The sequence below is a fragment of the Chitinophaga sp. Hz27 genome (assembly GCF_042263525.1).
Lineage (GTDB): Bacteria > Bacteroidota > Bacteroidia > Chitinophagales > Chitinophagaceae > Chitinophaga.
On record NZ_JBHKFJ010000003.1, the window covers coordinates 441,035 to 671,720 of the forward strand.

At 43.1% G+C, this 230,686-nt stretch carries 191 protein-coding genes and 3 tRNA genes (2 of these 194 cut by a window edge); 88 read left to right on the top strand and 106 right to left on the bottom strand.

Features of this window, described 5'->3' with window-relative positions:
- The 10 genes from ACE38W_RS08625 to ACE38W_RS08670 all read right to left on the bottom strand — a co-directional run.
- A protein-coding gene (locus ACE38W_RS08625; protein ID WP_375830098.1) for a PorP/SprF family type IX secretion system membrane protein crosses the window boundary here: on the bottom strand, nucleotides 1-196 show its beginning. Its footprint begins 731 nt before the window's first position; the window shows 196 of its 927 coding nt (coding positions 1-196); the start codon lies at nucleotides 194-196; its stop codon lies off the left edge, out of view.
- A gap of 13 nt (nucleotides 197-209) precedes the next feature.
- Nucleotides 210-7,451 carry a cadherin domain-containing protein gene (locus tag ACE38W_RS08630; RefSeq protein WP_375830100.1) on the bottom strand — a complete coding sequence of 2,414 codons (7,242 nt, stop codon included), beginning with the start codon at nucleotides 7,449-7,451 and terminating at the stop codon, nucleotides 210-212.
- 275 nt (nucleotides 7,452-7,726) lie between these two features.
- Complete coding sequence (locus ACE38W_RS08635; protein WP_375830101.1) at nucleotides 7,727-9,169, bottom strand: ATP-binding protein; 1,443 nt, start codon at nucleotides 9,167-9,169, stop codon at nucleotides 7,727-7,729.
- 41 nt (nucleotides 9,170-9,210) lie between these two features.
- On the bottom strand, nucleotides 9,211-10,632 hold the full coding sequence (locus tag ACE38W_RS08640) for an MDR family MFS transporter (protein ID WP_375830103.1): 1,422 nt from the start codon (nucleotides 10,630-10,632) through the stop codon (nucleotides 9,211-9,213).
- Nucleotides 10,629-10,976, bottom strand: coding sequence for a hypothetical protein (locus ACE38W_RS08645; RefSeq protein WP_375830105.1), 348 nt, complete (start codon nucleotides 10,974-10,976; stop codon nucleotides 10,629-10,631). The genes ACE38W_RS08640 and ACE38W_RS08645 overlap by 4 nt, the downstream gene beginning before the upstream one ends.
- Nucleotides 10,969-11,916, bottom strand: a complete 948-nt coding sequence (locus ACE38W_RS08650) for a DnaJ C-terminal domain-containing protein (RefSeq protein WP_375830107.1) — start codon at nucleotides 11,914-11,916, stop codon at nucleotides 10,969-10,971. The genes ACE38W_RS08645 and ACE38W_RS08650 overlap by 8 nt, the downstream gene beginning before the upstream one ends.
- 94 nt (nucleotides 11,917-12,010) lie before the next feature.
- Nucleotides 12,011-13,033 (bottom strand): glutaminase A, encoded by a 1,023-nt coding sequence (gene glsA / locus ACE38W_RS08655; protein WP_375830108.1) that lies wholly within the window; start codon nucleotides 13,031-13,033, stop codon nucleotides 12,011-12,013.
- Nucleotides 13,034-13,043: 10 nt separating this feature from the next.
- Complete coding sequence (locus ACE38W_RS08660; protein ID WP_375830109.1) at nucleotides 13,044-14,321, bottom strand: DcaP family trimeric outer membrane transporter; 1,278 nt, start codon at nucleotides 14,319-14,321, stop codon at nucleotides 13,044-13,046.
- 17 nt (nucleotides 14,322-14,338) lie between these two features.
- Entirely contained in the window at nucleotides 14,339-15,775 is a 1,437-nt protein-coding gene (locus ACE38W_RS08665) for an APC family permease (protein ID WP_375830110.1), read from the bottom strand.
- Nucleotides 15,776-15,866: 91 nt separating this feature from the next.
- Nucleotides 15,867-17,273 carry a glutamate decarboxylase gene (locus tag ACE38W_RS08670; RefSeq protein WP_375830112.1) on the bottom strand — a complete coding sequence of 469 codons (1,407 nt, stop codon included), beginning with the start codon at nucleotides 17,271-17,273 and terminating at the stop codon, nucleotides 15,867-15,869.
- A 351-nt stretch (nucleotides 17,274-17,624) separates the two neighbouring features.
- Between ACE38W_RS08670 and ACE38W_RS08675 the strand changes: the two genes are divergently transcribed.
- Nucleotides 17,625-17,822 (top strand): hypothetical protein, encoded by a 198-nt coding sequence (locus tag ACE38W_RS08675; protein ID WP_375830113.1) that lies wholly within the window; start codon nucleotides 17,625-17,627, stop codon nucleotides 17,820-17,822.
- 6 nt (nucleotides 17,823-17,828) lie between these two features.
- Here the strand turns inward: ACE38W_RS08675 and ACE38W_RS08680 are convergent, their stop codons facing one another.
- From ACE38W_RS08680 to ACE38W_RS08695, 4 genes are all read right to left on the bottom strand, one after another.
- Complete coding sequence (locus tag ACE38W_RS08680; RefSeq protein WP_375830115.1) at nucleotides 17,829-18,689, bottom strand: DUF4249 domain-containing protein; 861 nt, start codon at nucleotides 18,687-18,689, stop codon at nucleotides 17,829-17,831.
- A 4-nt stretch (nucleotides 18,690-18,693) separates the two neighbouring features.
- Entirely contained in the window at nucleotides 18,694-21,330 is a 2,637-nt protein-coding gene (locus tag ACE38W_RS08685) for a carboxypeptidase-like regulatory domain-containing protein (RefSeq protein ID WP_375830116.1), read from the bottom strand.
- Between the two features lie 43 nt (nucleotides 21,331-21,373).
- Complete coding sequence (locus tag ACE38W_RS08690) at nucleotides 21,374-22,357, bottom strand: FecR family protein (RefSeq protein ID WP_375830118.1); 984 nt, start codon at nucleotides 22,355-22,357, stop codon at nucleotides 21,374-21,376.
- A gap of 163 nt (nucleotides 22,358-22,520) precedes the next feature.
- Entirely contained in the window at nucleotides 22,521-23,036 is a 516-nt protein-coding gene (locus tag ACE38W_RS08695) for an RNA polymerase sigma-70 factor (protein WP_375830119.1), read from the bottom strand.
- A 186-nt stretch (nucleotides 23,037-23,222) separates the two neighbouring features.
- Between ACE38W_RS08695 and ACE38W_RS08700 the strand changes: the two genes are divergently transcribed.
- Both ACE38W_RS08700 and ACE38W_RS08705 read left to right on the top strand, forming a co-directional pair.
- Nucleotides 23,223-24,248: a quinone-dependent dihydroorotate dehydrogenase gene (locus ACE38W_RS08700; RefSeq protein WP_375830415.1), complete on the top strand. Its 1,026-nt coding sequence runs from the start codon at nucleotides 23,223-23,225 to the stop codon at nucleotides 24,246-24,248.
- 26 nt (nucleotides 24,249-24,274) lie between these two features.
- On the top strand, nucleotides 24,275-25,054 hold the full coding sequence (locus tag ACE38W_RS08705) for a TerC family protein (protein WP_375830121.1): 780 nt from the start codon (nucleotides 24,275-24,277) through the stop codon (nucleotides 25,052-25,054).
- A gap of 669 nt (nucleotides 25,055-25,723) precedes the next feature.
- Here ACE38W_RS08705 and ACE38W_RS08710 read toward each other — a convergent pair.
- The 3 genes from ACE38W_RS08710 to dnaB form a co-directional block, all read right to left on the bottom strand.
- Complete coding sequence (locus ACE38W_RS08710; RefSeq protein ID WP_375830122.1) at nucleotides 25,724-26,431, bottom strand: RsmE family RNA methyltransferase; 708 nt, start codon at nucleotides 26,429-26,431, stop codon at nucleotides 25,724-25,726.
- A 25-nt stretch (nucleotides 26,432-26,456) separates the two neighbouring features.
- Entirely contained in the window at nucleotides 26,457-27,815 is a 1,359-nt protein-coding gene (locus ACE38W_RS08715) for an MATE family efflux transporter (protein ID WP_375830124.1), read from the bottom strand.
- 96 nt (nucleotides 27,816-27,911) lie between these two features.
- Complete coding sequence (gene dnaB, locus ACE38W_RS08720; protein ID WP_375830125.1) at nucleotides 27,912-29,480, bottom strand: replicative DNA helicase; 1,569 nt, start codon at nucleotides 29,478-29,480, stop codon at nucleotides 27,912-27,914.
- A gap of 560 nt (nucleotides 29,481-30,040) precedes the next feature.
- Between dnaB and pheT the strand changes: the two genes are divergently transcribed.
- From pheT to ACE38W_RS08755, 7 genes are all read left to right on the top strand, one after another.
- Complete coding sequence (pheT, locus tag ACE38W_RS08725; RefSeq protein WP_375830127.1) at nucleotides 30,041-32,467, top strand: phenylalanine--tRNA ligase subunit beta; 2,427 nt, start codon at nucleotides 30,041-30,043, stop codon at nucleotides 32,465-32,467.
- Between the two features lie 15 nt (nucleotides 32,468-32,482).
- A complete protein-coding gene (locus ACE38W_RS08730) occupies nucleotides 32,483-32,791 on the top strand; it encodes a hypothetical protein (RefSeq protein ID WP_375830129.1) in 309 nt (102 codons plus the stop codon).
- Between the two features lie 33 nt (nucleotides 32,792-32,824).
- Complete coding sequence (locus ACE38W_RS08735; protein ID WP_167015302.1) at nucleotides 32,825-33,118, top strand: cell division protein ZapA; 294 nt, start codon at nucleotides 32,825-32,827, stop codon at nucleotides 33,116-33,118.
- Nucleotides 33,119-33,288: 170 nt separating this feature from the next.
- Nucleotides 33,289-34,848, top strand: coding sequence for a ribonuclease Y (gene rny, locus ACE38W_RS08740; RefSeq protein ID WP_375830131.1), 1,560 nt, complete (start codon nucleotides 33,289-33,291; stop codon nucleotides 34,846-34,848).
- Between the two features lie 110 nt (nucleotides 34,849-34,958).
- On the top strand, nucleotides 34,959-35,573 hold the full coding sequence (locus ACE38W_RS08745; protein ID WP_375830132.1) for a DUF1080 domain-containing protein: 615 nt from the start codon (nucleotides 34,959-34,961) through the stop codon (nucleotides 35,571-35,573).
- Nucleotides 35,573-36,361 carry an SDR family oxidoreductase gene (locus ACE38W_RS08750; RefSeq protein WP_375830133.1) on the top strand — a complete coding sequence of 263 codons (789 nt, stop codon included), beginning with the start codon at nucleotides 35,573-35,575 and terminating at the stop codon, nucleotides 36,359-36,361. The genes ACE38W_RS08745 and ACE38W_RS08750 overlap by 1 nt, the downstream gene beginning before the upstream one ends.
- A 74-nt stretch (nucleotides 36,362-36,435) precedes the next feature.
- A complete protein-coding gene (locus ACE38W_RS08755; RefSeq protein WP_375830135.1) occupies nucleotides 36,436-37,035 on the top strand; it encodes a hypothetical protein in 600 nt (199 codons plus the stop codon).
- Nucleotides 37,036-37,076: 41 nt separating this feature from the next.
- On the opposite strand, the gene ACE38W_RS08760 is transcribed toward ACE38W_RS08755, so the two are convergent.
- The 4 genes from ACE38W_RS08760 to ACE38W_RS08775 all read right to left on the bottom strand — a co-directional run bounded on the left by ACE38W_RS08760 (nucleotide 37,077) and on the right by ACE38W_RS08775 (nucleotide 42,566).
- On the bottom strand, nucleotides 37,077-39,452 hold the full coding sequence (locus tag ACE38W_RS08760) for an ABC transporter permease (protein WP_375830137.1): 2,376 nt from the start codon (nucleotides 39,450-39,452) through the stop codon (nucleotides 37,077-37,079).
- A 176-nt stretch (nucleotides 39,453-39,628) separates the two neighbouring features.
- Entirely contained in the window at nucleotides 39,629-40,813 is a 1,185-nt protein-coding gene (gene scpB, locus ACE38W_RS08765) for an SMC-Scp complex subunit ScpB (protein ID WP_375830139.1), read from the bottom strand.
- Nucleotides 40,814-40,935: 122 nt separating this feature from the next.
- Nucleotides 40,936-41,817: an ATP synthase F1 subunit gamma gene (gene atpG, locus ACE38W_RS08770; protein WP_375830141.1), complete on the bottom strand. Its 882-nt coding sequence runs from the start codon at nucleotides 41,815-41,817 to the stop codon at nucleotides 40,936-40,938.
- Nucleotides 41,818-41,984: 167 nt separating this feature from the next.
- Nucleotides 41,985-42,566 carry a DJ-1/PfpI family protein gene (locus tag ACE38W_RS08775; protein WP_375830142.1) on the bottom strand — a complete coding sequence of 194 codons (582 nt, stop codon included), beginning with the start codon at nucleotides 42,564-42,566 and terminating at the stop codon, nucleotides 41,985-41,987.
- 170 nt (nucleotides 42,567-42,736) lie between these two features.
- On the opposite strand from ACE38W_RS08775, the gene ACE38W_RS08780 reads away from it, so the two are divergent.
- The 3 genes from ACE38W_RS08780 (at nucleotide 42,737) to ACE38W_RS08790 (ending at nucleotide 46,848) form a co-directional block, all read left to right on the top strand.
- On the top strand, nucleotides 42,737-44,113 hold the full coding sequence (locus ACE38W_RS08780) for a DUF1080 domain-containing protein (protein WP_375830144.1): 1,377 nt from the start codon (nucleotides 42,737-42,739) through the stop codon (nucleotides 44,111-44,113).
- A 111-nt stretch (nucleotides 44,114-44,224) separates the two neighbouring features.
- Nucleotides 44,225-45,997, top strand: a complete 1,773-nt coding sequence (locus tag ACE38W_RS08785) for a DUF885 family protein (protein ID WP_375830146.1) — start codon at nucleotides 44,225-44,227, stop codon at nucleotides 45,995-45,997.
- A gap of 269 nt (nucleotides 45,998-46,266) precedes the next feature.
- Nucleotides 46,267-46,848, top strand: coding sequence for a hypothetical protein (locus tag ACE38W_RS08790; RefSeq protein WP_375830148.1), 582 nt, complete (start codon nucleotides 46,267-46,269; stop codon nucleotides 46,846-46,848).
- 153 nt (nucleotides 46,849-47,001) lie between these two features.
- Here ACE38W_RS08790 and ACE38W_RS08795 read toward each other — a convergent pair whose 3' ends face one another.
- The gene (locus ACE38W_RS08795; RefSeq protein ID WP_375830149.1) at nucleotides 47,002-47,790 is read right to left on the bottom strand and encodes a DUF4382 domain-containing protein; all 789 of its coding nucleotides are present in this window, start codon (nucleotides 47,788-47,790) and stop codon (nucleotides 47,002-47,004) included.
- A 176-nt stretch (nucleotides 47,791-47,966) separates the two neighbouring features.
- On the opposite strand from ACE38W_RS08795, the gene ACE38W_RS08800 reads away from it, so the two are divergent.
- Both ACE38W_RS08800 and ACE38W_RS08805 read left to right on the top strand, forming a co-directional pair.
- Nucleotides 47,967-48,542: a hypothetical protein gene (locus ACE38W_RS08800; RefSeq protein WP_375830151.1), complete on the top strand. Its 576-nt coding sequence runs from the start codon at nucleotides 47,967-47,969 to the stop codon at nucleotides 48,540-48,542.
- Nucleotides 48,543-48,920: 378 nt separating this feature from the next.
- On the top strand, nucleotides 48,921-49,274 hold the full coding sequence (locus tag ACE38W_RS08805) for an MmcQ/YjbR family DNA-binding protein (RefSeq protein ID WP_375830152.1): 354 nt from the start codon (nucleotides 48,921-48,923) through the stop codon (nucleotides 49,272-49,274).
- A gap of 21 nt (nucleotides 49,275-49,295) precedes the next feature.
- Here ACE38W_RS08805 and ACE38W_RS08810 read toward each other — a convergent pair whose 3' ends face one another.
- From ACE38W_RS08810 to ACE38W_RS08830, 5 genes are all read right to left on the bottom strand, one after another.
- The gene (locus ACE38W_RS08810; protein ID WP_375830153.1) at nucleotides 49,296-50,111 is read right to left on the bottom strand and encodes a sulfite exporter TauE/SafE family protein; all 816 of its coding nucleotides are present in this window, start codon (nucleotides 50,109-50,111) and stop codon (nucleotides 49,296-49,298) included.
- Between the two features lie 307 nt (nucleotides 50,112-50,418).
- A complete protein-coding gene (locus tag ACE38W_RS08815; protein ID WP_375830154.1) occupies nucleotides 50,419-51,759 on the bottom strand; it encodes a Gfo/Idh/MocA family protein in 1,341 nt (446 codons plus the stop codon).
- 146 nt (nucleotides 51,760-51,905) lie between these two features.
- The gene (locus ACE38W_RS08820) at nucleotides 51,906-53,285 is read right to left on the bottom strand and encodes an alkaline phosphatase family protein (RefSeq protein WP_375830156.1); all 1,380 of its coding nucleotides are present in this window, start codon (nucleotides 53,283-53,285) and stop codon (nucleotides 51,906-51,908) included.
- 47 nt (nucleotides 53,286-53,332) lie between these two features.
- Nucleotides 53,333-54,547: a metabolite traffic protein EboE gene (eboE, locus tag ACE38W_RS08825; protein WP_375830157.1), complete on the bottom strand. Its 1,215-nt coding sequence runs from the start codon at nucleotides 54,545-54,547 to the stop codon at nucleotides 53,333-53,335.
- Nucleotides 54,548-54,567: 20 nt separating this feature from the next.
- Nucleotides 54,568-55,722, bottom strand: coding sequence for a 3-dehydroquinate synthase (locus ACE38W_RS08830; RefSeq protein WP_375830158.1), 1,155 nt, complete (start codon nucleotides 55,720-55,722; stop codon nucleotides 54,568-54,570).
- A 397-nt stretch (nucleotides 55,723-56,119) separates the two neighbouring features.
- Between ACE38W_RS08830 and ACE38W_RS08835 the strand changes: the two genes are divergently transcribed.
- Both ACE38W_RS08835 and ACE38W_RS08840 read left to right on the top strand, forming a co-directional pair.
- A complete protein-coding gene (locus ACE38W_RS08835) occupies nucleotides 56,120-58,045 on the top strand; it encodes a hypothetical protein (protein WP_375830159.1) in 1,926 nt (641 codons plus the stop codon).
- Nucleotides 58,046-58,202: 157 nt separating this feature from the next.
- A complete protein-coding gene (locus tag ACE38W_RS08840; RefSeq protein WP_375830161.1) occupies nucleotides 58,203-58,583 on the top strand; it encodes a LuxR C-terminal-related transcriptional regulator in 381 nt (126 codons plus the stop codon).
- A 50-nt stretch (nucleotides 58,584-58,633) separates the two neighbouring features.
- On the opposite strand, the gene eboC is transcribed toward ACE38W_RS08840, so the two are convergent.
- The 6 genes from eboC to ACE38W_RS08870 all read right to left on the bottom strand — a co-directional run bounded on the left by eboC (nucleotide 58,634) and on the right by ACE38W_RS08870 (nucleotide 68,628).
- Nucleotides 58,634-59,509 carry a UbiA-like protein EboC gene (gene eboC, locus ACE38W_RS08845; protein ID WP_375830162.1) on the bottom strand — a complete coding sequence of 292 codons (876 nt, stop codon included), beginning with the start codon at nucleotides 59,507-59,509 and terminating at the stop codon, nucleotides 58,634-58,636.
- Between the two features lie 95 nt (nucleotides 59,510-59,604).
- Nucleotides 59,605-60,504: a TatD family hydrolase gene (locus ACE38W_RS08850; protein ID WP_375830164.1), complete on the bottom strand. Its 900-nt coding sequence runs from the start codon at nucleotides 60,502-60,504 to the stop codon at nucleotides 59,605-59,607.
- Between the two features lie 124 nt (nucleotides 60,505-60,628).
- On the bottom strand, nucleotides 60,629-61,525 hold the full coding sequence (locus ACE38W_RS08855; RefSeq protein WP_375830165.1) for an EboA domain-containing protein: 897 nt from the start codon (nucleotides 61,523-61,525) through the stop codon (nucleotides 60,629-60,631).
- A 418-nt stretch (nucleotides 61,526-61,943) separates the two neighbouring features.
- Nucleotides 61,944-63,482: an FG-GAP repeat domain-containing protein gene (locus ACE38W_RS08860; protein WP_375830166.1), complete on the bottom strand. Its 1,539-nt coding sequence runs from the start codon at nucleotides 63,480-63,482 to the stop codon at nucleotides 61,944-61,946.
- Between the two features lie 117 nt (nucleotides 63,483-63,599).
- Nucleotides 63,600-65,378, bottom strand: coding sequence for a RagB/SusD family nutrient uptake outer membrane protein (locus ACE38W_RS08865; RefSeq protein WP_375830168.1), 1,779 nt, complete (start codon nucleotides 65,376-65,378; stop codon nucleotides 63,600-63,602).
- 31 nt (nucleotides 65,379-65,409) lie between these two features.
- Nucleotides 65,410-68,628: a SusC/RagA family TonB-linked outer membrane protein gene (locus ACE38W_RS08870; RefSeq protein WP_375830170.1), complete on the bottom strand. Its 3,219-nt coding sequence runs from the start codon at nucleotides 68,626-68,628 to the stop codon at nucleotides 65,410-65,412.
- A gap of 589 nt (nucleotides 68,629-69,217) precedes the next feature.
- Between ACE38W_RS08870 and ACE38W_RS08875 the strand changes: the two genes are divergently transcribed.
- From ACE38W_RS08875 to ACE38W_RS08900, 6 genes are all read left to right on the top strand, one after another.
- Nucleotides 69,218-69,601 (top strand): transmembrane 220 family protein, encoded by a 384-nt coding sequence (locus ACE38W_RS08875; protein WP_375830172.1) that lies wholly within the window; start codon nucleotides 69,218-69,220, stop codon nucleotides 69,599-69,601.
- Between the two features lie 202 nt (nucleotides 69,602-69,803).
- A complete protein-coding gene (locus tag ACE38W_RS08880) occupies nucleotides 69,804-70,553 on the top strand; it encodes a FecR domain-containing protein (RefSeq protein ID WP_375830174.1) in 750 nt (249 codons plus the stop codon).
- Between the two features lie 19 nt (nucleotides 70,554-70,572).
- Nucleotides 70,573-71,082, top strand: coding sequence for a DinB family protein (locus ACE38W_RS08885; RefSeq protein ID WP_375830176.1), 510 nt, complete (start codon nucleotides 70,573-70,575; stop codon nucleotides 71,080-71,082).
- A 234-nt stretch (nucleotides 71,083-71,316) separates the two neighbouring features.
- On the top strand, nucleotides 71,317-72,057 hold the full coding sequence (locus ACE38W_RS08890) for a 3-oxoacyl-ACP reductase family protein (protein WP_375830177.1): 741 nt from the start codon (nucleotides 71,317-71,319) through the stop codon (nucleotides 72,055-72,057).
- A gap of 224 nt (nucleotides 72,058-72,281) precedes the next feature.
- Entirely contained in the window at nucleotides 72,282-72,734 is a 453-nt protein-coding gene (locus tag ACE38W_RS08895) for a MarR family winged helix-turn-helix transcriptional regulator (protein WP_375830178.1), read from the top strand.
- 113 nt (nucleotides 72,735-72,847) lie between these two features.
- Nucleotides 72,848-73,435, top strand: coding sequence for a YceI family protein (locus ACE38W_RS08900; protein ID WP_375830180.1), 588 nt, complete (start codon nucleotides 72,848-72,850; stop codon nucleotides 73,433-73,435).
- A 127-nt stretch (nucleotides 73,436-73,562) separates the two neighbouring features.
- Here ACE38W_RS08900 and ACE38W_RS08905 read toward each other — a convergent pair whose 3' ends face one another.
- Together ACE38W_RS08905 and ACE38W_RS08910 are read right to left on the bottom strand one after the other, a co-directional pair.
- A complete protein-coding gene (locus ACE38W_RS08905) occupies nucleotides 73,563-74,813 on the bottom strand; it encodes a DEAD/DEAH box helicase (protein WP_375830181.1) in 1,251 nt (416 codons plus the stop codon).
- A gap of 30 nt (nucleotides 74,814-74,843) precedes the next feature.
- A complete protein-coding gene (locus ACE38W_RS08910) occupies nucleotides 74,844-75,368 on the bottom strand; it encodes a YceI family protein (protein WP_375830183.1) in 525 nt (174 codons plus the stop codon).
- Nucleotides 75,369-75,497: 129 nt separating this feature from the next.
- On the opposite strand from ACE38W_RS08910, the gene ACE38W_RS08915 reads away from it, so the two are divergent.
- Nucleotides 75,498-76,229: a DUF4184 family protein gene (locus ACE38W_RS08915; RefSeq protein ID WP_375830184.1), complete on the top strand. Its 732-nt coding sequence runs from the start codon at nucleotides 75,498-75,500 to the stop codon at nucleotides 76,227-76,229.
- Here ACE38W_RS08915 and ACE38W_RS08920 read toward each other — a convergent pair.
- Both ACE38W_RS08920 and ACE38W_RS08925 read right to left on the bottom strand, forming a co-directional pair.
- A complete protein-coding gene (locus ACE38W_RS08920) occupies nucleotides 76,209-76,889 on the bottom strand; it encodes an ATP-binding cassette domain-containing protein (protein ID WP_375830185.1) in 681 nt (226 codons plus the stop codon). The two genes, ACE38W_RS08915 and ACE38W_RS08920, sit on opposite strands and share 21 nt — an antisense overlap.
- A 1-nt stretch (nucleotide 76,890) precedes the next feature.
- Nucleotides 76,891-77,244 (bottom strand): hypothetical protein, encoded by a 354-nt coding sequence (locus tag ACE38W_RS08925; RefSeq protein ID WP_375830187.1) that lies wholly within the window; start codon nucleotides 77,242-77,244, stop codon nucleotides 76,891-76,893.
- Nucleotides 77,245-77,377: 133 nt separating this feature from the next.
- Here ACE38W_RS08925 and ACE38W_RS08930 point away from each other — a divergent pair, with 133 nt between their 5' ends.
- On the top strand, nucleotides 77,378-77,959 hold the full coding sequence (locus tag ACE38W_RS08930; protein WP_375830189.1) for an NADPH-dependent FMN reductase: 582 nt from the start codon (nucleotides 77,378-77,380) through the stop codon (nucleotides 77,957-77,959).
- 147 nt (nucleotides 77,960-78,106) lie between these two features.
- Here the strand turns inward: ACE38W_RS08930 and ACE38W_RS08935 are convergent, their stop codons facing one another.
- The gene (locus tag ACE38W_RS08935) at nucleotides 78,107-79,813 is read right to left on the bottom strand and encodes a chloride channel protein (RefSeq protein ID WP_375830190.1); all 1,707 of its coding nucleotides are present in this window, start codon (nucleotides 79,811-79,813) and stop codon (nucleotides 78,107-78,109) included.
- 106 nt (nucleotides 79,814-79,919) lie between these two features.
- Between ACE38W_RS08935 and ACE38W_RS08940 the strand changes: the two genes are divergently transcribed.
- Both ACE38W_RS08940 and ACE38W_RS08945 read left to right on the top strand, forming a co-directional pair.
- Nucleotides 79,920-80,588: a Crp/Fnr family transcriptional regulator gene (locus ACE38W_RS08940; protein WP_375830192.1), complete on the top strand. Its 669-nt coding sequence runs from the start codon at nucleotides 79,920-79,922 to the stop codon at nucleotides 80,586-80,588.
- 38 nt (nucleotides 80,589-80,626) lie between these two features.
- Entirely contained in the window at nucleotides 80,627-81,031 is a 405-nt protein-coding gene (locus tag ACE38W_RS08945) for an NUDIX domain-containing protein (protein ID WP_375830193.1), read from the top strand.
- A gap of 36 nt (nucleotides 81,032-81,067) precedes the next feature.
- Here ACE38W_RS08945 and ACE38W_RS08950 read toward each other — a convergent pair whose 3' ends face one another.
- The 3 genes from ACE38W_RS08950 to ACE38W_RS08960 form a co-directional block, all read right to left on the bottom strand.
- Nucleotides 81,068-81,664, bottom strand: coding sequence for a hypothetical protein (locus ACE38W_RS08950; protein ID WP_375830195.1), 597 nt, complete (start codon nucleotides 81,662-81,664; stop codon nucleotides 81,068-81,070).
- A gap of 345 nt (nucleotides 81,665-82,009) precedes the next feature.
- Nucleotides 82,010-83,554, bottom strand: coding sequence for a SusD/RagB family nutrient-binding outer membrane lipoprotein (locus tag ACE38W_RS08955; RefSeq protein ID WP_375830196.1), 1,545 nt, complete (start codon nucleotides 83,552-83,554; stop codon nucleotides 82,010-82,012).
- A gap of 157 nt (nucleotides 83,555-83,711) precedes the next feature.
- Entirely contained in the window at nucleotides 83,712-87,113 is a 3,402-nt protein-coding gene (locus tag ACE38W_RS08960) for a SusC/RagA family TonB-linked outer membrane protein (protein ID WP_375830198.1), read from the bottom strand.
- A 332-nt stretch (nucleotides 87,114-87,445) separates the two neighbouring features.
- On the opposite strand from ACE38W_RS08960, the gene ACE38W_RS08965 reads away from it, so the two are divergent.
- The 5 genes from ACE38W_RS08965 to bglX all read left to right on the top strand — a co-directional run bounded on the left by ACE38W_RS08965 (nucleotide 87,446) and on the right by bglX (nucleotide 93,076).
- Complete coding sequence (locus ACE38W_RS08965) at nucleotides 87,446-87,988, top strand: RNA polymerase sigma factor (RefSeq protein WP_375830200.1); 543 nt, start codon at nucleotides 87,446-87,448, stop codon at nucleotides 87,986-87,988.
- 82 nt (nucleotides 87,989-88,070) lie between these two features.
- Entirely contained in the window at nucleotides 88,071-89,141 is a 1,071-nt protein-coding gene (locus tag ACE38W_RS08970; protein WP_375830202.1) for a FecR family protein, read from the top strand.
- A gap of 86 nt (nucleotides 89,142-89,227) precedes the next feature.
- Nucleotides 89,228-89,884 (top strand): GDSL-type esterase/lipase family protein, encoded by a 657-nt coding sequence (locus ACE38W_RS08975; protein ID WP_375830203.1) that lies wholly within the window; start codon nucleotides 89,228-89,230, stop codon nucleotides 89,882-89,884.
- Nucleotides 89,885-89,919: 35 nt separating this feature from the next.
- Nucleotides 89,920-90,783: an endonuclease/exonuclease/phosphatase family protein gene (locus tag ACE38W_RS08980; RefSeq protein WP_375830205.1), complete on the top strand. Its 864-nt coding sequence runs from the start codon at nucleotides 89,920-89,922 to the stop codon at nucleotides 90,781-90,783.
- Nucleotides 90,784-90,799: 16 nt separating this feature from the next.
- On the top strand, nucleotides 90,800-93,076 hold the full coding sequence (gene bglX, locus ACE38W_RS08985; RefSeq protein WP_375830207.1) for a beta-glucosidase BglX: 2,277 nt from the start codon (nucleotides 90,800-90,802) through the stop codon (nucleotides 93,074-93,076).
- A 57-nt stretch (nucleotides 93,077-93,133) separates the two neighbouring features.
- Here the strand turns inward: bglX and ACE38W_RS08990 are convergent, their stop codons facing one another.
- Nucleotides 93,134-93,856 (bottom strand): LytR/AlgR family response regulator transcription factor, encoded by a 723-nt coding sequence (locus tag ACE38W_RS08990; RefSeq protein WP_375830209.1) that lies wholly within the window; start codon nucleotides 93,854-93,856, stop codon nucleotides 93,134-93,136.
- A complete protein-coding gene (locus tag ACE38W_RS08995) occupies nucleotides 93,853-94,878 on the bottom strand; it encodes a sensor histidine kinase (protein ID WP_375830210.1) in 1,026 nt (341 codons plus the stop codon). Before ACE38W_RS08995 ends, ACE38W_RS08990 begins: the two co-directional genes overlap by 4 nt.
- Before the next feature lie 277 nt (nucleotides 94,879-95,155).
- Between ACE38W_RS08995 and ACE38W_RS09000 the strand changes: the two genes are divergently transcribed.
- The 3 genes from ACE38W_RS09000 to ACE38W_RS09010 all read left to right on the top strand — a co-directional run bounded on the left by ACE38W_RS09000 (nucleotide 95,156) and on the right by ACE38W_RS09010 (nucleotide 98,080).
- On the top strand, nucleotides 95,156-96,253 hold the full coding sequence (locus ACE38W_RS09000; RefSeq protein WP_375830212.1) for an acyltransferase family protein: 1,098 nt from the start codon (nucleotides 95,156-95,158) through the stop codon (nucleotides 96,251-96,253).
- A gap of 79 nt (nucleotides 96,254-96,332) precedes the next feature.
- Nucleotides 96,333-97,301, top strand: a complete 969-nt coding sequence (locus ACE38W_RS09005) for a phosphatidylinositol-specific phospholipase C (protein WP_375830214.1) — start codon at nucleotides 96,333-96,335, stop codon at nucleotides 97,299-97,301.
- Between the two features lie 119 nt (nucleotides 97,302-97,420).
- Nucleotides 97,421-98,080 carry a DUF2306 domain-containing protein gene (locus ACE38W_RS09010; protein ID WP_375830216.1) on the top strand — a complete coding sequence of 220 codons (660 nt, stop codon included), beginning with the start codon at nucleotides 97,421-97,423 and terminating at the stop codon, nucleotides 98,078-98,080.
- A 595-nt stretch (nucleotides 98,081-98,675) separates the two neighbouring features.
- Here ACE38W_RS09010 and ACE38W_RS09015 read toward each other — a convergent pair.
- Together ACE38W_RS09015 and ACE38W_RS09020 are read right to left on the bottom strand one after the other, a co-directional pair.
- Entirely contained in the window at nucleotides 98,676-99,176 is a 501-nt protein-coding gene (locus ACE38W_RS09015) for a group II truncated hemoglobin (protein WP_375830218.1), read from the bottom strand.
- Entirely contained in the window at nucleotides 99,161-99,490 is a 330-nt protein-coding gene (locus tag ACE38W_RS09020) for an antibiotic biosynthesis monooxygenase family protein (RefSeq protein WP_375830219.1), read from the bottom strand. Before ACE38W_RS09020 ends, ACE38W_RS09015 begins: the two co-directional genes overlap by 16 nt.
- A gap of 158 nt (nucleotides 99,491-99,648) precedes the next feature.
- Here ACE38W_RS09020 and ACE38W_RS09025 point away from each other — a divergent pair, with 158 nt between their 5' ends.
- The 3 genes from ACE38W_RS09025 (at nucleotide 99,649) to ACE38W_RS09035 (ending at nucleotide 102,400) form a co-directional block, all read left to right on the top strand.
- Complete coding sequence (locus ACE38W_RS09025; protein ID WP_375830220.1) at nucleotides 99,649-100,011, top strand: winged helix-turn-helix transcriptional regulator; 363 nt, start codon at nucleotides 99,649-99,651, stop codon at nucleotides 100,009-100,011.
- Between the two features lie 223 nt (nucleotides 100,012-100,234).
- Nucleotides 100,235-101,329: a serine hydrolase domain-containing protein gene (locus ACE38W_RS09030; protein ID WP_375830221.1), complete on the top strand. Its 1,095-nt coding sequence runs from the start codon at nucleotides 100,235-100,237 to the stop codon at nucleotides 101,327-101,329.
- 330 nt (nucleotides 101,330-101,659) lie between these two features.
- On the top strand, nucleotides 101,660-102,400 hold the full coding sequence (locus ACE38W_RS09035) for a hypothetical protein (protein ID WP_375830222.1): 741 nt from the start codon (nucleotides 101,660-101,662) through the stop codon (nucleotides 102,398-102,400).
- A 116-nt stretch (nucleotides 102,401-102,516) separates the two neighbouring features.
- Here ACE38W_RS09035 and ACE38W_RS09040 read toward each other — a convergent pair whose 3' ends face one another.
- The 9 genes from ACE38W_RS09040 to ACE38W_RS09080 all read right to left on the bottom strand — a co-directional run bounded on the left by ACE38W_RS09040 (nucleotide 102,517) and on the right by ACE38W_RS09080 (nucleotide 113,921).
- Complete coding sequence (locus ACE38W_RS09040) at nucleotides 102,517-103,269, bottom strand: SDR family oxidoreductase (protein WP_375830223.1); 753 nt, start codon at nucleotides 103,267-103,269, stop codon at nucleotides 102,517-102,519.
- A 289-nt stretch (nucleotides 103,270-103,558) separates the two neighbouring features.
- A tRNA-Pro gene (locus ACE38W_RS09045) sits at nucleotides 103,559-103,635 on the bottom strand.
- Nucleotides 103,636-103,851: 216 nt separating this feature from the next.
- Nucleotides 103,852-105,825, bottom strand: a complete 1,974-nt coding sequence (locus tag ACE38W_RS09050) for a hypothetical protein (RefSeq protein WP_375830224.1) — start codon at nucleotides 105,823-105,825, stop codon at nucleotides 103,852-103,854.
- 9 nt (nucleotides 105,826-105,834) lie between these two features.
- The gene (locus ACE38W_RS09055) at nucleotides 105,835-106,368 is read right to left on the bottom strand and encodes an RNA polymerase sigma factor (RefSeq protein ID WP_375830225.1); all 534 of its coding nucleotides are present in this window, start codon (nucleotides 106,366-106,368) and stop codon (nucleotides 105,835-105,837) included.
- A gap of 163 nt (nucleotides 106,369-106,531) precedes the next feature.
- Nucleotides 106,532-106,912, bottom strand: coding sequence for a hypothetical protein (locus ACE38W_RS09060; RefSeq protein WP_375830226.1), 381 nt, complete (start codon nucleotides 106,910-106,912; stop codon nucleotides 106,532-106,534).
- Nucleotides 106,913-107,315: 403 nt separating this feature from the next.
- Nucleotides 107,316-108,485 (bottom strand): metallophosphoesterase family protein, encoded by a 1,170-nt coding sequence (locus ACE38W_RS09065; protein ID WP_375830227.1) that lies wholly within the window; start codon nucleotides 108,483-108,485, stop codon nucleotides 107,316-107,318.
- Nucleotides 108,486-108,517: 32 nt separating this feature from the next.
- Entirely contained in the window at nucleotides 108,518-109,498 is a 981-nt protein-coding gene (locus tag ACE38W_RS09070) for a hypothetical protein (RefSeq protein WP_375830228.1), read from the bottom strand.
- A gap of 76 nt (nucleotides 109,499-109,574) precedes the next feature.
- Nucleotides 109,575-111,104: a hypothetical protein gene (locus ACE38W_RS09075; protein WP_375830229.1), complete on the bottom strand. Its 1,530-nt coding sequence runs from the start codon at nucleotides 111,102-111,104 to the stop codon at nucleotides 109,575-109,577.
- Nucleotides 111,105-111,140: 36 nt separating this feature from the next.
- Entirely contained in the window at nucleotides 111,141-113,921 is a 2,781-nt protein-coding gene (locus ACE38W_RS09080) for a TonB-dependent receptor domain-containing protein (RefSeq protein ID WP_375830230.1), read from the bottom strand.
- Between the two features lie 217 nt (nucleotides 113,922-114,138).
- Between ACE38W_RS09080 and ACE38W_RS09085 the strand changes: the two genes are divergently transcribed.
- On the top strand, nucleotides 114,139-114,615 hold the full coding sequence (locus ACE38W_RS09085) for a hypothetical protein (RefSeq protein WP_375830231.1): 477 nt from the start codon (nucleotides 114,139-114,141) through the stop codon (nucleotides 114,613-114,615).
- Nucleotides 114,616-114,646: 31 nt separating this feature from the next.
- Here ACE38W_RS09085 and ACE38W_RS09090 read toward each other — a convergent pair whose 3' ends face one another.
- From ACE38W_RS09090 to dnaA, 5 genes are all read right to left on the bottom strand, one after another.
- Nucleotides 114,647-115,453, bottom strand: coding sequence for an ATP-grasp domain-containing protein (locus tag ACE38W_RS09090; protein WP_375830233.1), 807 nt, complete (start codon nucleotides 115,451-115,453; stop codon nucleotides 114,647-114,649).
- Between the two features lie 37 nt (nucleotides 115,454-115,490).
- A complete protein-coding gene (locus tag ACE38W_RS09095; RefSeq protein WP_375830234.1) occupies nucleotides 115,491-117,122 on the bottom strand; it encodes an AAA family ATPase in 1,632 nt (543 codons plus the stop codon).
- Between the two features lie 98 nt (nucleotides 117,123-117,220).
- A tRNA-Pro gene (locus tag ACE38W_RS09100) sits at nucleotides 117,221-117,294 on the bottom strand.
- A 22-nt stretch (nucleotides 117,295-117,316) separates the two neighbouring features.
- Nucleotides 117,317-117,405 (bottom strand) — tRNA-Ser (locus ACE38W_RS09105).
- A gap of 486 nt (nucleotides 117,406-117,891) precedes the next feature.
- Nucleotides 117,892-119,325 (bottom strand): chromosomal replication initiator protein DnaA, encoded by a 1,434-nt coding sequence (gene dnaA / locus ACE38W_RS09110; RefSeq protein WP_111595019.1) that lies wholly within the window; start codon nucleotides 119,323-119,325, stop codon nucleotides 117,892-117,894.
- Between the two features lie 549 nt (nucleotides 119,326-119,874).
- On the opposite strand from dnaA, the gene ACE38W_RS09115 reads away from it, so the two are divergent.
- The 4 genes from ACE38W_RS09115 to ACE38W_RS09130 all read left to right on the top strand — a co-directional run bounded on the left by ACE38W_RS09115 (nucleotide 119,875) and on the right by ACE38W_RS09130 (nucleotide 124,215).
- The gene (locus ACE38W_RS09115) at nucleotides 119,875-120,255 is read left to right on the top strand and encodes a DUF3127 domain-containing protein (protein WP_375830236.1); all 381 of its coding nucleotides are present in this window, start codon (nucleotides 119,875-119,877) and stop codon (nucleotides 120,253-120,255) included.
- A gap of 111 nt (nucleotides 120,256-120,366) precedes the next feature.
- A complete protein-coding gene (locus tag ACE38W_RS09120; RefSeq protein ID WP_375830237.1) occupies nucleotides 120,367-121,929 on the top strand; it encodes an NAD(P)/FAD-dependent oxidoreductase in 1,563 nt (520 codons plus the stop codon).
- A gap of 52 nt (nucleotides 121,930-121,981) precedes the next feature.
- Complete coding sequence (locus tag ACE38W_RS09125; protein ID WP_375830238.1) at nucleotides 121,982-122,917, top strand: ABC transporter ATP-binding protein; 936 nt, start codon at nucleotides 121,982-121,984, stop codon at nucleotides 122,915-122,917.
- Nucleotides 122,918-122,919: 2 nt separating this feature from the next.
- The gene (locus ACE38W_RS09130) at nucleotides 122,920-124,215 is read left to right on the top strand and encodes an ABC transporter permease (RefSeq protein ID WP_375830239.1); all 1,296 of its coding nucleotides are present in this window, start codon (nucleotides 122,920-122,922) and stop codon (nucleotides 124,213-124,215) included.
- 31 nt (nucleotides 124,216-124,246) lie between these two features.
- Here ACE38W_RS09130 and ACE38W_RS09135 read toward each other — a convergent pair whose 3' ends face one another.
- Both ACE38W_RS09135 and ACE38W_RS09140 read right to left on the bottom strand, forming a co-directional pair.
- Nucleotides 124,247-125,191, bottom strand: a complete 945-nt coding sequence (locus tag ACE38W_RS09135; protein ID WP_375830241.1) for an NAD(P)H-dependent flavin oxidoreductase — start codon at nucleotides 125,189-125,191, stop codon at nucleotides 124,247-124,249.
- A 24-nt stretch (nucleotides 125,192-125,215) separates the two neighbouring features.
- Nucleotides 125,216-126,208, bottom strand: a complete 993-nt coding sequence (locus ACE38W_RS09140; RefSeq protein WP_375830243.1) for a sugar phosphate nucleotidyltransferase — start codon at nucleotides 126,206-126,208, stop codon at nucleotides 125,216-125,218.
- A gap of 173 nt (nucleotides 126,209-126,381) precedes the next feature.
- On the opposite strand from ACE38W_RS09140, the gene glyA reads away from it, so the two are divergent.
- The 5 genes from glyA (at nucleotide 126,382) to ACE38W_RS09165 (ending at nucleotide 130,741) form a co-directional block, all read left to right on the top strand.
- Nucleotides 126,382-127,662, top strand: a complete 1,281-nt coding sequence (gene glyA / locus ACE38W_RS09145) for a serine hydroxymethyltransferase (RefSeq protein WP_375830245.1) — start codon at nucleotides 126,382-126,384, stop codon at nucleotides 127,660-127,662.
- Between the two features lie 283 nt (nucleotides 127,663-127,945).
- Nucleotides 127,946-128,779, top strand: a complete 834-nt coding sequence (locus ACE38W_RS09150) for an ATP-binding cassette domain-containing protein (RefSeq protein WP_375830247.1) — start codon at nucleotides 127,946-127,948, stop codon at nucleotides 128,777-128,779.
- Nucleotides 128,780-128,785: 6 nt separating this feature from the next.
- Nucleotides 128,786-129,622: a hypothetical protein gene (locus tag ACE38W_RS09155; RefSeq protein ID WP_375830249.1), complete on the top strand. Its 837-nt coding sequence runs from the start codon at nucleotides 128,786-128,788 to the stop codon at nucleotides 129,620-129,622.
- Nucleotides 129,623-129,633: 11 nt separating this feature from the next.
- A complete protein-coding gene (locus tag ACE38W_RS09160) occupies nucleotides 129,634-130,017 on the top strand; it encodes a GntR family transcriptional regulator (protein ID WP_375830250.1) in 384 nt (127 codons plus the stop codon).
- On the top strand, nucleotides 130,007-130,741 hold the full coding sequence (locus tag ACE38W_RS09165; protein ID WP_375830251.1) for a hypothetical protein: 735 nt from the start codon (nucleotides 130,007-130,009) through the stop codon (nucleotides 130,739-130,741). Before ACE38W_RS09160 ends, ACE38W_RS09165 begins: the two co-directional genes overlap by 11 nt.
- 249 nt (nucleotides 130,742-130,990) lie before the next feature.
- Here ACE38W_RS09165 and ACE38W_RS09170 read toward each other — a convergent pair whose 3' ends face one another.
- From ACE38W_RS09170 to ACE38W_RS09195, 6 genes are all read right to left on the bottom strand, one after another.
- A complete protein-coding gene (locus tag ACE38W_RS09170; protein WP_375830253.1) occupies nucleotides 130,991-132,172 on the bottom strand; it encodes a M20 family metallopeptidase in 1,182 nt (393 codons plus the stop codon).
- Nucleotides 132,156-132,596: an SPOR domain-containing protein gene (locus ACE38W_RS09175; protein ID WP_375830255.1), complete on the bottom strand. Its 441-nt coding sequence runs from the start codon at nucleotides 132,594-132,596 to the stop codon at nucleotides 132,156-132,158. Before ACE38W_RS09175 ends, ACE38W_RS09170 begins: the two co-directional genes overlap by 17 nt.
- Nucleotides 132,597-132,620: 24 nt before the next feature.
- Nucleotides 132,621-133,277: a deoxyribose-phosphate aldolase gene (gene deoC, locus ACE38W_RS09180; protein ID WP_375830257.1), complete on the bottom strand. Its 657-nt coding sequence runs from the start codon at nucleotides 133,275-133,277 to the stop codon at nucleotides 132,621-132,623.
- Between the two features lie 157 nt (nucleotides 133,278-133,434).
- Entirely contained in the window at nucleotides 133,435-136,752 is a 3,318-nt protein-coding gene (gene secA / locus ACE38W_RS09185; protein ID WP_375830259.1) for a preprotein translocase subunit SecA, read from the bottom strand.
- 412 nt (nucleotides 136,753-137,164) lie between these two features.
- The gene (locus ACE38W_RS09190; protein WP_375830261.1) at nucleotides 137,165-138,169 is read right to left on the bottom strand and encodes a FecR family protein; all 1,005 of its coding nucleotides are present in this window, start codon (nucleotides 138,167-138,169) and stop codon (nucleotides 137,165-137,167) included.
- Nucleotides 138,170-138,265: 96 nt separating this feature from the next.
- Nucleotides 138,266-138,859, bottom strand: a complete 594-nt coding sequence (locus ACE38W_RS09195; protein ID WP_375830263.1) for an RNA polymerase sigma-70 factor — start codon at nucleotides 138,857-138,859, stop codon at nucleotides 138,266-138,268.
- Nucleotides 138,860-139,032: 173 nt separating this feature from the next.
- Here ACE38W_RS09195 and ACE38W_RS09200 point away from each other — a divergent pair, with 173 nt between their 5' ends.
- The 8 genes from ACE38W_RS09200 to ACE38W_RS09235 all read left to right on the top strand — a co-directional run bounded on the left by ACE38W_RS09200 (nucleotide 139,033) and on the right by ACE38W_RS09235 (nucleotide 149,562).
- Nucleotides 139,033-140,322, top strand: a complete 1,290-nt coding sequence (locus ACE38W_RS09200; protein ID WP_375830265.1) for a sugar MFS transporter — start codon at nucleotides 139,033-139,035, stop codon at nucleotides 140,320-140,322.
- Between the two features lie 30 nt (nucleotides 140,323-140,352).
- Nucleotides 140,353-141,516 carry a Gfo/Idh/MocA family protein gene (locus ACE38W_RS09205; RefSeq protein WP_375830268.1) on the top strand — a complete coding sequence of 388 codons (1,164 nt, stop codon included), beginning with the start codon at nucleotides 140,353-140,355 and terminating at the stop codon, nucleotides 141,514-141,516.
- A 24-nt stretch (nucleotides 141,517-141,540) separates the two neighbouring features.
- A complete protein-coding gene (locus ACE38W_RS09210; protein ID WP_375830269.1) occupies nucleotides 141,541-142,596 on the top strand; it encodes a sugar phosphate isomerase/epimerase family protein in 1,056 nt (351 codons plus the stop codon).
- 35 nt (nucleotides 142,597-142,631) lie between these two features.
- A complete protein-coding gene (locus ACE38W_RS09215; RefSeq protein WP_375830270.1) occupies nucleotides 142,632-143,033 on the top strand; it encodes a c-type cytochrome in 402 nt (133 codons plus the stop codon).
- A 30-nt stretch (nucleotides 143,034-143,063) separates the two neighbouring features.
- Entirely contained in the window at nucleotides 143,064-143,780 is a 717-nt protein-coding gene (locus ACE38W_RS09220) for a DUF1080 domain-containing protein (protein ID WP_375830272.1), read from the top strand.
- A 124-nt stretch (nucleotides 143,781-143,904) separates the two neighbouring features.
- The gene (locus ACE38W_RS09225; protein ID WP_375830273.1) at nucleotides 143,905-144,633 is read left to right on the top strand and encodes a ThuA domain-containing protein; all 729 of its coding nucleotides are present in this window, start codon (nucleotides 143,905-143,907) and stop codon (nucleotides 144,631-144,633) included.
- Between the two features lie 27 nt (nucleotides 144,634-144,660).
- Nucleotides 144,661-148,065 (top strand): ThuA domain-containing protein, encoded by a 3,405-nt coding sequence (locus ACE38W_RS09230; RefSeq protein WP_375830274.1) that lies wholly within the window; start codon nucleotides 144,661-144,663, stop codon nucleotides 148,063-148,065.
- A 144-nt stretch (nucleotides 148,066-148,209) separates the two neighbouring features.
- Nucleotides 148,210-149,562 carry a Fic family protein gene (locus ACE38W_RS09235; RefSeq protein ID WP_375830275.1) on the top strand — a complete coding sequence of 451 codons (1,353 nt, stop codon included), beginning with the start codon at nucleotides 148,210-148,212 and terminating at the stop codon, nucleotides 149,560-149,562.
- Between the two features lie 53 nt (nucleotides 149,563-149,615).
- On the opposite strand, the gene ACE38W_RS09240 is transcribed toward ACE38W_RS09235, so the two are convergent.
- The 3 genes from ACE38W_RS09240 to ACE38W_RS09250 form a co-directional block, all read right to left on the bottom strand.
- Nucleotides 149,616-151,907, bottom strand: coding sequence for a GH92 family glycosyl hydrolase (locus ACE38W_RS09240; RefSeq protein ID WP_375830277.1), 2,292 nt, complete (start codon nucleotides 151,905-151,907; stop codon nucleotides 149,616-149,618).
- Between the two features lie 99 nt (nucleotides 151,908-152,006).
- Entirely contained in the window at nucleotides 152,007-154,298 is a 2,292-nt protein-coding gene (locus ACE38W_RS09245; protein ID WP_375830278.1) for a GH92 family glycosyl hydrolase, read from the bottom strand.
- 174 nt (nucleotides 154,299-154,472) lie between these two features.
- Nucleotides 154,473-155,489 carry a LacI family DNA-binding transcriptional regulator gene (locus ACE38W_RS09250; RefSeq protein ID WP_375830280.1) on the bottom strand — a complete coding sequence of 339 codons (1,017 nt, stop codon included), beginning with the start codon at nucleotides 155,487-155,489 and terminating at the stop codon, nucleotides 154,473-154,475.
- Between the two features lie 247 nt (nucleotides 155,490-155,736).
- Between ACE38W_RS09250 and ACE38W_RS09255 the strand changes: the two genes are divergently transcribed.
- The 5 genes from ACE38W_RS09255 (at nucleotide 155,737) to ACE38W_RS09275 (ending at nucleotide 162,807) form a co-directional block, all read left to right on the top strand.
- Entirely contained in the window at nucleotides 155,737-156,807 is a 1,071-nt protein-coding gene (locus ACE38W_RS09255) for a fatty acid desaturase family protein (protein WP_375830281.1), read from the top strand.
- A gap of 190 nt (nucleotides 156,808-156,997) precedes the next feature.
- Nucleotides 156,998-158,260, top strand: coding sequence for a beta-ketoacyl-ACP synthase II (fabF, locus tag ACE38W_RS09260; protein WP_375830283.1), 1,263 nt, complete (start codon nucleotides 156,998-157,000; stop codon nucleotides 158,258-158,260).
- A 403-nt stretch (nucleotides 158,261-158,663) separates the two neighbouring features.
- Nucleotides 158,664-161,546: an excinuclease ABC subunit UvrA gene (gene uvrA / locus ACE38W_RS09265; protein ID WP_375830285.1), complete on the top strand. Its 2,883-nt coding sequence runs from the start codon at nucleotides 158,664-158,666 to the stop codon at nucleotides 161,544-161,546.
- Nucleotides 161,547-161,570: 24 nt separating this feature from the next.
- Entirely contained in the window at nucleotides 161,571-162,047 is a 477-nt protein-coding gene (locus ACE38W_RS09270) for a DUF6452 family protein (RefSeq protein ID WP_375830287.1), read from the top strand.
- Nucleotides 162,010-162,807: a DUF6048 family protein gene (locus ACE38W_RS09275; protein ID WP_375830289.1), complete on the top strand. Its 798-nt coding sequence runs from the start codon at nucleotides 162,010-162,012 to the stop codon at nucleotides 162,805-162,807. The genes ACE38W_RS09270 and ACE38W_RS09275 overlap by 38 nt, the downstream gene beginning before the upstream one ends.
- A 36-nt stretch (nucleotides 162,808-162,843) precedes the next feature.
- On the opposite strand, the gene ACE38W_RS09280 is transcribed toward ACE38W_RS09275, so the two are convergent.
- Both ACE38W_RS09280 and ACE38W_RS09285 read right to left on the bottom strand, forming a co-directional pair.
- The gene (locus tag ACE38W_RS09280) at nucleotides 162,844-163,284 is read right to left on the bottom strand and encodes a GNAT family N-acetyltransferase (protein WP_375830291.1); all 441 of its coding nucleotides are present in this window, start codon (nucleotides 163,282-163,284) and stop codon (nucleotides 162,844-162,846) included.
- Nucleotides 163,285-163,311: 27 nt separating this feature from the next.
- Entirely contained in the window at nucleotides 163,312-164,661 is a 1,350-nt protein-coding gene (locus tag ACE38W_RS09285; RefSeq protein ID WP_375830293.1) for a M20/M25/M40 family metallo-hydrolase, read from the bottom strand.
- Nucleotides 164,662-164,750: 89 nt separating this feature from the next.
- On the opposite strand from ACE38W_RS09285, the gene ACE38W_RS09290 reads away from it, so the two are divergent.
- Both ACE38W_RS09290 and ACE38W_RS09295 read left to right on the top strand, forming a co-directional pair.
- Entirely contained in the window at nucleotides 164,751-166,241 is a 1,491-nt protein-coding gene (locus ACE38W_RS09290) for an ATP-binding cassette domain-containing protein (protein ID WP_375830294.1), read from the top strand.
- 44 nt (nucleotides 166,242-166,285) lie between these two features.
- Nucleotides 166,286-171,865, top strand: coding sequence for an alpha-2-macroglobulin (locus ACE38W_RS09295; RefSeq protein ID WP_375830296.1), 5,580 nt, complete (start codon nucleotides 166,286-166,288; stop codon nucleotides 171,863-171,865).
- A gap of 152 nt (nucleotides 171,866-172,017) precedes the next feature.
- Here ACE38W_RS09295 and ACE38W_RS09300 read toward each other — a convergent pair whose 3' ends face one another.
- Entirely contained in the window at nucleotides 172,018-172,926 is a 909-nt protein-coding gene (locus ACE38W_RS09300) for an Abi family protein (protein WP_375830298.1), read from the bottom strand.
- 470 nt (nucleotides 172,927-173,396) lie between these two features.
- On the opposite strand from ACE38W_RS09300, the gene pbpC reads away from it, so the two are divergent.
- The gene (gene pbpC, locus ACE38W_RS09305; RefSeq protein WP_375830300.1) at nucleotides 173,397-175,793 is read left to right on the top strand and encodes a penicillin-binding protein 1C; all 2,397 of its coding nucleotides are present in this window, start codon (nucleotides 173,397-173,399) and stop codon (nucleotides 175,791-175,793) included.
- 25 nt (nucleotides 175,794-175,818) lie between these two features.
- On the opposite strand, the gene ACE38W_RS09310 is transcribed toward pbpC, so the two are convergent.
- The 3 genes from ACE38W_RS09310 to ACE38W_RS09320 are packed head-to-tail and all read right to left on the bottom strand — an operon-like array spanning nucleotide 175,819 to nucleotide 178,051.
- A complete protein-coding gene (locus ACE38W_RS09310; RefSeq protein ID WP_375830301.1) occupies nucleotides 175,819-177,075 on the bottom strand; it encodes a replication-associated recombination protein A in 1,257 nt (418 codons plus the stop codon).
- Nucleotides 177,076-177,078: 3 nt separating this feature from the next.
- Nucleotides 177,079-177,513, bottom strand: a complete 435-nt coding sequence (locus tag ACE38W_RS09315; RefSeq protein WP_375830303.1) for a group III truncated hemoglobin — start codon at nucleotides 177,511-177,513, stop codon at nucleotides 177,079-177,081.
- 10 nt (nucleotides 177,514-177,523) lie between these two features.
- On the bottom strand, nucleotides 177,524-178,051 hold the full coding sequence (locus ACE38W_RS09320) for a hypothetical protein (protein WP_375830305.1): 528 nt from the start codon (nucleotides 178,049-178,051) through the stop codon (nucleotides 177,524-177,526).
- Between the two features lie 157 nt (nucleotides 178,052-178,208).
- On the opposite strand from ACE38W_RS09320, the gene ACE38W_RS09325 reads away from it, so the two are divergent.
- Nucleotides 178,209-180,263 (top strand): M13 family metallopeptidase, encoded by a 2,055-nt coding sequence (locus ACE38W_RS09325; RefSeq protein ID WP_375830306.1) that lies wholly within the window; start codon nucleotides 178,209-178,211, stop codon nucleotides 180,261-180,263.
- 121 nt (nucleotides 180,264-180,384) lie between these two features.
- Complete coding sequence (locus tag ACE38W_RS09330) at nucleotides 180,385-180,663, top strand: hypothetical protein (protein WP_375830308.1); 279 nt, start codon at nucleotides 180,385-180,387, stop codon at nucleotides 180,661-180,663.
- A gap of 63 nt (nucleotides 180,664-180,726) precedes the next feature.
- Here the strand turns inward: ACE38W_RS09330 and ACE38W_RS09335 are convergent, their stop codons facing one another.
- From ACE38W_RS09335 to ACE38W_RS09345, 3 genes are all read right to left on the bottom strand, one after another.
- Nucleotides 180,727-181,062 carry a DHCW motif cupin fold protein gene (locus tag ACE38W_RS09335; protein WP_375830310.1) on the bottom strand — a complete coding sequence of 112 codons (336 nt, stop codon included), beginning with the start codon at nucleotides 181,060-181,062 and terminating at the stop codon, nucleotides 180,727-180,729.
- Between the two features lie 70 nt (nucleotides 181,063-181,132).
- Nucleotides 181,133-181,534 (bottom strand): hypothetical protein, encoded by a 402-nt coding sequence (locus ACE38W_RS09340; protein WP_375830313.1) that lies wholly within the window; start codon nucleotides 181,532-181,534, stop codon nucleotides 181,133-181,135.
- Between the two features lie 176 nt (nucleotides 181,535-181,710).
- Nucleotides 181,711-182,535, bottom strand: a complete 825-nt coding sequence (locus ACE38W_RS09345; RefSeq protein ID WP_375830316.1) for a UDP-2,3-diacylglucosamine diphosphatase — start codon at nucleotides 182,533-182,535, stop codon at nucleotides 181,711-181,713.
- A 185-nt stretch (nucleotides 182,536-182,720) separates the two neighbouring features.
- On the opposite strand from ACE38W_RS09345, the gene ACE38W_RS09350 reads away from it, so the two are divergent.
- The 8 genes from ACE38W_RS09350 (at nucleotide 182,721) to ACE38W_RS09385 (ending at nucleotide 189,657) form a co-directional block, all read left to right on the top strand.
- Complete coding sequence (locus ACE38W_RS09350) at nucleotides 182,721-183,371, top strand: DUF47 domain-containing protein (RefSeq protein ID WP_375830319.1); 651 nt, start codon at nucleotides 182,721-182,723, stop codon at nucleotides 183,369-183,371.
- A gap of 46 nt (nucleotides 183,372-183,417) precedes the next feature.
- Nucleotides 183,418-184,419: an anion permease gene (locus ACE38W_RS09355; RefSeq protein ID WP_375830321.1), complete on the top strand. Its 1,002-nt coding sequence runs from the start codon at nucleotides 183,418-183,420 to the stop codon at nucleotides 184,417-184,419.
- A gap of 227 nt (nucleotides 184,420-184,646) precedes the next feature.
- Nucleotides 184,647-185,519, top strand: a complete 873-nt coding sequence (gene rfbA / locus ACE38W_RS09360) for a glucose-1-phosphate thymidylyltransferase RfbA (RefSeq protein WP_375830322.1) — start codon at nucleotides 184,647-184,649, stop codon at nucleotides 185,517-185,519.
- A gap of 30 nt (nucleotides 185,520-185,549) precedes the next feature.
- A complete protein-coding gene (gene galE, locus ACE38W_RS09365) occupies nucleotides 185,550-186,578 on the top strand; it encodes a UDP-glucose 4-epimerase GalE (protein ID WP_375830324.1) in 1,029 nt (342 codons plus the stop codon).
- A gap of 52 nt (nucleotides 186,579-186,630) precedes the next feature.
- Entirely contained in the window at nucleotides 186,631-187,593 is a 963-nt protein-coding gene (locus tag ACE38W_RS09370) for a transketolase family protein (RefSeq protein ID WP_375830326.1), read from the top strand.
- 164 nt (nucleotides 187,594-187,757) lie between these two features.
- Entirely contained in the window at nucleotides 187,758-188,309 is a 552-nt protein-coding gene (locus tag ACE38W_RS09375) for an RNA polymerase sigma factor (protein WP_375830327.1), read from the top strand.
- Between the two features lie 103 nt (nucleotides 188,310-188,412).
- A complete protein-coding gene (locus tag ACE38W_RS09380) occupies nucleotides 188,413-189,156 on the top strand; it encodes a hypothetical protein (protein WP_375830328.1) in 744 nt (247 codons plus the stop codon).
- Nucleotides 189,157-189,159: 3 nt separating this feature from the next.
- A complete protein-coding gene (locus tag ACE38W_RS09385; RefSeq protein WP_375830330.1) occupies nucleotides 189,160-189,657 on the top strand; it encodes a hypothetical protein in 498 nt (165 codons plus the stop codon).
- Between the two features lie 74 nt (nucleotides 189,658-189,731).
- Here the strand turns inward: ACE38W_RS09385 and ACE38W_RS09390 are convergent, their stop codons facing one another.
- From ACE38W_RS09390 to purD, 9 genes are all read right to left on the bottom strand, one after another.
- Nucleotides 189,732-190,088, bottom strand: coding sequence for a nuclear transport factor 2 family protein (locus tag ACE38W_RS09390; RefSeq protein WP_375830332.1), 357 nt, complete (start codon nucleotides 190,086-190,088; stop codon nucleotides 189,732-189,734).
- Between the two features lie 60 nt (nucleotides 190,089-190,148).
- Nucleotides 190,149-190,979, bottom strand: coding sequence for an AraC family transcriptional regulator (locus tag ACE38W_RS09395; protein WP_375830333.1), 831 nt, complete (start codon nucleotides 190,977-190,979; stop codon nucleotides 190,149-190,151).
- Between the two features lie 28 nt (nucleotides 190,980-191,007).
- Nucleotides 191,008-191,757 carry an MBL fold metallo-hydrolase gene (locus tag ACE38W_RS09400; RefSeq protein ID WP_375830336.1) on the bottom strand — a complete coding sequence of 250 codons (750 nt, stop codon included), beginning with the start codon at nucleotides 191,755-191,757 and terminating at the stop codon, nucleotides 191,008-191,010.
- A gap of 43 nt (nucleotides 191,758-191,800) precedes the next feature.
- Nucleotides 191,801-193,087: a rod shape-determining protein RodA gene (gene rodA / locus ACE38W_RS09405; protein WP_375830337.1), complete on the bottom strand. Its 1,287-nt coding sequence runs from the start codon at nucleotides 193,085-193,087 to the stop codon at nucleotides 191,801-191,803.
- Between the two features lie 35 nt (nucleotides 193,088-193,122).
- Nucleotides 193,123-195,051: a penicillin-binding protein 2 gene (gene mrdA, locus ACE38W_RS09410; RefSeq protein ID WP_375830339.1), complete on the bottom strand. Its 1,929-nt coding sequence runs from the start codon at nucleotides 195,049-195,051 to the stop codon at nucleotides 193,123-193,125.
- Nucleotides 195,052-195,169: 118 nt separating this feature from the next.
- The gene (gene mreD / locus ACE38W_RS09415) at nucleotides 195,170-195,679 is read right to left on the bottom strand and encodes a rod shape-determining protein MreD (RefSeq protein WP_375830340.1); all 510 of its coding nucleotides are present in this window, start codon (nucleotides 195,677-195,679) and stop codon (nucleotides 195,170-195,172) included.
- On the bottom strand, nucleotides 195,676-196,563 hold the full coding sequence (gene mreC / locus ACE38W_RS09420; RefSeq protein WP_375830342.1) for a rod shape-determining protein MreC: 888 nt from the start codon (nucleotides 196,561-196,563) through the stop codon (nucleotides 195,676-195,678). Before mreC ends, mreD begins: the two co-directional genes overlap by 4 nt.
- Nucleotides 196,564-196,638: 75 nt before the next feature.
- Entirely contained in the window at nucleotides 196,639-197,661 is a 1,023-nt protein-coding gene (locus ACE38W_RS09425) for a rod shape-determining protein (RefSeq protein WP_073078293.1), read from the bottom strand.
- A 376-nt stretch (nucleotides 197,662-198,037) separates the two neighbouring features.
- On the bottom strand, nucleotides 198,038-199,315 hold the full coding sequence (gene purD / locus ACE38W_RS09430; protein WP_375830345.1) for a phosphoribosylamine--glycine ligase: 1,278 nt from the start codon (nucleotides 199,313-199,315) through the stop codon (nucleotides 198,038-198,040).
- A gap of 162 nt (nucleotides 199,316-199,477) precedes the next feature.
- Between purD and ACE38W_RS09435 the strand changes: the two genes are divergently transcribed.
- The 3 genes from ACE38W_RS09435 to ACE38W_RS09445 all read left to right on the top strand — a co-directional run bounded on the left by ACE38W_RS09435 (nucleotide 199,478) and on the right by ACE38W_RS09445 (nucleotide 203,914).
- On the top strand, nucleotides 199,478-201,187 hold the full coding sequence (locus tag ACE38W_RS09435) for a peptide MFS transporter (RefSeq protein ID WP_375830346.1): 1,710 nt from the start codon (nucleotides 199,478-199,480) through the stop codon (nucleotides 201,185-201,187).
- Between the two features lie 114 nt (nucleotides 201,188-201,301).
- A complete protein-coding gene (locus ACE38W_RS09440) occupies nucleotides 201,302-203,341 on the top strand; it encodes an OPT family oligopeptide transporter (RefSeq protein ID WP_375830348.1) in 2,040 nt (679 codons plus the stop codon).
- Nucleotides 203,342-203,392: 51 nt separating this feature from the next.
- Nucleotides 203,393-203,914 carry a hypothetical protein gene (locus ACE38W_RS09445; RefSeq protein WP_375830349.1) on the top strand — a complete coding sequence of 174 codons (522 nt, stop codon included), beginning with the start codon at nucleotides 203,393-203,395 and terminating at the stop codon, nucleotides 203,912-203,914.
- Between the two features lie 77 nt (nucleotides 203,915-203,991).
- Here ACE38W_RS09445 and ACE38W_RS09450 read toward each other — a convergent pair whose 3' ends face one another.
- The 3 genes from ACE38W_RS09450 to ACE38W_RS09460 are packed head-to-tail and all read right to left on the bottom strand — an operon-like array spanning nucleotide 203,992 to nucleotide 207,923.
- Nucleotides 203,992-205,194 (bottom strand): DUF1501 domain-containing protein, encoded by a 1,203-nt coding sequence (locus ACE38W_RS09450; protein WP_375830351.1) that lies wholly within the window; start codon nucleotides 205,192-205,194, stop codon nucleotides 203,992-203,994.
- A gap of 29 nt (nucleotides 205,195-205,223) precedes the next feature.
- Nucleotides 205,224-206,669 (bottom strand): DUF1800 family protein, encoded by a 1,446-nt coding sequence (locus ACE38W_RS09455; RefSeq protein WP_375830353.1) that lies wholly within the window; start codon nucleotides 206,667-206,669, stop codon nucleotides 205,224-205,226.
- A gap of 45 nt (nucleotides 206,670-206,714) precedes the next feature.
- Complete coding sequence (locus tag ACE38W_RS09460; RefSeq protein ID WP_375830354.1) at nucleotides 206,715-207,923, bottom strand: molybdopterin molybdotransferase MoeA; 1,209 nt, start codon at nucleotides 207,921-207,923, stop codon at nucleotides 206,715-206,717.
- Between the two features lie 46 nt (nucleotides 207,924-207,969).
- On the opposite strand from ACE38W_RS09460, the gene moaC reads away from it, so the two are divergent.
- Nucleotides 207,970-208,455: a cyclic pyranopterin monophosphate synthase MoaC gene (gene moaC, locus ACE38W_RS09465; protein WP_375830356.1), complete on the top strand. Its 486-nt coding sequence runs from the start codon at nucleotides 207,970-207,972 to the stop codon at nucleotides 208,453-208,455.
- On the top strand, nucleotides 208,439-209,044 hold the full coding sequence (locus ACE38W_RS09470; protein ID WP_375830358.1) for an NTP transferase domain-containing protein: 606 nt from the start codon (nucleotides 208,439-208,441) through the stop codon (nucleotides 209,042-209,044). Before moaC ends, ACE38W_RS09470 begins: the two co-directional genes overlap by 17 nt.
- Here the strand turns inward: ACE38W_RS09470 and ACE38W_RS09475 are convergent.
- Both ACE38W_RS09475 and moaD read right to left on the bottom strand, forming a co-directional pair.
- Nucleotides 209,037-209,438: a molybdenum cofactor biosynthesis protein MoaE gene (locus ACE38W_RS09475; RefSeq protein WP_375830360.1), complete on the bottom strand. Its 402-nt coding sequence runs from the start codon at nucleotides 209,436-209,438 to the stop codon at nucleotides 209,037-209,039. The two genes, ACE38W_RS09470 and ACE38W_RS09475, sit on opposite strands and share 8 nt — an antisense overlap.
- Before the next feature lie 19 nt (nucleotides 209,439-209,457).
- Nucleotides 209,458-209,691, bottom strand: coding sequence for a molybdopterin converting factor subunit 1 (gene moaD / locus ACE38W_RS09480; RefSeq protein ID WP_375830362.1), 234 nt, complete (start codon nucleotides 209,689-209,691; stop codon nucleotides 209,458-209,460).
- Between the two features lie 79 nt (nucleotides 209,692-209,770).
- Here moaD and ACE38W_RS09485 point away from each other — a divergent pair, with 79 nt between their 5' ends.
- From ACE38W_RS09485 to ACE38W_RS09495, 3 genes are read left to right on the top strand one after another with little or no spacing between them, the layout of a single operon-like run.
- Nucleotides 209,771-210,142, top strand: a complete 372-nt coding sequence (locus tag ACE38W_RS09485) for a DUF7009 family protein (RefSeq protein ID WP_375830364.1) — start codon at nucleotides 209,771-209,773, stop codon at nucleotides 210,140-210,142.
- A 3-nt stretch (nucleotides 210,143-210,145) separates the two neighbouring features.
- The gene (moaA, locus tag ACE38W_RS09490) at nucleotides 210,146-211,126 is read left to right on the top strand and encodes a GTP 3',8-cyclase MoaA (protein WP_375830366.1); all 981 of its coding nucleotides are present in this window, start codon (nucleotides 210,146-210,148) and stop codon (nucleotides 211,124-211,126) included.
- Between the two features lie 38 nt (nucleotides 211,127-211,164).
- Nucleotides 211,165-211,848, top strand: coding sequence for a class I SAM-dependent methyltransferase (locus ACE38W_RS09495; RefSeq protein ID WP_375830367.1), 684 nt, complete (start codon nucleotides 211,165-211,167; stop codon nucleotides 211,846-211,848).
- Here ACE38W_RS09495 and ACE38W_RS09500 read toward each other — a convergent pair.
- From ACE38W_RS09500 to ACE38W_RS09530, 7 genes are all read right to left on the bottom strand, one after another.
- On the bottom strand, nucleotides 211,841-212,584 hold the full coding sequence (locus ACE38W_RS09500) for a sulfite exporter TauE/SafE family protein (protein ID WP_375830368.1): 744 nt from the start codon (nucleotides 212,582-212,584) through the stop codon (nucleotides 211,841-211,843). The two genes, ACE38W_RS09495 and ACE38W_RS09500, sit on opposite strands and share 8 nt — an antisense overlap.
- Nucleotides 212,585-212,594: 10 nt before the next feature.
- Entirely contained in the window at nucleotides 212,595-213,677 is a 1,083-nt protein-coding gene (locus ACE38W_RS09505) for a ThiF family adenylyltransferase (protein WP_375830370.1), read from the bottom strand.
- Nucleotides 213,678-213,728: 51 nt separating this feature from the next.
- Entirely contained in the window at nucleotides 213,729-214,265 is a 537-nt protein-coding gene (locus tag ACE38W_RS09510) for a GNAT family N-acetyltransferase (protein WP_375830372.1), read from the bottom strand.
- A gap of 86 nt (nucleotides 214,266-214,351) precedes the next feature.
- Nucleotides 214,352-214,651 (bottom strand): c-type cytochrome, encoded by a 300-nt coding sequence (locus tag ACE38W_RS09515; protein ID WP_375830373.1) that lies wholly within the window; start codon nucleotides 214,649-214,651, stop codon nucleotides 214,352-214,354.
- A gap of 69 nt (nucleotides 214,652-214,720) precedes the next feature.
- Nucleotides 214,721-215,992, bottom strand: coding sequence for a serine--tRNA ligase (gene serS, locus ACE38W_RS09520; protein WP_375830375.1), 1,272 nt, complete (start codon nucleotides 215,990-215,992; stop codon nucleotides 214,721-214,723).
- Nucleotides 215,993-216,066: 74 nt separating this feature from the next.
- A complete protein-coding gene (locus ACE38W_RS09525) occupies nucleotides 216,067-217,734 on the bottom strand; it encodes an NAD+ synthase (RefSeq protein ID WP_375830377.1) in 1,668 nt (555 codons plus the stop codon).
- 21 nt (nucleotides 217,735-217,755) lie between these two features.
- Nucleotides 217,756-218,439 (bottom strand): porin family protein, encoded by a 684-nt coding sequence (locus ACE38W_RS09530; RefSeq protein ID WP_375830378.1) that lies wholly within the window; start codon nucleotides 218,437-218,439, stop codon nucleotides 217,756-217,758.
- Between the two features lie 71 nt (nucleotides 218,440-218,510).
- On the opposite strand from ACE38W_RS09530, the gene ACE38W_RS09535 reads away from it, so the two are divergent.
- A complete protein-coding gene (locus ACE38W_RS09535; RefSeq protein ID WP_375830380.1) occupies nucleotides 218,511-219,548 on the top strand; it encodes a hypothetical protein in 1,038 nt (345 codons plus the stop codon).
- Nucleotides 219,549-219,622: 74 nt separating this feature from the next.
- Here ACE38W_RS09535 and apaG read toward each other — a convergent pair whose 3' ends face one another.
- From apaG to ACE38W_RS09550, 3 genes are all read right to left on the bottom strand, one after another.
- Nucleotides 219,623-220,009 (bottom strand): Co2+/Mg2+ efflux protein ApaG, encoded by a 387-nt coding sequence (gene apaG / locus ACE38W_RS09540; protein ID WP_167015005.1) that lies wholly within the window; start codon nucleotides 220,007-220,009, stop codon nucleotides 219,623-219,625.
- A 62-nt stretch (nucleotides 220,010-220,071) separates the two neighbouring features.
- Nucleotides 220,072-220,398 carry a DUF4157 domain-containing protein gene (locus ACE38W_RS09545; protein WP_375830381.1) on the bottom strand — a complete coding sequence of 109 codons (327 nt, stop codon included), beginning with the start codon at nucleotides 220,396-220,398 and terminating at the stop codon, nucleotides 220,072-220,074.
- 55 nt (nucleotides 220,399-220,453) lie between these two features.
- Nucleotides 220,454-221,002 carry a YceI family protein gene (locus ACE38W_RS09550; protein ID WP_375830382.1) on the bottom strand — a complete coding sequence of 183 codons (549 nt, stop codon included), beginning with the start codon at nucleotides 221,000-221,002 and terminating at the stop codon, nucleotides 220,454-220,456.
- A gap of 159 nt (nucleotides 221,003-221,161) precedes the next feature.
- Here ACE38W_RS09550 and murF point away from each other — a divergent pair, with 159 nt between their 5' ends.
- Nucleotides 221,162-222,442 (top strand): UDP-N-acetylmuramoyl-tripeptide--D-alanyl-D-alanine ligase, encoded by a 1,281-nt coding sequence (gene murF / locus ACE38W_RS09555; RefSeq protein WP_375830383.1) that lies wholly within the window; start codon nucleotides 221,162-221,164, stop codon nucleotides 222,440-222,442.
- Nucleotides 222,443-222,556: 114 nt separating this feature from the next.
- Nucleotides 222,557-225,877, top strand: a complete 3,321-nt coding sequence (locus ACE38W_RS09560) for a carboxypeptidase regulatory-like domain-containing protein (protein ID WP_375830384.1) — start codon at nucleotides 222,557-222,559, stop codon at nucleotides 225,875-225,877.
- Between the two features lie 93 nt (nucleotides 225,878-225,970).
- Here the strand turns inward: ACE38W_RS09560 and ACE38W_RS09565 are convergent, their stop codons facing one another.
- The 3 genes from ACE38W_RS09565 to mce all read right to left on the bottom strand — a co-directional run bounded on the left by ACE38W_RS09565 (nucleotide 225,971) and on the right by mce (nucleotide 227,782).
- Nucleotides 225,971-226,495, bottom strand: a complete 525-nt coding sequence (locus ACE38W_RS09565) for a hypothetical protein (RefSeq protein WP_375830385.1) — start codon at nucleotides 226,493-226,495, stop codon at nucleotides 225,971-225,973.
- A complete protein-coding gene (locus ACE38W_RS09570) occupies nucleotides 226,479-226,688 on the bottom strand; it encodes a hypothetical protein (RefSeq protein ID WP_375830387.1) in 210 nt (69 codons plus the stop codon). Before ACE38W_RS09570 ends, ACE38W_RS09565 begins: the two co-directional genes overlap by 17 nt.
- 692 nt (nucleotides 226,689-227,380) lie before the next feature.
- Nucleotides 227,381-227,782 carry a methylmalonyl-CoA epimerase gene (mce, locus tag ACE38W_RS09575; RefSeq protein ID WP_375830389.1) on the bottom strand — a complete coding sequence of 134 codons (402 nt, stop codon included), beginning with the start codon at nucleotides 227,780-227,782 and terminating at the stop codon, nucleotides 227,381-227,383.
- Nucleotides 227,783-227,817: 35 nt separating this feature from the next.
- Between mce and ACE38W_RS09580 the strand changes: the two genes are divergently transcribed.
- The 3 genes from ACE38W_RS09580 to gldG form a co-directional block, all read left to right on the top strand.
- Nucleotides 227,818-229,005, top strand: a complete 1,188-nt coding sequence (locus tag ACE38W_RS09580) for an IscS subfamily cysteine desulfurase (protein ID WP_375830390.1) — start codon at nucleotides 227,818-227,820, stop codon at nucleotides 229,003-229,005.
- A 108-nt stretch (nucleotides 229,006-229,113) separates the two neighbouring features.
- Complete coding sequence (gldF, locus tag ACE38W_RS09585) at nucleotides 229,114-229,854, top strand: gliding motility-associated ABC transporter permease subunit GldF (protein ID WP_375830391.1); 741 nt, start codon at nucleotides 229,114-229,116, stop codon at nucleotides 229,852-229,854.
- A gap of 7 nt (nucleotides 229,855-229,861) precedes the next feature.
- Nucleotides 229,862-230,686 carry the start of a gliding motility-associated ABC transporter substrate-binding protein GldG gene (gene gldG, locus ACE38W_RS09590; protein ID WP_375830392.1) on the top strand. Its footprint extends 885 nt past the window's final position, so the window shows 825 of its 1,710 coding nt (coding positions 1-825); it begins with the start codon at nucleotides 229,862-229,864; the stop codon falls past the right edge of the window.

Below are 230,686 nucleotides of genomic sequence, written 5' to 3' on the forward strand. Positions count from 1 at the left end.
CATTCAGATGTAGCCCGGTGTCAATACCTGCCATCGCCGGATTGGCAAGGTATTGATTCAGGAAGTATTGACTGGTAAGTGGTTGCAGTGGCGCACTGCTCTTAGACCAATCTTGTGCCTGCACCTGCCCTACCTGAAAGGTTGCAATCATCAAACAGGCAACCAGTATTCTTATAGATTTAATTTTAACGAACATCTTTTTCATTTTACTATTGGTGAACGATCGTAATGAATCCTTTGACAACTTTTCCATCGCCAAGGTCAAGCAGATAGTAGTAAGTACCTTCTGCGAGTACATTGCCGTTTAATCGTCCATCCCAATCATTGGTATAGCCTTTACGATTATAAATTAACCTGCCTGCACGGTCATAAATCCGTACTTCATTATTTGGATACTGCGAGATATTTTTTACTACCCACCTGTCGTTGATACCATCGCCGTTAGGTGTCAGGATATTAGTAGGTTCTACATCTACTTTACCACTTACTTCCAGACGGAAATCCGTTGTTACCGCACAGCCGTAAACGTTAGTAACGGTAACCAGGTAGGTGTTGGTAACTGTTGGCTGCACTGTGAGTGTTGCCGAATTTCGGCCGCTGATCACGCCTGGTGCATCTCCCCATTCATATTTATTACCACCTGTTGCGGTAATATTCACAATGGAACCAGCAGGTACTATCGTTCCTTTATCACTGGTAACTGTTACGTTTGGCAGTTCATTCACCGTGAGATCAAAAGTGATACTTACCTGATCTTGTCCACCGTTTGCAGTGCCTCCATTATCGCGTACCAATACGGTGATAGTAGTAACGCCAGCAACTCCTTTCTTCAGTTTGAAACGTACCGCTCCTGTACCATCGCCGTTATCCCTGGTGGTCAACTCATCAAATACGTCTTTAGAGCTGGTAGCAATGAGGCTGATAGTCTGGTTCTTTTCAGGACCAGCACTCAGTCCGGTCAATGCTATTTCCTGCGCCTGCTGTCCATCACAAACCACCTGTGCACCAGGATTAGTAATGGTTGGAGGCTCGTTTACATCCAGTACTTTGATAGTGAAGTCTTTTTCAAAAAACAATCCACCTCTATCGGTAGCGCGTATACGAATAGTATAACTGCTCTTCGTTTCGTAATCATACACCGCATTGCTTTGCAGTTTATTACCAATCAGCGTAAACTTACTATCGTCTGCACCGCCAGCAAATGACCAGGTGAAAGTATCTCCTGCATCAGCATCTGTAGCTGTAAAGTTGCCGATAGCCGTACCAACCGGACTATTCTCCAGGATAGTATTATTATCCAAAGTGATATCGGTAGGTGCTTCATTTACATCGGTAACATTGATGGTGAAATCTTTGGTAAATGAAAGGCCACTGCCACCAGTTACTTTGATCTTAATATGATAAACGTTTTTCGTTTCATAATCAAACACCGCATTTGTTTTCAACTGTGTTCCATTGATGGTAAACTGTGCATCATCCGCTCCACCTGCAAAGCTGTAAGTGAGCGTGTTTGCAGGTTCGGCACTGGTAGCGCTCAAGTTACCCACAACGGTAGCTACAGGACTATTCTCCGGCACGCTCATATTGCTCAAAGCAATGTCGGTTGGAGGATGTCCGGTATTATTTACAGTAATGGTAAATGTTTTATCGAAGTAGAGTCCCCCCTGATCCGTTACACGGATGGAAATGGTGTACTGAGATTTTACGCTATAATCAAATACAGCATTAGAAGAAAGCGTAGTGCCGTTAACGTTAAAGCTGTTATAATCACCTGTTGGTAATAAGCTAAACGTCAACTGATCACCCGTATTCGGATCTGTGCCTGTTAAAATACCAACGGTAGTACCGGCAGGCAATTGCTCATCTACATTTGTTTTACTTAATTGTATATCTGTAGGAGCAATATTCTTCTGTTTAACGGTAATTGTAAATGCTTTACTGAATGTTAATCCGCCGTGGTCAGCTACCTGTATGGTAATGCTATAGCTGCTTTGCTGGGTCATATCCACAGCTGCATTGGTTTGCAGATAATATTCACCACCGGAAACTACTACTTTAAACTTAGCCGCATCTGTTCCAGAGAGCGTATAGGTAAAGGTTTCGTTGGCATCAGGATCACTAGCTGTCAGTTTACCTACGGTGGTGCTGACAGGGCTCTGATCTTCCACTATGGTGTTGCTTAGCTGAATATCAGTTGGCGCCGCATTTACAGAGGTGATGTTGATAGTAAAGTCTTTCTCGAAATATAAACCACCACCATCGGTAACGCGTATACGAACTGTGTAGCTTTGCTGCGTCTGGTAGTTTAATACCGCTGCTGTTTGCAGCTGTGTTCCTGCAATCTGGAATTTAGCAGCATCTGCACCACCTACAATTGTGTACACAAATGTATCGCCTGCATCAGGATCTGTGGCAGAGAGGGTACCTACAGTGGCACCAGCAGCTTGTTTCTCTGGGATTGTATTATTAGAGAGCGTGATATCAGTTGGCGCTTCGTTTACATTCGTTATAGTAATTACAAAATCTTTGGTAAAGGAAAGACCACTGCCACCAGTCACTTTAATTTTGATGTTATAAACATTTTTGGTTTCAAAGTCAAAAACCGCATTTGTTTTTAACGTAGTACCGCTTATCGTAAACGCTGCATCATCTGCACCGCCACCCAAACTGTATACAAGACTATTTACCGGATCTGCACTGGTAGCGGTCAGATTACCTACTAATGTGCCAATTGCGATATTTTCAGGAATGCTTGTGTTACTCAGCTGAATATCGGTAGGCGCATGTGTTTTGTTATTTACAGTAATGGTAAATGTTTTATCGAATGTCAGACCGTATGGATCTGTGACACGTAATGTAATCGTATACTGTGCTTTTACACTCACATCAAAAACTGCATTTGTTGTAAGTGTAGTACCATTAACAGTAAAGCTGTTATAGTCTCCCGTTGGCACCAGGCTATACGTTAATACATCACCAGCATTAGGGTCCGTACCAGAAATAGTACCCACGGCTGTGCCGGCAGGCAATCCTTCATCTATATCAGTTTTACTCAACTGTATATCAGTAGGCGCCAGGTTTTCAGGTTTCAGCGTGATAGTGAAATCCTTTTCAGTATATAAGCCTCCATTATCAGTACTGCGTACACGTACTACATAGGTTTGCTGCGTTTGATAGAGTAATATAGCAGCGTTCTGTAATGCATTACCCACAATCTGGAACTTAGCCGCATCCGCGCCGCCTACAATAATATAAGTGAAGATGTTACCTGCGTCAGGATCTGTAGTAGAAAGGGAACCTATCGTTGATCCTACAGGTAATTTTTCGAAAACGATATTATTGCTAAGGCTGATATCTGTTGGTGCTTCGTTTACATCAGTTATGTTAATCGTCAGATCCTTAGTAAAAGAAAGTCCACCAGCAGTAGTTGCAGTAACCTTTATGTGATAGACGTTCTTCGTTTCAAAATCAAATGAAGCATTCGTATTCAGACTAGTGCCGGTAATCACAAACTGGGCATCATCAGCACCACCACCGAAGCTATAAGTAACAGGATCAATACTGGTTGTACTCAATCCGCCTACTAATGTACCAGCAGGACTGTTTTCAGGAACACTTGCGTTGTTGATGGTGATATTGGTTGGAGGATGTAATGTATTCAGGACAGTAATGGTGAACGGTTTATCCAAATATAATCCCCCAGGATCCTGTGCACGTAAGGTAATATGGTACTGAGATTGTACGCTATAATCAAAAATTACAGTATTTGTAAGTACAGCGCCCACAATCATAAATTTATCGTAATCGCCGGTAGGTACCAGGCTGAAATTCAAGATGTCTCCAGGGTTAGGGTCCGAACCTGATATCATTCCTATACCGGTTCCTGCTGGCATACCTTCAGCAATAAGCGTATTACTTATCTGGATATCGGTTGGCGCATAGTTTCCTTGCAGAACACTAATAGTAAACTGTTTCTGGAATTTCGCACCACCATGATCGGTTACTTCTACTAAAATAGTATAGCTGCTTTGCTGCATGTATTCTGCCTGTGCAGCTAATTGAAGGAAACTGGTACCTGTACCATCTGTATAAATTGTAAACTTAGCACCATCCAACGCTGGCAATACCGCATACTGGAAAGTTTCGTTGGCATCAACATCAGTAGTAGTGAGCTTGCCAACATTTGTTCCGATTGGACTATGATCCACTACTGTTGTATTGCTCAACTGAATATCAGTAGGGGCATGGTTTACAGCGGTAACATTAATAACGAAGGCTTTCTCGAAATAAGCGCCCAGTGCATCGGTAACGCGTACACGAATATTATAAACGTTCTTGGTATTGTAATTAAATATTGCAGCAGACTGCAAAGTACTACCGGTAATGGTAAACGATGCATTATCAGTACTGCCTGTACCTGCCACCAGTGAATATATCAACGGCAGATTGTTTTCAGGATCAGTAGAAATGAATGAACCTATGGCAGTTCCAGCAGGTTGATCTTCCGCAATACTATTAATACTGAGGAGTATATCTGCTGGGGCTTCATTTACATTATTGATTAAAATATTGAAGCTTTGATCAAAGGAAGCACCGTAGTTATCCGTTACTCTGATATTAACATTGTAATTATTTTTTGTTTCGTAGTCGAAAATTGAATTAGTCAACAGCTGATTGCCCGATATGCTAAAACCAGCATCCGACGTAGGTAAGAGCGTATAAGTAAAGGTATTCCCCGCATCCGGATCATTAGCAGAAAGCGTACCTACCAAGGTACCTACAGGCTTATTCTCATCGACATTATTATTAGACAGCTGAATAGCAGTAGGCGCACTATTTACGACACCATTTACGGTTAAGGTATTAGAAATATTATTAGGACGACCACCAGCATCCTGCAATGCGTTCGCATTTAACGTAATGCTTACACTGCCTGTAGCAACAGGCTTTACTGTAACTGTATAATGTGTACCATCTATTTTAGTAATGTTCGAGATGGTGCCATTCACTAATGTAAACATAGAGGCATCCAGTGATGCAGCTGATTTGGTCAATACAACCGATACATCAAAGCTGTTGATCGCCGGATCTGGTGCTGTTGTGGATAAGGTTGCATCAAATACACCAGGATCGTAAGTCCAGCTAACAACATTTGATGCTGCATTATATATTAGGGCCGGACTTTGCACCTGCGATGCTTTCATGGAAATACTTATAGGTCCGGGGCCTAGTGGTTGAATTGTCAGCACATAATTTCTACCACTGCCAGAAAACACTGTTATAGAACCATTAGTCAAATCAAACATGGAAGCATTTAAAAGCGGAGTATTAATATCTGTTGAGAATTGAACATCCACCTTAAATGGCGCATCAAAACCCGCTTCCTTCGTTAAGGTTGGCTGAGGAACCGTATTATCAAATGTGAGATTGAAGATAGTTTGTGCCAAAGGATTTCCAGCCAGATCTTTCCAGGAGTTGGCGCCCACAGTAAGTGTAACGGCTCCGGTTCCTGGACTACTCAGCTGCACGGTCCAATTCTGTGCGTCTACTTGTGTAACACCAAGTACCGTGGCATTAGTAGCAGTCAGGTTTTGAACACCGAGTACTACAGCTTCAGAAAAATGCAACTGTACAGAATATGGGTTTTGACCAAACAACGTAGTACCAACAAGCGTGGCCACCGGAGCAGTATGATCAACAGTGATACCGGTGTTTACAGTGGTAGCACTTGCCGTCAAAGGATTTCCTGCCACATCTTTTATAGTACCCGCTGTATTCACCTGAAGCGTTAAAACACCGTCACCGACTACGTTGGTAAGTGTAACCAGATAAGCAGTAGCCGGAGCGCTTCCGCCAACTGGTGTGATACTCGTCACCAGGCCACCAGCAGTCTGTGTAGCCATTATTGCAAAGTCACTCTGTGCAGGTTGTGTAACCTTTTCAGAAAAAGTTACCTGGAAAGTAACGGTGTTCGCATTTGTTGGAGATGCAGTGACAGGCGCAATGCTCACCGTTGTTGGCGCTAATACATCGAAATGATAGGTTACACTGTTAGGGAGGTTATCGTTGCCATAATCATCTTTGGAGGCGCCTGCGCTTACGCCGAAGTTAATATCTGTTTCCTGCGCAGCTGGTGTAAAAACCACTTTGTAGGTGGTACGATCGTTTGGGCTGATTTCTGTCACCGTAACAACGCCATTAGTACCGGTAAGTTTATTAACATCAGGAGTGGATACTGGTTTACTGAAAACCAGCACTGCATTGAAAGTACCTGTGCCAGCATCTTGCGATGGCGTAATCGTCACAGTAGGCTGGATCTTATCATAAGCCACTGTTACCGTGTTAGAAGCTTGTGTTCCTTGACTGTAGGCATCATGGCCTGCATTGGCAGGTAAGCTGATAGTAGCAGTTCCTGTGTTGCTGATGGGAGAAACTTTATAGGTATAGGGACCACCAGGGTTTGTTCCGGTAAAAATAAAAGTGCAACTGTTACAGGAAAGCTTTGATGGATCAAAATCTTGTAAGGGTTTATCAAAAGTAACAGTGATATTAAAATCGCCATTTACTTTCGTCTTATTATTTTCAACAGTTATAGTTGGTATCGGTGGAGTTGGATTAGATGGCTGAACATTATAGTAGTTTCCTGAACCGTTGGTCACCATTGGGTTTCCGATCATATCAGTAATTCCGCTCGCGGGGCCATCTAACTGTAAACCGAAGGTAAGTCTGTTTTGAGTATCTGCATTTACAACATTATGAAAAGTGACAGTACAGGTAGTTGTGCTGGTTACTACCACATCAAAACTGCTCGCATGCACGCTGTTGGCGCCGGATGCAGACCATCCGGCAGTAGTCACATTCTTTACTTGTTCTGAAAAAGTAACCAGGAATTTTAAATCGCTGCCGCTGGCCACTGTTTGCGCACCTACTATCTGAAAAAATCCAGATACTTTTGGCGAAGTAGCATCTATATAAACACCAGGAGCGTTGGCATCAGTTCCTGATGGAAAGTTGGCTTGTATAGCCATCGGATCAATTGGGGTATTGCTGGCATCCATAATATTGCCCGACATGATAGTGATAAAATTATCCCAGGTAACAGTACCTGAAAAGTCATCACCATCTGTAAGCGTATAGGAGAATACCTGCGTAGCTGCCACTGAGCCAGATACCCAGTTTGCCTGCCTCGCTTTGCCAGCACCAAGGTAAAGCTGTACATAGCTTACCCCTGTAACGTTTACGGGCACATTAAAATTGACAGTAAATTTCAGGACATCACCTTTTTTAAAAGAACCTGGAGTGGGGGCAGTTACCTGTGTAATAACGGGAACGGTTCTACGCGCTATTGGGGTAGCATGCGCGGGAACAACGGTTAATAAGAAATATTGCAAAAGCAATAACAGAGAAATACACGACGGCTTTCTCCTTAAACAAGCGTAAAAATGCTGCATAGCCGGATAATAAGCCTGATAATAAGCGGCATAGTGCATACTATCAGAGGTACTTTAATGATTTTGATGCAATCGCGAGACGTTATGCTGTATGCAATGCGCACGCAGCTTTTCAGTAGGGTGGCTAAAATCGGTTGTCAGTTGAAGTTTGACTTATTAAACTGCTGATTGTGAATGATTAGCAGAAGCTTTTCGGTAGGGTGGCTAAAACAAGTAGGTATAATTCGGCCTGAAAGATAGCGGTTATTTTCGCAACTTTTAACTTTTTTTTCTGATCAGGCAATTCTCGGAAAGGTGATAAAAAAGCTGGTTCCCTCTCCAGGCTTGCTTTTCACAGTTATGCGACCTTTGTGGTTCAAGATAATATTCTGGGTGGCAGTGAGGCCCAATCCTGTGCCTTTTGTTTTACTCGTAAAGAATGGCTCAAAAAGTTTACTCATATTTTCATCCGATATTCCACTACCGTTATCGGTTATACGAACATGGACATAATATTTATCTGTATCTGTTGAAATCCCCAGAACACCCGTTCCTGGCGACATTGCCTCTATACCGTTAATAATGATATTTAATAAAGCGATGTGTAATTTTTCTGCATCAGCCATTATCATCGCCGGCGCCGGCGTAAAACTTTTGTGTACCTGGATGTTATTAAGTTGCAGTCTGTCTGAAGCATGTACCAACGCATTTTCCAGCATATCATTGATACTCACTGGTTGCATACTCAGCTCCACCATTTTTGTGGATTGTAGCAACTCTGTGACTAACTGATTTATACGGTGACAGTTTCTTTCCATAATATCCAGGTATAGCTGACCTTCTTCGGATTCGGCCACAGGCTCCATTTTCAGCTGTGAAGTGGCCAGCAAAATATTAGTCAGCGGATTACGGACCTCATGGGCAACCATCCTTGCAATACGCCCGGTGATAGCAAACTTTTCCTGCTGCTCCTTCTCTCTCGCCTTCTGCTTTTGCAGCGTCACATCCTGTATAATACAGAGGTAATGTTGATTTTTCTCATCCAGCATAGAAATGTTCATCATCACCTCCAGCAACATGCCGGCCTGACTTTGAAACAGGTATTCCAGCTGTCCTACCGGATGTTTCGCCAGCTCCCTCGATGCAAAGGCCAGTTTATCTTCCTCTCTGGCAAAGAGGTCAGACAAGCACATATGATAAAGGTGATCATCTTCATAACCCAGCATCTTTACTGCAGCGGGATTTGCTGCTATTATACGCTGTTGATCATCTACCAATAAAATAATATCATTAGATTTCTCAAAAATGCTGAAATATCGTTTTTCACTTTTTTCTATAACAGAAAGATGGGCAAACTTATCAAGGGTATATCTGATGGCCCTTTCCAGTAAAGCGCCATTGATCTCGCTTTTAACGAGATAGTCGGAAGCTCCTGCTTCCATCGCTTCTTTATCGATGAGATAATCGCCTTTACCTGTGAAAAGAATAACTGGCGCATTATAATCGAGTTCACGGAAATACTTGAGTACGTCAATACCTGTATGACTACCTAAGCGATAATCTACCAGGTATAAATCATGCGATTGAGTGGCAATTGATGTCAACCCGTTTCTATAGGAAGATGCCCACTCCAGTACATATTGATCGGGAGAGATATCCTGCAATAGTGCATTCACTAAATAAAAATCATCTTCATCATCATCGATCATGAGGATTCGTTTCTTTCCGTTCGCAGGCATGTTTACAAAATTAGTTTTGCAAAGCTCGTCAAAAATTATTCCTAAGTGTCAATATGTTTGTCTGCTTCTTGCAATACCACGTTTCGGCGGGGCATAAACCAGGCAGGGATAAGGGTTACAAGCAAAATAACCATTGATATATGAAAGCCTTCTCTTAACGCCAGGTGATGTGCCCGCATATTAGAAACGCCTGCCAATATGTTATCGTTATAGGTTGCCTGGGTAATAATGGCCAACATGGCGATTCCCAGCGCACCTCCTACCTGTTGCATCAACGTACTGATACTGGATGCCATGGTTACTTCTTCTGGGCGTACGGAGCTAAGCGTAGCAGAATTGAGCGGCGCCAGCAACAAGCCCATACCTAGTCCACGTATAGTCATGGTGATAATTACGCTCTGCATACTACTATGCGTGTCCAGGCGGGCAAACAAAAACATGGATATTGCGAGTAATAATATCCCCATCAGCGATATCTCCCGGCTACCATGCTTGTCGGACCATTTGCCGGCAAAGGGCATCAGCGCCGCCATAAAGACGGAGTTAGGTAATATCAGCAAACCAGACATACCTTCCGAATAGCCCATCTGTTCCTGCAAAAGGAATGGCATTAGGAAGAGTCCACCGAATAAAGCGGCAGCCCTTGAAATCGTTACTAGTATACAACTTACAAAAGAATAATTTTCGAATAGATGTAGATCGATGATTGGTGTTTTTACCCGCTTGTCGATAACTATAAACGCGATAAATGCAGCAAATGCGATGCTAAGGGTAACGATGATCTGTGGTGATCCCAACCCTACTCTTTCTGCCTTGGCGATACCATATTGCAGACATACGAGGAAAATGGTCAGTGTTGTAAAACCTGCCAGATCAAAAGGCAGTTTGATTTTTGGCTGCTTACGCAGAATACCCAAATAACGAAAAGCCATATATACTGTGAGTATACCAATGGGCAAATTGATATAAAAGATAGATGGCCAGCCAAATTTTTCTGTGAGAATACCACCAAGTGTTGGGCCAATGGCAGGCCCCACCAGGTTACCGAGTCCCCACCATCCTAATACGGTGCCGCGTATACGTGATGGAAAAACATACGAAATGATAGCCATGGAAGTAGGCGCCATGGCACCGCCGCCCAGTGCCTGTATTACCCGCGCCGCCAACAGGGAAGGCAGGTTATCAGACAACGCACACATTAAGGAACCTATAGTAAAAATGCTGATAGCACTCAGGTAGAGATTAAAGAAACCTATTCTGTTTTTGAGCCAGTTGGTCAATGGCATGAGCACAGAAAAGCTCAGCATATAAACAGTGATGACCCATTCTATTTCATCGAGGGTACAATTGAATTGCCGGCTCATCACAGGAAGGGATATATTCACAATACTGGAATCTATCCCGGCCATGATAGTTCCCATTATTATGACAATGAGGATTCCCGTCCTGTTTACGTCTCTCATACGCGATCTTTCATCATAAATATAAGTTGTGCTTTGGCTACTACCGGATTCAACGGATTACAGTTGATCATAAAAAGATAGGTGGCCAGTTCAGACAGCTGATAGTCGGTGATCATTTCTCCGTCTTTGAAGCAATAGACTTTTTTGAAGTTTATGTTCACAGGTATTTGCAAAGCTGCGCAGGCATGCATGGCGCGGTCCAGCGGCTCCTGTGCCAGGGATGTTTCTGCATAGCCCAGTTCTTTCATGATTTCACTGGCGGTATATAGCAGCGGGGGATTGTGCAGCTGAGAGATCCTTTCCGTTGATATTACCTCTTCGAGATAATCGAATAATCTAAGCATGGCCGTGTGCATTTAGTTGTGAAAGTTGTTCAAACAGTTCTTTTTCCTTTTCTGTAAGATGAGTGGGAATATGTACTACCGTTTTGATATAAAGATCACCAGCATCGCCTTTGTTATCATATGCAGGCATACCTTTTCCTTTCAGTCTGAAAACCTTGCCACTGTCTGTGCCTGCGGGAATGTTCATGCTGAGTGCACTTCCAGGGGTAGGCACATTAATTTTACCTCCCAGGATGGCTGTGTATAGTGGTACCGCAACATCTGCATGCAAGTCCAGCCCTTTCAGTTCATAACCGGGATGAGGTGCCAATTGTATAGTGATAAGCAAATCACCATTTTCGCCGCCTTTACGGCCAGGATTTCCTTTTCCTTTAAGTCGGATCACCTGCCCTTCATAAAGGCCGGGTTTGAGCTTAATATTCAGTCTGCTGCCGCCTACTTCTACTTGCCTGGAGCCGCCGCTATAGGCATCTGCTAGTGTAACCTCCATCGTTGCCTGTACGTCGCGCCCTCTGGCAGTGGTTTGCTGGCGCCGGCCACCGCCTGAAAAGCGGCTACCAAAGAGTTGTTCGAAGAAGTCTGAGAAATTCCCTTCTCCTCCAAACATATCTTCCATATTACCTGAATATTGGTACTGTTGCCCACCACCTCTGCCACCGCCATACTGCGACCAGTCGAAATCTTCCGGCCGGCCACCATGTTGTTCGTAGTATTTATAGTTTTCACCAAACTGATCGTATTTCTGGCGCTTATCGGCATCACTCAGCACTTCATATGCCTCATTGATTTCTTTGAACTTCTCTTCCGCCGCTTTATCACCAGGATTTTTGTCCGGGTGATATTTCACTGCCAGTTTCCTGTAGGCTTTTTTGATCTGTTCCGCTGTTGCACTTTTTTCTACGCCCAGAATTTTGTAATAATCCTTAACATCCATAATCATAAAACTTGTTATGGTGAGAACTTGTTCTATGAAATTACGGAATAGTGGAGATTTTTTTGGGACTACTGACCCAAGGCCTGTAGTCCCTGAAAATTTATTTTCTTCCGTCGAGCAAGTTCAGCCCGAGCTTTTCTACCATATATTTCACTGCCAACTGACCTTTCACACTATTACCGGCTTTGTCCAGCGGTGGAGCAAATACAGCAATGGCGAGCTTTCCAGGCACTACTGCAATGATACCGCCGCCAACGCCACTTTTACCAGGAAGCCCGGTTGCGTATACCCAGTCGCCGGTAGAATCATATAAGCCTTCTGTGATCATGTTTGCCAGTATTTTCGGGCAGAAGTCGGGATTAATCACCTCTTCTTTAGTAATTGGGTTTCTGCCTGCATTAGCCAGGGTTCCTGCCATTACAGCCAGGTCTTTCGCACTGGAACCATAAGAGCAACCTTTGGTATACAGGTCTACTGATTCATCTACATTATCATAAAACCTGCCATAAGAATACAGCAACCAGGCGATTGCTTTGTTATGCTGATTGGTGGCACTTTCCGACTGATAAAGTTTATCTATGACTTGTAAACGACGACCTGCAAATTTGGCAAAAATATCATCAATTTTTTGCCATTTTGCCGCACTGTTAGGAGCTTTTACGAAGCTATTAGTAGCCATAGCACCGGCATTCACCAGTGGGTTCACCGCCCTGGCAGGTTCCAGCTCCACCGCCAGTACCGAGTTGAATGGCATACCGGTAGCGTTAACGCCTATACTATCTTCAATGGCTTTAGAACCATGGTCCTGCATAGCCAGGGCCAATACAAATACTTTTGAAATGGATTCGATACCAAATTCATACTTGGTATCACCTACCTCATATAACTTGCCGTCGGCAGTACAAACAGCAATACCATAGAGCTTTGGATCTACATCAGCCAGGAAAGGAATGTAGCTGGCATTAGCGCCGCCAGGTGCATTCTTGAATTTCTCATAAGCCTCATTCATAACAGCACGGATATTGGCTTCTGTCAGACTTTCCTTGGACTTCTGTGCCATCACACTGCTGGTAATCAGCAGTAAAACTGCCAATGCGAAGAAAATGGAGTTAATACGTTTCATAAGGTTTGCTTTAGAATTTGTACATCATAGATACCTGTAAACGACTGTTATCGCCACTCTGTTTATCGATTATAAGATGTTTACCATACAGGTATTCCAGACCAAATTTTACAAATGAAGAAGGATAGTACAGCAGGTTCAACACGCCATACTGCGTAGACCTGAAATCAGTGTTGGGCTGCCATTGCTGATCATCCAGGCGGAGATAACCATACCCCAGTGAGGTACTGAGTTTGTCACTCCACCAGTGATCATAGAAGCCCATCACACCAAACACAGGGATCGCTTTCAACGCGTTCTGCGTTTTGGCAACAGCATCATATCCGCCACCACCAAGATCATTGAAATAACGCGCAATACCTTGACCATACGTTACCTGGTATACGAAGTTATCCTTGATCCTGGGGTTAATCTCAATAGTACCGGTAAGGTTTATCCCCCAGCCTATTGTGGTATGGGAATCCTGTAACCTGTCATCAAAGGTAATGGGATGGAACAGACCCGCCAGCTGAATATGACTGCCCTCTGTAAAGGTGTGCCTGAACTGCGCCACCACATCGGGGAACAGCGTCCGGGCAGACATGCCCGAATCAACTGGAAATTTCACGTCGCTTCCTGGATTTTCTAAACTGAAAGCCAGTGTCGACCTACGCGATAATGGTTGTGTATATCTTACCTGAACCTGGCGTACAAACACCATGGCGTTAGGCCCTTCATAATCTAACGTATTCGGGAATACGTCGATATCCATAAACCCTGACCAGTATTGTCCTGCACCCCACCTGCCCAGCTCCCCCCAGGCATGACGCAAACGTGGCACTGAAGAACCATCCGGATTGAAAAGATCAAACTCCAGGATGGTTTTCAGTTTACCTAATTTGGTGTCTGATTCTGATCCTATCGTCAGGCGCGTCTGACGCGGTGTAAAAGCAATATTACCCTTAGACGCATTATTGATGGGAATAGACGCAGGTATGAAAGACTGCGTATTTCCCGGTTGTTTAAAATCATATATAAAATCTGCCTGCACAAATCCACCAATCGTCAGTTTTGTATTTAAGAAATCAGCTACCACAAACCCGCCATATCTACCAGATTCCAAAGCACTTCTCGTTTGTGTCCTGTTCTGTGGTTCAGGCCTGCCGATACGTCGTTGTATACGGTTCACCTTTGCTTCCAGGCTATCTATTCTTCTCAACAAACTATCTGTATCTACCTGTGCTTTCACCTCACTGATTGCTATAAGAAGGAACATCACTGTCAATGACAGTCTTAGCATTTTGATCATATAGGGGCCGGTTTAGATTACAGGTGAGTATGTGGTTTTTTTGCGATGATCAATGGTATAGCCACAAAGATGATCGTTCCACCGGCAACCATTGCCACATAAGAAGCCGGGCTTCCGACAGGCAACTGAGTTGGTGGGAAAAAGGCTACCACAAAGGAAAACAACGTAGCCACAAAACCAATACCTGCAAAAAACAACATGCCGCCACTTCCACCTGGCACCTTATACGTCCTCGGTAAATCTGGTTGAGTATATCTCAGTTTAATACCTACTGCATACATCATTAAATACATAATCAGATATAAACCAATAGTGAGTGCACTCAGTAAGAAGAATGCAACGCTTACATTATCCATGAAGAAGTAGAGAGATGATAATACAGAAACGATACAACCTTGTACCAGTAGGATGTTTACCTGGATACCGTTTTTATTTGTTTTAGACCAGAACTCAGGGAGAACACCTTCTTTGGCCGTCCATAGCAAACCGCGGCTAGGCCCCGAAATCCAGGAAGTTACGCCGGCCAATACACCAAAAGCCGCCAGTATTCCAATGATACTCGTGGCCCATGGTACACCATTCTTTTCGAAGATACTTCGGAAAGCCTCCATCAGCCCCGCCTGCAGATCGATCTGGTCATAAGGCAGCACCGTGGCCACCGCCAGCGAACCAAAAGTAAAAAGCGCAAAGATGATAATACCAGCAAGACCAATAGCTTTAGGGAAATCTTTCTGGGGATTAGGTAACTCTTCTGCATGCACCGCATGTACTTCTACACCAGCAAACAATAACAGGATACCCGCCAGGAAAGCAATATCACCAATGCTCCCAATAAATGGAAAGAGGCGAGGCTGCAACGTGCCACCCACGTCTTTTACAATGGAAGCCACGTTTTCTTTAGGATGCATGAATTGTATTTCCTCTCCCTTAAAAATATAAACGATAGCAATGATGATAATAACAACACCAGGTATGACCGTACCTACAATAAAACCGTAGCTGGTCACCTTACTAATAAGTTCCGTTCCTTTGAAAGCCAGTATGGTAGCCAGCCAATAAATTACAATAGAGAATATACCAACAAACGTTCCGTTGTTAGCCAGTTCTGGTTTACCAATCGTATATGCGATACATGCAGCGGCAAAAGCCAACACGGTAGGATACCATACCACATTCTGAATCCATTGCAGCCAGATAGCCAGGAAGCCCATCTTAGAGCCATATCCGGCCTTGATCCAGGTATAAACGCCGCCACCTTTATTACTGAAGGCACTGCCTAATTCAGCAGCTACCAGCGAAGCGGGAATAAGATATAGTAACGTGGCAAAACCTATATAAAAGAACATGGTCAGCTCTTCCTTCGCCATCATAGGCAAGCCTCGCAAACTGATTACTGCCGCAGCTGTCATCAGGGCAAGACTCGTAGTGGTGATCTTAGCGGGTGCAGATGCCATACGCGTCAGAGAATTTAATGGAATGAAAAAAACAACTGGCAGCGTCCTATTATCCTAACAGGATAATACACGCTGCCAGCAGAAATCGTACTTAGTTATGTGCATAACCTCCTGCTTCTTCTCTGGTGAGAGGAACAGAAATAGGATGTTTCTGGAAATAGTCTATTGCTCGCTTGATATCTTTGATGAGCAGGTCTGCCATATCCCTGCTGAATCCATGACGTACAAGAATACGCTGGATCACGACCTTATCCATTTTTGAAGGCAACGGATAAGCGGCTATCTGCCAGCCTCTCATACGCAAACGATCACTAAGATCATATAAGGAGAAGCCTGGATTGAGTCCTTCTTTAATGCGCCAGGAAGCGCCAGGAAGGCCGCCACGCCCATCATAGAACAACTCAAAATATCCCAGTTCTTTAATAGCATCTGCAATGTATTGCGCATGTGATAAATTCGTTTCCATTACGCGCTTGTATCCTTCTCGTCCTAATCTTAATAATAAGTAATACTGCGCGATGATTTGTCCGCCAGGTCTGGAGAAGTTCAAGGCAAACGTAGGCATGTTACCGCCTAAGTAATTCACCCAGAAGATCAGGTCATCAGGTAAATCTTCTTTATCTCTCCATACTACCCAACCCACTCCTAACGGAGCAAGACCATACTTATGACCGGAAGCATTGATAGATTTCACTCTTGGCAATCTGAAATCCCATACCAGGTCAGGTGTGACAAAAGGTGCGATAAATGCACCACTAGCCGCATCCACGTGAATAGGAATATCCAGGCCCTTATCTTTTTGCAGTTTATCCAAGGCTGCGGCTACCGCTTTCACATCTTCGTACATACAGGTGAAAGTAACGCCCAGCGTAGGTACGACACCGATAGTATTCTCATCGCAACGCGCTATTACATCATCAGGATGCATGGTGAGCCGACCTTCTTGCAAAGGAATTTCGCGGATTTCCACATCAAAATAACGAGCAAATTTGTGCCAGCATATCTGCACAGCACCTGTAATGATATTAGGTTTGGAAGTATCTTTTCCTGCAGCTTCGCGCTTTTTGCGCCAGCGCCATTTCAGCGCCAAACCTCCCAGCATCGCAGCTTCGCTGGAACCAGTAGTAGAACAACCCATCGTTGTTGATGCTGCCGGCGAATTCCACAGGTCAGCAAGGATCTTTACACAACGTGCTTCTATTTCTGCTGTTTGCGGATATTCATCCTTATCGATCATGTTTTTATCGATGCAGTCATTCATCAGTTCATGAATCTCATCGTCCATCCACGTCTGACAAAAGGTAGCCAGGTTTTGTTTGGCATTTCCATCCATGAGTAACTCATCTTTCAATAGTGCATAAACATTTGCAGGCAGATGCTCATGATCAGGGAGTTTATCTTTTACTATCCCTTCCCGCATATAGGGAGAGGTGTAAATATCCTCTGCCAATGAGGGTTTCCCATCCTTTTGGCCACGATTTAAAATTTGTAAGGGCATACAAAAATCGGTTTGATGAATGATCTGGTTTCCAGCGTATCAGAGGTAGTGATTGGGATAAGCGGACGAAAAATATTTCTCGAGAAATTGTAATTATTGATGATTATCAGGTAGATATCTACGATACATTAACGGGGAAAAAGAATTCACCGAGGTAAGAATAGAACACCTATTATTTGAAAAGGTTCATAGCCATTCAATAGCAAGAAAATGATCACAAAAAAATCACAGAAAAAATTAGTTCGTTGTTCAACTAATTCGATTTTGGGTTGTTATAGCGGAAAGTAATTCAATTTTCACATGGATTGGGATGAGATCTTGGATCCTCTGTCACCTTATTTTCAACAAGCTATGGACGAACAGCTAAGAATAGTTAACATGCAGGATGGCATTGTCACAGCAGCCACCAAACTGGCAGCAGAGCACTTTCCGCTGTTTAATAAGCTGTCGGACACTGGAAAAAAGAAACTGCAAAGGATCATTATCAATCAGTCGGTTCAGATGGCAAATGCCATCCATGAAGCGTTAGCCAATGAGCAAGGATCGTAAAAAGCCTTAGTCAACTTTAAAAACAAGTTTATTAGAATTTATGCCAGCAACGATACCATAACCATTAATCACATTTGTGAAAACCCGTACGGGTTCCGACACGATATCACCATAAGACTCCGATTGTTCGGTAGCGGTTTTCAGATATTGATAAGCATTATAAGTAAGTGCTGTCACTTCCACCATCAGCTTACCGGTAGTGGGAACGAGGTCCTGCGTCTGTAATACAAAGGTTACTTCTCTACCATCGAATCTGTTATCGTTCATAATCAGAATAGAACGTTGTGCAGTGGAGAGAATATCCATGAGATTATTGTTGAATGCGGGATCCAGCTTGAAATACAGGGCAGATATGGGCCTGTTGGCAGTATCTATATTGTAGACGCGAAGTTGATAATAATCGTGCGTACCAGGGTTATCTTTCAGGATAAATTTTATCCTGCTGCTCCCTTTTTGTGCTGTGGCGTCCCAGGCTTGTGGCTTTTGTGGCAGCGTGTCTGAAGCCTCCACACCCACAAGTCCGGTGGCTGATGCTGCCACCTTATACCTATGTCCTCTGACAGCTGCTGCTGAGGATACGTAATACCATTTCCCTAAAATCTGCTGGCGTTGTAATGGTAATACAGTTCCACTTTCATCTGTCAGCGAGATATTAACACTGGGCAATTCTTCAAAGGCGCTTTCATCATAAACGTTTACGGGCACACTACGTGTAACCCTCACGTATATAGGGCTATCCTGCTGCATCATCGTATTTACCACCAGCTTATTTCCCTCATAGGAAGGTGTGATATTAACTGGTTTTTCACAGGCAATACTTAAAATTGTCAGCAGTACTAATAGCAAAAATATATGCTGGTATCTCATCTGATCAAAATTTAACTGCATACGAAATACTTGGTAACATAGGCAGGATAACGAGTTTGGACAGATATCGCTGTCTGGCGACATCATCTCTTTTTACATAATAATAAAATGAGTTCATCTGGTTATACACATTAAACACACTGAAACTCCAGCTTCTGGACCAGTGTTTTTTCTGTTTAGACCAGGTAATACTTATATCGAGGCGATGCGAAACTTCTGTACGATAATTATAGCGGCCACTATATCTGTCTATAGGTACTGTCGGGCTGGTAACCGGGTCCCATGGCGAGCCGGTGCCCTGACCTTCATAACTCGATACCGGCAACGTCAAAGGTGCACCTGTTGTAAATCGCCAGGAGGCAGAAGCATCCCAGTTTTTGGAAATATGTTGATTGACTACTACTTCTATATCGTGGCGACGATCATATTTGTAGGGATATTGTTTTCCGTTATTGATATCAGGAAACTGTCTGTTACTCCATGCCAGCGTATATCCTATCCACCCTGTCGTACTTCCTTTTTTCTTAGCAGCCAGGAATTCGCCACCATAACTCCATCCTTTGCCAATGCTTGCTCTTTGGTCCCAATTCAATACATCTGTCGAAAAAATACCTGTAGGCTCCGTGTATTCGATCATGTTATGCATGCTCTTATAATAGCTTTCCACGGAGAATTCCCACTTTTGTTCATTTGACGTTTTGCAGATACCTGCAGCGATTTGACGGGAGCTCATTGGGCCAACACGCTCCGTAGCCGGAACCCAGATATCAGTAGGTAAAGAAGTAATATTATTACTGAGGAGATGAATATATTGATTCATATGCGTGTATGATAGCTTAACTGCCCAGTTATGCGGCAACATATAACGTAGTCCCAGCCTTGGTTGCAGACTACTATAAAATCTCCCTGATACTAAAAACCCGCTGGCATGCAACCCGATATTTGCAAACAGGGAAGGAGTAAGCTGCCATTCATCTTCTCCATATACCAGCATTTCAAGACCTGTACTTACAGGGCCACTGGCAACTGTATCCAGCGGAACAACGTTGCTACCTTTATCTACAAAGGAAGATACTCCTGGTTTAAAGAAATTCAGCGTCCAGGCAGTACCCAGTCTGATACTATGGCGAGGTTGAGGTCTGAAATCAAAATCAGCTTTTAAACCGGCTGTTTCCATTTTAGAATAGTATCGACCTGCCTGTTCTGCTTTTTCATTAGCCGCAGGCAGACTATACATATACCCCATTGCTGTGTTAAACACATACTGTGAATAGTTTAGGCTGATATTGGAGAATAGTCGCGGGCCATAGATATGATTCCAGCGTATAGCCCCTATGGTATTACCCCAGCCTACCTTAAACCGATCAAACTGACTGATAATATTGGCGGTATCAGCAACAATACCATTACCTTCCTGCTTAACATCCATATTATCTTCTCCCTTATAAAAGCTCAGGTATAGCCTGTCTTTGGGCGAAAAGATATGATTGACCTTCGCATTTATATCATAGAAATAGGCATTTAAATTCAGTCTTGAGCTTCCTTTATCTTCCAACTTCATAATACTGTTATAGAGGATATCCGGGTAAGATCTTCTGGCAGATAATACGAAGGAAGTTTTATCCTTGATGATAGGTCCTTCCAGGTCGAATTTGGCAGAAATCAGGCCTATTGCTGCATTTCCGTGAAAATTTTTCATATCTCCGTCCTTCAGGGTAATGTCTACTACTGAAGAAAGGCGGCCACCAAAACGGGCGGGGAAGGCACCTTTGTAGAGGTCAGTATTTTTAATTACGTCTGTATTCAACAAAGAAAATACACCGAAGAAATGGGAGAAGTTATAGATAGGAGAACCATCCAGGAGGATGAGGTTCTGATCGGGGCTGCCGCCACGTACATGTAGGCCAGCAACGCCGTCCATGCCGCCACTGACGCCAGGAACAGACTGCAGTGTTCTGAGCAGATCGGTTTCTCCCAGCAGTTTGGGTTGTGCATTGACAGTATTGGCGGAGATATTGACCTTGCTCATCTGCGTTTGGTCTTGCAGTGTAGCGCCTTCGTCTGCATTGATGATAACTTCCTTCAGTTTAGCCGTTGGCGTTAAAGCGATTGTGAGATAGTCATTGTTGGTATTTGCAGGAATAATTTTCTGGGTGGCATAGCCGATGTATGAAACGACGATTACTGCAGTATCTGTAGTTGTAAAGCTAAAGAAGCCGTATTCGTTGGTGATGGTACCTTGTTGATGGGTGGGAGAGAAGATAGTGGCGCCTGGTAGCTTTTCTCCGCTGGCAGCATCTTGTACATAGCCGCTGAAAGTGCGCGCTGGGTGGGGGGCAGGTGTGAGTACGATCACATCGCCAACACGAGCAAAAACAATTCCTTCAGGGGCGAGCAAATCCTGCAGCAATTTTTTCAATTTTTGCTGATGGACAGTTACAGTAATTTTTCTGGACAAATTGACAAGGTCCCGGCTATACGAAAAGTTGATACCATAGGATTTTCCGAGCAAATCACATACAGCCGACAGTGGCTGATCTTTTACCTCCAACGTTATCTTCGTTTGCCAATCCCATCCCAGAACCCGCAACGGCAGCGCTATAAATAGCATTACCGTTAGCAGTTTTCCGGCTAACGACATATTGGTTAAATTATAAAGTGTTTCAGATTATAGTGATCCAGTACTATTTTTTCATGTGAAATTGCCTATCTCCTGTTTGTTCCAGTTTAGCACCAACGGAGATAGTCATGGCATCCAGTATATTTTTTATAGATTCATTGATAAATGTCGCTTTAATAGGCATTTTCAACAACGAGGTATCATCTACAATAATTTGTATATCATACAGTTCCCCCACGGTTTTCAATGCTTCTTCCAGCGTTACGTTATCGAATTTCAGTGACTTCTGGTCAGGGTCTATTACGCTCGCTGTGATACGAAAATCATTTCCTGCCTTTTGTTTCAGCAGCATACCGGAAGTAAGGATGGCGCTATCTATTCTGTTATGATCGATAACCATTACTTTTCCGCTGCTAACGTGTACTTGCAGTATGGACTTTTCCGGTTCATAGTTAATAGTAAATTTTGTTCCCAGCACCAATACGTCTGTATTACCCAGCGTTACAACAAAAGGTTGTTTCGGGTTGGCGGCTACATCAAAGGTAGCTGCGCCGCGGAGGATAACCTTTCTGTTATTGCTGTTGAAGCCCCTGGCAACGTCGAGTTGGGAGGCATCTCCTTTCAGCTGAATGGTGCTACCATCAGCCAGGGTGGTCTGTACCGGGCCTGAAAAGCGCTCCGATGGGCGTTTCAGAAAAATCCAGGTACCTACTGCTACTAATACTAAAATAACTGCGGCGGCTTTCCAGAACATTGATCCAGAGATAGTGCGCAGTTGCGGCTTTTTAGGAGCCGGTGAAGCATAGGTTTCCGCAACGTCCAGCTGGGAAAATAACTGATTCCAGGAGCTGTCTGTATCTGCCTTGATAGCATATTGCTGCGAAGAAGCAGTATCCAATACTTTTTTCAAGGCATCCAGCAACTGCTGGTTGTCTTCGTGTTCTGTAAGCCATCCGTCTACCCATGCACGCTCTTCTGCGTCTGCTTCATTGAGCAGATACTTGCATAGCATTGTATACAGTGCTTCATCAGAAAACGAAGGTATCATTACAGTTGTATTGTTTTTGTCCTAATGATTGGGCATTACTGAGGTTCATTTATGCCGGGAACCGCAATATTTCGCGTTTTCCGGGGTCTAATTGATTTTCAGGGCCCTCTAAATATCAGACGCACCGGGGCTGGCTTTTCCCCTATCCTGATTAAATATTTTTTCAGAACAGGAAGATAGCAAGTAATGGCAGGTATTCCTTTAATTCCTGGTGCAAAATTTTCAGTGCCTTCCCCATTTGATTTTCAACCGTTTTAACAGAGATATTCATGGTTTCGGCAATTTCCGCATACTTCAAATGCTGATGTCTGCTGAGGATGAATACTTCCCGGCATCTTTCGGGCAGGCGTTCCAGTGCCAGCTGGTATAGCTTTTCGAGTTCTTTGACATTAGCCGCCTGGGTAGTTACATCTCTGCTGAGGCCATAGGCATTTTCTTTTTCACTACGTACAGTGGCTTTACGCCATTGACTAATAGCGCCATTTCTGATGGCAGAAAAAAGATATGCCTTTACGGGACCGGTGATAGTGATAGTATCCCTTTTTTCCCATATTTTCAAGAATACCTGCTGTACTATTTCCTCCGCTTCATGCTGATCACCGGTATAGTGGATCGCAAAAGCAAGGCAGTGGGCATGGTTTTCCTTGAACAGTTCCTCGAATGTTTGGAGCGCCAACATGATGAGGTGCAAATATAGGCGTTCTGTTCAGAAAGCGTAAACAGAAAGCATTACAGCAGCACCTTTAGCAAAACTTTAATATGTGGCAACATGTTTTTTAATTAGTTGAGCAGCAAAAATTATAGTAAATAACAGCGGCATCTCTCTTGCTCCTTTGCTGGAAAAAAATATAACTTTGTGCCCGCAATGTACAACCTGATCAAGAAAATACTTTTCCGCTATCCGCCGGAAAACATCCACCACAGCGTAATGCGTGGCATGAAGACAATCTACGCCCTTCCTTTGGGTAAACAACTGCTAGGCGCTTTCTGTGGCGTTAAAGACAAAAGTCTCGAAAGAGAGGTCTTTGGCCTAAAGTTCTCCAACCCCGTGGGATTGGCAGCAGGATTCGATAAAGATGCAAAGTATATTGACGAATTAGCCGCACTGGGCTTTGGCTTTGTGGAAATAGGTACCGTGACTCCAGTGGCGCAGCCAGGAAATGATTTACCAAGATTGTTCAGATTACCAGCAGATCAGGCACTGATCAACCGCATGGGCTTCAACAACGAAGGTGCTCCTGCAGCAGCAGCCAGGCTGAAAAACAAGAAATCCAATATTATTGTAGGTGGCAACATCGGCAAAAATAAAGTAACACCTAACGAAGAAGCCGTAAGTGACTACGAAAAATGCTTCCATGCACTTTTTGATGTGGTAGATTACTTTGTGGTAAATGTGAGCTCTCCTAACACGCCTAACCTGCGTGCCCTCCAGGAAAAAGAACCTTTAAAACAATTACTGCATCACTTACAGCAGCTGAACAACCAAAAATCTGCCCCTAAACCTATATTACTGAAAATAGCACCAGATCTTACTAACGAACAACTGGACGATATTATCGAGATTGTACAGGAAACGAAACTGGCTGGTATTGTGGCTACCAACACGACTATCAGTCGCGAAGGGTTGGCAACACCAACAGCAGAAGTAGAGACAATCGGTGCTGGTGGCCTAAGTGGATTACCTGTAAAAGAGAAAGCCACAGCGGTTATCAAATATATTCATGAAAAAAGTAATGGTAGTTTTCCCATTATTGCAGTAGGTGGCATATTTTCTGCTAAAGATGCGCAGGAAAAATTAGATGCAGGTGCATCACTGGTACAGGTATATACCGGATTTGTTTATGAGGGGCCGACTATTGTGAAGCATATCTGTAACGGACTACGCCGGTAGCTCGTTTATTTGAACACAAAACCTATATGGAACAATTTCTCACTGCTGAGTCTCTCATCAGTTTACTTACGCTCGTGCTCATGGAGATCGTCCTGGGCATCGACAATGTTATCTTTGTATCTATTGTACTGAACAGGCTTCCCGCCGAAAAACGCGCTGCCGCCAGAAGAATCTGGATGTTTGCAGGTATGGCCATCCGCATTGTGCTATTGCTATGCATTGGTTATATCGTAAGAGCGGTACATCCGCTCTTTACTATTGGCGGACATGGATTCAGTCTTCGTGATCTTATCATGTTATGTGGTGGTTTATTCCTGCTGGTTAAAACAACTCTGGAAATACACCATAAACTGGAAGGGGAAGAGGAACACACCGGAAACGGCAAATCTAAGCCAGCGGCTTCTTTTGCTAATATCGTCGGACAGATTATCGTTATTGATACGGTTTTCTCCTTCGATAGTATCATTACCGCTGTGGGATTAGCTCGACAAATTCCTATCATGATTATCGCCGTAGTAGTAGCCATGATCGTGATGTTCTTTTTTGCACCAAAAATCAGTGACTTTATTCACAAGCATCCTACATTGAAGATGCTGGCACTGAGCTTCCTGGTAATGGTGGGTGCCATTTTGATCGTGGAAGGCTGGAATGCAGCAGCAGCACACGATATGCACCTGAAAAACTATGTTTATTTCGCAATGGCTTTCTCTTTTGCAGTAGAGCTGCTGAATATGCGGGTACGTAAATCTGATACCAAACCGGTAGAACTCAGAGAGCCTGTAGAACCAGAAGACGAAAAAAAATAATTAAATACATCATTCAATCGGGAGCTGACCATAGAAATGGTCAGCTCCTTTTTTTTGATTGAATGTTCTGATTGGTAACAATAAACAGGAAGATGTAAACAGCGACACCCACATGGCCGCAGCTATAAACACCTCCACCGCTCCTGTTGGGGGTTAAAGCCAGCCGACTATGTTTCTCAGCTAACTATCTTCTGCACCTGTATTATTTTGTTAGTTACCCAGATACAAATACAGTAAGGCCCCTGCCCTATCAGCAGTTGTTACTCATTCTTGCTCTCATTCCACCGCCCTGAATTGTTGGTTTTTGATGAACCGTCATCAGTCTTAATTATGCCGTTGGCTTAAAGATCACTCATCATTTATTTCCATAAAAGCTCGACAAATGCAAAAAATAAAATATTAGTCGCCTGTAAAAAAACAGGCGACCGTACTTCCTACAGCATCACCCGAACATAAAACAATGCCTTCCCGTTATCCGCTAATTATCCCGTCATTATATCATTGTGAATTCAACAAGACAAAATTAAGTTCACAACACACGCGAATAATTGCTGAACAGGGTTTTTACTAAACGAACAAAATGAACAGATCAAACTGAAATCACCATCTACCAAAAACAAAAAGAGAGAAGCAAAATGCTCCTCTCTTTATATAAAAATTTAAAAAAAATCAGGCCTTCATATTCATCATCACAACAGCAACCATACCCGCTGTTTCTGTACGTAGCCGCGTTTTACCTAATGATACCGGCTTAAAACCAGCATCCATCGCCTGTTGCACTTCTTCCGGCGTAAAGTCGCCCTCAGGGCCTATCAATATAATAGTATTATGTCCAGCCTTCATCACATCTCCCAAATCCTGCTTCTGATCTGGTAAACAATGTGCGATAAATCTTTGCTCCCCAGTAAAAGACTGCAAGACTTTTGTAAATGATTGTGGTTCCTCCAGCACGGGCAGGTAAAATTGCTTGGACTGCAGCATGGCCGACACCAGGATATTCTGTAATCGTTCTGCTTTGATCTTTTCCTTTTCTGTACGGTGACTTACCAGTGGAATAATAGTTTGTATGCCTATCTCCGCCGCCTTTTCCAGGAACCACTCTATGCGCGAAGCATTCTTGGTAAATGCAATGGCTATACGAAGTGCAGGCGCAGGTGCAGGCAGATGCTCTTTTTCACTGATCTGCACCTGGCATTTTTTTCGGTTATCATCAATGATAACTGTTGTATACTTGCCACCACGGCCATCAGCCAGCAACACCTGGTCACCCTTTTCATGACGTAATACCTGGATACAATATTTAGAAGTATCCTCGTTCATCGTATATACCGTCATACTATCATTCAGTTCCGGCGCGTAAAATACAGGCAGTTCCATAATCCTTAATTTGTCTGCAAAAATCCTAAATTTCTGATTCTGATTCCAGTTTTTTAGTTCTTGTATGGAATCTTATAAAAAGCAATACAGAGGCCACCAGTAATCCCAGTAATAACGCCCACCATACACCTTCTACTCCAAATCCTAAAGTGATACCCAGGAAATAGCCCAAAGGAATACCCAGCACCCAATAGGCCAGCAGTGTAATTATTGTTGGAATACGTACATCGCCTAATCCGCGGAGCACGCCCAATCCAACAACCTGTGTGCCATCAAACAACTGGAAGAATGCAGCAATAATCAGCAACCTGGCAGCAATGCTTACCACCTGGTTATCTTGTATATACAGTTGTGGCAGCAAGTGATTACCAAACATAAATATCAATGCAGTTGTACCCATTAAAACGAGCACCATATGATAACTGGCGATGGCAGACATACGCAGGGATTTGAAATCGCGGCGACCAAAGTTATTACCGCTTTTAATTCCTGCAGCAGCAGATATACCACTGGCCATCATATAAGTCATGGCGGCAAGACTCAATGCAATCTGGTGAGCAGCAAGTTCCGCTGCGCCCATCCAGCCTACCATTACGGCGGCACCACTAAAGGCGCTCACTTCGAAAATATACTGCAACGCTACTGGCGTACCTATTCCCAGAATCTTCTTAATAGTAGCCGCTTTGACGTTAGCCATATTGAAGTTTTGCAGATAAGCCTTAAATCTTGGCGACTTAAGTGCATAGAAAGTCATGGTAATACCCATCAGCAGCCTGTCCGTAAAAGTGGCGATACCTACACCCACTACGCCCATGCGCGGAAGTCCGAACAAGCCATATACCAATGATATACCAATAATAATATTGATGACATTCCCGATAATACTGATGTTCATTGCTTGTCGTGTAAACCCGAGCCCTTCGCAGAATTGCTTAAAGGTCAGGTACAGCATCAGTGGAATAAAGGAAAACCCGAGATAGCGGAGGAAAGGTATAGCTTGTTCCACTACATCTGGTTCCTGTTTAAGCAGGTCCAGATGGGCACTTCCAAAAAATATCAGCATAGACAGGAGTATGCCAACGGTCATATTAATAACAAGACTGTTACTAAGGAGATGACCAATCAGGCTTCTGTTACCACGGCCATTTTCCTGTGCGATCAATGGAGTTAGTCCATAAGACATCCCAATACCTGTTACCATAAAAATGGAGAACAGGCCGTTGCCGAGGGATACGGCGGCCAGGGGTACTTTACCCGTATGACCGATAATCAGGCTATCGGAAAGTGCTACCAGCGTATGTCCTAGCTGGGAAATCACAACGGGGTAGGCTAGATTAAAATTGTCTTTGTAAAAGCTACTGTACTTAACATATAGTTGTTTCATAGATTCTTCTGTTATATCTATAGTGATCAAAGTTTACAAACAAAAAGGCCGTCTCTACTCGGTAGAGACGGCCTTTACGCAATAATATTATTAAAGCTAAAAAGGTGCATCTTCCATACCGTCATCAAAGTCCATATCATTCATTTTGGACCCTTTCTGGATGTAGAGTTTTGCTTCGTCGTTGCCGCCGCCGCCGCCATGTTGCTGGCGCATGCCAGCGAATGGGTTGCCACCGCCTGGGTTTTCGAGAGATCCATCATCTTCGAAACGCTGGAATTCCAGTACTGCTCTTAACTTGATGGTATCGAGCTGACCATTACGGTGTTTGGCTATACGAACGTGGGTTTCACCCTTGTTGGATTCACCCATTTCATTGGTATTGATTTCGTAGTATTCAGGACGGTAGAGGAACATTACCATGTCAGCATCCTGCTCAATCGCTCCGGATTCACGGAGGTCACTCAGCTGCGGCATTTTGTTTCCGTCTTTACGTTTTTCCACGTCTCGGGAGAGCTGTGACAGTGCGATAACCGGCACTTGCAACTCTTTTGCGAGTCCTTTCAGATCTCGGGAGATTTTGGAAATTTCCTGTTCACGGTTGCTTCCTCGTCCATCACCACTGCCGCTCATAAGCTGCAGGTAGTCGATGATGATTACACCGACGCCATGGTTATGCACGAGGCGTCTACACTTGGCGCGGAGTTCGAAGATATTGAGTGCGGGTGTGTCGTCAATGAAGATAGGTGCTTTTGCCAGGCGTTCGATACCATGGGTCATCAGCTTTTTCATTTCATATTCTTCCAGCTTACCGCGGGAGATTTTCTCCAGTTTGATTTCCGATTCTGCGGAGAGAATACGTTGTACGATCTGTCCGGAGGACATCTCCAAAGAGAATACTGCAGCTCCTTTCGGGAAGCGCGGGTGCAGGGCGGCATTACGGGCCAGGTTCAATGCAAACGCTGTTTTACCAACGGAAGGACGTGCCGCGATGATGATCAGGTCAGTAGATTGCCAGCCATAGGTAACCTTATCGAGTGATGGGAATCCGGAAGGAACACCGGTTATATCATCACCTTTATTACGAAGGTCTTCGATACGTTTCATCGTGTTCACGAGTACGCGGTCGATGGAATCGTAGTTTTTACGAAGGTGGTTGTTGGTAATCTCAAAGAGTTTTGATTCGGCACTGTCTAGCAGGTCGAATACGTCCGCAGTATCCTCATAAGATTCTGTGAGAATTTCACCGGAGATACGGATCAATTCCCGCTGAATAAATTTCTGCAGGATAATACGGGCATGGGCTTCGATATTTGCTGAGGAAACAACCGCGTTGGTGAGTTTCATCACGGTAAAGGGACCGCCAACGGCTTCAAGAGAGCCCATGGAGCGGAGTTCTTCCGTAACAGTCAGAATATCTACCGGCATTGATTTGGCCGCCAGCCGGGTCATAGCGGAAAATATGAGCTGGTGTGCTTCTACGTAAAAACATTCTCCCTTCAATATCTCTACAACAACGTCGAATGCACCTTTTTCCAGCATGATGGCTCCCAAAACAGCTTCTTCCAGTTCCTTAGCCTGTGGCGGTACTTTCCCGTACACTAAGGACGACACCTCAATGGACGATTTTCTTCGCACATTGCGGTCTTTCTTGAGATTGAGATCCATTTATGGTCAGCGTATTAAAAAAAGTTAATAAAAGGTTACTGTCAATGGGCTTTTCCTGGTGTTTTACAATTGACTGGTTGCATTATTCCCGCATTCCGAAGCTTTTGCTACTTTAAGAAATTGTAAATTTTTTCGAGCCGAGCAAACTAAGGTAATGGCATTTTTTCATTTATCATTAGTACTGCAAGGATTATATTTATTAAGCTCCCCTAACAGGTTATTGACATGCCATATGCCAGTTTTCCACAGACACAAACCAGTTTTCCACACAAAACTAGGAAATTCCCGAGCAAAGGTCTGATTATTCACACACATTTGTGAAAAAAGATTATCCACATCATTTAAATTTTTGCGGAATCCTGCGAGTATCAGGTATTTAGATATTTTTCGGGAGATGCCCACCGGATCCTCTCCCTGCTCAAACACTATCCCCCAGCGGAATACAGCGTTTTATCCCGCTCATTCACACTGCCTTCCGAGAAAATATCGCCATAGACGAGAAACTCAGCGAGAATCCTTTAACTTTACGGTTCATATATAATAAACCGAGCAGACATAAAATGACGATTTCATACAACTGGCTATGTGAATATTTACCGGTGAAGCCTACGCCGCAGGAGTTGTCCACCATTTTAACACGTATAGGCCTTGAGGTAGAAAGCCTCGAACAATTTGAAGCTGTAAAAGGGAGTCTCGCCGGACTGGTGATTGGAGAAGTACTTACAGCTGAAAAACACCCTAATGCTGATAAACTGCGCCTCACAACCGTAAATATCGGTGCTGAAGCCCCGCTGCATATCGTTTGTGGCGCCCCAAATGTAGCCGTAGGACAAAAAGTAGTAGTTGCCCCTATTGGCGCAACCATCTACCCAGTTGATGGCGAACCGATAACAATGAAAAAAGCAAAAATCCGCGGAGAAGAATCTGAAGGAATGATTTGCGCAGAGGATGAAATCGGACTAGGAAAAAGCCATGATGGTATTATGGTCCTCGACCCATCACTGGTACCAGGAACTCCTGCCAGTGAGCTCTTCAAACCTCAACAGGACTGGATCTATGAAATTGGATTGACACCAAACCGTATGGACGCGATGAGTCATATCGGTGTTGCCAAAGACGTATGTGCATTCCTCAATAACCTGGAACATACCCATAAATATAAAGTACAGCTGCCTGTATTTACTTTACCTGCAGCCAGTGGTAATCCGCTGCCAATCAGCGTAACCATCGAAAATACCGATGGATGCCCACGTTACTCCGGTGTCAGCATCACCAACGTGAAAGTAGGCCCTTCTCCTGAATGGCTGAAAAACCACCTGGAAGCCATCGGCGTAAGATCTATCAACAACATTGTAGATATCACCAACTTCGTACTGCATGAAACAGGTCAGCCGCTGCATGCATTTGATGCCAATGCGGTGAAAGGCAATGCTGTAGTGGTTAAAACCCTGGCACAGGATACGCCTTTCGTTACCCTCGATGGTAAAGAAAGAAAACTGGATGCTACTGACCTGATGATCTGCAATGGCGCCGGCGAAGGCATGTGCATTGCGGGCGTATTTGGTGGCGAGCATTCAGGTGTTACCGACAATACAACAAATATTTTCCTGGAGAGTGCTTTCTTCAATGCTGGCATGATCCGAACTACATCTTTCCGTCATGGCCTGCGCACCGACGCTGCCACCCGTTTCGAGAAAGGTGTGGATATCTCCAATATCATCTTCGCATTGGAACGCGCTGCAGCCCTCATCTGTGAGCTGGGTGGCGGCCAGATTGCTTCTGCAATAGTAGATGTTTACCCAACTGTAAAACGCAAAACAGAGGTAGAAACTACCTATGCTTATGTGCGTAGACTCAGTGGCAGCAACTACAGCGCCGATAAGATCAAAACTATTCTTGTCAGCCTGGGCTTCGATATCATCGCGGAAACATCTGAAAGTCTGCGCGTAGCAGTACCTTTCAGCAAACCAGATATCAGTCTGCCTGCCGACCTGGTAGAAGAAGTAATGCGTATCGATGGTCTTGATAACATTGAGATTCCATCCCATGTTACTATTTCTCCTGCCTTATCTTCCCAACCGGATGCAGAAAAAGTGAAAGAGAAAGTGGCTGATTATCTGGCAGGTAATGGTTTCAATGAAATCTTCACCAACTCTATTACTAACAGTAAATACTATACGCCGGAAGTACTGGAAACAGCGGTAAAAATGATGAACAGTCTGACCATAGAGCTGGACATCATGCGTCCATCTATGCTGGAATCTGGACTGGAAGCAATAGGATATAACCTAAACCGTAAGAATGAAAATCTGTTATTCTTCGAGTTTGGTAAAACATATCTGGCAAAAGAGGGTAAATACTTCGAGAATAATCATCTCTGCATGTATCTTACTGGCCAGCAAACCACAGAAACCTGGATGCATAAATCCCGTCCTGTGGACTTTTATTTCCTGAAAGGATACGTTATCAACATTTTAAACCAATTGGGTTATAAAAATTTGGTATGGCAGGAAAGTGAGAGCGGCCTGAACCCTTGTTGGGAGATAAAGGTTAAGAATCAAGTAGTTGTGACGCTTGGAGGGGTACCAGCACAGAAGCTGAAACAGTTTGATATTAAGCAATCGGTATGGTTTGCAGATTTTAACTGGGATAAAATGCTGGGACTCTTGCAAAAAAGTGATAACTTTTACAAAGAAATACCTCGTTTCCCGGCAGTTCGCCGCGACTTGGCATTAGTACTGGACAGGCAAGTGAAGTTTGCCGCTGTAGAATCAGCAGCAAAAGCAGTAAAATCATCACTGTTACAGGAAATAAATCTGTTCGACGTGTTCGAGAGCGAAAAGTTGGGGGCAAATAAGAAATCTTACGCCGTTAGCTTCACCTTCCTGGATGCCCAGAAAACCCTCACTGACAAAGAGATTGACAGTGTGATGGACAAACTGGTGAAAAACTTCCAGACACAGTTACAGGCTGAAATCAGAAAATAATTTAGAAGTAAATAAATGGTTCTCGAGCAATACATACAACGCATTGAAGAGAAACTGCATCTGCTGCTAAAAAAAATGCAGCAGGTGCAGGCCGAAAATGTGTCTTTGCGAGAGGAACTAAATACAAAACAGCAGCAAATTCAAGAGCAACAGGGGAGTATCCAGAGCCTGGAGGAGAAACTGCAAATGGTTAAAATTGCAGCCACCGCCCAGGGTTCTAATCCACTGGCAGAAAATGATGAGGCGTTCCGTAAGGAAATCAAAGGCAAGATCAATGATTATATCAAAGAAATTGACCGTTGTATAGCCTTGTTGAACGCATGATAATGTTACCAGACCAGATATAAATAAATATCCATGGAACAGCTCATTCCTATCAATATAATTGTGGCCGACCGTTCTTACCGTATCAAGATAAAGCCGGAAGAAGAAGAGGAAGTACGTCGCATTATGAAAGAAGTGAATGAGAAAATTGTTGATTTTAAAGCCGCTTACGCAGGAAAAGATCTCCAGGATTATATCGCTATGGCCCTCATCATGTATGCAACTCACCCCGTAACGAGCGGAGGCAAGGCACAGGCCAATACCGCCCCATTTTTACAGGAAAAGCTTGAAAAGCTCGAAGAACTAATCAACCAGGCGCTCGGATAACACGTTAGGCCTTGCTAAGCAACAGATTAGCTAAGCAGCTAATAATCACGTATTAAACACGCTTTTACTCCTATTTTTTTGTATTTTCGCGGGTCAGTTCTCGCCCCTGCAGCTTTTTATCAGTTGCCTGGGTAAGAGGATTCTACATAAATCAAGTTTAAAGAATTCATATGGATGTTACAACTATAATAATAGCAATAGCGGCTATAATAATAGGGATTGGGCTTGGAAAAGTGATTTTTGCTAAAAACACGCAACAAAAAATCGACGAGGCAGAACAGCAAGCTAAAAAAATTATCAGTGACGCTGAAACCACTGGTGAAAACATAAAAAAAGATAAACTGCTGGAAGCTAAGGAGAAATACCTTCAGATGAAGAGTGAACACGAAAAAGATGTGTTGCAGCGTAACCAGAAAATCCTGGAATCAGAAAACAGGATTAAGCAAAAAGAACAAAGCCTCAACCAGAAAAATGAGCACATTCAGAAACAAATCAATGAGAATGATGCTATTAAAGATGGCCTGAACCGCCAGATGGAACTGGTTACCATCAAACGTACAGAACTGGAAAAACACCAGGAAGAACATATCCGTCGCCTTGAAAAAGTAGCCGGACTTACTGCTGAAGAAGCTAAACACCAACTGGTAGAAAGCCTGAAAGAAGAAGCCCGTTCACAAGCACTGGCACATATTCAGGAGATTATCGAAGATGCTAAAACCAAGGCTAACAAAGAAGCCAAAAAGATTATCATCCAGTCTATCCAGCGTACTGCTGCTGAACAGACTATCGAAAATACCATCACTGTATTCACCCTGGAAAGTGATGAAATCAAAGGCCAGATCATTGGTCGTGAAGGTCGTAATATCCGTGCTATTGAAGCAGCTACCGGTGTTGACCTTATCGTAGATGATACCCCTGAAGCAATCGTACTCTCTTCCTTCGATCCATTGCGTCGTGAAATTGCACGTCTGTCCCTGCAACGCCTCGTTCAGGACGGTCGTATCCACCCTGCTCGTATCGAAGAAGTAGTAGAAAAAACCAAGAAACAACTGGAAGAACAGGTTATGGATATCGGTGAAAGAACCGTTATCGAACTGGGTATCCATGGTTTACATAAAGAACTGGTTCGTCTCGTAGGTAAAATGCGTTTCCGCTCTTCCTATGGTCAGAACCTTCTTATGCACTCTAAGGAGACAGCAAATCTTTGTGCGGTAATGGCTGCAGAACTGGGCCTCAATCCTAAACTGGCTAAACGCGCCGGTCTGCTCCATGATATTGGTAAAGTGCCAGATGAAGAAACAGAACTGAGCCACGCCCTGTTAGGTGCCAAACTGGCTGAGAAATATGGTGAACATGCTGCTGTTGTAAATGCGATCGGCGCTCACCACGATGAGATGGAAATGCAATATGTTATTTCCCCTATCGTTCAGGCTTGTGATGCGATCTCGGGTGCACGCCCAGGCGCACGCCGCGAAATCATGCAGAGCTACCTGCAACGTATTAAAGACCTGGAAAACCTCGCCCTCTCTCATGATGGTGTGGAAAAAGCATACGCAATCCAGGCAGGCCGTGAACTGCGCGTAATCGTTGAAAGTGAAAAAGTAACCGACAACGATGCTGACCGCCTCTCCTTTGAAATCGCCAATAAAATACAAACAGAAATGCAGTATCCTGGCCAGATCAAAGTAACCGTTATCCGCGAAAAAAGAGCGGTGAACGTTGCGAGATAGTTCATGTAAGAAATTTAGAAAATAAGTTTTTAGAGATTATATTGAGACCTTCGGCAGTCGCCGAAGGTCTCTTTTTTTATTCCAGAAACTCTAAACGCTCACTTGACGTTATGAAGAAATCCATGTTTAAATTCATCCTGGGAGCCTGCATCCTCCTGGGCTCCAGCCAAACATTCGCTCAAAAGGCCGTATCTCTCTTCAATGGCAAAAATCTTGACGGCTGGAAAATCTATGGTACTGAAAAATGGTATGTGGACAATGGTGAACTTATCTGCGAATCCGGGCCAGACAAAGAATACGGCTACCTGGGCACCGATAAGGAATACAAAAACTTTGAACTGACGGTAGTATTCAAACAGGAAGCTGATGGTAACAGTGGCGTATTCTTCCACTCATCCTTTGAAGGCACCAAAGTAACCGGATGGCAGGCAGAAGTAGCGCCTCCTAATATGCATACCGGCGGTATCTACGAATCTTATGGCCGCGGATGGCTCATCAAGCCTGATGCTGACAAAGAAAAGTACCTGAAAATGGGTGAATGGAATACCATGAAAGTACGTGTACAAGGCGACAACGTTACCACCTGGCTCAATGGTCATGAAATGATACAACTGAAAGACGAAAAAATCGGTACCGCCAATGGCCAGATAGCCTTACAGATTCACGCAGGCGGCGGTATTAAGGTAAGATGGAAAAGCGTTAAATTGGTACCATTGAAATCATAATGACGTATCAAGACAAAGTAATACTAATCACAGGCGCCAGCTCCGGCATTGGAAAGGAGCTGGCGTTGCTGCTTGCCAGCGAGAAAGCCCGCATTATCCTGGCCGCCCGCAACGAGGCCAAACTCCTCGAAGTACAAGCTCAATGCCTTTCCCTAACGCCTCATTGCCACATTGTACTGATGGACGTCACCGACGAAAAACAGGTACAGGAAGGAGCCGCCAAAGCCATAGCCATCCATGGCCGCATCGATGTGCTGATCAATAATGCAGGCGTTACACAACGCTCCAAACTGATCGATACATCGCCAACGGCTATACGTAAACTCATGGAAGTCAATTTCTTCGGCCCCATGATGCTAACAACGGCTTTACTTCCTCAATTTAAAGCCCTAGGACAAGGACAAATCGTTGTTATCAGCAGTTTGGCCGGCCTCTTTGGTTATCCCTGGCGCTCCGGTTACAATGCCGCCAAACATGCGCTGCAAGGCTACTTCGAAACGTTACAGACAGAACAACCCATACCCGGACTGGCAACCACCATCATTAGTCCAGGCCGCATTCATACAGACATCACCTATTCTGCAATTACCGGCAACGGCGACACTTATGGTGTGATGGACCCCGGCCAGGCGCACGGCATCCCTGTAGACGCTTGCGCCAGAAAGATCGTAAGCACCATGCGTAAGAAGAAAAAGATGGTGATCATTGCACGCTTTGAAAGAGTGTTGTTATGGACAAAACGATATTTTCCCCCATTATTTTATTTTATTGCCCGGAAAGGCAATTAACTTGCGTTTGAATTTATTACTCCCGTTCTTCGGAAGCAATTCGCAGGCAGGAAAATAAGAATGAAGTAAATACTATGCTGGAAAGTACACAAACCACCAACGCTAGTTTGCAGGAGCTGCTGGCACAAAATCCTTTATTTGTTTTTGCATTGGAGTCAGAAGCGAAAGGAGAATTTGATAATGTAGATGCACTGTTTGTAGGCATCGGGAAAGTAAATGCGGCCTATCATCTCACCAAAAGAATTGCTAACAACAGACCTGGCATTATTGTGAATCTTGGCTCTGCTGGCAGTAACTCTTTTCACCGTGGAGAAGTAATATGCTGCACCCGATTCATTCAACGTGATATGGACGTTACGCCGTTAGGATTTGCCAAATATGAAACACCACTGGCAAACATCCCGGTAGTGCTGGAATACGGCATCACTGCAGCGCATTTACCACAAGGTACCTGCGGCACCGGCGATAGCTTTGAAATTGGCCATACCACCGACTTATACAATGTTATCGACATGGAAGCCTATCCATTGGCGCTGATCGCACAACAGGAAAATATTCCTTTCCTCTGCTTAAAATATATTTCTGACGGAGCTGATGGCGCCGCAGCAGACGACTGGTCCGTTGCAGTACATCTGGCCGCCGCTAAACTGAAAGAAGTCATATCAGCATTATAATTGCTGATATGACTTCTCCATAAGCATCTTTATAAAATAAATTATTCTGATTTCAGACTCTTCACCGGATGTTGTGAGGCTGCGTTTAAAGCCTGATAACTCACTGCTAATAAGGTCAGCACCAGTGTTGTCATTGCAGAAGCACCAAACATCCACCAGTCAAGCGAAATCCTGTAACTATACTGTTGCAGCCAGTGATGCATGGCATACCAGCCGATTACGAATGCTACAGGTATAGCCAGTAATACCAACCGCACAAAATCTCCCGATAATAAACGCCACAAGTTAAATACAGTAGCCCCCAACACTTTACGTACACCAATCTCTTTGGTGCGTTGCTCTGCAATGTAAGAAGCCATACCAAACAAGCCTATACAGCTGATAAAAACAGCCAGACAAGAGAAAATGCCTACTAACTTACCAAAACGGTTTTCAGCGCCAAATTTGGCGTTATAATCCTGATCTACAAACTGGTAGTCAAACGGATCGTTAGGAGCAGCTGCTGAAAATACCGACTCCATTTTCTTAAGCGCAGTACTCACGCCCACAGCAGGATTTAATCTTACCAAAATTCTTGTTCCCTGTTCTTTAGTAACATGATAAAACGCAGGGCGTGTAGGTTCAAATGGTGATTCGGCCACTACATCCTGTACGATGCCAATGACATGATATGGTTCGTTATCCCATGTAACTTTTGCACCTATAGGATTTTTAAGTGCCATATATTTTGCGGCGGCTTCATTTATTACAAATCCCGATGAATCGCTGGCAAAATCTCTTGAAAAATCTCTACCTGCTATAAACTTCCAACCAATGGTATGGCCATATTCAAATGATACTGGTTCACTGGGAAAATCAAGCGCAACACTCATATCCCTACCTTCCCAATTAAAACCACTATTCGTATTCCATACTGACGTTACAGGGCTCCATGATTCTGCCATATCCAATGCTACATTGGACTCCAGCAGTTGCTGTCTCACCGCATCAAAATGATCATGAATGGCAGATGAATAAGAAGGTATGATAACCAATCCATGTTGTTCATAACCAACAGGTCTTTCTGTACCGAGTTTTACCTGTCTGTATACTACAATGGTGGCTATCAATAACACCATGGCTACAGTAAATTGCGTTATCAGTAATATGCGCCGAGGCATGACCGCGCCTTTGGCAGTGCGGAATGTACCTTTCAGGACTTTCACCGGGCGGAAAGATGACAGGTAGAAAGCTGGATAACTGCCAGCCATCAATGCAATCATCACACAAAAAACCATTACCACTGCCCAGAAAGCTACGCTGCTCCAGGGCATATGCATTTCTTTTTCGGCAATATTGTTAAAAAGAGGTAATACTTGTTGCACTACCAGTATGGATAATACCATTGCCAAAGCAGCCATGATCAAGGATTCCGTAAAAAACTGTGCTATTAACTGGAAGCGTTGAGATCCGACGGCTTTGCGGATACCAACTTCTTTTGCACGTTTCTCTGATCTGGCAGTGCTCAGGTTCATAAAGTTGATACATGCCAGCAAGAGGATAAACAGACCACTTACACCTAGCAACCATAAATACTGGATTTGCCCGCCGCTATTGATACCATTGGTGAACTTATTATACAGGTGCCATTTAGCCATAGGATGCAGGAATAATTGCGGATGAAATGTTTTTTCATTCTCTCTGATGTGGTTTAGCTTAACATCTTTTATTGCTTGAGAAACCTGCTCCATACTGGTATTATCAGCAATTTGCACCAGCACACGATAAGAGTTGGATCGCCATGGATTCTCTCTTTCTGATAAGTGTTGCATGCTTGCATACTGCTGCCATGGCATGATAAATTTCACAGCTCCAAATTCACTGTTGACAGGGAAGTCGGGATAAGTACCAATAACAGTAACGGACCTGCCTCCATCCGCTATTAAGGTTTTGTTGATAGGGCTTTCATTACCAAAACAGGCTTTAGCCTCTGATGCAGACAGCAGGATACTGTTAGGATCTGAAAGTTTATTACTGCCTGAAACGGCCAACTGTAGCATATCTGGCAGTCCTTGTTCACAATAGATACCGTTGGCGCTTACATTATTTTTTGCTCTTGATAATACGACGGTTTGCCCCCAGGTACACAGAGCCACTTGTTTGAAGTGATTGCCGAAATCACTGCGGAGTGTGGATGCTACCGGAAATGGCATATTATTTCCTACGCCAATATTGCCATTGGCATTTGTTTGCTGGTAAACCTGGGCAATTTGTTTATAGTTGGAAAATTGTTTGTTGAAATCCCATTCATCGCTTATCCACAGGCCAATCAGCAAGACAGTGATTATACCGGATGTCAATCCGACAATATTTATAATTGAATAGGTTTTATTTTTAAGCAGATTACGGATAGCTATTTTGAAATAGTTCTTTAGCATAAGCTTAGGTCATTTGCCAGGGTTATACCTAAAAGTACACCAAAATACTAAAATGTTGTGGGATAAGGGTTTGAGGAGATTGTCTCTGTGCAATATGTCCTAATTCGGACAGTTTCCTGTTCATTTATGAAGATAAAAAAAGCCGGTCTCTACTGATTAGAGACCGGCTAGTATCATTATTTCTTATTGTCTTCGTGATTATTGTCGTCATCATCTTCTTCCTCATCATCATCTTCTTCGTCCTCATCATCTACTTCATCGTCGTCGTCATCATCATCTTCATCATCAAAGTCCTCTTCGTCTTCTTCATCGTCTTCCTCCTCATCGTCATTATCTTCTTCATCATCGCGATAAGTTTCATCGTCTGGTTCTGCATCTTCGTCTTCAGCGGCACCGGAACGTTCTTCCGTTTCTTCAGCAGCATGGAGGAAGCTGTCGAAATTGATGATTTCATCATCGGGTTCGGCTTCTTCATCTTCCGAGGCGGGGAGTGTTTCGTGTTCTTCTTCCATGAGGTTGAAGTCGGAATGTTCCGCTGCTGGTGGAGTTGGAGTATTAGGAGGAGTAGGTATTGTTGATGGAATTTCTGGTGTTTCTGGTGCAGGAGGAGTAGTTGCCAGTTCATCCAGCTGATGGTCAGGATCGAGTAATTCACCTTCTTCTGAAACCATCATGGTATGGCCATTTTCGCCGACTTCGTCTGGCGTAGTTTCTTCCGTGTAGTCGTTAGTGTTAGATAGCTGTTCCTGGCGAACATCATCTCTACCGATGGTAGCGGTTTCGTCTGTGATGAGGGTGGGCTGTACCATTTCCTCATCGAAGAGTTCTTTCAGCTTTGGCAGATCAGCAGGAGAGTTGATACCGAAGTAGTCCATGAAGCTTCTGGAAACAGTGTATAACAGTGGTTTTCCGGGTAGGTCTTCGCTACGGCCGGAGATAACGATCAGTTCTTTTTCCAGGAGTTTTTGGATGGAGTAATCTGTACTAACACCACGAATATATTCTATTTCGCCTTTGGAGATTGGCTGGCGGTATGCGATGATGGCCAGTGTTTCCAGAGCGGCTGTTGAGAGTCGTTTGAGGAATTTGTCGCCATTGAGTTGGGCAACGGTTTGGTAATAATCTCTTTTAGTCAGGAACTGAAATCCTCCGCCACTACTTCTTACTTCGAATGCGTAAAATTCTGAGCTATATTTTTCTCTGATAGCTTCAATGGCGGCTTCCACCTGGTCGGCGGTTGCGCGATCTTCGAGGAAGGCCAGTGCATTATTTAATAAATCCAATATCTCCAGCATAGGCAAAGGCCTGTCGGCAGCAAAAATGAGTGCTTCCACATGCGGGATGATCTGAGAAATTTCCATAAAATAAAAAAGCTGGAGAGGATTTATAAAAAAGGTCAAAGACCGAAAATACAGTCTTTGACCCTATTCTGAAAATATTATTATTCAGTTGTTGACTTAATGTGAATAACCTGGAATGGTTATCAACCGGCGAGAGCAGCGGCACCGGAAACGATCTCTGTGAGTTCGGTGGTGATGGCAGCCTGACGTGCGCGGTTGTAAGAGATTTTCAGGTTACGCAGCAATTCGCTCGCATTTTCAGTTGCTTTATCCATGGCGGTCATACGCGCACCGTGTTCGGAAGCGTGTGTATCCAGGATGGCCTTAAAGAACTGAGTGTTCAGGATTTTAGGCATCAGCTCAGCTATCAGTACATCTTTCTGCGGTTCGAAGATGAAGTCAGCTTTCAGACTATCTTCTTCATTCTCTACTTTTGCGATAGGCAGGAACTGTTCATTTACGTATTCCTGAACGGCAGCATTTTTGAATTCGCTGTATACGATTTCTACTGCATCATAGGTACCATCGATAAAGCCTTCCATTGCTAAAGCAGAAGCTTCTTTCACGTGTTCGAAGGTAAGGCTGCCAAACATGTTCCAGAACTTAGCATTTACTTTATAACCGTTGTTCAGGAAGTGCTCATAACCTTTCTTACCGATAGGTAATAATTCAACATTCCCTTTCTCAAATTGTTCAGCATATTTATCACGGATAACGCGTTTTGCTGCTTTGATCAGGTTAGAGTTGAATGCACCGCACAGACCTCTGTCGGAAGTAATTACTACGATCAGTACTTTTTCAATCTCACGTTGAGCGGCCAGTGGTGTATTGATATTGCCTTCACTGTTGGAAACAATATTCTGTAACATTTCCTGGAGTTTCAGTGCATATGGACGCATTAAGGTAATGGCATCCTGTGCACGTTTCAACTTTGCAGCACTCACCATTTTCATGGCTTTCGTGATCTGCTGACCAGATTGAATAGATTTGATTCGGTTACGAACTTCTTTAAGCTGTCCGGACATATAATTAAAATCAGTTACGAATTACAAATGATTGCAAATTTCAGAGAATAAGCCCTGGAATTTGGCTGCAAAGGTAAGCATTGCCGCCTTAATTTGAAAATCCGTAGAAACTTTCTTTTAATTTTATTTAGATGACTACAAATCAATCATCTACCTATACAAAATAATTATAACTCTATAGAAGTTCCTAATACTTTCAGGAAAGCAGCGATCCATGCTGGATGTGCAGGCCATGCCGGCGCTGTTACCAGGTTGCCGTCTGTCACCGCTTCGGTCACATTTACAGACACATAAGTCCCTCCTGAAGCTGTAACCTCCGGACCTACCGCAGGATAAGCTGTTAGTTTACGGCCCCTTACCACATCGGCAGCCGTCAAGATCTGGATACCATGGCAAACCGCCGCCACCGGCTTATTATTGGTAAAGAAATGCTTTACCAGCTCCAGGACATTTTTATTAAGACGCAAGTATTCCGGCGCACGGCCACCAGCTATCACCAACGCATCATAATCACTGGCAGACAAGTCGTTAAACGTTGCATTGAGTACAAAACCATGACCCGGCTTCTCACTGTATGTCTGATCACCCTCAAAATCATGAATCGCTGTTTTTATCTTGTCGCCAGCAGCTTTATCCGGACAAACAGCATACACTTCATGCCCAATCATCTGGAGCATCTGGAATGGAACCATTGTTTCGTAATCTTCTGCATAATCGCCTGTCAGTAAGAGAATTTTCTTTTGTGCCATGGGTTAAATTTTGAGATGTTATAAAAAATAAAGCTCCTGAAGATAATAAATTTCGCAACGGCATTTTACCGTCTGGCAATAGATTTAACAACTTCATAAAAAACTATTATGCAATCGGTTGAATAAATCAAGATCATTTTATATTTTGGGAGTCTATTCCGTTAATAGTTATGAAAAAGATACTACTTGTATGTGGCGGTGTCCTGCTGATGTCAGGTACCCTACTGGCCCAGAAGGCCAATAAATCCGGATGGCATGACCTCTTTAATGGCAAGGACCTCAAAGGCTGGAAACAGCTGGGCGGCGCCGCAGTCTATGCTGCTAAAGACGGAGAGATTGTTGGTACCACGGTGATGAATACACCAAATTCCTTCCTCTGCACAGATAAAGATTATGGCGATTTCATCCTGGAACTGGAATTTAAGCTGGACAAAGAGTTCAACTCCGGCATCCAATTCCGTAGCCAGAGCAGGCCTGAATACCAGAATGGCCGTGTATTTGGCTACCAGATGGAAATTGATCCTTCCGATCGTAAATGGAGCGGTGGTATATATGAAGAAGGTCGTCGTGGATGGCAATACCCTATGGAGTACAATCCTGCAGGGCAAAGCGCCTTCAAAAAAGATGGCTGGAACAAATATCGTATCGAGTGCCGTGGTAATGAAATGCGTACCTGGGTAAATGGCGTTCCTACTGCCCACCTGGTAGATACCGCACTGCCTAAAGGTTTTATCGCCCTTCAGGTGCATGCTATCGGAAAAACTGAAGCTGATAACGGCAAGAGTATTCACTGGCGTAATCTTCGCATCATCGAAAACCCTGCTGCCAGCCAGTATTCGCCATATGACAATATCTACGTGGTAAACAATGTGGATAACACTGTTTCTCCGCAGGAAAAGAAAAATGGCTACCAGCTCCTCTGGGACGGTAAAACATCCAAAGGCTGGAGAGGCTATAATCAAAAAGGCTTCCCTGAAAAAGGCTGGACAATTAACGATGGCACCATTACCATCCATTCCAGCGATGGCAACGAAGAAGGTAGTGGCGGCGACATCGTTACAGATAAAGAATACGGTGCCTTTGAAATGGAATTCGAGTTTAAACTGACCCGTGGTGCTAACTCCGGTGTGAAATACTTTGTAAAAGAATCTTACGACACTAAAGGTAAGTCGGCCATAGGCCTGGAATACCAGGTATTGGACGATGAAGTTCATCCGGATGCCAAGCTGGGCCGCGATGGAAATCGTACCCTGGCTTCACTTTATGACCTGATTGCCAGAAAACAGGAAAAACGCGCAATATTACCAATTGGAGAATGGAATAAAGGTCGTATTATTGTGTATCCAAATAATCACGTGGAGCACTGGCTGAATGGCTTTAAAGTGTTGGAATACGAAAGAGGATCCCAGAGCTTCAAAGATTTGGTAGCTATTAGTAAATACAAAAATTGGAATAACTTTGGCCTGTGGCCGGAAGGTCACATACTCTTGCAAGATCATGGTAATGAAGTGTCTTTCAAGAGCTTACGCATTAAAGTTCTCAAGTAAAAATATTTTATCTTTTTTTTCATTGTTCACTGTTCTAAATAAGCATTCCGATTCTTCGGAATGCTTTTTTTATTTTAACAGAGAGATTTAATCCTGCTAAACCATTCATAAATGAAATTACTTCCACTGAAAGTCGGTATGGTAGCCATAGGCGCCCTACTTGCCACTGCCTGCAAACAAGGCAATCCACAGTTGAATGCAGACAAGCTCCATGACCTTTCTGCACGTTACTACGATGAAAGCATGGCGCTGAACCCTATTCAGGCCACTTTCTACGGTGAAAACCAACACAATGGCGAATTAGCCATCGACATTGCCGATAGCTGGCGTACCAAAACAGATACTATCTACCGCCGCTACGAGGAAAACCTGAAAGAAATTGACCCAAGCCAATTGAGTCCCAATGATCGCATCACTTATGACATGCTGCAAAGGGAACTGGCTATCAATAGAGAGGGCTTTACCTTTCACGATAACCTCATGCCGGTACAACAGTTTACCTGCCTCCCTATCACACTCGCACAGTTAGGCTCCGGCAGCTCCGCACAGCCTTTCAAAAATCTGAAAGACTACCAGAACTTCATGCAGCGTATGCAGTTATTCGCCGTATGGACAGATACCGCCATTGCTAATATGCGCAAAGGTTTCAGCATGGGCTATGTACTTCCGAAAGCGCTGGTACTCAAAACCATTCCGCAGCTGACAGATCTGGCAAAGAAAGACAGTAATAATATATACTATGCACCGCTGAAAAGCATTCCTGATTCTATTGGCGCTGCCGACAAAACCAAGCTGGTAGCAGATTATACCAAAGCTATCGAAGAATACGTATTGCCTAGCTACTCCAAACTGGAGCAGTTCATGCAAAATGAATATCTGCCTAAAGCCCGTACCAGCAGCGGGATAGACAGCCTGCCTGATGGTAAGGCTTATTACAATTATCTGATTAAATACTGGACTACTACAAACAAAACACCAGATGAAATCTTTGCTCTTGGTGAAAAAGAAGTAGCGCGTATCAGGGGAGAAATGGAAGCTATTAAAACCAGTACTGGCTTTAAAGGCGATTTACCAGCTTTCTTCGAATTTGTACGTACTGATAAGCAGTTCCATATTTTCTCGACACCAGGCGCTATCCTGGATTCATTTAAAGCGATCGAGAACAAGATCATGCCAGGTGTAAAACAGATGTATGGTCATCTACCTAAAACTAAATTCGAAATCAGACAAACGGAAGCTTTCCGCGCGGCTTCTGCCAGTGCAGAATACCAGCCTGGCGCTCCTGATGGCAGCCGTCCAGGCATCTTCTATGTACCTATCCTGGATGCAAAAAAATTCAGTTATATAGGTATGGAATGTTTATTCCTGCATGAAGCGATTCCTGGTCACCATTTCCAGATGTCGCTGCAAATGGAAAATGACAGTCTGCCTAAGTTCCGTCGTTTCGCCTGGATAGGCGCTTATGGCGAAGGTTACGCATTGTATTGCGAAAGTCTGGGTAAAGAGCTGGGCCTCTATACCAATCCATATATGTATGTTGGCCGCCTGAGTGATGAAATCCATCGCGCTATTCGTTTAGTCGTTGACGCTGGTATGCATGCCAAAGGCTGGACCCGTGAGCAAGCTATCAAATATATGATGGATAATGAACCAGTATCAGAAGCAGAAGTAACAGCTGAAATCGAGCGCTATATGGCGATTCCAGGTCAGGCGTTATCTTATAAAATAGGAGAATTGAAAATCCGTGAGCTGCGCAATAAGTATACAAAAGAGTTAGGTGATAAATTCAAACTTTCTTCTTTTCATGATGAGTTACTGAAAGATGGTTGTGTGCCATTATCTGTGTTAGAGGATAAGATGGCGAGATGGGCAAAAGTCCAGTAGCTAACGCTTAGCGTGTGTTACAGGCAATTGCAAAGCATTTAATTATCTTCACAAGCCATCTAATTTTTGAAGGCAGTCTCTATTTAACAGAGACTGCTTTTTTTGTATGCCTACTTATCTACCTATCTACTTAACATTTCATTAAAACCCTCTCCCACAGCCAACTTCAGTTTTACTACAGGATGATTTAACAGTAATTAACTAAGGAGGATGAACAAATACTAACTTCTGGCATTGCGTTCGCATTATCCTAGTCAAACGATCATCATATGAAAAAGGCAATAATTCTTTTCGCAGCAGTAATATTAGCAGGAGTAAGTATCAACAGAAGTAATGCCCAGGTGAGTGTTAACATTAATATCGGCAGTCAACCTACATGGGGACCAGTTGGATACGATTATGCCCAGTATTATTATATGCCGGACATCGATGCATATTACAATATAGCTAACAGACAGTTTGTATACCTGGAAAGAAACCGTTGGGTGTTTGCGCCTAGCTTACCAGGATACTTTAACTACGACCTTGACAGAGGTTATAAAGTAGTGATCAACGAACCTAATCCTTGGATGCGCCCAGATGTGTATCGCGCCAGGTACGCAGGTTACAGAGGTTGGTATGGTAAACAGGTCATCATTCGTAACCGTTATGACAATCATTATATGGCGCCTAGCCGCATACAGGATTACAGGATAGAAAGAAGAGATGACAGAAGAGTATATAGTGACCGTGATAATCGTGGATGGGGTCATGACGACAACCGCTGGGGCCGCGACAACCGCGACAACCATAACGATGGAAACAGATTTAATGACAGAAGAAATGACAGAAACAATCGTTGGCATGATTAATAACTCTACTCTTTAAGATACATCACAGTGCGATCATGCACTTTGATGTATCCTTTACCAGACAAGATTTCTAAGCAATATCATAGTATAAAAATAAAACGGCCTTCTCTTTAATTAGAGAAGGCCGTTTTATTTTTCGTATAATCATTAGCGTTAGTGTAATGTAACTGAACCTATGTTAGTCACCTGACCAATGGTAACATTTACATTGAGGAGCGTGGTATCTTTCAGGACACCATTTCCGGCCACAGCTACGTTGTAAGCGCCTGCGTTTAATCCAGCTACAAGGAATGCACCTGTAGCATCAGGGATGGCGGTTCCAACAGTATCTGTATTCTGAATTACAAATACACCACTGGTAGTTAAAGGAGGAAGGATAATGCCTTTGATAGATCCGCTGGTAGCTTGCGTATAAGAGCGGATTACCGGTTTAAGATTAAACTTACCATTTCCGGTGGCAACTACAGATTTGTTTGCATCGAAATCAATCCAGAGGCGATAATCAATGCCAGCAACGAGAGTTGCATTGATGTTTAATTTCAAACCGGATTGCTGTGCAGAAGGAGTTTGGAGTGGATAGCTTGTACCACCTATAACCACGCTGTTGTTAGCGCCGAGTAACAGTCTTATTTGCGAAATTTTTCCTGCAGGAATATCAGTGGCAGCCAGTAGTGTATCTATTCCATTTCTGAAATTGAGCAGGTTATAAACACCTGGTCTGAGGATATGCAGCGATTGCCATCCATTGGTAGAATCGGAGGTGCTGTTCACCATTACATCCTGGATATCTACATTTACAGCGTCGTAAGGCGAAGGTGCATCCGTTAGGTAAACACTGAGTTTTGTGGTGCCTGAATTGTTGTTATCATCTTTGGAGCATGCAGAAAACAGTGTAGCAGTTGTGGCTAACGCCGTCAATGCGGCGAGGAAACGATTTTTCATGTGTACGGTTAATTTTGAACGAATTTTAACAAATTCTATGCCCCATTATATTATCGTAAAAATAAATGCGAAACTTATTTACATACAGAATAAATAAATAGTTTTCTATATACATTTCTTTTCAAACAATATTTGGGTGGCACTGTTTTAGCATTACAACTAAAAAATGAAAGCATATGAAAAAGGGAATATTCTTTCTGCTAGTGTTTTTTTCTTTGGGTGTTATCTCATTACCACAAGCTAATGCTCAGGTAAACATAAGCGTGAACATAGGAAATCAACCTTTATGGGGACCAGTGGGGTATGATTATGCCAGTTATTATTATTTTCCGGATATAGATGCTTATTACAGTATTCCTAAGCGACAATTTATTTATCTCAACGGCAACAGCTGGGTATGGGGTAATAGCTTACCGGGCCGATATAAATACGATTTGGAGAGAGGATATAAGGTGGTGATCAACGAACCGAATCCATGGACAAGGGCCTCCTATTACAGGAATGAGTATGGTAGATACAAAGGTCAGTATGGCCGTCAGACGATCATCAGAAATAGTGATGATCCAAAGTATTACAAATGGAATGGCAGGGGCCCTAAAGGAAATAACGGGAATAATGGAAATAATGGAAATAACGGCCGCGGACATGACAATAACCCGGGACGTGGGCATGGACATGACGACAATGACCAGGGCCACGGAAATGGAAATGGAAATGGGCACGACCACGGTCGAGGTCATGATCACAGATAATTTCAATCTGATATCTGACATAGGTAGTCTTTCAGGGACTGGGAGCGGGTACATAAGTACCCGTTCTTTTTTTGTCAATGAATTTTTTTGTAAAGTTTTGTCAGGCAGTTTCTTTGGGTAGGATTATTTCGTATTTTTATAAGGCAGTTCCATCACTATTTACAGCTAACATGATCCAACATGCTGAAGCCGATTGAGTAAGTGGCTTTTGTCAGTGTTTGGGCAGCAATTCTTCCTAAATAGGAAATCATCAATTGTCTTTTTAAGGCGTAATGATTCACCATGCTGCTGCAGGATATGTATTAGAAGTTTGACCTTTATTTTTCTCGTTATGAACCAACAGTAAACTATTTTATGATTGCATAAAAACCTGCTGCTATGTTTGATAATACCCTGGCATTTTGCCGCGCGTTACCAGCTGTTACCACTGAAATAAAGTGGGACAATGAACTGCGTTTATTTGTAGGAGAGAAACTATTTGCCATGCTTGCTATGGACGAACCACACCGAATTTCTTTTAAGTGTCAGCCGGCTTCTTTTCATCGTTTGATTGCACAACCAGGTATAGTACCGGCGCCGCATCTGGCGAGATATCATTGGGTACAGTTAAAACAGGATGATATTTTACCAGCCACAGAACTGGAGGAATATCTCCGCCAGGCCTATGAATTGGTTTTTGGCAGTTTACCTGAGCCTGAAAGACGCAATATACTTGAGCATGTGAATGCCTGATAGCGATTTATTTCAGTAGGTTTATTTATGCAGCAGCGTAAAGAAGATATCGTATAACCCAAATAGAATGAGTGTCAATGCGAAAAGTTTCTCCAGCAGCGGCGTTTTCATTTTCACTGCAGTTTTAGCTCCCAGGTAAGAGGCAGGAAAAGCGGTGAGCGACAGCAACAGCGCAATATTCCAGTCGATATGTCCCAGATACCAATGCGTAACAGCACCCGGAATAGATAGGATAGCCGATAATACTACTGCGCAAGCCAATGCCTGTTTGATAGGCATTTTCAATTGTTTGATAAAGAAGGAGCTAAAGAGAATACCACCGGCATTTGCTAATAGCCCGGCCAACAAACCTATGCCCATGGCGGCGCCCATCAGTTTACCTGCAGGAACGGCTGCTTGCATGGGTGCATCGCTGGTAGCGGTGTTTTTCTTTTTCATGAAGGAAAATAGCAGTGAACAGCCAATACCAACAATGAAAACAGCCGTTAATATCATCAGTGTTTTTCCTGGCAACAGGCTACTGAACCAACTTCCGACAATGGTGGATGGAACCGCAATGATGGCGCTCAATAGGATTACACGCGTATTAAAAAGCTTTTCTTTTCTGTAAACAGCGGTGGCTGAAAGTGTGCTGGTGATCGATGCCGGGAGTGGTGATGCCAGTGCAAAAAATGGAGCTACTCCAGCGAAGATCTGTAGGGCCGGTGTGCTGATAGCACTGCCGCCTTTGCCCAATAAACCTGATAAATAGCCTACGATCAGGCCAATAATGAGTACGGGCAGATAGTTAGATTGTTGTAACAAAAAGTCCATTAAATAATCTTTTCCTCCCTTCATGGCGGAGGATGGTTGGTTTCTAAAAAAATTACAGGTAAGACAAATTTAGGGGATAGTCATTCCGTAGAAAAATAATATCGATAACTAAAAGTTATGGGCAATAACTTATTATTATATTTATTTCTAGTCTATAAACAGAATAGGAATAAGGGTTTTAAGGGATTAGGCACTTTTTCTTTGGGGTATTATTGCGTAGATGGCGATTGACGGAAAGATAATGTTTTTGATATTGATCTGCTGTATCTACCTGGAGGATTCCGGCCCTTCGGGCCGGAGGACATAGCCAGGTGATATCTGTAGAACTTACTTATACTTTTGGCGCCCAGCCTTTTTCGTAATCTCTGCCCCAGAATTTCATGGCAGCAGCATCGCCAAGGATATGACCATTTTTAGGGTCCGTATGCAATACACGACCAGTACGCTGTGCGATATTACCCAGCAGACAAAGTAATGTGCTGCGGTAACCGATGTTAATTTCGGAGTTCAGTTTTGCATTCCCGCGGATGGAATCCAGGAAGTTCTGAATATGGATAGCATCGAGGAATTCGCCAGCAGGGCTCACGGTATTGGTTACACTACGTTGCTGATCTTTGTCCATTTGTTTTACTTCCTTGATGACTTTATTGCTGATATCCACAATTTTGTAGGAGTCGCCGCCAGTATTATAAAGTGCGCCTTTAGTCCCGAAAATAGTGAATCCGCGGCCACTGCCTTCCAGGTTGAATGGATGACAGCTACGGCCTTCCCAGGCAATTGCTTTACCTCCTTCAAATTCGAAGTTGAGTGTTTGGGTATCTGGTGTTTCCCAATCATCTGGCGGATATGCATACCGGCCACCAGCAGATGTTACCTTAGTTGGGAACTCAACACCCAGGAACCAACGCATACAATCCAGTTCGTGTGTGGCGTTGTTGCAAGTTTCGGAAGTGCCCCAATGCCAGCGCCAATGCCAGTTATAGTGAACGATATTATCTAAGTAATCTTTGCGTGGGGCAGGGCCTTGCCAGAGGTCCCAGTCGAGCGTAGCCGGCACTGCTATCTTCTTACCAATACCAATCGGTTTTCTATCATTAACATACCATCCTCTCGCATAATAAACCTCTCCGATAATCCCCTCTTCGCGAACTTCTTTCACTGCTTGTTGCAGGTTGGGCCAGGAGCGGCGCTGGTTTCCCATTTGCACATGTCGGTCATATTTTGCAGCGGCAGCCACTAATAATTCACCTTCGTGGGGATTATGGGCACAGGGCTTTTCCACATATACGTGCTTTCCGGCAGCAGTGGCCATGATGGCTGCAGGCGCATGCCAATGGTCAGGAGTAGCCACTATGAGGGCATCAAAATCTTTTTGCTCGAGGAGCTTACGTATATCCCTGATAACGGTAGGTTTACGTTCCTGTGCGCCAGCAACGGCTTTCATACCTTTAGCGATGGCGCCATCTTCTACATCGCAGATATAGCCTATTTCAGCACCAGGAATTTTAGCCGCCGTTTGTGCGAGCCAGTTACCACGGGAATTAACCCCCATTACTCCCAATACGATTTTATTGCTTGGTGCATTTTTACCAAATACCGGAAAGTTCAAATGGGTCAGTCCTGCGCCCAAACCTGCGGCAGTACCGGTTTTAATAAAATCCCTTCTTTTCATAACGGAAATATTGTGGTTTAAGTTTTTCTATGGTCGTAGGTGGATTGCATAGGTTTTCTGCTCTCTGATTTCCCAAATAGCAATCGGTTGCATGAAAATAGAGAAATAATTAAGCAATCATAATTTTTTTTGACTGGTGGAGAATATTAACGCTGCTGGTTATCGCTCGTCAATGTTTTCCACATTACGCCAAATACATCTGTTGCAAGCAGGGATTCTTTGCCGGAAGGTTGATTAGTAATAATGACTGGATGCAGGGCCGCATCTTTTTCGAGGCGTCCGTGAGAGCCCTTGATCAGCGTGGCATCCAGTGGAATAACGCTCATCAGGTAGCGGAAGCCCAGTTTTTTCTTCAGCAACTGGAAGGCTGCTTTTAGTTTGACAAATGGATTTTTAGGGTCCATAAACATCTCCACAGGATCATAGCCAGGTTTCCTGAAGATTTCTACAATACGTGCGAAATCAGGCGCTTTATTATCGTCCAGCCAGTAATAGTAAGTAAACCAGCTATCAGGCGCTGCTACCAGCACCAAATCGCCACTGCGGCTATGATGCAGATTATGTTGACGTTTACCTTCTCTGTCGAGCACCAGTTCAATGTCGGGATGTTTTTCCAGCATATCTCTGACTTTTTTATAACAGGAAGGATCGTTGAAGTAGAGATGCGCGATTTGGTGATCGGCTACTGCAAAGACTTTAGAGGCGCCGGCATCAAGGATTTCGAGGCCACGTTCCTCACGGATAGCCAGCAGTCCTTCCTGGCGCAGAATACGATTTATATCTACTGGTTTGGTTGCATTGGATATACCGTATTCAGACAGGATGATAATCTCTGTCTGTTGATCTTCATAATAACTGATCAACTGCTTTAAAACACCATCAATTTCTAATATCTCCTTCTTGTTGCGTTCCATATCCTGTCCGAATTTTTGCAGACAATAGTCCAGATGTGGCAGGTAGATGAACGTCATTGTTGGATTGTACTTCTTATCTGTAAAGATGGAAGCATCGGCGATATATTGGGAAGATTTGATACTGGCGGTTGGGCCCCAGTAGTTGAATAGCGGGAAAGTGCCCAGCTGTTCCCGGAGTTCATCCCTCAAGCTGGAAGGCGTGGTATAGCAGTCGGGAACTTTACGGCCGTCTGATAAGTAATTAGGGCGAGGAGTGAGTGAGTAATCGACGTTGGCGTACATATTATACCACCAGCACATTTGCGAAACGGTGAAGTCTGGATTTATCTGTCTGGCTTTATCCCAAATTTTTGGTGCATCTACCAACTTATTGGATTGCTTCCAGAACTTGATTTCGCAATCGGTACGGTCATACCACCCGTTGCCCACAATGCCGTGTTCCGCCGGCCATTGACCGGTAAGATAAGTGCTTTGTACCGCAGTGGTGACGGCAGGCAACATAGGCTGTATGGTAGCCAAATGATGGTTTTCTGTATATGCCTTCAGGAAAGGCATATGTTTGATCAGCGATGTGGATAAACCTACCACATCGATAACTACTGTTTTTCTCATAGATTCTTTGGCCGTTGCTTAATTGACATAAAGCTATAATTCAGGCTTCACAATTCCAACACCTGTTTCACCCACTGTAATTCCCTGGAAATAGATTCGCTCATTTCCAATTTCAGCGCTGGTGGCAATACCTCCCAGGTATATGTTTCCACTTCGAGGTGATTAGTAAAGGGTTGTTGCTGTTGTAGTTTCAATACTTCCCGAATATCCGATTGTGTAGATTCCAGCACTTCATATCTCTCTAAAAAAACTGGTACATGAAAATGGGAACGCCATTCCCGGACATGTGGATTATCCTGGTCTTCAAATGCCTGTGGTAAGTCTGGATAATGAATCAGCGATCCGGTATCTGTTCTGGCAATTACCTGATGCAGGTATACCGGCTCCATAAACTGGCGGAATGCGTCGAGGACAACTTTTCGTTTATCCGTTTCCGTTGGCATATCAGCTTTTAGTGCTGCGCTGAGTTGAACTTTGCCTATTTTAATCCCATATGCAGCCATCTGGTCGAGTACTTTCGCAGGTTGTTCATATACCAGTGCAAAGTGGCAAACGTCGTAGCAGAGCTGTATATGGTCTCTGATCATTTGCGCAGCAGTGGATTCATCTACCCGGAATTTATCTTGCAAAAAGATAATACCTACAGGCATCAGTCTATGTAGATACCAATCCAGGAACTCCGCTGTATTTTCCAGCAGGCCGTCTGGTTCAGGTTCTATATCTATATGTATCAGTGGGCCACCGCTGCGTTTGATGCGCACTAAATGTTCCACAACGAGCAACAGGTTTAACGTTGCGCTTTCTGTCACGGAATTTTTCTCTTCTTCACAGCGATTGCACCAGTATTTATAGCTAAGCGGAGAAGTGGAAATGCCACCTTCCATGCCGTATGGTAGCAGTGTTGACAGCAGCCGGGAAAGGCGGATGGTGTAGGCGACACGATCGGCACTGGTCCAATCGGGGGCATGTACCTGGTCTTTCACCACTACATCATGAAAGCCGCCGTAAGGGAATCCATTCATGGTAAATACGTAGCAGTCGTGCTCTTTCAACCATCGCTGAAAAGCGCGTAAGTTCTCTTCTCTGGCCAGTTCGAGGCTAGCGGTATTCGACAACCGCAATCCAATACCAAAAGGTTTATCAGGAGAAATAGCTCTTTTAACAGCAGGTATATTTGCTTGTAATTGTTTAAAATGGTCGCCCCAGTTTTCGCCGGGATGTATATTGGAGCAATAGGTAAGCTGTCCGTATACTGTTTGCATAACAAGATGTTTAATACTGACTATTGCAATTTTTTGCAGATAGCAGCGGCTTCATAGAGTTTATCCACATTCATTTCATGTACTTCTTCTCCTTTTCCTATGGAGCGGAGCAGAGATATGGTGAGTTGTCCACCGAGGTGTTCGCGGAATTCTTCCAGGCCGGCGATAACCGGAGAGTCTTTTCCTGCCTGCTTTTCCAGCAGTGGATGCCATACCGGCAGTTGCATATCTTTTAATACGCTTATGATTCTTTTCATATCAGCTTCAGACAACCAACCTAACAGGTAAGAATATACGCTATCAAGTGCAACGCCGATGGATACAGCTTCGCCGTGGCGGAGTTCAAAGTTTGTAAGTTGCTCCAGCTTATGCGCGCTCCAATGGCCAAAGTCGAGCGGTCTGGAGGAGCCGCTTTCGAAAGGATCACCGCCACCGCCGATATGCTGCATATGTAATGCGGCACAGCGGTAGATCAGTTGCTCCATATCGTCCATATTACCACCACTTAATGCTGTTGCTCTTTCTTCCATCCAGTTAAAGAAGGCAGCATCTTTGATGAGGGCTACTTTAACTGCTTCCACCATACCTGAGTTCCAATCGCGTGCATGGAGCGTGGTCAGGAAGTGGCTGTCGTTGAAAACCGCCTGTGGTGGAGCAAAAGCACCGAGGAAATTCTTTTTCCCGTTGAAGTTGATACCGTTTTTCACACCTATGCCTGAATCGTTTTGCGATAAAACGGTAGTGGGTATACGAATATGTTTAATGCCCCGATGTGATACTGCAGCCACGAAGCCGGTAAGGTCGAGCAGGGAACCGCCACCGATACCGATAAGAAATGAGTGTCTGTCTATGGCGTATTTATCAATTGCATTTACCAGAGAGAGGAAAAGGGGCAGATCGTTTTTCACACTTTCTCCACCGGTAATGGTAATAATTTCCGGCACCAGCTGGAAGCCATTTACCTGGCGGAGGTAGGAGCCGATCTGTTGTGGCAATTCAGGATAATGAGCGGCCATGCCTGCATCCAGGATGACCAGTAATTTCTTCTTATAAGCCTTTACAGCCTGTGTTTCCAGGTAGTTTCTCAAACAGTCATTTGCTGGATCGAACAGATGGGAAGTAAAGTGTACCTGATAGTTGAAGTTGACATCAAAGTTCTGTAGTATGTTTTCCATGGCTAAACGTCTAACGATCTTTCTGAAAATGTAAGCCTTTAAATGTACATAAAATATTGCGCCTGTGCAGGATTTTCTCGAGGGCGACTTCGACGCTTTCCATTTCACGTCTCTACTGAGTAGAGACGTGAAAAAATAAACGCCGCAGGCGTTATTAATTAGGAAAAAAAGCAGATCTTTACAGCCCCGTAAATGAATTGCAGCGGGGATCAGCTTTGATATTTGTTTTTAGCAGTTATGTAGTGTGCCCCAATAAATTACCCCATTAACCGATGGTTTATCCACACCAATCTTGTAAAAAGCAAACGCGTATTTAAAGGACAGTAACCAGTAGAACCAACAGGCGGGTGCTATGCACAAGCAACTTATGTTCATATGTTTATGTCTGGCCCTAGTTATGGTCGGAACAGCGGGTAGCCTACCCCGTCAGGACAGCCTATTGCGTCGTTTGCAACAGCAGCCACCAGGACAGGAAAGGGTGTATACGCTGTATGAGTACGGAGAATCGCTGTTGCCCGATAATATTCCATTGGCCAATAAATACATGATGGACGGGCTTACCCTTAGCATACAGCTAGGATCGAAAAAAGGTATTGCCGATTTTACCGGTTATTATCTGCATATCCAGCAATTGAGGGGAGATAATCTGGCTGCGCTGTTTATGCTACATCATGCATTAAAGGTATATGCCAGTATCGCAGATACGGCAGGACTTATTGCAGCTAACAACAAGCTGGGAAATATATATCTGCGTATAGACAATCACGTTGCCGCCGCCAATCATTTTAACACCACCCGACTGCTGGCAGCTTGCAGGAATGATAGCTTTCTGCTGTATAGCATCCAGAATGAGCTGGCGGCTATCCACATCAGTGATGGACAGCACAAGGAAGGCTTCCGTGAAGCATGGAGTGCCTGGCGCTATTTTGCCAGAAACCATATTAACCGCGGCATGGCCTCGGCATTGTTGAATATGGGCGATGCCACGTCCAGGCTGCAAATGCCAGAAACAGCGGCCTTGTTTTTTGATGCCGTTATACAGATAGGGAGACGCACAGGCGACAGCACCTATGTATTGGATGCCTTGCTGCATCATGGCGAAAGTCTTGCTGCAGGAGGATTTTCGGCCCAGGCACTGAAGCAGTATGCACAGGCATATGACATATCCCAACATTATCCCGTACCTGATTACCTGCTATCCATACAAGCAGGATATGCCAACGCATTGTTTCAGACGGGCCATTATACCGCTGCTGCCAGCATGATACAGCAGGCAATAGGACTAAGTAAACTGTATGTTGCCGGCGATGAGCTGCAACATGCTTTTTTGGCGGCATCAGAAATTGCGCAGGCCCTCGGAAAGCCAGCAGCAGCGCTGCAGTGGCGAAAGGAATATGAGCATGTACATGATTCATTAAGAAACCTTAATACCGGCAGTATTGTGCAGCAACTACAGCTGCAATACAATATTGAAAAGAACGATCACCTGATCACGCATGCCAGCTTGCTCGCTGCACAAGAAAATATTCTTTTCCAGCGATATAATTTATGGGGCATCATCATAATTGTCATATTGACTATTATAATAACCGGACTATTATTTTACCGCTGGAAGTTAATTCAGCAGGCAAGGTTGAAACTGATGCAATTGCAGGCGGAGGAGCATAACAGTAATATCCGGCTGTTATCGGCCATGATTGCGGGAGAAGAGCAGGCGAGGATATTTCTGTCGAAAGCTTTGCATGAAAATGTGGGCAGCATGATCAGTGCCGCTAAAGCGGAGATATTGGCACTACAAGCAGGACAAGCAGCTTTACCAGGGCCAGGAGCCTATCATGAAACGATGGATATGCTGGACAATGCCGCTGTGGAAGTAAGAAAAACTGCACAGATGCTGATGCCTGAGATACTTTCCAGGCAAGGACTTGCTGCTGCTTTAGGATTTTATTGCCGAAATTTTCAACATAGCAGAAAATTATCTTTCACCTATTATTGTTCGGGAGAAAGCCAAAGATATAAGGCCAGCTATGAATTATCCGTATATCGTATCGTGCAGGAGTTGATTAGCCAGATACTGCGGCATTCGCGGGCTACGGCAGCACAGATGCAGCTGACGTTACAACCAGGTAGCGTTACTATCAGCCTGGAAGATAATGGTATTGGCTTTCAACATCAGCCGAGTTTACAGGATGCCGTTTGTTATCGCAACTTACTGTTGAGGATAAAAGCTTTTTATGGCGTGTTTAGTTTAGATACTTCAAGGGAGCGCGGCACCAGTGTCTATATTACATTTCAGGTAAATGACAGCTATGTGATTGTTTAAAAAATAAGTTTTGTTATTAACGCGTTTGTTTTCTTTTAAAAAATCAACTGCCTTCAGCAGTTGATTAGACCATCTGCCTGTATAGCAGTGGATTTAACGCTATCCAGCAAACAAGCGTATCAATTAAATATGTTAACCCTTTTTAAGATTTGTGAAGATGCAAGTTAAAATGATTATCGGATTACCATCATCAGAAGAGATGAAGTTTTCACGTACCGTAAGACGATTATATCCGCGTGTACGTATTGTGAATTTAATGGAGTTTGAACAGGAGGCTATAGTAAAGGAAGCTGCGCTACCAGTATCAGTAGAGCCGTTAACGTTAGCGCCTGCGAGGCATCCAGTTGAATTAACGAAGAGAGAAGAAGAGATCCTACGGCTGATTGCAGAAGAATATACCAGCCAGGAAATAGCGGGAAGATTATTTATCAGTATGCGTACAGTAGAGGCCCATCGATTAAATCTGACTCAGAAATTAAATGTAAGGAATGTGGCGGGATTGGTAAAAGAGGCGATAAGGCGGGGCTTAGTAAAATGATAAACAGCAGCCACCAGGTAATACCTTGGTGGCTGTTGTATTTAATGACATCAGGTCACAGCAAAGAGTTTCCCTAACCCCATGGATATTGGGAGTAATAATAGTACGGCAATCGCGAAAGCGGGTTGGGCAAATACAGCCACCCATGCGGCATTCATCACGATAAGCGCGATGATACCACCTTTTACGGCTTTACCGATATTAGGTCCTGAAGGATTTTTCATTGCAGTTCTTAAGGGTCTGTTTACCATCACGATAAAGAGGAGGATAAACGGAGCGGCCCAGATACGTTGATGGAGGAAAGCCATGGCTATCATGGCAACATATACTGCGGCATATCCAGTAGCGCTGATACGCATATTTTTGGCATTGCCGCCATGTACTTCTCCTCTGCTGATATTTGTAATAGCAGCGATATAAACTACTGGTATGATTCCCATCCACCAGTATTGGTCGAGGGCAGCAGGGACAACGCTGATACCTAGGAGCAGATTGAGTCCACGGCAAAGGCCCATATTTAATGGTCCCCAAAATGCATTATGTTTTCCCCATTTGTCGTAAACGATGGCGGAGATGGTGATGCCGATGGCCAACCATCCGGGGGCACCGGCAAGGTGTCCTACAGAAAAGGCGCCCAGAATACCTACCAGCAGGAGATATGCGCCGAGAATAATAGCTTGTGTATAGGAGATAACTCCACTGGGGATAGGGCGTTCGGGCCTTTCTTCCGCATCCAGTTGAGCGTCGAATACGTCGTTGAGAACGACGCCACCACCGTAAAGTCCGACTGCTGCCAGGCAGAGGCAAATTACCGGAAGTGTGATTTCCCATGTCACCGTCTCAAAACTCACATTGAGAAAATAGCCTGAAATAGCTACACCAGCCAGTACGTCTGAAATAGCAGTGATTATATTGGCCGGCCTCATGAGACGTAGGTATCCTAACAATTTACTTGTAATATAACTCACCTCAATAATGGATTTTCATGGTCTCAGGCCGATACATGTGTATGTACAGGGCTTTACCGGATGATGGTTGTATTTTTATTGATTCTTGGTTGTTGCCCTCCACGTAAAACAGTACTCCCATTGAATTTTTCACTTTGATCTGTAGCAATTCCAAAATCGGACTCATTTATCTGGCCACTTTGGGCAAATGCCCTTACAGCATTGGCGTAAGTTACCAAATGAATATCATTCGAGTCAATACCACTTTCGTGCATCAATGCTGCTGTTTTAGGAACAGCTAATGGGTCGCTGATACCCCAATCAGCAGCTGAGTTAACCATTATTTTCCGGCTGCCATATTGTTTAACAATATCCACCATGCGTTCATTTCCCATTTTGGTAAAAGGGTAAATGGTGAATGCTGCCCAGAAGCCTCTGTCCAGTACTTCTTTCACGGTTTCTTCGTTATTATGGTCTACGATGACCATTTGTGGATCAAGGCCATGTTCGATGGCAATATCCATGCTACGGCGGGTTCCCTGTTTTTTATCGCGGTGAGGCGTATGGATTTGAACGGGCAATCCAGCTTCCTTGGCTAGTTCCAGCTGCGCGCGATAATATTTTTCTTCTAGTGGTGTTTGATCATCGAAGCCGATTTCACCTACGCCTACTACGCCTTCTTTGTAGATAAATTGAGGAAGAATTTCCATGACAGCTTCGGCAAGTTTTTCATTATTGGCTTCTTTGGAATTGAGTCCGATGGTACAATAATGTTTGATACCGAATTGTGAGGAGCGGAACCTTTCCCATCCAACGAGGCTGCTGAAATAGTCGCGGAAGGAGTCTACACCGGTGCGTGGTTGTCCGAGCCAGAAGGCGGGTTCAATAATGGCGACGATGCCTGCATCAGCCATGGCCTGGTAATCGTCGGTTGTCCGGGAGGTCATGTGTACATGCGGGTCAAAAAATCGCATGCCTTTAATTTTATCTAGATAGGCAGGGTGGTGAGTTAATGGCTGCAGATCGTGTTCTGTCAAATCATGAATGCCGCACATAAAAAATAGTTTTAAAGTTGGATAAAATGTTGGTATTGTCTGGTTATTGCAGGGATATTTTTTGAGCGATGGTATTCCAGGATATTGTACCCTGGCTGATTTCCTGGTTTATTTCAGGCGCCTGGGCCAGCAGTTCTTTGGCGGGCATATAATTGCTTTGGCTGCAAACGAGTGCTGCTGCTTCTTTTTCGACGTTCAGGGCTGAATTCCAGAGCCTTGAAATATCCGAAAAGTTGCCCTCATTCAGGAATTGGGATAACAGCTGCCATTGCAGTGGGTTTACAGACCTGCCAGCAGCCTGCCTTTCATGGGCGAAGTCCACGATGATGGCGGCCAGTGTGGCATTTGCCCTATTACTGAGACCATAAATATATTGCAAAGGTTTGTCTGTAAAGATGGCTTTCATTACCAGCTGATTCCATGCGGCCTCGGGGAGGTATTGGGCAGGGTAAGGATTACGTACCATAATAGCTTCCTGAACGGGGCCAATGTTTGAGCGTATGCCTTCAGCAGTCCTTGCCACCCATTCTTCGGGATAGGCGAGTAAAGGAAGCGCGCTGTAGAGCGTGGCCAGTTCATTCATTTCGGCACCGTTGAAAAGGTTTTCTACCTGTTGGAGATAAAACGATTTATCATCTGCCGGTAAAAGTAATAGCCACCATGCGCGGGCGAGCCTATCTAACGTCCAATCATATACGAAAAGCTCAGGTATTTCTTTTTGTAAAGCGTTGGCCGTTTCTTCTGAAACGGACACGGGTTGTTTGCCTATAAAACGTGGAATAGCGGTGAAAGTGAGGAGATACTGCTGCATGGAATTGTCGGATTCCTGTATCTGGCGGCGTTTTTCCAGCCATAGACGGGCATTCTCATTACCTTGTTCCTGCAGGAGCTGAAATAACAGCAGGCTCACTTTCCCCAGGTCATATACATAAGCGGTCACTTCAAACCTATTTATTGGTGCAAAAAATATATCACACTAAAAATAACCAGATAAGTGGTATTTCCACAGCCTGGCAGGCAATTTTATGATGGATGGTAGCGTTGGAGGGGGTATAAAATAAAAGAGAGGCAATACTGCCTCTCCTTCCGCCATTCTAAAGCCTGATTATTCATCAGGATATCTTAAATATCTTTTACAGGTGCATGACAGATGGCGTCTGCCAAATTGCAACCAGGTATAACATCTATGGAAAAATACGGGCAAAAAACAAAAACGACGATGATCACATATCACCTATGAAAACTACTCTTTCATAGCGATGCCCGGTATACTTTAATGGACTTGGAAGTTAAATACGGCTGTAATATACATATTATTCTATTTCTCTTCCAAATCTCCCGGGGATTTTTTGTTATTATTAAGGATGCTTTAAGGTGTTCCGGAGAAGTATAAATGGCTGATACTCCTTCCAGTTAGGCTTTAAATCTTCCTGAATAATAAAACCTTTTGCATAATTTCCTAGTATGATATCCACATCCCCATCTTTATCTACATCGGCTGCATCCATACAAATCCAATGTCCTTCACTTTCTATGGGAGGTGAATATGGTGTAAAATTAAACGCATTATCTTTTCCTTCAAAAAAAATGAATTTCTCGGAAGGATTATTTTTCAAATCTGCGAAGAATGCAATGGTCGCAATATCTACTTTGCCATCCTGATTAAAGTCGCCAGCGATCGCTTTCGTACAGCCGTTAACGGGATAGAACCAGGCTTGCTTATATTCGTTATTTCCTTTATTTTCAAAGATATACACACCGTGATAAGGCTTCAGGATCATAGAATAATCCGCATTGTCGCCACAGGTATATACGATATCCTTCTTCCCATCTCCATTCATATCTATTAGCTGAAAACTGGTAGAACCATACATGGGCGGGAATTCCAGCAGCTGTTTATTCGAAAATCCGCCTTTATGATCGTTCTCAAATAACCAGATTCCTTCTTTGGCAGCGGCAAACAACACCATCAGATCAGGCCAGCCATCCTTGTTAAAATCGTCCACCACGGCGTGTATAGCCCCTGGCAATTCCAAAATTGGATGCTCATCATATTTCCCGGTAGGTAATTTTTTTAATAAATATAGTCCGCCAGTGTTATGACCAAATGAGCAACTAATCATGTCCATCAATCCATCCTTATCAAAATCCGCGGTAAGCGTTTGAACGGGTCTTTGTAAAAATGCTTTTAGGTCATGTGGCTTAATATCAACTGTATTTATATCCAGTTCAGAAATAACACCACTAGGTTTATCTACGGCACGCATATCACCAATTTGTGTAAGGAGTGCTTGTGACTTTCCTGCGCTATCTTTTCTAAAACTTATATCTACTACTGGTGATAAGCATTTCCAGCTATTGGAAAGTTCCAGTTTCTTATTCCATTGCACCAGCGTATTTTCATAACCATCGCTGGTATAAATATTTCCGGAAGATGTATCTGCAGATACCAATGTTGTGGAAGCCAGCGTAGTATCCTTTATTACCGGCGTTACAAGCTCAAAACCTGCCCAGCCTTTCTGGATAGGATAAGGGGCTTTAGCTGGCGTCAGTTTGTCTGGCGCATTGCTCGTATAATATTCTACGATTGCTTTCCATTCCTTGAAAGGTATTTGTGCGGGCTTATCACCAGGCATGGGAGGAAAATATTCCTTTTCGCCCCAGACGTTTACGCCTAGTCGGCGGGCCATATTTGGCAGTACATGATCCGTCCAGGTAATTTTATCCAACATAGAAGGATCTACCGGGAGGTGACAGCTTCCACAGTATTTGTCGGCAAGTTGTTTGGCTTTCTCTTCTTTGGTTTGCACATGACAAGCGCTGAAAACGGCGAAGGATGCAGCGGAGATAAAAATTAGTGCGAGGCCCCATTTGTGGAATCTTGGTTGAGCTGACATTGGCAATAAGTAGTTTTTCGGGTAGATCTAAAATAGCAAATAAGAATTTAAAAAATAAATGCAGCGGAAATAATCCGCTGCATTTATTTACATGTATGGCAAGTATGAAAAACTAAATTAGTATCCTCCGTTTTGTGTCAGCACAGAGGTAGAACCTTTGGTAGAGAGGTCGATCTGTCTTTGAGGGATAGGGAAGTATTCGTTTCTGCCTTTTTTGTATTCCGAACCGGTCAGGTCAGAAGTGATAGTGGTTTCGTAATCATAGAATTTCTTCATTAGATCAGCACCATCATCCCAGCGGCCGATATCGAAGTAACGATGGCCTTCTGTTGCCAGTTCCAGTTTACGTTCGAACTTCACTGCTTTGAGTGCCGCAGCAGCGCTGGCAAATGCACCTGCAGGATATTCGCCGATTACATAGTTTGCTGCCATTACGTTACTGAAACCACCCATTGGTTTGGTATCATCTACATATTTATGCAGCCAGTTTTCCGGATGGTCGATCATTCTGTGACGCACTCTGTTGATCAGCAATCTTGCTGTTTCTCCATCTCCTGTTTGCGCGGCGCATTCAGCAGCCATTAACAGTACATCAGAGAAACGGATCACCACTACGTTGATCGCAGATCCTGGCGCCCAGGAGTGTGCATCTTTATACAAACTCTGGTTAAACTGCCAGTAGATCATTTTTTTACCAGCGTAAGGTCCGGCTGTATTTTGCTGACGCACCCAATCCATACCAGGATAAATACCCCAATCGTGATAAGGAATACCACGGCGGCCAACGGTCCAGTCGAGGCGAGGATCCAGGTTACCAGCATCTGGTGTAAACGGATCGGCAGATTTAATACCCATATCACTTTTTACAGCATGTGTATTATAGTCATCTACGTAAGGCAGGCCGTTAACATCTGTACGATAAGAGTTTACCAGGTCCTGTGTAGGCTGGAAGAAACCGCAACAACCAAAAGGGCTGTTATATGGATAGTTCAACATATCACCGGCATTGGCGTTGGTGATAGTGTTGGTACCATCGTTCGCCACCATTTGGATTGCAAATACTGACTCTGGGCCATTTTTAGTAGCGGCATCGAAGTTATTTTCGAACCTTGGCTCCAGGTCATATTTTTTACCATTGGATGTCTGGCCATTGGTGATCGCTGACTGAAACAGTGGTAATGCAGTAGCATACTGTTTTTGATAGAGATAACATTTAGCCAGATAGATCTGTGCAGCCCATTTATTTACTCTTGCTATGTCGCTCTGTGTTTCAGGGAGGTTGTTCATAGCGAAGGTGAAGTCGGCGATGATGTTAGGCCAGATGTCTTTATCATTTGGCTGTAACATATCCGTGGTACTGTCAGTGATCCAAGGTACTTTATTGAACATTTTCTTCAGGTCAAAATAATAGTGACCACGAAGGAACCTTGCTTCTGCTTCTACCTCTTTCTTTTGATCAGCAGTCATGTCAGTAGCTTGCTTCATGAATTTGAGGGTATTATTACAACGGGTAATACCTTCAAATACTGCTTTCCATTTTGCGTTGAGGAAGGTGTTGGTGGCTGATTCCTGACCAGTTGCGATGGCGTTGATATCTGGTTGGTCAGTACTTTCAGAACCTTTATGTGCATCGCCGCCAGCAACGCTACCATACACCCAGTTGGTTGGGGAAGACATCCAACCACTACCAGTACCGCCAAGGGCGGAGGTTCCAGGTGCCTGGCCGTCTAACGCGGCATAGGCACCAACAAGCAGATAGTTTACACCATCTTTGTTAGCAATAATTTCTTCGGTGAGCGCACCGTATGGAGGACGTTCCAGGAAGGACTTTTTGCAGGCAGCAAACATTCCGGCTGCCAGCAATAATGCGATACCTGAATATGCAATCTTTTTCATCTGTTTCAATTTTGCTTGTTCAATAATGCTATCAGAATGTTACGTTAAGACCTACCAGGTATTGACGCTGGTTTGGATAAGCACCTTCATCGATACCGAATGAAGTAGTAGAACCACCTACTTCAGGATCTACACCTGTGTATTTGGTGATAGTGAAGAGGTTCGCTGCCTGTACATAAATTCTGCATTTCTGAACGCCGATGTTTCTCAGCGCTGCTGCTGGTAAAGTATAACCCAGGAGTATGTTTTTAGCGCGCAGGTAAGAACCGTTTTCTACGAAGTAAGAGTTAGGTTCATTGAAAGTGCTTGCGTAAGACTGTGCTTCCTGAATAGGCGCTTTAGCATTCATGTGAGTAGGCGTCCAGGAATCATATACAGCTGTTTTGCTTTTTGCACCAGCAAAAGAGTTGTAGAAGTCTGTCCACCATTTAATCTGGTTCCAGATTTTATTACCGGAAACACCATAGAAGAACATGCTGAAGTCGAAGCCTTTGTAAGACAGGCCTACGTTCAAACCGTAAGTAAATTTAGGAGTAGGCGCACCGAGGAAAGTTCTGTCGGCAGCATCAACTTTACCATCACCATTTACGTCAGCATATTTGAAACGACCTACACCGATATCTTGTTGATACGCAGAGATACCAGGATATTGTTTTGCAGCAGCATCGTTTGCAGCTTTTACTTCATCCGCTGAATTCCAGAAGCCTACAATTTTATAACCATAGAACTCAGAAATAGAGTGGCCTACTGCGTTACGGATGATAGGGCTACCGAAACGACGTTGGTCAGAATCAAAGTAGCTGGCGCCTGTAGAAATAGCCTGGATGGTATTGTGATAAGTAGTAAACGTTGCACTTACATCCAGTTTCAGATCATGCGTGAGGTAAGTGTTACCAGTGATATTGAGGTCAATACCATTGTTTTTCATTCTCGCAACGTTGGAGTAAGGGAAGGTTTCACCACCATAAGTACCGGCCAGTTCAGGATTGTAGAGCAGGTCTTTTACAACTTTCTGGTAGTAGTCGATCGTAAATTCCAAATGACCTTTCAGTAAGGATGCATCGATACCGATATTAGAGTTTACGTTACTTTCCCATTTAGCATTAGGGTTACCCATCTGGCTCCAATAGAAACCTTTCTGAATGGTAGATCCATCCATTGGGTAGAAAGTGGATTCTTTATTAAATCCGTAAGAGTTATATGTATTACTTGGTGATACGTTGATCTGGTTACCCATGATACCCCATCCACCGCGGATTTTCAGGTCGTTTATCCAGGTAAGGCCTTTCATGAAAGACTCCTGGGAGATACGCCATGCACCGCTGATCGCAGGGAAGTTACCATATCTGTTAGCAGAACCAAACCTGGAAGAACCATCACGACGAATCAAGGCGCCGATCAGGTATTTATCACGGAAGGCATAATCTGCTCTTGCAAACAGGGAGAACAAACCATCAGAGCTATAGTTGCTGTAGTTGGTTGGTGTTCCGGTACCGGTAGACAAGTTTGTGAAGTTAGGATCAAAGGTGAAGTAGTCTGGCGTAGTACCACCAACGTTACGGCCCATTTCATCAAAAGCTTCCGTACCGATGAGCACTTTCAGGTCATGTGTGCGATTGAAGTTTTTGTGAAAGCTCAGGGTATTGGTCCATGTCCAGTCATAGCCATTACCAGCGTTTTCGTTGTAAGAGTTTACGCGGTTATTTTCTGAGTTTTCGTATTCAGGTAAGGTAAATTTATGGTTATTGAAAGAATAGATTTCACCACCAAATGTAGTTCTGAGCGTGAATACTTTCAAGATGTCTGCTTCAGCATACACATTACCTAACAGGCGTGTAGCCAGTGTTTTGGTGGTACCGAAACGATCTTGTATCGCCACAGGGTTACGAGCGTTACCGAGTTCTTTACCAGCGCTACCAGCATAGTTACCTTTGATATCGTATACAGGAATGATAGGCATTTCACGGAAAGCCATACCAATACCGCTACCTTCCTGGAGGATACCGATTTGCGGGTTGCTGATAACAGAGTACTCCATATTTTCACCAACACGGATATGATCAGTGATGTTGAAGTTAGAGTTGGAACGTACTGCATAACGTTTGTTATATGTATTAGTTAGCGTTCCTTGCTGATTGAAGTAGTAGAAAGAGAAATAGTAGTTACCGATATCACCACCGCCTGCAACAGAAAGGTTATGGCTGGTGATAGGCGCAGGTTTGAAGATTTCGTGGAACCAGTCGGTACCTGCTTTATTAGCTTTATTGATGCGATAGAAATTATCTACATCAGCTGGATTTTTATAGTTTGGATTAACGAAGTAGAGATTTGGATTTACAGATGGATCACCTTCTTTAGCGCCATAAGGAGCGATATAATCAGGTAATACAGGTGTAGCGCCAGAACCGTACTGGTCGGATGTCAGGGGTTTGCCAGAGTTTTTCAGGGCAGTCCACATGAGGTCAGCTTGTTCCTGAGGTGTAGCGATATGATATACGTTTCCACCTTTTGGAACTTGTGTACCATAGTAACCGTCGTAAGAAACTTTTACTTTACCGGTACCACGTTTGGTGGTGATGATGATTACACCGTTAGCGGCACGTGCACCATATATAGAAGCGGCGCCGGCATCTTTCAGCACCTGCATGGTGGCAACATCGTTAGGGTTTAGATCTACGAGGCTGTTGATAGGCACACCATCTACAACATAGAGTGGAGTGTTAACACCGAAGGTATTCACACCACGAATTTGCACCTGTGGTTCTTGTCCTGGCTGACCGGTACCGAGTACGGTAATACCTGATACCTGACCTTGTAATTGGTTAGAGATCTGAGCAGTTGGTTGTTTGGTAAGGTTATCCACTTTCACGATGGAAACTGCTCCTGTCAGGTCTTTCTTTTTCTGACTGGAGTAACCGGTAACAACTACTTCTTCGAGGGATCCGATTTTTTCGGAGAGATGAACAGCGATGGGGCCGTTGCCTACGGTAACTTCTTGAGGGTCGTATCCAACAAAAGAAGTTATGAGTACATCTCCTGGTTTTGCTTGAATAGAGAAAGCACCATTGGGATCTGTGGCAGTACCGCGGTTGGTGCCTTTAACGACTACAGTTACGCCAGGTATAGGGTTTCCTGATGCCTTATCAGTTACCTTACCTGTAATTTTCGTTTGTGCGTAAACGTTAGTACCGGCTAGCAATAGCAATATACCGCATAGCACGGCAAGCGCCTGGTAAAAATGTTTTTTCATAACGTGGTTTAAGGGTGACGTTTAAGAAAAATGAATAAATAGAGTACCTGTCTTTTATATCTCATCCTCACTTACGATTGCGCATAGGATGTCCTGGCCTTGTTATTTTGCATAACAAAGCAGCTCATCAATTGACAATAAATTGCCTCTACCGCCAGATCAGATGCAGCATCTGGCGATGTCAATTAATTGTGTAAGTGACAATTATAATATACCCGTATAAAAAATGGTGGCTATTAGCATGCGTACTATGTATATGCCAACACCAATTCAGCTCATAGAAAACAATTACGTTTTTTTACGATGATGGAAACAAACCAGTTGTGTCTAAAAAAAATGTTGTGAGAAATAACGCTCGCTCTGTGTATTGCTAATTAAATCTATCTCCTCAGATTTTGGTTCTCACGTGGAATTTTATAAGTCTTTCGCCGACTAATTTATAAATATAATTTAACTCAAACAAGCTCCTTTTAACATTTTTTTAATTTTTTTGTAATCAGCTCGCTTTCATTAAATAATTGTCCGCTTGACATAAAATCATTTCAACTAAATACCTTTTTATGTATGTTTAGTCATTAATCATTTAGTGATGAAAGTCTTCAATATTTTTTTCTGCGTTGTGTTTATCATCTTTGCTGGCTTACAGTACAACGATCCTGATCCTTATGTATGGATGCCCATTTATCTTTATGCTTCTTATTTCTGCTGGCAGTCTGCCAGGAAAAATTTTTATCCTAAATGGTATCTGACAGGCATCTTCATCTATTTCGTATATGCGATCTATTTATTCTTCACAAAGGATGGTGTAGTAGATTGGTTATCACAGCATCAGGCGGAGAATATTGCGCAAACGATGAAAGCTACCAAGCCCTGGATTGAAGAAACCAGAGAGTTCTTCGGCTTGTTTATATGTATAGCAGTATTGCTGATCAATTACTTCTACGCAAAAAAGCAACTAAGCAAAGCAAGATAATTCTCCTGCGGTGTTATTGCAGGCCATCAGACAGGAAGGCCCGAAGTTATTCTATGGTAGAATAACTTCGGGCTTTTCATTTTTATCGTCCAAACTGCTTTTTAACAGGATTCTAACACGGAAGAAGGACGAATATCCAATCCAATTTGTACTTTCAGGACATTATTATACAAAGTTATTGTAAACCTGTAATTACCAGCCAATGGAAAAACGTCCGCAACAGGCCACTCCGGCTGTGTGGATAACGATTATCAGTATTCTTGCTGTGATATCCGCCATATGGTGGTGGGTACAACGACCAGCTTATATTGCCATTCAACAGCGTGAAACATCCGTCAACGATAAGATTTTACTAACACTAGCCGGAGGACAAACGATCGACCTTACCGATACGTCCTATCATATTACACAAACACCTGATGCCGTCGTATATTCGTCACCGTCAGGTGTCACCTATTCTCCTAAAAGTATTGGGGTAACGTCGTGGAATACACTGTATGTGCCCGAAGGCAGAAAATACACGCTGATCATGGCGGATGGCACACAGATTTTTCTGAATAGCAAAACCACGCTACGCTTCAAATTTGTGACCGCTGGCCGTAAAAAGCAACTATTTGTAGATGGAGAAGCCTATTTCCGATTATTGCCAAACGATACTTCCGTACTCACCGTTCATACGCCAGTTACAGATATTATTACTGCCAATGCCGACTTCGATGTAATCACTTATGATCGTGAACATGTCAAAACGATATTGGTAAGAGGGAGCCTGCAGGTAACAGACCAACGAACTACCGTTACACTAAAACCCGGCACTGCAGCCATTTACAATGCTGATGATGACTTCACCACTGCTCCGGTTGACCTCAAAGAGGTGTTAAATTGGACAGAAAAAATAAAATCAGGTACGGAGTTGCGGGAAAAGATTAGTACTTTAATACAAGAAAATTAAGTACCCTGAATTTACAATCATGAAGAAAACAGCCATTTTTCCTGCTCCCCATTATTATGATCGGTATATAGATCTTGTTCCGGATGTAACCCTGCAGGAAGCATTTCAATATGCGAAAGAAGAACTAGATAAATTCAATCCTGCACGTCATGAATTGAGAGGTGATTTTGCCTATGCACCTGGCAAATGGACTTTAAAGGACGTCATTCTTCATATAACAGATACAGAGCGTGTACATCTCTATCGCGCCATGAGCTTTGCGCGTAAAGAGCGTGGGCCACTGGCAGGCTTCGACCAAGACAAATACGCTGCTGGCGGACTTACACAAACCCGCACACTGGAAAGCCTGATGCAGGAGCTGAAAGTTTTGAGAGCAGCTACAGAAAATATGTATGCTACTTTTAGTGATCCGGTATTATTAAGAGTAGGGGTATGTTGGAAATATGAGATGAGTGTGCTGGCAATGGGTTTCACTATTATCGGTCATCAATTGCACCATTTTAAAGTTATTAAAGAGAAATATTTGTAGATAATTTATTTCCCTCCGGGGATTGAGTGGCGGCGCCAGGCAACTGCTCTCCCCAAAAAGTAAGGTCCGCCTTTGGCGGACCTTACTTTTTGTTTTTTGTATGCCAGACAAAAGATTTAAAAATAAAACACCCTTCTGATCAAAAACTAACATTTTGGTTAGTATTTGACAATTTTCACCCGTCTTTTCCAGCATTCCATCGGCTCCTACCTTTACAGCATAAAACAAGAAATTATGAAAAGGTTAGATAGCAAAGTTGCTTTAGTTACGGGTGGTAGTCGTGGTATTGGTGCTGCCATTGCAAACAGATTAGCTTCAGAAGGAGCCGATGTGATAATCACCTACGCACAAAGCGAACAACGCGCGGAAGAAGTACTTAAATCCATAGAAAATCATGGCAGGAAGGGGAAAGCCATAAAAGCGGACAGCGCTTCTGCTACTGAAATCCGTGATGCGATACTCCTGGCAGTGAAGGAGTTTGGTCGTATAGACATTCTCGTTAATAACGCCGGTACATATACACATAAGATGCTGGAAGATTATACGTTGGAAGAATATGATCATATGATGGCAGTGAATACCCGTGCAGTGTTTGTGGCCACACAGGAAGCAGCGCGTCATATGCCGTCAGGAGGCCGTATCATTACTATTGGCAGCAATATGGCCGATAGAGTTGCTTTTCCGGGTGGTGTACTGTATGCCATGAGTAAATCAGCACTGACTGGTTTCAATAAAGGTATCGCCAGAGACCTCGGCTCCAAAGGCATTACTGCCAATCTCGTTCAGCCAGGTCCTACCGATACAGAAATGAATCCTGCGAACAGCGAATTTGCTCCCGTTCTCGCGGCACAAACAGCATTGGGACGCTACGGCACTGTGAACGAAGTGGCTTCACTGGTATCGTTCCTCGCCGGACCGGAAAGTAGTTTCATCACCGGTACCGAACACACAATTGACGCAGGATTCAACATTTAATATCTTTTCGTCATTCAAATTGAGGCTGGTAAAGGCAATTCGCTTTTATCAGCCTCAGTTGTTTTATATACTTATAACATATTGATTGTGTTTTGCTAATACAAAATAACAACCCCGGTATGACAACCTTATGTCAGTAGCAAACAGGAATTTTTTTAGTTTTTTGGTGAGATAAGAAAAATACACTTACCTTTGTTGTATAGACAACAGTTGCAGATGTAATTATGAAACTGGAAGACGAACTCAAACAATATAAATTCAAGGACGACTATCAGCGTGCATTGCTGAACATCATATTCACCGCCGGCTGGGTGGGAGTAGGATTGTCGCAGGTGCTGAAACAACACGACCTGTCTTCCCAGCAATTCAATGTTCTTCGTATACTACGTGGTAGCCGCCCTAACCCATTAAACCTGCTGGATATTCAGGAGCGCATGATGGACAGGATGAGCAATGCCACCCGCCTTGTCGAAAAACTTCGCCAGAAAGGTTTACTGACACGCATACAATGCGAACAAAACCGCAGAAAGGTAGAAATAGACATCACCGACAAAGGCCTGGCATTATTGGCTGAGCTGGACCCGCTCATTGAAGATAATCAGCGGAAAATGACAGAGACCATCACGCCGGAAGAAGCCAGGCAACTGGATAGGCTGCTGGACAAACTAAGAGGCTGAGGCCTTTTTTTTGCCACAACTGTTGTATATACAATAATAGTACTAACTTCATAAGAGTTTCTACTACTATACCATCTTCCAGATATTAATCTTTATATAATAAAAACAACATCATGAAAAAAGCATTCTTAGTTACTGCAATGTTACTGATGGCAGGTATTGCCTCTTTTGCTCAGGTAAAATGGGCCGCTGATCCTGCTCATAGTACTATCGGATTTAGCGTGAATCACCTTGGAATTAACTTCGTTCAGGGAAAATTCGATAAATTCAGTGGCACCGTGGAAACTGCTGACACCACTAACTTCAACAACGCTAAAATTGAATTCACTGCAGACGTAAACAGCATCAACACTGGTGTTGCACAACGTGATGGTCACCTGAAAACTGATGACTTCTTCAACGCAGAGAAATATCCTTCTATCACTGTAAAAAGCGTTTCCTTCAAGAAAATTGCAGGCAACAAATACGTAATGCTGGCTGATGTTACCATCCGTGAAACTACTAAACGTGTAGCCTTCGACGTTACCTTCAACGGGGTTATTAAAGATCCTTGGGGTTTAAGAAGAGCTGGTTTCACTGCTAAAAGCAGCATCAACCGCCTGGATTTTGGTCTGAAGTATGCTGATAAACTGCCTAATGGTTCTTATGCAGTTGCTCCTACTGTGGATATCCTGGTGAATGCTGAAATTGTTAAACAATAAGCTGATTTCATAATAATAAAAATGCCGTCTTTACTTAGTAGAGACGGCATTTTCATTTATAGTAAAGTCTATCTTGCTGTTATGCTCGAAGCAGTATTTTAAATAATTTCGACCAGCAGGGAGACGACTATTTCTTCTTCTTTTTCTTGCGCTTCGCGTCTTCCATTTCCTTGTTATGCTGATCCAGCAGCAGCTGCCAGTTGTCATTAGGCGTATCTTCAGAGAAGCTGATTGTTTCGCGGTAATCGTCTTTATTGATTTTCATCTCTGTAATTTCCTTACCAATAAATTCCTGGATCTCTGCCAGCAGTGGTTTCTCTTCTGTTGAAACGAAAGAAACAGCCTTACCTTTCTGTACCCCACGGCCAGTACGGCCTACACGGTGTACATAATTTTCAGGTACATCTGGCAAATCATAATTCACTACATAATCCACATTCGGGATATCGATTCCTCTCGCATTTACGTCTGTAGTTATTAACAATTTCACATCGCCTGTTTTAAATTCTTCCATTACGTTCAGGCGATCATCTTGCTCTTTACCACCGTGCATAGCCAATGACTTGATACCTACACGCTCCATTGCCGCTACTACTCTTTCTGCACGTACTTTGGTACGAACGAAAACGAGGATTTTACTATCTGGAAATTCTTTCACCAGGCGTTCCAGAAAGAAACGTTTATCATCCATTTCCACATAGGCAACGGAATGCGTTACATTCTTTGAAACGGGGTCTTGTGGGGAAATCTGTATACGGATAGGATTATTCACAACGGAATAAGCCAGGTCTTTAATGTCTTTATCCAGCGTTGCGGAGAAGAATAGCGTCTGGTGATTGCGGGGGATATGTTTGATAACATCGCGGATATCACGGATAAATCCAAGGTCCAGCATGTGATCCGCCTCATCCAGGATGAGGGTTTGAACGCTTCGGAGATCTATATGACCTTGATTGAGCTGATCAAACATACGGCCAGGGGTGGCAATGAGTACGTCCACACCCTTTTCGAGGATCTTTATTTGCGGATCCTGATCTACACCACCTACCAGGGCGAGTATGCTGAGATCAGTATATTGGGCAATTTTCTGAAATACTTCGGCGATCTGAATGGCAAGTTCTCTGGTGGGAACCATTACCAGGCATTTCACTTCATATTTACGTTTATCATATCTAAGTTCCTGTTGTTGCAGGCGGTGGAGCACAGGAATCGCGAAGGCAGCGGTTTTACCTGTACCAGTTTGTGCAACAGCCATCACATCATCCCCTTTCAGGATAGAAGGGATGGCTTTGAATTGAATATCTGTAGGGCGCTTAAAGCCCAGTTCTGCCAAACTCTCTTTTATCTCCGGCGAGATGTTATACTGTTCAAATTTCATGCGCCAAAGATAAGAAGAATGAGGTGATTCCTAAGATTTCACCAGTTGCACTTCCATGAGAAGCTTTACTTCATCACTGAGTACAATGCCACCGGCTTCTGTGGTAGCATTCCAGCGTAAACCATAATCTGTTCTGTGCAGGCGGCCTTTAAGGGCGAAACCTGCTTTCTGCTGGCCCCATGGATCTACGGTTACACCGCCATGTTCTACATCCAGTTCAATGGGATGGGTCTGGCCTTTGATAGTCAGGTCACCAACGAGTTTGTAGTGATCACCGTCTACTTTTTTAATCTTTTTAGACTTAAAACTGATTTTCGGGAAGGTCACTGCGTCAAAGAATTCGCCATTTCTCAGGTGCTCATCACGTTGACCGTTTTGGGTGTCGACACTGTTTGCTTCTGCTTCAAAATTGATCGTTGCATCATGAAAGTCTTCGCTTTCTGTCAGTACTTCTCCGCTAAAGCGGGTAAAATAGCCGCTTACGTTAGTAATCATCAGGTGTTTCACCTTGAATCCGATTTCGCTGTGTGATTCATCAATTTTCCAGGTAGTCATGGTTCCTCTTTTTTAATATTTCGTAAAATTAAATGGTATAACGTTGGAATAATTGGATAAATTGCTGAAAATGATGGACGATTTTCCGTCATACTATAAACTGTCAGATTAAGTATAACCGAACCTGCCATGCCATTTACTATATCCCATGCGGCGATCGTGGCGCCACTGTACCGGTTACCGAAAAGGTATGCCTCCCTCAGCGGGTTAATAATAGGGAGCATGGTCCCTGATTTTTTATATTTTTTCAGGCTGAATCCATATGCTGATGATGGTCATCATTTTCCTGGAATATTGATATATGATTTGCCGCTGGCTATTCTGATAGCTTATGCCTGGCATCATTGGTGGCGGTATCCGCTGATGGATTATGCGCCTCCTTTTGCGGCAGCGAGGCTACGCCGATATCGCTTCTTTAACTGGCACCAATATTTTTGCAAGCATTTCCTGGTGGTGATCTGTTCTGTGATGGTAGGGGTTTTCAGTCATCTCTTCCTGGATGCATTTACACATGAGCAAGGATATTTTGTACAAAATATTCCCTTTCTACTAAAAAATTCCGGTACACAGCCCAACTGGTACCTGATGCAATATGCTACATCTATCATCGGCCTACCTATTCTGTTTTATTATTTTTCTAAAATACCGGTGAAGAAACCTTTACCGCATATAACGTTAAAGGATACACTCTTTTTCTGGATAGGAACAGCAGTATTGTCTTTTCTCATTTTATATATCAACGAGCAACTACATTACATTGCATGTAAAGGACTGGATTACCTGGCAGTAATTCTGGGAGGAGTGATGTATGGATATATCGCCATGGCGGCGGCTTACACGCTATTCATCAAACGTTCCTGATGGCACATAATTATATCTTTCCAGATCATGTAATGATTTTATATACTTGCAAACACCCTCATGAAGCAATATGATTTTATCACAAACAGTAATAACCTCTCTAAAATTATGATCTGTGATAATAAATCCTTTTGTTTCGCGGTATGTATTTAGCAACTCCATAATTTCATCTACATAAATTGGTTCTACACCATTAAAAGGTTCATCCAGTAATACGAATTTTACATCCAGGTGCATTACCAGCAATATTTCCAGGATACGTATGGTACCTCCGGAAAGTTCACCACACTTTAGTTTCAGACAAGGTTGTATCCGCGGATGCGCTTTAATATGCTGCCGCACACTTTGATCTTCCAGGTAAACATCAATTAGTTTTTCAACACCAATGCTTTTGGGCAAATAACCATCTTGTGGGAGGTAAGCGATGTGATTATTTGATGCAAATGCTGATTGATAAGTTTTCCCATCAATGCGAACATTTTTATTCAACGCATCAGTAGTACCAAAAATTATTTTCAACAGGGTAGACTTCCCACAACCATTTCGTCCTATCAAACCCAATATCTCACCTGTTTTACAAGACACCCAGCAATCGCTTAACAAGGTACGCGTGCCAAAAATTTTAATGATACTATCTGCTTCTAGTGTATGTGTTGCCATTTTAGAAAAATATTATCCAGATAAACAGGAAAAGAAAAAATGCGAGCAGATTTACGCCGTATGCAAATCCAATGAGGTGATATTTGGAGTATCCTTTATTGTGGTAGAAATAGTATTGATTTTTATGTCTTAGTCCGAAAGAAAATAATGATAACAGGAAACCAGCTGAAAAAACAGAAATGATAAACGCTTCAATGGTAGCAAAACATGTTGACCTTACATTTAATTCAGCGTATTCAGATGGAAGCGCCACTGCACCCGCTAACAAGGCTATCAGCAGGGAAATAATATAATTGACAATATTTATTGCACGGTAATAATGCCAGAGCAAATACAGGTTCCTGGTCGGTTTCATGTAAAATAAATTACACCGTGGGTATTAACAATAACAATGCCATGGACGTTATTCTTATCATCTATAGGCAGATAGATAAAGGAGATAAGTGGATATTAACGCAATACCTATCTTGTAAAGGATTTCAGATCTTATGAAAGAAAAAATTTCTGTACTTGCGATTTCCGGCAGTACCCGCGCAAAATCCTCCAATCATCAACTGATACATGCTATTTCGAAGCGGTATGCAGATAAAATATCCGTTATATTTTTTGAAGGACTTACCGATCTGCCCTATTTCAATCCGGATAACGATACAGACGAGCCACCAGTTACAGTAACAGCTTTCAGAGAGGCGGTGCGAGCTGCTGATGCGGTGTTGATATGTTCCCCTGAATATGCAATCGGGGTTCCTGGGGTCTTAAAAAATGCGATAGACTGGACGGTAGGCAACATGACCTTTAGTCAAAAACCTGTGGCATTGATTACGGCCGGCACATCGGGGTTTCATGCACATAAATCTTTGTTGGGGACCTTATTAATCATCGAATCGAAGATTAGTGAAGAGATGCAACTGATTATATCTGCGGTAAAAACAAAGATTGATAATTCGGATAATATCACCCACAAGGAAACATTAGCAGCGGTAGATTCGCTAATAGCTGCCATGGCAGCAGCCGTACAGGGAAATAAAACAATCAGTTTTCTTACACCTCCACCTTTGATGGGCGCTTAAAAACAGGCAGTTAATACATCACACTTACATACCATTTTGGGATGGAACGTAATTCTGTTCACAAATATTTTATTTATTTGCGAACAGAATTACCTATTTATCCCTATGTCATACTGATTTGTAACCCCATCACATTACTGGTTGAGATTATTTCTGATTAAAAATTTTCTTACTTCTTACCAGTAATTTATTTCTTCTTCTCTTTATTGAAATCACCTGTTGATAACGATCTCCGGCCTGTCTGAATTCCGTATAGGCGTTGAAGATAGTTTGGGGCGTCACGATGCCTATCAGCGTATTATTTGCAGGGTTCAACACTGGCAATACAGCTAAGCTGTACGTACTTAACAGTTCTACTGCCTGGTTTAATTTGGCGGTTGGGTAGATGTAAACCGCTGTATCGATATTTTCATCTTCCTGTGTAGCGGCTGCCATAGCATCGCTAACATTCAATTGCTGCAAGGCGTCCGGCTCATAGGAATTTGGTGTAGCCACCCCACGACGTTGAATTTTCTCGGTCATGATACTGCCTTTCATCAGGAAGAAAGACACGAAATAAGAGGCACTACATGCGCCTAATAACGGTAATAATCCGTAAGGTTGCATGGTTACCTCGTAAGCGAAGATCACTGCTGTAAGCAAGGCTCTGGCTGCGCCGGCAAACATTGCCGCCATCCCAATCAGTGCGCAAGTAGGCAGGTTGATCTGACTCTCCGGAAAGAAGTGCAACACGATCATACCAAACAAAATACCTGTAGCGCCGCCAATAGTCAGCAATGGCGCTAATGTACCACCGCTGGTACCGCTGCCCAGCGAGACAGACCAGGAAATAAATTTCAGGAAACAAAGTCCCAGCACCATCTTCAATGGCAAGGAACCACTCAGTAATGCTGTAATATTATTATATCCCACCCCTAAGGTATAAGGAGCGAAATAACCGGTAACACCAATAGCAATGGCGCCGATAGCGGGCCACCACATCCAGTGAATGGGCAGTTTTTCGAAGAGGTCTTCCACGGCATAAATGCTTTTGGATACCAATGCCGCCAGTACGCCGATTATAGCGCCGCCTATAATGTACCATATCAGTGCCTGCCCTGTAGGTGCAGATAATCCAGGCATAGGGAATACCGGACCACTGCCAAACAACCAGAGGTGCATAGCGGTACCTGTAGCACAAGCCATGGCTACCGGGATAATACTTTTAGGGGAAAACTCGAACAGCAGCAGTTCAATTGCCAGCAGCACGGCCGCTACCGGCGTGCCGAAAATGGCCGCCATGCCGGCGGTAGCACCTGCTGTGAGCATGATTTTACGCTCATTAGGGGAAATACGCATGATTTGTCCGGCAAAGGAGCCGAATGCACCCCCCGTTGAAATAATAGGGCCTTCTGCACCGAAAGGACCACCCGTACCTATGGAAATAGCCGCGGATAAGGGTTTCAAGATCGTAATAACCGGTTTGATGCGGCTTTCATTTGTCAGCACCTGTTCCATGGCCTCGGGGATGCCATGGCCGCGAATGGCCGCAGAACCTAATCGGGCCATAATTCCAATAATGATAGAACCGATAATAGGGATAAATATTACCCAGAGTCCTAATGTGTTATGCGCAGGACTTGCTTCGGCAATAGAAAACTTGCCGTAAAAGGAAATATTCGTGATTAGATTGATTAATAATACCAGTACCTTGGCGATCAGTCCGATAATAAAAGCATTTATCACGGCCTGTATGGTCAGATAAAATAGTCTTCCGGAAATGGTTTTATCTACTGCTGTTTTCTCGGGGTCATAGGCACGACCGTCCAAAGAAGGAGCGATAGATATTGTTTCATTCATATTTTTGTGCTTCATTAACTAGAATTTGATCACAAAAATATTACCTTGGCAATAAAATCTCACAATTTTTCTTAATTTTTAAGATAATTTTACTGCCATCGCAATAAATACATGTATAAATATGCAGCAACACCACCATTGTTTCCTTTCTAAATACAGTTTACCTGAATGGCAGGCAGCGATCACAACCAATGCCACCATTCATAAGTTCAAGCGGGGAACAGTGATTTTCAGGGAAACAGAAGCCGTAACGGGATTTTATTTTATCCATTCAGGGAAGGTAAAGGTACATAAGCAATGGGGAGAGGATAACCGCGACCTGATCGTGAAGTTTGCCTTAGCGGGGGACATTTTGGGTCACCGAGGCTTGGGACAAGATCATTTTTACCCAGTAACCGCCACTGTCATAGAAGATGTGGAAGCCTGCTTTATCAGCGCCGAATTTTTTCACACCACCCTCCTGGTAAATCACGAGCTGGCTTATCATATGGTTTTGTTTTATGCTACAGAACTGCAAAAGGCCGAGCAAGCCATGCGAGACATGGTGTTCATGAGTGCTAAAAGCAAAATGGCCAACGCCCTGCTTAAAATCCAGGATATCTTCGGTACAGACGAATCAGGGGCGATACAAAGTAATCTTAGTCGCCAGGAAATTGCCAGCTATGCCGGCACTACTTACGAGACATTATTCAAAACGCTCAATGAATGGATTGAGGAAGGAATTATTGCGGTATCTGGAAAATCGATTACCATCCGCGATCAGGCTAAGTTGCGCGCCTTACTGCAATAAGTATAACGGAAACGCATGAATGAATTATTTTTGTGTGCATGAAATACATTCAGACTGTAGGATTGATAGTGATAAAGGAGCGCAAACTAATGCTGGCATTCAGCCGTAACAAAGGCGCCTGGTATCTTCCGGGAGGCAAAGTGGATGCGGGAGAAACAGACCTGGAAGCGCTGCACCGCGAAATCAGAGAAGAACTCAACATTGATCTCAACAAAGAACAACTCCAACTATATTACTTCATGGAAGCGCCGGCCTTCGGCGAAAAGGATGTTCTTATGAGGCAACATGCTTTCATTTGCCCACTACAGCAAACACCACAGCCCACTGCAGAAATAGCGGCAGTGAAATTCTTCAGTGAAACCGATTACAAACTGGAAGAGCACCAGGTTGTTGGCGTCATCAATGCATTCAGGAAATTAAGGGAAGATGGATTAGTGGATTAACAGTATCGTGTATACGTAGTTATTAACATTACTGAACTAATCCAGCCATCCCTCATCCAGGGAGATGTTGGTATCATAAATGCAATATTCGGACTGCTGCTTTTGCAGGGCCCATCCGCCTTTGGCGAGGGTATTACGCACCGCCTTCACTCTTGCCTGGAACAGTATTTCATCTGAATATTCCCGCAAAGTAATAAAGCGATTTTCGGAATCATTGCGCAATGCATTCTGCGATAACCTTACATTGTAAAGCTCGCATAGCCGCATCAACTCATCCGGTTTGATGTAATCAATTTTTCCCCTCCATTCAAAATAAGGCGGATAATCACCATCATCTATCCATGAAAAAGCATGGTCTACAGGAATTTCTATCTTACTTCTTTTTACTGGAAAATTATTTGCTACCAGACTCTCTCTATAACTATTACACTGCGTTAATACTTCCGAATAAGAATTAGTAGGTAAGACTGCATATAACATCGGCTGCTGCATACAGGCGCCTTTGGAAAGCTCGATCAGTAAAGGACGAGCCGACAACCGGTTGCAACAATCAGAAAATGACGCTATACGTTCCTGGGTAATTTCAGAAATGGTGAGATGTACTTCGAACAATATAGGATAGCTGGTCTTCATTAAGACGAATATAACTGACTAGCCTCTAAAAATGAAATTCTTTTCCAGTACAAGCCGTCCAAAATACATCAGAAATAAAATATTCAATTGATAATTCGAAGGATAGCACTTTTAAATCTATTTCATACAAAGTTTCCGAGCTATTGTTAGTATTTGTTTTTAAAAAGAAGGAAAAATTTCGACTGGATAAAATGAATTTCAAGCGATGCAGGCAAGGGCGCAGTAGTGTTTAATAACAATGAATGATTTTCAAAAAGTGAATCATCTACCTGACCAAAACATAAAAAAAGGCAGTCTCTATTAAGTAGAGACTGCCACTGAACTGATAACCTTGTTATATTGCTATTATTGAAGGAGCCACATGGTTTGTGTGAAATCATCATTTCCTTTAAACTGACGCTGAATAGCCGCATTCACATTGTCGGAGTTGTAGTTCAGTTCATTGGTAGGATACATCCATCTCAGCGGGAAGCTGGTTGGAGGAACGTTCAGGTTAGTAGTGCTGTTGAGCTTAAATACTGGATAACCTGTACGTCTGTTTTCATACCAGGCGTTGAAATCGGAGTTCTGGAAGAAGCCTGCGATATATTTCTGGGTGATGATCTGATTGATCTGATTTTCAGATGTACCAGTAAGCGCTACGGTAGCAGGGAATGAGCTGATATAAGCAGCGTCTATTGCCATGTTATGCGCATATGATGCAGGTGCATACTTTGCCAGGAAAGACAAGTGGCCTTTGATACCGTTTTCATAGTAAGTTTCAGCAGCAGTGCCGCTGATCCAGCCACGAACAGTTGCTTCAGCCAGCAGGAACTGAACATCCCAATAGTTCAGCAAACCAACAGGTTCTGCATTGTACATTTCTACATAACGTTTGTTCACATCACAGAAGTTACCTGCATTTTTTTGAGAAATAGTAGCAGTAAAATCGTCAGAAGGTTCAACGCCTACATAAGCATTGAAATCTGAAGATACCAGTCCTGCTTTGGTTTTGGCAGGAGAAGGTTCTGCAAAATAGAACAGGCGTTTATCCTGCGTATTTTTCAGCAGGTCCAGCAGTGTGCTTGACATCATTGGATAGATCACGAAAGAGTTGATCTGTGCAGCGGTGCTGCTCCAAGGGTAGCAATAACCTGCAGAAGCCTGGTAGGTAACTGCAAAGTTATCGGTGTAATCTCTCATAAGCGGGCGCTGTGCAACCGCTTTAAACTTATTGATAACGTCCAGGTCTGGATCACTGGTTTTCTTCACCAGGTTTAACAGTACCTGCAGTTGAAAACTATTCGCCAGTCTTCTCCATTTATCTACACTACCAGAATAGATGAAGTCACCACCGAAGTCAACACCTTTTGCCAGCAGCGAATCTGCCTGGTCCAGTTCTTTCAGGATGCCGATGAATACATCTTTCTGTGTATCATATTTAGCTTTGATGATACCGGATGCACCTTGTACGGCCTGAGTGTAAGGAATATCACCTACCTGCATGGTTGTCTGGAAGAACTGCCAAGCACGGATGAAGTGACCAAAGCCATCGTAAGAATTTTTCTGGTCAGCATTTGATGTATTTTTGACCATTGCGTCAACATCTCTCAGTACTAATAATCTATTGAAAGAAACTCTGTCGAATTTATTATACTGATATGGGCTCACCAATTCGCTCCAGCAGATGTATTTGCCCAGTGTAAATGGCTGACGGAAGTCGGTACCGGTGGCGATATCTTTAGATGTAACGGAAGTCAGGATATTAGTAGCCAGCCATGCGGAAGAAGCGGTAGAAGCTTTATCTGGGTTGGTGTTGATCTGATCAAACTTCTTAGTACAGCTGCTGAGGCCAATACCTGCTACCAGTGCTGTAATGATAGATATTTTAGAAATATGTTTGTTCATCATAAATATATTTTAATCAAAACTTGTCTCAGGAAATATCATAACCACCGTTTGTTGTTTTGGCAACTGATCTCTACTTGTTAAAGATCAGTTGGGGTGGTATTCTCTACATTGTAGAGACGGTATGGCTACCTCCATCTGACAAGCTTATTTATTCTATTTAGAAACCTACTTTCACATTCACACCTACCATACGTTGTGCAGGAGCGTTCATGTTTTCAGTATCAATATCCGGATCAGCATATTTGAATTTGGTCAGCAGCAGCAGGTTTTGGCCTGTAACTGCAACAGAAGCATTTTTAATACCTGATTTACCAAACCATGCTTTAGGCAGTGGATAAGCGATAGATATTTCTCTCAGTTTTACGAAAGATTTGTTCATCACACCTACTTCGTAAGAGTTGCCCCATGCACGTGCATAGCTCTGATAGCTTACTGCAACATCGTTTGGCGCGTATTGACGGGTATCTTTAGTGATACGACCGAAGTTATCATAGGTAACTTCACCGCTTACTACTTTCACACCTTTACCAACATAGTTTTTCAGACCTTTCACTACTTCGTCATAACGCCATTGGTTATCTGTTTCAGGAGAAGAACCCGTATCGAACATCTTAGCATAGATATAATCATACATCACACCGCCAATGCGGCCGTCGATGCTAATGCTTACCATGAAGTTGTAGATATTGAAGTTGTTCACGAAACCGAAAGTGAACTTAGGATCAGTGTAACCAAACTGTTTGGTGTATTTGCTCATCATTGGTAAACCGTTCTGGAAGATCACATTACCATTAGGATCTCTGTCGGCCATACCAGTTTGTGAATACACATCATAACGGCCGCCTGCTTTAGTCCATGGATTTTTTGCAGAATATACAGGATCGATATCCACATAATATCTATGCTGTGATGCAAAGTTGATCATGGAGTTCCACTGGAAGTTTTTAGCAGTCATTACAGTACCATCTAAAGTCAGTTCCACACCACGACGTGCGTAGGTTTCGCCGGTATTGATCAGCGTACTTGCGTAACCGGAAGAAGGCGCCAATGTTTGTTTCAGCTGGGTATTGTAATAGAGTTTGGTATAGTATGCTGCATCCACATGAAGTCTTTTGCCAAACAGGTAACCAGCGGTACCAAATTCCCAGGTACGGGTGGTAGTAGGCAACAGGGCAGAACCTGCGAGGTTATCAGGCGTGGTAGCGCTGGTATTACCCCATGAATTATTTGTAGTATAAGAAAGATTGCTGGCGTAGATATCCAGTGGAGATTTAGTGATAGTCCATGAACCTCTTAATTTCCACAAATCAACCCACTCAGGCATCTTAATAAATTCAGACATTACAACACTTGCTGCAACGGAAGGATAGAAATAAGAACGTTGGTTAGCTGGCTGTGTAGAGCTCCAGTCGTTTCTACCGGTGAAGTCAATGAATGCAAAGTTATTGTAAGATGCAGTCACTTTACCGTAGATACTGTTGGTTTGTTTGGACCAGGTACCATAGTTATTTTTGATAGCGTCTACACCGGCAGTAGTAGAAGCTACTGCGTTAGCGAGTGAATACCATCCTGGTACGGCCAGACCGTTTCTTGTTTGGGCGCCGAGTTCTCTGTTTTTGAAGTAGAAAATAGAAGCACCACCTAACGCGTCTATATTAAATTTCTTAATCTGTTTGTTGTACGTTAAGATCAGGTCACTGTTGATACTGTTACCCCAGCTTTCATCCATACCATATAAACCTTTACCGCTAAACGCGAAGTTGAAGGTATTACCCATAGTAGTAGAACCAGGGATGGTATTGAATGAAGCACCGTTAGTAGAGAAGATGCCAGCAGGGTTTCTGATACCATCTTCATTTTTGAAGTAGTCGTAACCGTTTCTGAACATCAGTTTCAGATCTTTGGTGATCGCGTAGTTCATGGTCAGACTTGCATTGAGTTTATTTTGCTCGGTGCTTCTCAGTTTTTCATAAGCGATCAGCCAAGGGTTATCGTACCATGCGTTGTACAACCAGTTCTGTTGGGTGTTAGGAGAAACCCAGTAATCTCTGTATTGTCTGATATCATAGTCAGCGCCGGTCCACATAAGGATTTGGTAGATGTAACCTTGTGTACCATAACCGCTACCCCACAGCTGTGGTGCGTTGGTGCGGGTATAGCCCATATGGCTTTCCAGGCTGAATTTATCCCCGGCTTTCAGTTCGCCGCTCATGGTATAGTTAAGGATATTCAGTTTCTGATTAGGGAACTGACCTTTATTATATACGTGGTTGAGACCAGCTCTGAAGAAACCGTTTTTACCACCTTTGGTAACAGCGATGCTGTTGTTGGTGATAAGACCGTTCTGCATGAAGTTTTGCAGGTTATTCTTACCACTGGAAACCAGGGGCATTTCTTCATTCTTTTTAGTGATAGGATTCCATTGTACAGCGGTGTTGCCGATGTCCAGTTTAGGACCCCAAACGTAGTCCGTAGCAATCTGGCCGTTGAGACCATGACCATAGGAAGTCTGGGTTTTAGGGATAGCGAGGTATCCCAGCGTGAACATGGTGTTACTATTAACGTCGATGGATAAACGATCTTCTTTACCACGTTTGGTAGAGATCATGATAGCACCGGCAGAACCACGCGCACCGTACAAAGCCGCTGCGGTAGAACCTTTCAGCATGTTAATGCTTTCGATATCATCAGTAGGAACATCGCGGAGGGTCATGTTACCATAAGGTACACCATCGATAACCAGTAATGGGGATTCGCCACGCATTTCCAGTGTAGGCTGGCCGTTGAACTCAGTAGAGTTTTTCACTACGAGGCCAGAAACCTGACCAGTGAGGGATGTACCGAGGTCCACACCTTTCACGGTTTGCATGTTGCTACCTTTTACAGATTGCACAGCATATCCCAGTGCTTTTTCTTCACGTTTAACACCAAGTGCAGTTACTACTACCTCGCCTAATTGTTTGGTAGATTCCTGCAATTTGATTTGGATGGTACTGCGGCCGCCAACGGTTTCCTGTAGCGGAGTGTAGCCGATGGAAGTAAACCCCAGCACTGCATTTGCGTTAGAAACAGTGATGGTATAGCTACCATCTTCTTTGCTCATTACCGCGTTGGTAGTACCTTTTTCAACGACGCCTACATTAGGGATACGTTGTCCGGATTCGTCGGTGATGATACCGCTTACTTTAATTTTTTCGTTGCTCTGGCTTAAATTTTTGGCACTTTCATCATCTGCTTTCGTAGATGGATTCTGATATTCACCTAATCTGTCTTTTTCGACGATGGTGTAATAATTCGGTTTAACGTAGAGAAATACAAGGCCATTAGGATACAGGACGCCTTTGAGCACGTCTTCCAGGGATTTTCCGGAGAAATTAAGATTGTAGTTGGTAGTTTTGTTTTTCACAACTGCCGGGTCATACACAAAATCAGCTTTGAATTCTTTGGTTATTGCTTTCAAAGCGTCATTTACCGAAGTAGCTTTCTGGGCATTAGCCTGAATGCCAAGACCGACAAGTAAAAGTAGCACAAGCAACCGCTTAAAGTAGCGAAGCGTCATATTAGCATAGATTTTTTAGTTAGATAAAATGGATTCTATCTTTTATGCTGATTAAGTGTCGGGGATAAATCTTTTTACCCCACCCTTTAAAAAATATTTTTTCAGAAAGATGTCAATGGGCAGGTGATGAGATAGTGAAATACTTATATCTATATATATAAGCATTTATAAAAACAGCATAATCATCTCTGGAAATATTATAAATCAGTCTATACCCGATAACAATTAGTTAACATACCAGTGGGCATTTCTGGCGGAAATACTGGTGTTGTGTGATGCATTTTTAATAACTTTGCTGCCGTAAAAAATTCCACTAATCTCTGACCTGCGTAATGGACAATCCAACTTTTCAGCATATTATAGAAGGCGACATTGACGCCTACTCCGGATTGTACAAGGAATATTACAAGCGATTCTTTAACTACGGCAGAAAATTCACTACTAATATTGTTTTGATAGAAGATAGCATTCAGGAAGTTTTTCTGGATGTGTGGAACAGGCGGGATAAGTTGTCGCATGTAGATTCTCCGAATTACTACCTGTACTCTTCCTTCCGATACATACTGCTGAAGAAAATCAAGCAGCATGATAAAATTGTTTTTGACCGGTCTGCCGAAGAAGACTATGAATTTTCGATAGAAAATGTGATCGTTAGCAATGAGCTGAATGAGGAAATGAAAACCAAACTGCAACATGCTATTAAAACCCTTACCAGTCGGCAGCTGGAGGCGGTTTTCCTGAGGTTTTATGAAAATCTTTCCTATCAGGAAGTAGCATCTATTCTCAAAATTTCAGTGAAAGCGACCTACAAAATAATGGCCAGGAGTATTTCAGCACTGAAAGAAAACATTATGTTCTTATCTATTTTATTTTAAAATTTGCTCAATATCAGACTGTTAGTAAATTTCTTCCCTGACTTGGGGTAATTATTGCAGCACATGCCACTATAATAGTAGAATGGAAAGAAAAAGTATAGCTGAAAAATATTCTCAATATAACGAACACGACTTCCTGACGGATCCTTACTTCCAGGAATGGGTATATGCGCCCACCCCTGAAATTGAGGCCTACTGGCAGCAAGTGAGTGTTGCTTTGCCCCTCAAAAAAACAGATATAGACCACGCTTATCTATATCTTAAAAATATCTCTTTCAAACAGCATATTCCATCAGACGAAGCGGCGCAAGCTTCCTGGGAAAAGCATCTGCAGCTGATCCGCGCCCAGGAAAGCATTCAATCCAAAGCCACGCCAGTAAGGAATTTCACCTACAGCAAGGCCTGGAAAATCGCAGCTATAGTTGCCGGAATAGCCGTTATCACAGCAGCATATATCTTTTTCCCAAGAGCAGCAACCAGAATCACTGCACAGACAGGCTTCGGCGAAATTCGCCAGGTAACACTGCCTGATGGTTCTCTGGTAGACCTCAATGCTAACAGTAGTATTTCCTACAACAGCAAATGGAAAACAGGCGAAAAAAGAGAAATCTGGCTGAAGGGAGAAGCGCTCTTCAATGTGGTCCATATTAACAAAGACACCAATAATATTAAAGACCAGGAAAGATTCCTCGTACATACGAAAGACCTCACCGTTACTGTATTAGGAACTGTTTTTGATGTCAGGCAACGACGACAGAAAACAGAAGTAGCACTGCAAAGTGGTAAGATCAGGCTTTCTTTTGAAAATGCTGATAAAGAAGATCTGATCCTTCAGCCAGGTGATTTCATCTCTTATAATGAAGAAGATAAAAAGACCTCTGCTGAAACTATTGCTGCTGAAAAGTTCAGCTCCTGGAAAGATCGCAAATTGATGCTCAACAATCCCTCTGTCAGTGAAATTCTCAAATACCTGGAAGATACCTTCGGCAAAAAAATCATCATGGAGGATAAAACGCTGGACACTAAAATCATCAATGGCCCTATACTCCTGAATTCCCTCGACGACGCGCTGTTTGTATTATCCACTGTATTACACACACAGGTTATTAAAAAAGATACCCAGACAATTATACTTCGCACCAGACCTATATAATACACAATAATTTTTTTCTTGCTCAATGGGGTAAGATGAAAGCTTCACAACACTATAGTTAAAAGTGAGCTTTTAAACTGACTACATTGAAGAAGATATTATTTACCGCGTTTTGCAGCTGTTTTCTGCTGATAACAGCCCATGCCCAGCAATATCCTTACTACAGCGATATCCAGGCATTTAAGCACACCGATTCCCTGAACAAGCCGACAGGTAATGAGATCCTGTTTATAGGTAGTTCGTCTTTCACTTACTGGACGGATGTTCAAAGCTATTTCCCTGATAAAAAAATCATTAACCGAGGATTCGGTGGTTCCACTTTATTAAATGTTATTCATTATGCAGATGATATCATTTTCGCTTATCACCCAAAACAGATCGTGATCTATTGCGGAGAGAATGACCTCGCCGATGCAGACAGTGTAACCGCTGATTCAGTGTTACATCGCTTCCAGACCTTATTCACTATTATCAGGAGTAAGATGCCTGCTGTACCTATTGTATATGTTTCACTGAAACCTAGTCCTAGTCGCGCGAGACTGATGGAAAAGATGGTGACTGCCAATGCCAGCATTCGCAAATACCTGCGTAGGCAGCGTCGTACGGCCTTTGTAGACGTATATCACAAAATGCTGAATGCTGATGGAAGCATCAAGGCGGAACTCTTCAAAGAAGACCAGCTGCATATGAAAGCCCCTGGCTATACCATCTGGCAGAAAGCCATTGCGCCAGTACTGAAATAATAACTTCAATTTTTCATCAATCTACAGATACTATCATGCAACAACGATCTTTTTTAAAAAGGTACTGTTTATTGCTGCTCGCCCTTTTCCCTGCTGCCTTGTTTGCACAGAAAAAAATTGAGCTGAATGTAGCGACCTATAACCTGCGTCTGAACGTTCCTTCAGACAGTGCCAACGCCTGGCCTCACCGTAAAGAAATGGTGCAGGACCTGATCCAATATCATGAATTCGATGTATTTGGTGTACAGGAAGCCCTTTCCGGCCAAATGAAAGACCTCGAAGAAATGCCTGCATATGCACATGTAGGTGTTGGAAGAAATGACGGGAAAGATGGAGGAGAATATTCTGCTATCTTCTACAATAAACAAAAATTCAAACTGCTGAAATCGGGAAACTTCTGGTTATCTCCTACCCCTGAAAAGCCAAGCAAAGGCTGGGATGCCGCTTATATCCGCATTTGTACCTGGGCATGTTTGCAAGACAAAAAAACCGGTAAGCAGTTCTATATGTTCAATACGCACTTTGACAACGAAGGTCAAGTTGCGAGAGAGAATGCCGCTAAAATGATCCTGGAGAAAATTAAGGCGTTCTCCTCAGCCCAAACACCGGTAATCATTACTGGTGATTTCAATTCCAATCCAGCGACTACCGCATATGGTACGATTGTACAGTCATTTAAAGATGCAAAGTTGATTTCACAAACCAAGCCATATGGCCCTGATAGCACTTTTAATGATTTTAAATACCATAACTATACGCAGGTAGTGAAGGAAGGCCGTATTGATTTTCTCTTTGTTAACAATAACATAGAAGTACTGAAATATGCGGTGTTGACAGATTCCAGGGATCTTCGATTCCCTTCTGACCATTTCCCGGTTGCTTGCAGACTTCGTTTCTGATCTTTAATTTTAGCGCATGAAATTCTATAAACTATCTTGTACACTCGCACTGTGCTTCCTGACTTATGTCGGCCAGGCACAGAATACCAAGATGAACACTTTCATCAATTCCCTGATGAACAAAATGACCCTGGAAGAAAAACTGGGTCAGCTCAACCTCCTTACTTCCGGGGATGCCGTAACTGGTTCGGTGGTAAGTACCAACGTTGAGAAAAATATCAGGGAAGGTAAGGTAGGCGCTTTGCTCAATATGACCAAAGTAGCTGACATTAGAAAAGCCCAGCAGCTGGCTGTGGAAGGCAGTCGCCTGAAAATCCCTATGTTATTTGGCTTGGATGTGGTGCATGGTTATAAAACCACGTTCCCAATTCCCTTGGCATTATCCTGTTCCTGGGATATGGACATGATCGAAAGAAGTGCCCAGATTGCCGCTACAGAGGCTAGCGCCGACGGTATCAACTGGACGTTCTCCCCGATGGTGGACATTGCCAGAGATCCACGCTGGGGCCGTATTGCAGAAGGTTCGGGTGAAGATCCTTACCTGGGTTCCAAAATTGCTGCCGCTATGGTAAAAGGCTACCAGGGCGATCTTAGCAAGAATTACAACATTCTTGCCTGTGTGAAACACTTTGCACTGTATGGTGCTGCAGAAGGTGGCCGTGATTACAACACCACCGACATGAGCCGCGTCAGGATGTACAATGAGTACTTCCCGCCTTACAAAGCCGCTGTAGATGCCGGCGCCATGACCGTCATGACTTCCTTCAATGAAGTAGACGGCATCCCTGCCACTGCCAACAGATGGCTGATGACAGACGTACTGCGCAAGCAATGGGGCTTCAACGGTTTCGTGGTAACAGATTACACTGCTATCAATGAAATGATCAACCATGGCCTGGGCGATCTTAAAACCGTTTCCGCACAAGCTTTACACGCAGGCACTGATATGGACATGGTAGGCGAGGGTTTCATCGGTACGCTGAAACAATCCCTACAGGAAGACAAAGTAACCATCAATGAAATTAACATTGCTTGTCGCCGTATCCTCGAAGCCAAATACAAACTAGGCCTCTTCGATGACCCTTATCGTTACTGCGATGTTAACAGAGCTAAGACAGAAATCTACACTGCCGCACAACGCCAGGAAGCACGCAAAGGAGCTGCCGAAACGTTTGTATTGCTGAAGAACCAGCAAAACCTGTTGCCGCTGAAAAAACAAGGCACTATCGCCCTGATAGGGCCACTGGCGGATACCAGAGAGAACATGACCGGTACCTGGTCTGTATCTGCAGATATTAAAAATATCCCTTCTCTGCGTGAAGCCATGCAAAAAGAAGTAGGCAGCCAGGTGAAAATCAATTATGCCAAAGGTGCTAACCTCACTGCTGACTCCATGCTGGAAATTAACAGTACCATGTTTGGCCGCTCCCTGCACCGCGATGGCCGCAGCGCTGAAGAGCTGAAAAAAGAAGCATTGGCAGTAGCTGCACAATCTGATATCATCGTTGCTGCTTTGGGCGAATCTTCCGAGATGACTGGAGAAGCCGCCAGCAGAGCAGATATAAGCATTCCAGACACACAGAAAGAATTACTGGCAGCCCTGCTCGCAACAGGCAAACCGGTAGTACTCGTGCTGTTTGCTGGCAGACCTATGACCCTTACATGGGAAAACCAGCATGTTCCTGCTATCCTCAACGTTTGGTTTGGTGGATGTGAAGCAGGTGCAGCTATTACAGACGTATTATTCGGTGACGCTACCCCTTCCGGTAAACTCACCACTTCCTTCCCGCAGCTGGTAGGACAGATACCTGTAAACTACAATCATAAAAATACCGGACGTCCACTGGCTGGCAACGATAAATGGTTTACCAAGTTCCGCTCCAACTATCTGGATGTTTCCAATGACCCGCTGTATCCTTTTGGTTATGGCTTGAGTTATACTACTTTCTCTTACAGCGATGTCACCTTATCCGGCAACGCTTTGAAAGCTGGTGGTAAAATCACTGCTTCTGTAACGCTTACCAATACTGGTAAAACAGATGGTGTGGAAATAGCGCAGTTATATATCCGCGACATGGTAGGTTCTATCACTCGCCCGGTAAAAGAACTGAAAGGATTCCAACGTATTGCACTGAAAGCAGGAGAGTCGAAAAAAGTGACTTTTGATATTACTGAAACTGATCTGAAGTTTTATAACTCCGATCTGAAGTTTGTTGCAGAACCTGGTGATTTCAAAGTATTCATCGGTGGTAACAGCCGTGATGTGAAAGAAGCTGCGTTCAAATTGCAGTAGTCATTACGATAGATTAGATGCTGTGCAGGGCCGATCAAGAGATTGATCGGCCCTGCACTATTTTAGGAGATGATTATCCAGGTTAATAGCCTTGCGGAGGTATTCCTTATAGGTGGCACCGATCGGCAGCTGAATACTACCCAACTCTATATCAGTAGCAGAAAACGCAGTTATTTTGTTTATGTTGATGATAAACGAACGATGTACCCGGAGAAATCCTTTCTCATTTAAAGAAGCCTCTATATCACTGATCCTATACTTTGCAATGATCGATTTATCGGTCGTATGAATTTTTATATAGTCTTTAATACTTTCCAGATAACAGATTTCTTCTGTATAAATTTTCATATGCTTTGTACCAGATCTAATGATCAGGTAAGATTTTTCAGTTCCATTTGTAGCCGTAGGCATGGCCGCGACGGCGGCGTTCAAGCTATTAAATTTCTCTATGCCCTTCATGAAACGCTCAAAGGTAACAGGTTTTAACAGATAGTCTATTACGCCAAGATCATAAGCCTCCATTGCGAATTCCCGGTAAGCCGTGGTAAGTATAGTCTTAGGTGGATTACGCAATGTTTTTAGAAAAGAAATCCCAGATACTTGCGGCATCCTGATATCCAGGAAAAGTAAGTCTATAGCATCGCTACATAAAATTTCATACGCCTGGGAGGCATTATGACAAGTAGCAGTAACTTCGAAATTATCCAACTGCTGCAAATGCTTTTGTAACAGGCGTATCGCCAGGGGTTCATCATCTACCAAAAGGCACCTTACTTTCATCGAATGGTTTGTTTTATCCAGATTTCTAAATGTACTTTAAAATAGCGGTTGTCACGGGATATCTCCATAACATGCTGGCCCGGATATATTAGTTCTAATTGTTTCCTGATATTCTGCAATCCAATTTTGTTGGTTCTGGCATCTGTCATATCGTTTCCAACAGTATTGATAACATTAAATTTGAGATTATCAGCCGTGGCAGATAGTTTAATATCAATAGATGGATTGTCTTTTGTGTCGCTTAACCCATGTTTAAAAGCATTTTCAACTATTGAGAGCAGTATCAAAGGAGGAATCTGTATATTCTGAATAATATCCAATTCCAAATGAAACTTCAACCTATCTGTATAGCGTAATCTCTCCAGGCTGCAATAGTTTTCAATCATGTTTACTTCTTCACTTAATGGCAACAATGGTTGCGTACTTCGATATAACACATGATCCAACATCTCAGACAAACGAAAAATAGCATCAGAAGTATGTGGTGAGCCATCTATCGATAATGAATAGATATTATTTAAAGTATTAAAAAGAAAATGTGGATTCAATTGATTTTTCAACAACTTCAATTCAGTAAATACTTTTTCTTTTTCAAGACTGATCGCTTTCTCTCTCATATCATACTGATCTTTAAAAAGCTTCACCGTAAGAAATACAAAGGGAAGCGATAAAGTATGATATACATAAACTTTGAAAAGCTTATAGAAGTCCGTGGCTATCTCTGATAATGGCTCCTTAGGCCCCAACGGGTCTGTACACTGTGTAAATGGCAATACCAATGGCTCTGCCACATACACTACTATGATTCTGGCCAGCACGCTCAGGAGATAACAGGCTATTATAGCAAGAATTGTGGTGGCAATGACTTTGTTGTGAGAGGACAACCGTGGAATAACAAAATATGCCAGGAAATAGGCCGTAGGTATCTGTGTAATAAACAACGCCAATCCATATATCAGCGAACTCATAAAAGACCACGACGGCCCCTCAAAAAAATCGGTGCTGATAGATAATAACAACATGGCTCCCCAGAAAAAAAAGTGTGACTGTACCCGATGCTTTCTACAATAATTCAGAAATAAACCAACAATGCCCATAGCCGGCAAATATTGGCATTTTCTATATCATCCACAAGGATTACGACAGAATGCAAGAATTACCTCCCCAAAAGCTCAAAATTGCAGACAAATACGCCATTCATGTATCCTCCCAATTTCCGTCGGTTTCTATAAATGGTTCATCGTTTTCCCGGAAAACTCGCTGTTTCTCCAAATACATTTGTGCGCAAAAACTATAGACATGCCGCCAAAAATAAGACTAAACGGACTGGATCACCTTCGCGCATTGGCCATCATACTGGTATTTATCTATCACTACGGACGTTTATTTGCCTCTCCTCAATGGCTGACCGACCTTGGCAAATTCGGCTGGACGGGTGTAGACCTCTTTTTTGTACTAAGTGGCTACCTAATTGCCACGCAGCTTTTCACCGACGGTCAGGAACAGGGAAAAATCTCTGTAAAAACTTTTTATATTAAACGTTTTTTCAGAATACTTCCACCATATTTGCTGGTAGTAGCGATATATTTTTTATTCCCCGATGCAAGAGAAAGAGCCGCACCAGCGCCGCTATGGAAGTATCTGACCTTTACCCAAAACCTCGGACTGGACGTTAGCATACAAGGAACTTTCTCACATGCCTGGTCGTTATGCATAGAAGAACAATTTTATCTGCTGTTTCCATTCGCATTAATAATCTTACAAAAAACAAAGCTATTCCATAAAAGCTGGTGGCTGATTCCTTCCTTATTAATTGCAGGAATAATACTAAGGGCTTGCTGCTGGAATATATTGGTATCAAACGCCGGAGATTACACATGGATCTACTGGTACAAGTATATTTACTATCCAACTTATACACGCCTGGATGGATTATTAATAGGTATCAGCATTGCGGCGATGTTGCGATTCCAACCATTATTGACCAGGCGTATCCAATCCTATAGCCATTTTATTATGGTGGCCGGGTTAATGATTCTAACTGCGGCATATTTTATTTGTGAAGATCAAAGCACTTTTCCAGCATCCGTATATGGGTTTCCGTTAGTAAGTATAGGATATGGATGCCTGGTCTTTGCAGCGGTTAGTCCTGCCAACTTATTATATCGGCATTCATCTATCATAACATCATATATAGCAATATTATCCTACGCTTTATACTTAATACATAAAATCGTCATTCATCTTGTACAACAATATGTTGTGAGATTAAACATTGAAAGGGATAGTGTTCTAACATTGCTGATTGCAACAGCATCCTGCATTCTAGCCGCAGTTCTCATGCGAGAGATTGTGGAGAAACCTAGTTCGGGATGGCGGAAGAGGTTTTTACAATAAATGTTACCGAATTATTAATTCCCCACCTTTCAATAGTTAAAGATGCCGGATGATGTGTTCATCTTGTAAAGCTTTCACTATGAAAAAACAGACCCTTTTTCTGGCCCTTGCTGCCAGTACCCTCTTTGGTTGTAAGAAAGATGAAATGAACGGCATCAGTCAGCCCGAAAAAATTATGGCCGTTAAAACCCAGGCTGTTAACGCTAGTCTGGCCGTTACCCTCAATGGTTGGATGAGTAATCTCGCCGACAACACCAGCCTGACTGCTATTAGCATTCCAGGTACGCACGACAGCGGCGCGCGCTTCGAACCTATTGGCGGTACAGCTAAATGCCAGGACCTTACCATTGCACAGCAGCTGGACGCTGGTACCCGTTTCCTCGACATCAGGTGTCGCCACATTGATAATGCATTTGCTATTCATCATGGTAGCATTTATCAGAACATGAATTTCCAGGATGTAATCAATGCCGCGCTGACCTTCCTGGCTAACAACCCTACCGAAACTATTGTGATGAGCGTGAAAGAAGAGTATGACCCAAGCAACAACACCAGAACTTTTGAGCAAACCTTTGACACCTACACCCAGCAACAGCCATCCAAATGGTACCTGGGTGCTACTGTGCCTACCCTCGGACAAGTAAGAGGTAAAATCGTACTGCTCAGAAGATTTGGTGCATCCAGCACACCTAAAGGTATTGATGCCACCAATTGGGCCGACAACACTACTTTCTCCATCAACAATGGCAACGCCAATTTACGCGTTCAAGATCAGTACCAGGTGCCTGACAACAATGGTAAATGGAATAGCATCAACAACTTGTTCACTGAAGCTCAATCTGGTAGCCAGTCTACACTGTACATCAATTTCAGCAGCGGTTACAAGGCACTGATCTTTGGTATTCCAAGCATTACCACGGTTTCTAATTCCATTAACCCTCAGCTGAGCAGCTACTTCACCAGTCATACGCATGGTCGCTTTGGTATTATGCCAATGGACTTCGCTAACTCAGACAGGAATACGCTGATCATCAACACAAATTTCTAATCCAAGGGCAATCATTTTCATCACAACCTTTTCATCTGTTGTTGATACAATGGGTGAAAAGGTTGTCTAGTATTGATATTGACTCCCAACTGTTATATTTACAGAAAGTATAACAATCCTTGAAACTTGCCATCACTATCCTACGCCTGATTACCTTGTACCTGCTATTGTCTGTGGCTACTATACTTATGTTGAATACCGTTCTTCAGTATGTCAGCTTTAAGGATAACGTTGGCTTCTTGCAATACAAACAAGCATATCTTCATATAGGCATCTGGAAGCTGGCTTTCTACACGCATGTATTTTCCAGCATACTGACGCTGGCAGCAGGGTTCACACAATTCATGCCTTCGATATTACAGGAAAATAAAAAGTTACATCGGCTTATAGGAAGAATATATGCCTGGGATATTTTGCTGATCAATTTTCCAGCGGGATTTATAATGGCAATTTATGCCAATGGCATGCTGCCATCAAAAATCGCATTTGTGGTGCTGGATTACCTATGGGCTTGGTTTACATTAAAAGCAATACTAGCTGCAAAGAAGGGGAATATCCAGCTACATAAGGAATTTATGATACGAAGTTATGCACTTACACTTTCGGCGATTACACTGAGAACCTGGAAAGTTGTACTTGGTAATACATTGGTACCTGATCCTGAGTTGCTATACAAAATCGACGCCTGGCTTGGGTTTGTACCAAATATTTTATTGGCGGAATGGTATATCCGGAATAATAGAAAGAATAAGTTTACTGGGAAAAAACAATCTGTATAACATAAACGTATATACGCTTATCTCCGTTCAAAATGACAACCAGACAAGTTGATAATCACTATTCCTAATCCCACCAAAAAACAGATATAAAATATATTACGATATGCGCGCGCAGCTCGAACTCCAGCATGCTCCATTTTTTTATAAATATAGTTGGAAATAACGTAAGGAACATAAAAGAACATTCCGATACCAGTCAATGTCAGTAATGCTTTCAGTATATCAATCATAGGATATAAAGTTCATCTAAAACATAAAATAAAATCTAACAAACAAGAAGATGCAGGTTAATAAAAAGAACATACAGATACTTATCAAAGATAACAGGATCACCCATACGATTGCGTATTTAGGCCCACTATTCTGGGCTTTTCTGTAATAAGCATTGGCGATAAACACTGGCCCCCGGAACACAACAATTACAAAAAATATTGTAAACAATATATCCGTAACGAGCTTCATATGGCTGTAGTGTTAATGGTAAAATAAAAAAGTAAGCGTAATGGAATAGACTTTTTCAACTTGCTATAATATAAAATGGCCCTGCTATTACATTGCAAGGCCAACGAATCAAGCTAGTAAATTAATCTAGTTATTAATCTTGGATGTATGGCCCTTCCGTTTCTCCCCATCCCCATTTAGGCATTGGGACATGTTCGCCTTCCTTAATATCATCCGAATTTGAATTCATCACCGCCAGACGCGTACCCCATTCTATATAACCTACAAATGCCGAACGGAATTCAGGATCATCGGGAAGGCATATTTCATCAACAATTTCTAATAGCAGCGCTACCCAGCGTTTTCTATGTTGTTCCGTCAAATGACGCCCCATATGCTTACGGATCATTTCATAATGAGAACCTTCCTCATGGCTATACGTTTTCGGACCACCGAAAACCTCCGCAATAAAGTGGGCAACATGCAACTGATGCTGCGACGACATATGCCTGAATACCGGCGCCAGTAGCTCATCCTGTAAAACTTTTTCATAGAAGACAGCCGTCAGTTTCTCAAAAACCTGCATTCCGCCCACCCATTCATATAAAGTGGGAATCACTTTTTCTTCCGCAGTACTTTTTATTTCCTTTGCCATTGATTATCTGTGAGGTTATAATGTTTCATTTCTTCGATGTTATTATAAAATTTACTGACCAGGTTGAAAAAGGGCATGAACTCGGCGCTTTTCCTGAAACCGTTTAAATGATCCTGCTCCGATGTCCAGTGAATGATCACGATGTAGTGATTGGGTTCTTCACTACCATGAATCACCTGGTAACCCAAACAAAAAACAGAAGCCTGTAAGCACCTACCAGCTTGTTTATAGGCGTCCTCAAAATTTGTTCTTTCCGGCAGAGGTATATTGTACCTGATGATTTCTGTTGAATAGTTTTTATCTTCCATTTGCATCTTTTGAGTTTGGGTAAATGCGGTCGTTATAAAAAAAATAAATGCAATCACTTTTTCCATAATTTTAATTGATTGAGTACGGGAATAAAATTAAGGCGATGTGTAATGGCGGTCAATATCTTACTAAAAAGTAGGATACCTTTTTAAGCAAAATTTTTATGATACAATTAAACGACAAAACATATACCTGTCCCGTAGATGTAACGCTAGGCTTCATTGGTGGCAAGTGGAAACTGCTGATACTTTCGCATCTGCATATTTTTGAAAAAAGAAGTTATGTAGAGATAAGAGATAACTTACCAGGTATATCTGAGAAGATGCTTAGTCAACAGTTAAAAGAGCTGGAGCGCGATAGCCTTATTATCAAAAATGTATTGTCCAGCAAGCCTTACAGAGTAGAGTATATTTTATCCGAGGATGGGAAGTCGCTGGCGCCGATGTATGAATTTGTTAGTAGCTGGGGAGTTAAGTATTTTAAAGAAACATGGGATAGATTATTTGCAGGATCAGCATTTATATAAATAATTATCTTATATTTTTTATAGAGAGATAACAATATTATACTATCCTACATTTCTTACAATGTAAGGTTTCATGTTCCGATCGTTTTCATTAAGCGGAGATCATTCCTTTTTATAACAAGGGTCTTATTTGTTTTTTAAAGTTTCTATGATGCCTTGCCTCAGCGCTATTTATTTAAATGAAGGAGCGGCTCCTTTCTTTTGTCGCAAATGTTTGGATATCATGCCTGACAAATTTTATTTTATCTTCAATTTCATGTTTATTAAAAATCAATTTTGTGAGATGTATACCAGGATATTTAAAAAGCTCGGAGACACACTCAATAGGATGCCAGATAAAATACAGGTATCCATAGCACTTGTCAGTAAAAAGCAGGTTGAGTATCATGGTATGATCAGGCAAGATGGAATAATTGAAATAATCAATAATCATTTAGCCGCCTTCGAAATTGGTTCCGTTACCAAAGCGTTTACAGGCCATATTCTTGCGCAATTAATCATTGAAAAGAAAGTCGGACTCAACGACCTTGCTCAAAAACATCTTCCCTTTCCGCTGTTGAATTCTCCAGCCTTTACCTTAAAGCATCTGGCACAGCATACTGCTGGACTTCCACGGATGCCAGCTGATTTTGACACGCAATCCAACTTTGATAAAGCTAATCCCTTTAAGAATTACACGGAGGAACAGCTGATAACTTACTTAACGCAAAACCTTCGTGTGGATAGTCAACCAGGAGAAACTCATAATTATTCCAATCTGGGAGCGGGTTTATTGAGTTATATTATATCAAAGGTGGAAGAAAAACCTTTTGCAGCGGTTGTAGCAGAGCGGATATTTAGACCTTTGAAGATGTACCAATCATCATTCGATATTAGTGAGGTGAAAACGGAAATGGTGAGAGGGATCGATGAGCAGAACGACTTTTGTGCATATTGGGATGGAGGAATTCTCAATGGTTGTTTGGGTATTATTTCTACTGCGGAAGATCTATCCAAATTTGCCATCATGGCTTACGATTGCAACGACGCAGCTGCCACCTTGCAGGCAACGGAAACATTCCCAATAAATGATTTACAAATTTCTAACCTTGGTTGGTACGAACTTCATATCCAACCTGAAGGCCTTCGCATGCAAGGACTCAATGGCGGCACCGGAGGTTATGGTGCTTCTTTGCTGATAAACCGAAAAAATGAATGCGCTGTAATACTTTTATCAAACATTGCACCAGGGAGGTACATGGAATCAATTTATCCACTGGCAAAAGAGTTATTCATTGAGCTGTCCAATGATGGAGTAATACAAAATACAGCAGTCTGATGTAGGCCATAGCACTCATCTACGAGTATATAATATTCAGGAAAATAAGCAGTCAGCACCAAGGCGATCATACCTGTATTCATTTTCACCAGAGAAAAAAATATATTTTTTTTAGTACCTCGAAATTCAACAGAAGGTTTTGTTTGTCATTTAGATATCTCTTGAATAGGGCTAGAATTGAAGGAGCGCATAACAGCAGTCTGCTAATCATGTAACCACATAACAGTGGGGCATAGTAGTATTGTGGCGATTTTAAAGCCTACAAATATGATAGAGTCAATATGATATATCATGTAGGTTATTATGAGCAATTAACCCAAAATCTAACCAATGAGACACTCAAAAGTCCGTGTTAACTCGGCTATTGCCTTGCTGTTAAGCATTATGGTCATCACCAGCTGTAGAAAAGAAGACAAACCTGCACCTGTAGCACCACCGCAACCTGTAGCCCAGCAAGCCGTTGAAGATCACCTTACCATTACCCCTGAACGTCAGAAAGTGATCGACTTCTTCAACAAAAACAAAAATGCCCGTGGCGAGGCATCAGGAGCTGTAGCAGCTGCTAGCTACCGTTCTTTTACCATCAATTACTCAGGTACCGTTCCCAGTGATATCAAAGCGCTGGTAAACGGAGAAATTGATCAGTTGTATAACACCAGTACAACTAGCACCACCAAATCAAGAATGACAGGTGCGCCTATCAATGTATACTCTAGTCCCGGAAGTGGCGATCTCTTCTACAATAACGGGAACGTATATATTGTAAATTTCGCCACCTATCGCAGTGTTCATACTGGTCCAGGTAATGTGATCTTTCATGAATTGACCCATTACCTCCACGATCAGTGGATATCCGGCGGCTTCAGTAATTCTACCATTTACAACATGTATGTAAACTGTTACTATTCCGGCGTGTATGCTCCTGGTTCTTATGTACTTTCCAACCAGGCAGAATACCTTGCCGTATCTTCAGAAGCCAAATACTGTAATACCAACAGGCCTCCATACAATGCGTCAACACTTGCATCGTCTGATCCTGCTTGCAGCAATTATCTGTCAGCAAACTTCTAATCGCTTATTAAACTAGTTTAAAAACGGTTGCCCAAAAGCAGATGGGCAACCGTTTCTATAATGATATATTTCTGGCAGACAGTGATATCCTTAGCTAATCCAACTTATACCTTGAATTATTTAATCTTTGGGAATCCACCATCAACAAATAATTCTGTACCGTGCATAAATGAAGCGTCTTCGGATGCTAAAAAGGTCACCACTTTTGCAACTTCTGAGGGTTCTCCAAAACGAGCCAGTGGAACCTGTGGCATAACAGCTCCAGCCATCGCCTGCACCTGATCTGTTGACAAATTAGATCGATCGAAATAATTGGTATTTATAGGCCCTGGGCTAACCGCATTGATTCTGATTTTCCTTGGAGCTAATTCTGAAGCAAATGTTTTTGTAAACGATTGTACTGCAGCTTTTGCAGCTGAGTAAACAGAAGAATTAGGCATTCCTACTTCTGTTACAATAGAAGTGTTTAATATAATTGATCCACCTTCTTTCATTAAAGGTAAAATCTGTTGCACTGTAAACAGTGTGCCCTTAACGATTACATCGAATTGTTCATTAAAATGCGACTCATCTATCAGCTCTAACGGGGCATACTTCCCAAAACCAGCATTTACGTAGAGAATATCTATGTGAGGTGAGATTAATTTCACTTTATCGGCTAAGCTTAGGATATCATCCATTTTTCCGGCATCAGAAACAATACCACTGGCGTTAGTCCCCAGTTCACTTACGGTAGCATCTACGGTGTTTTTGAAACGTCCAGTAATAATCACGGACGCTCCATTTTCAATAAAATCAATAGCTGTGGCTTTTCCAATTCCGCTTGTTCCACCTGTAATTAAGGCCGTTTTGTTTTTTAATCGCTGCATCTTCTATAATTTATTTGCACGAAATTAAAATGCCGCATCACCAGATTAAACCCGTTTCTTGCTAATTTATAGTTCTTTTTATTCCACGAATTATATTTATCAGTGCAACTGAGTATCACTATTTCTCTGTTTCACTGGATCTTCGGGTTAATGCTATGCTTCAAAAGAAAAGCAAAAGTGATAGTTCTGATTGTTGAGCAAAATGATAACAAGAGGAATTAATGTGGCTTAGGAGTAAAGCCTAAAGAGATAGAAATAAAAAAGGAGATCAAAATGATCTCCTTTTTCTTGGTCGGGGTGGCAGGATTCGAACCTACGACCTCCACATCCCAAATGTGGCGCGATACCGGGCTACGCTACACCCCGAAAACTTTTTATCTGGCTGCAATCTCAGCATTCGTACCTCTGATTGCGGGATGCAAAGGTAGCGATATATTTGTGACATTTCCAAATACTGAGTGAAAAAATTTTAAATTCTTTCTGCTGGCAATAAAAAAAACAGAAAAAACAAAAATGAAAAATCAGCCAAAACAAGCCACCACATTATATTTAACCAACTAGAAACCATCTCTCCCAACGCCGTTATTTTTTCTTATATAATTTTATTCTGAGCAGAATTTCTGCCTGAATTTGTGGTTTTATCATCCCAGTGATGGTATCCGTCTTATGCAAAACAGGTATTTGTACCCTTCCTCCCAGTTGCCACCTGTTATGGTCATAGTATCCTTCGGCGGTGATACTCCAATGCACCCGTCCAATTCTTTTCCATATATCCGATTTATCACTATAGGTTACATTTTTAGGCGCCAGCAGGATAGTGTCGCTTTGTCGGGACAACGATATAGTCCCCTCTCGGGCATAGAAGGCCTGTATCCCAGCAGCTCCGTACCAATTTTTATAAACCCTGTGTTGATAAGCTATGCCGGCACTATAGCCGAAAGATTTCTGCAATGTATAGCTATTGGTGGTGCGCACTGCAGATGGATCTGGTCCTGATTTATAAGGTACATCCTTATAGGCCTGGGAAGCAAAGCCGTTCAAGTCCAGGCTGATGGCTGCATTAGGCATATCGTATTGCAGCCTTAATCCTGGAATCAGCAATGTATATGCCTGGGGGTTAGCGGTAGGACCTTTCAGCCAGGTATTGCCATTAATTGGCATCGGGAGGCTCCATTGTACCAGCAGTTCCCAGGACATACCATTGCCTTTCCGTGGCGGTCGGAAGCTGAATAAATGATTGATGGCCTCTGCAGGCGCTTTCAATATCTTGTTCTCGAACTGGTTGTTAATCCTTATCCTGGTCAATGCGGTTCTTTGATAACCTTCATTGACAGCATACGTGCCTGCCACTATATTGCCCTGGCTTGTTGACGTTGTATTGCCGGTAATTACTGACTGTCCATCAGCAATTGGATAAGTTTCTCTTATATCCTTACTTACTCCCTTTTCATTTGTTTGCACAGGATTATTATGTTGTGCAGAGGATGATGTTGCATCTGATGTTGTTTGCTGAGGATGACCATCATCGCTATTCTTATTAGCACTTTCTTCTTTTGCGTTATTAACGCCTTGCATCTTGGGCGACAGGTGATTATCTTTCATGGTAGCAGCCCCTGTGGATTTATGATTTCCTCCAAGACTATTACCCGACACCTTGTTTCCATGTGCTTTTGTGTTTTTAGACGTTTTAACGCCCTCATTATTCTTCTTGGCATCATTATGCCCTAAATCATTTCCGGTTGATTTATCGCCTTGTTTAGTGAATGTAGCGCGATGATTAGTCGCCGCCATACCCTCAGGTTGACTTATACCTTTTTTGCCTGGCGCTGTTTCTTTCCTTATTCCGTCAGCATCCTGCAAATCATGGCCACTACCATTTTGAGCAACTGCCGATTTACCGCCACTGTTCACCGTTACATCCGTTGCTTGTAGCGTTTTACCTTTTTGATTACCGGTATATCTTTCTGCAGGCGTAGTCCCATTCACGGAACCATTTGTACCCTGGGTATGATGCTCCTTATCATTTTGGTTGCCCGATGAGTGTTCTTCCTGATCGGTGACTTGTGAAGCATTATCAGGCGTTTGTGTATGTTTACTATCCTGGCTACCAGCTGCATTTCCAGCTTGCATTGAGCCATCTGCTCCTTTTAATTGAGCATCACTATTTTCATTAGTTTTATTATCCTTTCCGCCTATAATCGCCAGGCTATCGTTCTGTTTAGTTGCATCAATTGCTTTATCAGTCTGCCATCCAGCACTTGTATTTATCTGTTTTTTATTATCCTTATCATTGGCCCGCTGTGTAAAATAAACAACGCTTATCACCCCTAAGGTTACGATTACGGCTAAGCCGACTAATAATTTACCTAATGCAATACTACCCGATTTCACGGCAGCACCGCCAGCTGCTGACGCAGCCGCTCCTGTAGCCGTTCCTACAGGCATGACCGCATCGAGGCGCGCAGCCATCTGCTTCCAACCTTCTTCTACAGGCGGAATAGGAATAGGAGGCTTCCCTTCGTCTAGTGGTCCAGTATTTAAATTCCTTTCATCCACGGGTTGGTATCATTTATTTAGGTAGTACTGCTCCAATATTGGTTTTAATTTGCTCCGGGTTTCACTTAAATGCCATTTTACCGTGCCCTGACTCAATTGTAATAAATCTGCCGTTTCCTTTATAGAAAAGCCCTCCAGGTAAAAAAGTGTACAAACAGCCCTCGTAGCAGTTGGAAGGACATCCAATAATTTATAAATATCAGCTCCGTTCAGCTTACGTAATATGTTATTCTCCGTAACAACAATATCCTCCTCTATCTCGCCATATATCGGCATTCTTTTCTTTCTGATCCTATCCAGTGCCACATTCCGCACCACCGTATAAGCCCAGTTAATAAATTCTCCCTTTTCTGCAGCATACTTATGCAGTTGCGTAAATACCTGCAACATGCCGTCATTCAATACTTCCATCGCCTCCTCTTCATTATTGAAAAACTTTCTGCATAATAGAAAGAACACAGGATAAAACTTCTTATAAAGTTTCTCCTGGCCAAGCCTGTTATTGGCTAAACAATCCTTTATCAGCTGTTGTATCTCTTCCAATTGTTTATGCTACCGTTACAATATACACAAGCATGTGTACTGGGTTATATCAAACAGAAAAAGTTGCCTCAGGGATTACCTGAAACAACCAGTTTCTTTCAAAAAAAATCACCAAAAACAATAAAATTCCCATCTTCTTCCTAACGGTGAAGATACTACGTTGTTAGCTTCTACCTCTATTTCTTGTAGTATCCTTTGGAGGACGAATCGTATCTTTTGGAGGTCTTACGGTGTCGCGTGGAGGCCATACTATCACCGTATCTTTTGGAGGCCTTACGGTATCGCGCGGAGGCCATACTATCACCGTATCTCCCGGATGCGGACGAACAGTATCACCTGGATGCGGATGTGTAGTATCCCCAGGATGATGACCCGGAATAGTATCGTGACCTAAGGTGTCCTTAGGATGGCCCGTCGAATCCACCAGCGCCGCCTTAGCCGACAACTGCTGCAAATCCGAATTGAGCGCAGCATCCTTTCTGCAACCCACCACACTGCAAACCGCCAGCACAACTCCTAGAAAATAAAGAGGTAAGTATCTCATAGAATCCTATTTATTAAAGTAAACGGGGGAGAAAAATGAAAAGGTTGGGTCAAAAAATGATTTTCTTAAAATAATTCATAAAAACTTATCAAGTACGCCCATCCTATACCCTAAAATCCCTACAATCGCCCTATACCACTCACTTACACGCTAAAAATGACCACTTAGGAGAAAACTGATACCAAAGGCCATTTACATTTTACCAACCATCGCTTTCTACTTAATTTTATAATATCTGCTATCTGATTATCTGCCTATAGCAACGATATCTTGTTAGCCCCTATGAAGACTATTCAAATGACCGGCTGATACAAGCTTCCGGCCATTTGAATAGTCTTCTTTTATGATATAAAGCAAAAAGCCACCCTCATTGGGTGGCTTCGCTTTTCTATCTACAATACTATTATTTCAGACTTATCGAAATCTTATTACCCCACTTCACCGCCGCTGAAGGATTCGATGGCTCCGGATTCCAATACACCTCACGAATCGTCAGCATCTTCGTCTTTGGATCCAATACACCGAAATGGTAGGTCAGCTTCGTCTCATCGGTAGAAGAAACCACTCCTTTCATCGGGCTATCCGCACCCACAGTAGGCAAAGACACATCATTATCCGGACCCGTGTAAGTATAAAACTTGCTCTCATGTGCATGTCCATGTAAATAAGCCTTGATATTGGGATGCTGCTTCAGAAAAGCCACAAACCCACGCTGCTCAATAACATCCGCCACGCTGGCAGCCTTACCGGATTTAAACATCTCATCTAACACATTATCAAACTTATCAGTATTATTAATTCCATGATCACCATTAGGGTTGGTAAAGTGATTAGATACCACCGCTGGCTGATCATGCGCCACAATAATCACCGGTGTTGAAGCAGCCACAGACTTCAAATCACTCTCCATCCATACTCTTACACTACTGTCTGGCCACATCTGTATAAAACAAAAGTGAACCCCCGCAATCTCTCTTGAATAATTAATTCTATCTGTTTTAGGATTGAAGTTAGCGGCTGTTTTGGCTGAAGTTTTAAACATCAGGTTATAGATATTAGCCATGCTAGAGGCATCCGTAATCGGCGACATCACAGCATAATAACCAATGCTGTTAGACACATCATGGTTACCAGGCACCATCAATACTTCCGCTTTCTGATTATTTTTTCCTTTGATAGTCAGGTTTTGCAGATAGTCGATTTTGAACTGTTCCCAGGAAGCCGCGCCTGTTTGTACATTCGCAGATACTTCCATACGATTGGCAATATCACCGCCTTCAAATAAATAATCAATACTACCGATCTTCATACCCGCATTACCACCATCATCTGTTGGCAGCACCAAATCAGGCATACCATTGATTTTAGCGATCATTGCGGCATTAACCGTATGTGCGTCTACGTTAGTTTTACCTTGAAACGCAGCCCTGTTAATACCATAGTGTGCATCTGAGGTAAAAATAAACTGAACAGGTGTTTGATCATCCTGTTTGTCATCATCTTTTTTGCAGGCACCGAATAATAATGCTACCAATGGCGCCAGGTAAAAGGCTTTACAGAATCTTATTTTCATCTTTTTATAGGTTAGAATAGTGTTTTGCTTAATTATTTCCTTTTGTAATAAGAGATGTTGGAGATAGCCCCAGGATAATCTCTTACTTCGGTATCGGTATAGTATCCACCTGCATCTGCCGCGAAACAAATCCCTTCGCCCTGATGCTCATTACCAGCATAAGGCGCTGTTTCCGGAGCTATCAGCAACGCCTGTACGATTGTTTGTCCGGCAGCACGCTTCCAATGCCAGATCTGTCCTTTATTCCTGAGCAAGATCTCCGATCCATCACCTGAAATATCTCCTGATGTCAACAAATCAAAATTTGTTTTTAGTACAGATTGTAAAACCGTGGGCGCTGTGGTCGACTGTGGATAAGTGGCCTTCCAGATAATACTTTTGCTGCTTTGCTTACTGGCGATATAAATATCTTTTGTTAATGGATCTACCAGCAAAGTTTCAGCATTTACCGCAGTTTGTGGGTATTTCAATTCCAGCTTATCTACCGCGGTTATATGAATTTTCGTATTAGCGTCTGCGTTAGTAATTACGGGTTCTTCAAATCTATATACTGCAATAGAAGCCCTTCCAGCATTATTATCACCTATATCCGCGATATATATATAACTCTTACCTACAACGGGTCCAGGCCCAACAGAAATATCCTCCATATTGCGCGTGCTGATGTTATCCACAATGATCTGACCCAGATCATCACCGTTTGCATTGGTGATCACCACTGTCTTATTGCCATTGTAATCATCATGCACATATAATACACCTTTATTCACCTGGCTGGCAGCAATACCCGACAACTCGTTGTAGTCCTGCCTTTGCATGGCATGTACATCCGGCGTACCTACGTAAGCGTTAGAGGACGCCAGCAAGGTAATATCATATTTTGCCTGCGGCGTAGTATCCTGCACTACCGGCGGATCTACTGGTGGAACTGGCGTTCCTTTATCATCGGCCTTCTTGGAACATGCGCTGAAGATGATCCATGCCCCAATACACATCAATACAGATCTCTTCATATCTATATAATTAAAAGGGCTGACAAAACAGTCTGTACAGACCTGTATGTCAGCCCCCGATAGTTGTTAAATAAGATTAGTATACGTGCTGGTTACCGCTACCATCTGTAGGGAACGCACCCAGGTCTTTATTTGGAGGAGTTACGTTAGCACCAAACTCGCCGCTTTGCAATACAGTCATAGGGAAACCGTATTGAACCAGCAATGGAGCTTTAGCTTTAACAGGGATAGCAGTAGCACCATTACCACCTGACCATACGCCAATACCGATGGCAGGAGAACCACCTTTCAGGTGAAAGTCAGCACCAGCAGGGATTACACTGTTTCTATAAGCAGTACCAAGACTGTTAGTTTTCACGTCGTAGTTTTTAAACATCGGATCGTATTTCAGTGAATCATTAGCAGTGTTAGTACCGTCGTTAGTGCCGAGGCTTGTGGTAGGACCATTTACATAACCGTTCAGGTCGGTAGGTTGCTTGAATGTAAACTGCTTAGGCTCAATGAAGATCATATATTGCTCAGCACCACCCATTGGGTTACCACGGCCTATGCAGGTCAGGTTATTACCGTAAGAAGTATTCAGGGTATCGCTAGGCTTACCTTTTTCTGACTGGTAAGAAATTCTCAGACCAGATTTACAGTTTACGATAATGTTGTTATAAAGAAATCCACCAGCGTTGGTTTCTGTATTGATAGAACCATTACGGGTAGCTTTAGTTTGTCTGAAACCACAGTTTACCAAAGTATTATTGTAGATATTCACAACAGTGTTAACACCGTCTGTAGCAGCAGTTTTAAGGCCGTTGGTGGCAATACCATAGCAGAGATTGTACGCCATATCACCAAATACATGGCTTTTCAGGTTCACACCTTCTCCACCAGTACCTCCCAGTTTATTGAAGGTATTTCTCATGATGCTTACGTAAGTGTTTTCGCATTTACCGATACAATCATCTTTACTACCGAAGAACCATGAATCTTCCAGGATCAGTTTAGAGAAACCTGTCTTACGGTTCATATAAACAGCATAACGTGGATCACCAGGTTTAGCGCCGAAATCAGCAGCATTACTACCCCAAGGGCCGCCGGTGTATTCTACGTGCGTCCAGCGAATCAACAGCAGGTCAGCATCAGGACCACACTGGAATCCGCCCCAGTAACCAGCGTAAGCAGGATCGTTTACAGCATCATCTTTGAAGTTAGCATTAGAAAGTGGAGTTGCAGCAGTTTCTTTTACAGTGAACCAGTTCTGCGCTTCTTTGGTACCAGCACTTACCAGGGAACCTTTTACATAAAATGCAGGACTTGTTTCAGGGCTTTTACCATCACCTTCGATGATTACTTTCACACCAGGTTGCAGGTACAGGGTATCACCAGCATTGATGGTTACATCTGCAGTGATATGATATGTTTTACCGGCCAGCATCGTTCCTTTCAATGGAATGACGTTACCATTAACATCTTTCTTAGGCAGGATGGTATCAGAGATAGGCTGTCCTACTACCGTCAGTGGTTTAGAGATGTTTGCTTTTTCATCTTTCTTACAGGAAAACATGGCGACCGAAATGAAACCAATCAAAGCGATCTGTAAAGAATGTTTCATCATAACTAATTCTTTATTGAAATTTTGTGTGAAATGTTCTTATTTGTTTAGCAGGAATCTCAGGCCCAGGATATAGTTCTGTCCGTACTGATCACGCTGGGCAAGGGTTTTGCCGGAACCAGGGTTCTGGAATGGCACTGGCACATCGTTGACCACTGGCTTGTTGATGTATACTTCATATTTAGCGTCCAGGAGGTTCTGCACTTTTGCAAACACTGCAAAGTGTTTTGCAAAACGCTTTTCTGCAGAGAAGTCGAAGAGGTTCATACCTTTCTGCCAATAATCGAATCCGTAGTATGGAGACACCAACACAATTCTTTTACCGGTGTACTGCCATGCTAATTGCACATCCAGCCCAAGTTTGCCATTTTTATACAGGAAAGCGGCATTAGCAACATGGTCTGATTGTCCTTGCAGCGGACGGGATTCATTTAAGAAGAGTTTCTGCAGCACACCGTCTTTCTTCACAGAAGTCATTTTGGTAGTGGTGATCTGAGAATGTGTATAAGTATAGTTAGCTCTGATACCGAAGTTGCCCAGGTATTTTTCATACACCAATTCAAAACCATAGTTAGTAACATCACCGTAGTTGCCAGGCATATAAGCAGTCTGATTTTGCGCACCGGTGAATTCGAAGCCGTATTCAATTGGGTTCTGAATTGATTTATAAAAAGCGCCTATCAGGATTTGTTCGTTCGTTTTAGGGAACAATTCATATCTCAGGTCAACGTTATTGCTGGTGCTATGCAAGAGGTTAGGGTTACCTTTTTCATCGAACTGATCGCCGTGGTAGCTGTAAGGAACGATTTCAAAGAAAGCGGGCCTGCTGATAGCTGCGTAGTACGACAGACGCAGGTTTGTCTTTTTATTCAGCTCATACTTGAAGTTCACACTTGGCAATACATCCATGTAGCTAATGGTTCCGGATTTTGCATTCTGTGTAACGGGAACGTCTGTATCAAAATCCTGATCAGTGTTCTCTGCGCGCACGCCAGCAACGGTTTCCAGCTTGTTAATTTTGAACTTCAACAGGAGGTAACCAGCAGTGATACGCTCGTTGGCACGGTAATTATTAGCCTCACCAGGACTACCTTTAGGATTGAAAACAGTCCAGTTGAAGTGATAGATGTCTGTCCAGAGTTGTTTGGAGCCATCCGCATTAGGTACAGGACGAAGTTCGTAGTTGTCGTATTTGTTATCACGGTGTTTGTCTCTGTACAAGCCCCCTACGCTGATTGTGTAAGGGGTATTCCAGGCAGTGTTGGTATAGTGTAGGTTCAGGTAACCAGCCAGATCTCTGTCAGAGTTTTTCCACCAGGTACGGTTGAAATTCTGCAGTACATCCGGATGTTTATAAGGTGGGTTATTAGGTGTAGAAGGATCGGTGTAAAATCCGCCATCATATTCATATTCAGCCCAATCAGGAATTTCGCTCATGGCTTTAGAATATACTGCCGACCAATCGAGTTTCAGCCTGTTATCCACAATGGTGTGATTTCCTTGTAAGGTATTGCTGAAGATATTCTGATGCTGGTATTTAGAGCGGCCAAACTGCCATACTTGTCCAGTACCTGCAACGGTGCGTGGATAAGGCATGAGAGAATCGGTGGTCAGGCGTGCCTGGGCATCTTTCAGGTCAGCGTATACGCTGTAAAGGCTGATTTTATGCTTAGGGTTGATGTCAAAATCAAATTTAGCATTGAGACCTGTTCTGGTAAGATGAGAGGAATAATCGCGCAGATAAGCGTGTTTAACGTATAATTGCCCTTCCTCCTGGAATTCGCCAGGATTAAAGATGCTGTTATAGGCTTTATAAATATTCTGGTACGAGCCGCCCAGCATGATACCAAAGCGATTGTTGAAGAATCTGTTACCAATAGACAGCGTACCCATCGCATTAGCAGGGGCCGATTTATGTGTATAGTTCAGATTATCGCGGGTGAAATCAGCAGGCGTTGCGCTATATCCAGGGCCATTTTGCTGGTAAGGAGAAGATTTATGTATTGCACTTACAGGGAAATAATCGAAACCATTTTGCAATACCGTCTGGCTAAAACCTGTGGCAGCGCTAGCGTTTATGTACAGTCTTTCAGGCGCATTTTTCATCACCATGTTTACTGTACCGCCAACAGCGTCGGCTTCCATATCAGGTGTCAGTGTTTTATTCACTTCAATTCTTTCTATCAGCTCAGAAGGAAAGATATCCAGCGGCACGAAACGACTTTTGTTATCTGGACTAGGAATTTTAATACCATTAATCAACGTATTATTATAACGTTGGTCCATACCTCTGATGATGGCGTAGCGGCCATCTCCATTGCTGCTGCGTTCTATGGATACACCTGATACACGTTGTAATACGTTACCCACAGTAATATCAGGAGATAATTGAATTGCTTTTGCAGAGATGATATTCATTACGCTGGAAGCATTTTGCTCGGATTTCTTTGCAGCGGCCTCTGATTCAACGTTATGTTTACCAGTTACTACTACCTCGTTTAAAGCAGCAGTGTTATTATTGAGTGGAAGATTAAGGGTGAGATTACCATTCACTGTCACCACAGTATCAACAGCTACATAGCCGATATAAGAACAGCGAATATGGTATGTACCTGCCGGGATACGGTCAAGACTAAACGTACCATCCAATTTGGCAACTGTATTACGTTTTAGTTCCGGTATACTGATAATCGCGCCTATTAATTGTTCTTTAGATTGTTTATCAGTAACAGCACCTTTGATATTATGGTTTACCTGTTGACTAAAGGCAAATTGGGAAGTAATTAGCAGACCTAGGACTAGTGAGGGCCTCAGATACATTTTGATTGATTTTCGGGCAAAGAAAGAGAAATAAAAAGAGCCTGCTAAGCCATTCAAATCATATAATGTAATAGTAATAATATGGTAATGATTTCTTAACGGAAACGAATACCCCAAAATGATATGATCGGTATCGGTAGTGTTATTATGACCGTACTAGATAAGCATTAACAATTAACCATACCTCTAACGCCAATGAATATATTAACTTATGGAGATGATGAGAAGTGTATTGCTTACGCTATTGATATTGTGCTGTATCACGCATGTCAGTGCTAAGAAAAAGAGAAAATCAACGATTACCAGAACCTATGTCAATAAGGTATACATTGGCACTGGTATATTCCTGGATCCTGCGGATATTAAGACAGAGAAGGTAAAGCGACGATCAACAAAGGATAGTATTTTTATAGAAAGATATGTTGTTTGTAAACAGCAACCAACATTGGTACCTGTTAATAACATTAAGGCGAATGTGCAATATATGCATGCACTTCCAGAATTCTATGTCATTGATGGACTACCAGTATTGGATACCGAACAGACCCGATTAGCGCCTAATGCAATTGAGAGTTTAACTATCCTGCGTGATTCCATTGCGATTGGTTGTAATCCTGCACGTCCATTCGTTATTATTACTACGAAGCCTGATTCAAAAAACAAAAGGCAGAATAGTAAGTCTACAACATTTTGATAATACAACTTAGATAGAAACCTGATTGGCGTTACCTTTTAACAAAATAATCAGATACTGCTTTTACTATATCGAATACATTCCCTTCGTAGAATCCGGCGGCATTCATGGTACCGCATTCCACAATATACAGTTGATCGCTGCATAAGCAGATATCCATCACGAATACATCGTGGGGTGTATATTCTTTGCATCTGGCCTCTGCGAAGGCGATGACATTTTCAGGGCAACCAGTTATTTTTTTTAGTTTGAAATATTCGCGGTACTGACTTGCCGCAACTACTTTCTTATTTACGATCCATAAGCGCCATTCTTTTGCGATATTATATGGCTCACCTGCCACTATACTCGTATGTTCATTTAAATCAAAATTTCCGGCCTGTATGGCCTGTTTATACCATGATTCAATTTCATCAAAACGCTTTACTTCACCCGCAAAAGATTTAGTATCACCATCCGGTCGGATAAATAATAGTTTATCATGTGGGAAAGATGATTGTGTGATCAGTTGATGGAAAGTGGTAGTGATTGCGCCATAATTGAGCATATGGTCTTTCCAGATATCTAGATAATTGGCCATAGAGAAATTATCTTCATCATAGAAGACACCCTCCATTAGCAGAGGATCTTTTGCTGCGATGGCATGAAAGGTAGTAGAGCCATATATTATAGACTTGCGCTCCCTGTTAAAATCTGGCAACGTATCTGTAAATGGAATCACCATTACAGAGATTACAGGGATTCCTATTGCATTACATGCAGATTGAATTTGCTGAAGATGGGTTGGAGTAGTGAGGTTTTGCTGCACAACCCATTGTATGTTGGTATAGGTGCTCATAGGATGGAATTGGAATTGGCAGGTCTGTTCCTACAGCTTACTCTAATATTTTTTTTATTTGTGATTTGAACCATTTCGTTTTTGCCAATTCACCAATGGTATATTTAAACCTATGAATATAACTTTTGTTATAGTATTTTTTTACATTAAAGAACGGGTAAAATACCTCCAAGTCATTACTTTGAAGTGCATAGGTTATTGGTTCAATATTATTATCGTTTTTAATACCCTTTATATCTTCCTTAAATTCTATATATGTCTGGCGGGCAGTTTTAATGTTGGCAACAATTGATATAAGATTTTTATTTTTTTGCGAAATTATCTCTTCTAAATAAAGTTCTTTATCAAATCCATTCAAGCCTAACTCAGAAACATTATCCGGATGGTAAATATAGTTTTCAAAAGCATAATAATGTAATATTCTAAATCCCGGATATTGCTGCTGTATTGAAATAATCTCATTCTCCATCAAATAATCTCGATCTCTGATGCCAAGCATATTAGAATCAGATTTGATAGTTAAGAAAACTTCCCTATTATTATTTGCCGGCAAAAATAAGTATCCCGATTCTCCCAAAGCAAGATTATAATGCTGATCATTTTGATTTTCTACAGTTACGAGTTTATATCCTTTTAAAATGTTTTTGATTGTTTCTTTAGGGATCGCAATGTCATAAACTTCCATATTCTCTTTCGGCTCAGGCACGATTAGCTGTGGAATATCAAAGTTTAAGAGGTCTAAGTCAATAATCGCAGCATTCTCAGCATTCTTCGCATAGTCAATGAAACCTAATGCATGTGTCGCTGTCCAGAGTTGGGAGTTTTCCGGAATCCAGACATTTACAATCTCTTTCAATAATCTTGACTGCAAAGAGGTATTTAAGTGACAATCCATTTCATCAATAAAGATGATAGCATCATCATAAAACTTTTTCCTGACTATAAAGTTCAGGAGTAATGTAACTACCTGTTTTTCACCGTGACTTAGTAATTCATAGTTGATACGGGAATTTCCTTTTCTAAATATCAATTGACCGCTTCGTTCAGAAGTGGGGTTTTGAAATTCAGCAATTTGAATAGTAGTAGTACTATCTCCGCCCAGAATATTTATCAAAGAAGAGTTTAGTGGCTTAATAAAGTCTTCAAATATTTTCAATGTATCAGCCGATTCCCCTCGGAATATAGGTGCTCGCAAAGCATTGTCAATTTCTTGAATATACATATTGACATCACTACTGAAACGAACATCAGCATCAATAAATGTCAAAGGCCCATCAGTATTATTTTGGGCACTTTCCAAATTGACACTGTTATAGACTCTTGGAACAATTCTATTGCTGCTTCGACCTGAGAATTTTTTCAGCTTATCTCTTGATGATTCTTCACTGATTCTGGAATTATTCAGAATTGCTATTTCATCACCGTCAGAAAATTCAATTTTAACTTGTGGAGACTGATTATTTTTATCATAATAACCCTCCAAGGAAATAGGACTGTAGTTATTCTCCCTAAATTGTTTGACAAGAAAATCAAACGCATCGAATACTGAAGATTTACCAGAACCGTTTGAACCTATTAACAACACTAACTTTGCAGACATGGGAATGTCTGCAATGATTAAATCTGTAAATCTCTTAAAGTTCTTAAGTTCAAGTTTTGTAATACGCATAACTAAAAATAATTCATTTCCATCGGGGAAATAAATATTTTAAGGATATTCAAACAAAAAAGCCTTACAACATTAAGTTGTAAGGCTTTTGTTTTCCGTCGGGGTGGCAGGATTCGAACCTACGACCTCCACATCCCAAATGTGGCGCGATACCGGGCTACGCTACACCCCGAAAGAATCCCGACTTGGATTCGCGGTGAGGGAGGGATTCGAACCCTCGGTACAGTTTAACCCGTACGACGGTTTAGCAAACCGTTCCTTTCGGCCACTCAGGCACCTCACCTTTCTTTTGTTTCCCTTCGCTTTGTGTGTGAAGGGGTTGCAAAAATAGGAAATATTTTAATTTCACAAAAAACATTTACAGTTTTTTAAAACTTTTTTTTGAAAAAGTGCGCAATGGCTAACGGCAATAACTCCAAAACCCTTTACCATACTGACTTACAGAAGACTAATCTCGTAGACGCCTACACGAAAAAAATTTAAAAATATTTTTCAAATGAGGTTCAAAAACGAGCAAACCGGGTATTTTTTCCTTCAACTCACGGAAAATAAAATCGTGGCAGACATCTTTTTAAACATTAAAAAAACAATACAAGATGATCATCTCCCCGAAGAATACGCAAGGCAAACAGCTTTTTATTGCTGTATTTCACCTTATCCTGTAGTTGATTTTTACTGAATAGAGCGGGAAGGCTAAGTTGACAGGCACAAAAAAAACATGCCCTCTACTGTGTAGAGGGCATGTTACAAATAGGTTACAGGGGGGTAATTACATTGCCGCCAGCTGAACTTTTTGTTGCAGTTCAATTACACTGTCGCGGAAATTATTATCGGTATCCATTAAGTCTTTCACTGTCTGACAGGAGTGGATCACAGTAGTATGATCTCTACCTCCAAAATGCTCACCAATAGTCTTTAAAGAGTTTTTGGTGAAAGATTTAGCCAAATACATAGTAATCTGGCGTGCCTGCACAATTTCACGTTTACGTGTCTTCTGCAGTAATTTATCATATGGAACATCAAAGTATTCACAAACCATTTTCTGAATACTTTCGATCGTAATTTCTTTGGAAGAAGTTTTCACGAAGGATTTCAGCACGCGTTTCGCCAGTTCCAGGTCAATTTCTTTTCTGTTAAGAGAAGACTGGGCGAGGAGAGAGATCAGTGCGCCTTCGAGTTCGCGTACATTTGTCTGAATATTATATGCTACATACTTCACGACTTCTTTAGGCATTTCCAGACCGTCGTTTCTCATTTTCATTTCAAGGATTTCCATCCTTGTTTCGAAATCAGGGATCTGAATATCCGCGCTAAGGCCCCAACGGAAGCGGCTCAACAGGCGTTCCTGTACACCGTCCAGATCTTTAGGCGCTTTATCAGAAGTAAGTATCAGTTGTTTTCCTGACTGATGTAAATGGTTGAAGATAGCAAAGAATGCATCCTGTGTTTTTTCTGCACGGGCGAAGAACTGAATATCATCAACGATCAGCACATCTATCAGTTGATAGAAGTGAATAAAATCATTGATAATATTATTCTTACTATGATCAATGAATTGGTTGATAAATTTCTCCGCACTTACATACAATACAGCTTTGTTGGGATGAATTCTTTTCACCTCATTACCAATAGCCTGGGCAAGATGCGTTTTGCCAAGTCCAACACCGCCATAGATTACAAGCGGGTTAAACGAAGTACCACCGGGCTTTTCAGCTACAGTTTTACCAGCACGGCGTGCTACCCTGTTACAGTCACCTTCTATATAAGAATCAAATGTATAATTTGGATTCAGCTGTGAGTCAATCTGGACACGCTTAATCCCCGGTATTACAAACGGATTCTTAACCGGATTCTGGATCGTTAACGGGAAATCAACTTCATTGTCTTTCTGAGGTTTAGTAAACTGCGTAGGCATGTTTACAGTTCTGGGATTCTGGTGTGGCGTACCGTTCTCTACTACAATGCGGTATTCCAACCTGGCTTCTTTACCTAATTCTCTTTTGATGGTTTTTCCTAACAATCCCACGTAATGCTCCTCTAAATACTCGTAAAAGAATTGGCTGGGGACCTGGATGGTTAAAACATTGTTTTCAAGTTTAATGGGTTTAATTGGCTCAAACCATGTCTTAAAAGGCTGCCACTCCACAATATCCCTAATTATATTAAGACACCTTTCCCAAACTTGTTCGCAAGTTTTATTCATTGAGATAAAAAAAATTAGTTTGTTTCTTAATTAAGGATGTTCTCGAATTCGCTATTCCTCAACGCAGGATGTCGAAAAATGTTCAGACAGGAGGACGAATATCTGTAGAAAATGTTGAAAAAAAAAATTTATCTACCCTTGTTTATATTGTCCTGACTACAGTGTGCAAAAACCTTCTTCTTGCCCGTCACTATTGCTTTACAGCATTGACATACCGCATTTTTTTACTGCATTAAACCATATTGATTTGCAGCAGCTTTATGAAATCATTGACTCATTTATCACAAATAGTATTGCATTCGTGATAAAATAACATCGTACAGATTAAGCCCTGAAAATTTAGCGCTTGATAAACTTGTAGATATTCACAATTTTTTTCGCGAGGGTGCAAAACTATGTTAGTATCTCCATTAAAAAAAATCCCTTTAGGTCTAGTTTATCAGGAACTATTTCTTTATATACACGCGCGCCTGTTTTCAATAAAAAATATTTGTACGCACTACTGCGAAATCCCTATCTTTGACCCTTCTGAATTTAAAATAATTATCTATGAGTTTTGAAATTACCGGAAAGCTGGTGGTGAAGTATAACACGGTTCAACGTAGCGAAACTTTTAAAACCAGAGAGTTCGTTATAGAAAAATCTGATGATATCAATGGCCGTATTATCAATAACTATATCAAATTCCAGGCTGTACAAGATCGCACTGGTATCGTTGACCGGTTCAATGAGGGTGAAAATGTTAAAGTTTATTTCAATATCAAAGGTACCCGCTGGGAAAAAGATGGTAAAGTAAACTACATTACCAACCTTGACGCATGGCGTATGGAATCCGTAATGGCTGCCGCTCCTGGCGCTGATCCAATGCCTAACTATAACGCTCCGCAGATGCCTGCAAGCGGCGATAGTAGCGACGACCTTCCTTTCTAACCAGATCACATTCTTATATCTTACGGATTTGCAGAGAATCAACGGTACCCTATCAACGATAGAACCTTCTCCGCAAATCCGTAATTTTTTCTTTAGGATAACTACCTAACAATGATTCAACAAGTATCCGTAAAACTGCTGCCAGCCGAGGCTTCAGCACACGCATTCATTATAAGAGCCGCTGCTGCCGCCCTTAATGTTCCCCCTAAATCCATTACTGGATATAACCTGCTCAAACGCTCCATAGACGCAAGATCCAGACAGGTATACTTTATCCTTACCCTACAAGTCTTTATCAACGAACCTTTTCATAAACGCGAATCTTCAGCTCCTCTATACCAGGACCTCCCCGCCTCCGCACCTAAAGTACTCATCGCCGGAGCCGGCCCTGCTGGCCTATTCGCAGCATTACGCCTCATCGAACTAGGTATAAAACCCATCATCCTCGAAAGAGGTAAAGATGTTCGCGCACGCAGACGTGACCTCGCCGCCCTTAATAAAACAGGTGTCGTAAATCCCGACTCCAACTACTGCTTCGGCGAAGGTGGCGCCGGTACCTACTCTGATGGTAAACTTTATACACGCTCCAACAAAAGAGGAGATATCAATCGTATACTTAATATCTTCATACACTTCGGTGCAGATGAAAATATCGGTATCGATGCTCACCCGCACATAGGCACCAACAAATTGCCACACATCATCACCGCCATGCGCGAACAAATCATCGCCAGCGGTGGCGAAGTTCACTTCGAACAACGTATCACTCATATTAATATCCAGAATGGCGCCATCACCGGCGTAAACACCGCCAGCGGCGCTCAATTCGAAGGTGATGATCTCATCCTAGCCACAGGCCACTCCGCCCGCGATATCTTCATCATGCTCAATAACCAGGGCATACTCCTCGAAGCAAAACCTTTCGCTCTCGGCGTACGTGTAGAACATCCACAGGAACTGATAGACAGCGCTCAATATCATTGCGCTACCCGTGGCGAATTCCTCCCACCTGCCAGCTATAGCCTTGTAGAACAAGTACAAGGCCGCGGCGTATTCTCCTTCTGTATGTGTCCTGGTGGTATCATCGCCCCAGCTGCTACCGATCCCGGTGAACTCGTCGTCAATGGATGGTCTCCTTCAAAACGTAATAACCCTTACGCCAACTCCGGTATGGTCGTAAGCATTGAAGAATCAGACTTCCTCCCATTCGCTAAACATGGACAACTAGCGGCCATGTACTACCAACGCGAAGTGGAAATCGCAGCATACAACGCCGGCGGCGGCAAATTCGTAGCCCCAGCGCAACGTATGACTGACTTCATCAAAGGAAGAGTATCCGCTACATTGCCCAACTGTAGCTATGTTCCAGGTATTAAAAGCACTGACCTCAGAGAAGTATTGCCTGCAGTTGTACATACCAGACTCGCAGAAGCATTCAAAGCCTTCGGTAAAAAAATGACCGGATACTATACTGCCGAAGCTGTACTAGTAGCTACCGAATCTCGCACCTCCTCGCCTGTCCGCATCCCTAGAGACAACAACACACTGGAACACCCACAGGTGAAAGGCCTCTACCCATGCGGAGAAGGCGCCGGTTATGCAGGTGGTATCGTTTCTGCTGCCATGGATGGTGAACGCATCGCCAACATCATCAAAGCCAAATTATCAAACTGATTTTTTCAAATGTTCATCCAGAGAATCTCATGATTTATGATTAATTTTCATCATGAACCTCCTGGATGTACAACACCTGAAAAAGTACTATGCCACCCACAAAGCTGTTGATGATATCAGCTTCTCCATTTCAAAGGGTAGCATATTCGGCCTGTTAGGCCCCAATGGCGCAGGTAAAACAACCTTGCTGCGCATGATAACCGGTATCTTTTATCCCGATTCCGGAAATATTCTCTTCGATGGCCGCCCATTCGACACCCTAACCGATATGAAAAACATCGGTTATATGCCCGAAGAACGTGGCCTCTATAAAAAGAAACCCGTAGCCGAGCAAATCCTCTACCTGGCACAACTCAAAGGCATGGACAAAAAAACTGCCCAAGCCCGCGTCAACTATTGGCTTGATAAATTTGAACTACAACCATGGGCAAAAAAAAGAGTAGAAGAACTCAGTAAGGGCATGCAACAAAAAGTACAGTTTATCGCCACTGTACTACATGAACCACAACTGCTTATACTTGATGAACCCTTCTCCGGATTAGATCCTATCAACTCCAATATCATCAAGGAAGAAATGTTTAGTCTGGCCCAAAAAGGCACCACCATCATCTTCTCCACCCACCGTATGGAACAGGTAGAAGAAATCTGCGATCATATCATGCTCGTCAACAAAGGACATAAAATCCTTGATGGCAGCGTAAAGCAGATCAGACAAGACTTTAAGCAGGGTCTTTTCCGTATAGGTGTAGGTGTTATGCCAAACGCCGCACAGATGGCCACCTGGCATTTCACTATCGTAGACACGCTGGACCACTCCTTTATAGTGAAACTCAATGAAGATAGCAGTACTAACGATATCTTATCTCACTTCATCAGACAAGAAATCCCTGTTACTTTCTTTGAAGAAATATTACCTACCATCAACGAGGTATTTATTTCACAGGTACAAAAATCATCATCTCCAGAAGCGTTACTCCAACAAGCATAACCATGAATAAAATATTACTGATTATAGGCCACGAATTTATGGCCAGAGTTAAAAAGAAATCTTTTCTCGTGGTTACCTTACTGGTACCACTGGCCTTTGCGGCATTGATGATCATCCCTGCTTTGATAGTAGGTAAGTCCGCCTCCACGAAACGTGTTGCTGTAATCGACAACAGCGGCTATTTCACAGGACACTTCAATGATTCTAAAAATACCTATTTCAAATTCCTCTCCGGCGCTAATATTGATTCTCTTAAAAAGAATTATGAAGCTATGGGCTACAATGGCGTACTGCTCATTCCACAGATAGATATTAACAGGCCTTCTGGATTTGAATACTACAGCGATGCACAAGCCAACCTGGAGCTGGAATCCGCGCTCACCAGCAACCTCAATGCTGCTATCGAAAAACAACGCATGGAACTGAATGGCATCGATAAACATAAACTCGATGAAATCAGAGCTGATGTCACCGTTGACTTTAAAAATACAAAAGATGAGAAAAGTGGCAGCTCCGCGGTTTCCTTTGTAGTGGGATATGCCAGCAGCTTCATCATCTACTTCACCCTTATACTCTTCGGTACTGCTGTAATGCGTGGCGTTATGGAAGAAAAAGTAAACCGTATCGCCGAAGTAATGATTTCCAGCGTACGCCCGTTCCAGTTAATGATGGGCAAAATCATAGGTATTGCTGCAGTAGGATTATTACAATTCTTTATCTGGGGTTTTCTGCTATTTATGATGACGCTAATCATGCCTGCGTTTATCTCACCTGATTCTACTCAGATGGCTGGTCAGGCCGCTTCCAATCCTGAAATGCAGGAGGCAGTGAAGAAAATGACTTATGTAATGGGTACTGTCAACTGGACTTTACTGATCGGTTGCTTCATTTTCTACTTCTTGGGTGGATATTTATTCTATTCTTCGCTGTTTGCAGCAGTAGGCAGTCTGGTAAATGAAGATCCGCAGGATGCTCAGTCACTCACGCTGCCAGTAACAATGCCGATCATTATCAGTGTTGTAATTATGATGCGTGCGGTATCAGATCCTACCAGCACGTTGGCGGTATGGGCAAGTATTATTCCGTTTAGTTCTCCGATGATAATGATGGCGCGACTTCCGGCTGGGGTACCAGGCACCGTTCCTGTATGGCAGCTGTTATTATCCATGGCTTTTCTGATAGCCGGATTTATCTTCACCACCTGGATGTCAGGCAGAATTTATCGTACAGGAATTTTAATGTATGGTAAGAAGGTAACGCTGAAAGAAGCCACCAAATGGATTTTCAGCAAAGCATAAATATATTTTACTTGAGTTCTGAGTGTAATGCTCAGAACTCAAGGTTTGCTAATTGTTTTCTGCACCGCTCAAAATCATTCCAGATCTCTTTCACTATATCTGCAGCGGGTTTTATTTCGCTGATCAAAGCACTAACCTGACCAATCTCCAGTTCTCCGTCAGAGAGATTACCTTCGAACATGCCAGACTTAGCACGCGCGCGACCCAACAAGACTTTCAGCTTTTCTACATCAGCACCTTCATCTTCTGCAGCTTTCACAAGGTCATAGAAATGATTCTTGATTAGTCGTACTGGTGTTAGCTTTTTAAGGCTTACCATCGTATCGCCTTCTCTTGCGTCCACTACTGCATTTTTAAAATTTATATGGGAAGATGCTTCTGGCGTAGTAACGAAGCGAGTACCTACTTGCACACCTTCGGCGCCTAATGCAAAAGCTGCTACCATGGCTTGTCCGGTGCCAATGCCTCCTGCTGCTATCACCGGAATTTTCACTTTTGCGGCTACAGCAGGTATCAATACCATGGTGGTAGTTTCTTCACGTCCGTTATGTCCACCAGCTTCAAAACCCTCAGCTACTACGGCATCCACGCCGGCGGCTTCACTTTTTTCAGCAAATAATGAACTGGACACTACGTGTACGACTTTGATGCCAGCAGCTTTCAGGGTTCCTGTCCATGTTTTCGGATTGCCGGCAGAAGTAAATACGATGGGTACTTTCTCTTCCAGGATAATATTTATCAACTGGTCTATATCAGGATATAACAACGGTACATTCACGCCAAAAGGCTTATTGGTAGCCAGTTTGCATTTCCGTATATGTTCCCGTAATACATCTGGGTACATAGATCCTGCACCAATGATCCCGAGTCCGCCGGCATTACTAACGGCACTGGCTAAACGCCAGCCGCTAGCCCATATCATGCCAGCCTGAATGATAGGATATTGTATATTAAATAATGTATTAATCCTGTTCATAGCGAGAAAGATGTTGGCCAATTATCAGCCCAGATCGATTTCGGTATTATCACCGATGTTCAGGCTCTGACTAAGTCCGCGTATATTGGCATCACTGCCTATTAAGGAAGATTTCAAAACTACTTCATATAGGTTAGAAAAAGATCCGATGATAGAATCTTTCACTATCGAATAATTCACTACGGTATTATCACCAATAGCCACGTTAGGGCCGATAATAGAGTGTTTGATATTACAGCCTTCACCAATACTTACCGGCGGTATGATAATAGTATTTTCATAAGGTAATACCGGGTTATTAGCGAGTTTATATTTTTTGAGAAGGATCGCATTTGTTTCCAGCAGTGTATCCTTGCGGCCACAGTCGAACCAGTTGTTTACTTTAAAGCCATTAAAGCGCACACCGTTACGGATCATACATTCCAGGGCATCTGTAAGCTGAAACTCGTCGTGTGATTTAATTTTATTATCCAGATTGGTTTGCAGGCATTCGTATAACTGTGCGGATTCTTTGATTTTATAAAGACCTACCAGCGCGAGGTTAGACTTAGGGATTTGTGGTTTTTCCACAACTCTGGTAATAACACCATGTTCATCTAATTCAGCCACACCGAAGTTACGGGGATCATCCACTTTTTTGAGTCCCAACATAGAGTGCGGGGAGGCGATAACATCCTGATAATCGCATTCGCAGATAGTATCACCTAATACGATGAGTATTTCATCATTTGCTACAATTTCTCTGGTGAGAAGAATAGCGTGTCCGGTCCCTTCTCTGCTATTTTGCTGAACGAAATGACAGGTGAGATTAGGATATTTATCCTCTACGTAATGCTGAATTTTTTCGCCCAGGTATCCAACAACGAAAACAAATTCATTGATACCCGCTTCCACGAGCTGATCAACAATAATACTGAGTATTGTACGACCTGCGAGTGGAATTAAAGCTTTGGGCTGAGTATATGTATGAGGGCGAAGCTTAGTACCTGCTCCGGCCACTGGTATTATTGCCTTCATGATGGGGCGAAAATAGGATAATTTTAGACATCGTTGGAAGCCTTGAAAAATATAGTAAAAATTATATGTGTAAGCGAACTGTAACTAAAAGGCGGCAGCTTCTGGCAAAAACATGGCATCCAATTGCAATTGATTAACCTTTGTTCTAACTTTGCAGCAAATTTTAAGGCATCATGCAAAGAGACCAGCAAATATTTGATATCATCCGCCAGGAACTGGAACGTCAGCGTCATGGCATTGAGTTGATCGCTTCAGAGAACTTCACCAGCTTACAGGTAATGCAGGCAATGGGTAATGTGATGACAAACAAATATGCCGAAGGCTACCCAGGCAGAAGATATTATGGCGGTTGCGAAATCGTGGATTTAAGCGAGCAACTGGCTATTGACAGGGCAAAACAGATTTTTGGTATTGAGTACGCCAACGTACAGCCTCACTCCGGTGCACAGGCAAATGCTGCGGTATTGCTGGCAATCCTGCAACCAGGTGATAAAATTCTGGGACTGGATCTGAGCATGGGTGGTCACCTGACACATGGTTCTGCCGTTAACTTTTCCGGAAAATTATATGAGCCTCACTTCTATGGCGTAAACAAAGAGACTGGCCTCATAGAATATGATAAAATGGAGGAAGTAGCCAACCGTGAGAAACCAAAATTGATCATTTGTGGTGCTTCTGCGTATAGCCGTGACTGGGATTACAAACGTATCCGCGAAATCGCTGACCAGATTGGTGCTTTCGTTATGGCGGATATCGCACACCCTGCAGGTCTTATCGCGAAAGGCTTACTCAACTCACCTTTTGAACACTGCCACTTCGTTACAACTACTACCCACAAAACACTCCGTGGTCCTCGTGGTGGTATGATTATGCTGGGTAAAGATTTCGAAAATCCATTCGGCCTGAAAACGCCGAAAGGCGAAACCCGCATGATGAGCTCCCTCATCGATACTGCGGTATTCCCAGGTATCCAGGGTGGTCCACTCGAACATGTAATCGCTGCTAAAGCAGTTTCCTTCTTCGAAATTCTCTCTGACGACTATACTGTTTACGCTAACCAAATCATCAAAAATGCCCAAGCTATGGCTAAAAGCTTTGTTGACAGAGGTTACCAGATCGTTTCCGGCGGTACCGATAACCACCTGATGCTGATCGACCTGCGTAATAAAAATATCTCCGGTAAAAAAGCAGAACAAACACTGGTTAAAGCAGATATCACTACCAATAAAAACATGGTTCCTTACGATGATAAATCTGCATTTGTTACCTCTGGTATTCGTATGGGCGTTCCCGCTATTACCAGCCGTGGCCTGAAAGAAGGTCATATGGAACAAATCGTTGACTGGGTAGATCAACTGCTGATGGATGCTGACAACGAAGCGCTTATCACTAAGATCCGTGGCGAAGTAAATGGTTTCATGCAACAGTTTACACTGTATCCTGAACTGGGATAATCAGTTATAATATATTTTTTTAGAGATCCCGCTGGTTGATGACCGGCGGGATTTTTTTTGCCATCATTTTACCCTCCTTATTTGTACAACTATTTTCCAAAAATTCTTCCCCCTCCTCCGACAGAGGAAGAATTCGAGGGGCAAGACGAGCCATAGGCCAGCACCCACACTGATTTGCCGCTCAAAAACTTATCATCTGCCAAAAAAAATTTTGTGAATTCAAATCTTATTGTACTTTTACAGTGTACTAGTTAAGTAGTACACTAAACCACACTCTAAAGCTATGATTAACATCCAATCCCTAAAATTCAGCTATAAGCCCGGCAGGCCGTTGTTTGACGACCTGAATCTACAGCTGAACCCCGGTCATATATACGGGTTATTAGGTAAAAATGGAGCCGGCAAATCAACCCTTCTAAAACAGATGGCAGGCCTTTTATTCCCAACCAGCGGTAAAGTAGATATCCTGGGCTTTGATGCCCACAAACGCCAACCAGCATTACTCCAGGAAGTATTTCTCGTACCAGAAGAATTCTATCTGCCAAAAGTGAGCATTAATATGTTCCTCAGCACCAGAGCTGCTTTTTATCCTAACTTCGATCAACAAGCCTTCTTCGGCTATCTGAAAGAGTTTGACATCCCCCAAAAACAGAAACTGACGGAAATGTCCTACGGACAAAAGAAAAAATTCCTTATCAGTTTTGCCCTGGCTACCAATTCCCGTGTCCTCATCATGGACGAACCAACCAATGGCCTCGACATTCCTTCTAAAAGCATCTTCCGTAAGCTCATCGCAGGTTGCCTTTCAGAAGATAAATGCGTGATCATCTCCACACACCAGGTACGCGATCTTGATAACCTGATAGACAGCATCGTTATCATCGACAACCACCGAATCATCTTCCGCGAAGCTGTTGAAACAGTAACAGATAAGCTCAGCTTCAAACTACTGCCACAACTGGATAAGTCGATCCCTGTACTCTATGCCGACAGTAATCTGAGAGGCCACTCAGTAGTAATGCGCAATGTCAACCAGGAACATAGCAAAGTAGACATGGAATTGCTTTTCAACGCAGTACTCAGTAACCGTCAAAGTATTGAGGAAATCTTTAACTAACCAATTATGCAACCCAACAACTCTTTCTCGCTTAAAAGATTCGGCCTTTATTTCCGTAAGGATATACTGGACAACTATAAAATGTACCTGCTTTTTGCTGGTAGCATGCTCGCAGGCGCTTGTCTGCTTGGTTTCCTCTTCGCCTTCAAATGGACGATGAATGACCAAAACATCCACCTGTCTCACATGGTACCACTTTATATGGTAGCAACCTTGTTCTTTACAGGACTGGTAACCGCCAGAAGCTTCTCCAACCTGGGGCAACAGGAACAAAGGATTGACTTTTTCATGATCCCGGCATCTATACTCGAAAAAGTACTTACCAGGTTCGTTATCTCCTTGATAACAATCTTCATTTTCTTGAACCTGGCTATTTATATAGGTTTCCAGGTATTCGAGTTTGTTGTCACCAACCTAAGAGCAGGCAAGGTTATTCATGACGTTCCTCTTTTCTTTGACGGCCCTTTTGGTATAACAGAATTACTTATCATAGTACTGACACTACACGCCATATTTTTCCTGGGATCTACACTGTTTTACAAATTTAGTTTCCCTAAAATATTCTTCGGTTTCTCCGTACTACTATTCTGTTTCTGGCTGATAAATGTCCTGTTTACCAACATCCTGTTCGGCAGTAAAATGTTTGAATGGTATAGTAGTATTCCTTACTTCATGGTGATGACACAAAGACAATTGCCTGCAGAAGTAGGACATATGGGAATGAATACTTTTCTTATCCCTGAATGGGTGGGCAGAGTGCTGATTTTCACCGGACGTTATTTGTTGATCCCAAGCATGTGGGCCCTGGCCTATTTCAGAATCAAGGACAAAGAGGTCCAATAAAAATATTAATCATGGAATTCAAAGATACACAGGCGATCTATCTTCAGATTGCCGATTACATCAACGAACAGATCCTGTTAGGAAAGTGGCTGCCCGAAGAGAGAATTCCGTCAGTCCGCGAACTCGCCATTGACCTGGAAGTAAATCCCAATACAGTGATGCGCACTTGCGAGCTATTACAACAACAGGATATTATCTACAACAAAAGAGGTGTAGGTTACTTTATCAAAGACCACGCAATACAAAAGATCATGGAAACTAAAAAAGAAGCATTTATCAATAATGAGTTGCCTCAGTTCCTCCAAAGCCTGTATCTGCTGGGCATTACCCTGGACGATCTGAAACCCTATTTCGAGCAGTTTAAACAAACTAAACTTAACGGCCATGAAAACTAGTACCAAACTTATATTGGGCTTCTTCGGAATACTAATCTTTTTATTACTGGTAGCCGATATTTCCATCTGGGCTAGCTATAAAAAAGGCAATAATAATACAGACTGGGTAGATAAGATGGGTAAACGTATGCGCGGGCCCGAAAGACCTGAAGAAAAATTAAATGAAATTTCCGTGCAACCTTTTAAAGTGCTAGTCGTCTTTAATGAGGATACAGAGAAATTCCGTACCAATCCAAAGCAAAAGGAAGGAAATTATCAATTCCAGGAGTATTATATGGAAATCAATTCCAGTGATAAACCATTGATAGAGTGTATAGGATATTCACCTAAACATAAGCAGTCCGGTGACACCCTTTTCCTTTGGCTAAACAATGAACACATTGTTACATTGAAAACACCAGGTATTCAAGAGATAAGAAGCAGTTATAGTCGCGTGGCAATTGGTGATATTAACGTGGATAGCTTGACGATTACCAATACCGAGTATTGTGGCAATATCATCCGTGACGCTAAAATTAAAAACCTGGTCATCAACGGCAGTGAGAAGAATGACCTTCAGATCCAGGAAGGCGCTCAAATTGGTTCAGCAGATATCACCATGAAAAAAGGTGGTGAGTTGGAACTCTTCAATGTCGTTTTTGAAAAGCATAAGATAACAGTGGATAGTCTTGATAGACTTGACTTGCAGGGTAGGAGTCTGAATATGCTTACGTCAATTAAATAGTGTTTCTTTAGTGTTAGAAATAAATTATACTTATCAGTTTTACAAGCAATAAAAAGAAAGGCTGATTTTCATCAGCCTCTCTCATAACAACATTTTCCTTAATTATTAAATGCCGATTTCTATCGGCATTTTTTGTTTCTATATAGCGATCCGGGGTTCGTGGTTTCCAGCGGCCTTTGGCCGCTGGAAACCACGGAATCAAAAGGGCGATGCCGACGGCATCGCCCTTTTGATTCCGGTAATAGTTAATTACTTTTTAAACTGCGTTGCCAGATAAGCCATGGTACCCATTCCAATCTCAATCGCTTTAACATCGATATCAAAAGTAGCGGTGTGCACACCAGAGTTAATACCTTTAGCGGCATTACCAGTACCCAGTCTGAAGAAGCAGGCAGGAATAATCTGAGAATAGAAAGCAAAATCTTCTGCACCCATTCTTATCTCCGTATCTAATACTTCATCTTTACCAATAAATTCTTCGGCAAGACTACGTGCTTGTGCTGTTACCGCTTCATTATTATAAAGTGTAGGATACCCAACGAGTATGTCTATATCAATTTCAGCTCCCATTGCTTCAGCAATACCTTTCGCCTGTTTGCGGATAAGGTCATGTGCTTTGAAGCGCCATGTTTCGTCCATAGCCCTGAAAGTACCCATGAGCTTAACTTCACTAGGAATTACGTTGGTAGTAAAACCTCCGTTGAAAGCGCAGATACTCAGTACAGAAGGAGAGAATGGATTATTATTTCGGGAGATGATTTGTTGTAAGCCCACTACGATGTGAGATGCAATGAGAATGGTATCAGCTGTTAGCTGTGGCAATGCAGCATGGCCGCCTTTACCTTTAACAGTGATGTAGATTTCATCAGCGCTGGCCATATACTGACCTGCTCTGAAACCCAGGTTGCCGGCTTCCATAGTTGGTTGCACATGCATACCGAGGATAGCATCAGGGCGTGGGTTTTCCAGTGCGCCTTCTTCAATCATGATGCTGGCGCCACCAGGATGCTTTTCTTCACCTGGCTGGAATAATATTTTAATTGTTCCTTCGAACTGATCTTTGACTTCGTTCAGGATTTTTGTTGCACCTAATACACAGGTAGTGTGAACATCATGTCCGCAGGCATGCATAACGCCTTCGTTCTGAGATTTGTAAGGTACTTTGTTGGCTTCAGTGATCGGTAGAGCATCTATATCTGCGCGCAGCGCGATCACTCTTGATGTAGGATTTTTTCCTTCTATCAGGGCAACAATACCAGTTCCCGCCACACCGGCTTTAAAAGGAACGCCAAATTCTGTCAGCTTCGCTTGTATAAACTTTGAGGTTTCATATTCCTGGAATGACAGTTCCGGGTGGGCATGCAGATGTTCCCTGATCCCGATAAACTCCGGAGCATAAGCTTTTGCCAGCTCCTTAATTAGATTCTTCATTAGATAGTTCTTTATCCGGTGACACGTTGATGGTGGAAGGCACTACAAACACGCCGCCAGAGAAGAGGCTGGAGAGTTTATCGCGCAGTTCACCTGCTTCCTCGCGGGTTTTATAATCACCCACACGCACTTTAAAATAAGGGGCCTGAAACTCCATGTAGGTGCGGACATCAGGATATAATTGCATCACACGTTGTTTGGCTTCGTTAGCATCCGCACGTTTGTTAGTGGAGATGACCTGTACTCTGAAGCCCGATTGGTTACGGATAGCCAGGGAATTGATATAGATCTGCTTTTTAACCAGCACATCAACACGACTATCCTTGATCACCTTTACGGAACCGTTGCTGGCAGTCGCGTTATCTTGTGCCATTACACAGGTACCGGCAAACAGACAGCAAATCAGGAGGAGAATTTTATGCATAGTTTTCTAATTGGTCATGAGTAATCAGGCCTTAGCCTCTTTCACAATGGATACGCTGGCACTTGCACCAATCCTGGTGGCGCCGGCTTCTACCAGTTCCTTTGCAAAAGCGAAGGTACGTATACCGCCGGAAGCTTTGATCTGGATTTCAGCAGGCAGATTTGCTCTCATCAGCTTCACCGCATGTAAGGTAGCACCTTTTTCAGCATAACCGGTGGAGGTTTTAACAAAATCCACGCCGTACTTTGCATACAGCTGGCAGCATTTCACGATTTCCTCATCTGTCAGTATCCCACTCTCAATAATTACCTTGATCACTTTTTTCTTTTCCCGGATAATATACATCAGGTTAGCGATCTCTTTTTCCAGGTATTCCCAGTCATTATTTTTTATTGCGGAGATATTGATCACCACATCCAGTTCATCTGCTTCGTCTACAATCGCCAATACTGTTTCTGCTACTTTTGCTTCAATAGCAGAATAACCAAAAGGAAAGCCAATAACAGTAGCTACTTTGGTGTTGGTATTAGCCAAAAACTGTTTAGCGATTTTTACGTACAGCGGTGGTACACAAGCAGCAGCGAAGTCATATTCTACGCATTCCATGCACAGGTTCTTGATATCTTCCAGTGTGGTCGTAGGTTTCAATACAGTATGATCTATATAGCGGTTAATTTCCATCAGATAATATTATTGGGCGAAATTAAACAATCTTTTTCTTTTCCTCCTGTAAAGGAGGTCTGCTTCAACTATCTTTTAAGGTCATTATAAGCCACCAGCAATAAAAAAGGGCCGGCTTTGATGGCCGGCCCCTGGTTATTTAGCGGTTGTTACCTGATTATAGGTCACGACCATGACATTGTTTGAATTTCTTACCGCTTCCGCAAGGGCAAGGGTCATTACGACCTACTTTAGGACCTACGCGAACCGGCTCATGTTTTTCTTCTTCTACTTCTTGTGCATACTCAGGTGCTCCGTCCTGATAGCTGCTTTGAGCAGACATATCTTCGTGCGTAGCGCGCATTTTGCTCATGTCAGTTTTTTCTTCCTGACGCGGAGCTTCTGGCATTGGCTGGCCTTCATTATCCATGAAGATCATCGCTTTTGTCAGGAAGGCAACGATATCGCGGCTGGTTTCACCATCCATTTCTTTGAAGAGGTTGAAGGCTTCAAATTTATAGATCAACAATGGATCTTTCTGTTCGTAAACTGCACTTTGTACAGATTGTTTCAGATCGTCCATAGCACGCAGGTGCTCTTTCCATGCATCATCGATGAGGTGCAGGGTAATAGTACGCTCCAGGGTATTCATTACTTCATGACCATGAGTCTCTGCTGTTTTGTGCAGGTCAGGATAGATCTCCATACGTCTGCGGCCATCGGTGAATGGAATACCGATAGAACCGTATTGGTTTGGATGATCCGCCATGATACGTTGTGAAATACCTTCGAAGTGCTCAGCAATAGCTGTTACTTTACGGTTATAGTTAGATTTACCCTCGTTATACAGTTTAGTTGCCAGCGCGTTGATGTCTGTACGGGCCAGTTCTTCTTTAGTGATTTCAGTATCAATAGAGAAGTTCATGATAGCATCCATTTTGAAAGCTTCGTAGTCGCCGCTTTCTCTGTGGGTATTTACCAGATTTTCTGCAACGTCATAGAACGCGTTGTCGATATCGATCGCCAGACGTTCGCCAAACAATGCGTGGTTACGTTTACTGTAGATAACCGTACGTTGTTTGTTCATTACGTCATCGTATTCGAGCAAACGTTTACGGATACCGAAGTTATTTTCTTCTACTTTTTTCTGTGCTCTTTCGATAGAACGGGTAATCATGCTGTGCTGAATTACCTCGCCCTCTTTGTAACCCATACGGTCCATCAGTCCTGCGATACGATCGGAACCGAACATACGCATCAGGTCATCTTCCAGGGAAACGAAGAACTGAGAAGAACCCGGATCTCCCTGACGACCAGCACGACCACGCAGCTGCCTGTCTACACGACGGCTTTCGTGTCTTTCTGTACCGATGATAGCCAGACCACCAGCTTCTTTCACGCCAGGTCCGAGTTTGATATCCGTACCACGACCCGCCATGTTGGTAGCAATAGTCACCGCGCCAGCCAAACCTGCTTCAGCAACAACTTGTGCTTCACGGGCGTGCTGTTTCGCGTTCAATACGTTGTGTGGCACTTTATCGAAGGTGAGCATTTTACTCAGCAATTCAGAAACCTCTACAGAGGTAGTACCTACCAGTACCGGACGACCTGCAGCCTGCAGTTTCTTCACTTCTTCAATAACTGCTTTGTATTTATCTCTTTTGGTTTTATAAACCAAATCTTCCGCATCATTACGGGAGATAGGCAAGTTGGTTGGAATAGTAATTACATCCAGCTTGTAGATTTCCCAGAACTCGCCTGCTTCTGTAGAAGCAGTACCGGTCATACCGCCGAGTTTATGATACATACGGAAGTAGTTCTGCAAGGTAATAGTAGCAAAGGTTTGTGTAGCAGCTTCTACTTTCACATTTTCCTTTGCTTCGATTGCCTGGTGCAGACCATCGGAGTAACGACGACCATCGAGGATACGACCTGTTTGTTCGTCTACGATTTTTACTTTACCATCCATTACCACATACTCCACATCTTTTTCGAAGAGGGTATATGCTTTCAGCAATTGCTGTATAGAGTGGATACGATCAGATTTAGCGGCAAATTCTTGCAGCAGGGTATCTTTACGTTGAAGTTTTTCTTCAGAAGGAACATCCAGTTTTTCGATTTCTGCCAGTTCCGAACCAACATCAGGGAGGATGAAGAAGTGTTCATCTTCGCCGGAGCCGGTGATTTCAGCGATACCTTTATCAGTCAGGTCTACGCTGTTATTTTTTTCTTCGATAGTGAAGTACAGGCCAGCGTCTACTTTAGGCATTTCGCGCTGTTGATCTGCGAGGTAGTAGTTTTCTGCTTTCTGCAGTAATACTTTCATACCTGGTTCGCTAAGGAACTTGATCAGGGCACTGTTTTTAGGTAAACCTCTCCAGGCGCGCATCAATGCAAGACCACCAGTTTTAGGATCATCTTTACCTTCTGCGATCAGCTTTTTAGCTTCCAGCAGATATTTATTCACTTCTCTTCTCTGTAATTCATACAGGCTGGAAATACGTGGTTGCAGTACATGGAATTCCTGTTCTTCACCGCGGTATACCGGACCAGAAATGATGAGTGGCGTACGGGCATCATCGATTAATACGCTATCCACCTCATCGACCATTGCGAAGTGATGTTTGCGTTGTACCATTTCCTCAGGGCTATGCACCATGTTATCACGGAGATAGTCGAAACCAAACTCGTTGTTAGTACCATAGGTGATATCAGCGAGGTATGCCTGACGACGTGCAGCGGTGTTCGGTTGGTGAACATCGATACAGTCAACAGTGATGCCGAGGAATTCGAAGAGAGGGCCATTCCACTCAGAGTCACGCAGTGCGAGGTAGTTGTTCACCGTTACGATGTGTACACCTTGTCCAGCGAGTGCATTGAGGTAGGCAGGGAGCGTAGATACCAATGTTTTACCCTCACCTGTAGCCATTTCGGAGATTTTACCCTGGTGCAGTACGATACCACCGATGAGCTGTACATCGTAGTGGATCATATTCCAGGTTACCTGGTTACCAGCGGCAGTCCAGGAGTTTTTCCAGATAGCTTTGTCACCTTCAATGGTAACATAGTCTTTAGTAACAGCCAGCTGACGGTCTAACGCAGTTGCATTAGAAGTAATAGCGTCATTGGTAGCCAGGCGGCGAGCTGTTTCTTTGACAACTGCAAAAGCTTCCGGCAACAACTCTTTCAGTATTACTTCCAGTTGTTTGTCGCGGTCTTTTTTCAGTACGTCTATTTCTTGATAAATAGCATCTTTTATGGTAACATCCTCTGAATTGTCCGCAGTTTCCTGTTTTTCTGTTATTTCCTGATCAATAACAGAAAGGTGTTCCTTGATACGGGCGCGGAAATCCTGGGTTTTATGACGCAGGTCGTCAATAGGCAGGGATTGCAGTTTCTCATACTCCTCATTGATCTGCTTCACTATTGGAGAGATAGACTTGATATCTCTGTCAGACTTATTCCCTCCAAACAGCTTTGTTAAAAAACCTAACATATAGAATGTTTAATTACGAATTACGATTTAAATTTTATGTGTAACCTTCCTATCGTGCTGAGTTGGAAATAAATTCCATCTGCAGTTTACATCTCTTCAGAACCAGCGCCCTTTGGTGGGTTGCAGGTTATGTTAGTTGGACAGACAGGGATTGATGTTACTCAAATATTATGCTTGGAAGGCGCCGGCTGACAACGTGTCAGTCTAAATAGCTGCTTTTCAAGGCCTGTAAAATTAGTAATAAATTTGGGGAATTCCGGGATGAATTAACGGCATAATACGTAAGAAATGATTTTTAACAAAATACAATTTACATTCAGGCCAAATTGACTGGTTTTCCTATATCTGCTGCAAAGTGACCACTGCAAGGCTGTCAAAATGCCGATTTCACTGCAATTAGAAGGAAGTCAGTTTATATTTTTATCTTACGATGGCGGACATAAATTGTATCCCCCCTGTACTCATATGAAATATCACCAAGAACAGCAGACAATAATTCAAGGACATCCTCCAGTTTTTCCTCACGTACATTGAAGCTACTAGTTAATTTGATTGGTTTTGGATTTACATATATAATCGACCTCCTATAATAGCGGGATAATTCCCTGAAAACAGTTGTTATCGCTGCATCCTGGAATATCAACCTGCCTGTTTTCCAGGCACTGATATTAGGATCTGCTTTTCTTTTTCCGATGGTGTCAACACCAGGATCCAGCAGGCCTTCCCAGCCAGCATCCAGCACCATACCCTGATTCCCTGCTCCCTGGAGTAGCACTTTCCCTGAAACCACCGTCACCACTACGTTTGCTTTAGAAACCCTCATATTAAAAGAAGTGCCTAGCACCCGTACAGTCGCATTGCCGCTATGAACAATAAACGCTTGTGTAGGGTTGCCAGCCACTTCAAAAAATGCCTCGCCCGTATCTAGCGTCATTTCCCGGGTGGCAGACGCTCCAAAAGCAATAGGATACCGAATAACAGCATACCGATTCAGATAAACTTTAGAATGGTCGGGAAGGAGAACGGAATCAATATTTTCTTGCGTCGCTTTAGTAACCCATTGTGCCGACTGATACTGGCGTTTTGCTGGCCAAAATCCAATGGCTACCATTATCATGACCAAACAGGCCGCTGCAGTGAGATACAACCACCTTAGGCGGAAAAAAGGCATAGTATACCCATGCAACTGCGCCAGTCGATCGCTGAAACGTTTTGTAGCCCCGGTAACGTCAATCCCATCCCAGGCAACAGCGGTACCTGAAAGCTCCCAAAGTGTGGTCAACTCCTGCCATATGCGGGAATTTTCAGACGCTTGCTGTAACCAGCTTGTCAACGCTTGCTGTAATTCATTATCAGCTGGCGACTGTAGGCAACGCAGCAGAAATTCGTAATCAATATTGCTTTCTCTTTTTTCCACGAACGAGCATTATATACCTGAGACAAATCAGCTAACACGATCCCCCAAAAACGTTGAAATTTTTTTTGAGCAAACCCATTACATTCAGATATATTATTATATACCAACCAGCAGTAAAATGAGGTTTCTGGCGGCAGGAGACCATGTTGCAGCAGCTGCTCCCAGCAAATCTTCGCGCAATTGCTTTAAGGCAATCGTCATCTGATTTTCCACCGTTTTGACCGAAATACCTAGTTTTTCAGCTATTTCCATATTTTTCAAAGAGGTATATCTACTCAGTTTAAATATCTCCTGACACTTATGAGGCAACCGTTCAATGGCATAGTAAATACGTTCCCGGAGCTCTTGCTCTTCCATAAAAGTGCAGAGATAACTTTCATCCATTAGCTTCGCGATGTTATCAAGATGGGTTTTATGAGAAGATTCTTTTTTGAGATGATTGATAGCCCGGTTAACAACAGCTTTGTACAGATAGCTTTTCAAGGCAGCAGGATGTTCCAGTTGAATCTCTTTCTCCCATATTAACAAAAACACGTCCTGGACAATCTCTTCTGCTTGTTCTTTTCCTACCATATTGGCGGCAGCAACAAATAATTGTGGATATAACAATTGATAGACATTGGTGAATACTGACTTATCACGGTTTTTTAAGCCGATTAAAGTCTGGTCGGTAAAATAGCTGGCATTCATTAGGGATAGTAATTTAATTCCGTAGATATAGTATGGTCACGTTCTGACCTGGGGTCAGGTAAATTTTTTCTTAAAAAATCCATTCATCCATAAAAACCCAAAAAAGTGTGAATACTTTTTATAAATTTAGTCGTTTTATTACAAGTTTATAAAATTCACAAAACTCCACGTTTATGGCAAAGGCGATTCAGCCATCTAAATTATTTGTAGCCAGTTGTATGGCATTACTGGTAACCTCCCTGTCCTTTGGCATCCGTGCCGGTATTTTGGGTCAGCTGGGTACACAATTCGATCTTAGCGCTTCACAGCTGGGGATCATTGCCAGTACAGCATTTTGGGGATTCCCACTGGCAGTTGTTATTGGGGGTTTTGTGGTAGATATCATTGGTATGAAACGCCTGTTGCTGGCTGCTTTTATCCTGCACCTTGCCGGTATTCTGCTGACTATATTTGCCACTGGGTTTTCTTCCCTCTTTATCTCTACACTGTTTATCGGGATGGCTAATGGTACCGTGGAAGCAGCCTGTAATCCGCTGGTAGCTACTATTTTCCCTGACAACAAAACAACGAAACTGAACCACTTTCACCTATGGTTCCCTGGAGGCATCGTAGTAGGTGCATTGCTGGTATTCTTTATGAGCAAAATAGGCCTTGGCTGGCAGATACAGGTGGGTTCTATGATCCTTCCTACGCTGCTCTACGGCTACCTTTTCCTGAAACTGGACCTTCCGGTTACAGAGCGTGTTGCTTCTGGTATCTCTACAAAGGAAATGTATATGGCGATCTTAAAACCGCTGTTTGTTGTGATCTTTTTCCTGATGTTCGGTACTGCAATCACAGAACTCTTTACTGGTCAGTGGATTGAAATCCTGCTCAAAAACGTAACTGAAAATTCTATTCTCATCCTGGCCATGACGGCTGGTGTGCAAACCTTGGGCAGAGCCTTTGCCGGCCCGGTGGTGCATCGTATGTCGCCAACAGGTGTATTGCTGATATCTGCTATATTATCTGCCCTCGGCCTTTACCTGCTGGCGCATGTTAGCGGTAACATGGTATTTGCTGCTGCATTTATCTTCGGTATGGGTGTAACCTATTTCTGGCCTTGTATGATCGGCTTCGTATCTGAAAACATCCCTGAATCAGGTGCATTGGGAATGAACCTGGTGGGTGGTGCAGGCATGTTTGCAGTATCTATCTATACCATCTTTATGGGTGGTGTTTATGACAGCATCATTTCCCGTCAGCTGCCTGCTGGAGCGTCTTTAGATAGTTATCGCACCGCAGCCGCAGGCACGCCGGAAGCAGCAGAATTTGCGAAAGCCCAAGGTATTGCCGGTCCTGAAATTCTGAATACCACACTGGTTATTCCAGTATTTCTGATCCTGGCATTTACCGGACTTTATTTCTATATGCGTAATCGCAAAAAACCTGAAATCGCAGTAGCAGCAAAAGCTGTAGCATAAATTATAAAAACAAAAAGCTGATTTGAATATATGACACGCAAGCTCAGAATGGGAATGATTGGAGGCGGAAAAGATGCCTTCATCGGTGCGATCCACCGTATCGCCGCCAATATGGACGGTCTTATAGAACTCGTTGCAGGCGCTCTCAGTGTTAACCCTGAGATAGCGGTGGATTCAGGCAAAATGCTTTTCCTGGACCCGGAACGCACCTACACCGATTTCAAAACAATGCTGGAAAAAGAAGCTGCCATGCCGGCAGATAAAAGATTGGATTTCGTAACGATCGTTACGCCAAACTTTGCACACTTTGAACCTGCTATGATGGCGCTGGACAAAGGTTTCAACGTAGTAATCGAAAAGCCTATCACCATTTCACTGGATGAAGCAAAACAACTGAAAGCGAAAGTAGAAGCTACCGGTCTTTCTTTACTACTCACCCACACCTATACTGGCTACCCTATGGTAAAGCAGGCGCGCCAAATGGTGAAAAACGGCGACCTCGGAAAAATCCGCAAAGTATGGGTAGAATATCCACAAGGCTGGTTGTCTAAACTTAGCGAAAGAGAAGGCAACGCACAGGCGGCATGGAGAACAGACCCTAAACGTTCAGGTAAAGCTGGCGCTATGGGAGATATTGGTACACATGCCTTTAACCTCGCTGAATATATTACTGGTGCAAAACTGGAAAAACTTTGCGCAGACCTGAACATCGTTGTTCCTGGCCGTGCATTGGATGATGATGGCGGTGTATTACTGCGCTTCGATAATGGCGCTTCTGGTGTACTCATGGCATCACAGGTAGCTGCAGGTGAAGAGAATGCACTGAAGATCCGCGTGTATGGCGAAAAAGGCGGCCTGGAATGGGCGCAACATGAGCCTAATACCCTGCTGGTAAAATGGCTGGATAAACCTACAGAAATCTATCGTGCAGGAAACGGATATAGCTTCCAATCTTCCTACATGACACATAATACCCGCACGCCGGGCGGCCACCCAGAAGGCTACCTGGAAGCATTCGGTAACCTGTACCGCAATTTCGCACAAACATTATCTGCCAAAATCGACGGCACTCAACCATCTGCTGAATCACTGGATTTTCCTGGTGTAGAAGAAGGTATCCGTGGTATGGCGTTTATTGATAATGTAGTGAAATCTTCACAGAGCGAAGTTAAATGGACTAACTTCGAAATTTAATCACAGGTTAAACGGAAAGGTATTATGAGAACAATAAAAGGACCTGGTATTTTTCTTGCCCAGTTTATGGGCGATGCTGCCCCTTTCAACAGTCTGAAAAGCATCTGTGAATGGGCTGCGTCTATTGGTTTCAAAGGGGTACAGATCCCAAGCTGGGATGGACGCCTGATCGATCTGCAGAAAGCTGCTGAAAGCAAAACTTATGCAGATGAAATCAAAGGTATCGTGAATGAAGCCGGACTGGAAATTACAGAACTGAGTACTCATCTGCAAGGACAGCTTGTAGCAGTAAATCCTGCTTTCTCTGAGATGTTCGACCAGTTTGCTCCAGCACAATATCATCATAACATCAACGCACGTACGGAGTGGGCAGTAAATCAGCTGAAATTTGCTGCTAAGGCCAGTCGTAACTTCGGACTAGATGCACATGCCACCTTTAGTGGCGCACTGCTCTGGGCACCAGCCATGTATCCTTGGCCACAACGTCCATCAGGACTGGTAGAAGCTGGCTTTGCCGAATTGGCAAAACGCTGGATGCCTATCCTTAACGAATTCGAAGAATATGGTGTAGATGTATGCTACGAGATCCATCCTGGAGAAGACCTGCATGATGGCGCTAGCTACGAGCGTTTCCTGGAAGCCACCGGCAACCATAAACGCGCCTGCCTGCTATATGATCCAAGTCACCTCATATTGCAATGCCTCAATTACCTGGAATATATCGATATTTATCACGAAAGAATTAAAGCTTTCCACGTAAAAGACGCGGAATTCAATCCTACCGGCCGCTCCGGCGTATACGGCGGATATCAGTCTTGGATAGATCGTCCGGGAAGATTCCGTTCGCTCGGTGATGGACAGGTAGATTTCAAATCTGTTTTCAGCAAATTAACACAGTACGACTATGCCGGCTGGGCTGTAATGGAATGGGAATGCTGCATGAAACATCCGGAAGATGGCGCAAAAGAAGGCGCTCCTTTCATCAAAGATCATATCATCCGCGTAACCGAAAAAGCTTTCGATGATTTTGCCGGCGCCGCCACAGACGAGGCTTTCAACAAGAGAATATTGGGAATCTGATAATATAAAGCAAACTAAAAATCAATTAACAGAAAATGAAAAAGAGATATCTGGCTCCGTTTGTTATGAGTGCTTTATTCTTCGCAGCATGCGGAGGTGGCAACTCTGCTGAGAAACAGGCGGGCAGCGAAACGGAACATGCAGCAGACAACTCTATGGTATCACCTAATGCAGATAAGCCAATGACCAAAGGTCAGGAGCTGATGGCACAGTCAGATTGCAAAACCTGTCATAAGGAAGAAATCAAAGTAGTTGGACCTTCATTTAAAGATATCGCCGGTAAATATCCAAGCAACGATGAGAATGTGGATAAACTGGCAGATAAAATCATCAAAGGTGGCTCTGGTAACTGGGGAGAAGTAGCGATGCTGCCACACACCAATATCTCCAAAGATGACGCTAAGGAAATGGTGAAATATATCCTGTCGCTCAAATAACCTGATTTTTCATCATAACAAAATGCCAGCATGAAAAAAGTAATTATGGCTGCTGCACTCGCAGCACTCGTTTGCACATCAGCTTTTGCCCAACAACCTAATACCCTTACTGCTAAAGAGAAAAAAGCAGGTTGGAAACTGTTGTTCGATGGTAAAACAACAACCGGATGGCATACTTACCAAAAAGATGCTGCCAGTCCTGCATGGAAAGTGGAAGATGGGGCCCTCGTACTCGACCAGAACGCCAAAAAGAATGGCGCTCCTGGCGGCGACCTGGTGACCAATGAGGAATATGAAAACTATGCACTGAGCATCCAATGGAAAATATCCGAAGGCGGCAACAGCGGGATCATATTCGGCGTTCACGAATCCCCTGAGTACAAAAACACCTACGAAACAGGTCCTGAAATGCAGGTATTGGACGATGATAAACACCCTGATGGAAAAATCATCAAGCACAATGCTGGCGATCTGTATGATCTCGTAAAATCTTCCAGCAAGGCCGTAAAGCCTGTAGGACAGTGGAACACCGCTGAGATTATCAAAAAAGATGGTCATCTGACCCTCAAACTGAATGGTGTAACCACCGTTCAAACTACCGTCGGTACTCCTGAATGGGATGCCCTCGTTGCTAACAGTAAATTCAAAACCTGGAAAGGATTCGGCAAATATCAAAAAGGCCATATCGCTTTACAGGATCATGGCAACGAAGTAGCTTATCGCGATATTAAAATCCGCGCACTCTAAGCTGTTTCTTGTCTTTTATATCGAGGCATCAAGCATAAAGCCAGCTACACATACTCTATTGTCTAAGCAGCTTTATGCTTAATGCCTCTTTTATTTTCCAGGATCTAACAACCACGTCTATACGATGAAAAAAGTGACCACGTTCCTCGCCTTTTTATTACTGGTGACAGCCATTTCTGTCAGTGCAAAACATAAATACCGCGTACTCGTATTTTCTAAAACAAAAGGGTTCCGGCATGATTGTATTCCCGTTGCTAAAGCGGCCATCATGAAACTGGGACAGCAAAACAATTTCGCAGTAGATACTACAGAAGATGCAGCTGTTTTCACCTACGACAACCTGAAAAAATATGATGCGGTTATTTTCAGCAGTACCACCGGTGATGTTCTCGACAGCGCCCAACAAGAAGCCTTCATCAAATATATCCACAAAGGAGGCGGCTATATGGGAATACACGCTGCCACTGATACCGAGTACGATTGGCCATGGTACGGCAAACTGGCTGGCGCATACTTCACCAGCCATCCTAAACAACAGATTGCCACACTCCACGTAGTCGATAAATCCAATATCGCTACCAAACATCTCCCTGATAACTGGACTCGAAAAGACGAATGGTACAATTTTAAAGATATCAACCCTGATATCCATGTACTCATTAAAATAGATGAATCTACCTATGAAGGTGGAAAAAATGGTGATAATCATCCCATGGCATGGTACCACGACTTCGAAGGTGGCCGCGCTTTCTATACTGAATTAGGCCATACTAAAGAGTCGTACGACGATCCTGCCTACCTCCAGCACCTGCTCGGTGGCATCCAGTATGCAGCCAATATCAAGTCAAAATAATTGTTAACTAATTTATTTTCTCCCATCATGAAACCTATTTCCAGACTGCTTCTGCTAGTAGCGCTTGTAGCTACCATTTCCAGTTGCGGTAAAAAAAGAGAGGGCAAACCAAGAATTCTTGTATTCACAAAAACTATGGGCTTCCGCCATGCCTCCATACCAGCAGGCATTGCTGCCTTTCAGCAAAAAATAGCTACTGACCTCAACATCAGTGTTGATACCACTGAAGATGCTTCTAAGTTCAATGAAGATACATTGGCGCAATACGCTGCTGTCGTATTCCTGAATACTACCGGCGATGTACTGGACAATTATCAGGAAGCTGATTTTGAAAGATACATACAGGCAGGCGGCGGCTTTGTAGGTGTACACGCCGGCACTGACACTGAATATGAATGGGGTTGGTACAATCACCTGGTAGGCGCGCAATTCGCCAACCACCCTGAAGGCGTACATGAAGCCAAACTGGATGTTGCAAACCAAAAATTCTTCGATCCGTTCAAAATGCCGCCATCATTCAATCATATCGATGAATGGTACAATTTTAAAAACTATGATACCACCGTTAAAGTACTCATCAAACTGGATGAAACTACCTATAAAGGTGGAACCATGAACAACAATCATCCTATCGCCTGGTACCACGACTACGATGGTGGTCGCGCATTCTATACAGGTATGGGACATACAGAGGAATCTTACAAAGAAGAGAATTTCCTTAACCAACTGAAAGCAGGTGTGAAATATGCCATCGGCGAAAACCAGCTACTGGACTATAGCAAAGCCACTACACAGCGCGTTCCTGCAGAAGATCGCTTCACTAAAAACGTGCTTACTTCCGGTCAGTTCTTTGAACCAACGGAAATGACTATACTCCCTAACCTGGATATCCTCGTGGCACAACGCCGCGGTGAGTTGATGCTCTATAAACAGGCAGATAAAACACTTACCCAGGTTGGATTCCTCAAAGTATACTTCAAAGCAGAAGTGCCTAATGTAAATGCTGAAGAAGGTTTCCTCGGACTGGCTGCAGATCCTGACTTCAAAACCAATCACTACATCTACATCATGTATTCTCCTGCGGATACATCTGTAAACAGACTTTCCCGTTTCAAATTTGAGAATGATAAACTAGATATGGCTTCTGAAAAAACCATCCTGCAATTCTATTCTCAACGTAACATCTGCTGCCATACCGGCGGCTCTATTGCATTTGGCCCGGATAAACTGCTGTATCTCTCTACTGGCGATAATACCACGCCATTCGATGAGCCTAATCAAAAATATACCACTAAATCATTCGGCCCAACGGACGACAGACCAGGGCATCTGCAATATGATGGTCGTCGCACATCTTCCAATACCAATGACCTGCGTGGTAAAATTCTTCGTATAAAAGTACAGGAAGATGGTAGTTACACTATTCCTGACGGAAACCTCTTCCCTAAGGGAACGCCGAAGACTAAACCAGAGATTTTTGCGATGGGCACTCGTAATCCATATCGTATTTCTGTAGACCAGAAAACAGGTTATGTGTATTGGGGAGAAGTAGGCCCGGATGCCAATGAAGATGATTCATTGCGTGGCCCTCGTGGCTATGATGAAGTAAACCAGGCGAAGAAAGCCGGTTACTATGGTTATCCAATGTTCATTGCCAATAACAAGCCTTATCGTGAGTTTGATTATGAAACCGGTAAGAGTGGCAACTGGTACGATCCTAAGAAGCCTGTAAATACTTCCAGGAATAATACTGGCCTGACAGAATTACCTCCTCCCGTTCCTGCAATGATCTGGTATCCTTACGGCAAATCAGCAGAATTCCCGCTGGTAGGCTCTGGTGGCCGTAATGCAGAAGCAGGCCCTGTTTACCATTCTGAATACTATCCAAAAGAAACACGTTTTCCGGATTATTATAATGATAAATTGTTTATCTACGATTGGATCCGTGGTTGGATCATGGCAGTAACGCTGGACAAAGATTATAACTATTCCAAAATGGAACGCTTCATGCCTCACCTGAAGCTGAATGCGCCTATCGATATGGAAATGGGTCCTGATGGTCGTTTATATGTACTGGAATATGGTAATGGCTGGTTTAGTAAAAATGCGGATGCAGGATTATCACGTATTGATTTCAATGGTGGCAATCGCGCTCCTGTAGCAGATTTGGAAGTAGACAAATTGAATGGCAGCCTGCCATTTACCGTGAAGCTTTCTGCTAAAGGCAGTAAAGATCCTGATGGAGATAAACTGACCTACCTCTGGTATTTTGGTAATGGCAATAAGAAAGAAACTACCGAACCTACTATCGACTATACTTATACCACAGCAGGTGAATATAGTGTAGCCGTTGAGGTTATAGATGCCAATGGTGCCAAAACACGTAGCCGTGAAATTCCGGTATACGCCGGTAATGAGGCACCTGTTGTAAAAATTGATATTACAGGTAATAAGATGTTCTATTTCCCTGGTAAGGCGGTTAAATACGCAGTATCTGTAACAGACCATGAGGATGCGCCTAAAGGAGGCGTAATCACAGATCTGACAGACCTCTTCGTGAAAGCGGATTATATCCAGGGCAACGACAAAGCCGCTGCACCGCAAGGCCACCAGGTTATTACTGGCGCTATCGCCGGTAAAAATATCATGGAAATATCTGACTGTAAAACTTGTCATAAAACTGATGAAAAGTCAATCGGGCCGTCCTTTAAACAGGTGGCAGACAAATACAAATCAGATCCTTCAGCACCAGAAAAACTGGCACACAAAATCATCAGCGGTGGTGGCGGCGTATGGGGCGAAACCGCTATGTCTGCACATCCTGGCTTTTCTATGATTGAAGCTAAGCAACTGGTTGAATACATTTATTCCATCGGTGGTGCTACTGTTAAAGTTCCATCGCTGCCAGCAACGGGCAGCCTGAACCCAAGTCTGAAAGGCGAAATCAAAGATGATGGCGTATTCTATCTGTCTGCATCTTACACAGACAAAGGTGCAGTAGGTATCAAACCGATGACAGGCAGTGCTGTGGCTGAATTACGCAGTCCACGTATTCCTGCTGGTAGCTTCTCTAAATCTGACGGTGCTGCTACTTTCGAAATGAATGGTATGAAATTCCTGGTGCCAGGCACCAACGAAAGTGCCGTCGAATACAAAGATTTAGATCTTACAGATGTAAATGGCATTGATGTAGTATATATGATATTGATGCCTACCCAAGCTGGTTTCACAGTGGATGCTATCGTAGATGGCAATCCGGTAGGCAACACGGTACTCGGCCCCGGAGCAGTACCTAAGGCACCAAATAGTGGCGCTATTAAACTGGCTCCGATAACAGATGGTAAGAAACATACACTCAAACTGATGTTTAAACCATTGGATCCTAAACAAAGCGTTTCTCTTGGTATTACTACGGTAGCACTGAAAGGATAAGCATATTAATCTATCAAAGGCGGCCTCTCCAAGCTTTGGGGAGGCCGCCTTTTTTATGTTTAAAATTTAAGCCGCTTCTCAAGAGATTTGGTGGCGCCAGATTTTTTGAGGAAATTCATAGTAATATTTACCCCATCGGCTGTTATGAACAATTACCTTCTGAAAATAAATGAACTCGCTGAAAGGCTAAAGGGTTTTGAGCCGATTAAGCCCGAATTCAGAGACCGCATTAACAGAAAAGTGCGGCTGGAATTCAACTATAACTCCAATCATATTGAGGGTAATACACTTACTTATGGCGAAACAAAATTATTGCTCATTTTTGATAAGACTACCGGCAACCACGACTTTCGCGAGTATGAAGAGATGAAGGCACATGATGTGGCATTCGAAATAATTCAGGAAATGGCTGATGATAAGGAAAGACCACTTTCTAAATCTGCAATAAGAAATTTACACGAAGTTTTATTGGTTCGACCTTATTGGAGAGATGCTATAACAGCCACCGGTCAGCTCTCCCGCAAGCAAATACAGGTCGGTGTTTACAAAACATCTCCCAATCACGTACAGCTTTCAAATGGAAAAATTTTCCACTATACATCCCCAGACGCCACGCCTGCTGAAATGCAGGATATGGTAGACTGGTACAGAAAAGAGGAGGAAGGCGGAGGCTTACATCCTGTGCAGCTGGCAGCTTTGCTACATTATCGGTTTGTAAGAATGCATCCTTTTGATGATGGAAATGGAAGAATGTCCAGGTTGTTAATGAATTATGTTCTATTAAGACATAATTATCCTCCTGTAATTATTAAATCTGATGACAAAAAGAATTACCTCAATGCATTAAATGATGCCGATATTGGTGATTTAGATGTCTTCATATCATATATAGAAAAACAACTGATATGGAGTTTGGAATTATACATCAAAGCAGCTACAGGTGAAATTCTGGATGAAGATGCAGATCTCAAAAAGGAAATAGAGCTTTGGATGAAAGAAACTTTAGCACAGAAACACCAAACGCTTTACAGGAATACAGTAAATGCTTTTGGAGTATATAGTAATTCCGACATTAAGGGGCTTTTTCAACAATTTGCGGAAGGCTGCAATATTTTTAACAGCCTCTTTAAAAGCAGGGAGACTACTTACATCCTAAATAGTGAATATTTTAAAACCCTTCAGGAACTTGATTCATGTATAAAAGAAAATGATGAATCCAATCAAAACATTGTAAAGGAATCGGAATCGGACGTGATTCATTCAATAGGTATTGTTATTTCACTTGAGGAATATAATTTCAACTCAAGGTCTTCCTTTAATATAGAAGAAGGAATTTTTATAGATTTCCTGCGAATGAACTATGTTATCAGGACAGGGCATGATAAATCTTTTTCATTTGAATATACTCATCATCTAACCAAACAAGACCAGAAAACAATCATAGAAACCTCTATCAGAGAAGTCTTCGAAAGAATAAAGCAGGAATCTATTAAATAAAACTAAAAGGTCACTTCTCCCGAAGTGACCTTTTAGTTTATATCCATTTAATCTTATTTCGTATAGTCCTTCGCTTTAGCTCCCATCACAAACGTCAGCGTACCACCGTTCATGATATCTGCATGTGAAATAGTCAGCTGTTTCCACGGCTTGCCATTCAGTAATACCTGCTGTACATACACGTTTTTATCGCTCTGATTCTTAGCTTCCACCACAAAGGTTTTGCCGTTTTCTAGCTGCAATGTGGCTTTATCCACAGCCGGACTTCCCAGCTCATACTGATCAGAACCCGGACACATCGGATAAAAACCTAAAGAAGAAAATATATACCAGGCACTCATCTGCCCACAGTCATCATTACCACCTAATCCATCAGGACCAGGGTGATACATCTTCTTCAATATCATACGCACTCTGTCCTGCGTTTTCCAAGGCTGGTCCGTATGATTATAAAGATATACTACATGGTGAGAAGGCTCGTTTCCATGAACATAATTTCCGATGATTCCATCTCTGGTAATATCTTCTGTTTCTGCAAAATATTTATCCGGCAACTCCATGGTGAATAAGGAATCCAGATGACGCGCAAATGCTTTTTTGCCCCCCATCATGGTAATCATATCTGCAGGATATTGAGGAACGTATAAACTATAGTTCCATGCATTCCCTTCAATGAAGCCCTGGTCATGTGTTTGCAGAGGATCAAAATCCTGCTTGAAGTTACCATCGCTTAATCGAGGACGCATAAAACCAGTGCTTCGATCGTAAACATTTTTATAGTTCAAAGACCGTTTGATGAATTCATCGTAGATTTCTTGCCGCCCTAATTTTTTAGCCACCTGCGCTATGCACCAGTCGTCGTAAGCATACTCCAGCACTTTAGATACAGAAGAACCTTCCTTATCCTCAGGGATATAACCTTTGTCGATGTAATAACCCAGCCCATCGTAAGAACGATGTCTGGCGGTGGTTATGCAAGCGTCCAGGGCTTTGTTGGCATCAAAAGGCGCATTCCCTTTCATGATAGCATCTGCAATAACGGAAACACTATGATAACCGATCATACACCAGTTTTCATTTGCATAATGTGCCCAGATTGGCAACATATGTTGTGCACTTTGCTCATAATGTGACAGCATGGAACGCACCATATCCGCATTGCGCGAAGGTTGTATCACATTAAAGAAAGGATGCAAAGCCCTATAGGTATCCCACAAGGAAAATGTTGTATAATTCGTATATCCGTTTGTGTTATAAACATTCATATCCAATCCACGATAGTTTCCATCTACATCCATATAAGTGGTAGGATTGATAAACGCATGATACATGGCAGTATAGAAGTTTTCTTTTTCTTCTTTACTGGAAGATTCGATATGTATTTTATTTAATTCTTTTGTCCAGAGAGATGCTGCGGAATTTCTTACAGTGGAGAAGTCCCACCCTGGTGCTTCTGCGGCCAAATTCTTCAATGCGCCAGCAGTGCTTACCGGAGAAAGTGCCACTTTTAATTCTACATTATCGCCAGGTTTTACATCAAAGTCGAAATAAGCGCGGATCTGCTTTCCGGCCATTTCAGGAAAATTCTTTGTCTGATCAAACTTACGCCAGAAGCCACGATACACATCATTGGCATAATTACGCTGACCATATGTTTTAAATGGTTTGGAGAAGGCAATAGCAAAATACACCGTTCTCGTACGTGCCCAACCGTTAGTTTGCCTAAAACCAGTTATCAGAGAGTCATTTTCAACACGGATATACGTCCATACATTCTTATTTTCATAATTATAGATGTTGTACATCATATCCAGAATGATATGTGCGGGGCCACCAGCATTGAAAGTATACTTATGAAAACCCACCCGATTGGTAGCTGTCATTTCAGCGGTAACGTCTGGCTCCTGGAGTTTTACTTTATAATAGCCTGGTGCCGACACTTCATCACTGTGTGAAAACGTAGAACGATAGCCGCTTTCAGGATGATCTGCCGTACCTGGATTTAATTGTAATTTGCCGACCGTAGGCATGATCAATATATCTCCAAGATCGGAGTGCCCCGTACCACTGAAATGTGTATGAGAGAAGCCTACAATTGTTTTATCCTCGTACTGATAACCTGCACAATATTTATAAACATCCGGGTTATATTTTCCGTTCATTTCATAGGGAATGGTATCAGTTTCAGGACTGAGTTGCACAGCCCCGAAAGGCACCGTGGCGCCGGGATAGGTATGCCCCATACGTTGCGTACCAGTAATGGGTTTTACGTACTGCAACACATCTTCCTGTGCATAAGTATGCAAGGTGGCAAGCAGAAAAACAGGTAATAGTATTTGCTTCATGGTTGATATTTAAATGGCTTAAAAAAAGACATCCCGAAGAATCGGGATGAAATATTTACAGTGAACAATGAAATAGTTCGTAAATGATATATTCAGTGTTTACTTATTCGCTGTTGAGAAAGAATATGGATAGTCTGCCTGATCAGCACCTCTGCTCTTCTGTGGCTCGCTGCCCATATTGAAGATCAGCTTGCCGCCTTTCTGAAGGTCTGCATGACCAATCCAATTCTTCGTATATTCTTTTCCGTTAAGTTCTGCTTTTTGTACATAGAGATTTTTCTCGCTGTTGTGTGGTGCTTCAATCTCCATCACTTTTCCATCTTCCAGGGTCATAGTGAGTTTGGAGAAGAGCGGCGTACCCAGTACATATTGTGGTGTACCCGGACAAACAGGATAGAAGCCCATAGCGGAAAATACATACCAGGCAGATGTCTGCCCGTTATCTTCATCACCACAATAGCCATCAGGAGTTGCTTTATATAATTTCTCCATTACCTGACGAACCCAGTATTGTGTTTTCCATGGTTGGCCAGCATAGTTATACAGGTAAATCATGTGTTGAATAGGCTGATTGCCATGTGCATATTGTCCCATGTTCATGATCTGCATCTCACGGATTTCGTGAATGGTAGTACCATAGTAGCTATCATCAAATACAGGCGGCATGGTAAATACAGTATCCAGCATTTTTATGAAAGATTCTTTACCACCCATGAGTGTGGATAACGCATTAATATCATGGAATACAGACCAGGTATAATGCCAGGCATTACCTTCTGTAAACGCATCTCCCCATTTAAATGGATTGAAAGGCGTTTGGAATTTACCATCCTGGTTGCGGCCACGCATCAGTTTTGTTTCCGGATCAAATACATTACGGAAGTTCTGTGAACGCTTGGCAAATCGCTCCAGTTCAGCCTTTGGACGATTCAATGCTTTTGCCAGCTGCAGAATAGTGAAGTCGTCGTAAGCATATTCCAATGTACGTGCAGTGTTTTCATTGATCTTAACATCATAAGGAATGTAACCTAATGTGTTATAGTACTTCACACCTTTACGACCTACAGACTCCAGAGGGCCTTCATTTTCTGTGTTTTTCAGGATAGCCTGATAAAGCGTGTTGATATCATATCCGCGAATACCTTTAATATAGGCGTCAGCGATAAGTGAGGCAGAGTTGGAGCCAATCATACAATCGCGGTGACCAGGACTGGCCCATTCAGGGAGCCAGCCGCTTTCTTTGTAGGCATTGGCAAGTCCTTCCATGATATGGCCGCTCAGACTAGGATACATCAGTGTGAAGAAAGGATGTACCGCTCTGAAAGTATCCCAGAAGCCGTTATCAGTAAACATATAACCTGGTAATACTTCGCCGTTGTAAGGACTGTAATGCACTACTTCGTTTTTAGCATTCAGCTCATAAAACTTACGCGGGAAAAGCAGCACGCGATATAGTGAAGAATAAAAGGTACTCACTTGCTCTGGAGTGCCGCCGGAAACCGCGAGTCGGCCCAGTTCCTTATTCCATATTGCTTTGGCCTTGCTCTTGGTTACATCAAAGTTATCATTGCCAATTTCATTTTTCAGGTTCAGTTCTGCCTGATCAAAAGAGATAAAGGAAGATGCGGTCCTGATAGTAACTTTCTCACCTTTTGTTGTTTTAAAACCAACAACAGCGCCAGCATGATTGGATTGTAGTTCTTTTACGTTTGCAACGATAACGCTGTCATTCCAGATGGTGCTGGTCGTAAAAGGTTTATCAAAATAGATGACGAAATAGTTTTTGAAATTCGCTGGTACTCCGCCACTGTTCTTGGTTGTGTAACCAATAATTTTCTTTTCTTCCGGGATGATTTTGATATAGGAGCCCTTATCAAAGGCATCTACCACCAGGAAAGCACTATCAGTAGCAGGATAGGTAAACCTAAGCTGAGCGGCTCTTTCGGTAGGAGTGATTTCTGTGGTCACATCAGCATCTGCCAGGTATACACTATAATAATATGGTTTGGCTGTTTCCGTTTTATGAGAAAACCAGCTGGCTCTTTTATTCTGATCAAACTTCATGGTACCTGTTACCGGCATGATGGCAAACTGGCCATAGTCGTTGATCCATGGAGATGGTTGGTGTGTTTGTTTGAACCCGCGGATTTTATCAGCAGTATACTGATATCCCCAACCATCGCCCATTTTACCTGTTTGGGGCATCCAGAAATTCATTCCCCATGGTAATGCAATGGCAGGGTAGGTGTTACCGTTAGATAAACTAACTTTTGAGTCTGAACCCATTAAAGTGTTTACCCAGTCTGCCGGGTCTGTTACTTTATCAACTGTCTGGCTTCTTACGCCATTCATGACCAATAAAGCTGCTACTAGCAATCCAACTTTTTTCATATTTATTTATCTGTATGGAAAAACTTTAACAAAATCGATTTAGCACAGGTATTTTAAAAAAAGATTCATGGCGAATCTTTACTATCTCTCACTAAGCCTAATAAATAAAAGTATTTATTTTTTTTCAGATGTACCAACAAGTGCTGGTTATTTTTTTTGAGCGGCATCGGGGGCTCAAGCGGAGCCCCTTTCAATCAGTTTACCAGGAAGTGCTACCTGCGCCTGTTTAATGCTGCCCTGCTGCTTGTTCAATTGCTGCATTAGCAGTGTGATGGCCGTTTTAGCGATACCTTCTATTGGCTGCTCGATGACAGTGATACCTGGTGGATACAACCTGAAAATATCATGGTCATCGAAGCAAAGAACGCCCATTTGCTTAGGCATACTGAGTTTCAAGCGCCCGATGGCCTCCAGTCCTAATATCCCCAGATAATTGGTAGCGAAGAAAATAGCGTCCAGATCACGGTTTTCGCGGATGAATTTCTCCAACTGCTGCAGTGATTGTTCACGGCTATCGTGGTAGCTCAGCTCCAGTACTCGTTTTTTACGGAAAGGGATTTCTTGTTTTTTGAGTGCCTGTATGTAGCTACGTTGACGTTCTGCCAACTGTACCAGCGATACATCAACGGTAACATATCCGATTTTTTTGTATCCTTTGCTAAACAGGTGGTTCATGCCCAGCTGCACACCATGGAAATTATCTATCAGCACATAAGGGGCGCGGATATTAGGGAAATAGCTATCCATCAGCACTACTGGCTTATGCATTTGCACCAGTCTGCGTATATCACTCTCCATACCAGGAGCAGGCGTGATCAGGTAGCCATCTACCATCTGCCGGCCCAGCATGCGGATTAGTTCTCCACCTTTTTCTGCATTATTTTCGGTGCTGCAGTACACCACATTGTAACCTAATTTTTCGGCTTCAGACTCAATAGTACGGGCAAGACTGGCAAAGAAGCTACCAGAAATGCTTTCCACGATCAGTCCTAACGTTTTGGACTGACCTGTACGCAGATTCACCGCTACACGATGGGGCTCGTATCCGGATTGATTAACGACACCCATGATTTTTTGGGCTACTTCGTCACGGATCCGCATCTGCTTTGCTTTTCCATTTAATACAAATGATACCGTACTTGGGGCTACGCCAGCCATTCTGGCCACATCCTTGAGCGTAAGTCTCTTCATTTAGGAGATTTTTTTGGACAGTTCGAAACTGAAAACCAGGCAGTTAACATCCAGATTTTCGATTCCCGTAGTTTTCCGGGGGCGGAAATTACGAAAATAGTGGCAGACCATTTTAAAATGCTTACCTTACTGAGATATAAATGTCTGTACGGGATAATATCCATTGGATAATATCGTTATAGTCATCAGTAACGAGAATTGATCACCTGGAGGCAGGTAGCACTGTGGCCAACTTTAACAGATTTTCATGAAGCAACTTCTCCAACTTACCGATCCTGTATATATTAAACCTGATATAGAATCGGCGTCAGATAAATTTTTCAAGCGTTTTATCCGTGACGAGCGTGATCTTCCGTTTGTATACCTTACTTTGAAAATTACCTTCACACTGTGGCCGTTAGCCATACTGTTATACATTCCAAATGTGAATAACTGGGTGTGGTGGGTTGCTGCTATTGCATATCAATACCTGAATAATGTTGTGTTCAAAGGCCCGTTTGGCTTGATGTTGCACTGCACCAGTCACCGCGTTTTCTTCGAAAGGAAATTCCAGTTCATGAACCATTATTTGCCATGGGTCATCGGTCCTTTATTCGGACAAACACCGGAAACCTATTACAGTCACCATATCGGGATGCACCATCCCGAAAACAATATGCCGGAAGACGAAAGTTCTACCATGTCGTACCAACGCGATTCATTCCGTGGTTTTATGCACTATCTGGGCAGTTTCTTCTTTGCGGGCGTATATCATCTGTGCACCTATTTTGTAAGGAAGAAGAGAAAACGCTTGCTGATGCGTTCTGTAAGAGGTGAGCTCTTTTTTATTGCCGCTTGCGTTGGACTCTCTTTCATTAACTTTCCGGCAACATTTGTGGTGTTTATATTGCCTTTTATTATTTCCAGGATTATTATGATGGTGGGTAATTGGGCGCAACACGCCTTTATTAGCGCCGAGGATCCGGACAATGCCTACAAAAACAGTATTACCTGTATCAATACCAAATACAATCACAAATGCTGGAACGACGGTTATCATATCAGTCATCACGACAAGCCCAATATGCACTGGACAGACCATCCGGTATATTTCAAAAAGACGCTTGACCAGTATATTACCAATGAGGCGATTGTTTTTGATGGGATACATTTTTTACATGTATGGCTTTGGCTGATGCGTAAGCGTTATGACTTGCTGGCACGTCATTTTGTGAATATTGGAAATAAATTCAATACGGATGAAGAAATTGCGGCTTTCCTGAAGGGGCGTACGGGTAGGATCACCGTGGTTCAGGAGCCTGTGTTGGTGGCGGCCTGATAGATCAAGAACCTATAAATTAAGAAATAAATACTTTTATTAGCCGGGGCAGGGGACTCAAATCCTTTGCCCCAGTTGATTTTTAGGGGTTTACTGAGATATTATATCAGAATATCTTAATGATTATGATTATTCATAACAATAAGTGACTAAATTTGCGCTCTAACTTTTTTTATATAAAGTAAAAAATATGCGTACTGTTACACTGAAAAGGGTTGTGATCACCGGCTTGGGGGCATTAACACCTATCGGGAATGATGTAAATACTTTTTGGAGCAACTTAAAAGCGGGCGTTAGTGGCGCCGGTCCTATCACAAAATTTGACACTACAGAGTTCAAAACAAAATTTGCCTGTGAAGTGAAAAATTTTGATGTGGAAAAATACATGGAGAAAAAAGAAGCCCGCAAAATGGACAACTTCACTCAGTACGCTATGGCGGCTGCACAGGAAGCGGTTCTCGATGCAGGCCTCGATAAAGAAGGTATCGATAAAACTAAAGTCGGCGTTATCTGGGCATCCGGAAACGGCGGTATGCTGACGTTCGAAGAACAAATCGTTGAATTTGCCGCAGCTAACTTTGTACCTAAATTCAATCCGTTCTTCATTCCGAAACTGATTTCCGACATCGCTGCCGGCCAGATTGCCATGAAATACGGTTTCATGGGTATCAACTTCTGTACTGTTTCTGCTTGTGCTTCTTCCAGCAGCGCGCTGGTGGATGCATTCAATTATATCCGCCTTGGTAAAGCCAATGCAATTGTTACCGGTGGCTCTGAAGCACCTGTAACACGTGCCGGTATTGCCGGATTTAACGCACTGAAAGCATTATCTACCCGCAACGAAGATCCATCCACCGCTTCACGTCCTTTCGATACTGACCGTGATGGTTTCGTAATGGGCGAAGGTGCTGGCGCTATCATCCTGGAAGAATACGAACATGCTATCGCCAGAGGTGCTACCATCTACGGTGAAATGATCGGCGGCGCAATGACCTGCGATGCCTACCACCTGACTGCTACCCACCCTGAAGGCCTCGGCGCAAGACTGGGTATGGAACAGGCACTGGAAGATGCTGGTATCACAACCGCTGATGTTGATTATATCAACTCTCACACCACCTCTACTCCTGTAGGTGATATCTCCGAACTGAAAGCTATCGTATCTGCATTCGGTGAACACGCTGAAAAAGTAAATATCAGCGCCACCAAATCCATGACTGGTCACCTCCTCGGTGCTGCCGGTGCTATCGAAGCTATCGCTTGTATCAAAGCAACACAGGAAAATATCATACCTCCAACCATCAATACTACCGTATTAGGTGAAGGTATTCCTACAAACCTCAATCTCACCCTCGGTAAAGCACAGGAACGTGAAGTTAACGTTGCTATGAGTAATACCTTCGGCTTTGGTGGTCACAACGCTATCTGCGTTTTCAAAAAATACAAAGCGTAAACCATTACGTCTTTATATAATATTAAAGGCGATGTCTCCCGCAGACATCGCTTTTTTTCATTCACTTCCCCGTGAAAAATCAGCAAAATGAAGGTGAAATCACGGTTTTTAGGCATTTTCCACCTTCTTATATTTGTATCTCAATCTGATACACCTATTAATTACCAACTTTATTCAGGATGATTTCGATTGACATATTGCTACCTGAATCAGATTAACCCAAATTTTATTCGGCCTGCCGCATTTTTCGGCAGGCCCATTTTGTGCCCCTCTTTCTTTGCTCAAAATGACGTAGCTTAGTAGTTTAATTCCTGTCCACCATTCACCTGCTTCTTAAAGATGCTGCTAACCTGGAAACTATAAATTCAAGCAGGGAATGCACTTTGTGGACACCTCGACTATTATGGCAAAGAAAAAAGAGAATGTAACCGCTGCTTTAGCTCCACAGGGACATTCAGATGACCATATCGCCGTATTCGGCGCAAGGGAACACAATCTGAAAAATCTGGACCTGCAGTTGCCAAAGAATAAACTGGTCGTAATAACCGGTATCAGTGGCAGCGGAAAATCATCACTGGCGTTCGATACCATCTACGCTGAAGGTCAACGCCGTTACATGGAAAGCTTCTCCGCATATGCCCGACAGTTCATCGGCGACATGGAAAGACCCAATGTGGACAAAATTACCGGACTTTCACCGGTGATCTCCATTGAACAAAAAACGACCAACAAAAACCCAAGATCCACCGTAGGTACCATCACGGAGATCTATGACTTCCTCCGATTACTGTATGCTCGTATTGGTGTCGCATATTCCTACAATACCAATAAAAGAATGACCAGGTTTTCGGAAGAAGAAATCATTGATCATCTCTTTAAAAATTATAACAAGAAAAAACTGGTTATACTCGCCCCACTCATCCGCGGGCGTAAAGGCCATTACCGCGAACTCTTCGAACAGGTACGCAAACAAGGATATCTCAAAGTCCGTGTAGACGGAGAAATCCTCGACCTGAAAGAAAGAATGCAGGTAGACCGCTACAAAATCCACGACATAGAACTCGTGATCGATCGTATCCAGGTAACAGAAGATGCCCGCACCCGCATCAGTCAAAGCGTTCAGAAAGCGCTGACCATGGGTAAAGGCCTGCTGTTCATCCAGGACCACGACAGCGGAAAGGTAAGCCAGTACAGTAAACAATTGATGTGTGAAGATACCGGAATCTCTTATGAAGAGCCATCTCCCAATACCTTCTCCTTCAACTCCCCTTATGGTGCATGCCCGCGCTGTAAAGGCCTGGGCGCCATCTATCAAATCAGTATGGACGAAGTAATCCCTGATTACAACGTTTCCCTCAATGATGGCGGCCTCAAACCACTCGGCGAATCACGCGATACCTATACCTTCAAACAGGTAGAGAAACTCGCTAAAAAATATAAATTCTCTCTCACCGGCCCTATTTCCGATATCCCACAAAAAGCGCTCAACGTATTGCTTTTCGGCGATGAAAATGGGAAACTGGAAGAAGATGTTGACTTCTCCGCTGCCGCCACAGAAGATGTTACAAAATATTCTGTAGACTTCGAAGGTGTCGTAAATACCGTTCGCCGCTTCTTTAATGATACGGCTTCCGACCATGTACGCACCTGGGCAGAAGGCTTCATGCACCTCAATACCTGTCCGGAATGTAATGGCACCCGACTCAGAAAAGAAAGCCTCTACTTCAAAGTAGATGAGCGCAATATCTCCGAACTCGGCAACATGGACCTGGACAAACTCCAGCAATGGTTTACCAATATCGAAGACAGACTGGAAAATAAACAGAATGTCATCGCAAAAGATATCCTGAAAGAAATCCGTGAACGCCTTGGGTTTCTGCTGAATGTAGGTCTCAGCTACCTGACACTGAATCGTGCCACCAGAACACTTAGTGGTGGCGAATCACAGCGTATCAGGCTAGCCACCCAAATCGGCTCTCAGCTGATGGGCATCACCTATATCCTTGATGAGCCTAGCATTGGCCTCCATCAGCGCGATAATATGCAGCTGATAGATGCACTTCGCAACCTCAAAGACATGGGCAATACCGTGATCGTAGTAGAACATGATAAAGACATCATGTTGCATGCCGATCACCTCGTGGATATTGGTCCTGGCGCAGGTGTACACGGTGGCCGCATCGTGGCAGCCGGCACACCAAAAGAAATACTGAAACTCAATACGCCTACAGCCGGCTATCTCAGTGGCAGAACGGAATCACCAATCCCTGAAAGACGAAAAGGCAATGGCAACTTCCTCGAGCTGAAAGGCGCCACTGGCAACAATCTGAAAAATGTCAACGTAAAATTCCCGCTGGGAACTTTTATCTGCGTTACAGGCGTATCCGGTAGTGGTAAATCAACGCTCATTAATGAAACATTATATCCTATCCTTTCTAAGCATGCGTACGACTCCAAACAAGTACCCATGCCTTACAAAACCATAAAAGGACTGGAAAATATTGATAAAGTAATTGAGATAGATCAATCGCCAATAGGCCGTACCCCTAGAAGCAACCCTGCTACCTATTGCGGATTCTTTACAGATATACGCACCCTGTTTGCACAGGTGCCTGAAGCGAAGATCCGTGGATACAATGCCGGTCGTTTCTCCTTCAACGTGAAAACTGGCCGCTGTGATGTTTGTGAAGGCGGTGGCATGCGTGTGATCGAAATGAACTTCCTCCCGGATGTTTATGTACACTGCGAAAAGTGTAATGGTCGCCGTTATAACCGTGAAACGCTCGAAATCCGCTATAAAGGCAAGTCTATCTCCGATGTTCTGGACATGACCGTAGACGAGGCCGTGGAATTCTTCCAGGCCGTACCTTGGATTCACCGCAAAATCAAAACACTGCAGGATGTAGGCCTGGGGTATATTACCCTCGGACAATCAGCGGTAACGCTATCCGGTGGTGAAGCTCAGCGCGTTAAACTGGCTACAGAACTCTCTAAGAAAGATACCGGCAAAACAATTTATATCCTTGACGAACCTACTACAGGTCTGCATTTCCAAGATATTCAATTGTTGCTGACCGTGCTGAATAAATTGGTAGATAGAGGAAATACCGTGTTGGTAATTGAACATAATCTTGATGTTATCAAGATGTCAGATTACATTGTAGACCTAGGGCCAGAAGGTGGCGCAGGTGGTGGAACTATCCTTTGCACGGGCACACCTGAGCAGGTGAGCACCTGTAAAGACAGCCATACGGCGCGTTTTCTGAAAAAGGAGCTGGGAATTTAATATATTGCCAACGCAAATTTCAGCATGAAGAACATTTTTAGACTTTTTATTGCCGGCGCGTTACTATTCGGATTCATCGCCTGTGAAGACGAGACCAAAGTTTGCGACCAAACGATGCAAGCCACTGTGCACGTAGCTTTCATGAGGGATAGTCTTGGCTTTGTATGGGACACCACTTTCAGAGCAGTGACCACACTGGCACTGAACAGGGATACGCTGCTTAAAAATTCAGCCACCAACAACGCATACTTTAATCTGTCGCCGGCAGCTGACACCAGTAAGTTTTACCTGCGTGCAGATTCCTTATTACAGGCAGATACTGTAACCTTCATCTATACACGTCAGCCTAAGTTCATATCCGCAGGATGTGGCTTTGGCACGATCTATAATCTGGATACGGTATTCGCCACACGACATTTAATAGACTCAGTACAAATTCTTCAAAAGTCAGTAACCAATAGCAATGACACGCACGTTAATCTTTTCTATTTTAATGAGTAGCTGCCTTTGCAGCATGGGGCTTATGGCACAACAAAAGCCAGTAACTCCTCCTGCAAAGTCAACAGATACCACGCATGTCAGCACTATTAAAGCAGTGGTGTTACCGCCTAAAGACAGCTCCTGGCTCATTCCAGGAGGGCTGCGTGTAGGCGTTGACCTTGGCCGTATTGTGAATAACATCTACTATCCTTACCGCCAGGAATATACTGTGGTTGCCGATCTTCGTCTGAATACCCGCTGGTACATAGCCCTGGAAGGCGGTTACGGTAATACACCGCATACCGATACCAACTACACTTACAAAGGAAATGGCATGTACGCCACCGTAGGGTTTGACTATAATTTCCTGAAAAGGCAATTCCCCAAAGAAGGCAATATGTTCTTTGGTGGCCTGCGTTACGGGTTTTCACATTTTAATTACCAAGTTCCCAGTTATACCATACACGCGCCTTACTGGGGAGATCAGCTAAGTGGTAGTTTTCCTAAAACCAATGCCAACGCCCATTGGGTGGAGCTGGTAATAGGGTTGAAAACAGAAGTACTGAAAAACTTATACCTGGGTTGGAATCTCAGAGAAAGAATTCTTTTAAATACGGTAAAAACCGACAACTTCACGCCGCTGGCAATTCCAGGATTCGGTAGTGGTGATAAACGCGCAGTATTGGATATGCAATACACGATTTCATATGTGATCCCATTCTACAAGATCAGGGAACATTATCATCCACCAGTAGAAAAGAAGAAAATACCTAAAAAATAACAAAAGGGTCTCTACTAAGTAGAGACCCTTTTTATTTTACTTCAGCATTTCCACATGCGGAATATTATCTTCTAAATACATTTCGCTGACGGTCTTAAAACCCAGGCTGCCATAGAATTTCTCCAAGTACTGCTGCGCCCCGATCCTGATTGGTTGCATTCCGAAATGCTCATACACCTGCCGGATAGATTCTTCCATCAACGCTCTTCCAGTACCCTTTCCGCGCGCAAAAGAAGCAGTAATTACCCGCCCGATAGAGGCTTCCGTAAACTTGATGCCCTTATCAAATAAGCGTGTATATGCCGCCAGGCGGCCTTGTTCATCATACCCCATCAGGTGCAATGCCTTCTGGTCAGAATAATCCATATCCTGGTAAGGACAGTTCTGTTCCACTACAAAGATTTCACTGCGCAAATGCAATATGGCATAGAGTTCTGTAGTATTTAGTTCATCGAATTTCTTTATCTCCCAACGCATATACCTATTTTTCTACTAAAATAATAATTACCTGCCAATACCAGGAAATACAGCCTGACTCTCTGCTCCATTTTCTCCTACTGCCTGCACTGCAAATAGGTAGTTATCCTTAGAATATGGAATTGTCAGCTCTGTAGCAGTGGTAAAAAATTTCTTCTGCCATACCGGACTACTGGTTTCACGCATCAGCACATAGTAACCTTTAGGCCGGCCTTGCTGCGATGCGGCCCAATACAGGCGACTGTAATTGGTCAGTTGTTTCACATCCAGTTTTACTTCCTGTGGTTTCGAAGGCGCTGTGGACAAACTGGCCAGCACAGCGAGATTCAAGGCCGTATTCTTACGCAGGTATTCGAAATCCATGAATTCAGGGAGGTCTCCATACTGAACACCTTTTTCCTTGCGAATGGTCTGATGCTGATGGTCAAAATTTTCGTACATATCTGTGATCCGCACAGCTGTCATACCACGTTTTACAAAAGGCGTATGATCACCGCCTCTAAGAAAACGATCGTTGCGATAAATCAACATTACGTTCAGGTTATCCACATATCTTTCTCCTGTTTCCTTAATGTAACGGGCCAGTTGTCGGGCATTTCCATCATTTTCCATACCTACCTGTTTGATGAAAGCCAGTTGCTTTTCATCTGCTGTGGCAGGAATACCTTCGGAGAAGACACGCACACGGGTATTATCATGCAGGTCTGTTTCACTGGAAGAATTCTGTCCGATCATATCGTTATTGAGCATAGCATCTACCTGCCAGTTTTCTTTGGCAGCCCTGTCTGCAAGATGATCAGAGCCTTGTAAGCCTTGCTCTTCGCCGCTTACCGCCACAAAAACGATGGTGGCAGGGTAAGGATGACGGCTCATCACGCGCACCATTTCTATCAGTGCAGCTACGCCGCTGCCATCATCGTTTGCACCGGGTGCATCAATAGTGCGGTCCATTACGTCGGTAGCGCGACTATCAAGATGTCCAGTAACGATGTATATACGCTTATCCAGGGGATCGGTGCCTTTTAAGGTAGCCATTACATTTCCCAGGTTTACCGGCACGTCAATACGTTTGCCATCAGCTGGCAGTGTGATGGTGTCCAGCTGCACAGATAAACGCCCTCCTGAAGCAGGGATATTGGATTTGAACTTTTCCAGCACCCAGTTCCTGGCGGCGCCGATGCCCTTCTTTTTATCAGTAGTGGAACTGAGGGTGTTGCGAGTGCCAAAGCTAACGAGTTGGTGGATATAACTTTCCAGGCTATCCGCGCGCACTTCGGCTACCATGCCGGCAATTACCGGCTCTCTCTGTACTATTTGTTGTGCATCTACATACATCCCTGCCCCCAATAAAAGTGGTAGGATCAATCTTTTCTTCATAAGCGAATCTTTGTCATAAAAATAATAGAAGCTTTGAATAATCCTGTTAATTTTACCCGCCAGACTAATCACTAAACAACAGTGCAATCATGGGAACCAGCATTAACCCGTTCCTCTCTCTGGAACATATAACTACAAGATATTTAGACAAAACACTTTTTGACGGCCTTTCCTGGGAAATTCAACCCAACGAACAATGGGCGATCACCGGCCCTAGTGGCTCAGGGAAAACTGCCTTGTTAAACACTATTCTAGGTAAGTTTAATATCATAAACGGCAGTATTCAATACTATTTTTATGAGGCCTGGCGTCAGGTGAATACCGTCACCGATCCTTATTTCAATTATCGTAACCTGATCGCATATGTAGGTCATCATCATACATTTAAAAATCTCTCTAATACCACTACTGATTTCTATTATCAGCAGCGCTTTAACAGCATGGACGCTGATAATTCTCCTACTGTACAGGAACACCTGGGCATTACGGAAATTCCAGTATTGCTAAGCGCTTTAAAAATACAGCCACTACTGGCTAAACGCCTTATTAAACTTTCAAATGGCGAAACCCGCAGAGTAATGATAGCAGCTGCTTTGCTCAAACGGCCACAGTTGCTCATGCTCGACAATCCCTATATCGGATTGGATGTACAAACCCGAAAGGATTTTACCAGCATGGTTAATGAAATCATTGCCAGTGGAACTACTGTGATATTATCCACATCTCCACAAGAAATTCCAGAACATATAACCCATGTGCTTACACTGGAGAATGGTAAGATTACTGGTAGATATACCAGGGAGGCATATTTACAGCTGCCGATAGCACAGGAAGCTGCGCCGGAATTACCTCAGCTCGAAGCGGGAAAAATTGCCGCTTTAGTTGCCAACAGACAAGAATTTGCATTTGAAGATATTATCCGCATGGAAAATATCAACATCAAATACGGTGAAAACGTTATCCTGAAAGATATTAACTGGACAGTAAAACAAAACGAGAAATGGGCGCTGCTTGGCCATAATGGCGCTGGTAAATCTACTTTGCTCAGTCTTGTTAATGGGGATAACCCACAAGCATATGCGAATAAACTCTGGCTATTTGACCGCAGAAGAGGAAGTGGAGAAAGTATATGGGATATCAAGAAAAAAATAGGCTTTGTATCGCCTGAATTACATCAGTATTTTGGTGCGAGAGATAATTCTTTACAAGTAGTATGTTCTGGTTTTTCAGACATCATTGGTAGCACCAAACCTGCTACAGAAGAGCAACGCAACATTGCACTAACGTGGATGGATATACTGGGAATCAACCAGTTTGCACACCAACCTTTCAAGCAAATACCGGAAAGCTCGCAACGCTTGACATTACTGGCTCGCGCGCTGGTAAAGAACCCACCACTGTTAATATTTGATGAACCTTGCCAGGGCCTTGACACCCAACAAAAACTACATTTTAAACAAGTTATTGAACAGCTATGTGAACATATGCCGGTAACAATGGTTTATGTAACACATTATGAAGAAGAACTACCGTCGGCAGTGAATAAATTCATCAGGCTGAGCAAGGGACAGGTAATATAGTTATATTCGCATCCAATAAAGTTAATCACCGTAATACTTTCCTAATGTTCCCAAAAATACGTTATGCCGTTCTGGCATCCTTATTTTGTGTAGCAGTGTTGTGGATGTTTAGCAGTTGTCATACTACTAAGCAGGACACAGCGAAATTTGATAAATATATCGAAGCATATACTGCCGGTATAATATCAAAACAGAGCGCCATCCGTGTACATCTTGCCGGACAAGCCAATGTAACACATACACAGAATGAGCCGCTAGATAAGCAGGTATTCGATTTTTCTCCTTCTATTAAAGGGAAAACATACTGGGTAGATGCCACTACTATTGAATTCCGACCTGATGAAAATCTGCAACCCGGAAAGCAGTACAAAGCCTCGTTTAAGCTGAGCAAAGTGATGGACGTACCAGCTGAACTCAAAACATTCGATTTTGATTTCAAGGTAATATCACCATCCTTTACAGTAGACCTGAACGGTCTTAAATCTGCTGATCAAAACTCTATGGACAAAATGGTTTTTACTGGCGTTGTCAACACCGCCGACGCTGAACAACCACAAGCCATCGAGAAGATAATGACTGCTAACTATCAGGGAAAGGCCTTGCCTATCACCTGGCAACACAGCCCTGCAGAACATCTCTCCAGGTTTACTGTGTCAAATATCCAACAGGGAAATTCGGCGAATACACTCACACTGAAATGGTCAGGCGCACCCTTAAATATCAGTAATGATGGTAAACAGGAGATAGAAGTGCCTGCTATTGGTGACTTTAAAGTACTGGATGTAAAAGCGATGTCAGATCCTGAGCAACACCTGCTGATTCAATTCTCTGACCCTATCAGCATGGCCCAATCACTGGAAGGATTAATTAGCATCAGCGGCCAATCTGACCTTCGTTACAGCATCGATGGCAGTGAGGTAAAAGTTTATGCACCTAACCGTCTGGAAGGTAATTACAGTGTAGTCATCAACGAGGGTATTCTCAATATCGTAGATAGAAAACTGGGAAAAACATATACTTCAAATGTCAATTTTGAGAACACGCTCCCTTCTGTAGAAATCCCTGGAAAAGGTGTGATACTGCCGGAAAGCAACAAAATGGTTATGCCTTTTGAAGCCGTGAACCTGAAGGCTGTAGATGTTACCATCATCAAAATTTATGAAAATAATATTCCACAATACCTGCAAAGAAACGACCTCAACGGATCAGAAGAAATTCGTCGTGTAGGTAAGCCCGTTGTAGAAAAAACCATTCGACTCGATAACGACAAATCAATAAATCTTCATAAAAAGAACAGGTTCTTCCTGGACCTGGATCAACTGATTCGTACAGAACCAGGCGCTATTTATCGTATCACCATTGGATTCAGAAGAGCCTATGCACTGGCTTCCTGCAAAGCAGCATCAGAGGATACACCTAAAACAAGTACCGGAGAAGTAGACTATTCAGATGAAGACGACTCTTACTATGGGGAAAAAATAGATGAAGACGATGAGTTCTGGCAGCGCTATGATAACTATTACCCTATGGGCTTCAACTGGAACGAGAAAGACGATCCTTGCACCAGCTCTTACTATAACCGGGACAAATGGGTTACCAGAAACGTTATCTCTTCCAATCTTGGCCTGACAGCGAAACGTGGTAACGATAACAGTATGCTCGTTGCCGTTACAGATATACGTGACACCAAACCTTTGATGGCGGTAGAACTGGAGCTCCTGGATTATCAGAATCAGGTAATATTTAAAACCAAAAGTGATGGCGATGGTCTGGCAACATTTGATCTGAAACGTAAGCCATACCTGCTTGTTGCGAAGAAAGGCACTGAACGTGGCTATCTCAAATTAGATGATGGTAGCAGCTTACCATTGAGCCGTTTTGATGTACAAGGAGAAGAAGTGCAGCAAGGAATTAAAGGCTTCCTCTATGGAGAACGTGGCGTTTGGCGTCCGGGAGATAGTATTTATCTGACCTTTATTTTAGAAGATAAAGAGAAGAAATTACCTGCAGACATGCCGGTAACTATGGAGCTCTATAACCCTAAAGGGCAGCTTTATAAGCGGATTAATTCCAATACCAGCCTGAATGGCTTCTATAGCTTTGCTACAGCCACACAGCCTGATGATATCACCGGTAGCTGGCTGGCAAAAGTAAAAGTAGGCGGCGCCACATTTACCAAAAATGTACGTGTAGAAACAGTGAAACCTAATCGCCTGAAAATAAAAATGGACTTTGGTAGCAGCAACTCCTTGTCTAAATCAGGCTCTCCGGGCACCCTATCCGCTATGTGGCTGTTTGGCGCCACCGCCCAGCATCTCAAAGCGAAGGTGGATGTTTCCTTATCACAACAAAAAACTAGCTTCAAAGGCTTTACAGACTTCAGCTTCGATGATCCTGTTACTAAGTTTGAAGCAGAAAATAAAACCATTTTCGAAGGCGCCCTTAGCGAAAATGGTACAGCGCCAATCAACGCTAACATACAACTGGGTAAGCCAGCTCCTGGCCAGCTGAAAGCCAACTTCGAAGTAAAAGTATTTGAGCCGGGCGGAGATTTTAGTATCGATAATTTCTCCATGCCATACAATCCATATACTTCTTATGCAGGTCTGCGTATACCTCAGGGCGATAGAACAACCGGTATGCTGCTGACAGATGAGGCACATGCTGTTGACCTGGTAGATGTAGATGATAAAGGTAATTACACCGGAGGCAGCAGAGATGTACAGGTAGAACTCTACAAAATCCGCTGGAGATGGTGGTGGGACGGTGGAGATGACGACGATTACTCCAACTTTACACAGGATAGCTATAACCAGCTAATCTCTAAAGAAACCGTTACCCTGCAGAATGGTAAAGGCAAATGGAACCTTCGTGTCAACTCACCAGAATGGGGCAGGTACCTGATTCGTGTAAAAGACTTGCAGAGCGGCCATACCGCAGGTAAAGCCGTGTATATCGACTACCCGGGATGGGCAGAACGCGTGCAGAAAGAAAACCCTGCAGAAGCGTCAATGTTGGTATTTACTTCCAATAAAACCACTTATAAAACCGGAGAGGAAATCACACTCACCATTCCTAGCAGTGAAGGTGGACGCGGCCTCATAAGCATTGAATCCGGAAGTAAAGTATTACAAACCGCCTGGATTACTACCCAGAAAGGTCAGACAACCTATAAATTCAAGGCTGCCAAAAATATGGCGCCGAATATATACGTGAACGTTAGTTTGCTGCAACCGCATGCACAAACAATCAACGACCTTCCGATACGTATGTACGGAACCATTCCTATCATCGTAGAAGATCCTGAAACTATCCTCAAGCCTGTTATCAACATGCCTGACAAGCTGAAACCAGAATCAGATGCCAGCATCACCGTAAGTGAAGCCAGTGGTAAGGCCATGACCTATACCATCGCCATTGTAGATGAAGGCTTGTTAGATCTCACCAGATTCAAAACACCTGATCCACATAGCTCCTTCTATGCGCGTGAAGCACTGGGCGTGAAAACCTGGGACCTCTTCGACTATGTAATCGGTGCATGGGGGGTGGATATGGACCGTATCCTTAGCATCGGTGGTGACGAAGGCCTCAACAGAAATGCAGGCGCAGCTAAAGCAAACCGCTTTAAACCTGTAGTGAAATATATGGGACCATTCTACCTGAAATCAGGTCAGAAACAAACGCATAACTTCAAACTACCTCCTTACATCGGTTCCGTAAAAGCAATGGTAGTAGCAGGACAAGATGGCGCCTATGGTCAGGCAGAAAAAGAAGTGGCTGTGAAGAAACCTCTCATGCTGCTGACTTCTGCCCCTCGCGTGTTAGGACCATCAGAAACAATGCAGCTGCCAGTAACGGTATTTGGACTGGAACCTACAGTACGCAGTGCCACCGTTACCTTAAATACCAACGCATTGCTGGAAATTGTAGGCGATCGCACCAAGACGGTAAACTTCCCTGTTCCTGGTGAACAGATCGTTTATTTCGATGTAAAAGTGAAACCACAGACAGGCGTTGCGAAAATCAAAGTAACGGCTGTTAGTGGCCGCGAAGCTGCAGAAGATAATGTAGAATTACAAGTACGAAATCCAAATCCATTCGTTACTAACGTTAGCGAATATACGCTCGAAGCAGTAAAAGGCTGGAGCACAAATTATACACCTGTAGGCATGGCCGGCACCAATACCGGTGTGTTAGAGGTGAGTACTATTCCTAGTCTCAACCTCGGCAAACGCCTGCAATGGCTGATAGGTTATCCACATGGTTGTATAGAGCAAACCACTTCCGGTGTATTCCCGCAACTGGTATTGAATCAGCTGATGGACCTGAAAGACAGTCAGGTTGCAGAAATAGATCGTAACGTAAAAGCGGGTATCAATAAACTGCGATCCTTCCAGACCTCCGATGGTGGCTTCGCCTACTGGCCAGGAGAGCCTAAATCAGATGAGTGGGGTACCAACTATGGTGGTCACTTCCTGGTGGAAGCACAGGCACGTGGCTATTCTATTCCTGCGGGATTACTGGATGGCTGGAAGAAATACCAGAAAAACAAGGCTAATACATGGGCGCCGAATACTACCAATTTCTATGGTGGGGATCTCACACAAGCATATCGCTTGTATCTGTTAGCATTGGCTAAAGTACCTGAACTAGGCGCAATGAACAGGCTGAAAGAATTCAAATACATTTCTGTTCCTGCAAAATGGCGACTGGCAGCAGCATATAAACTGGCAGGTCAACCTGAGGTTGCGAACAGTCTGACGCAAGGCCTGGGCACAGAGGTAAAAGCTTATAATCAGCTGGGAGGCACCTTTGGTTCCGATCTGAGGGATAAGGCAATGATCCTGGAAACAGAAGCGGTGTTAGGTCAGAACAACAGAGCTACCGCACTGGTGAAAGAAATTGCAGCCAACCTGGCACAAGATAATATGTGGTATAGCACACAGACAACTGCCTACGCACTGATTGCAATCGCTAAGTATTGTGGTGTGAATAAAGGTAGTAGCAAAATGAACTTCAGTTATACCATCAACGGTGCAAAAGGTACGGTAAACAGCAATTCCTTTGTATCACAGATTCCATTAACTGCAAATAACGCTGGTAGCATTACCATCAACAATAATGGTAATAACCTGTTATACATCCGCGTTATCCTCCGTGGACAACCGGAAGCGGGTCAGGAGCCTGTTGCTACCAACAATCCTGATATCCTTGGAATGCAGGTACAATATCTCACCAGAGAAGGGCATCCTATCGATCCTACGAAGCTCAAACAAGGAGAAGACTTTGTTGCTTCAGTAACGATCCACAACCCAGGTAAGCGCGGCTATTACGAACAGATGGCGCTTTCGCAGGTATTCCCTTCAGGATGGGAAATCCTGAATACCCGTCTGATGGGCAATGATAGTGTTAATCGCTCTTCACCAGCTACGTATATGGATATACGTGATGACAGGGTATATACTTACTTCAATATAGAAGAAAATAAAACACGCACTTATAATGTATTGCTGAATGCAGCCTACCTTGGAAGGTTCTATCTGCCAGCAACAACTACAGAGGCAATGTATGACAATACCATTCATGCATTTGCACCAGGTAAGTGGGTAGAAGTGACGAAGTAGGAAATTAAGGAATATAATGAAGAAGGCCGTCTCTACTTTGTAAAGACGGCCTTCTTCATTAACCATAAAAATAAATGTTGGTTCTCTGATTTCCCTAAAAGTTTTTTTATCTACCGACACTCACATGCAATGGTGTTTTGAAGCTGGTTAAATTATTTCCAAAGGTCTTCATTTTCCCAGCCAGGCATGAAGCCCATTCTGCTAAGAGAAACTGATGGGTATTTTTCAATCAATGCTTTTACCTCTTTGCTGAATCGATTATTTGGAGCACACCGATCTAATATATATTTAACCACGCATATTTGAAAATACAATTGTTCTTTTAGAACACCAGTTGGATATTTTTTTATCCACGGAAACATACTTTTGATTAACTCTTTCGGTGGATAGTTAAATTTCCGGTAGCAAATTCTGCTATGATGAGCACAATAATTACGCATCACAGAAATAACTAGCATCCAGCTTTCCAGCCATGTATAAGTTGGCAGACCATATGCTTTAGCTATTAGTTTTTTCTCAGGTAAGTTGTTCCGTATATTACTGTAAACCTTGGAGAGTGTCCCAAAACTTAACACCTGCATAGTTTTCCAAGCAGGTGGATATTCATCTTTACCATACTTTCTGTTATGGTGAATTATGAAATCCTCAGCAGACCTTGCCAACTCATTATCTATTGTCAATAAATTTTCAGTAAAAAGTGTTTCTTTTTCAGAACAACTGAGATTACTGTACCAGGCAAAACCATGGTTGGCGCACATTGTATTGACAATTACAGCACGCAAAGAAACCTCCACTCGTTCAATTGCATCAGTTAACAATAGTCGCAGCTCACGATCAAAATTGTACAACTCAATTATTTTGTCAAATGATGAATTCGGGGTAAAAATGTGATTGATGCGATCATCTTGCATAAATTGCCAGTAGCCAGCTAATCTATAATACCCGACAAAGGTCAAATAATGTTCTGCAGATGTAGTATCGTTGATGATAAGCCCCCGTTGGCTCAGAAGAGATAACTGCTCATCTATTGAGGTTATTGGTTTTTCAAACGAGATAGGCATAAAAAAAAGCCTCGCCGTGGGACGCTGATCTTAATGGGTAGCGTGGCGAGTTCTGTTAATTCAAAAATAGTTTAAAATATTTTACCGACCAAATCCATTTTATACGAAATCATAGTGCTCACCAAGCTATTTTTTTACAGTATAAATGAACTTTCTATAAAGACAAACTGATGATAAAAATGATAATATTATTCACCAAAAAAAATGCTATCAATAACCAATCGCAGTTCGTCAAAACCCTTTACCCATCATCATAACATGAAAAATAACAATCATAACAAATCAAAATAATCATAGATCTCATTTTATGGTTAAACAAGAAAAACAGTTATATAAATGAAGATGCTTATTTAGATCAATGCATGCAATTTATATCGCAATTCACTACCATCATTGTTCATTTTCATTCAGCAATTTCTCCCAAATCATGATAATGAACAGATCACAAAATGTACTATCATTGTACTCTCATGACCCTGGATAAAATAAAAACCTGGAGTAAAAAAAGAAAGTGGTGGCTTATCGCCGGCACTATCATGCTCATTGCATACTATTGCTGCTTGCCCCGCCAACTATTTACCAGCCCTACCTCATTTGTGTTGGAAGATAGTAACGGTGACCTACTGAATGCGACCATCGCCACAGATGGACAATGGCGCTTTCCATACACTGAACATGTACCTGATAAATTCGCAAAATGTATTATCGCCTATGAAGATAAACGCTTCCGATACCACTGGGGCGTAGACCCCATTGCTATGGCTCGCGCTATCAAACAAAATCTAGGCGGACATAAAGTTGTCAGCGGCGGTAGCACCCTGACAATGCAGGTTATTCGTATTGCACGCAATAAACCGCGTACCATCTGGCAAAAAATGATAGAAGCAGTATTAGCTACCAGATTAGAATTCGCCGCATCTAAAAAGAAAATCATTGCGTTGTACGCCGCCAACGCCCCCTTCGGCGGAAATGTCGTAGGTCTCGAAGCCGCCTCCTGGCGCTATTACGGACGAAAAGCAGAACAGCTCTCCTGGGGAGAAATGGCCGCCCTGGCCGTATTGCCTAATAGCCCAGCCCTTGTACATCCTGGTCGAAATAGACAAACGTTAATGACTAAACGTAATCAGCTGTTGCAAAAACTCTGGCAAAATAAAACAATCGATAAAAGTACTTACGAGCTTGCCAAGCTGGAACCCTTGCCAGATCAGCCGCTTCCGTTACCGCAATACGCGCCGCATTTACTCGATCGATTTCGCAGTGATTATCAACAACAAAAACAATCCGGCGAAACACGTATTAAAAGCACACTGGATGCATCGTTACAACGAAATGTAACGGACATAGCTACACGTTACCATGCCACCTATAAAGCAAATGGCATCAATAACGCCGCTGTCTTAGTACTGGATGTAGAAACAGGCAACGCACTGGCTTACGTAGGTAATATCTACAACCCAGCTGATTCAGAATTGGAAAGTCACGTAGATATAATACAAGCAAGAAGGTCCCCGGGCAGTACGCTCAAACCCGTATTGTACGCAGCTATGCTGCATGATGGATTAATTCTCCCTCATACGCTGATACCAGACATCCCAACACAAATCGCAGGCTATTCGCCGCAAAACTTCGACCTGGGCTATGATGGCGCAGTACCAGCCTCGCGAGCGCTCGCAAGGTCGCTGAATATCCCCGCAGTAAGAATGTTGCAGATATACCGCTACGAACGTTTCCATACACTACTGAAACAAATGGGTATCACCACACTCAACAAACCTTCTGACCACTATGGTCTGTCGATGATACTAGGTGGTGGTGAAACAACGCTTTGGGAAATGTGTGGCATGTACGCCAGCATGGCCCGTCTGCTGCTGCATGTACAGCAATACGAAGGAAAATATGACATGGATGATATTCATCCTCCCAACTATAAACAGGAAGCTGCTCAGCCTTCCGAATACGGTCTTAGTAAAAACACACCACTGGACGCTGCCTCCATTTGGTGGACCTTTGAAGCCATGACAGAAGTCATGCGACCAGGTGAAGAATTATTATGGCAACAATTCTCTTCCACACAGCGCGTTGCCTGGAAAACTGGTACCAGCTTCGGTTTCAGAGATGGATGGGCCATAGGTGTAACGCCACAATACGTAGTTGGTGTATGGGTTGGTAATGCAGATGGCGAAGGCCGCCCAGGATTGATAGGAGTGCAAACTGCAGCACCCATACTTTTCGATGTATTCCGCCAATTACGCACCAGCGGCTGGTTTGAAGAACCTGCAAACCTAATGAAGAAAGTGGAAGTCTGCCGCAAAAGCGGCTACCGGGCCTCTGAACTCTGTGAAGATAAAGACTCCATACTCGTTCCTGCCGCAGGTATCCGCGCAGGCGTATGTCCTTATCATCAACTGGTACACCTCGATAGAACAGGCAAATACCGTGTAACTGAAGCCTGTGAATCACCACAGTATATGCTGCATAAATCGTGGTTTATTCTGCCACCTTCACAGGAATATTATTATAGAAGTAAAAACTATTACGAAGCATTACCACCTTACAAACCTGATTGTCTCGCCTCATTAGGACAAGAAAAAGCGCCTATGGAACTGATATATCCTCGGCCTAATGCGCGTATATTCGTTCCCGTTGAAATTGATGGCACCGCAGGACAAGCTATCTTTACTGCTACTCATAGGAATACCGCCGCTAAAATATTCTGGACGTTGGACAATGATTTTATCGGCTCCACCGTTGAGTTTCATCAAATGGCACTACACCCGAAACCAGGTAAACATACTATTACATTAGTAGATGAAAACGGAGAAAGGATTTCCTGCGATTTTACTGTTCTTGATAAAAACAGGGATTGATGATTATCCAATTTCTGCGAAGTCATTAATAATTGTATTTATCTTTCCAAAGCTGCTTGAGATATCTTCTCAATTCATCTTCCCTGGGGTTTTTCCCGGGATCATAGAAAGTTGTTCCTTTGATCTCTTCAGGTAAAAATTCCTGCATCACAAAATTATTTTCATAATCATGTGCATAAGCATATCCTTTATTATACCCCATCTCTTTCATCAATTTCGTAGGGGCGTTCCTGATATGCATCGGCACCGGCAGATCACCGGTTTTCGCCACTACTGATTGCGCCATGTTTATGGCCATATACGCAGCATTGCTCTTCGCCGAAGAAGCAAGATAAGTCACGCATTGCGACAAAATAATCCTCGACTCCGGATAACCTATCAGGTTCACCGCCTGGAAACAATTCGTAGCCAGCAGTAAAGCATTCGGATTAGCATTACCAATATCTTCTGAAGCAAGTATTACCAGTCTACGCGCAATAAATTTTACATCCTCGCCACCATCAATCATACGCGCCAGGTAGTAAACAGCAGCATTAGGATCACTACCACGAATAGATTTGATAAAAGCAGAGATAATATCATAATGTTGTTCTCCACTCTTATCGTAAATGGCTACACGCTGCTGTGCGATGTCCATTACCTGCGCATCGGTGATAACGATAGGATCTGTTTGGATAGTGCCTACTACCAACTCAAATAAATTGAGCAGCTTGCGGGCATCACCACCAGAAATATTAAATAAGGCTGTTGTTTCCTTTAATTCAATTTTTTTAGACTGTAGCCATTTGTCCTTTTCCATGGCTTGTTTCAGCAATTGCATCAGCTGATCCTGCCCTAATGGTTTGAGCACATATACCTGGCTTCTGGATAACACCGCCGCATTTACTTCGAAAGAAGGATTTTCGGTGGTAGCACCTATCAGGGTGATAATCCCTTTCTCTACAGCACCCAGTAAGGCATCCTGCTGCGACTTATTAAAACGATGTATTTCATCTATAAACAGCACCGCATGTTGTTGACGACGGGCTATTTCTATAACTTCTCTAACTTCTTTAACACCTGCAGAAATAGCACTCAGCGTATAGAAAGGGACATTGAGTGTATGTGCGATAATATTAGCGATGGTTGTTTTACCAACGCCGGGAGGCCCCCATAAAATCATAGATGGAATTCTTCCCTGTTCAATGGCCTTACGGAGAATACTATCTTTTCCTGTCAGGTGTTCCTGCCCGATCAGCTCATCTAATGTAGCTGGTCGTAGGCGCTCTGCCAGTGGTTGCATATTCTATTCTTTTTGTTTGCCCGGGTTAACGAGCGGTATTTTTGTCTTATCCTGTTCAGGATGATTGATGGAATTCATCTTAAAATTCATGATCTCACTAATAGACCTGGCGCGTGTAATCGCCAGCTCAGCTATTTCTCCACTAAACAAATCATTAACGGTACCTTCAAACAATAGCAGCCAACGCTGAAAATGCGGCGTCTCTAATGGTACCAACTTGTTAATCCTGAAGTGAGGTTGCATGGCGTTGCCCTTATAAGTACCTTCCAGCAATAAGCTCTCCCAGAAATCATACATGATAGGAAGATGTACTGGCCAGTCTACTTTAACAACGTCATTAAAGATATACCCGATCATATCATCTTTTCTCGCGCTGTCATAAAAACTATTCACCAACAGCTCAATATCTTCGCGGGTTTTAATGTCGTGTTTTTCCATCGCATATTATTTATAGCATCAGGTTATCATCATCCGGATGGAAATGATCAGTCGCGTCCTGCTGTTCCTTGTACTTTTTCAGGAATCGGAAAGATAGGATCGCATTGGTGATAAAGATGATGCTTGCCAACAGGAAAAATTTAAATACACCATTTAAACCACCTTCTTTAACTACCTGCTGCTGATCTTCCGGCATGTTGCTCTTATCCATCGCCTCTTGCAATAATGCAGGACTGGCAGTCAGATAGGAAATCACGCTGATCGCAGTTATGATAGAGAAGATAATCATGATACTTCCCATGATACGAATCCCACCAGGTGTATTCTCTTTCAGATGTGCCTGTGGAATCAACATACTTCGTTGAAGATATAACGATAAAATACTATGTATCAAACATGCACCAATTACCATTAATGCGATGATGAACGGTAAAGCACCAGTCATCAGTACAGCTCCGAGCATTACAAAAGCGAAAAAGCTGGAGATAATCAGGACGATAATCGTCAATATCCTGTATAATCTAAACTCAAAAGTCATGGGTTTTCCTTTTTACCAGTTACAAACCTACCTAATAAATCAGAATTTTCCGGTTTTTAGGTAGATCTGGGAGATTTAGCGAAGTTTGCCGCTTATACAATTGGAATTGTGTAAGATGATGTCTTTTCTATAACTTTAGTTAAAACCTGATTATAATATGAGTAAAACCAATTCGGTAAAGTTACCGTTGCTGGCTGCTGTAATTGCATTCTCAGCATGTAACTCCGGCAACTCCACTCAAAAAAATGCCGACACCACGAAGGTTCCCGCCTTCAACATGGCAGATATTGACAGCACCTTTAAACCCTGCGGAGATTTCGACAACTACGTTAATGGAAACTGGAAAAAACATAATCCCGTTCCTTCTACAGAAAGCCGCTGGGGCGCCTTCAATATCCTCGATAAAGAAAATAAAGAAGTTCGCCTGAAAGGTATCATCGCCGAAATCAGTAGCAAAAAAGACCTCAAAAAAGGTACTGAAGAACAGCAAATCGCTGACTACTATGCTTCTTTCCTCGATACTGCTACCATCGAAAAACGCGGTATCACCCCATTACAACCTTACCTTGATCAAATTAATGGCATCAAAACCCTTGCCGACTGGGCTAATGTAACTGGTGAACTCCAAAGAATTGGTATCTCTACCTTTACTGGATTCGGCGTGGATGCTGATGCTAAAGACAGCAAAATGAACGTACTTTACCAAGGACAGGATGGTCTGTCTCTCGGTGAAAAAAGTTATTACGAAAGACAAGACTCCGCTACTAAAAACGTTCGCGACGAGTTCGTAAAACATATCGATAAAATGTTTACCCTGGCTGGTTTCACAGAAGCTAACCCTGGTAAAACTATCCTCGATTTCGAAACTAAACTTGCAAAAGCACAGCTCTCCAATGTAGAACTGCGCGACCCGGTTAAAACATACAACCGCGCTGCTTACGGTGAACTAAAAAAATTGGCTCCAGATTTCGACTGGGACGGTTTCACCCAAAAGCAAGATATCAAATCTGATACCCTCATCATCCAGAATAAAGGCTACCTGACTGCTGCTAATGGCATCCTGAAAGCTACGCCACTGGACGTGCTGAAAACTTACACCAAATGGCAACTCCTGACCCGCTTCGCTGGTTACCTGCCTAAAGGCATCGATGAAGAAAACTTCCATTTCTTCGGTACCGTTTTAACTGGTAAAAAAGCACAGAAAACCCGCGCTGAACGCTCTATCCGTTCTACAGATGGTACTCTCGGTATGCCACTGGGTAAACTGTTCGCTAAGAAATACTTCCCGGAAACTTCTAAAAAGAAAGTTTCTGAAATGATCGAAAACGTTCGTAAAGTATACGGAGAAAGAATCGATAAACTCACCTGGATGAGCGATTCTACCAAAGCCATGGCGCATAAAAAACTGGCATCCTTTACCTACAAAATCGGTTATCCTGATAAATGGAAAGACTATTCTTCCATCGATATTCAGAAAGATAAACTCATTGAAAACGCTATCTCTGCAGTACTTTATCACCATAAAGAAGATGTAGCGAAAATCGGTAAACCGGTAGATAAGTCTGAGTGGGGTATGACTCCTCAAACAGTGAACGCATACTACAACCCGCTGAACAACGAAGTAGTATTCCCTGCAGGTATCCTCCAGCCTCCTTTCTACAATGCTGATGCAGACGATGCTATCAACTACGGTGGTATCATCGCAGTTATCGGACACGAATTCACCCACGGCTTCGATGACCAGGGTTCTCAGTTCGATGCAGATGGTAACCTGAAAAACTGGTGGACTAAATCTGACCGCGAAAACTTCGATAAACTGACCAAACGTTATATCGAATACTTTAGCAACATCGAAGCACTGCCTGGCTTCAAAATCAATGGCGCACTCACTATCGGTGAAAACGTAGCCGATCTCGGTGGTCTGACACTCGCTTACCATGCACTGGAAAAATCTTTCGAAGGTAAAGAACAACCAAAACCTATCGACGGATTTACCTGGCAGCAACGTTTCTTCCTGGGTTGGGCACAAGTATGGCACGGTAACATCACCGATGCTGCTCTCCGCAACCAGATCCAGACAGATCCTCATTCCCCTGCAAGATGGCGTATCAACGGCCCACTGCCTCACCTGGTTGAATTCCAGCAGGCTTGGAGCTGCTCCGATTCTAGCAAAATGGTATTACCAGCAGACAAACGTGTAGTTATCTGGTAATATATTAATGATATACCTTCTCTTAAAAAGAGAACAAAAAGAAATCCCCTCGACGTTAATCGAGGGGATTTCGCTTTAAATGACCGACCTTTGCGTCTTCAGTTTATAAAAATTATCAGATATGAAATATGTTCTCGTAGCAGCGGCTTTGTTCATCATCTCCTGTGGTCAACAATCCAAACCAGCACAATCCGATAGTAAAAACGCCACCACACAGGAAGCAGCACCTGTTGCAGCTGCATCAGATAAACTCCCTGATCCTGTTTGTGAAATGCCTTACGATACCAGCTACCATGAATGGACCGTTTATAAAAACGATACTATTCATTTCTGCTCCACTACCTGTAAAGAAGTTTTCCTGAAAAATCCGGAAAAACAAATGGCTAAACTGGGAAAATAATCTTCCTATATATTAATATATTAACTGCCGGCAGCGGCTATACTGATATCCGCTGCCAGTCAGTTATTGCAGAAAATCTCCGTCAACAATCAATAACTTAACCCCAGATTCCGTACTGGAACGATGATTACTCATATCATCAGATACTACATAAGTCATTCCCTGGTTCAATACAAACTGCTCCCCATTATCTAACTCACTGATAAAACTGCCTTCCAGGCAATGCACTATATGCCCTTTTTTACACCAATGATCGGCGAGATAGCCAGGAGAATAAGTTACAATGCGTACGCGTAGACCAGGCAATTGGAGCGTTTGCCATAAGGCATTACCGGTAATACCGGGATGGGTGGTGGGATTAACTGTATTCCAGTCAATACACTGAAAAGGATGTTTCATAGGGTTAAAATACAAAAGTCCAGCTGCCCAGGCAACCAGACTTAAAAAACAAATCACGATTTAGCTTAGATTAAAAAGAAATATTTTGTTGGGGAGATTGCCTGTTATTATTCATCAACATATCTAGTGAAATATCCAGCTGATAATTCCTTTCATCTTTTTTAGGTTGAAGAGAGGCAATCTGGTATATATGCTGACTTTTATTGGTAAAGGGCTTGTTATCTTTATTACATAACTCCAAAGTGAAATTGAATCGTTCTTCTACTTCTTCTTCAAATTCTCTCAGGCTTAAGGTTTCATCAATAGGAAATTCCACCAGCGACTCTTCATCGAATCCTGCTTCTTTCAATGTATCGAATGCATTGGCTAGGGTATGACGCATATATACGGCCACGTTACAGGACAGCAGACGTTGTATCTGCATTTGCAGGAGGGAAATGGTCATTAGTGGATGTAACTTCAGTACTTTCATTTTTCTGTATGATCTTTCAATTCCAAATGGTCCAATACGGATACTTAATGATTAATTATCCAGCAAACTTAGCTGGCTACTTTTAATTTAATATTAAGTACCTGTTATGTTTATGTGAAAATTATGAATAGGATAGATATTAATAATTAAACGAATACAAATTGCAAATTATTACCTCAGCGCAGTCCAAAATCATTGGGAGTAGGAAAAACGAGGGGCAAATCATCTTCGTCTTCCGGAAGTACCACTTTAGATTTAGATACGGGATGTTGGTATAGGGTCCATTGTTGGTTGGCATATTCCAGCGCAGTAAGGCTTTCCACCCAGTCGCCGGAATTCAGATAGGTTACAGTTTTACCTGCTACCTGCATTTCTTTTATCAGTGGCTGGTGGATATGTCCACAGCAAACCACATCAATGTTTTTATCAACAGCGATCTCAGCCACTGTTTGCTCGAAATCAGAAATGAATTTAACCGCCTGTTTTACCCCTTGTTTCACTTTTTTGGAGAAAGACATTTTCTCTCGTCCAAAACGTTCGAGGGTATTATTTACAAGCCTGTTCAGAATGATGAGCAGGTCATATCCTTTACCACCCAGTTTGGCGAGCCATTTAGAATTTTTCATGGTGATATCGTAGACATCTCCATGGAAAAACCAGTGTCTCTTTCCATCCACATCCAGAAACAATTTATCATCAATGCGGAAATTGCTCAGTTCAAAGCCGGAGTATTTGCGTAAAGCCTCGTCGTGGTTGCCGGTCAGGTAAACCACTTCTGTGCCTTTTCCGATCATTTTGAGGATACGGCGTATCACCTTGGTATGTGCTTTAGGGAAATAACGCTTGCTAAACTGCCAGATATCGATGATATCTCCATTCAGCACAAGAATCTTTGGATCTATGCTGTCCAGGTACTGAATAAGCTCTTTTGCATGACAGCCGTAGATTCCGAGGTGTACATCGGAGATTACTGCTATTTCTAATGAACGCTTGTCTGACATCAATTGTAGGTATGAACAAGCAGGCTACCCGGCTTGTTTTATGAGTGTAATTTTCAATACAAAGGAAAAATCGCTATATTACTTTTATATTAATCCAATGTTAAGGAATTATTAATTCCTGCTTTGGATTCGAACCAATGCTTCAGGCGGACTATTTTTGCGGCAAAATTTTTAAACTCAAACGTATGGGAGGCTTCAATTCTTTTGTAAAATTATTCATGCCGAAAGACCGGGTATTTTATTCTCTCTTTGAAGATGTAGCTTCCAACTTAGTGGAAATGGCACAGGTTCTCAATGAACTGGTAGCCACTACAGACCTTTCAGTCAGAAAGGATAAAGTACATCTGATCGAGCGTCTGGAGCACAAAAACGATGACTACACCCACCGTATATTTGTTGAATTAGGTCAGAACTTCATTACTCCTTTTGACCGTGAAGACATCCACTACCTTGCTGCTACTTTAGATGACGTTGCCGATTATATCCATGGCTCTGCCAAAAGAATGGATATCTATAAAGTTCATAATATCAACGACAGCATCCGTAAACTGGCTGAACTCATTCACCTGGGCGTGCTCGAACTCCATAAAGCTATTCATGAGCTCCGTACCATGCAGAACATGCGTATCATCACTGATGCATGTGTAAAAATCAACAGCCTGGAAAACCATGCTGATGACATCTATGACATGGCAATCGCTGATCTGTTCGAAACAGAACAGAACGCAGCTGAACTGATCAAAATGCGTGAAATTTACCAGGCACTGGAAATCGCCACAGACAAGTGCGAAGACTGCGCTAACGTAATCGAAACCATTATCATCAAGTACTCTTAATTGAGAGTTACTTTGCCTGTCCTGAACGTATAATCACGGTAGCACCATGACTTTACTAGTAGTTATTATTATTCTGGCATTCATCTTCGACTATATCAATGGTTTCCATGATGCCGCCAACTCTATCGCAACGATAGTATCGACCAAGGTACTGACGCCGTTTCAGGCCGTACTTTGGGCCGCCTTGTTCAACTTTGCAGCTTTTTTTATTGCCAAATACATTATTGGAGAATTTAAAGTAGCCAACTCTGTTGCCAGCTCAGTTTTTGAACAATATATTTCTCTGAAGGTAATTCTCTGCGGTCTTATCGCTGCTATTACCTGGAACCTCTTTACCTGGTGGTTGGGGATTCCGTCCAGTTCCTCCCATACACTTATTGGAGGCTTCATCGGCGCCGCTGTTACCAGCGCCCGTACCCTGGATGTAATCAACTACCATAAAGTATTGCCAATCGTTTACTTCATCGTATTGGCGCCGCTCATTGGTATGGTGGTATCCTTTATCATCACACTCATTATCGTAAACGTATGCCGCCGCGCCAATCCTTTCCGTGCGGAAAACTGGTTCAAACGCCTGCAGCTGGTATCCAGTGCAGCACTGAGCCTTGGTCACGGTAGTAACGATGCGCAGAAAGTAATGGGTATTATCGCCGCAGCCATGGTGTCTGCAGGTTATATCCCTAACCTGAAAGCCATGCCAGACTGGATTCCACTGGCTTGCTTTACTGCCATCGCACTCGGTACCATGAGTGGTGGATGGAAAATTGTGAAAACAATGGGTACCCGTATTACCAAAGTAACACCGCTGGAAGGCGTTGCTGCTGAAGGCGCGGGCGCGATTACCCTGTTCTTTACAGAACACCTGGGTATCCCTGCCAGTACCACGCATGTTATCACTGGTGCAATCATGGGGGTAGGTGCAACCAAACGTCTCTCCGCAGTAAGATGGGGCGTTACCGTTAGTCTGCTCTGGGCATGGGTACTAACCATTCCTATTAGTGGTCTGCTAGCTGCACTGGTATATGCTATCACCAGCATCTTCATTTAATTAGCTTATTATACAAATATTGCCAAACCGGAATCTTCGATTCCGGTTTTTTTATTTTCTCTCCCAAAAACATTGCTGATACCAGCTTTTAATACTAGTTATCTCCCCTAAAATCGCCCAAATCAATTGCTAATCTGTATAAAATATAAATTCACGCAAACGTGTGCTCTTTATTTATACCTATAAACTACTATTTTTGTACGATTACTAAAGCAATTGCAAAACCAATGAAAGGAATTATCCTGGCCGGCGGTTCCGGCACCCGACTCCACCCCATTACGTACGCGATCAGCAAACAGATAATGCCAGTCTATGATAAACCAATGATCTATTATCCGCTGTCAACCCTGATGCTAGCGGGTATTAAAGAGATTTTGATTATCTCTACTCCGCATGATCTTCCTGCTTTTCAACGACTATTTGGGGATGGTAGCCAACTGGGACTGAAACTCAGCTATGCAGAACAACCACAGCCCAATGGCCTCGCACAAGCCTTTGTTATTGGTGAAGAGTTCATAGGAAAAGATAATGTAGCCCTTGTTCTGGGTGATAATATCTTCTACGGAGCAGGTTTAGGTACCCAACTCGCCAACAATGCAAGTCCTGATGGTGGTATCGTATATGCATACCAGGTATCAGACCCAGAAAGATATGGTGTTGTTGAATTCGACGCTAAAATGAACGTGGTTTCCATAGAAGAAAAACCTGTACAACCTAAATCCAACTACGCTGTACCTGGCCTTTATTTCTATGACAACGAAGTAGTGGAAATCGCTAAAAACCTGGAGCCTAGCCCTCGCGGTGAATATGAAATCACTGATGTGAACAAAGAATATTTGAAGCGCGGAAAATTAAAAGTTTCTATCTTACCACGCGGTACCGCATGGCTGGATACGGGCACCTTCGACTCCCTGATGCAGGCATCGCAGTTTGTACAGGTAATCGAACAACGCCAAGGCATTAAAATTGCTTGTATCGAGGAAATTGCCTTCCGTAAAGGGTTTATCGACGCCGCACAATTGCAGCAACTAGCCAAACCTTTGCTGAAAAGTGGTTATGGACAATACCTCGAAACTGTCCTCCAACAAAAAATGATCTGATATAAAATAAAATCGTAAATCGAAATTATCATGAAGGTTCTTGTTACCGGTGGTTGTGGCTATATTGGCGCCCATACTATTGTAGATCTTATTAATCATGGTTTCGATGTTGTATCCGTAGACAGCAACATCAGAAGCTCCACGCAATTGTTGGACGGCATTGAAAAAATTACCGGAAAAAAAGTCCGTAACTACAAAGTTGACCTTTGTAATCTGGAAGATACTCATGCTGTTTTCCACGAAAACCGTGATATCGTTGGAGTTATCCACTTCGCTGCACTGAAAACCGTCCCTGAATCAGTAGCAGATCCCTTACTGTACTTCCACAATAACCTGACCTCCCTCATCAACGTACTCAAATGCGTGAAGGAATTCAATATACCTAACCTGGTTTTCTCTTCTTCCTGCTCTGTTTATGGCAACGCCAAAGACTTACCAGTAGTAGAAGAAACACCGCTTGGCGAGGCACAATCTCCATACGCACGTACTAAACAGATGGGTGAACAAATCATACAGGATTATAGCCATGTAAATGATACCCAGTCTATCATCCTCCGTTATTTCAACCCAGTAGGCGCACATCCTTCCGGACTGATCGGAGAATTACCATTGGGTAAACCTGATAACCTGGTACCTGTAATTACGCAAACCGCAATCGGAAAAATCCCGAAAATGACGGTATTCGGCTCCGATTACGATACCCGTGACGGTTCTTGTGTACGTGATTATATCCATGTTACCGATATCGCTAACGCACACACGAAAGCATTACAATTCCTGATCGAAAAGCGTAATGATACCAATTGCGAAATCTTCAATCTGGGCACAGGTAATGGCGTAACTGTACTGGAGGCTATCAATGCATTTGAAAAAATCTCCGGTGTAAAACTCAATTACGTGATGGGCCCACGTCGTCCGGGTGATGTAATCGCTATCTATGCGAACAACTCCCGTGCAAAGGAAAAATTAGGATGGTTGCCTCAGATTGGTATAGAAGACTGCATGCGTACAGCATGGCAGTGGGAGGTAAGCCTTCGTAATAAAGTGCTGAGTAATTAGAACTCGTCAACCTAATTGATTACTTTTACGACATAATTTTAAAAGAACCGCAATGGTAAAAGATATTCAACCGATGAATGAGAAAGAAACCCGCGCCGGATTCGGCGAAGGGATTCTGGAACTGGGTCGTAAAAACCCTAACGTTGTTGCCTTGACAGCTGACCTGCTCGGCTCAATGAAACTCAATGCCTTTATTAAAGAATTCCCTGAACGTTTTGTACAGGTAGGTATTGCCGAAGCTAATATGATCGGTATTGCCGCTGGTATGACGATCGGTGGAAAGATTCCATATACCACCACTTTCGCTAACTTCTCTACCGGCCGTGTTTACGACCAGATCCGCCAGTCTGTTGCTTACTCCAACAAAAATGTAAAGATCTGTGCTTCTCACGCTGGTCTGACCCTCGGCGAAGATGGTGCTACCCACCAGATCCTCGAAGATATCGGTATGATGAAAATGCTGCCTGGCATGACCGTTGTTGTTCCTTGTGACTTCAACCAAACCAAAGCTGCTACCATCGCTATCGCTGATCACGAAGGACCTGTTTACCTCCGCTTTGGCCGTCCAAAATGGCCTAACTTCACACCGGAAAACCAAAACTTCGAAATCGGTAAAGCACAGGTACTTCACGAAGGTTCCGACATTACCCTCTTCGCATGTGGCCACCTCGTATGGATCGCAGTAGAAGCTGGAAAAATCCTCGAAGAAAAAGGTTATAGCGTGGAAATCATCAATATCCATACTATTAAACCACTGGATGAAGAAGCTATCATCAAATCCCTGACTAAAACCGGTTGTGCTGTTTCTGCAGAAGAACATAACGTACTCGGTGGTCTGGGCGACAGTATCGCACATGTAGCAGCACGCCACATTCCAGTGCCTATCGAATACGTAGGTACCAACGATACTTTCGGCGAATCTGGTAAACCAGTTGAACTGCTCACCAAATACGGCCTGGATGCAGCTCATATCGTTGCTGCTGCTGAAAAAGCAATAGCACGTAAAAAGAAATAATGCTATTTTATATAAATAGATATTCGAAGGGTCTCTACTAAATAGAGACCCTTTTCTTTTCTCCGTTGCATAGGTTCAAAAGAAAGTCAGGTAAGGGCTTTAAACTATTTGATCTTTTTTTTATCTATATTGTTGACATAAACCTGTCAAGAACCATTTAACCTATGGCCGTTACACAGGACGATAAAGAATTACTTGCGTTATACCGCAACGCGGATACCAGGGAAAAAGGCTTTACGCTCATTATACGCAAATACCAGGAACGGCTCTACTGGCACGTTCGGAGGCTCGTCGTAGACCACGACGATGCTAATGATGTGCTGCAGAATGTATTCATCAAAGTCTGGAAAAACCTGGAAGGGTTCAGGGAAGATGCGCAGCTATACACATGGCTGTATAAAATCGCTACCAACGAATGCCTTACTTTCCTGGAACAGTTGAAGAAAAAACATTCCGTTTCCCTATCCGATGTGGAATCAGGACTTAGTAACAAATTAAAGTCTGATACCCAGTTCGATCCCAATAAATTGGAATGGAAACTACAAAAGGCAATCTTACAACTACCTGAAAAACAGCGAATTGTATTTAACCTGAGATATTACGATGAAATGCCGTATGAACAGATGAGTAAAGTGCTGGAAACCTCAGAGGGCGCATTGAAAGCCTCTTATCACCATGCGGTGAAAAAAATAGAGGAATTTATTAAAAATGGTTGATATACCCCAGTGTATCAGGTATTTTAATCAAGTTTTAAACTTTTTTATAGAAAGATTAAAATATCATTAAACCATTAGTCATGGAAGCTGTCTAAAAAACGAGATGAAAAGGGGAAACGACATATTACATGAACTGCAACAAATAGCACCAACGGTCAACTGGCCAGAGGTTCTGCCGTTTACGACGCCAGAAGGTTATTTTGAGCATTTGCCGGAAATAATTTCCGATAAGATTCGCATGTATGATGCCCTGAACACCTCTTCCATTAACCCATATACTGCTCCTGACGGCTACTTTGAAAGCTTGCCTGCCATCATCCTTCAACGGATAAATAATGAAAGTGAACTTTCCGTTGATGCAGAACTGGAAGAACTGTCCCCTTTCCTTGCCGCTATGCCCAGGAAATCGCCATTCTCCGTTCCTTCCGATTATTTTAATCAGATAGATTACTTTAATCCTATCGATGAACAGGTAACACCCCGGCCAACCCCGGTTATTCCCATTAATCGCCCTGCAAAACGCAACAACTGGATGAAATGGGCCGCCGCTGCTTGTCTCGCTGCTTTAGTCAGCACCAGCGCCATTCATTTTCTCTCTGGTAATCGTCACAACGATACCAGCTACTTCGAAAATGAATTAGCCAATATCAGCGACGATGCCATCATCAGTTATCTGCAAAACCATGCAGACCCACTGGACAATGAATCTATTTATGCCCAGGTCGCCCAATCTGGCCAGGCCGCTAAAATGGATAATGCCAACCAGACTGGCGAAGAATCACCTACATCTGCATTAGAGAAATTTCAGCAGGAAGCCGATCTATCTAATGAGTTACCTAATAAGTAATCAATGAAACAATTTTCGAAAATATGGATTATCGTTGTTGTATTGCTCACCAGCATTACACCCCATATCTTCGCGCAGGAAGATGAAGCAGAGAAACTTAAAGCCCTTCAAGTTGCATTCCTCGCCAGTAAGTTAAACCTCACCAAACAAGAGGCACAACAATTCTGGCCGGTATACAATAACTACAGAGGCGAAATCGATCAATTACTTGCCGATAAAGCAAGAAATAAAAATATCGATACCAAAATGGACCATGCTGTAGATGCTGACGCCATCGCACGCAACAACATGGATAAAGACCTGAACTACGATAAACGTTACCTTGATATCAAAACCAGGTATACAGCCGAGTTTCAGCGCGTACTCCCTGCTCGCAAGGCAGGCCAGGTCTTTAATAGAGAAAAAGAATTCAGAAATATGATGATTTCCCGCCTCGGAAATGTCCGACAGGAACAACGTATCAATCGCCTTAACCAACAACAGGTGCGGCCAAGACACTAATATTCTTTCCTCAAAACATAAAAAGGGGCAGACGTTTTAAACGTCTGCCCCTTTTCAATTACTAACCATTATAATCAGGACATAGGCTTATAATGTGCTCTAACCTGTGCTATCAGACCTTTCTCATTTAACACCATCATCTCCGCACTCAAACTGTTATTCACGCTCTTGTAATATAATACCAGCGAATTAATGCCTTCCAGAATATGGTATAATTCAAAATGTAATTCCGGATAGGCGGCCAATGCACGCTCAAAATAGGAACGTAATGCTGCCTTTCCCTTTATACGACCCGCAGGATCATTATTAATACGCACAATTATTGGAGAATAGAATTCAATCTCATCATCATAATGCGACATAATCGCGTCCATATCATGGGCATTCCAGGCTTCCAGCCACGCAGTTGCAACTTCGGTTAAGGATGTCATCTTTTTTTTAACGCCAAGATAGGAATTAACACCGCTGTGCTATTGGCTGAAAAGCTCAAATTAGGCCGTTGCCCGCCATAGCAAAGGTGTAGCACGGAAATATTTTTTGAACTGATGATAGAAGTGAGAGAGGTCGGAGAAGCCAGTGCTATAGGCTATTTCATTAATAGGTGCAGGCGTTGTGCGCAATAGCAATGCCGCTCGCTGTAATCGCATTTCCCATACCCATTGCATCGGACTACAGTCATAAATATCCCTGAAACGACGCTTCAGTGTAGCAATGCTCATGTTGCCCTTTTGTGCCAGCTGGTCCAGTGATTTAATTTCACTGATATCCGATCCCATGTTTTCCATCACGGTAGGCCAGTCATTCCACATGACACTACCCAACATCTCCATAACATAAGGATATGACGCGAGTAATCCCTGTATCTGTTCAAACAGCGCCTGTGGCTCACTCGCCTGCTCCTGAGTATTGAAGTCCTGCATCAGCCGGGAAGAAAGCGAAAGCCAGTCTGCTGTTACCGGTAAATCCACCATTCCTGCAGATAGTATATTGGCAGATGCCCGCTTTTTTTGTGGAAATAAAGAGGTAGGAAGAATAATATTGATACTGGAAAAAGTTTCTGTGGTTTGCAGTATTTCAGAGCTGATCAGCGTTCCTGCTGGTACGAGGAATACATCACCCGGTTGCAGTGAAAAAACCTTTCCTCCATTGTACATGCGTTTCTGCCCACTGATGATCAGGTTCAGAATAGTAACGGGTGTATATAATTCATGTGTGGCAGCCTGTGGAAACCAGCCACAGGCTGCCCAGTCGCGCCCTTCATGCTCCCATGTGGTTATTTGCGACTGCCCACTCAAATGAAAAGAATCATACCTGCTGTACATCTTAACGGCTGAAATGGGGAAATATTAATTATTCAAATTTGGTAGTTGGCGTTTTAACATCATGGTAGAAAAGGAAATTCCAATCTTCCTGTTTACCACGTTCCAGGTACTCCTGACGCAGTTCCATGGCGCGTTTGCCGTCGTAATCATATTTCGCAACGAACCTGTTCTTCATCTGCGAAAGCTGCGGTGCTTCATCTCCACCAAAGAAAACTTTATCTTCTCCATCATCTACCAAAAATACCTGGTGATATGGACAATGGCCTCCCGATAACTCGTAATGAATATACCCGTCGATAGTGCCGTTACCAGTGGTAAACACTACATTGTCGCGCTGTTGGAGTAAGATGATATCTTCTGAATGATAAGATTTACCGGCATGTTCCATCGCATACAACATTTCCTCATTATTCACATAGTAAGTGGCATTAGGAAAAGTAAGGGTACGTTCGCCGGTAACAGGATCTTCGGCAGATACGCCACCAGAGTGGTCTTTATGGAGATGGCTCATCAACACCTTGGTGATCTCCATCGGATTGATTCCATTGTCGATCAGGTGTTGATGAATCTGCAATACCCCGTCGTCGTTACGAAAACCGAGGCCAGTATCGAATAATATATAATCGCGGTCAGTGATGACCAGGAATGGTTGAATTTCTACCAGCAGAGAGCCTTGCGGCCTGTCCTGCATTTTGTCTGTTGCCAGATTAAACGGCTTAAATAGCTTGGTCCCGTCTACTGTAAACGACCCTTCTGAAAGAGGAATTATACGTGCCATTTTGCAAAGATACTAAATATCAATTCCCCGTTCTGTGCCAGGCTTATCTCAATACCATCTGCCTGTCTGCATCCAATCGGAGCATGATGAAGATCAGCATGGTAAAGGCTAACAAGGAGCTACCACCATAACTTACCAGCGGCAGCGGGATACCAATTACCGGCGCCAACCCTATGGTCATAGAAATATTGATGGCAAGGTGGAAGAAGATAATACTGGCTACCCCATAGGCATAGACTCGCGTAAAGGTCGATCGCTGTCGTTCCGCCACATGTATAATCCTAAAGAGCAATGCCACATAAATAGCGAGAAAAAGGACGCTACCAAAAAATCCGAAATCTTCCCCAATGGTACAGAAAATGAAGTCCGTACTTTGTTCAGGTACGAAATCGTAACGGGTCTGCGTTCCTTTCAGGTAACCTTTACCCCAGAAGCCTCCCGAACCAATTGCGATCATACTCTGACGCGTATTGTAAGTTGCCTTAGGATCATTTTCCTTACCCAGCATTACTTCAATACGTCGTACCTGATAGTCTTTCAAAACCTTGGTAAACGCAAAAGGTACGATGAACATAACGAAGATGGAACAGAAACCATAGATACCAAGTATCAACAATAACCTGGACCGCTTTCGTTTTATTTCCCGTCGGCTGAAATAGATGATCAGCGCAGTTATGACGGAGAAGATGATGAATAATATCTTTTTTTCTACCAGTAATGCCGACAATACCAGCACGATACCAGAGAATGCAATTACAAGTAAAACACCTGGCAAACCTTCGCGGTACATTACCAGGAAGAAGGAGAAATAAACCAGTGCCAGTCCAGTTTCAGACTGAAGAATGATAATACCAGCCGGCACAACTGCAATAGCTGCTGCTATTAGTCGCGACCTTAGCTTCGTAAAATCCGTTTCCTGCGACGATAAATATTTGGCGAGTGCCAGGTTGGTACAGAGTTTCGTTAGTTCGGCCGGCTGAAACTGGAAACCTCCTATTACCAGCCAGGAGTGCGATCCTTTTACATCTTTACCAATTCCCAGTACCAAAAGTAATAGTAGTATCCCGCCCGCATACAACAGATTGGCCGTAGCCGTAAAGAACTTACTATCCGTCAGCCATATGACCGATGCAATAATAATGGAAATACCAAACCACATTAACTGCCTGGAATAGTTCTTATTGAGATGGATAATATTTTGCCAGACATTATCATCACCCCGGTATTCCGCAGCAAATATGGACATCAGGCCTATGATCACCAATGCCAGGTAGAGGCCTACTATAGGCCAGTCTATCCCTTGGGTCAATTTGGTTTGCGCGCGGTTCATTATCTGTTAGTTCGTTTGTCGTTTATAGGAAAATGTTATTGTTTTTTTCTGATAACAGTAGCATTCAGAGAATCCAGTTTAGATCTGTTCCTCATATTTTCAGGAATGGTAACTGTTTCCATTACTGTTTTAAGCAATGGCTGACGCTTGGTAGCGATAGAATCCTTGAGGTATTTTTCTATCATCAAGCTGGCGATAGGAGCAGCGTATTTGGCACCAAAGCCAGAACGCTCTACGATCACACAGATAGCGATCTTTGGATTTTCAGCTGGAGCGAAAGCAACGAATTGAGCGTGGTTAGGCATTTTGGTACGCTTACCATCAATGATCGCGTAGTTTTCCGCAGTACCTGTTTTACCTCCAATGGTAACGCCATCAATTTGTGCCACACGTCCCGTACCACTTTCCACCACATCTGTCATACCATGGATTACTGCGCTATAAGCAGTATCAGAGATATTTGCCACCACGTGAGGTTTCTTATATTTATCGAGTATGTGTGAATCGTCGTTATCAATACTTCTCACGAAGTGAGGAATAAAGTAAGATCCTTTATTAGAGATGATACACATCGCATTTGCCATTTGCAGCGGCGTTGTTTCTACCTCACCCTGGCCAATACCCAGGAATACGGATGTACATGAGTTCCAGCTGCCTTTGTATTTCGCGTCGTAGTATTTTTTGTCGGGGATACGGCCTGGTCTTTCGGAAGGTACGTCTACCCCAATTTTATGACCGAAACCGAAGCTGTTCATATAGTCGGCCCATTTCTGCATACCGCCTACACGTATACCTCCCCATTTGGCGGCATCTACACAAAGCCGGTAAGTGTGGGAGAAATAAGAGTTACAAGAGTGGGAGAGCGCCAAACGCAGATTGGCCGCGTGCCCCGCGTCGTGGTGCTCACATTTGATAGGCCTGCTACATCCATAATAGGCGCCCCCGCAAGGATAACCGGTACTAGGAGTAATAACACCTTCATCGAGGCCCACCAGTGCAATCATTGGCTTAAACGTAGATCCAGGAGGATATTGCGCCTGAATAGCACGGTTAAACAGTGGTAAAGTGGTATCTGTATAAAGCTTATTAAAGTTGGCGCTTCTGAAGGAACCTGTAAGCAAGTTTGGGTCGAAGCTAGGACCGCTCACCATGGCTAATATACCGCCATCCTGAGGATCTATGGCTACGATACTACCAATCTTACCATGCATAAGTTGTTCACCAAAGGCCTGTAATTCGATGTCCAGGCTAAGGCGCAGATTTTTACCTGCAACGGCAGCACTATCAAATTCACCATTTTCGTAGGCTCCTTGTGGTCTGTTCAGGTTATCTTTTACGAGGTATTGAATACCACGTTGTCCCATTAAAATGCTTTCATATGTTTTTTCCAAACCTGTCATACCCAGATAATCACCAGAGTTGTAAGACGCATAGTTAGAATCTTTCAACATGGTTGGAGAGATCTCCGCAATATACCCGAGGATATTGGCGGCGGCACCATAAGGATAGGAGCGGATCTGTCTTGGGATCAGCTCAAACCCTGGCTGGAAGTTGTACATACTTTCCTGTAGTTGTCCATATACTTCAGCAGGTAGCAGGGAGGAGAACACAGATTGCCTTACTGCACCATTCTTTTTGATACAGTCGGCAATTTTCTTTCTAAATTCTTCTTTATCCATTTTAAGGATACGGCAGAGATAAGCGGTATCGATATTTTTCACGCTTTTAGGCGTAACGACAAGGTCGTAGAGGACGTCGTTACTAAGAACGGGGCGGCCTTTACGATCATAGATGATACCACGGCTTGGGTATACGACTTTCCTTAGCACGGCGTTGGCATCGGCGAGCTTGGCATATTTTTTCTCTACTACCTGTAGGAAAAATAACCTGGCAACGATAATACAAACCATGCCAAGAATAATCAACATTATTACTCTTCTCCTGGGCTGATTAAAAACAGACATGCTATAGTTGTAGCTTTTAGCTATGGGCGCTTAGCATTGCGAATTAAGCGTACAAGCTTTTATTATTTGCAAATTTAAACTATCAATTGATCCCACGCGCAGCAACCTACGCTTTCCGCTATTTTCTGGAAAAGAATAACATTTCGTACAGAAGGATGAGGAAAAGACTGGCTGCGGATGACAGGATTATCTTTAACAGCAGGTATAACGGGTTTGCAAAGCTGAATACTTCCAGTGTAAAGTAGACAGCATGATGAAGAAATACCAGGATTGCCGCATAGATCAGAAACTGGGATACGCCCATACTCGTCATGGAGGGGGTTTTCTGGGTTGTTTCAAACCCACCCTGTGGCGACAGTATATTTATAATGAAAGGGCGTAGGTAAGCTATAAAAACACAGGCAGCAGCGTGAACGCCCATTGTGTTCATGAACATATCGAGGGAGATACCCATTAAGAAGCCAAGCAGCATGAGAGCCGGGCGAGGCAGGTTAAAAGGAAGCACCAGGATAAAGAGCATGTACAGGTAAGGACTCACGAGTTGGTGAATCAATATTTTATTGAGTACAAACACCTGTATCAGTAACAGGAGCACAAAGCGGATAATATTTCTTAACAGTATACTCATTTAATCAGCTTGTAAGTCGAATCTTCCAGACTTTGTTGTTCATCTTTCAGCAGGTTCTCGATCACGTAAACGTATTGCAGGTTATAGAAATTGGTGGCCAATTTCAGTTTTACGGTGAGGGAGGTGCTGGATTTATCTCCTTGGGAATATCCTTCTACATAGCCGATGGGGATATTCTCCGGGAATAAGGCGGAGAAGCCGCTGGTTACCACGGTATCACCTTTATGCAATTTTGCACTTTTCGGGATATCACGGAGGGTGGCAAATGCCGGGTCGTCGCCGTCCCAATGTACAGATCCCATTTCCTTTCCTTGTGCCAGACGGGCGGAGATAGAAACGGAGTTTGATTTAGATAGCAGGGAGAGGATAACTGCGTAGTTATCGCTCACACTTCTTACTACCCCGACCACGCCACTAGAGCTGATTACACCCATATTCGGGCGTATTCCTTGTTTGCTACCACGGTGGATGGTAATATAGTTCATTGGTTTATTCAATGAGTTGTTCACTACTTTGGCTTCGAAGTATTGGAAGCGTCTTATTTCAGTGCTGATCACTTTTCGGATGGAATCGTCGCTGTATTTGCGGAGCGTATCTATCCTAATCCCGTTGGTGGTGATCATGCTATCATAGCTGCTGCGGAGGTCATTATGCAGGCGCATGTTTTCTGCCACGAGGCTATCGTTGGTAGCTTTCAGGTGAAAGTAGTATTGTATATTGTTGTATTTGTCGTAGAGCTTACCGCTAATATTGTTGGCGGAGTTAATGTAGGCGGTATGCTGCAGGTTATTGTTTTGAAATACCAATACAATACAAATCACTTCCAGCAGCAGAAATAAGAAGAAGTTGAAATATCGCCTTAAGAAAATGATAAGATTTCGCACAAGCGCGCTGGGATTTTGAGATTTGTTGATTTAGGGTAACAGAGTCCCTGCTACCCTAAATCTCAAAATAGGTTTTTATTGCATCAGGAACGGATACTTACCAACATGCTTGAGGGCGATGCCGGTTCCTCTAACTACTGCACGCAGCGGATCGTCTGCTACATGAACAGGGAGTTTGATTTTTTGGGCAAGGCGTTTGTCCAGACCGCGCAGCAGTGCACCACCGCCAGTCAGGTAAAGTCCTCTGCGATAAATATCTGATGCCAGTTCTGGTGGCGTTGTTTCCAGCGCTTTCAGGATGGCTTCCTCAATTTTAAAGATGGATTTATCCAGTGCTTCCGCGATTTCCTGATAGGAAACCATGATTTGCTTAGGAATACCGGTTACAAGGTCACGACCATTTACCGGGATATCATCAGGTGGGTTATCCAGCTCTTTCAGGGCTGACCCGATGTGAATTTTGATTTGTTCGGCGGTTCTTTCACCGATCAGCAGGGAGTGGTAGCGGCGGAGAGCTTCCATGATATCGGCAGTGAATTCATCACCGGCGATACGGATACTCTGGTCGCAGACAATACCTGCAAGTGCAATTACGGAGATACCAGTGGTACCACCGCCAATATCGATAATCATGTTACCCACAGGCTCTTCTACGTCAATGCCAATACCCAGTGCGGCAGCCATTGGTTCATGAATGAGGTAAACTTCTTTCGCTCCGGCCTGTTCGGCAGAGTCACGTACAGCTCTTTTTTCCACTTCAGTAATACTGGAAGGGATGCATATTACCATACGCCAGCTGGGAGCAAACAAAGGTTTTTTAGGGTAAATCATTTTTATCAGTTCCCTGATCATGCCCTCCGCGGCGTTGAAGTCCGCGATAACGCCATCTTTCAGGGGACGTATAGTACGAAGATATTCGTGAGTTTTTTCGTGCATCATCATGGCTTTCTTACCAACCGCCACAATTTTGCCGCTAGCCCGTTCTATCGCTACAATGGAAGGCTCGTCCACAACCACTTGGTCATTATGTATTATCAGCGTGTTAGCTGTACCTAAATCAATCGCGATTTCCTGCGTTAAAAAATTAAAAAATCCCATTGTTGATACGGTCAAAAATTAGAATGCAAAAATGAATAATTCCAACGAATATACGATGCAAAAAATGGATATTCCTGCAATAATACGGCTAAATATTAAAAAATCTTATTTGTTGTATAAACGGCATAGTAACTGCTCTCTTTAAGTACCGATCAATCCAACGGATTTAATCCCGTTTTAATAATTCCTAGTCTAAAAAATTACGCCTTACGTGTCCCGCTTTGTGATAGAATAACAGTCCCCCTTACTGCTTACAGTTAACAAGTTACAGAAATAAGGGAATGTATCAAAAGTAAATTAAAACTTGCTCACCGCTTCAATACAGCTACCACGCCAAATTAAAGACATTTGATACATTCCCTGAAATATCATTCAGTTAAATAAACTCGTAACCTATGTCCCTGCGGAATGTTTTCCCTTCAAACTCAATCTGGTTAGCCGTTTGAACGGAATGTGCCAGTGCAAGGCTTAATGTACTTGCCAGAGAGGTTATTGCTAATACACGACCACCGTTAGTCAATACTTTATCTCCATCCTGACGGGTGCCTGCATGAAATACGATCTGGTCCTGAGTAGGTGCAGGTATATTTGTTATTGCCTTATTCTTCTCATATGCTTCCGGATATCCCTTAGATACCAACATAACGGTAGCGGCTGCACGCCGATCGGTGTAAATCGTCTGCGATGAAAGCTTTCCTTCGTTTACTGCTACAAAAAGCTCCAACAGGTCGTTCTGCAAACGTGGCATCACTACTTCCGTTTCCGGATCGCCCATACGACAGTTATACTCTATCACGAACGGCTCTCCATCTACATTAATCAGGCCAAAAAATATAAATCCGTTATAAATAATTCCTTCTTTTGAAAGACCTTCTACCGTTTTACGGATGACTTTGTCTTCCACCAATTTCATAAATGCTTCGTCGGCAAATGGAACAGGCGATACAGCGCCCATACCACCGGTATTCAAACCAAGATCTCCCTCACCAATACGCTTGTAATCTTTCGCCTCTGGCAATATCTTATAAGTATGACCATCTGTAATAACAAAAACAGACAACTCAATACCTGTCAGAAACTGCTCTATCACTACCTTTTTGCTGGCATCACCGAATTTAGCAGATTTAATCATCTGGCTAAATTCTTCCAACGCCTCCTCATGATCGGAGGTGATCACCACACCTTTACCTGCTGCCAAACCATCAGCTTTCAGTACAATTGGTAAGGAATGCTCCTTAATATAGGCTACCCCCTCTTCATAATTACTCTCATCAAACTCTCTGTAGGCAGCAGTTGGAATCCCCTGGCGTTCCATGAACAGCTTAGCAAATGCCTTGCTTCCTTCCAGCTGGGCACCTACTTTAGAAGGTCCCATCACCGGAATATGCTTCAATGCCGATTCCTGCGCGAAAAAGTCATAAATACCATTCACCAATGCCTCTTCAGAACCAGGTACCACCAGGGTAATTTCGTTCTCCAGACAGAATGATTTTATCTTGTCAAATTCGCTTACGCCCATGTTCACATTGGTACCACATTGAGAAGTACCAGCATTTCCCGGAGCGATAAACAGTTTTCCGCACAGCGGACTTTGCGACATTTTTAAGGCCAGTGCATGTTCCCGACCACCACTACCTAATAATAGAATGTTCATAATGAATTAATACAGATGCGAAAGAAAGTGCAAAGAAAGTTCAAAAAAGCGCAAAAATTGTCTATTTCAAGCATTTTTTTACCGAGATAGATGATTTTCTTTAAATTGCCTGTTTAAAGCTATACAGTACCTTAAAACAATCTTGTTTAAAACTAACCATTTATGACGCAAACTGCTGTCGCACAAGGCCCGGAAATCGTCTCAGAGAAGGGACATCCGAAAGGCCTTTCAGTGCTATTTGCCACAGAAATGTGGGAACGGTTTAACTTTTATGGCATGAGGGCATTGTTGACCCTCTTCCTGGTAAATGCACTGCAATTCTCTGAAGCTGAATCATCTTATGCCTATGGCGGGTTCCTTGGACTCTGCTACCTTACACCAATGCTGGGCGGTTATATCTCTGACCGTTACCTGGGAAACAGGAATTGTATCTTATTAGGAGGCTTCGTCATGGGTATCGGACAACTGCTCATGGTACTCAGTGCCACCCTTTACACTGGAAACGTTGATACGGCACGCCTGGTAATGTGGCTGGCCCTCTTCGTTATCATCTTCGGAAACGGCTTCTTCAAACCTAACATCTCTTCTATGGTAGGTAGCCTGTATCCTAAAAACGACGGCCGCCTCGATGCCGCGTTCACTATCTTCTACATGGGTATCAACATGGGCGCATTTCTCGGTATGCTCATCTGCCCAATCCTCGGCGACGTAAAACTCACTGACGGCACCCGCGTTGTTGCTGCCTTCAAATGGGGCTTCCTCGCTGCTGGTATCGCCATGTTCCTCGGAACAGTGCTGTTCTACTTCCTGAAAGACAAATACGTAGTTACACCAGAAGGTAAAGCCATCGGTGCTAAACCTACCTTTGACCCTGCTCACACCAACACAACTGGTGAAGCAGACAAAGCTAAATTTACTTCAGGTGCTATCTTGGGTTGCGGTGTTCTGCTGGCTGCTTTATTCATGATATTCCACTTTGTAGCCAACGATCCAAACCCAATCAAATCATGGATTTATCCATTTATCTACGCTACTGGTATCTCCCTGGCGGTATTGATTCTCACAGATAAATCTATTACACGCATTGAAAAACAAAGAATCCTCGTACTCTACTTCGTGGCATTCTTCGTAATCTTCTTCTGGGCTTGTTTTGAGCAGGCTGGTTCTTCTCTGACATTCATCGCAGACAAACAGACAGACCGCCATCTCTTTGGCTGGGATATGCCTCCTAGCTTCATCCAGAACGCCAACTCTATCTTTATCATCGTATTTGCACTGCCTTTCTCCTGGCTGTGGATTAAATTACAAAAACGCAACCTGGAGCCAATCTCCCCTGTGAAACAAGCGTTAGGTCTGGCCCTGTTATCGCTCGGCTTCCTGATCATTGCCTTCCAGGTAAAAGGTTTGGGTGACGCTAAACTGGGTGTTATCTGGCTGATTGTGATGTACCTGTTCCATACGCTTGGTGAATTGTGCCTTTCTCCGATAGGTCTTTCTCTGGTGGCAAAACTGGCGCCTCACCGCTTCTCTTCCCTGCTTATGGGCGTATGGTTCCTGGCGAATGCTGCTGGTTATGCACTGGCAGGTACCCTGGGTGCATTGCTGCCTCCGAATCCAGAAAACTATGCTGATGCTGCAAAAGCTGGTGTAGACCTGAAAGGAATCCTGGACGGTACAGTATCCGCTACGCCTGATATGCTGGCTGCCCTGGAAAAACTGAAACTGGCTGCTCATTACCCTGCTTTTGCAGGATTCACCATTCATAACCTGTTCGAGTTCTTCATGATCTTCGTGATACTCCCTGGTGTGGCTGCAGTATTGTTGTTCCTGTTGTCTCCATTCCTGAAAAAATGGATGCACGGCGTTAAATAATAATATTACCGCTGAAAAGCGTTATTATAACGTACAAAATAAAAAGCCTCGCTACTTGCAGCGAGGCTTTTTATTTTGTACGTTATATTTGTTTTTATTCAGATCTTATAAATTATGTCCGACAACAACTTCAAACCTTTTGTTCCCGCAGGTACCAATATGAAAGAGCTGACGATCAAGTCAATACTCCTGGGCTGCGTATTCGGCGTCATCTTCGGTGCTGCTACTGTTTACCTGGCACTTAAAGCCGGCCTCACTGTATCTGCTTCTATCCCCATAGCGGTGATTGCCATTACATTAGGCAGAAAGTTCTTCGGTACTACCATTCTTGAAAACAATATTATCCAGACTACCGGTTCTGCAGGCGAATCCATTGCGGCCGGGGTAGTCTTCACACTTCCAGGATTTCTCTTCCTCAGCGATGGTGGCGGGACAGAGTTCTTTAACTACATCACGATCCTTACATTGGCTATTATCGGTGGTATCCTTGGTACCCTGATGATGATCCCTTTACGCCGCTCATTAATCGTAAAAGAACATGGCACCCTGCCTTATCCCGAAGGTACTGCCTGCGCAGATGTATTGATAGCAGGCGAAAAGGGTGGCGACTTTGCTAAGACAGCCTTCTGGGGCCTGGGTTTCGCATTTGCCTATGCTATACTCCAAAAGATATTTCATGTGATCGCCGAAACACCGGGATACATGACCAAACAAGTAAATAAATTCTTTCCATCTGCTAACCTTAGTGCAGACATCACTCCAGAGTATATGGGTGTGGGTTATATCATCGGTCCGCGTATCGGTGGTGTACTGGTAGCAGGAGGCGTGTTATCATGGCTCGCTCTCATACCGCTGCTGGCATCTTTGCTGCCCGCAGATATGATTGCTACCCAACTGGTGAAATTAGGCTACCTGGCAAATCTGCAAACGCCAGGCGGACAAGGTAGCTGGGACCCAGTTACGCATACTTTCAGTGATTATGCTGCTGCCATCTACTACGCATATGTACGTCAGATTGGCGCCGGCGCCGTTGCTGCAGGTGGTTTCATCACCTTACTTAAAACAATCCCTACTATCATATCTACCTTTAAGGGTAGCCTTGGTGCTGTAAAAAGCAGTGCTAGCGGCACTTCCGGCGAGGTTCCAAGAACAGAGAAAGACCTAAGCCTCAAAGTAGTAGCGCTAGGAAGTATCGTACTAGTAGTACTGATGGCATTATTACCACAACTGCCTGGTGGCTCCGTTGGTCAGAAACTCCTGGTAGGCTTACTGGTGGTTATTTTCGGTGCTTTCTTCGTTACAGTTTCCAGTCGTATCGTTGGCTTAATCGGTTCTTCCAACAACCCAATCTCAGGGATGACTATTGCCACACTGATGGGCACCTGCCTGGTTTTCATCGCAGTAGGCTGGACAGGAAAACTTTACGAGCCAATGGCCCTGGTAGTAGGAAGTATGATATGTATTGCTGCTGCTAACGCAGGCGGTACTTCACAGGATTTGAAGTCTGGTTACATCGTAGGCGCTACGCCAATGAACCAACAGCTGGCACTTTTTATTGGCGCGATCGTTTCTTCTATCGTTATTGGGCTTACCGTTAAGTTTCTTGACCGTCCTACGGCTGAAATGATTGCCCATGGCGTAAAAGACCATGCAATTGGTAGTACTTACTATCCAGCACCACAAGGAACGTTGATGGCTACACTAGCAAAAGGTATTCTTTCTTTCAACCTCGACTGGCAGTTTGTACTGGTGGGCGTATTCCTTGCTATTACCATTGAGCTTTGCGGTGTAAACGCATTATCCTTTGCTGTAGGAGCTTACCTTCCGTTGTCTACCACATTACCAATTTTCATTGGTGGTGCTATCCGTGGCGTTATAGATTATAAAAAGAAGAAAGCCAATATTCAGACATCTCCTGAAGAAGATGAGCTGGGTCGAGGAAATCTTTTTGCTACCGGCTTAGTAGCCGGAGGTGCCGTGGCTGGTGTGATTATAGCCATCATGGCTGGTTTCGACAGTACGGCTGGCGTGCTGGCAAAACTCAACCTGCAAGAAGGATTTATAAAAACGCTCGGAGAAGGTGGTTACTTTATACTTGGAGCAGCATTCTTTGCGTTTATGGGTTGGTACCTGTACCGAATTGCGAGAAAATAAAGAATTGCTCAAAATAATATCTTAATTTTATCAGATATATTAAGAAAACCTATGCGTATATTGATATCCGCACTGCTTGGCGCAATACTTATGCTGGGCGTGTCCTGTGAAAAAAGTAACAACGATACTAGTGATGCCATCGATAGAAAGTTCGTTTCCATGAAACTGGATAACAGGATTTATCTGTCCGAAAAACCTCAGGCAACGATTTATACGCCGAACCTGGTGGATGAGGATCCGGATAATGATTACCTGACCATGGAAATACTTGCTACCACATATAGCGGCGATAATATCACCTTCAAACTGGCAACAGATCAGCCAAGTTTTAAACCAGGTGTATATTATGGCAACACTACCGGCAACAGCATGACGATGTACCTGCTAAGCCAGAGTGGCGCTACTATCGTGAGCGACCCTACTTCATCCGGGTTTTCTATCACCATCACTAAAATCACCAGCGTATACATGGAAGGAACTTTCAGTGGTACGCTTACTGACCCAACTGGCGGCGGTACCAAAACCGTTAGAGACGGTAGTTTCCGCTCTTTCGTAAAATGGGTACAGAAATAATCTATCAAATTTAGCATTGCCATAAAAAGAAGAAACCCGGTCCAATGGCCGGGTTTCTTCTTTTTATGAAAGTTCATCTACACAAAATTCAAATGCTGATAATCTGCCTTTAAAATTGCTTTATCATCCGCCCCTAACCACTTGGCTAACAGGGTTGCATACACACTCTTGAAATCTACATTATATCGTAAATCTCCGTCTACCAGATTCATTAAATCTGGGCCATCGTTTAATACACCCTTTTCCTGCAAACCACCGCCAATCAGGAACATGTTATTAGCGGTGCCATGGTCTGTACCACCACTTGCATTCTGGCTTACTCTACGACCAAACTCCGAAAACGTCATCACTACTACATCCTGGAAACGATTATTCTTTTTCAGGTCATTGGTGAAAACAGTCACTGCATCGCTTAGCTGCTCAAACAGTTTTTCCTGTTGCTGCTGCTGGTTGACATGCGTATCAAAACTTCCATGAGAAACGTAATACACTTTAGTGTTGATATCTGACATGATCAAATTAGCGATCGTGCGCATTTTCTTGCCCAGCTCTGTATTCGGATAATTTTCTTTTGACTGATAAGTCTTAAACTGTTGCTGGATATAGGATGCAGAAGATATCGTTTCACCCATTGTTTTATACAGATAATCCACATTATGATGTTCATCATCATGATTCCCCTGTTTCAACAGATCCTTGAAGAAAGGATTGTTGCTGGTACCAAATAAACGGGTAGGATCTGTTAGTGCCAAGCCTTTAGCGCTATCACCTTTCAGGGCAAGACTCAGTGTATCATCGATTTCAAGAGCTTGCGTAGGCTTATCACAACCCTTGCATTGCGCGTCCAGGTAACGCCCTATCCAGCCATCAGACCAGATTTCATTAGACTGACTGGCCGTATGCCAGATATCCATTGAACGGAAGTGCGAACGGTCAGGGTTGGGATAGCCCACATTATTCAGAACTCCCAGGGCGCCATCGTCGTATAACGATTTGAAACCCTTTAACGCGGGATGTATCCCCAGATTATCTGTGAGCGATAAAGCATCAGTTCTTTTTATACCTAATGCTGGACGTGATCTGTAATAAATATCATTGCGATAAGGAATGATTGTATTCAAGCCATCATTTCCACCAGAAAGCTGCACAATCACCAATACTTTATTGCCAGGAGGTACTAGCTCACCACGTTCCAATGCCTTCAGGAATTTGGGCATCATCATCGCTGCTGAAGCCAGTGAACCTACTTGTAGAAATCGTCTGCGGTTTATTATATGCATAATATTTTTTTTGGGAGATGAAGAACAGATTAGCACAACTGATATTCAGGCATACTCATCACATCGATAGAAACCGTTTTAATATAGGCGTCTCTGTTAGACATATCTGCATATTTCTCTAACAGCTGCTTATTAGCATTACCAGGCTTCACCAGTAAAGAACCAGCAATACTTTCTGCCAGCGCTTCTCTCGGCACCTGTTCAAAACCTTTGATGTAAGGATCCCAATCTATATGTGCATTAATCTTTTTAGCATATTGTTTTTTAAGGAAATCATTAATCTGTAATGTCATCTTATAATTTCCACCATCTCCCATTTCCGGTGTAATTTCTTTTGGCTGTATATTTAATGCCTGGGAGTAAAATATTATCTGTGGCACACGTAACCTGAACATCAGGCTGGAACTATCGATCCAGTTTCTTCCTCCCGGCCACCCTGCTACGTTTGGTGGATAAAATAATACCTGTCCGAGTATACGCTGAAAAACAAGCATCGTAGCCTCTTCATCAAAAGTCATTGGCACCGTGCGGCGAATGCCTACAAGCAACTCTACCGGCGATTTAATTCTGTTACCCACATATTTTGGATCATAAAACCAATCAGACATAAATATCTCCCGCATCAATGATTTGATATCATATCCAGAGTGGTAAAACTTCTCTGCCAGCTGATTAATTTTTTCATCATCAGGGTTATCATCTACAAAAAAACGATAGATTTTTGTAGTGATAAATTTTGCACATTGACGTTGGTCCAGCAAGATTTTCAGGACATCATCACCATTATAATTCCCTTGTTTTCCCAGGATACGTTTTTCTCCGTCGTCATGAAGTTTATCTCTGAACTTGAATTCGCCATTATCATCAAAACTCCATCCTGTAAAGGCTCTTGCAGCTTCTTTAACATCTGTTTCCGTATAGTTGCCACGGCCCAGGGTAAACAGCTCCATTACTTCCCGCGCAAAATTCTCGTTTGGATGCTGTTTTTTGTTTTGTTGATTATTTAAAAACTGCAACATGGCTGGAGATTTGGAGACCTCTGATAAAAGATCGCCGAAATTTCCCAACGCATTTTCGCGTATAACGCCTAACAGTTGCTGATTGTATAATACATTTTGAGTACGGCAGGCGAAGTGTCCATGCCAGAAAAGGCTCATTTTCTCGCGCAGGGGATGTTCTGTGTTGGTCATCTCCTTCATCCAGGAGAGGTTTAAGTCTTTGATTCCCTGAACATTTTTTTGTTGGACCGCTTTCTTCTCTTCAGGAGTCATGCCTTTCAATTTCTGAAAATCGGGCATATCAGCATCGCTCATTACGTTTACGTCAGGAGTCCTGTTTCTTCTACCGATGAGTATTTGATTTACAACAACTTTGAGACGTTTATCTGACCAGTCGTTGATAACAGTTAACGGCTCTCCAAAGCCTGCACGCCAGGCCAGGTGTTGCATTTGTATTTGCGGAGAGAGTAAGGCCATAGGTTTTTGATTATTTCATCTATGACAGCAAATAAGATTCCGGGTTTAACGGAATTTCCAGATTGGATAGGAATCTCCTTTTTTGAATACAGATTCTCCTTGGGGCAGCGCCATGAACGCATCGGCCAAAAGCAAGCTGGCAAGGTCTCCTGAGCCTTGATAGGGTTGTGGTACTGCCATTATCTTACCATGTGGCTGGGCATGCAATTTAACAGGAAGATAATACTCCAGATTGGGCTCAAAAATTACTTTGGATGACAATACAGCATATGACGGAGTAGCAGGCACACATCCCATGGCGGCTAACAGCCATGGCTGTACGTAGCGGTAAAAACACATAAAGCCAGAAACCGGGTTTCCCGGCAAAGCAAATACCACCGGCCCTTCATGGAAAGTACCGAATAGAAAAGGTTTTCCCGGACGTTGCTGCACTTTATGAAAAACCTGCTGCATCCCAAGTTGCTGCAAGACTTCCGGCAGATAATCAAATTTACCAGCGGAAACAGCACCAGAGCTAATCCATACATCAGTATGTGCTATCAAAGGTTTCAGTTGTTCTGCCATGGTAGTAGGGTTGTCCTCGAGGTGTACTACCGTTGCAGTGATGCCCATTTGCTCCAGGGAAGCACTGAGACTGTATACGTTAGACATGCGTAGCTGATGTGGTAAAGGCGTGGCATCTACAGGTACCAGCTCATTCCCGGTGGCAATTACCACTACTCTCGGACGCAGACTCACCATCACGGTGGTTTTACCTACTGTTGCCAGTACACCTGCTTCTGCGGGGCCCAGCAGAACGCCGCTGTCCATCAACACTGCATCTTGTCTGACATCACTACCAGCCTTGTGTATATGTTGTCCTTTTTTTACGGGATGCTTAATAATAAATCTCTTAAATCCTTCATGCTCAGTACCTTCCAGATGTTCATATTGTACGATGGTATCTGTAAGATCCGGCAGCACTGCGCCGGTCATTACTTCCAGGCAGTTAGCGGTATTCGAGAGCTGTAGCTGAGGAGCACCGGCAGCTTGTATATCTTCCACCACGAATACACGCTGACCACGAGCATAAGAATCGTAGCTGATGGCGATTCCGTCCATCATCACCCTATCAAAAGGAGGGAAGGGCCTATCGGCCAGCACTGGTTCTCTGAGAATGCGGCCTGTAGCCTTTTCAAACGGCACCATTTCCGTTCCGGTATCGCGTACTGTTTCCAGTACAGCATTATAGGCTTCAGTGACAGTCAGCATCATTTGTATTATTTTTGTGGATGGAGTAGTGCTCTAAATTTATGCTTTTATGGCCAATCAATCAAACACCGGTTTTACACATCTGAATGAATCCGGGCAGCCAGCAATGGTTGACGTGAGTGAAAAAAATCTTACCTCCCGTGTAGCCGTTGCGGAGAGCAGGGTATTTCTACCGGCAATTGTAAGAGAACAATTTCAGGGAGACGATATCATCACGCACAAGGGTGGCGTATTTCAGACCGCCATCATTGCTGGTATCATGGCAGCCAAGAAAACCCCGGAGCTAATCCCGCTTTGCCACACCTTACTTTTAGATGGCTGCGATGTTAAAATCAACCTGGAAGGCGAGGAAGCGGTGATCCGCTGTATGGTGAAAACTACCGGCAAAACAGGCGTTGAGATGGAAGCCCTCACCGGCGCTTCTGTGGCGGCTCTTACTATATATGATATGTGTAAAGCGTTTACACATGATATGATCATCCGGGAAACAAAATTGATTAGTAAAACAGGGGGAAAAAATGATTTCAGCAGATAAAGCGCCCTTGAAAGGCCTGTTGCTTTGCGGCGGCTACAGCACCCGCATGCAGGAAGACAAAAGCAATATCAATTACTATGGCATGCCACAGTGGCAATACATGGTGCAGTTACTATCAACACAATTACCGGAGGTATATATATCCTGTCGGCCAGACCAGCTCAATACCATCACGGGTTTCAGCAGTTATCCACATGTCATTCCGGATGCAGTGGATGCTGGTGGTCCCTCAGCAGGTTTATTGAGTGCCTATGCACAGCAACCGGAAACCGCCTGGCTCGTAGTAGCCTGCGATCTTCCATTATTGACAGCGCATAGCCTGGAATTGCTGATATCATCCAGAGATAGTAGCAAAGCCGCTACCAGCTTCATAAGCCCATTCAACAATCTACCGGAACCACTGATTGCCATCTGGGAACCTGCAGCCCTCGCACAATTGAAAACCAATGTACTGGCAGGTTTACAGCAATGTCCACGCAAAACATTGTTATCAACAGATATAAAAATATTGGAAAATCCCTGGTCTGATGAGCAGTTTAATGCAAATACGCCAGCAGAAAAATCTACTATTTTAAATAAGATCAGATAATTTCTCCGTCAGCAAAGAACTCTTTTTTCCAGATAGGTACTTTAGCTTTGAGGGTATCAATCGCATATTCACAGGCATCAAAGGCTACGCCTCTGTGTACAGAAGAAACGGCAACAACTACGGCGATATCGCCAGGATACTTATCTCCAATAGCATGTAGCATTGCTATTTTGTGTATAGGCCATTGGCTTTCTACATCAGCCGCGATCTTGTCCATTTCCTTTATGGCCATTTCCTTATAGCTTTCATAGAAGAGTTTGGTAACCCCGCGTCCTTTGGTATCGTTGCGTACTTTACCTGTAAAAACTACTTCTCCGCCACAGGCGGGAGAATGAATAAAATCCAATGCTTCCTGGATCGTAATTTCGGTCTCTATTTTGATTAATACATCCATTATTGTAGAATTTCCGCGATCAGCCTCCACTTACAGGTGGGATAACTGCAATTTCATCTAAGGGGCTAATAACTTGTGTATCAGCCGCATATTCTTTATTTACCGCTATCATTAATGAGTTGAGCCGCGATATTCCAGGATAATCCTGCAACAGCCACTGTTTCAGCTCTCCAACAGAATGAATACCTGCAGGCAGCTCCATCTGTGAAACGCCTGTAATATCTTTGGTCACACCGAACAGCAAAAGGCCCATATGCGTTAAAATTATTGGTTAAAACTACGATATCGCGCTGATAAAGTAGTAATTTTAGTACGAGGTAAAATCATATTTTATGAAGATAAGACTCAGAGCAAATAGCATCAGGTACCGCCTTGATAAAATCGATATGGAGCTGCTGGAAACCGTTGGTAAAGTGGAGTCTATCACACATATAGGCACAGGTACCCTGCATTTTGTGATCAGGGGTAAAGATATTCCTGCACCAACTGCAAAACTGGAACATGATGGTGTACACCTGCTGCTGCCTATTCCACAGTTACAACTTTGGATCAGCTCTGGTGATGTAGGTTTCAGCCTCGACATCCCTAATGCTGATGGTTCCAATCTCGCAATTCTAGTAGAAAAAGATTTTAAATGCCTGACCGATCGTGCAGAAGATGACAGCGAGTCATTTGATAACCCGATGGCCAGCAAAAATTGTTAGCCAATGCTTGTGGATGCCCATGGAAGAGTGGTGAATTATGTGCGGCTTTCTGTTACGGATCGCTGCAATCTACGCTGCACTTACTGTATGCCTGCCAATATGAAATTTGAGCAAGCATCAGAATTACTTACCGACGACGAAATTGTTCGACTGATAAAAATTCTCAGCTTCGATGGTATTACCAAAATCAGGATTACCGGCGGAGAGCCATTTTTACGCCCTAACCTGATCTCCCTTATCGATAAACTAAAAAGTATTGATGGCATCGAAGAAGTGGCTATCACCACCAATGGAGTATTAACAAAAAAATATATTCCCGATCTCATTTCCCTGGGCATCAATAATATCAATTTAAGTCTGGATACCCTTGATGCAGCCAAGTTTGAAAAAATTACCCGCCGCAATAAATTCAAGGATGTACAGGAATGCTTCAATATTATGTTGTCACATGATATGCAGGTGAAGATAAATATGGTGGTGATGGAAAATGTAAATACAGATGAGATCAATGATTTTGCAGAGCTGACTTGTCTGCAACCTGTATCTGTGAGGTATATAGAGGAAATGCCTTTCAACGGGCAAGGCAATGGTTTTTCTGGCATCAACTGGCATTATCAACGTATAATCGATACCGTTAAATCGAAATATGAACTGATAAAATTAACCGACGCCCCCAATACCACAGCCATGACTTACAAAATCCCCGGTTATTATGGCAATATTGGCGTTATCCCTGCCTATAGCCGTACTTTTTGTGGCACCTGTAATCGTTTACGTATATCCGCTACCGGTAGTATAAAAACCTGTTTATATGGCAATCATATGCTCAATGTCAGAGACCTGATGCGGTCTAAAGATTTTGAAGACAGAAACATACGTTCTGGTCTGCACGCGGCCATCAATGCTCGTTTCATTGATGGGTTCGAAGCAGAGAAGTATTTTATTCAGGACCAGAAAGAGAGTATGAGTATAATAGGTGGGTGAGATAAAAAAGATTTTTCCCACTTTTCGTTTGATCTTCCATGAAACTTTTATCAGAGCAAGAACTCATTTGGTCTTCAGTTGTCGCCAATAATAGCATGAACCGAAAGCGTGTAGCCTTTGGGGTTAACAGCTATGAAAAAGAACTGAATTTAAACCCTGCAACTTACCTGGATGGCTGTTTGGAAAAGCATGAAAGTTGCAGCTGGCTTGATCTCTGCTGTGGTGAAGGAAATGCACTATTGCAGTATGCAACTGGCAAGGCAGCTAAAAATGCACAAGCCAATATAGCTTTGAAAGGTATTGACTTGGTGGATTATTTTTCTCCTGTTTCTTCAAACATCAGCTGCCTGACATTTGAAACCGCACCGCTGGTTACTTATCAGATTGAAGGTAAATTCGATCTGATCACCTGTGTGCATGGCTTACATTATATTGGAGATCGATTAAAAGTATTATTTAAAGCCATACACGCCCTTACCCCGGAAGGTATATTCCTTGCTAATTTTGATCTGAATAACATTAAAGTAAAAGGAGATAGCAATCATCTCACGCTAAAAAAGTTATTCACTGACAACGGAATATTATATGATGGCAGGCAGAAAATCATTCGTTGTGAAGGGCCTAGAAGCCTGTCTGCTTGTTATAATTACATTGGCGCCGATGACACCATAGGCCCCAACTATACCGGACAGCCAACCGTAGCAGCGTACTATTCTATTTAATTAACATCCTTACTCCTGCATATAAAATCAGCACCGCTGTGGCAGCCGCTACCCATTTTGGTTTCAGTACTTTAGCACTTAGTCTTGCGCCTATCTGTCCGCCTATAATAACGGATAACAGTAACGGCAGTACGAATTCAACATTAAAGACAACTTGCTTTTTCGCAATTTGCCCGAATATACCAGAGATAGAGTTTACCAGGATGAAGAAGCTGCTGATGCCGGCTATGTTTTTAGAGGTATCATATTTCCCCAGTTTCAGCACCGGCGCCAGATATATGCCGCCACCAATGCCTGTCATGCCCGACAATAATCCAATAGCGCCGCCAATAATTCCATACACGATGTTGTTGTGAGGTTTCACTTCTTCTATAGCTTTCTTTCTCTCAAAAAATAACCGCAGACACATCATCACCGCCGCCAATGTCAAGGCGATGCCTAACAAGAGGAAAAAGGTAGCCTGTTTCATTGGCAGCCAGCTTCCCAGAAAGGCCAGGGGCACACTTACCAACGATATCTGCAATGCTTTTTTCATGGGAAGATGTCCTTCCTTATAGAAATGATATACACCACCCACTACCACAGCAATGTTGCACAACAGGGCTGTTGATTTCATCAGCTGAAAATCCACGCCCCATAAGGCTAAAATGGCAAGGTAGCTGGAACCGCCTCCAAAGCCGGCAGCAGAGTACATCAGGGCCACCAGGAAGAATAGTAAACAAAGTGTTGTGATCACAGCAGTAATATTAATAAGTTGCCATAGTATCATCTATTGCACAGGCCCAGGCATGAATACCGCCTTCCACGTTATACACATTTTTAACACCCATCTCTGTCAGGCGTTGCGCTACTGCGCGACTACGCATTCCATGATGGCATAACACTGCCACTGGACCATTCAGTGTTAGTCTCGGAAAAGATTGTATCACTGTACCCATGGGCATCAGCAATGAGTTATCGATATGACAAATCTCCCACTCATCTTCTTCCCGAACATCTAACAATAAAAATTCTTTGCCTGCATTTCTCCACTCTTCCAACTGCTGTACAGATAAGGATTGTACGCCGGTAATATCACATACATCCTGCGCATAATCCGATTGCAGAGTTTTAATATTTTTGTTTTCTTCCACTGGTTTTATATTGAAGATATGCTGTGTATTATGCAGCGTATCAATCGTCATCAATTGATTTTTTAATGGTGTACCGATGCCGGTAATGATTTTTACTACCTCATTCGCCTGATAGGTACCAATAATACCTGGCAATACGCCTAACACACCAATCTCGCTACAGTTCAGCATTTCACCCGGCGCTGGTGCTTCGGGAAATATACAGCGATAGGTAGCTCCATCCTGATAATTGAATACGCTTACCTGTCCTTCGTATTTATAGATGGCGCCATATACCAAAGGCTTACCGGCGATAACGCAGGCGTCGTTGATAAGATAGCGGGTACCGAAATTATCTGTACAATCCACGACTACATCGTATTTGGCAACTATTGACAAAGCATTTTCCGTCGTGAGCCAGGTATCATAACTATCGAAAGTTATTTCCGGATTCAGTTGTTTCAAACGTGCGATTGCCAATGATATCTTGGGTTTGCCTTGATCGGCGGTAGTATAGAGTACCTGTCTTTGCAGGTTGGTGATGGAAACGGTATCATGTTCCACTATGCCGATGCGGCCTACGCCCATGGCTGTCAGGTATTGCAGCACGGGAACGCCTAATCCTCCGGCGCCTATTACCAATACTGCGGCCTGTTGCAGCAGTTGTTGTTTAGCGGGTCCAAATCCTTCCAGTCTTGTCTGCCTGTCGTATCTCATCTTATGCTGATTGAGGATTAAAGGTAATAAATCAGGAATCGAAATAATAGCTTACACGCGTCTGTACATTGTCACGAGATCGCTGAAAATACCTGGGCGGAGCTGAATTCCATCAGGGAGGCGTCCGCATTCATGAAAATCGAAGTTGCGATAAAGCTGCATGGCTCTTTCATTGGCTGCGGCTACCTGTAAATATAGCAGCGAGATATCTTCATGTTGCTCGGCCCATCGCAGCATAGCGGTCATGAGTCGGCGACCTATACCCATGTTATGATAGGCTTTGGCTACGCCAATACCCATTTCCCCGACGTGCGGGCGTTTATCGTGGCCAGTGTTATCCACATTGACGGCGCCAATGATACGGTCATTGACGGTAGCCACCAACAATAGCTGCCGGTGTTTGTCGATATGTGCCTTAATAAATGCTTCTTCAGATTCAGCATCCAGTTCCAATGCTTCCTGGTGGGTAAGCAAGAGGTAATCTGTTTCGGTGGTCATGCGTTGGTAGTTAGAGAGCAGATTTGCGGCGTCTCTCAGCTTGGCCTCACGTATTACCAGTTCTTCCCCATTGGGCAAAAAGTGTCGCATGGCAAATAATGGTATTGCTATTACGAAAATAAAAAAAGCGACCGTTTCCGGTCGCTGATTGTTTTAAACCTTACTAAAAAAGTTGATTATGATGCTTTAGCATTTGTCTTTACAAATTCCAGTACAGCAGCTTTCTGATCATCGGTTAATTTGGCTTTTCTGGCCATTTTATCAATAATACCAGGCCATTGTGTTGCGGTACGGGTTTCTGGTAATCTATACCCGTGGCACTTGTTGCAATTTTGGCGGAAAACGGTTTTACCGTCAGAATCCGGATATTTTGCAAAAGCAGCGTCTGTCCTGGCTGCGTTGTCTGATGGAGTTGAACTTTTGCTACAACCCCACAGTACTACAGCGATGACTGTTAACTGGAGTAGTGTTTTCATAAAATAAGTTTGAGTAATACCAGATTAAATTGACCATACTCAAGTTACTAATATTTATGAAATATTACATCACTGGATTTTTCCAGCACCAAAATATGCTTGTAAGACAGCCGGAATATGGATGCCTTCGCCGGTTTGGTTATTTTCCAGGATACAAGCCATAATACGTGGTAATGCCAAAGAGCTTCCATTCAGCGTATGCGTCAGCTGAGGCTTACCGTTAGCTTCTTTGAAGCGGATCTTCATACGGTTGGCCTGGTAGCTTTCGAAGTTGCTCACAGAGCTAACTTCCAGCCATTTCTGCTGAGCAGTGCTATATACTTCAAAATCGTAGGTAATGGCAGAAGTAAAGCTCATATCGCCACCACATAAACGCAGGATACGATAAGGCAGCTGTAAAGACTGCAACAGGCTTTCTACGTGTGCCACCATTTCATCCAGTGCCTCGAAAGATTTATCTGGATGTACGATCTGTACGAGTTCTACTTTATCGAACTGGTGAACACGGTTGAGTCCACGTACATCTTTACCATAAGAACCGGCCTCACGGCGGAAACACGGAGTATAGGCTGTCATGCGAACTGGCAGCTCAGTATCTTTCAGGATCTCATCGCGATAGATGTTGGTAACAGGAACTTCCGCAGTAGGGATCAGGTAGAAGTTATCTGCTGTGGCATGATACATCTGACCTTCTTTATCAGGTAGCTGACCGGTACCAAAGGCACTGGCTTCATTTACCAGGTAAGGGGGGGCATATTCTGTATAGCCAGCGTTGATGTTGTAATCCAGGAAATACTGGATCATAGCGCGTTGCAGACGAGCACCCTTGTTTTTATAAACAGGGAATCCGCTACCAGTAATCTTATTACCTAATTCAAAATCGATCAGGTCATATTTTTTTGCGAGGTCCCAGTGAGGAACAGCCCCTTCATGTAATTCAGGGATATTGCCACCACGGCGTACTTCCACGTTATCTTCAGGTGTTTTACCTGCTGGCACCTGAGCTGCTGGCAGGTTTGGCAGTTTCACCAGGGTGTCGATGAGTTCTTTTTCAGTAGCGTTCAATTCTTCATTTACAGGAGCCAGGCGTTCTTTGAGGGCATTTACTTTTGCACGCATCTCTTCACCAGCCTCTTTATTGCCGGTAGCCATCAGTTTACCGATTTCTTTTGATAAACTATTTACCTGGGCTTGGGTTTCATCATATTCCAGGGTCAGTTTTTTACGCTTGTCATCCAGCGCAATCACTTCATCTACCAGATTTATCTCCTTAAAATTCTTGAGAGCCAGTCTTTCTAACACTAACTCTTTATTTTGACGTATAAACGGTACTTGTAACATTATTACAGATTAAAAATTTGAGCAAATATAAAAGCTTTTGGCTGTTAGCCCACTAGCAGGCCAACATTCATGAGCTATATGAGGTATTTTCCTACTATCGGCACCCTGCGACCCACGCCAAAGGCTTTTGAAGATACCCGGATAATAGGACAGAACTGATTTCGTTTGTATTCATTGGCGTTGACCATCTTTAAGGTCCGCGAAACCAAAGCCGAGTCGAAGCCCTGTGCAACAATCTCACGTGGCCCTTGACGGCGCTCGATGTATTGATACAGCAGTTTGTCCAGCACAGCGTAATCAGGCAGGCTGTCAGAATCTTTCTGGCCTGGCCTCAGTTCTGCCGAAGGCGCTTTCTCAATAATATTTACCGGGATAATTTCTTTCTCCCTGTTAATATATCTCGCCAACGCATATACCTGCATTTTATAAACATCTCCCAAAACAGACAATCCTCCGGCCATATCTCCATATAAGGTCCCATACCCTGTGGATAACTCACTCTTATTACTGGTATTCAACAAGATATAACCGAATTTATTGGACAAGCCCATCAACAGGTTCCCCCTGATACGAGACTGTGTATTTTCCTCAGCCACATTGAAAGGCAGTCCCTGGAAATAAGGTTCAAGGGTTTCGAGGAAGGTCTCATAAATTTTATTGATACGAATGATATCGTATGGGTTTTCGAGATTTTTAGACAAGGCTACTGCATCATCCACGGAATGCTCAGTAGAATAAGGTGATGGCATGAGCACCGCCCTTACATTTTCCTTACCCAGCGCCTCACAAGCGATAGCCAGCGTCACTGCGCTATCGATACCGCCAGAAGACCCGAGGATGGCCTTCGTAAAACCCATCTTTTTAAAATAATCTTTTATACCCAGCACCAATGCATCATAGATGCGGTCGATGTTATGCTCAAATACCAATTCAGTAAGCGGCGTAAATACCGGCTTATCCGCCACTGGCTTGCCATTGCTCAGCAATGGGTCCAGGTCTGCGCCCCCCATAGCTTCTTCGAAGTAAGGCAGCTCTTTTACAATGTTGCCTTGCGCATCAAATATCAGGGAACCACCATCAAACACGATTTCCGTCTGAGAACCCACAGTATTGCAATAGAACATCGGCAGGCGATATTTCAACACGTTAGCGCGAATAATCTCTTTCCTGTCTTCGTCGTGATCATAATCAAAAGGAGAAGCACTCAGGTTGATCATCACATCCGGCTGCTGCTCCATGAGTTTATCCATTGGGCAGATGCGATAGAGGAGATTTTCACCTAGGTTCCAGATATCCTCACAGATGGTAACTGCCAGTTTCTTACCCTTGAAAGGAACAATGTTCCATTCGAAAGAAGGTTCAAAGTAGCGGTACTCATCAAATACATCGTAGGTAGGTAACAGCGTTTTGTGGATAACCTGTTTTACTTCACCTTCATGAAGGAACCAGGCAGCATTGAAAAGATGCTTGCCCTGGGCCTGTTCATTTCTCGCCGGACAACCAACCAACACGCCTATATCAGTAGCATGCACCTTTATTGTATCGATGGCTGCATAACATTGGCGGATAAAATCATCGAATTCCAGGAAATCGCGTGGAGGATATCCACAAACACAGAGTTCGGAAAACACCACCAGATCTGCGCCCTGAGCTTTTGCAGCAGCAATACCTTCAATGATTTTAGCAGTATTCAGTTCGAAATTTCCTATATGATAATTCTGTTGTGCCAGTATAATCTTCATAAATTCAAAAATTAGTGATGCTTAGAAATAAACACCTAATCGCAGTGCAAAGCTATTTAAATTCACCCTGCCATCGTTCCATTTAGCATTACGGGTAACGTCAATAAAACCATTCTGGTAAATAAGACCTACAGTACCAGTCAGGTTATCGCCTAAACGATAATCAACGCCTGCACCTATTAACATACCGATATTAATTCTGTTTATATCGGAGAGAATATTCACTTTATCGTAAGACTGGGTGGCAGTGGTAACATTCGTTCTGGCACTAACCGGAAATGCGAAGTAAGTTCCAAACTGGCCCCAGAAAGCCATCCCTGTCTCATTTTCATTGGTTTTAAGCTTCAGTGCTACCGGAATCTGAATATGTGTGAGTTTGAAATTATATTCTGAAGGCAACGCATTATAATCACTTAATCCTTTACCAGCATCATATTTCAGCTTACTTCCGCCCAATACTACATTAAAACCTGAAGCGATGGCATAATTGCCTTCAGGGTTCAGGCTAAAATCCGCCATCAGACCGAATCCCAGTCCTCCTTTAGCAGCGGTACGCGAGACGCCCGACTCCTGAGGGTTCATTATCGAGATCATAGGATCGAGATTAAATCCCAATCTTACCCTTTTTTGAAAATTGCCATAGTTCTGTGCCATTGTCCCTTTCACTACTCCCAACACCATCATTAGAATTAAAATCCGCTTCATATTAAGGATATTGTCTTTTTTTAAGTACAAGGTAAATAATAAATTTACCCTTTATTCAGTTTTTAAGAGCGATGCAAAGTTACACTAATATACACTCCCGTTTGAGCTGGCTATTGCTGGCTTTTCTGGCATTTGCGGCCTGTAAGTCGGGCCCCAAGCCTCCTGATGTCAGTAATATATCCGTCAACGTTAGGCCGGAAAGGTTTGATTCTGCGTTATTTACGCTGGACACCAACCATCTTCAGCCAGGATTACAGCAGCTGCATGCCGCCTATCCGATGTTTCTGCCGGTATATATGACCGATATTATGAACCTTGGCGCCTATTCCGATAGTAGTCAGCAGATCCTGCAACAATTGCACCTGTTTCTGACCAACAAGGACTTTCGTCAGCTACAAACTGCTGTAATACAGAAGTTCGGCAATTTAGACCAACAGAAAAAAGAGCTGGCGCAGGCCTTTAAATTTACCAAATACTATTTCCCTGCTTTTAAAACGCCTAAAGTTATCACCTTCATATCTGGAATTGCCAACTATGGCGCGATAACCCTGGATACCATCCTGGGCATTGGCCTGGATATGTATATGGGAGAAGATTTTCCACCATACCATATGATCGAGGATTTACCTGATTATATGATCCGTCGTTTTTCGCCTGAATACATTACTACCAACTGTATGCAGGTGCTGGAGCAGCAAATGTACCCGGCAGGCCGCGAAGGTGGACACCTGCTTTCTCAGATGATCGATGCCGGCCGTCAGCAGTATTTCCTCGATAAAGTATTACCAACTACACCTGATACTATCAAGCTGGGATATACGAATGCACAACTGAAATGGTGTTATGATAACGAGCAGATGATCTGGCAGTTCTTCATACAAAATAACCTACTGTATAATACCGATTGGCAAGAAATCAGCCATTTTATGGGAGATGGACCAGCAACACAGGGTATGCCGGAAGGCTCACCGGGTAAGATCGGTAACTTTATAGGCTGGCAGATTGTGAAGAAATATATGGAAAAGCATACTGAGCTGAGCTTACAGCAGCTGATGGAAATAAAAGACCAGATGCAGATCTTTAACGAGGCGAAATACAGACCGAAGTAAGATGATATATCAATAAAAAGAGACAGGTCCGACCATATGGCCGGACCTGTCTCTTTTTATAAAGTTAAATAAGACTAGTTCAGCTTAAATGGTACAATCATCTGAAATTCCGGAATCTTCACGTCGAACAGCTTTTTATCCAGTTGGTTCTCCATCTGGTAGGTGCCATACATTTTGCCTATTTCGGTGCGAAGATTCGATCCCGAGACATATTGATAAGTTTCGCCTGGAGCGAGTAATGGTTGTACCCCTACAACGCCTTCTCCTTCCACTTCGCGGTGGTTACCATTGGAATCGATGATGTACCAGTGGCGGCGGAGTAGCTTGATAGGAAATGTGTTGTTGTTTTCAATAGTAATGCGGTAGGCGAACATAAATTCGCTGCCAATAGGATTTGAATAATCCGGTTGGTAGAATGTTTCCACGCTGATTGTGATTCCTTCTGTTACCTTCTTTACCATAAAACAACCTTTAACGTAAAAATAAGGAAAAATACGAGGCATTCCCCCGCTTTAACGATTTTTTAGAGAATTTCCACGTCCCGCAGTACACCGGGGTCTCGCTCAGCAGCTCTGGCAGCCGCTTCGAAATGGTTATTATAATATCCCTTGCGGATCCATTCTACAACGTAACAATATAGGAAGCGCCAGGTGCCATATTCTCTGTATTGATGCAGGTGGCAGGCTTCATGCCGCACCCAGTGGATATCTGACAGGAACTCTTCCCTGGTGGTACCATGTAAATGAATAGTGGTACCTACTACCATTGCCAGTCGCTCAGACTTCATCCTTTTTGCAGCCACTGCGGCCAGCCGGGAATCGACTTTTATCCTTGCCTTTATTTTTTCCACAGTTTCTTTCTCCTTAACGTAAATCTAAGGCGAAATATTGAATCATGTGGAAAAGCTATTTACTCAGTAAGATATAATTACCACTAACGGTTACGGCTACCACTTCAGCGATATTCTTTACAATAATAGTAGGGATCTTGATGTTGTGGTCAGCCAGTCTGACATTGAATTTAGCATTGCCTTTGAGGGCGCCTCCCTGTACGGTAATGGTAGCTTTAACGGAATAGTCCTTATTTACGCCGTGGAGATTCAGCGAGCCCGTTACCGTTACATTGTAGGTACCATCTTTGGTCAGGTCCACATTATCCACAATTTTTCCATTAAACTCTGAATAAGGGTATTTCTTACTTTCCAGGTAATCGGAGTTAAAATGTTCCTGCATCAGGCTTTCTTCAAATTCAAAGGAGGTGATCGGTACCTTAAAATTAATAGCTTTTGTTTTGAGATTAATAGCAGATACAGCCTGGGTACTCTTAGCTTCAATATCTTCCAGTGGTGCAGAAGAATAGAAAGAGATCGTTGCCCCTTTGGCAGTAACTATATCCTGAGAATATCCGATTATACTTATTGCCATACACAGGGCCAGCATCAGGAAGCGTTTCATGACAGTTGATTTTGTATTACAAAGGTAGCAGGTTTTATTTCTTAGAGGGTGCTAAAGATTTAGCCGCAGGCAGCTCCATTAAAACCAACAAAACCTGGTCATCTGCATAACTTGTGTCTCTGGTAGAAAAAATTATCTTTGTATCAAACACCATTGACTGTGAATATTGATCAACTCTATAACATCTATCTCCAATCTCCGTCTATCCAAACAGACACCCGTAAATTAAAAGCCGGCGATATTTATTTCTCTTTGAAAGGCGCTAATTTCAATGGAAACGAATTTGCAGCCAAAGCCATTGAGGCAGGAGCAGCATTTGCGGTGGTAGATGAAGAAAAATATTTTACCATCCCTGATAAGATGATGCTGGTTAATGATGCCCTGGAAGCCTTACAGCAATTGGCATTGAAGCATCGTAAACAACTGGGCATTCCTTTCCTGGCTATAACCGGAACCAATGGTAAAACCACTACCAAAGAACTGGTGAACGCCGCCTTATCTTCCAATTATAAAACTTATGCTACTGTAGGTAATCTCAACAATCACATTGGTGTTCCGCTTACTATCCTGAGTATTAAGGAAGATGTGGAAATTGCCGTGATAGAAATGGGAGCGAACCACCAGCACGAAATTGAGGCCTATTGCAAGATAGCTTTGCCTACGCACGGTATCATCACCAACATAGGAAAGGCTCACCTGGAAGGCTTTGGCGGTGTAGAAGGTGTTAAAAAAGCAAAAGGAGAACTCTATGATTATCTACGTGAACATAATGGCACCGTGTTCTTATGTAACGAGTACGATTATCTGGAAGAGATGAGCAAAGGCATCCCGCATATCGTGACCTATGGCCGCAAACAGGCAGATTATACCGGCAATCCCATTGCTGACAAAGCATTCCTGGAAGTTGAGATTACTGGAGATAGCAAAGTTGGACTTATCCAGACCCAACTGGTAGGCGCCTACAATTTCCCGAATGTAATGGCCGCAGTAGCAGTTGCCAGTCACTTTAAAGTGCCCCAGGAGAAAATAGCACCTGCAATATCTGCGTACGTTCCATCCAACAACCGCTCACAGGTTATTAAGCAAGAAAGCAATACCATCATCATGGATGCTTACAATGCAAATCCTTCCAGCATGAAAGCAGCACTGGAAAACTTTGCAGGCCTTGATGCTCCTAAGAAAGTATTACTGCTGGGTGCTATGATGGAGCTAGGAGAAGATAGCGTGAAAGAACATAAAGCGCTGGTAGAAACATTGGAACGTCATCATTGGGACGCAGTTGTTTTGGTGGGCGGCGACTTCAAAAAAGTGAACCATCCCTACATTTTTCTGAATGATGCTTTGGAAGCTAAAGATTGGCTGGCTCAACAACATTTCACCAACACATATATTTTGGTAAAAGGCTCCAGAAGCACTGGTATGGAGCGAGTTATCTCTTAGTAATAGCTACAGGTTTTGGTTAAAGACGCATAAGGGAAATGTTAATGATTTCATAATTTTTATATATCTATCGCTTAACATAGCTTATAGACCTTTAGCCAAAATCTGAATTAAATGAATCCCAAGTTTTCCCGTATTCTTTGGAGTATGCTATGTTGCGTGCTCATATTTCCTCGTTTACTTTACGCCCAAGAAACTACCGCTGATATTTCCGGAATGATCAGCAGTGTGAAAGACCCTGTTCCGGGAGCAAGTATTGTGGCGATACATCAGCCAACAGGCACTAAGTATACAGCTGTATCCCGCAAGGATGGCCGTTTCAACTTACCCAATCTTCGTGTAGGCGGCCCATATGCAGTAACAGTTACGTATGTAGGTTTTAAGGAAGAAAAGAAAGATAACATTTTCTTATCCCTTGGCCAGGATTATAAAATGGATATCAGTCTGCAAGCGGCCACCAGCGCCTTAAATGAGGTGGTAGTAAAGGCTGCGGGCGCACAGAACAAAGTATTTAATAAAAGTCGTACTGGTAGCCAGGAAATAATTACCCGTGCACAGATGGATCGCCTGCCTACTATCAGTCGTTCTATGCAGGATTTCACCAGGCTTACACCATCAGCCAATGGATTGAATATTGGCGGAAGAAGTAATCAGCTCAACAACATTACGGTTGATGGCGCCAACTTCAATAATGCCTTTGGATTACAGCCAACACTGGGTTCACAAACAAGTTCACAGCCTATCAGTCTGGAAGCCCTGGAACAAATCCAGGTGAATGTTTCTCCTTTCGATGTACGCCAGGGTGGTTTCTCCGGCGCCGGCATCAACAGTATTACCAAAAGCGGTACCAATGATTTTAAAGGCACCGTATATACTTACATACAAACTCCGGGATTACAAGGTCTGAAAGTTGGTACAGCAACCGTTCCCAAGCCAACATTTAACTATAACCTACGTGGATTTAACGTAGGAGGTGCCATTGTTCGGAATAAATTATTCTTCTTCGTAAGTGCAGAGTCTGAACGTATCGACGCCCCTGCAACCAGTCTGGTGGCTAATAAACCAGGCCAGGTAGCCGGTGGTAACGTTTCACAGGCTGTAGCGGATACGCTGGACGCACTGCGGAAATTCTTGATAGATAAATATAACTATGATCCAGGTAGTTACCAGGGTTATACTTACAAAACCTATAGTGATAAAGTTACCATTAAACTAGACTGGAACGTCAATGAGCGTAATACATTTACGTTTAAATATAACTACTTGAAATCTTACAAAGATATTCCTGCCAGTAACAGTGGAGCACCTGGAAACAACCGCCAGCCAAGCATTACCGGCTTACCTTTCAGCGGAAGTGGTTATAGAATCAATAATAATTTTAACATCTTCATTGCGGAATTGAATACGCGTATCGGCAATAATGCTTCTAATAAATTACAAGCAGGCTTCAGCGCTATGCGCGATTTCAGGGCGTCACTTTCCGGAGGCCAGTTCCCGTTAGTAGATATCCTAAATGGTCAGGGCGCGAGTTATACCGCATTTGGTTATGAGCCATTCACCTATAACAATAAGCTGAACACAAACGTGTTTCAGTTGTCTGACATCTTCAATCTCTATCGCGGCGCGCACGAGATTACTATTGGTACACAGAACTATTATAAAACCTTTGTAAACGGTTTTGCACCAAACTATGTGGGTAACTATCGTTACAACAATTTGACAGACTTCTACGCTAGCGCTAAAACCGGTGCTCTTACTACTGCGCGTTATTCACTCTCTTACTCCAGTACACCAGATGGTTCTTTCCCATTTGCAAAAATCAACACACTGGAATTAGGCTTGTTTGTACAGGATAAATGGAGTACCAGTAAATATTTCACACTCACATACGGTCTTCGTGTAGACGTTCCCGTAGTTGGCAATACATTTACGAGGAATGATTCTTTGACCACACTTACATTCAGAGATGGTGTAAAGCTGGATGTAGGTCAGCGTCCTAAAACAACGCCGTTGCTGAGTCCACGTGTGGGTTTCAACTGGGATGTCACCCACGACAACCAAACGCAGATCCGTGGCGGAATTGGCTTATTCGCAGGACCGCCACCAGCAGTATGGTTGAGTAATCAGGCGGGTAATAATGGCGTGCAGTTTGGCTCATTCACTTATGCAGCTACTGCTACTACCACTATTCCTTATCCGTTTGATCCTAACGCAGACAAATATCGTCCGGGCCCTGGGCAGTTATCCACTGCGTATAACGTAGCCGCGATTGATAAAAACTTTAAATATCCACAGGTATTAAAAGCAACTTTGGCTATAGACAGACGACTCCCACTTGGCATCGATGCAACATTGGAAGCAAACTATTCTAAAGATATCAACGCAGTATACTTCCAGAACGTGAATCTGCCAGCAACTGGTCTGGTATTGGATAGTACGCCAGATCACCGCACACGTTATGCTTCTTCACAAATTTATGGCCCTGGTAAAAACTCGCTGAGTAATCCAAATATCAGCGATGCAATTTTGATGAAAAATACCAATAAAGGGTACAGCTATTTTATCACTTTACAATTACAGAAAAATACACAGCATCTATCTTTGAGTGCAGCCTATACTTATAGTAAGGCACGTAGTGTAAATGATGGCGGAACTATTGCACAGAGTAACTGGCGTGATCGTGCAGTGAGTGGAGATCCAAACGCGGATGCATTAGGATATTCAAATTTCTATCTGCCGCATCGCGTGATTGCGACAGCATCTTATCGTTTCACCTGGGCGAAGCATTTTGCAACATCCTTCGGTATGGTATTCGAGGCGGCTCCTAATGGTGTAGTAAGTTATACTTACAATGGAGACTTGAATAATGATGGTTCTAATGGTAATAATGATTTGATTTATATTCCTGCTAATGCCAGCCAGATTAAACTGGTACCGGTGGGTTATGGAGATGCCGGATATAATCCGGGAACCAATGCTGATAAACGCAGCACTGCTGTTATCTGGAATCAGTTGGATAACTTCATTAAACAGGATAATTATCTGAGCAGCCACAGAGGAGAATATGCAGAGCGTAACGGCGTGATATTACCATTCTTTAAACGTGCGGATCTGAATATCACACAGGATATTTTTGTATTCACTGGTAAAGATAAAACCAAGCATACCATCCGTCTAACATTCGACATTATCAACCTTGGTAATTTCCTGAATAGGAGATGGGGTACCTATAAGATTTCGAATGTTAGTTCTTTCCTGAAATACGAAGGATTGTATCGTGATCCTGCAACAGGTCAAACTACAGCCGCGCCTGCGTTCTCTTTCCCTTACCTGGATGCGAAGAATGAAATTCCTGTAACGAATTCTTACAGAGATAATACGGGAACAATTTCACGTTGGCAAGGGCAGTTTGGGGTAAGATATATTTTTAACTAACAGATTTATTTTCTGATAAAATCAAAAAGTCAAACCTATAATAGGTTTGACTTTTTGATTTTTAAGATGGTGAGATATAAAAAAAGTTAAAGCTTATTTTTGTTGCGGCGTATTTGCAGTAGCTGTTTTCTGTTCAAATCTTAAGCTGATATTTAGGTCACCAAAAGTTTTGATAAAAAACAATAATGCAAGCATCAGTGTGAATAAGAAAGAGGCAATTACACCGGCTAAAACGTTTGTCCCAAAAGAAGTGCTGAAGGGCTTTATAACGTTTTTAAGTATTTCCGCCTGTTGTTGGATGGCCAGTTTTCTTTGATAATCTACTTCTTCAATAAGCATTTTGCCGATAAAGTTGTGAACTATTGATTCAGCTTTCACTCTGTAACTTTCAAGGGCACTATCAGAAGAAGAAAAATCATGGAAAGGAATTAAATCAGAATCAGTAGGATTTTTTCCAATATCTTTTTGTCTTTCAATATCTTTTTGTCTTTCAATATCTTTTTGTCTTTCAATATATTCTATTTTACTTTTTTTGTAAAGCGAATAAGCAATAGGGCCTACCAAATCGTCATTCCCTTCTATGATTTTTGCATAGATGTGATTATAGTTTCTTTCCATATTCTCTCAGGGCTTTCGCATAGGCATCATTAATTTGTTTCCAGCTTATTTCCCATATTCTTTCCACGCCATCAACCGCATATTTATAGGTTATGATACCATTTTGATCCTCTATTAAATCAGGATCTTTACCAATACCTTTATTGACACGTCTCCGCGAGAGATAATAATTCTTTGGTTTTTCATTTTTCAATATTTAGGATTAATCAAACAATGAGTTTAAGTTACTATAAATTTTTCTGGTTGTGAGTTGATGGGTAACTAACTATATAGAGGGAAGTTTAGAATAATACAGAACGTACTATAATTATGGGTATTTGTATACGAAGAAAGCCGACTCATAAGAATCGGCTTCTGTTTTTGATTATGTCAAGCTCTATTTCTAATTGTAATTAACTAAGACGAAAGTCACTTTGCGCTTTATATATTATGTAACTAAAAATATAACGCACGGCACAATTCAATGGAAAAATAAAGCGTTAATTAAAAGTATTGTATTGAAAAAACCTATCTCACAAATTCGGTTGGCTTTTGCCTATTAGATAAAAAAAAAGACCTGCAAGCTAAAAAACCCGCAGGTGTTCATAACCTATGCCAACTTTAGAGTAATCGTTAAGAACTTAAACAGACTGAGCTGCATTTTAAGCTCTAATATCGTTATGTAAATGTGTTATTGTTTTTGTGTGTTTATATAGATAACGTGATTGAAAATACTTTTGTTCAGTTATTTTGAAATTTTTTTTTGGTTTTAACAGCGCCCGTTCCGGAAGGGTTGTACTATAACTTACGAGCCCTTAAATATTTTGGATTGCTAAAATGGAAAAAAAATAAAAAAAATTATAATTAAATATTTTTTAAATATTTAAGCTATCTGAAATAAGTCTTTTAGCGAATCTCCTGGCAGATCTCTATCAGCACGCCATTCGTGTTTTTCGGATGCACAAAGCATATCAGCTTATTATCGGCTCCTTTTTTTGGGGTTTCATTCAGTAAAACGAAGCCTTCTGATGCTAACCTTTTCATTTCTGCATGTATATCGGCGACCTCAAAAGCGATGTGATGCATACCTTCTCCTTTTTTGTCCAGGAATTTGGCAATAGCGCTTTCTGGCGCAGTAGCCTCTAACAGCTCAATTTTACTTTCTCCCTGCTGAAAAAAAGCCGTAATCACGTTTTCACTGACTACCTCTTCCTGTTTATAACAATTCGTATTTAATAATTTTTCGAAAAGTGGAATAGACGTCTCTAATGATTTGACTGCAATACCGATATGTTCTACCTTGAGCATGGAACTAATTTTTTTAAAGGTCGTAATTTTGTTTGATGCTACAATTCCCGATATATCTAGACAATAATGCCACCACTGCTGTAGATCCGAGAGTACTCGAAACTATGCTGCCCTATTTTACCACACAATATGGTAATGCAGCCAGCAGGAGCCATCCATTTGGATGGGTCGCGGAGGAAGCTGTAGATTTTGCCAGGGAACAGGTAGCACATCTGATAGGCGCCGTAAAACAGGAAGTTGTTTTTACCTCTGGCGCCACAGAAGCGGCTAACCTTGCCATAAAAGGTGTTTATGAAATGTATGCTGGTAGCGGCAACCATATCATCACCTGCGTTACTGAACATAAGGCGGTAGTAGATACCTGCCTGCACCTGGAAAAGAAAGGTGCCAAAGTTACCTGGCTTCCTGTCAACGAACAGGGGCTTATTTCCCTGGAAGCATTAGAAGCTGCGATCACGCCACAAACCATTCTTATTGCTATCATGTATGCCAATAACGAAACAGGTGTTATTCAGCCGGTAAGGGAGATTGGCCACATAGCAAAAAAACATAATGTAATTTTTTGCTGTGATGCTACCCAGGCGGTAGGCAAGATTCCTGTGAATGTTTTGGAGGATGAAATAGACCTAATGTTATTTAGCGCTCATAAGTTCTATGGCCCTAAAGGCGTAGGGGCCTTATATGTAAGGCGTAAATCGCCGAGGGTACGACTCGCAGCACAAATTGATGGTGGTGGTCATGAAAGGGGCATGCGTTCAGGAACGTTAAACGTGCCTGGCATAGCGGGTTTCGGGAAAGCATGTGAAATTTGTAGCGAAGAAATGCACAGCGAAGCGCCTCGCCTGTCCGCATTGCGCGACAAACTAGAACAAGGCCTCCTGCAGTTAGAAGCGGTAAAACTCAATGGTGACGGTGCTCCACGCTTACCGCACACGGTCAACATCTCCCTAAATTACCTTGAAGGACAAACGTTGATCATGAGTTTTGCCAAACAGATTGCACTCAGCTCAGGATCAGCCTGTACTTCCGCCTCCATGGAGCCCAGCTATGTGCTGATGGCTATGGGCCTCAACGACATGCTCGCCAGGAATGCCCTCAGAATGGGGGTAGGTAGATTTACCACTATGGCCGAAATCGACTATACTATTGATACCATCACCAAGGCTGTACTGGAGATGCGTGCAATCAGTCCTGCATGGGAAGCCTATAAACATGGCATATAGTCAATTGTGTTATTCTTTCTGAACAAATTCAGGTCATTTACACAATAATAATTCAGCTATAACCAATATCTAATAACTATATATTTGCATCTTTACTAATTACTATTCATGCTAGCCATCTTTAAGAAAGAGATAAACCAGTTTTTCAGCGGCGTAACCGGCTATGTGGCCATTATACTGTTTTTACTGGCAAACGGGCTTTTTCTGTTTGTATTCCCGGATACCAGCCTGCTGGATACCGGCTATGCAAACCTGGACCCGCTCTTCGACCTCGCACCACTGTTATATCTGTTATTGATTCCTGCCATTACGATGCGCAGTTTTGCCGATGAATTCAAAACCGGCACTATGGAACTACTCAGTACCAAGCCGCTGGGAGGCTGGCAAATCGTACTCGGGAAATTCTTTAGCTCACTGCTTATTGTGGCTATTTCCCTGTTCCCTACCATTATTTATTATTTCGCCATACGACAGTTGAGCGTAAATCCGCTACTACTGGACAATGGCGGCATCATAGGTTCCTACATTGGGCTATTGCTGCTGGGAGCTACTTTCACCGCCGTAGGTGTTTGGGCTTCTTCCCTGACAGCTAATGCCATGGTGGCTTTCCTCATTGCAATTTTCACCAGCTTCATTTTCTACAACGGATTTGATGCTATCAGTAAAATCCCTGCATTCAGCGGTGGCGCAGATTATTACCTACAAATGGCAGGTATTAAATTCCACTACGTGTCTATCAGTCGTGGCGTTATCGACAGCAGAGATGTGGTATACTTCCTGAGTATCACCGGGCTGATGCTGTATCTGACTAAACTATCTCTCCAACGAAAACTCTGGCAAAACGGATAAGGAACTCATGGCAACGACTATACGAAAAAAATATTTCCAGCGGGCAATAGGTGTTATACTGGTTCTTATTGGGGTAAACATAGCAGCAGCCTATATTCACGGCCGCTGGGACCTCACCGCCGAAAAAAGATATACACTTTCAAATAATACCATTCAGCTATTAAAGAAACTGGATAGTCCGATAGAAATAGAAGTATACCTGAAAGGCGACTACCCGGCCTCTTTTAAACAGCTGGCACAGGCCACTCAGGAGCTTTTGGAAGAATTCCGTGAATATGGAAAACAGAACATCCGTTTCACCTTTGTGAATCCTGGTCAGGGACTGAGCGATTCTGCCCGTATGAAATTCCTGGGCGAACTTACCGCACAGGGGATCATGCCGTTTAACATGAAAGTACAGGAAGATGCCCATGACGGCTATGCCGAAAAGCTCATATTCCCGGGTGCTATGCTGCATTATAAAGACAAAAAAACAGGCATCAATCTCCTAAAAAATCAAGGTGGACAAGACCCTATGCAAACGATGAACAGCTCTGAATCGCTGTTAGAATATCAGTTTGCCAGTGCAATCAGCAAATTACAGGAAGCAGAAAAGCCGCTGATTGGCTATATGATGGGCCATGGCGAAAGCTTAGGCGCAGAAGTTTATGATGCACTTACAACGCTGCAAAGCAATTATAATTTAGATACCCTCACGATTCAAACCACTCCTTATATTCCAAGAGATTTTGACGTAATCCTGTTTGCTAAGCCGGCAGCGGCTTTCAGCGATGCAGACAAATTCAAAATTGATCAATATGTCATGAATGGCGGAAAAGTGATGTGGTTTATT

What these genes read in the sequence shown, in the direction of transcription:
- ACE38W_RS08630 (WP_375830100.1), bottom strand. Translation starts at nt 7,451, where the DNA reads ATGCAGCATTTTTACGCTTGTTTAAGGAGAAAGCCGTCGTGTATTTCT.
- ACE38W_RS08635 (WP_375830101.1), bottom strand. Translation starts at nt 9,169, where the DNA reads ATGCCTGCGAACGGAAAGAAACGAATCCTCATGATCGATGATGATGAA.
- ACE38W_RS08640 (WP_375830103.1), bottom strand. Translation starts at nt 10,632, where the DNA reads ATGAGAGACGTAAACAGGACGGGAATCCTCATTGTCATAATAATGGGA.
- ACE38W_RS08645 (WP_375830105.1), bottom strand. Translation starts at nt 10,976, where the DNA reads ATGCTTAGATTATTCGATTATCTCGAAGAGGTAATATCAACGGAAAGG.
- ACE38W_RS08650 (WP_375830107.1), bottom strand. Translation starts at nt 11,916, where the DNA reads ATGATTATGGATGTTAAGGATTATTACAAAATTCTGGGCGTAGAAAAA.
- glsA (WP_375830108.1), bottom strand. Translation starts at nt 13,033, where the DNA reads ATGAAACGTATTAACTCCATTTTCTTCGCATTGGCAGTTTTACTGCTG.
- ACE38W_RS08660 (WP_375830109.1), bottom strand. Translation starts at nt 14,321, where the DNA reads ATGATCAAAATGCTAAGACTGTCATTGACAGTGATGTTCCTTCTTATA.
- ACE38W_RS08665 (WP_375830110.1), bottom strand. Translation starts at nt 15,775, where the DNA reads ATGGCATCTGCACCCGCTAAGATCACCACTACGAGTCTTGCCCTGATG.
- ACE38W_RS08670 (WP_375830112.1), bottom strand. Translation starts at nt 17,273, where the DNA reads ATGCCCTTACAAATTTTAAATCGTGGCCAAAAGGATGGGAAACCCTCA.
- ACE38W_RS08675 (WP_375830113.1), top strand. Translation starts at nt 17,625, where the DNA reads ATGGACGAACAGCTAAGAATAGTTAACATGCAGGATGGCATTGTCACA.
- ACE38W_RS08680 (WP_375830115.1), bottom strand. Translation starts at nt 18,689, where the DNA reads ATGAGATACCAGCATATATTTTTGCTATTAGTACTGCTGACAATTTTA.
- ACE38W_RS08685 (WP_375830116.1), bottom strand. Translation starts at nt 21,330, where the DNA reads ATGTCGTTAGCCGGAAAACTGCTAACGGTAATGCTATTTATAGCGCTG.
- ACE38W_RS08690 (WP_375830118.1), bottom strand. Translation starts at nt 22,357, where the DNA reads ATGATACCTTCGTTTTCTGATGAAGCACTGTATACAATGCTATGCAAG.
- ACE38W_RS08695 (WP_375830119.1), bottom strand. Translation starts at nt 23,036, where the DNA reads ATGTTGGCGCTCCAAACATTCGAGGAACTGTTCAAGGAAAACCATGCC.
- ACE38W_RS08700 (WP_375830415.1), top strand. Translation starts at nt 23,223, where the DNA reads ATGTACAACCTGATCAAGAAAATACTTTTCCGCTATCCGCCGGAAAAC.
- ACE38W_RS08705 (WP_375830121.1), top strand. Translation starts at nt 24,275, where the DNA reads ATGGAACAATTTCTCACTGCTGAGTCTCTCATCAGTTTACTTACGCTC.
- ACE38W_RS08710 (WP_375830122.1), bottom strand. Translation starts at nt 26,431, where the DNA reads ATGGAACTGCCTGTATTTTACGCGCCGGAACTGAATGATAGTATGACG.
- ACE38W_RS08715 (WP_375830124.1), bottom strand. Translation starts at nt 27,815, where the DNA reads ATGAAACAACTATATGTTAAGTACAGTAGCTTTTACAAAGACAATTTT.
- dnaB (WP_375830125.1), bottom strand. Translation starts at nt 29,480, where the DNA reads ATGGATCTCAATCTCAAGAAAGACCGCAATGTGCGAAGAAAATCGTCC.
- pheT (WP_375830127.1), top strand. Translation starts at nt 30,041, where the DNA reads ATGACGATTTCATACAACTGGCTATGTGAATATTTACCGGTGAAGCCT.
- ACE38W_RS08730 (WP_375830129.1), top strand. Translation starts at nt 32,483, where the DNA reads ATGGTTCTCGAGCAATACATACAACGCATTGAAGAGAAACTGCATCTG.
- ACE38W_RS08735 (WP_167015302.1), top strand. Translation starts at nt 32,825, where the DNA reads ATGGAACAGCTCATTCCTATCAATATAATTGTGGCCGACCGTTCTTAC.
- rny (WP_375830131.1), top strand. Translation starts at nt 33,289, where the DNA reads ATGGATGTTACAACTATAATAATAGCAATAGCGGCTATAATAATAGGG.
- ACE38W_RS08745 (WP_375830132.1), top strand. Translation starts at nt 34,959, where the DNA reads ATGAAGAAATCCATGTTTAAATTCATCCTGGGAGCCTGCATCCTCCTG.
- ACE38W_RS08750 (WP_375830133.1), top strand. Translation starts at nt 35,573, where the DNA reads ATGACGTATCAAGACAAAGTAATACTAATCACAGGCGCCAGCTCCGGC.
- ACE38W_RS08755 (WP_375830135.1), top strand. Translation starts at nt 36,436, where the DNA reads ATGCTGGAAAGTACACAAACCACCAACGCTAGTTTGCAGGAGCTGCTG.
- ACE38W_RS08760 (WP_375830137.1), bottom strand. Translation starts at nt 39,452, where the DNA reads ATGCTAAAGAACTATTTCAAAATAGCTATCCGTAATCTGCTTAAAAAT.
- scpB (WP_375830139.1), bottom strand. Translation starts at nt 40,813, where the DNA reads ATGGAAATTTCTCAGATCATCCCGCATGTGGAAGCACTCATTTTTGCT.
- atpG (WP_375830141.1), bottom strand. Translation starts at nt 41,817, where the DNA reads ATGTCCGGACAGCTTAAAGAAGTTCGTAACCGAATCAAATCTATTCAA.
- ACE38W_RS08775 (WP_375830142.1), bottom strand. Translation starts at nt 42,566, where the DNA reads ATGGCACAAAAGAAAATTCTCTTACTGACAGGCGATTATGCAGAAGAT.
- ACE38W_RS08780 (WP_375830144.1), top strand. Translation starts at nt 42,737, where the DNA reads ATGAAAAAGATACTACTTGTATGTGGCGGTGTCCTGCTGATGTCAGGT.
- ACE38W_RS08785 (WP_375830146.1), top strand. Translation starts at nt 44,225, where the DNA reads ATGAAATTACTTCCACTGAAAGTCGGTATGGTAGCCATAGGCGCCCTA.
- ACE38W_RS08790 (WP_375830148.1), top strand. Translation starts at nt 46,267, where the DNA reads ATGAAAAAGGCAATAATTCTTTTCGCAGCAGTAATATTAGCAGGAGTA.
- ACE38W_RS08795 (WP_375830149.1), bottom strand. Translation starts at nt 47,790, where the DNA reads ATGAAAAATCGTTTCCTCGCCGCATTGACGGCGTTAGCCACAACTGCT.
- ACE38W_RS08800 (WP_375830151.1), top strand. Translation starts at nt 47,967, where the DNA reads ATGAAAAAGGGAATATTCTTTCTGCTAGTGTTTTTTTCTTTGGGTGTT.
- ACE38W_RS08805 (WP_375830152.1), top strand. Translation starts at nt 48,921, where the DNA reads ATGTTTGATAATACCCTGGCATTTTGCCGCGCGTTACCAGCTGTTACC.
- ACE38W_RS08810 (WP_375830153.1), bottom strand. Translation starts at nt 50,111, where the DNA reads ATGAAGGGAGGAAAAGATTATTTAATGGACTTTTTGTTACAACAATCT.
- ACE38W_RS08815 (WP_375830154.1), bottom strand. Translation starts at nt 51,759, where the DNA reads ATGAAAAGAAGGGATTTTATTAAAACCGGTACTGCCGCAGGTTTGGGC.
- ACE38W_RS08820 (WP_375830156.1), bottom strand. Translation starts at nt 53,285, where the DNA reads ATGAGAAAAACAGTAGTTATCGATGTGGTAGGTTTATCCACATCGCTG.
- eboE (WP_375830157.1), bottom strand. Translation starts at nt 54,547, where the DNA reads ATGCAAACAGTATACGGACAGCTTACCTATTGCTCCAATATACATCCC.
- ACE38W_RS08830 (WP_375830158.1), bottom strand. Translation starts at nt 55,722, where the DNA reads ATGGAAAACATACTACAGAACTTTGATGTCAACTTCAACTATCAGGTA.
- ACE38W_RS08835 (WP_375830159.1), top strand. Translation starts at nt 56,120, where the DNA reads ATGGTCGGAACAGCGGGTAGCCTACCCCGTCAGGACAGCCTATTGCGT.
- ACE38W_RS08840 (WP_375830161.1), top strand. Translation starts at nt 58,203, where the DNA reads ATGCAAGTTAAAATGATTATCGGATTACCATCATCAGAAGAGATGAAG.
- eboC (WP_375830162.1), bottom strand. Translation starts at nt 59,509, where the DNA reads ATGAGGCCGGCCAATATAATCACTGCTATTTCAGACGTACTGGCTGGT.
- ACE38W_RS08850 (WP_375830164.1), bottom strand. Translation starts at nt 60,504, where the DNA reads ATGCGATTTTTTGACCCGCATGTACACATGACCTCCCGGACAACCGAC.
- ACE38W_RS08860 (WP_375830166.1), bottom strand. Translation starts at nt 63,482, where the DNA reads ATGTCAGCTCAACCAAGATTCCACAAATGGGGCCTCGCACTAATTTTT.
- ACE38W_RS08865 (WP_375830168.1), bottom strand. Translation starts at nt 65,378, where the DNA reads ATGAAAAAGATTGCATATTCAGGTATCGCATTATTGCTGGCAGCCGGA.
- ACE38W_RS08870 (WP_375830170.1), bottom strand. Translation starts at nt 68,628, where the DNA reads ATGAAAAAACATTTTTACCAGGCGCTTGCCGTGCTATGCGGTATATTG.
- ACE38W_RS08875 (WP_375830172.1), top strand. Translation starts at nt 69,218, where the DNA reads ATGAAAGTCTTCAATATTTTTTTCTGCGTTGTGTTTATCATCTTTGCT.
- ACE38W_RS08880 (WP_375830174.1), top strand. Translation starts at nt 69,804, where the DNA reads ATGGAAAAACGTCCGCAACAGGCCACTCCGGCTGTGTGGATAACGATT.
- ACE38W_RS08885 (WP_375830176.1), top strand. Translation starts at nt 70,573, where the DNA reads ATGAAGAAAACAGCCATTTTTCCTGCTCCCCATTATTATGATCGGTAT.
- ACE38W_RS08890 (WP_375830177.1), top strand. Translation starts at nt 71,317, where the DNA reads ATGAAAAGGTTAGATAGCAAAGTTGCTTTAGTTACGGGTGGTAGTCGT.
- ACE38W_RS08895 (WP_375830178.1), top strand. Translation starts at nt 72,282, where the DNA reads ATGAAACTGGAAGACGAACTCAAACAATATAAATTCAAGGACGACTAT.
- ACE38W_RS08900 (WP_375830180.1), top strand. Translation starts at nt 72,848, where the DNA reads ATGAAAAAAGCATTCTTAGTTACTGCAATGTTACTGATGGCAGGTATT.
- ACE38W_RS08905 (WP_375830181.1), bottom strand. Translation starts at nt 74,813, where the DNA reads ATGAAATTTGAACAGTATAACATCTCGCCGGAGATAAAAGAGAGTTTG.
- ACE38W_RS08910 (WP_375830183.1), bottom strand. Translation starts at nt 75,368, where the DNA reads ATGACTACCTGGAAAATTGATGAATCACACAGCGAAATCGGATTCAAG.
- ACE38W_RS08915 (WP_375830184.1), top strand. Translation starts at nt 75,498, where the DNA reads ATGCCATTTACTATATCCCATGCGGCGATCGTGGCGCCACTGTACCGG.
- ACE38W_RS08920 (WP_375830185.1), bottom strand. Translation starts at nt 76,889, where the DNA reads ATGGCAACACATACACTAGAAGCAGATAGTATCATTAAAATTTTTGGC.
- ACE38W_RS08925 (WP_375830187.1), bottom strand. Translation starts at nt 77,244, where the DNA reads ATGAAACCGACCAGGAACCTGTATTTGCTCTGGCATTATTACCGTGCA.
- ACE38W_RS08930 (WP_375830189.1), top strand. Translation starts at nt 77,378, where the DNA reads ATGAAAGAAAAAATTTCTGTACTTGCGATTTCCGGCAGTACCCGCGCA.
- ACE38W_RS08935 (WP_375830190.1), bottom strand. Translation starts at nt 79,813, where the DNA reads ATGAAGCACAAAAATATGAATGAAACAATATCTATCGCTCCTTCTTTG.
- ACE38W_RS08940 (WP_375830192.1), top strand. Translation starts at nt 79,920, where the DNA reads ATGCAGCAACACCACCATTGTTTCCTTTCTAAATACAGTTTACCTGAA.
- ACE38W_RS08945 (WP_375830193.1), top strand. Translation starts at nt 80,627, where the DNA reads ATGAAATACATTCAGACTGTAGGATTGATAGTGATAAAGGAGCGCAAA.
- ACE38W_RS08950 (WP_375830195.1), bottom strand. Translation starts at nt 81,664, where the DNA reads ATGAAGACCAGCTATCCTATATTGTTCGAAGTACATCTCACCATTTCT.
- ACE38W_RS08955 (WP_375830196.1), bottom strand. Translation starts at nt 83,554, where the DNA reads ATGATGAACAAACATATTTCTAAAATATCTATCATTACAGCACTGGTA.
- ACE38W_RS08960 (WP_375830198.1), bottom strand. Translation starts at nt 87,113, where the DNA reads ATGACGCTTCGCTACTTTAAGCGGTTGCTTGTGCTACTTTTACTTGTC.
- ACE38W_RS08965 (WP_375830200.1), top strand. Translation starts at nt 87,446, where the DNA reads ATGGACAATCCAACTTTTCAGCATATTATAGAAGGCGACATTGACGCC.
- ACE38W_RS08970 (WP_375830202.1), top strand. Translation starts at nt 88,071, where the DNA reads ATGGAAAGAAAAAGTATAGCTGAAAAATATTCTCAATATAACGAACAC.
- ACE38W_RS08980 (WP_375830205.1), top strand. Translation starts at nt 89,920, where the DNA reads ATGCAACAACGATCTTTTTTAAAAAGGTACTGTTTATTGCTGCTCGCC.
- bglX (WP_375830207.1), top strand. Translation starts at nt 90,800, where the DNA reads ATGAAATTCTATAAACTATCTTGTACACTCGCACTGTGCTTCCTGACT.
- ACE38W_RS08990 (WP_375830209.1), bottom strand. Translation starts at nt 93,856, where the DNA reads ATGAAAGTAAGGTGCCTTTTGGTAGATGATGAACCCCTGGCGATACGC.
- ACE38W_RS08995 (WP_375830210.1), bottom strand. Translation starts at nt 94,878, where the DNA reads ATGTTGTTATTATCTATCAGCACCGATTTTTTTGAGGGGCCGTCGTGG.
- ACE38W_RS09000 (WP_375830212.1), top strand. Translation starts at nt 95,156, where the DNA reads ATGCCGCCAAAAATAAGACTAAACGGACTGGATCACCTTCGCGCATTG.
- ACE38W_RS09005 (WP_375830214.1), top strand. Translation starts at nt 96,333, where the DNA reads ATGAAAAAACAGACCCTTTTTCTGGCCCTTGCTGCCAGTACCCTCTTT.
- ACE38W_RS09015 (WP_375830218.1), bottom strand. Translation starts at nt 99,176, where the DNA reads ATGGCAAAGGAAATAAAAAGTACTGCGGAAGAAAAAGTGATTCCCACT.
- ACE38W_RS09020 (WP_375830219.1), bottom strand. Translation starts at nt 99,490, where the DNA reads ATGCAAATGGAAGATAAAAACTATTCAACAGAAATCATCAGGTACAAT.
- ACE38W_RS09025 (WP_375830220.1), top strand. Translation starts at nt 99,649, where the DNA reads ATGATACAATTAAACGACAAAACATATACCTGTCCCGTAGATGTAACG.
- ACE38W_RS09030 (WP_375830221.1), top strand. Translation starts at nt 100,235, where the DNA reads ATGCCTGACAAATTTTATTTTATCTTCAATTTCATGTTTATTAAAAAT.
- ACE38W_RS09035 (WP_375830222.1), top strand. Translation starts at nt 101,660, where the DNA reads ATGAGACACTCAAAAGTCCGTGTTAACTCGGCTATTGCCTTGCTGTTA.
- ACE38W_RS09040 (WP_375830223.1), bottom strand. Translation starts at nt 103,269, where the DNA reads ATGCAGCGATTAAAAAACAAAACGGCCTTAATTACAGGTGGAACAAGC.
- ACE38W_RS09060 (WP_375830226.1), bottom strand. Translation starts at nt 106,912, where the DNA reads ATGAGATACTTACCTCTTTATTTTCTAGGAGTTGTGCTGGCGGTTTGC.
- ACE38W_RS09065 (WP_375830227.1), bottom strand. Translation starts at nt 108,485, where the DNA reads ATGAAAATAAGATTCTGTAAAGCCTTTTACCTGGCGCCATTGGTAGCA.
- ACE38W_RS09070 (WP_375830228.1), bottom strand. Translation starts at nt 109,498, where the DNA reads ATGAAGAGATCTGTATTGATGTGTATTGGGGCATGGATCATCTTCAGC.
- ACE38W_RS09075 (WP_375830229.1), bottom strand. Translation starts at nt 111,104, where the DNA reads ATGATGAAACATTCTTTACAGATCGCTTTGATTGGTTTCATTTCGGTC.
- ACE38W_RS09080 (WP_375830230.1), bottom strand. Translation starts at nt 113,921, where the DNA reads ATGTATCTGAGGCCCTCACTAGTCCTAGGTCTGCTAATTACTTCCCAA.
- ACE38W_RS09085 (WP_375830231.1), top strand. Translation starts at nt 114,139, where the DNA reads ATGATGAGAAGTGTATTGCTTACGCTATTGATATTGTGCTGTATCACG.
- ACE38W_RS09090 (WP_375830233.1), bottom strand. Translation starts at nt 115,453, where the DNA reads ATGAGCACCTATACCAACATACAATGGGTTGTGCAGCAAAACCTCACT.
- ACE38W_RS09095 (WP_375830234.1), bottom strand. Translation starts at nt 117,122, where the DNA reads ATGCGTATTACAAAACTTGAACTTAAGAACTTTAAGAGATTTACAGAT.
- dnaA (WP_111595019.1), bottom strand. Translation starts at nt 119,325, where the DNA reads ATGAATAAAACTTGCGAACAAGTTTGGGAAAGGTGTCTTAATATAATT.
- ACE38W_RS09115 (WP_375830236.1), top strand. Translation starts at nt 119,875, where the DNA reads ATGAGTTTTGAAATTACCGGAAAGCTGGTGGTGAAGTATAACACGGTT.
- ACE38W_RS09120 (WP_375830237.1), top strand. Translation starts at nt 120,367, where the DNA reads ATGATTCAACAAGTATCCGTAAAACTGCTGCCAGCCGAGGCTTCAGCA.
- ACE38W_RS09125 (WP_375830238.1), top strand. Translation starts at nt 121,982, where the DNA reads ATGAACCTCCTGGATGTACAACACCTGAAAAAGTACTATGCCACCCAC.
- ACE38W_RS09130 (WP_375830239.1), top strand. Translation starts at nt 122,920, where the DNA reads ATGAATAAAATATTACTGATTATAGGCCACGAATTTATGGCCAGAGTT.
- ACE38W_RS09135 (WP_375830241.1), bottom strand. Translation starts at nt 125,191, where the DNA reads ATGAACAGGATTAATACATTATTTAATATACAATATCCTATCATTCAG.
- ACE38W_RS09140 (WP_375830243.1), bottom strand. Translation starts at nt 126,208, where the DNA reads ATGAAGGCAATAATACCAGTGGCCGGAGCAGGTACTAAGCTTCGCCCT.
- glyA (WP_375830245.1), top strand. Translation starts at nt 126,382, where the DNA reads ATGCAAAGAGACCAGCAAATATTTGATATCATCCGCCAGGAACTGGAA.
- ACE38W_RS09150 (WP_375830247.1), top strand. Translation starts at nt 127,946, where the DNA reads ATGATTAACATCCAATCCCTAAAATTCAGCTATAAGCCCGGCAGGCCG.
- ACE38W_RS09155 (WP_375830249.1), top strand. Translation starts at nt 128,786, where the DNA reads ATGCAACCCAACAACTCTTTCTCGCTTAAAAGATTCGGCCTTTATTTC.
- ACE38W_RS09160 (WP_375830250.1), top strand. Translation starts at nt 129,634, where the DNA reads ATGGAATTCAAAGATACACAGGCGATCTATCTTCAGATTGCCGATTAC.
- ACE38W_RS09165 (WP_375830251.1), top strand. Translation starts at nt 130,007, where the DNA reads ATGAAAACTAGTACCAAACTTATATTGGGCTTCTTCGGAATACTAATC.
- ACE38W_RS09170 (WP_375830253.1), bottom strand. Translation starts at nt 132,172, where the DNA reads ATGAAGAATCTAATTAAGGAGCTGGCAAAAGCTTATGCTCCGGAGTTT.
- ACE38W_RS09175 (WP_375830255.1), bottom strand. Translation starts at nt 132,596, where the DNA reads ATGCATAAAATTCTCCTCCTGATTTGCTGTCTGTTTGCCGGTACCTGT.
- deoC (WP_375830257.1), bottom strand. Translation starts at nt 133,277, where the DNA reads ATGGAAATTAACCGCTATATAGATCATACTGTATTGAAACCTACGACC.
- secA (WP_375830259.1), bottom strand. Translation starts at nt 136,752, where the DNA reads ATGTTAGGTTTTTTAACAAAGCTGTTTGGAGGGAATAAGTCTGACAGA.
- ACE38W_RS09195 (WP_375830263.1), bottom strand. Translation starts at nt 138,859, where the DNA reads ATGAATGCCAGCTATTTTACCGACCAGACTTTAATCGGCTTAAAAAAC.
- ACE38W_RS09200 (WP_375830265.1), top strand. Translation starts at nt 139,033, where the DNA reads ATGGCAAAGGCGATTCAGCCATCTAAATTATTTGTAGCCAGTTGTATG.
- ACE38W_RS09205 (WP_375830268.1), top strand. Translation starts at nt 140,353, where the DNA reads ATGACACGCAAGCTCAGAATGGGAATGATTGGAGGCGGAAAAGATGCC.
- ACE38W_RS09210 (WP_375830269.1), top strand. Translation starts at nt 141,541, where the DNA reads ATGAGAACAATAAAAGGACCTGGTATTTTTCTTGCCCAGTTTATGGGC.
- ACE38W_RS09215 (WP_375830270.1), top strand. Translation starts at nt 142,632, where the DNA reads ATGAAAAAGAGATATCTGGCTCCGTTTGTTATGAGTGCTTTATTCTTC.
- ACE38W_RS09220 (WP_375830272.1), top strand. Translation starts at nt 143,064, where the DNA reads ATGAAAAAAGTAATTATGGCTGCTGCACTCGCAGCACTCGTTTGCACA.
- ACE38W_RS09225 (WP_375830273.1), top strand. Translation starts at nt 143,905, where the DNA reads ATGAAAAAAGTGACCACGTTCCTCGCCTTTTTATTACTGGTGACAGCC.
- ACE38W_RS09230 (WP_375830274.1), top strand. Translation starts at nt 144,661, where the DNA reads ATGAAACCTATTTCCAGACTGCTTCTGCTAGTAGCGCTTGTAGCTACC.
- ACE38W_RS09235 (WP_375830275.1), top strand. Translation starts at nt 148,210, where the DNA reads ATGAACAATTACCTTCTGAAAATAAATGAACTCGCTGAAAGGCTAAAG.
- ACE38W_RS09240 (WP_375830277.1), bottom strand. Translation starts at nt 151,907, where the DNA reads ATGAAGCAAATACTATTACCTGTTTTTCTGCTTGCCACCTTGCATACT.
- ACE38W_RS09245 (WP_375830278.1), bottom strand. Translation starts at nt 154,298, where the DNA reads ATGAAAAAAGTTGGATTGCTAGTAGCAGCTTTATTGGTCATGAATGGC.
- ACE38W_RS09250 (WP_375830280.1), bottom strand. Translation starts at nt 155,489, where the DNA reads ATGAAGAGACTTACGCTCAAGGATGTGGCCAGAATGGCTGGCGTAGCC.
- ACE38W_RS09255 (WP_375830281.1), top strand. Translation starts at nt 155,737, where the DNA reads ATGAAGCAACTTCTCCAACTTACCGATCCTGTATATATTAAACCTGAT.
- fabF (WP_375830283.1), top strand. Translation starts at nt 156,998, where the DNA reads ATGCGTACTGTTACACTGAAAAGGGTTGTGATCACCGGCTTGGGGGCA.
- uvrA (WP_375830285.1), top strand. Translation starts at nt 158,664, where the DNA reads ATGGCAAAGAAAAAAGAGAATGTAACCGCTGCTTTAGCTCCACAGGGA.
- ACE38W_RS09270 (WP_375830287.1), top strand. Translation starts at nt 161,571, where the DNA reads ATGAAGAACATTTTTAGACTTTTTATTGCCGGCGCGTTACTATTCGGA.
- ACE38W_RS09275 (WP_375830289.1), top strand. Translation starts at nt 162,010, where the DNA reads ATGACACGCACGTTAATCTTTTCTATTTTAATGAGTAGCTGCCTTTGC.
- ACE38W_RS09280 (WP_375830291.1), bottom strand. Translation starts at nt 163,284, where the DNA reads ATGCGTTGGGAGATAAAGAAATTCGATGAACTAAATACTACAGAACTC.
- ACE38W_RS09285 (WP_375830293.1), bottom strand. Translation starts at nt 164,661, where the DNA reads ATGAAGAAAAGATTGATCCTACCACTTTTATTGGGGGCAGGGATGTAT.
- ACE38W_RS09290 (WP_375830294.1), top strand. Translation starts at nt 164,751, where the DNA reads ATGGGAACCAGCATTAACCCGTTCCTCTCTCTGGAACATATAACTACA.
- ACE38W_RS09295 (WP_375830296.1), top strand. Translation starts at nt 166,286, where the DNA reads ATGTTCCCAAAAATACGTTATGCCGTTCTGGCATCCTTATTTTGTGTA.
- ACE38W_RS09300 (WP_375830298.1), bottom strand. Translation starts at nt 172,926, where the DNA reads ATGCCTATCTCGTTTGAAAAACCAATAACCTCAATAGATGAGCAGTTA.
- pbpC (WP_375830300.1), top strand. Translation starts at nt 173,397, where the DNA reads ATGACCCTGGATAAAATAAAAACCTGGAGTAAAAAAAGAAAGTGGTGG.
- ACE38W_RS09310 (WP_375830301.1), bottom strand. Translation starts at nt 177,075, where the DNA reads ATGCAACCACTGGCAGAGCGCCTACGACCAGCTACATTAGATGAGCTG.
- ACE38W_RS09315 (WP_375830303.1), bottom strand. Translation starts at nt 177,513, where the DNA reads ATGGAAAAACACGACATTAAAACCCGCGAAGATATTGAGCTGTTGGTG.
- ACE38W_RS09320 (WP_375830305.1), bottom strand. Translation starts at nt 178,051, where the DNA reads ATGACTTTTGAGTTTAGATTATACAGGATATTGACGATTATCGTCCTG.
- ACE38W_RS09325 (WP_375830306.1), top strand. Translation starts at nt 178,209, where the DNA reads ATGAGTAAAACCAATTCGGTAAAGTTACCGTTGCTGGCTGCTGTAATT.
- ACE38W_RS09330 (WP_375830308.1), top strand. Translation starts at nt 180,385, where the DNA reads ATGAAATATGTTCTCGTAGCAGCGGCTTTGTTCATCATCTCCTGTGGT.
- ACE38W_RS09335 (WP_375830310.1), bottom strand. Translation starts at nt 181,062, where the DNA reads ATGAAACATCCTTTTCAGTGTATTGACTGGAATACAGTTAATCCCACC.
- ACE38W_RS09340 (WP_375830313.1), bottom strand. Translation starts at nt 181,534, where the DNA reads ATGAAAGTACTGAAGTTACATCCACTAATGACCATTTCCCTCCTGCAA.
- ACE38W_RS09345 (WP_375830316.1), bottom strand. Translation starts at nt 182,535, where the DNA reads ATGTCAGACAAGCGTTCATTAGAAATAGCAGTAATCTCCGATGTACAC.
- ACE38W_RS09350 (WP_375830319.1), top strand. Translation starts at nt 182,721, where the DNA reads ATGGGAGGCTTCAATTCTTTTGTAAAATTATTCATGCCGAAAGACCGG.
- ACE38W_RS09355 (WP_375830321.1), top strand. Translation starts at nt 183,418, where the DNA reads ATGACTTTACTAGTAGTTATTATTATTCTGGCATTCATCTTCGACTAT.
- rfbA (WP_375830322.1), top strand. Translation starts at nt 184,647, where the DNA reads ATGAAAGGAATTATCCTGGCCGGCGGTTCCGGCACCCGACTCCACCCC.
- galE (WP_375830324.1), top strand. Translation starts at nt 185,550, where the DNA reads ATGAAGGTTCTTGTTACCGGTGGTTGTGGCTATATTGGCGCCCATACT.
- ACE38W_RS09370 (WP_375830326.1), top strand. Translation starts at nt 186,631, where the DNA reads ATGGTAAAAGATATTCAACCGATGAATGAGAAAGAAACCCGCGCCGGA.
- ACE38W_RS09375 (WP_375830327.1), top strand. Translation starts at nt 187,758, where the DNA reads ATGGCCGTTACACAGGACGATAAAGAATTACTTGCGTTATACCGCAAC.
- ACE38W_RS09380 (WP_375830328.1), top strand. Translation starts at nt 188,413, where the DNA reads ATGAAAAGGGGAAACGACATATTACATGAACTGCAACAAATAGCACCA.
- ACE38W_RS09385 (WP_375830330.1), top strand. Translation starts at nt 189,160, where the DNA reads ATGAAACAATTTTCGAAAATATGGATTATCGTTGTTGTATTGCTCACC.
- ACE38W_RS09390 (WP_375830332.1), bottom strand. Translation starts at nt 190,088, where the DNA reads ATGACATCCTTAACCGAAGTTGCAACTGCGTGGCTGGAAGCCTGGAAT.
- ACE38W_RS09395 (WP_375830333.1), bottom strand. Translation starts at nt 190,979, where the DNA reads ATGTACAGCAGGTATGATTCTTTTCATTTGAGTGGGCAGTCGCAAATA.
- ACE38W_RS09400 (WP_375830336.1), bottom strand. Translation starts at nt 191,757, where the DNA reads ATGGCACGTATAATTCCTCTTTCAGAAGGGTCGTTTACAGTAGACGGG.
- rodA (WP_375830337.1), bottom strand. Translation starts at nt 193,087, where the DNA reads ATGAACCGCGCGCAAACCAAATTGACCCAAGGGATAGACTGGCCTATA.
- mrdA (WP_375830339.1), bottom strand. Translation starts at nt 195,051, where the DNA reads ATGTCTGTTTTTAATCAGCCCAGGAGAAGAGTAATAATGTTGATTATT.
- mreD (WP_375830340.1), bottom strand. Translation starts at nt 195,679, where the DNA reads ATGAGTATACTGTTAAGAAATATTATCCGCTTTGTGCTCCTGTTACTG.
- ACE38W_RS09425 (WP_073078293.1), bottom strand. Translation starts at nt 197,661, where the DNA reads ATGGGATTTTTTAATTTTTTAACGCAGGAAATCGCGATTGATTTAGGT.
- purD (WP_375830345.1), bottom strand. Translation starts at nt 199,315, where the DNA reads ATGAACATTCTATTATTAGGTAGTGGTGGTCGGGAACATGCACTGGCC.
- ACE38W_RS09435 (WP_375830346.1), top strand. Translation starts at nt 199,478, where the DNA reads ATGACGCAAACTGCTGTCGCACAAGGCCCGGAAATCGTCTCAGAGAAG.
- ACE38W_RS09440 (WP_375830348.1), top strand. Translation starts at nt 201,302, where the DNA reads ATGTCCGACAACAACTTCAAACCTTTTGTTCCCGCAGGTACCAATATG.
- ACE38W_RS09445 (WP_375830349.1), top strand. Translation starts at nt 203,393, where the DNA reads ATGCGTATATTGATATCCGCACTGCTTGGCGCAATACTTATGCTGGGC.
- ACE38W_RS09450 (WP_375830351.1), bottom strand. Translation starts at nt 205,194, where the DNA reads ATGCATATAATAAACCGCAGACGATTTCTACAAGTAGGTTCACTGGCT.
- ACE38W_RS09455 (WP_375830353.1), bottom strand. Translation starts at nt 206,669, where the DNA reads ATGGCCTTACTCTCTCCGCAAATACAAATGCAACACCTGGCCTGGCGT.
- ACE38W_RS09460 (WP_375830354.1), bottom strand. Translation starts at nt 207,923, where the DNA reads ATGATGCTGACTGTCACTGAAGCCTATAATGCTGTACTGGAAACAGTA.
- moaC (WP_375830356.1), top strand. Translation starts at nt 207,970, where the DNA reads ATGGCCAATCAATCAAACACCGGTTTTACACATCTGAATGAATCCGGG.
- ACE38W_RS09470 (WP_375830358.1), top strand. Translation starts at nt 208,439, where the DNA reads ATGATTTCAGCAGATAAAGCGCCCTTGAAAGGCCTGTTGCTTTGCGGC.
- ACE38W_RS09475 (WP_375830360.1), bottom strand. Translation starts at nt 209,438, where the DNA reads ATGGATGTATTAATCAAAATAGAGACCGAAATTACGATCCAGGAAGCA.
- moaD (WP_375830362.1), bottom strand. Translation starts at nt 209,691, where the DNA reads ATGGGCCTTTTGCTGTTCGGTGTGACCAAAGATATTACAGGCGTTTCA.
- ACE38W_RS09485 (WP_375830364.1), top strand. Translation starts at nt 209,771, where the DNA reads ATGAAGATAAGACTCAGAGCAAATAGCATCAGGTACCGCCTTGATAAA.
- moaA (WP_375830366.1), top strand. Translation starts at nt 210,146, where the DNA reads ATGCTTGTGGATGCCCATGGAAGAGTGGTGAATTATGTGCGGCTTTCT.
- ACE38W_RS09495 (WP_375830367.1), top strand. Translation starts at nt 211,165, where the DNA reads ATGAAACTTTTATCAGAGCAAGAACTCATTTGGTCTTCAGTTGTCGCC.
- ACE38W_RS09505 (WP_375830370.1), bottom strand. Translation starts at nt 213,677, where the DNA reads ATGAGATACGACAGGCAGACAAGACTGGAAGGATTTGGACCCGCTAAA.
- ACE38W_RS09510 (WP_375830372.1), bottom strand. Translation starts at nt 214,265, where the DNA reads ATGCGACACTTTTTGCCCAATGGGGAAGAACTGGTAATACGTGAGGCC.
- ACE38W_RS09515 (WP_375830373.1), bottom strand. Translation starts at nt 214,651, where the DNA reads ATGAAAACACTACTCCAGTTAACAGTCATCGCTGTAGTACTGTGGGGT.
- serS (WP_375830375.1), bottom strand. Translation starts at nt 215,992, where the DNA reads ATGTTACAAGTACCGTTTATACGTCAAAATAAAGAGTTAGTGTTAGAA.
- ACE38W_RS09525 (WP_375830377.1), bottom strand. Translation starts at nt 217,734, where the DNA reads ATGAAGATTATACTGGCACAACAGAATTATCATATAGGAAATTTCGAA.
- ACE38W_RS09530 (WP_375830378.1), bottom strand. Translation starts at nt 218,439, where the DNA reads ATGAAGCGGATTTTAATTCTAATGATGGTGTTGGGAGTAGTGAAAGGG.
- ACE38W_RS09535 (WP_375830380.1), top strand. Translation starts at nt 218,511, where the DNA reads ATGCAAAGTTACACTAATATACACTCCCGTTTGAGCTGGCTATTGCTG.
- apaG (WP_167015005.1), bottom strand. Translation starts at nt 220,009, where the DNA reads ATGGTAAAGAAGGTAACAGAAGGAATCACAATCAGCGTGGAAACATTC.
- ACE38W_RS09550 (WP_375830382.1), bottom strand. Translation starts at nt 221,002, where the DNA reads ATGAAACGCTTCCTGATGCTGGCCCTGTGTATGGCAATAAGTATAATC.
- ACE38W_RS09560 (WP_375830384.1), top strand. Translation starts at nt 222,557, where the DNA reads ATGAATCCCAAGTTTTCCCGTATTCTTTGGAGTATGCTATGTTGCGTG.
- ACE38W_RS09565 (WP_375830385.1), bottom strand. Translation starts at nt 226,495, where the DNA reads ATGGAAAGAAACTATAATCACATCTATGCAAAAATCATAGAAGGGAAT.
- mce (WP_375830389.1), bottom strand. Translation starts at nt 227,782, where the DNA reads ATGCTCAAGGTAGAACATATCGGTATTGCAGTCAAATCATTAGAGACG.
- ACE38W_RS09580 (WP_375830390.1), top strand. Translation starts at nt 227,818, where the DNA reads ATGCTACAATTCCCGATATATCTAGACAATAATGCCACCACTGCTGTA.
- gldF (WP_375830391.1), top strand. Translation starts at nt 229,114, where the DNA reads ATGCTAGCCATCTTTAAGAAAGAGATAAACCAGTTTTTCAGCGGCGTA.